This is a genomic window from Mycobacterium sp. 94-17 (genome assembly GCF_035617725.1).
Taxonomy (GTDB): Bacteria; Actinomycetota; Actinomycetes; order Mycobacteriales; family Mycobacteriaceae; genus Mycobacterium.
On sequence record NZ_JAPIYN010000001.1, the window covers coordinates 338,432 to 520,943 of the forward strand.

Genomic DNA, 182,512 nt, shown 5'->3' on the forward strand with positions numbered 1-182,512 from the left:
CCGGCGTCATCGATACCGGAGCGTGGGACGCCCTGGGCGCGGAGGGCAAGCGGGAGTACTTCACGCACATCGCCGACGGCAATCCGGTGGGACGAATTGGCACTCCCGGCGATATCGCCGGCGCCGTGCTGTTCGCGATGACCAACACATTTCTGACCGGGATGACATTGAAAGTGGATGGCGGCGAGCCGCTGCTCTAAGTGCTAGTTCGAGGTGACATGGTGGGCCGGCTCGTTTCGGTGAACGTGGGCACGCCCAAAAGCGTGCAATGGCGGGATAAGACCGTCTACACCGGGATCTACAAAACCCCCGTCGAGGGACCGGTGATGGTGCGCCGACTGAACATCGACGGCGACGGCCAGGGTGATCTCGCCGGTCACGGGGGGGAACAACGCGCCGTCATGGTGTACCAGAACGAGTCCTACGACTTCTGGAAGACCTACCTCGGCCGCGACGACCTGCGACCCGGCCACTTCGGCGAGAACTTCACCGTCACCGGGCTCACCGACGACGACGTCTGCATCGGCGACCGCTATCGCATCGGCGATGCGGAGTTCGAGGTCACCCAGCCACGTGTCACCTGCTATCGCGTCGGCATCGGCCTGGAGGAGCCGGACATGCCCAATCTGTTGGTATCCCAGCATCGCCCAGGCTTTTATTTTCGCGTGATCACCGAGGGTCACGTGCGGGTCGGCGACGAGATCGTGCGCACCCGCCGTGGTCGTCACGAGCTCAGCGTCGCCGCCGTGGATGCGCTGCTCTATCTACCCGACCGCGACATCGAAACGCTGCGTAAGGCCATCGACGTTCCGGCGCTCAGTCCAGGCTGGCAGCAGTCTTTCTACGAGCTACTGGCCGTGCATGATGGCGCGGCATCCCCGGTGGCACCGCCCATCGGAGCCGAACCCGGGTGGAAAGGATTTCGCAGCTTGCGAGTGAGCCAAACCCGCAGGGAAAGTTCACAAGTGCTCTCGATCAGACTCGAGGCTGACGACCACAGTCCGTTACCGCCGGCGCTTCCCGGCCAGTATCTGACGGTCAAGGTCCCCGGTGCAGGCGAGCCCGCACCGATGCGCAGCTACTCCCTTTCCGACGATTCGTCGGCCGGTTCTTACCGCATCAGCGTCAAGCGCGAGGATCAGGGTGTGGTCAGCCGCTGGCTGCACGCCCACATCCAGCCCGGGTCGGTGATAGCCGCGGCCGCCCCACGCGGCGATTTCTACCTCATCGAAGACAGCGATCCGGTTGTCCTGTTCTCCGCCGGAATCGGGGCGACGCCGGTCCTGGCGATGCTGCATGCGCTGTCCGCGGCCGAGAGCCGGCGCGACATCTGGTGGCTGCACACTACTCGCAACCGCGAATCCCAGGCGTTCGCAGAAGAAGTCACGGCACTCATCGATTCGCTGCCGCACGCCACGCAACAGGTCTTCTACACCGAAGCGCAGGGTCGCCTTTGCCGCGAGTCCATCGCGGCGTTGGGCCTGCCCAGTAATGCTACCGTCTACCTCTGCGGTCCAACGCAATTCATGACGGAAATGCGGCGGGACCTGGCCGGCGTGGGGCTTGACCCGGCCCGCATCCACAGTGAGCTCTTCGGCGCGCTGCCGGCGATCAACCCGGGCGTTGTGGAGGCCGGGGCGCGCATGCCACCGCACCTGCCCGTCGGGCCGTCGGGCACTGGGCCAGCGATCACCTTCGCGCGCAGCGGATTAACGGTCAGCTGGTCACTGCGGTACCGGAGCATACTCGACCTGGCCGAGGCCTGTGACGTGCCGACCCGGTTTTCCTGCCGAAGCGGAGTGTGTCACGTCTGCGTCACCGGGATTGTCGCCGGGACAGCGACTTACGTTCAACAGCCGTTGGATCCGCCCAGCGACGGATCGGTCCTCATCTGCTCTGCGGCCCCGGAAACCGATGTGGTGCTGGATCTTTAAATCGGGTCGTGCACTATGCGGCAATCCCACGTTGGCCGCCGGTTGCGTGTAACACCGCGCCATTGACATAGCTGGCATCCTCGGAGCTGAGAAATATTATGGCACTTGCGATTTCGCTCGCATCGGCCGTTCGCTGCAGCGTGGTGGTCGCCGCAACCGTGTCGAGGACTCCTGGAAGGGCATCGGCCCCTGGCGTGGCGGTCGGGCCTGCGGCCACCGCATTCACCCGCACTCCCGATGTGCCGAATTCAGCAGCCCACACACGGGTCAGCTGTTCCAAACCGGCTTTGGTCGCCCCGTAGATGCCCGCTCCGCTTGAAGCTACCGATGCAGCCAGGGTGCTGACGTTGACTACTGCGCCTCTACCCCGAGCGGCCATCGCCGGCGCCAATTGCTGGACCAGGATGTATGGTGCGCGCAGATTGACGTTCACGTGCTCGTCAAAGGTCGCGTCGTCCGTGTCCGCTGTGGGACCGAACTCATAGATGCCGGCGTTGTTGATCAGGATGTCCACCGGTCCCGCCTCGGCGGCCAGGCGCCGGACATCCTCGGCGTTATTGAGATCCGCAGCGACGAAACGTGCTTTACCGCCGTTGTTTTCGATATCACGAACGGCTTTCGCGCCGCGCTCGGCATTGCGGCCCTGCACCACGACCTCGGCGCCGCGCGCCGCAAGCTGCAGTGCAACTTCCCGGCCGATCCCCGATGTCGCGCCAGTCACCAATGCGGTGGAGCCGACCAATGTTGTTGCCATCGAATCCCGCCTCCAGGAGAGAACTTCAGTTGCCTCTCGAGTTAGCAGTGACCCTCGGGCATTTATTCCTACGGGGTCAGGGGGACGGACGCCTCCGCGGTGTAGCACAGGAAGGTGAGCGTCTCTTGCAGATATAGCTGGACGGTGTCGGCATCATGACTGGTGTACCCGATCGACACGTCGTGACCGAGCTGGAGATCGAAGTCACCGCCGCGAGTGGTCAGCACGAAAGCACCGTCGATGGCCGGCGCCCAGATGATGTCTCCGGGAACCAGCCGGTCGATGTGCTCGAGGATCGGATAGCCGTGCTCGGTTGTCTCGCTGACGCGCGTGTAGACGTCGGCAGACAGCAGCACCGAGTAGGGGCCGTCGACACCGGCCAGCCGGAGTTCGGAGATCGCCTGGGTGATGACGTCGGGAATCTCACGCGGATCCGCCGGCAGGGTCAGCGACTTGTTCGAGCTGGCGGAGCGGATGCCGTCGATGGAAGCCGCGGCGTAACCCTCGAAGATGGCCCGGTCTTCCACGAACGCCAGCTTCTTGGCCGCCTCCTTGACCGGATCCCAGTCGGAGTCCTTGGCGCCACGCTCGACGCTGTCGATCTCGTAACGGGACAGGGTGAACGGAACCCGCAGTCGGACAAGCGGTTTACTCTCCCGCAGGTGAGCCTCCACACCGTCCGTCGGTGATGCCACGTCGGCGAGCCGGCCGGTGCTCACGGCGGCGGTGACCGCTCCGCCGGGCTCGCTGACGTCGACGACCCGACGTCCGGCGATGTGGCGTTTGAACGTCCGCGTCGCCTCTTCTTCGATTTCTCCCCAAGCGGCTTCGGTGACCGGTGCCAGGTCGCGGTAGAGGTTGTTCATGGAGTGGTTCCTTTCAGGCTGCCGATCGAAAGTGAGCCGTGCTGTGCCACAGGCGTTTCCGCCTCCGGCGCTGCGGGCAGGGGTGGGGGATCGTCGAGAAAGTCGAGGGTGGGTGAGAAGAACAATCCGCCAGTGACGGCCGTGGAGAAGTCGAGGATGCGGTCGGTGTTGCCCGGTGGATCGCCGAGGAACATGTTGCGCAGCATCCGTTCGGTGACTCGGGGCGTGCGCGAATAGCCGATGAAATACGTACCGTATTCGCTTTTGCCGAGCTCACCGAACGGCATGTTGTGCCGCACGATTTTCAGTTCGGTGCCGTCGTCGTCGGTGATCACGTTGAGGGCGATGTGGGCGTTGGCAGGCTTGACGTCGTCGTCGAACTCGATGTCGTCGAGCTTGGTGCGGCCGATCACGCGCTCCTGCTCGCCGACCGGGGTCGAATGCCACGCCGCCATGTCGTGCAGGTATTTCTGCGCGTGCACATAGCAGGAACCGGCGAAGTCGGGGTCCTCGTCGCCGATCGCGGTGGCACTCACGGCCAACGGGCCGTCCGGGTTCTCGGTGCCGTCTACGAATCCAAGTAGGTCGCGGTTGTCGAAGTAACGGAATCCGTGGACCTCGTCGACCACGGTGACCACACCGGCCATCGATGTCAGGATTCGGTCGGCCAGTTCGAAACAGACGTCCAGGCTCTCCGCCCTGATGTGAAACAACAGATCCCCGGGCGTGGCGGGAGCGGTGTGCCGTGGGCCCTTCAGTTCGACGAACCGGTGCAGTTCGGCGGGCCGCGGTCCGGAGAACAGCCGGTCCCAGGCGTCAGAGCCGATCGAGGCGATCGCCGACAACCGTTTCTGCGGTTCGCGAAAACCGATCGCGCGCACCAGTCCGGGGATGTCGGGCAGCGCGTCGTGCACGGTCGCCTCCCCGCCGTCGTCGATCGTCACCACCAGGAAGATCGCCGCGGGGGTCAGCGGGGCGAGGATGGGTTGGGGTTGGACGGGGGGCACTCTGAGGACCCTAGCGCGGCGACGGCGAGCGCCGGAAGCGGCGCGAGTGAGGAGCGCGCCGTTGGGCCCGGCGCGGCGACGGCGAGCGCCGGAAGCGGCGCCGGACCCAGCGCGGAGCCCGCGGCGGCCGGCAGCGATGATGTTGCACATGTCCCGCGGGTCTCGAAACCAGGCGAAGTCCTCAGCGAGCGCGCAAGGACTCTGCGAGTTCATCGACGCCTCTCCGTCGCCATTTCATGTGTGCGCCACGGTGGCCGCTCGGTTGATCGCTGCCGGATACACCGAACTGAGCGAGGCTAAACACTGGCCGTCGGAGCCGGGGCGGTACTTCACGGTGCGGGCGGCCTCGCTGGTCGCCTGGAATTCGGACGCCGCCGACGGATCGTTCCGGATCGTGGGTGCGCACACCGACAGTCCCAATCTCAGGGTCAAGCAGCACCCCGACCGGGTGGTCGCCGGCTGGCGGGTGGTGGCGCTGGAACCCTATGGGGGAGCGTGGCTCAACTCATGGCTCGACCGCGATCTCGGCATCAGTGGGCGGCTGTCGGTGCGGGTGGACGACCAGGACGGCGGGATCGGGCACCGGCTGGTGCGCATCGACGAGCCGATCCTTCGGGTGCCGCAGCTGGCCATCCATCTGGCCGACGACCGTAAATCGTTGACGCTGGATCCGCAGCGCCACGTCAACGCGGTGTGGGGCGTCGGGGAGACGCCGCGGTCGTTCGTCGATTACGTCGCGGAGCGCGCCGGAGTGGCGGCTACCGACGTGCTGGCCGCCGATCTGATGACGCACGACCTGACTCCCGCCACGGTGGCCGGCGCCGACGCCAGCCTGTTGAGCGCGCCCCGCCTGGACAACCAGGCCAGTTGTTACGCGGGGCTTCAGGCGCTGTTGGCCGTCGAACGGCCCGGGGCGTATCTGCCCGTGCTGGTGGTCTTCGATCACGAGGAGGTCGGGTCGTCGTCGGATCACGGCGCGCAATCCGACCTGCTGGGCACGGTGCTGGAGCGAATCGTGCTGGCGGCCGGCGGCAGCCGCGAGGAGTACCTGCGCCGGCTGCCCGCCTCGCTGCTGGCTTCGGCGGACATGGCGCACGCCACCCACCCCAACTACCCGGAGCGACACGAGCCCGGCCACCCGATCGCGGTCAACGCCGGGCCGGTGCTCAAGGTGCACCCCAACCTGCGCTACGCCACCGATGGCCGCACCGCCGCGGCGTTCGCGCTGGCGTGCCGGCAGGCCGGGGTGGCCCTGCAGCGCTACGAACACCGGGCCGACCTGCCGTGCGGATCGACGATCGGACCGTTGGCCTCCGCGCGCACCGGCATCCCCACCGTCGATGTCGGCGCGGCGCAGCTGGCGATGCACTCCGCGCGCGAGGTGATGGGCGCGCACGACGTGGCCGCCTACTCGGCCGCGATGCACGCGTTCTTGGCGCCGGCCTGACGCATCCAACGGTATTCGTTTGCCTACGCCGACCTGGATACCGCAGCGGCGCTGGCCCGGATCGCGGGCTGACGCGGCGCGGTGGCCGGCCGCCCGGCCATCGGGCGCGCCCAGGGTGCGCCCAGCCCTAGACTGTCTGGCGTGACCGTCTCCGGGACCAGCGCGCGCACGCAGGCCATCGACACCGTCGAGCACGCCGCCACCACTCCCGACGAGCCGCAACCGTTCGCCGAGCTGGGCCTCAAAGACGACGAGTACCAGCGCATCCGCGAGATCCTGGGCCGGCGCCCGACCGACACCGAGCTGGCGATGTACTCGGTGATGTGGAGCGAGCACTGCTCCTACAAGTCGTCCAAGGTGCACCTGCGCTACTTCGGCGAGACCACGACCGCCGAAATGCGCACCGGCATGCTGGCCGGCATCGGCGAGAACGCCGGTGTGGTCGACATCGGCGACGGCTGGGCGGTCACCTTCAAAGTCGAGTCGCACAACCACCCGTCCTACGTCGAGCCCTATCAGGGTGCGGCCACGGGCGTCGGCGGGATCGTCCGCGACATCATGGCTATGGGCGCGCGGCCGGTCGCGGTGATGGACCAGTTGCGGTTCGGTGCGGCCGATGCGCCGGACACCCGCCGCGTGCTCGACGGCGTGGTGCGCGGCGTCGGCGGCTACGGCAACTCGCTGGGGTTGCCCAACATCGGCGGCGAGACCGTCTTCGACGAGTGCTACGCCGGCAACCCGTTGGTGAACGCCATGTGCGTCGGCGTGTTACGCCAGGAGGATCTGCACCTGGCCTTCGCCTCCGGGACCGGGAACAAGATCATCCTGTTCGGTGCCCGCACCGGCCTGGACGGCATCGGCGGGGTGTCGGTGCTGGCCTCGGACACCTTCGACGCCGAGAACTCCCGCAAGAAACTGCCCTCGGTTCAGGTTGGCGACCCGTTCATGGAGAAGGTGCTCATCGAGTGCTGCCTCGAGCTGTACGCCGGCAAACTCGTGGTGGGCATCCAGGACCTGGGTGGCGCCGGATTATCTTGTGCCACATCCGAATTAGCCTCGGCCGGCGACGGGGGCATGTCGATCGACCTGGACGCCGTGCCGCTACGGGCCAAGGACATGACACCCGCGGAGATCCTGTGCAGCGAGTCCCAGGAGCGGATGTGCGCGGTGGTCACCCCGGAGAACGTCGACGCGTTCCTGGCGGTGTGCCGCAAATGGGACGTGCTGGCCACGGTGATCGGTGAGGTCACCGACGGAAACCGGTTGCGCATCGCCTGGCGCGGCCAGACGGTCGTCGATGTGCCGCCGCGCACCGTCGCCCACGAAGGCCCGGTCTACCAGCGGCCGGTCGCCCGTCCGGACACCCAGGACGCGCTCAACGCCGACACGTCGGCCACGCTGCCCCGCCCCACCACCGGCGCCGAGCTGCGCGCGACTGTGCTTGCGCTGCTGAGCAGTCCGCATCTGTGCAGCCGTGCGTTCATCACCGAGCAATACGACCGGTACGTGCGCGGCAACACCGTGCTGGCCGAGCACGCCGACGGCGGCGTGCTGCGCGTCGACGAATCCACCGGCCGCGGCATCGCCTTGTCGACGGACGCGTCCGGCCGCTACACGAAGCTCGATCCCTACGCCGGCGCGCAGCTCGCGCTGGCCGAGGCCTACCGCAACGTCGCCGTCACCGGAGCGGTCCCGGTCGCGGTGACCAATTGTCTGAATTTCGGTTCGCCCGAAGACCCCGCCGTGATGTGGCAGTTCTCGCAGGCGGTGCGGGGACTGGCCGACGGCTGTGTGGCCCTGGGGATTCCGGTGACGGGCGGCAACGTCAGCTTTTACAACCAGACGGGCTCGACGGCGATCCTGCCCACCCCGGTGGTCGGGGTGCTGGGCGTGATCGACGATGTCGCCCGGCGCATCCCCACCGGCCTGGGCACCGAACCCGGCGAAACGCTGCTGCTGCTCGGCGAGACGCGCGACGAGTTCGACGGTTCGATCTGGGCGCAGGTGACCGGCGAGCATCTCGGTGGGCTGCCGCCCAAGGTCGACCTGGCCCGCGAGAAGCTGCTGGGCGAGGTGCTCGGCTCGGCCTCGCGTGACGGCCTGGTGTCCGCGGCCCACGACCTGTCCGAAGGCGGCCTCGCCCAGGCTGTCGTCGAGGCCGCCCTGGCCGGTGAAACCGGTTGTCGCATCGTGCTTCCCGAGGATGCCGATCCGTTCGTGACCTTGTTCTCCGAGTCGGCGGGCCGCGTGCTGGTGGCGGTGCCGCGCACCGAGGAGAGCAGGTTCCGGTCGATGTGCGAGGCGCGGGAACTGCCGACGGTGCGCATCGGAGTGGTCGACGAGGCCTCCGACGCGGTGGAGGTCCAGGGGCTGTTCACGATTCCGCTGGCCGAACTGCGTGAGACATCCGAGGCGGTGCTACCGCGGCTGTTCGGATGAGCTCTCGCGACGAATCCTGATGTCTGCCAGTGCTTTCCGTCGGTCTGCTGCATTGCTCCTGGCCGCGGTACTCGTCGGTTGGAGCTTCGTCAGCCCGCGGTTACCGGCCTCGTGGCGGACGATCCTGCAGGCCGGCGTGGGCGTCCTGCTGGTGGCGGCAACGCGTGCGCCGCTGGGCCTGGGCCCGCCGCGGCTGTGGGCCGGTCTGCGGCTGGGTTCACTGGCCGGGTTCTCGGTTGCGGGCGCGGTCGTCGCGACAACCGCGCTGACGCCGGTGCGCCGATCGATGGCCGACCGCACGCCGCCGGCAACGCCGCCGGCGTGGCTGCTGCTGCAAATTCCGGTCGGCACGGTGTGGTCGGAGGAGTCCGCCTTTCGCGGGGCGCTGGCCGCCGCCGGCTCTGCCGCCTTCGGTGTACGCGGTGGACGGCTGTTGCAGGCCGGCGCTTTTGCCCTCTCCCACATCGCCGATGCCCGCGCGACGGGCGAGCCGGTGGCGGCGACCGTGCTGGTCACCGGAATCGCGGGCTGGCTCTTCGGCTGGCTGGCCGACCGGTCTGGCAGTCTGGCCGCACCCGTGCTGGCGCACCTGGCCATCAACGAGGCCGGGGCCATCGCAGTGCTGGCCGTCCAGTCCTGGACGGACTGAATTCCGTTACACGGGAACGGAATTCGATGCCTTGGCTTGTCCGATTACGCGGTGGCGGCGGCCGTGAACTGTAGTGTCCGACGATTTTGAGACCCTAGGGTATGGCCCCCCGCGACAAAGCCGATCCGGCGAAAGCCCGGCAGGCCGTGCTGGCCCTCGCGGACTGGCTGCGCGACGAAACCCGTCCACCGCCCGACCGGCAGGAATTGGCGACGGCCGTGCGGCTGACAGCGCGCACACTGGCCGCCGTGGCCCCCGGGCGCAGCGTGGAGCTGCGCATCCCGCCGTTCGTCGCGGTGCAGTGCATCGCCGGACCCACACACACCCGGGGCACACCGCCCAATGTGGTGGAAACCGACGCGCGGACCTGGCTGCTGCTGGCCACCGGGAAGTCGTCGTTCGCCGAGGCGCAGCGCACCGGTGTCCTGCGCCTTTCCGGCGCGCGAGCCGGTGAGATTGGACACTGCCTGCCTTTGTTCGATGTCGGCTGAACATAACCCTGAACTGCAGGTTTAGCTATTTTTGGTGGGAACTCGCGGCTCAACACGCCCGGCGGATTCGTTGGCCTGGTCCGGTTGCCCGTAGACTCCGTTACGTCACCAACCGTTCCCCGGGGAGCTGCCCAATTGTGACCGTCCAAGAACCCGAAGAAGACTTCAACGCACCCCGAGAAGAATGCGGCGTCTTCGGGGTTTGGGCCCCGGGCGAGGACGTCGCCAAACTCACCTACTACGGCTTGTACGCGCTGCAGCATCGCGGCCAGGAGGCCGCCGGCATCGCCGTCGCCGACGGATCCCAGGTGCTGGTCTTCAAAGACCTGGGCCTGGTCAGCCAGGTATTCGACGAGCAGACGCTGGGCGCCATGCCGGGCCACGTCGCGATCGGCCACTGCCGCTACTCGACCACCGGCGACACGACCTGGGAAAACGCACAGCCGGTTTTCCGCAACACCGCGGCCGGCACCGGGGTCGCCCTGGGGCATAACGGGAACCTGGTCAACACCGCTGAGCTCGCCGCCCGCGCCCGTGACGAGGGACTGATCGCCAAGCGCGCGCCCGCACCGGCGACGACGGACTCGGACATCCTGGGCGCGCTGCTGGCCCACGGCGCAGCCGACGCCACCCTGGAGCAGGCGGCGCTGGACCTGCTGCCGACCGTGCGCGGCGCGTTCTGCCTGACCTTCATGGACGAGAACACCCTGTACGCGTGCCGCGACCCGCACGGGGTGCGGCCGCTGTCGCTCGGCCGGCTGGACCGCGGCTGGGTGGTCGCCTCCGAAACGGCGGCGCTGGACATCGTCGGCGCGTCCTTCGTGCGCGACATCGAACCCGGCGAACTGCTGGCGATCGACGCCGACGGCGTCCGCTCCACCCGGTTCGCCAACCCCACCCCCAAAGGCTGCGTGTTCGAGTACGTCTACCTGGCGCGTCCGGACAGCACGATCGCAGGCCGGTCCGTCCACGCGACCCGGGTGGAGATCGGTCGCCGGCTGGCCCGTGAGCGTCCCGTCGATGCCGACCTGGTGATCGGTGTGCCCGAGTCGGGCACACCCGCCGCCGTCGGATACGCGCAGGAGTCGGGCATCCCCTACGGCCAGGGGTTGATGAAGAACGCCTACGTCGGGCGCACCTTCATCCAGCCGTCGCAGACCATCCGCCAACTCGGTATCCGGCTGAAGCTCAACCCACTTCGCGAGGTGATCCGCGGCAAGCGGCTCATCGTCGTCGACGATTCGATCGTGCGCGGGAACACCCAGCGCGCACTGTTGCGGATGCTGCGCGAGGCCGGCGCCGTCGAAGTGCACGTGCGGATCGCCTCGCCCCCCGTCAAATGGCCCTGTTTCTACGGCATCGACTTCCCGTCGCCGGCGGAACTGATCGCCAACGCGGTCGAAGACAAGAAGGAGATGCTTGAGGCGGTACGGCACGCGATCGGCGCCGACTCGCTGGGCTATATCTCGCTGCGCGGGCTGGTCGCCGCGTCCGAGCAGCCGGCGTCGCGGCTGTGCACTGCCTGCTTCGACGGCCAGTATCCGATCGAACTGCCCGGGGAAACCGCGTTGGGCAAGAACGTCATCGAGCACATGCTGGCCAACGCCGCCCGCGGAGCCGGCCTCGAGGATCTCGCGGCCGACGAAGTGCCGGTTGCCCACTGAGCCAAGCCGGTTGGCGCCATCGCCGACGTTTGATCCCGTCCCTCAGCGCCGCCCGGTAGCCTTTATCGCGATGACGGATCCCGGAAAGAGCCCCGGACGACACCAAGGCAGTCGGGGCATCACCTACGCGTCGGCCGGGGTGGACATTGAAGCCGGCGATCGCGCCGTCGAACTGTTCAAGCCGCTGGCGACGAAAGCCACGCGACCCGAGGTCCGGGGCGGCCTGGGCGGATTCGCCGGCTTGTTCGCGCTACGCGGCGACTACCGTGAGCCTCTGCTCGCCGCGTCCACCGATGGCGTCGGCACCAAGCTGGCGGTCGCCCAGGCGATGGACAAACACGACACCGTCGGGCTGGACCTGGTCGCGATGGTGGTCGACGACCTGGTGGTGTGCGGCGCCGAGCCGCTGTTCCTGCAGGACTACATCGCGGTGGGCCGTACGGTGCCGGAACGCTTGAGCGCCATCGTCAGTGGCATCGCCGAGGGATGTGTGCGCGCCGGGTGCGCGCTGCTGGGCGGCGAGACGGCCGAGCATCCCGGGCTGATGGAGCCGGACCACTACGACATCTCGGCCACCGGCATCGGCGTCGTCGAGGCCGACGACGTGCTGGGGCCCGACCGTGTCAAACCCGGCGACGTCATCATCGCGATGGGTTCGTCCGGTCTGCACTCCAACGGGTATTCGTTGGCGCGCACCGTGCTGCTCGAGATCGACCGGATGAATCTCGAGGGCTACGTCGAGGAGTTCGGCCGCACCCTGGGTGAGGAGTTGCTCGAACCCACCCGCATCTACGCCAAGGACTGCCTGGCGCTCGCGGCCGAAACCCACGTCCGCACCTTCTGCCACGTCACCGGGGGCGGGTTGGCCGGCAACCTGCAACGCGTCATTCCGCACGGACTGGTCGCCGAGATGGACCGCGGCACCTGGACCCCGGCGCCGGTGTTCGCGATGATCGCCCAGCGAGGCCGGGTGAGGCGCGAGGAGATGGAGAAGACGTTCAACATGGGCGTCGGCATGATCGCCATCGTGGCTCCCGAGGACACCGACCGCGCCCTGGCCATCCTGACCGCACGGCACCTGGACTGCTGGGTGCTGGGCACCGTCGGCAAAGGCGGCAAAGCGAGCCCGCGGGCCAAGATGGTCGGTCAGCACCCGAGATTTTAGGAACCTGCGGCATAACGAATACGGCGCCGGTGCTCTGAGCATCGGCGCCGCAGCGTTCGTTCTATCGCGGCCAGTTGTCCTGGTCGTCCCAGGATTCGTCGGAGCCGTCGCTGTCGAATTCGACGGATTCGTCCGAATCCGTCCCTGACAGCTCGCGCTGAAGCCGCTGGAAGTCGGTCTGCGGAGAACTGTATTTGAGTTCTCGAGCAACCTTGGTCTGCTTTGCCTTAGCCCGGCCGCGGCCCATGGGGGAACCCCCTCGCGCAATAACGGAGCGGCCTAACGAGTAGGCGGCTCCGATCTCCTGGTGTCGTATTGTCCTGCCAACACTTTACCGTGCCTCGCCACCGGGCGTTGGCGCGCCCTGCTCGCTGGCGCGGGACGTTGCCGTTCATTATCCCGCACCCCCCCGCAACCGTTCAACAGCTAACCGCCCGGCGCCGACATGTTCGGTCGCGGGCAGCGAGTCGGCATCGATCACCGCCGCCACCGAGGCCTCCGGTCCCGTCGTCAATGGGGTCTCGGCGGGCACTCCGCGCTTGAGCAGCGCCAGCGCGATGGGCCCGAGATCGACGTGGTCGACGACGGTGCCGAGGCGGCCGACCGCGCGGCCGCCGGCCAGCACCGGATCGCCTGTCGACGGCCGGTCCACCGACCCGTCGAGGTGTAGCAGCACCAGCATCCGGGGAGGCTTGCCCAGGTTGTGCACCCGCGCGACGGTCTCCTGCCCGCGATAGCACCCCTTGTCCAGGTGGACGGCCCCGGCGCCGGGACCGCCGATCCATCCCACCTCGTGGGGAATCGTGCGCTCGTCGGTGTCGACGCCAAGGCGGGGCCGCACGGCCGCGACCCGGTGGGCTTCATAGGCCCACACACCGCCGGGGCGGACCCCCGCCTGCGTCAGGCGATTCCGCCAGTCGTCCAGCGTCGCGCGCGGGACCAGCAGGTCGACCTCTATCGGGCCGCCCGGTGCGGTCGGCATCCGCCGCACGAAACCGCCGCCCGCGGCGACCGCGGTCGTCTCGGCGGGCAGGGCGTCGACCCCGAGCGCATCGACAACCGGCTGGTCAGCCAGTTTCGGGCCCAGCAACGACAGCACGGCCAGGCCGGCGCCGGCCGGGGCGACCTCGGACCAGAACACCATCTTGCGTAGGTACTGCAGCAGCGGCTCGGCCCGCCACGGTTCGGTATCGAGGTAGGTGGTGCCGGCCAGTTCGGTCTGGATCCAGTGATCCTCGACGCGGCCCTGGCCGTCGAGGCTGAGGTTCTGCGTCACGGCGCCGTCGGGCAGGTCGCTGACGAACTGCGTCGAAATGCTGTGCAGCCAGGTCTGCCGGTCTTTTCCGGTGAGGGTGAGGACGCCGCGGTGCGAGCGGTCGACCCAGATCGCTTCGGTGTCGCTCGTGCGCTGCTCACCCAGCGGGTCGCCGTAATGCCAGACAGCGCCGGCGTCGGGTCCGGTCTCGGGTGCGGGGACCGCGGTCATGGGCGCCGCCCCTCTCCCCGGCCACCCAGAGATGCCCCCACATCGCTCTTGTGCTCTTCGTCGCGGGTCACGCGTCAACTCTACGGACCTGGGCGGGCACGGCCGGCTTCCCGTTCGCCGGGGCCGGTCACCGGGTCGTCACGATTGGATAGGCTTCTCGACCATGGCTGGCCAGACGGGAGTGATTGTCACGCTGGACGGCGAGATACAGGCGCCGGACGCGCCCCTGCTGTACGCCGACGACCTGGCAGCGGTCCGCGGTGACGGTGTCTTCGAGACGCTGTTGGTGCGCGACGGCAGGGCCTGCCTGATCGAGTCGCATCTGCAGCGGTTGACTCAGTCGGCCGCGCTGACCGACCTGCCCCGGCCTGACCTGCCGCGATGGCGAAGCGCCATCGAGGTGGCCACCCGGCACTGGCGTGCGGGCAACGCCGACGAGGGCGCGATGCGGCTGATCTACAGCCGCGGGCGCGAGCACGGTTCGGCGCCGACCGCCTACGTCATGGTCAACGCGGTTCCCGAACGGGTGACGACGGTGCGGCGTCACGGGCTGGCGGCGATCACGCTCGACCGGGGGCTACCCGCCACCGGTGTGGACTCGATGCCGTGGCTGCTGGCCGGCGCCAAGACCCTGTCCTACGCGATCAATATGGCGGCCCTGCGCCACGCCGCCCGTCACGACGCGGGTGACGTGATCTTCGTCAGCGCGGATGGCTACGTGCTGGAAGGCCCGCGCTCCACCGTGGTGATCGCCACCGCCGCCGAGACGCCGGACGGTCAACCGTGCCTGCTGACACCGCCGCCGTGGTATCCGATCCTGCGTGGCACCACCCAGCAGGCCCTGTTCGAGGTAGCCCGGGGCAAGGGCTACGACTGCGACTACCGCGCGCTGCGCGTCGCCGACCTTGTTGCCGCGCAGGGTGTTTGGCTGATTTCCAGCATGACGTTGGCCGCCCGCGTGCACACCCTTGATGGCCGAGCGCTGCGGCCGTCCCCGCTGGCCGGGGAGTTCGCAGCGCTGATCGATGTGGCCATCGTCAGCGATCGCTGAGCGCTGAATTCTGTTGTCGGCTGGCCGATTTGCCGGTACGGTCGGTCGTACACAAGAAGGGAGGTGGTCCGCGAAATTGATAGCTTCATGGACATGTGAGGTGGCTGCGCGCTAGCAGCAGTGGCTCGGAAGAACCGGCGTCGCAATTGCGCTGGCGAATTCCCCGCAGCCACCCGGCCCCCGAGCTCCCGGTTCTTGTCCGACCGGGAATATGGCTTGGGGGCCGCTCCATGTTTGACGGCCGTCGGCGGTCCGACTTCGCGGCGCCGCGCTACCCGGCGAAGCGAGACAGCCGCGCCGACAGATGCGGCACCAGACCGCCGTCGGCGTCCACCCGCTCCTCGACGTACGCCAGGTCGCCGCCTTCGACGATGCCGTAGAGGCGTTTGGCACCGCCGACCAGCACGCCCGACCTGCTGCGGGCCAGCGCGTCGGTGACCAGCTCCCACGACGACTGGGTCAGGGGGCTGCCGTAGAACAGTTCGACATAGCCCGCCGAATGGGCCAACAGCAGTTCGATGGCGTGCGATTCACCGGGATCATCGGGATCGGTGACGAAGCGCCAGAAACCGGTCTCGCGCAAGCCGCGTTCCTCGTACTCGCCGGTCTCGCTGAGCCGCCATGAGCGGGCCTCCCAGTTCAGGTAGTCGCCGCCGTCGTGCGAGACCACGATCTGCTGACCGAACCGGTAGTCGCCGTCGTGTCCGCGGCCTTCGCCTTCCCCGCGCCACACGCCGACCAGCGGCAGCAGCGCCAGCAGGGCATCGCTCAGGTCGGCGCCTTCGCGCAGGTTCGCGGTGTCGGCGGGCAGGGGCAAGTCGTCGTAGGACGGGACGTTGCGGCCGGCGGTCAGCCTGGCGCGCTCGGCGGCGGCGGCCACCGCCCGGTCGCCGGAGCCTGCGGAACGCGGCGGGTCATCGGGAGTCACGTGCGCCGCTCCTCCCCATCGCTGCGCTCTGGACGGTCGCCGGCGGGCTCACGACTCGTCGGTGATCAGCCGATAGAGGGTGTACAAGGCGAACCAGGAAATGACCACGACGGCCACAACCAGCATGATCTCGAAGAGCAGCACCACGGGCACAAGTCTATTCGTCCCGCGGCGTCCCCGTGGGGGGCGGCCGGCGGGTCAGGCGATCTTTACGTCGACCTCGTGGACGCCCGCGCCCGAGGGCGCTACCACGGCGTCGCCATTGCCGGCCTTCGACAGGGCACGCAGGGTCCAGGACCCCGGTGCGGCGAAGAACCGGAAGTCACCGGTGGCCGACGCCACCACCTCGGCGGTGAACTCGTCGGAGGCGTCCAGCAGGCGGACGAACGCGCCGCCGACCGCCTGACCGTCGCGGTCCACGACGCGGCCGGTGATCACCGTTTCCTTCTCCAGGTCGACGCTGGCGGGCAACGTCAGTCCTTGCTTCGGTGCAGAGCACATATCAGCTTCCCAACTCGATCGGGGCACCCACCAGGGAGCCGTATTCCGTCCAACTGCCGTCGTAGTTCTTCACATTCCGATGCCCGAGCAGTTCGTAAAGAACGAACCAGGTGTGCGACGAGCGCTCACCGATGCGGCAGTAGGCGATGGTTTCCTTCTGGCCGTCCAGGCCGGCGCCGGCGTAGAGCTCGGACAGCTCGTGGTCGGACTTGAAGGTGCCGTCCTCGTTCGCGGCTTTGCTCCACGGCACGTTGATGGCGCCAGGGATGTGGCCGGGCCGCTGGCTTTGCTCCTGCGGCAGGTGCGCGGGCGCGAGGATCTTCCCGGAGAACTCGTCGGGGGAGCGCACATCGACCAGGTTCTTGACGTTGATGGCCGCGATCACCTCGTCGCGGAACGCCCTGATGCTGGTGTCGGGCGCGGCAGCGCTGTACGACGTCGTCGGCCTGGTGACGGGGTCGCCGGACAACGTGCGCCCGTCGAGCTCCCATTTCTTGCGGCCGCCGTCGAGCAGCTTGACCTGGGCGTGGCCGTACAGCTTGAAGTACCAGTAGGCGTAGGCGGCGAACCAGTTGTTGTTGCCGCCGTAGAGGATCACGGTGTCGTCGTTGGAGATGCCCCGCTCGCTGAGCAGCTTGGAGAACTGCTGGGCGTCGACGAAGTCGCGCTTGACCGGATCCTGCAGGTCGGTGCGCCAGTCCAGCTTGATCGCGCCGGGGATGTGGCCGGCATCGTAGGCGCTGGTGTCTTCGTCGACTTCGACGAAGACGACGCCTGAGGCGTCGAGATTGCTCTCAGCCCAGTCGGTGGAGACCAGGACGTCGGAGCGTGCCATGGAGTGGATCCTTTCAATCGCTTTGTTACAGCAGGTCAGGTGCGACGCGCAGGGCGTCGGAAGCGGGCCACCAGTGGGTAGAGCCGGCAGCCGAGGCAGATGCCGAAGGCCGCGTTGAGAAACGCGGCCGCCAGGGCGGCCGCGGTCGCGATGACGCCGAACAAGACGGCCCCGGTGGCGAATCCGATCGTTCCCAGCACCGCGAATATCAGGCCGACGAGTTGGGCGAACCGCAGCGGGGCGGTCGGTTCGCGATCCTGCACCGGGCCCAGTCGCGGGGCGACGACGGCGGCGAAGATGCGGCCGTAGGGGTGCTTGCGCGGTCCGCCGACCGCGCCGATGGCGAAGATGACGGCCTGAACGGCCAGGACAACCGCGGCGACCGGCGGACTCGCCGCGGAGACGAGCAGCGCGAGCACCAGGACCGCGGTGGTGACCCATGCGGCGAACCGGGGTCCACGCACGTCGACCAGATCGGGCTGCGTGGTGGTGTTATTGCTTGGCAAGGTTGGAACTCCTCGATGCCTGTGTTGCTGACGGAAACGACGAATGGAGACGTGCCACGGTTTGGATCCGGGCCGCTCCGAGTGCTACGCGAAAGCGCGGCTACTCAACAGCAACAGCAACAACAACAGCCCGCAGTGCGGCGCAGAACTGCGCGACGCTGGGTGAGCATGGGCTCGAGGCGGGCTGGCACGTCGGTCAGCTTACCTAATGACACCGTGGTCAAGCCAACAGCGGCTGCAACGCGGACCGCAGGTCGGCGGCCTTGGGCACTCCGGAGGTGCGGTAGCGCTGCCGGCCTTGCGCGTCGAAGATCAGCGTGGTGGGCAGGGACAGCACCGAATAGCGGCGTGCGGTCTCCGGATTGGCGTCCAGATCGATCTCGATGTGAGCCACATCGCCCAGGTTGTCACAGACCTGCTCGACGACCCGGCGGACCCGGTCGCACGGCCCGCACCACGGGGCGCTGAAATGCACCACCGTCGGTCCGCTGCGGGAAAGCCCCAGGGCGGCGGCGTCGGCCTCGGTGTCCTGATCCGGTGCGGGGTCGACTGTCCGGATGTGTCCCGAACGCCGGGTCAGCAGCCAGCCGGCGAGGGTCGCCGCGGCGAGCACCGCGACGGTGACGACGATGACGGTCATGACTGCTTGAACCCCTCGAGGGTCACGTTTACTCCGCGGGTGATGCCCTCGATGATGACGTCGGATCCCCGGGCCCCTTCGGTGGTGGGCGCGACCCCAAAGGGCAGGTGCTGATCGGGCAGCCTGGCGGTGAAGGCGTGCAACACGGCGTCCTGTTTGTCCGCCGGCACCGTCTGGTTGGCGGTGTCCGATCCGGTGAGCACGCCGGTCGGGGTGAACACCAAGGTCGCTGGGTCGTCGGGGGCGATGGAGAGGTCCACCGAGACGCTGACCCTTTTATCGAATCCCGCCGATTTGGGTGTCCCGGTGAACACCAGCCCGTGGCTATCCGAGATGCCCGATGCGGTGACGCCGCCGGTGGAGGTGTTGGTCTCCTTGGCCGGCGCCTCGACCATCAGGTCGCTGATGCCCATGAACCGGCCCAAGTGTGTCGAGTCGACGATGATCCGGCTCTCCAGCCTGCCCACCGCGAGCTTGGCGTCCGGGCTGATCAGCCAGGACGCCTGAGCCAGGCCCACCGAGTACATCGTGGCTTCCAGGGTGGCTTTGCCGGTCATCGCGTGATCGACCGCGTTGGCCTTAATCTCGACCTGGCGGTAGTTGCCGCGCATCGCCTGCGGGATGAAGGGAAACGCCACGATCGCCACGAACGGGTCGGTGCCCAGCCGGGCCGCCTGGCGCACGCTGGACGACAGCCGGTATTCGGCATAGATGCTGGTTCCGTAGTCGACGCCGATCGCACCGAGCGCGCCCACCGCGACCACGCCGGCGGTCGCGGTCACAGCGATCAGCACCTTGCGCACCCGAATATTGTGGCGCACGGCCCCAGCATTGGTCGCCGCCGGATCGGTCGTGGCGCGGCTCACACTGGCCCGTCTGCCACGCGAAAAACCCAGGTGACACGTTATCGTTACATGACCTGGTAACTAACGCTTAATAGCGTCGTGAATTTGGGAGATGCCGTTCCCCCGAGTTGGAGGGGCTAGTTGGAGCTACTACTGCTGACCTCGGAGCTTCATCCCGACCCGGTCTTGCCGTCGTTGTCCCTGCTTCCGCACACCGTCCGGACGGCGCCGCCAGAGCCCGCTTCCTTGCTCGAGGCCGGGACCGCGGATGCGGTGATCGTCGACGCCCGTACCGACTTGTCGTCGGCGCGCGGACTGTGTCGGCTGTTGAGCACCGCCGGCCGCTCGGCCCCGGTGCTGGCCGTGGTCAGCGAGGGTGGCCTGGTGGCCATCAGCGCGGACTGGGGTCTGGACGAGATCCTGCTGCCCACCACCGGGCCCGCCGAAATCGACGCGCGGCTGCGGCTGGTGATCGGCCGCCGTGGCGGGCTCGCGGACCAGGAGAGTGCCGGCAAGGTCAGCCTGGGCGAGCTGGTGATCGACGAGGGCACTTACACCGCCCGGCTGCGAGGCCGTCCGCTTGACCTCACCTACAAAGAATTCGAATTGCTCAAATACCTGGCCCAGCATGCCGGCCGGGTGTTCACGCGCGCCCAACTGCTGCACGAGGTGTGGGGATACGACTTCTTCGGGGGTACCCGCACCGTCGACGTGCACGTGCGCCGGCTGCGGGCCAAGCTCGGTCCGGAGTACGAGGCGCTGATCGGTACCGTCCGCAACGTCGGTTACAAGGCCGTCCGGCCCGCGCGTGGCCGGGGCCCGGTCGCCGAGTCCGGCGAGGCCGACTCCGACTCCGAATCGCAGGACGCCCAGGATCCGTTGGGTGATCCGTTGCGCGCGCAGTGACCTCGCCTGACTGGCGGCGGTCGCTGACCGTCGACGAGCAGCGGGGTGTGCGCGAACTCGTTAGTGCGGCAACCGAATTCGATGGGATTGCGCCGGTGGGCGAGCAGGTGCTGCGCGAACTCGGCCACGACCGCACCGAGCACCTTGTGATCACCGGGGACGCAACGCCCGGCGACGCGATCGTCGGGTACCTCAACCTGAGTCCGCCGCGTGACGGTGAGGCTGCCATGGCGGAACTCGTGGTGCACCCGCGGGCGCGTCGGCGCGGTATCGGGTCCACGCTGGCCCGCGCGACGCTGGCCAAAACCGGTGCGCGCAACCGGTTCTGGGCCCACGGCACGCTGGAGCCGGCCCGGGCGTCCGCGTCCGCGTGGGGCCTGGTCCCCGTGCGGGAGCTGGTGCAGATGCGTCGTCCGCTGCGCGATCTGCCCGACGTGCCGCCGGTACCCGGGGTCAGCATCCGCACCTATGCCGGCACCGCCGACGACGCCGAATTGCTGAGGGTCAACAACGCCGCCTTCGCCCACCATCCCGAACAGGGCGGCTGGACGGAGGCCGAGCTGGCGGAGCGCCGCAACGAACCGTGGTTCGACCCGTCGGGCCTATTCCTCGCGTTCGGCGAGCCCGGCGGTGATCAGGACGGGACGTTGCTGGGCTTCCACTGGACGAAGGTGCACCTGGATCGGCCCGGCCTGGGCGAGGTGTACGTGGTGGGCGTCGATCCCTCCGCGCAGGGTCGCGGCCTCGGGCAGGCGTTGACCGCCGTCGGCATCGACTGGTTGGGGCGGCGCCTGGCCGACCCGAAGACTTCAGCCGAACCCACCGTGATGCTTTACGTGGAATCGGACAACGTCGCCGCGGTGCGCACCTACCAGCGCCTGGGCTTCACCACCTACAGCGTCGACACCGCATACGCCGCCGACTGACCGCGGGTACCAGGGTCGCCGACCCCGATCGTTAATCTGGTCTCGACCACCGAGACGTTGGTGTGGGTCGCATCGGCGCATATTTCGCCGGCACGCGGCAACATCACACGAGAGCTGACCGGCGGCGCCCAGATGCGTCCGGAATGGCTCAGGAAAGCGAGATTGGTGAGGCTCGACAGGCAGAGCAGGGGGCTGGCCGCCGTGGCGTTGGTGACGGCGCTGGTTGCCGGAGCGCTGACCGCCTGCGGCAGCGACCAGAATCACCGCGGGGCGGCACCGCCCAGCTCCGGTGTCACCGGAACGGCGGGATGCGGCGGGAAGAACAAGCTGACGGCGGAGGGCTCGACCGCGCAGGAAAACGCGATCACCGTGTTCAACCAGGTGTGGGGCCAGTACTGCCCGGGCAAGGCGCTGGCCTACAACCCGACCGGATCGGGCGCCGGCCGTGAGCAGTTCATCGTCGGACATGTCGATTTCGCCGGCGCGGACTCTCCCCTGGTCGCCGCCCAGATCGGGCCCGCCGCCAACCGCTGCAACGGAAACCCGGCGTGGGACCTGCCCCTGGTCTTCGGCCCCGTCGCCATCGTCTACAACCTGCCCGGAAATCCGCCGCTGGTGGTCAACAGTGACGCACTGGCGAAGATCTTCACCGGCAGGATCACCGCTTGGAACGACCCCATCTTGGTCGCCCTGAACCCGGGGACGGCACTACCCGACACGAAGATCACGCCCATCTATCGGACCGACTCGTCGGGAACCACCGACAACGTGCAGAAATATCTCACCGCGGCGGCGCCGCAGAGCTGGTCCAAGGGAATCGGAACGGAATTTCAGGGTGGCGTCGGAGAGGGCACCGCGAAGTCCGCCGGCGTCACCCAGGCGGTGCGAGCCACGCCGGGCGCCATCGGATACGTCGAGAAGGGCTTCGCCGACCAGGCCGGCATCCCGTACGCCAAGATCGCCACCCGCGGCGGCGTGATCCCGCTGAACAGCGACACGGCCCGCACCGCCGTCGACACGGTCCGGTTCCTGGCCGAGGGCAATGACCTGGTCCTCGACATCAACTCCATGTACGGTTCCGAGGAACCCGGGGTGTACCCGTTGCTGCTGGTCACCTACGAGATCGTGTGCTCGAAGGGTTACGACGCGCAGACTGCGGCGGCCGTCAAATCTTTTCTGTCCGTATCGGCCAGCAGCGCGCAGGACGAACTGGTGAAGGCCGGCTACGTGCCGCTGTCCGACAGGGTCAGGCAACGACTGATTGCGGCGATCGATGCGCTGCAATAGCCCTCGGATATCAACAAACGACTGCGGCACCGGGACGGGGTCGCGGTGACCGGATCCTCGGGGCCGAACCCCATCGACGCCGGCTCGGGAGCGGTTGTCGCCGCGCCGCTTCCGGAAAAGCAAGCCACACCCATCAGTCCCTGGGGCGCGGCGCGGCCCCATGTGGCGGACCGGATTTTCCGCCGGCTCGCGCAGTCCTCGGGCGTGGTCATCATCGTGGTCATCGCCGCTATCGCCGCGTTCCTGCTCGGACGCGCGATACCGGCGCTGCACCGGAATCGGGAGAACTTCTTCAGCTACGGCGGCGTCTGGGGCACCACGGACACCTCGGCGATGCACTTCGGCATCGCCAGCCTGGTGCCGGTCACCGTGTTCGTGTCGCTGTTCGCGCTGGCACTGGCCATGCCGGTCGCGCTGGGCGTGGCCATCTTCATCACCGCGTACGCACCGCGGCGGGTCGCCACGTGGCTGGCCTACTCGGTCGACCTGCTGGCCGCGGTGCCCTCCATCATCTACGGAGCGTGGGGACTGTATGTCCTGGCCCCGCAGCTGCGGCCGGTCGCCAGCTGGCTCAATCGCTCGCTCGGCTGGTGCTTTCTGTTCGCCAACGGCAACGCGTCGCCCGCCGGCGGGGGAACCATCTTCACCGGCGGGGTGGTCCTGGCGGTGATGATCCTGCCGATCATCACCGCGGTCACGCGCGAGGTGTTCGCCCAGACACCGCAGGACCAGGTCGAGGCCGTGCTGGCGCTCGGCGCCACCCGCTGGGAAGCGGTCAAGACGGTCACACTGCCGTTCGGGCGGTCGGGCTACGTGAGCGGCTCGATGCTGGGGCTCGGCCGCGCGCTGGGTGAGACGGTGGCGTTGCTGATCATTCTGCGGGGCACCCAGTCGGCGTTCGGCTGGTCGCTGTTCGACGGCGGCTCCACCTTCGCGACCAAGATCGCCGGCGCCGCAGCCGAATTCGACGACCGGTACAGGGCCGGCGCGTACATCGCGGCGGGGCTGACTTTGTTCGTGCTCACCTTTTTGGTCGATGCCTTGGCGCGGGGCGCCGTCGCGGGGGCGGAGCGAAAGGGCGCCCGATGAACTCGATGTTGGACCGCCCGCTCAAGCCGCGGACGTTCTCGCCGGTCAGTTGGCGCCGCCGGGTCACGAACTACGTTGCGACCCTGCTGGTTTCGCTGTCGCTGCTGGTCGCGGTGACACCGCTGGTGATGGTGTTGTGGTCGGTCGTCGTCAAGGGCTTCAGGGCCGTTGCGTCCACCGTGTGGTGGTCGCACTCGCAAGCAGGGATGACGGCGTTCGTCACCGGCGGCGGCGCATACCACGCGCTGGTGGGCACCGCGCTGCAGGGACTGATATGCGCCGTCATCTCGGTCCCACTCGGCCTGATGGTGGCGATCTATCTGGTCGAGTACGGCGGCGGCACCGCGCTGGGCCGAGTGGCCTCGTTCATGGTGGACATCCTGAGCGGTGTGCCGTCAATCGTCGCGGCACTGTTCATCTACGCGTTGTGCGTGGCCACGCTGGGACTGCCCCGGTCGGAGTTCGCGGTATCGCTGGCGCTGGTGTTGCTGATGCTCCCGGTGATCGTGCGCGCCACCGAGGAGATGCTGCGGATCGTCCCGGTGGACCTGCGCGAGGCCAGTTACGCCCTGGGCATCACCAAGTGGAAAACCATTGCGCGCGTGGTCATTCCCACCGGCCTGTCCGGAATCGTCACCGGGATACTGCTGGCGATGGCCAGGGTGATGGGCGAGACGGCGCCGCTGCTGATCCTCGTCGGTTACGCACAGTCGATGAACTTCGATATCTTCAGCGGGTTCATGGGAACCCTGCCCGGCCTGATGTTCAACCAGACGACGGCCGGCGCCGGCATCAACCCCATTCCCACGGATCGGTTGTGGGGCGCCGCATTGACCCTCATCCTGGTGATCGCCACCATGAACGTCGCGGCCCGCGTGATATCACGATTTCTCAGCGTCAGATAGTCATAGGCAGGAGCACTAAGTGGCCAAACGGTTGGACCTCAAGGGCGTCAACATCTATTACGGATCGTTCCACGCGGTTTCGGATGTGACGCTGTCGGTTCTGCCCCGCAGCGTGACCGCGTTCATCGGCCCATCGGGCTGCGGCAAAACGACGGTGCTGCGCACACTCAACCGGATGCACGAGGTGGTGCCCGGCGGGCGGGTCGAGGGCAGCGTGCTGCTCGATGACGAAGACATCTACGGCACCGGGGTCGACCCTGTCGGCGTGCGCCGGGCCATCGGTATGGTGTTCCAGCGGCCGAACCCGTTCCCCGCCATGTCAATTCGTGACAACGTGGTGGCCGGCCTGAAGCTGCAGGGGGTGCGCAATCGCAAGATGCTGAACGAGACGGCGGAGTATTCGCTGCGCGGGGCGAACCTGTGGGACGAGGTGAAGGACCGGTTGGACCGGCCCGGTGGTGGATTGTCCGGCGGGCAGCAGCAGCGCCTGTGCATCGCGCGGGCCATCGCCGTGCAGCCCGACGTGCTGCTGATGGACGAGCCGTGTTCGGCGCTGGACCCGATCTCGACGATGGCCATCGAAGAGCTGATCAGCGAGCTGAAGCAGGACTACACCATCGTCATCGTCACCCACAACATGCAGCAGGCCGCCCGCGTCAGCGACTACACGGCGTTTTTCAACCTGGAAGCCGTGGGAAAGCCGGGCAGACTGATCGAAGTCGACGACACCGAGAAAATCTTCTCGAACCCGAGCCAAAAGGCCACCGAGGACTACATTTCGGGGCGCTTCGGCTAACCCAACACCGCGGGTTCGCTTACTGGGCCGCGGGTTTCGCCTCTTCGTCGGGAAGTCGGCCGGTCGCCTGGAAGATGACCCGCCGGGCGACCTCGACGGCGTGGTCGGCGAAGCGCTCGTAGAACCGGCCCAGCAGCGTCACGTCGACGGCCGCCGCGACGCCGTGCTTCCATTCCCGGTCCATCAGCACCGAGAACAGATGCCGGTGCAGGTCGTCCATGGCGTCGTCTTCTTCGCGGATGCGGGCGGCCTTCTCCGGGTCGCGCGACAACACCACCTCTTGAGCGCTGTTGCCCAATTCGACCGCGATGCTGCCCATTTCGGCGAAATAACCGTTGACCTCTTCGGGCAGCGCGTGCTGGGGATGGCGTCGGCGGGCGATCTTGGCGACGTGCAGCGCCAGCGCACCCATCCGATCGATATCCGCCACCATCTGAATCGCACTGACAATGGCCCGTAGATCGCCGGCCACCGGCGCCTGTAACGCGAGCAGTACGAAGGCGCTTTCCTCGGCGCGCGCGCTCAGCGCGGCGATGGCCTCGTGATCGGAGATGACTTGTTCGGCTAGCACCAAGTCGGCCTGCAGCAGAGCCTGGGTGGCCCGCTCCATGGCGATTCCTGCCAAGCCGCACATCTCGCCGAGGCGCTCGGATAACTCCGAGAGTTGCTCGTGGTAGGCGGTCCGCATATCACCCAGGGTACGGCCCCTCGCCCGAAACGGTCGGCGGAGCGCCGTGAAAAGCGGTTACTCGCAGGTGGTGTCGGCCGCGTTGGTGACGGTCAGGTCTTCGGGCAGCTTGGCCGGTGCATTACTCGAGCCGCGCTCGATTTGCAGGCTCAGCGACGAGCCGCTGGGCGATGGAGTGCTGACCGACTTGAAGTCGGGACCCAAGACCACCTGCACGACCTGCCCGTAGCCGGAAACCCGCTGGACTTTCGCGTTGGTGAACGAGGACGCGACGGTGGCCGCAGCGTCTTCGTTGCCCGGCGAGAACAGCACGGTGGTCGCGTTGACTGAGCTCGGGTAGTCGTCGGGTGACATCACGTTGAAGCCGTCCTGCCTGAGCTGGCTGGTCGCGGTGGTGGCCAGACCGCTTTGCGTGGTCGCGTTGGAAACCCGCACGGTCACGCCGCTGGGCGAGGTCGTGGTGACCTGCTCGCGCTGCGCCTCCGGCGCCGGCGCCGGCGACTTTCTGGTGGTCGGTGCTCGCGACGGGCCCGTCGTCGGAGACGCGCTCAGATTCTGCGCGTTCTGGTCGTTTTCCTCGGGCAGCGGATCGTCGTTGATGACGGCGTCGAACAGCGCCCGCATGTCGGCCATACGCGGCGGCTCGTCGCCGTTCTCGTCGGTCACACCGGTCGGCACGGTGACGAACGTGACGTGTCCGGCCGCCATGCCCTGCAGTGACTGGCCGAGCTGGACCAGGTCCTTGGACTTCACGTTGTCGACGACGGTGTCGCTGATGAACATGTTCACGACGTTGTTGAGCTTGTTGAGGTCCAGCAGCGTGTCCTCAGAGATCAACGACCGCAGCAGCGACGACAAGAACAGCTGCTGGCGTTTGATGCGGCCGTAGTCGCCGTTGACCTCCGTGGTGACCTGGCGGGCGCGGACGTAATTCAGGGCGGTCGGGCCGTCGAGGACCTGGCGGCCACCGTGTTCGAGGACGGTGCCCAGCTCGTAGTCGTGCAGCGGCGTGCTCGAGCAGACCTCGACGCCGCCGAGGGCGTCGACCATCTTCGCGAAGCCGGCGAAGTCGACGGCGATGAAGCGGTTGATGTTCAGGCCGGACAGCTTCTGGATTTCCTTCACCAGACACTTCGGGCCGCCGAAGGCGAACGCCGAGTTCAGCTTGGTCTCGGTGTAGACGATCTTCGGGCCGTAGGTCTTGGTCTTCGGGTCGTAGAGGGGCCCGTACCTGCCGGTTTGGGGGTCCCACGCTTCGCACTGCATCGGGGTGATCGCCAGGTCGCGGGGGAACGACACCGCGACCACCCGTTTACGGTTGGCCGGGATGTTGACCAGCATGACCGTGTCGGAGCGTTCGCCGTCCGCGTCGTCGGTGGTTCCGGCGCCCATGTTGGCATTGTCGCCGGAGCGCGAGTCGAGGCCGACGATCAAGAAGTCCTCGTCGCCGTACTGCCCGCCCGGGTCGCGGATGTCGCTGGAGTCCCGGTCGAGCGCGCTGACCGTATTGAGCCGGGCGTTTTTCGACGTGCTCCACTGCCAGGCCCCGCCGGTCATGGCCAGGGCCAGTACCGCGGCCAGGGCCGCGGTCGACCGCCCGGCGATCAGCAGTGGGCGGCGCCGGCGTCGGGGTTCCCCGGCGCCGTTGTCGCGCGCCTTCTCAGCGGGGTCGTCGTCAGCGGGGTAGTCGGCCGGGTAGTCGGTGGCCTCGAAGCAGCCAAGCTCGGGCACGGCGTCCAGGGAGTAGGCCAGGTCGTCGATCACCTGCGTCGTCTGCAGCTCGATCGGCAGGCCGGGCTCGGCGCCGGACGGCTCGACCTCGGGATCCTGGGCAGCGGCACGATGGTGGACGGGCCGGCCGGGGGCACCGATTTTGGCGATCAGGTCCGCGACGCTGACGCCACCGCCGGTGTGCGATCCACCCGGTTCGGCCTCGTCGTTGCCCGACTCGACGGGCTTGTCGGGGACGGCCTCAGGCTGCCAGCGGTGCAGGTTGTCGTCGGCCGGCGGTTCGAAGAACCTCTCCCAGGGCGCGGCGCCCAGCGGCGCCGCGGCGCCCCGCGGCGTCGCGGCCGGGCCGTGCCGACCACGACGAGTGGCGTCGCTCTCGGCGTCACTCATGTCGTACCGGCCTCCGAAGGTCTGATGCGGACGTCAGCGTGTCCGTGCGTAAGGTCAGCGCAGCGCTGCGGCTGGTGGTAAACGGTTTTGTTGCCCTGGTGCAGCGGCACGGAACCGTCCGCCGCACAAGCGCATGCAACAAAGCCCACATGGTACTGAGTTATCGGTCCGGACGCGATGTCGAGCCGTCGGGTCAGCCCCCGGAGTGCATGACGTCGGCGCCGGCCGGCACCGTGCAGTCGTCCGGGTCGGTCAGCCAACCCTCCGGCAGCACCACCCGGGCCGGGGAGCCCTGGCGGCCGCGGGGGCCCGTCGCCTCGGCCGGGAACGGCACGGCCCCGTCCAACCGGCCGAGCAACGAGTCCAGTTCGTCGACCGTCTTGACCATCGCCAGCGCCCGGCGCAGCTCGGAGCCCGCCGGAAAGCCGTGCAGGTACCAGCCGACGTGCTTGCGGATGTCGCGCATGCCCTTGTCCTCGCCGAAGTGCGCGGCCAGCAGCCGCCCGTGCCGTCGGATGATGTCGGCGACCTCGCCCAGCGTCGGCGGCGTGGGCGGCGGGGCGCCGGTGAAGGCGGCCGACAGTTCGGCGAAAAGCCAGGGGCGGCCCAGGCAGCCGCGGCCGATGACGACACCGTCGCATCCGGTGCTGGCCATCATGGTCAGCGCGTCACTGGCGTCGTAGATGTCGCCGTTGCCGAGCACCGGGATCGTCTGCACATGCTGTTTGAGCCGGGCGATCTGGTCCCAGTCGGCGGTGCCGGAGTAGCGCTGCGCGGCGGTGCGGGCGTGCAGCGCGACGGCGGCCGCGCCTTCGGCTTCGGCGATGCGGCCGGCATCGAGGTGGGTGTGGTGCTCGTCGTCGATGCCGATGCGGAACTTGACGGTCACCGGGATCCGGGTGCCCTCGGTGCCGCGCACCGCGGCGGCGACGATCTGGCCGAACAGTCGGCGTTTGTACGGCAGGGCCGAGCCGCCGCCGCGCTTGGTCACCTTGGGCACCGGACAGCCGAAGTTCATGTCGATGTGGTCGGCGAGTCCTTCGTCGGCGATCATCTTGGCTGCCGCGTAGGTGGTCGCCGGGTCGACGGTGTAGAGCTGCAGCGAGCGCGGCGACTCGCCGGGCGCGAACGTGGTCATGTGCATGGTGGCCGGATGGTGCTCGACAAGCGCACGCGCCGTGACCATTTCGCAGACGTAGAGCCCGCTGACGGTGCCGACTTTGGCCTGTTCCAGTTCGCGGCACAGCGTCCGGAATGCGACGTTGGTCACGCCCGCCATCGGCGCCAGGACCACCGGGCTGGCGAGCGCGATGGAACCGATGCGCACCGGTTGGTTACCGCCGGCTCATGGTCAGCGTGCCCGCGGTCAGGTGCAGCTCCGCCGCGGTGGTCCGCTTACCGGTGCGGGCTTCGCGATCGAGCTGACGCTGCTTGGAAATCTCGAACTTGTCGCAGGTGGTCTCGAGTTCCTTGATCAGCAGGGCGAGATCGTCGCGCAGCGCGGCGGCCTCGCCGGTGAAGTCCTCGCGCTCGAAGATGCGCCATTTCTTCAGGACGGGCATGACGACGTCTTCGAGGTGGATGCGCGGGTCGTACACGCCGCCGACGGCGATCATCACGGCCTTGCGCCGGAATTCGGGCACCTGGTAGCCGGGCATCTGGAAGTTGCGCAGCACCTTGTGCAGCGACTTCATCGCCTGGTTGGGCGCGATGGCGAAGCCGGCCTCGCTGACGTCGCGGTAGAAGATCATGTGCAGGTTCTCGTCGGCCGAGATCTTGGCCAGGAACTGGTCGGCGATCGGCTCGTTGCACGCCTTGCCGGTGTTTCTGTGCGAGATCCGGGTCGCCAGCTCCTGGAAGGTGACGTAGATGACCGAATCGAACAGGCTCTCAGCGAACAGGTCTTCGCGGACCTGGTGGTTCTGGCCGGGACTGAAGCCGCGGTTGATCACTTCGATGCGCAGCTTCTCCAGCTCGATCGGGTCGACGGCGCGGGTCACCACCAGGTAGTCGCGCAGCGCGATCCCGTGCCGGTTCTCCTCGGCGGTCCAGCGGTTGACCCATTGGCCCCAGGGGCCGTCCATGCCGAAGTTCATCGCGATCTCGCGGTGATATGACGGCAGGTTGTCTTCGGTCATCAGGTTTTGCACCATCGCGACCTGGGCGACGTCGGACAGCTTGGACTGACCGGGCTCCCAATCCTGTCCACCGAGCGCGTAGTAGTTTTTCCCGTCCGACCATGGGATGTAGTCGTGCGGGTTCCAGTTCTTGTGCATGCTCTCGTGTCGGTTCAGGTACTTCTCGACGAACGGCTCGAGTTCCTGAAGCAGCCGTAGGTTTGTCAGCTCGGCTGACATGGGTCCTCCAGTTATCTGTGTCGACGGGTAGCAGTCAATATATCTGTGTACTTCAGTAGCATCAAGTTCCGCGACGGCGTGCCGGTGCAGGTTTTCCACGGCTGTGTTTCAGTACGGCTTGCCGATGTGGCGCAGCCGAAAACGCGCGTTACTGCGACTTGCCCAGCTCGCCGGCCGGGACGTACGGCGCGGCTGTGATGTACAGCATGTTGACGCAGTAGTCGATGAATTGTGTGCGGGTGGCGCCCAGCTGTCCGTGCAGGTAGGCGGTGAACAGGCTCGACAACCCGCCCACCAGGCTGGTCGCGATCATTTTCTGCAGCACGGCGTCGCCGATCCGCGACAGCTTGCGCTGCAGCAGATCGATGAAATTGGGCATCCACTCCGCGCCGGAGCGGGTCAGCACCGGCTCCACCGCCGGCGCCAGCAACAGCACCCGCCCACGCACCGGGTCGTCGACCATCAGCTCGACGAATCGTTCGACGGCTTCCCTGGAGGTCGTCGCCGACGTCAGGGTGTTCATGGCGCGCGTGCAGACGTCGTCGTAGACCGCGCGCACGAATTCGTCACGGTCGGCGAAGCTTTCGTAGAAGTAGCGCTCGGTCAGCGCGGCCTCACGGCAGACCGCGCGCACGGTCAGCGCCGGGCCGCCCAGCCTGCCGAGTAACTGCACGCCGGCGCTGATGAGGTTGTCGCGGCGAAGCGCGAGGCGACTCTCCAGCGGGACGCCGGTCCAGCGTCCCCGTCGTTGACCCGTCTGCACATCGCTCCTAAGCTTGAGAATGACAACGGCCGTAGTCAAAATTCCACGATACCTGCAGGGACCCACTAGTGACTCAAGATACGTCCGCATCGTGCCCTCTGACCAGCGATGAAGCGCCAGCTGTGGCCGCCGGCTGCCCGGTGTCGCCCCTAGGCTACGACGCACCGCCACTGCCGCTGGGCCCCGACTCGCTGACCTGGCGATACTTCGGGGATTGGCGCGGCATGCTGCAGGGCCCGTTCGCGGGATCCATGCAGAACATGCATCCGCAGTTGGGCGCCGCGGTGGAGCAACACTCGACGTTCTTCCGGGAACCCTTGCCGCGGGTGATGCGTTCGTTGTACCCGATCGGCGGTGTGGTGTTCGACGGAGGCCGCGCCCCGGCGACGGGTGCCGAGGTCCGCGAGTACCACGCCGACATCAAGGGCGTTGATGAGCAGGGCCGTCGATACCACGCACTGAATCCCGACGTCTTTTATTGGGCACACTCGACGTTCTTCATGGGCACGATCCTGGTGGCCGAGCGGTTCGGCGGCGGTCTGACCGAGGCCGACAAGCGCCGACTGTTCGACGAGCACATTCAGTGGTACCGGATGTACGGCATGAGCATGCGTCCGGTGCCAAAGACCTGGGAAGAGTTTCAGGTCTACTGGGATCACATGTGCCGCAACGTATTAGAGGACAATTACGCGACGCGAGCCGTGCTCGATCTGACCATATACGACAAGCTGCCGATCGCTCCCTGGCTCCCGGATTGGCTGTGGGGCGGCCTGACCAGGCTATCGCGGCCGTTCTTCGTCTGGCTCACGGTCGGCTTCTATCACCCTGCCGTTCGGGAACGGTTGGGCTTTGAGTGGTCGCGTCGCGACGAGTGGCTGCACCGGCGCTTCGGTGACCTCGTCCGTGGTGTGTTCGCCCTGGTGCCGCCCAGGTATCGCAAGCACCCCCGGGCCCGGGCCGGGTTGGACCGCGCCAGCGGGCGGATCCCGCTCGATACACCACTGGTGCAGACCCCGGCGCGCAATCTGCCGCCCGAAGACCGGCGCGGCGACCCCAAGCATTACTGCCCGATGGTCTCCTGAGCCGCCGCAGGTCCGCCCGCGCTATGTGTGAGCGTGGCCGTGAACGTCCTCCAGGCCCGCCTGATGCACGTGCGGATGGCTGTGCTCGGTGCCGTCGGGGTGGGCGTGCGAGTGTTCGTGCTCGACGTGGTCGTGCTCGTGGGTGGTGTGCGCATGCGCATGCGTCACGTCGCCGTGCTGGTGTTCGTGGGCGTGTGGCGCCTCGTGGGCGTGCTGGTCGCTCATTGGTGTCCTCTCCTTGGTGGAATACCTTGTAATTATTGGCTTTTCAGCGGCCGGCGCCGCGGTGGGCGGGGGGCTTCGGCGACGGCCTTGAGCCCGGAGTCGCCGCGGTGATGACCGGGCACCCCGGGGCCGGCGTGCTCGGCGTTGAAGACCGCGTCGATGACGAGTTGACGGACGTGGTCGTTTTCCAGGCTGTAGAAGATCGTGGTGCCCTCCCGGCGGGTGCGGACCAGGCGTGCCATCCGCAGCTTCGCGAGGTGCTGGGAAACCGACGGCGCCGGCTTGCCCACGTGCTCGGCGAGTTCGTTGACCGACATCTCGTGGTCGGTCAACGACCACAGCACCTGCACGCGAGTGGCATCGGCCAGCATCCGGAACACCTCGACCACCAGGCTGGCCTGATCGTCCGGCAGTTTCCCTGTGCCGTTACCTGCATGCATACGCAGATAGTAGCGAAAGCGGCCCGGGCTGCCAAGAGCGCGGTTCAGGCCGTCGCGACGACCGTCGCGCGGCGGCCGCCGTTGCGCTCGTTCCAGAGCCGGTAGACCTCCACGGCGTCGCCTCGCGGGTCGTAGCGCATGGGCAGGCGCCGCTGGTCCCAGTCCTTCGCGAATTCGTCGTAGAACGTGGACAACTCGAAGTACTTGCGGTCGTCCAGGTAGTAGCGCTCGTAGCTGTCCCGGGTGGTCAGGAAGACGACCTCCTTGGGCGAGCAGTAGTACAGGGAGCCCAGGCACATCGGGCAGGGGTGTGCCAGCACGTAGATACTGGCATCGACGAGGTGCTCAGTGCCCAGCTTCATGCAGGCCTCGCGGATCGCGAGGATCTCCGCGTGGGCGGTGGGATCGTTCGTCTGGGCCACCTGGTTGGCGCTCTCGGCTAGCACGGCGCCGTCCTGCACGATCACCGTCGCGAAGGGGCGGCCGCCCTCGCTCACGTTGCGCCGGGCCAGGTCGATCGTCCGCTGCGCGAAATCGGTCATCGGGTCCTCCGGCGTTGAACGGACGAGCGGATAACCCGCAGAGTAGTCCCGCGGCAGGGGACTGGCGTTGTGGTACTAACTAGATTCTCTATGTTTTTCGATCCCGTAGGAGGGGCATCATGGCGCGCACCGAGCGTGATCGTTGGGATCTTGCGACGAGTGTCGGGGCGACCGCGACCATGGTGGCCGCCCAGCGGGCGCTGTCCTCCGAGGCGAAGTTGATCGACGACCCGTACGCCGCGCCGCTGGTGCGGGCGGTCGGCATCGACGTCTATGTCCGGCTGGTCAACGGCGAGATCGCGGCGGGCGGGAACACCGAGTTCGACCCGCAGCGGATGGCGCGGGGAATGGCCTGCCGAACCCGGTTCTACGACCAGTTCTTTCTGGAAGCGACCCGCAGTGGCATCGGCCAGGCGGTGATCCTCGCGTCGGGCCTCGATGCCCGCGCCTACCGGCTGCCCTGGCCGGCGGGGACGGTCGTCTACGAGGTCGACATGCCGGAGGTGATCGAGTTCAAGACGCTGACGCTGGGCGACCTCGGAGCCGAGCCGACGGCCGAGCGGCGCACCGTCGCCGTCGACCTGCGCGACGACTGGGCGTCGGCGCTGCGGGCGGTCGGATTCGACCCGCAGGCCCCCTCGGCGTGGAGCGCGGAAGGCCTCGTGGTTTACCTGCCCGACGATGCCCAGGACGCGCTGTTCGACAACATCACCACGCTCAGCGCCCCCGGCAGCCGTCTCGCCTTCGAATTCGTGCCTGACACAGCCGTTTTCGCTGACCCGCGGTGGCGCGCCCACCACGACCGGATGAGCGAACTCGGGTTCGAGATCGACTTCAACGATCTCGTCTACCACGGACAGCGCAGCCATATCGTCGATCACCTGAGCCGGCGCGGCTGGCAGACCTCGTCGCAGACCGTCGCGGAGTTGCATGCGGCCAACGGGTTTGCCTACGCCGACGACGACGTCGCCGCGGCCTTCGCCGATGTCACCTACAGCAGCGCGGTGCTCGGGCGATGAGCCGTGTGGTGCCCCCACCAGGGCTCGAACCTGGGACCTGCGGATTAAAAGTCCGTAGCTCTACCAACTGAGCTATAGGGGCCGCGGAGATTCAGGATACTTGGACCGAAAACGACGCTCGTTTGAGGATTGGGCACACCGTGACCTAAGCTGACGTGGCTCCCAACGAAACCACGTTGCGAGTACCCCGGAGTGATTCGGTTCTGGCCCCCATCGTCTAGTGGCCTAGGACGCCGCCCTTTCACGGCGGTAGCACGGGTTCGAATCCCGTTGGGGGTACGCGACGCGGGAACGCGGAGCAGCAGCAAGGCCCTGTGGCGCAGTTGGTTAGCGCGCCGCCCTGTCACGGCGGAGGTCGCGGGTTCGAGTCCCGTCAGGGTCGCCAAGCGCGGCGAGGCACTCGCTGCCCTCCGGCCAGGTAGCTCAGTCGGTACGAGCGTCCGCCTGAAAAGCGGAAGGTCGGCGGTTCGATCCCGCCCCTGGCCACCACGGATCTGGCGAGTTCGTCGCCCTCGATGCGGCGTGGGGTCAAACCACGTAGGGCGCAATCAGAGTAGTGGCACCCAACACCATCAATCCGATCAGGAACGCGACGATCGTGAAGCCCATCACCTGACGGACACTGAGTTTCGCGATCGCAAGCAGTGGCAGCAGCCAGAAGGGCTGGATCATGTTCGCGACACCCTCGCCGACGGCGACCGCCATGGACATCAACCCGAGGTAGGCCGGTGAGCCCTGACCCAGGGCCCGCGCCGAGTCGATCGCGATCGGGCCCTGCACGGCCCAGTGCCCACCACCGGACGGCACGAACAAGCTGATGATCAACGAGCCGATAAAGGTCAGGAACGGCAACGTGTGCTGCGTCGCGCCGCTCACGATCCCGTGGGCCAGCAGCGACTGCAGGGGCACGGCCTTGCCGGCGGCGTGGGAAGGCACATAGCCGAGCAGAGCGACCAGACCGCCGTAGAGCGGGTATTGCAGCAGCAGCGGACCAGACACCTTCGCGGCGCCGGTGAATGCCCGGATGAACCGGATCGGCGTCCGGTGCAGCAGCGCACTGGTGATCGTGAACAACATGATCATCGATGAGATGTTCAGCGCAAAACCGCTCAGACAGAAGTAGGCAATGCCCGCGGCGAACACGAGGACATTGAGAATCCATTGTCCTTCCAGCCATTCGGCGAACGATCGCTTGCCCTCGGCGTCAACCCCGGACTGCTCCTCGTTATCGAACACGGCGGGATCGGGCGCAAGGTTCTGCGTCGGCTGCATCCGCCAGATCGCGAGCGCGAGAACCGTCAGCACCACGATCACCGAAAGCCAGCTGTAGGGTTCGAAGATCGTCAGCCGGAGCGGCACCGTGATGCCAGTCATCTTGTGAATCACGTTGATTGGGCTGCCGTCGTCGGTGTTCGCCAGCGCGATCGACGACGACAGCCCCTGCGTCCAGACGATGAAGCCCATGAACGCCGCCGCGATGAGGTAGCCGAAATGCGTGTCGGTGAGGCGTTTTGCGACCTGGCGGGCGATCAGCGCGCCCGCCACCAACCCGAGTCCCCAATTCAACAGGGACAGTGCCGCAGTCAGGCCGAAGCACAGCAGGGCTCCCTGCACCTGGGTTCTCGGCTTGCTCGCGATGAAGGCAATGGCCCGCTGCAGAACCGGCGCCTCGGCGAGCGTGTATCCGGTCACGAGTATCAAGACCATCTGGAAGGCGAACGTGAAAATGTTCTGCGATCCCCACACACCCCCGTACCACGCCTTGAGCATGCCGCCCGGCGAAGCTCCTCGCACCACCAGCGCGACCATCGCCGCGACGATGACGGTCAGGATGACCGCGAACAGGTAGGGGTCGGGCATCAGCCGTTCGACATACCGGACACACAGCGCGGTGAAAGAGGGGATGACGCCGCGGTGTCCGGGCGCACCTTCTTCCCCCGACGCCCTTGGCTTTTCGGGCTCAGGCGCAGGCGCATCGCTCTTGGAGTCCTCGCTCGTCGTCATTGACCTGCCCTCGCGTTCTCTCTGCGTCGGCGCCTTCGCGCTCGCTGCATTATCGACCGTTCGAGGTGCGCGCGCGAGCGGAGCGTCCGCTTCAGGGCACGGGTGCGCGGCCTGCACCTACTTGAGCATGCTCCCGGCGTCGACGGTGACCGGAAGGCCTGTGATGTAACGCGATTCGTCTGATGCCAGGAACAGCACCGCGTTACTGATGTCCACCGGCTCGACCCAGCCGACCGGCAGCACGTGCATGAACTGCGCGGCGACCTTGAGGTCGTCCGGACCGGGGTTCGGTAGATCCGGCCGGAAGAGCTTCATCGTGCCCTCGTTCATGAACATCGGCGTGTTCACGTTGGTCGGGTGCACGGAATTCACCCGGATGAAGTGCTGACCGAGTTCCACGGCGAAGGCGCGCATCAGGCGGGCCCTTCCCGCCACTTCCGTTCACCCCCGAAGGCGACGACATCGGCGAGCAGATCGAAGCGCACCGCCACGAGTTCCCGATCTTCGAGCACATGGTCGTGATGGACCCGCCCGAACACGACCAGGCGCGCTCGCTGCTCGGGCGGCTGCTCACGCCGCGGCGCCTGCAGGAAAACAAGGACTACATCTGGCGATTGGCCGATCGGCAATTCGACGAGTTCATCGCCAACGGTCAGTGCGAATTCCTCGGCGAGTACGCGAAGCCGTTCGCGACGCTGGCGATCGCCGATCTGCTCGGGGTTCCCGACGAGGACCGTCCCGAGATCCGCCGCAACCTCGGGGCCGGTAACGCGCCGGGCGCACGGGTGGGCGCGCTCGATCACGAGCCGGTGGGCAGCAACCCGCTGCAATACCTCGATGACCTGTTCAGGGCCTACATCGCCGATTGGCGCAAACGCCCCCGCGAAGACGTGCTGACCGGGCACCGTGCTCATGCTGTGCCTGGGCGCCGCGAACCGCGATCCCCGAAAATTCGACAACCCCAACGAATTTCACGTCGACCGAAAGAATGTACGCGAGCACATCGCCTTCGGCCGCGGAATCCACACCTGCGCGGGCGCACCGCTGGCGCGGGTGGAGGGCCAGGTCACCGTCAACCGCCTCCTGGACCGCACCCGCGACATCCGGATCAGTACAGCCAAGCACGGCTTGGCCTCCGGGCGCGACTACCGCTACGAGCCGACGTTCCTGCTGCGCGGGCTCACGGAGCTGCACATCGAATTCACCCAGGCAGACTGACGGGCATCAGCCCTGTGCCGCAATGCCTTTTCCGCTCCGGACGGCCTTGCTGTCCGTGCGGTCGCCGACGGCCAGCGGTTGCCCCGACGCTACTCGATGGCCGCCACGTTGTTGGTGTGCGGCCCGCAGGATCGAGTCCGCGGCCACATACGCGGGTTTAGCTTGGTCTGCGCCCGCAATGGGGAGGTTCGCAGCACGGCGCAGCAGCATCAGGGCCAATGCGCTGTGGGTCGCGTAGGAGACGACCAGCAGGTTGGCGCAGGCATGCGCGCCGCTGACGGTCATCACGTGCTGGCGTTTGCCTTCCCATCCCGGCCAGTTGAGATCGGGCGGTCGTTGCAGGGAGGTCCAATTCACGTTGATGGATGTGACGTCTCCGAGCATGGGAGTCAGAACCGCAACGAGCTCGGGCAATTCGTTGGTGATGCGATCTGCGCGCGGCCACCACGCACCGTCGATGAGGCGCCCGAGCTCGCGAGCCACCGCTAACCGGACGGGGTTGGCTTGGCGTCGGCTCGCGACCGCGTAGCTCATCGGAGGTACCGCAGTCGGCAAGTCGCGTTCCCGCTGATCCTGGCGGCGAGCTCGTGCGCAAAAGCCGCAGGAGGATGCGGACCGGTAGCCGGGCCTGCATAACCCATGGGCGGTTCCTTCGCGCTCGGTGTCGTCGGGCCCGCGGACGCGGGATAGACGGAGGAATCAATTGCCCGTGGGTGTCATCCGCGCCGACGGCGCAGTGGACCACCGCTGACAACGAACGGCTCGCGGTCGACGCTACGCCACCGGTGGGCGACTCGGGCGGGCGGGTACACAACGGCGCGTGCAGGCGCGGCGCGGCCGTGGCCGCTGCCATTGCCGGAATCCCAAACATGTTGCGCCGCAAGGAGATGAAGGGCCGGTGCTTGCCGTCTTCCCCGCGTGCTCGCGGATGGCGGGTAGGGTGACGGCAACAGCAGGGGGCGGATTACATGGCAATAGAGAACTGGTGCGACGCGACGGAGATCCATCCGTCGCAGATTCGGGTAGGTGACATCATCGGCACGCGGCGTCCCACCGAACTGCGTTTAACCGTCAAGATGATCAGTGGTCCGCAGAGCGGGCCGCGGAAGTGGACATTTTTCAGCAGCGACGACCACGGCCAGCAGCGAACCAGCACGTTCGGCGAAGACGAGTTAGTCCGCAGGTACGTGAAAGCATCCTGACCACGTGCGGCTTAGCCACGTCACTCCTTGGCAAGGCGCGAGGCCGGGCGCCCCGAAGCCGATTACGGTCGTCGTCCTTGCGAACGGGGACCTTCGGCGTCGGGCCGATCCGAAAACGTCGGGTGCTCGACCGGTTTCCCTGAGGTTTCGCCCGAAGCGACGTGTTTCGGTGCCTCGGGATGAGAAAACAGGTTCGAGGTGTCCATGGGGCTGTCCTTCCGAATGAGGAGTTCGGCCGATGCGCACTGTAATTTACGGTCGGACGATCGAATCGCGCGGCGATGGCGTTGGTGATTCGGTCACGTTTCGCGGTTGCCGCCAGAGAGCGGCTCGTCTCCATACTACAGGCAGTCGGCACCGTGCCTCCCGCGGTGGTCAAGGCGGTGGCCTGCGTCGTTGGACGGATGGGAGAATGCGGTTCGGTCGCCTGCCGCAGGCGCAGCGGCTGTCCAGACTGCTGCGGCACTGAATTATCAAGCATCACAATGATTTCAAAACGGCAAGTTGACCCGTGCTACGCTGAGCCGGCGCGGATGTTTTTGGTTCATCCGCATTTGAATGAGAGAAGTAAGTAAATGGCACAGGGAACTGTGAAGTGGTTCAACGGTGAAAAAGGCTTCGGCTTCATCACCCCTGACGAAGGCACGAAGGATCTCTTCGTCCACTACTCCGAAATCCAGGGGAACGGCTATCGCTCGCTCGACGAGAACCAGCGGGTTCAGTTCGAGGTTGAGCAAGGAGCTAAAGGACCCCAGGCGGTAGGCGTCACTGCCATCTAAGAACTTCACATACCTCACGGTGGGGCTGGTGCGGATGCTTCGTACCAGTCCCACGGGTGTATTCGGGCGTCGCGGTTTCCCCGACTCTGCGCCGCGGTCAGGCCGCTGATCGGGGGCGCTCGCCTGCGACATCATCCGGTACTTGACCCATTCCGGATCGATGAACCCGGATAATGACCGCATGCGTCTCGCGCTGGTGCTGCGGTTGGCAATCGCGCTGGCGCTCGTCTCCGTATCCGGAACGCGCATCGCGCACGCCGGCCCCGACGTGCCGCCGGTGAGCGACGCCGCGCGAGCGGCGGGATTCGTCGACGTGCGCACCGTGGTTTCCGACGCGGTGCTCGACCTGCGCTACGCGACGACGAACAACTTCACCCACACGCAGCTTTATCCGTCCGACGCGAGATGCCTTGTGCACCAATCGATGGCCCCCGGCCTCGCCGCCGCGGCCGGCGCGTTGCGCCCGCAGGGTCACCTGCTGGTGTTCTGGGACTGCTATCGGCCGCACGACATTCAGGTCAGGATGTTCAACGTGGTTCCCAACCCGGCCTGGGTGGCACGGCCGGGCGCGTACGCCCACAGCCACGAGTCGGGACGATCGGTCGACGTCACGTTCACCAGCGTGCAACCGCAGTGCCCGCCGGAGCGTCATGCGGGCGGACTCTGCCTGGCCGAAATGGGCACCGATTTCGACGATTTCTCGCCGCGTGCAACGGCCTTCGCGACGCAGGGCGTCAGCGCCGACGCTCAGGCGAACCGGGCGCAGTTGCGGGATGCAATGAAGTACGGCGGATTGTCGCCCTACTCCGGCGAGTGGTGGCATTTCGACGGCCCGGGAGCCGGTGTCGACCGTCCGATCCTCAACGTCCCCGTCGACTGACGTCTCAAATACTGAGACAGATGTTTCATAATACGAGTGCAAGTCGGTACGCTTTCGGCATGAACGATCGGGCGACCTACACGCACGGACACCACGAGTCGGTGTTGCGATCACATCAACGACGCACCGCCGAGGACTCCGCGGCATACCTCCTGCCGTACCTGGAACCGGGGCTCTCGGTGCTCGACGTCGGGTGCGGGCCCGGCACCATCACCGCCGACCTGGCCGCACGGGTCGCGCCGGGCTCGGTCACCGCGGTCGACCAGGTCGCCGACGTGCTCGATGTCGCTCGCGGGGAAGCCGGGGCCCGTGGGCTGTCGAATGTCTCGTTCGCGACCGCCGACGTGCACCACCTCGACTTCCCCGATGGCACATTCGATGTCGTCCACGCGCATCAGGTGTTGCAGCACGTCGCCGATCCGGTCGCGGCCCTGCGGGAGATGCGGCGGGTGCGCACGCCCGACGGCATCGTGGCGGCCCGCGACGCCGACTACGCGGGCTTCATCTGGTACCCCGAGCTGCCGGCGCTGGACCTGTGGCGAGAGCTCTACCGACGCGTCACGCGCGTCAACGGCGGCGAACCGGATGCGGGCCGCCGGCTGCTGTCGTGGGCGCGGCAGGCGGGATTCGACGACGTCACGCCCACCGGCAGCCTGTGGTGCTATGCCACGCCCGCGACGCGCGACTGGTGGGGCGGAATGTGGGCGGACCGAATTCTGCATTCCACCGTGGCGCACGACCTGGTGAGCCACGACCTGACGACCTCCGCGCAGCTCGAGGAGATCTCCGCCGCGTGGCGGGAATGGGCCGCCGCCCCGGACGGCTGGATCGCCATCCCGCACGGCGAAATCATCTGCCGCTCCTGACGCCTGCAGTCAAGGGCTGACGTCGGGTGCTTTCTTTCGTACGCGGTGACCGCGGACCACGGAATTGCCGGCCTGGCGAATAACTTTCGGAAAGTCGATGTCCCCGACCATCTGATCGGTCAACTTGGCGAAGTCGATCCTGGCCACCACGTCGTTCATGTCCAGTCGGGCGACTATGGCGTCGATGTCCAGCTGCGCGACGATGGCGTCCACATCGAGGCGCGCCACTATCGCGTCGATGTCGAGTCGGGCCACTATGGCGGAGATGTCCAGGCGGGACACAATCTTGTCGATGTCGAGGCGGGCGACAATCTCACCGATGTCCAGTCGGGCGACGACGGCGTCGAGGTTGAGCCGCTGCACGATCAGATCGATCCCGATGCTGTCGCGCATGATCGAGTCGATAACGCCGGAAATCGCCCTCTCGGCTTCCCGGCGCTGCCGGCGCAACAGACCACCCACCACCGGGAGTCCTTCGAAGCCCCGGTTCGACTGGTCAGATTCGTCGGCCATACCCGGCATTCTGCGCGCAAGGCCGCGACGAACGGCACCCGGACGGCCATCGGCCGCCTCGCCGCAGCATTTCACCAGCTCAAACGCCTGGTATTGGCATTCTCTTTTTTTGCAAGTACGTTATTCGCTGATGGATAATATGGCCCAGACTCCGTCTGGTATCCCGCTGCAGCCCGTCTATGGGCCGGCGGATGTAGGCGCGGAGCCTCCGCAGCCGGGGGAATTCCCCTTCACCCGGGGTAACTTCGCGTCCGGCTACCGGGGCAAGCTCTGGACCTTCCGGCAATACTCGGGATTCGGCACCGCCGAGGAATCCAACCGCCGCTACCGCTACCTGCTGGAGCAGGGCGGGACGGGGCTGTCGGTCGCGCTCGACCTGCCGACCCAGTGCGGCTACGACTCCGACGACCCCGAGTTCGGTGAGGAGGTGGGCCGGGTCGGCGTCGCGGTCGACACGCTGGCCGACTTCGAGATCCTGTTTGACGGCATCCCGCTGGACAAGCTCAGCACGAGCATGACGATCAACGGCACGGCCGCGATCCTGCTGGCGTTTTACGTCGCTGCCGCCGAGAAAAAGGGCATACCGCGGGCCAAGCTGACCGGGACGATCCAGAACGACATCCTCAAGGAGTACGCCTCGCGGGGAACTTGGATCTGGCCGCCGGAGCCGTCGCTGCGGTTGATCGCCGACACCATCGAGTTCTGTGCGGCCGAGGTGCCGAGGTTCAACGCGATCTCGGTGGCAGGCGCGCACTTCCGCGATGCCGGGGCTAACGCGGTGCAGGAGATGGCGTTCACCCTGGCCGACGGGGTGACGTATTGCGACACGGTGGTGGAACGCGGCCGCATGACGATCGACCAGTTCGCGCCGCAGATCTCGTTCTTCTTCTACACGCACGGCGACTTCTTCGAGGAGATCGCCAAATACCGTGCGGGACGGCGGCGTTGGGCGACCATCGTGCGGGAGCGTTACGGTGCCACCACGGCCAAGGCCGCGATGTTCCGGTTCGGCTGCGTGTGTGGTGGCGCGTCGCTGTACGCGCCGCAGGCGCACAACAACATCGTCCGGGTGGCGTACGAGGCGATGGCCGCGGTGCTCGGCGGCGTCCAGTCGATGTTCACCGCGGCCTGGGACGAACCGTTCGCGCTGCCCACCGAGGAGACCACGACGCTGGCGCTGCGCACCCAGCAGATCCTGGCGCACGAAACCGGGGTGGCCAGCGTCGCCGACCCGCTGGGCGGTTCGTACTTTGTGGAGGCGCTCACCGATGCGAGCGAGGAACGCATCATCGAGATCATGTCCGACCTCGAGCGGCACGGCGGGATGGTCCAGGCCATCGAGGATGGCTACCTGCAGGGCCTGATCGCCGACGAAGCCTTCAACATGCATCAGGACGTCGAGTCCGGCAAGCGCCCCGTCGTCGGGGTAAACCGGTTCGTGACGGAGGAGCAGGCACACGACGTCGTCACCTACGAGCTCGACGCCGAAGGGCGCGATCTGCAGCTCAAGCGGCTTTCCCAAGTCAAGGCCGAAAGGGATTCGGCCGCAGTCAAATCCACGTTGGCGGCGCTGTCGAAGTCAGCCGAGGGGGACGACAACCTGATGCACAAGTTGATCGACTGTGCCAACGCCTACTGCACGGTCGGCGAGATGGTGTCTGCGCTGAAAGCGGTGTGGGGCGAATTCCAGCAACCGGTGGTGTTCTAGGTGGCCGTCCGCGTTCTCGTTGCCAAACCCGGCCTGGACGGGCATGACCGCGGCGCCAAGATCGTCGCCCGCACCCTGCGCGACGCCGGATTCGAGGTCATCTACACCGGCATCCGCCAGCGCATCGAAGACATCGCCTCGATCGCGGTTCAGGAAGACGTGGCGGTGGTGGGGTTGAGCATCCTGTCGGGGGCGCACCTGGCGCTCACCGCGCGCACCGTCGAGGCGTTGCGCGCCGCCGACGCCGCGGACATCGCCGTCGTCGTCGGGGGCACCATCCCGCACGCCGACGTGCCCAAGCTGCTCTCCGCCGGCGCCGCCGCGGTGTTCCCCACCGGGACACCGCTGGAGGATCTGGTGCGCGACATCCGCGCGCTGACCGGCACGGCGGAATCCGAATCGGCACAACCCGTCACGGAGGAACCATGCGCGTCGGAGTGATGATCGGCGCCGAGCGCGGCGACATGGCCCGCAAGGTGGCCAAGCTGGCCTCCGATATCGAGTGGGCAGAGTCGGCGGGTCTGGACACCGCGTGGATGCCGCAGGTGCCCAACGACTTCGACTGTCTGACCATGGTGTCGCTGATGGCCGCGCACAGTTCGCGCATCGAGCTGGGTACCGCGGTGGTGCCGCTGCAGGCCCAGCATCCGATTGCCCTTGCCCGCCAGGCGCTGTCGACACACGCGGTCGCCGGCGGACGGCTGGCCCTGGGTGTCGGACCGTCGCACCACTGGATCATCCGGGACATGCTCGGCTTGCCGTACGAGAAGCCGGCCGCCTACACCCGTGACTACCTGCAGGTGCTCAACGCCGCGGTCGCCGGTCCGGGACCGGTTGACGTTGAGAACGATTCGTTCACCGTGCACAACCCGCTGGCGATCGGGGCGGACACCCCGATGCCGGTGCTGGTCGCCGCCCTGGGTCCGGTGATGCTGCAGCTCGCCGGCGAGCTCGCCGACGGCACCGTGTTGTGGATGGCCGACGAACGGGCGATCGGCGATCACATCGCGCCGAAGATCACCAAGGCCGCCGCGGACGCCGGGCGTCCGGCGCCGCGGATCGTCGCGGGCATACCGGTATGCCTTTGTGCGCCCGGACAAGTCGACGAGGCCAAAGAGCGGGCCAATCGCATCTTGGGCGAGGCCGAGGTTTCGCCCAACTATCAGCGCCTGCTCGACCGCGGAGACGCCCGCGATGTCGGCGACCTGTGTGCGGCAGGGGACGCGGAACAGATCCTGGCGCGGATGCGCCGGTTCGCCGACGCCGGTGTGACGGATCTGTCGGTGCGCCTGCTGCCCATCGGCGACAACCGTGATGAGCTGGTCGCGTCCAAGCGCCGCACCCGCGAGATGATCGCCGCACTGGCCGCGGAATTGCGTTGACGGACATCAACACCGGGCCGCTGGCCGGGATCCGCATTCTCGAGGTCGGCACCATGCTGGCCGGTCCGTACGCGACCATGCTGCTCGCCGATCTCGGCGCCGAGGTCACCAAAATCGAGCCGGCCGGCGGCGAGATCTCCCGCAGCGTCGGTGCCACCTACTTCGCCAGCATCAACCGCAACAAGTCCAGCATCACCCTCGACCTGAATTCCGAAGCGGGCCAACAACGCTTGGGCGAACTGGTCGCCGGGTCGCACGCGCTGCTGGTGAACCTGAAACCCTCGGCCATCCGCCGGCTGGGCCTCACCTACGACGAGTTGCGCCGGCACAACGAGCGGATCGTCTGCGTGGCGATCACCGGCTTCGGCCTCCACGGCGGCGACGACCCGGCCTTCGACTACGTTGTGCAGGCCGGCGTCGGGACCGCCGCCCTGACCGGCGACCCGGACGGTCCGCCGACGCTGCCCGGTTACTCCTCGGCCGACAATTCCACCGGAATGACCGCGGCGCTGGGACTGTTGGCGAAGATCATCTCCGGCACCGGCGGCCAGGTGGATGTGTCACTGCGCGATGTCATGCTCTCGCAGCTGAACTATCACGCCTCGGCGTACCTCAACAGCGGCCTCGAACCCCAGCGCCGCCCACACGGGGCCCACTCCTATTACGTTCCCGCTCAGCTCTTTCCGACTGCAGACGGGTATCTGGCGCTGTTCATCACCCACGACGGCTTCTGGAAAACCTTTGCCACCGAAGCGGGCATCGGCGGTTTCGAGACTATGGCCGAACGGGTGGCCCGCCGTGAAGAGGTGCTGAGCATCGTCACGGCGATGCTGGCGACCGACACCGCCGCGGGCTGGGAGCGGCGGCTGCGCCCACTCGGTGTTCCCGCCGCTGCCGTCAGGACGCTGCCCGAAGCGCTCGAAGCGACACCGGACGTGGTGGTGACGGCGGGTGATTTCCGTTTGGTGGGCAGCCCAATCCACATCTCCGGGTATGAGCCCGAGTACCGGCCCCCGCCCGAGCTGAGCCGGTAGTCACCCCCGACGCCGAGTGTGAAGCTGGCCGCACATTCGCTGCCCAGCGTGAAGCTAGCCGCACATTGGGCAACGAGCCCGCACGGCCGACGGCTGGCGCAGCCGCGGCCTGCGCGAGGACAACGTGTGGTTTGTCAACCCCCCGGCGCTGACGTAACCGGCCTACCGCGCCGCCAGCTGTTTTTCGGCGTAGAGTCGTGCCCACTCGGCGCGGGGCCGGATCGACACGTCAACGTCACTTCCCTTGGCGCGCAACGCGTTCACGGTTGCCTGATCGCGAGGGGTGCGGGCGAACGGATCCCAGCTGAAGAACCGGCAGGCATTACCCCAGGTGATCTTGTTGATGTCGCAGTCGTCGGCGCCGGCGGCATTCAGTTCGGCCAGCACCTGCTCGGGGGCGTCGGGCCAGAAGCAGTCGGAGTGGGGGTAGTCGCATTCCCAGGCGATGATGTCGATGCTGATCTCGTGGCGCAGCTTCAGCGACGTCTTGTCGGTGACGTAGCAGGCCAGTGAGTGCTCGCGGAACACGTCGCTGGGCAGCTTGTCGCCGAAGTCGCGCCGCAGCCACTTCTGGTTGGTGTAGTGGCGGTCGCTGCGGTCGAGGTAGAACGGGATCCAGCCGATACCGCCCTCGGAGAAGGCGAATTTCAGGTCGGGATAGTTGCGCATCGCGGGGCCCCACAACAGGTCCTGGGCGCACATCGCCGAGACCTGGGTGGCCAGGATGATCATGTTGTCGATCGGCGCATTGGGTGCCATGCTGATCGCCCCGAAGCCGGTGCCGATGTGCAGACACATCACCACGTTCTCGTCGGACAACGTGCGGAACACCGGGCCCCAGTAATCCTCGTCGTGATAGCTCGGCAGGCCTTCCAGGTGCGGCAGTTCCGGCATGGTGACGGCGCGGCAGCCCTTGGCGGCGACGCGGCGGATCTCGTCGCACATGCCCTCGGGAGTCCAGGTCGGCAGGATCGCGATCGGGATGAACCGGTCGGGGTACGAGCCCGCCCACTCGTCGATGTGCCAGTCGTTGTAGGCCGACACCATCACCAGGGTGACGTCTTCGCGCGTCATGTTGAGATGCCGGGCGGAGAAACCGGTGAAGGTCGGGAAGCACATCGACGCCAGGATGCCGTTTCGGTTCATGTCGCGGACGCGTTCGTGGATGTCGTAGACGCCGGGGCGCATCTCGGCAAACCCGGCCGGGTCACGGCCCCACTCCTCGGCGGGCCAGGACACCACCGCGTTCAACCCGCTCACACCCTGCGGCCTGCCCTGGTACATCCACTGGTCGACGCCCTTGTCGTCGGTCACCACGATCGGGGCTTCTTCCTTGTACTTCGCGGGCACGTGGCGCACAAACATGTCCGGCGGCTCGACCACGTGGTCGTCAATGCTCACCAGGATCAGGTCATCGACATTCATCAGAGGTCTAGCCGTTCTGCTCGAACGTCGTCTCGAGCACTCGGGGAATGGGTGCAGGATCCAACTGCAACGCATCGGACATGTGCAGCCGGCCCGCGTTGGCGATCATGTTGTCCAAGATGGCCTGCAGGTCATCGCCCTCGAGCTCGTAGATGGCGACGTACGGGCCGTTCCCGTCAACCGGGCGCAGCCGGCGTGCGGCGACAATTCCCTCGAGCGCCAGCAGTTCGGGTACGTGCACTTCGTCGTACCAGGTGTTGTACTCCTGCTCGCGATCGGGCGAACTGGGTCGGCTCTCCACCAGCATGATTCCCTTGGCCATTTTGAACCTTTCTCGCGGCTTACTCGTAGCGCACCGTGACCGAGTCCGTGTCCGGAATTCCCTGGCACGTCAGAATGTAGCCTTCGGCGACCTCGTCGGGTTCGAGAGCGTCGTTGACCCGCATCGTGGCGTGGCCCTCCTCGAGCCTGGCCATGCACGTACCGCAGTTGCCGGCCTCGCAGCTGAACGGCGGTTCCAGCCCGACCCGCCGCGCGGTCTCCAACAGGGTCTCGCCCGGGACTATGGGCACCGAGACCTTCTTGCGGTCGAGATGAATCGTCACCGTCCCGGCGGCGGAGCCGTTCGTTGCCGGATCTGTCACCCGTGGGGTCTCCTTGTGATCCGGGTGACCGTCACGGTGACCGCCCCCCGTCGTGCTTGGCCGTACTTGCATTCTTCACTATAGAGAATACTATTCTCACGAAGCGATAGCATCTTCTCCACACCGTATCGATGTCGGGTCATTCGGTCTGCCAGGGAAGGACGAGACGTGATCGAGCCGGCGGCGCTCGTGCTCGAGGAACGGCGATTCAGCGCGCCCGAACTCGACGCATTGGCCGACGGATGGGCCGCCGCCCTCGCAAAGGACGGTGTAACCGCAGGCCAGCGGGTCGCCGTCATGACCTCTAATCGGCCGGAGTTCCTCGCCGTGCTGCTGGCGATCTGGCGGCTGGCCGCCACGGCGGTGCTGGTCAGTCCCGCGTGGAAGCGCGACGAGGTCGACCAGGCGCTTGCCCTGACCAATCCCGAGCACGCCGTCGGGGACCACCCGGTGTTGGCCGCTCTGATGCCGATGGTGCATCTGGACGAGCCGGTCCCGCCTGCCGAGCCGGTAGCCGGCGCACCGCCACCTGCCGGCGACGCGGTCCTGGTGTTCAGTTCCGGCACCACCGGCATGCCGAAGGCCGTCCGGCACACCCACGCCTCGCTGGATGAGGCGGTGCGGCACTGGCGCCGGGCGCTGCACCTGACCCACCGCGACCGCATTCAGGTCGCGACGCCGCCGTCACACATTCTCGGACTGTTGAATCTGCTGACCGCGTGGCAGACCGGCGCCCGCGTGCGACTGCACCCGAGGTTCGACATCGACCGGGTGCTGCAGCACATCGAAAGTGACCGCATCACAGTGGAAATGGCCGTCGCCCCCATCGCGCTGGCCATCGCCTCGCATCCCGGCCTCGAGTCTTATGACCTGTCGTCGCTGCGCTACATCATGTGGGGGGCCACTCCGGTGAGCGCCGACGTCGCGCAGACGGTGACCCGGCGCACCGGAGTGGGGTGGCTTCCGGCCTACGGGACCACGGAACTGCCTGTCGTAGCGTGCAATCCGATCGACGACCCGAGGCTCGACACCGTCGGACGGGCGGTGCCCGGGGTGGACCTGCGGATAGTTTCCCTGGAGACAGGCGAGCCGGTCGGCCCCGGCGCGGTCGGCGAGATTCAGGCCCGGTCGGCGTCGCTGATGGCCGGGTACCTCCCGGCTGAAGCCAACGGTGAGGCGATCCGCGACGGGTGGTACCGCACCGGTGACGTCGGCTGGCTCGACGACGGCGGTTGGCTGCGCATTACCGACCGCCTCAAAGAGATGATCAAAGTGCGCGGATTCCAGGTCGCACCCGCCGAAATCGAGATGGTGTTGCATGGCCATCCCGCCGTCAAAGACTGTGCGGTGTTCGGGATTCTCGACGGACTCAACGGCGAGGCCGTCGTCGCCGCGGTCGCCGCATCCGAACCCATGGACGCCGAGGTCCTCGCCACCGAATTGATGGCGCGGGTGGACGAAAAGCTGGCGTCCTACAAACATCTGAGCCGGATCGTGTTCGTCGCCGACATTCCTCGCCTGCCTTCGGGCAAGGTGCTGCGCCGAGTGCTGAAGGAGCGATATGGATGTACGTCTGACAGCTGAACAACAGCAATTACGTGATGCCGCCGCCAAGCTTGCCGACGACCTGGGACCGGCGACGGTGCAGGACCTCGACGACCAGACTCGAATTTTGCGTCTGGACAAGCAGATCGAGCACACCGGCTGGCGTTCGCTGCGTTCCGACGGCGCCTCCGGCGTGGAAGTGGCCATCGTCGCCGAGGAGTTCGGCCGCCGACTCGTCGACACACCGTTTCTGGGGCCCGTGCTCGCAGACGATCTGGGCCGCCGGGTCGGCGCCGACGTATCGGCGGCGACGGTTGCCGTCGACGACCGGGTGATCGACGCCCGCGACGCCCGGCGCGCTCTGTCGCTTTCGGGCGACACGGTCGTCGCCGTCGACCTTCAGGTTTCGCCGCACAGTGTCGACCTGACCCGGGCCGACGCGACGATCACGGGATCACCGGAGACGTTGGGGGACGTGTCGTCCGAGGGTGCCGAGCAATGGCGCTCCCTTGCCTTGGTCACCACGACGGCGGACCTGGTGGGCATCGCCCGGGGCGCGCATGCCGTCGCATGCGACTACGCCAAAATCCGCGAACAGTACGGCAAGCAGATCGGCTCGTATCAAGCCATCGCGCACCTGCTGGCCGAAAGCCTTGCGCTGATCGAGGGCTCGGTGAGCGTGTTGCGGCATGCTGCGTGGGCCGTCGACGAACTGAGTTCCGCCGAGGCGATCCGGGCCGCCCAGATCGCAAAGGTCTACTGCGCGCGCGCCACCCGCACCGTCTGCGAGACGGCCATCCAGGTGCACGGCGGTATCGGCAATACCTGGGAATGCGTGGCGCATGTCTATCTGCGCCGGGCGCTGACCTCGACCGAGCTGTGGCCGGTTGCGTTGAAGGAGATCGATCTTGGACTTTCGTGACTCACCCGAAGAGGCCGCCTTCCGGGAGCGGCTGCGCGCGTGGCTGGCCGCACACGCCAAGGAGTTCTCGGGCTCGGGCGACGAGTATTGGCTGCGCATGGCCGACTGGCACCGCGCCCTGTACGAGAACGGCTTCTTCGGCCTGTCCTGGCCACGCGATTGGGGCGGCCAGGATTTGCCGCCGGTTTACGACGTGATCGTCGACGAGGAACTGGTCCGTGCCGGTGCGCCGCCGCGCCCCAGCGTCGGGTATCTGGTGTACGGCATCGGCGCACACGGCAGCGACGAGCTCCGAAAGCGGTTCCTGCCCGGGATCATCGACGGCACCGAGCGCTGGTGCCAGGGCTTCAGCGAGCCGGGTGCCGGCTCGGATCTGGCGTCGCTGACCACCACCGCGCGCCTCGAGGACGACAACTACGTGGTGAACGGGCACAAGATCTGGACCAGCTACTCCGACGTCGCGGACCGGTGTCTGCTGCTGGCCCGCACCGATCCCGACGCCAAGCGCCACCGCGGCCTGTCGGCATTCATCCTGGACATGAAACAGCCTGGCGTGCAACAGCGCCCGCTGCGGATGATCAACGGGGTCACCAACGAGTTCGGTCAGGTGTTCTTCGATGATGCGACGGTGCCTGTCGACCGGATGGTCGGGGCTCCGGGCGACGGCTGGGCCGTGGCTATGACCGTCGTCGGGCACGAACGCGAGCCCTCCACTCTCGGCTATGCGGCCCGCTACGGCAAGTTGGTGCGAGAGCTGTTGTCGCGCAACGAGGGAGAAGTACCCCAAGAGCTGGCGTGGGCCGCCGTCCAGTCGGATATGTTGACCCATCACGTGCGGCGGCGACTGTCCGAACAGCTCGACGGGGTGTCGCACGGCTCGGAGGGCTCGCTGGACAAGCTGCTGATGACCTGGGTCGAACAATCCGTTGGGCATGCCGCCCTCGCCGTCGCGGGGACGCGCGATCCCGAGTTGCTCAGCGCCTACCTGTACAGCCGGGCGCAAAGCGTCATGGGCGGCACATCACAGATACAGAAGAACATCATCGCTTCACGAATCCTGGGATTGTCGGAGTGATCGCGAACGCGGGCGGAGCCCGGGTGAAGCGGGTCACGACCATAGAAGGAGTGATCGCGAACGCGGGCGGAGCCCGGGTGAAGCGGGTCACGACCATAGAAGGAGTCTGACGTGTACGACATGCCTACCGAAATCGACGTTACCGAAGACGGTCCGCTGCGCATCATCACGCTCAATCGGCCGGATTCGCTCAACTCGGTCAACGACAACCTGCACGTTGGGCTCGCGCGACTGTGGCAGCGGCTGACCGATGACCCCTCGGCCCGCGCCGCGGTGCTCACCGGTGCCGGCCGGGCGTTTTCGGCCGGCGGCGATTTCACGTATCTCGACGAGCTGGCGAACGATGCTGCGCTGCGCGCCAAAACCATTCGGGACGCGCGCGAGATCGTGCTGGGCATGGCCCGCTGCCGAATCCCGGTGGTGGCGGCGGTCAATGGCCCCGCGGTCGGGCTGGGCTGCAGCCTGGTGGCGCTCAGCGACATCGTCTACATCGCCGAAAACGCCTATCTGGCCGACCCACACGTGCAGGTGGGACTGGTGGCCGCCGACGGCGGGCCGCTGACCTGGCCGCTGCACATCAGCCTGCTGCTGGCCAAGGAATTCGCGCTGACCGGCACCCGCATCCCCGCACAGCGCGCCGTCGAGCTCGGGTTGGCCAATCACATCGCGGATGATCCCGTCGCCGAGGCGATCGCCTGCGCCAAGAAGATATTGGCGCTGCCCCAGCAGGCGGTGGAGAGCACCAAACGGGTGCTCAACATCCATCTGGAGCGGGCGGTGCTGGCCAGCCTGGACTACGCGCTATCGGCCGAGAGCCAGTCGTTCGTGACAGAGGACTTCCGGGCGAACGTCGCGAAATTCAATGCGGCCAAGAAGAACTGAGGTCGCAGCGTTCGAAGGCCTCAGGCGTCGTGCGCACGCAGGAAGTCACGCATCACCGCATCAAACTTGTCCGGCTCCTCGATGAACGGCATGTGAGCGCTGGCTTCGAACAACTCGAACCGTGACCCCGGGATGCGCTGGTGCATCTCCCACATGTGCTCGGGCACGCATTCGTCGTACCTGCCCGCGAGCACCAGCGTCGGTAGGGCGATTTCGCCGAGCCGATCGAGCACATCCCAGTCTCGGATCGTCCCCACGATGTGAAAGTCGCTGGGGCCGAACATTGTTTCGAAGATTTCGGCACCCATGTTCCGGAACGCGTCCTCGAGCTCGCGCGGCCACGGGCGTACCCGGCACAGGTAGGTTTCGTTCCAGGTGCGGATGGCGGCTTGATATGCGGGCGCGTGCGTGCTGCCTGCGGCCTCGTGCCGATCGATGGCGGCCTGGGTGGCCTGGTCCAGTTCGGACTTCAAGCGTGCCACCATCTTCGCGAACTCCGGGATGGACGCGATGCTGTTGGAAATGGTCAGGCTCGCGGCGCCGGCGGGCGCCGCGTCGAGCATGTACTGCTGGGCCAGCATTCCGCCCCAGGAGTTACCGAAGAGATGGAAGCGGTCCAGATCGAGGTTTCGTACCACGGCGTCCACTTCGGCCACCGAGCGATCCATCGTCCAAAGCTCCCGATTGGGTGGGCATTTGGAGTTTCCACAGCCGAGCTGGTCCCAGAAGATCACCTCGCGCTCCGTGGCCAACCGGGCCAGTGAGCGCAGGTAGTCGTGCGGCAAGCCCGGCCCGCCGTGGATGACGAGCAGTGGAAGGCCCGCGCCGCCACCGGTGCGGGTGAACCAGATCTCGCCGCCCGGGACCTCGATCGTCCCGTCCGGTGCCGTCGCCGCGTCCGCCATCAGCAGAAGTGTAGGCAGTCGTGGGCACCCGTGCGCGGACCATGACCGAAGGCCCTCCTTGCAACTCGCAATCTCCCGCTGAGAGAATAGTGTTCTCATGACTGTGCGAATGGCTCGCGAAGCACGCGCCTGCTGGACGAACCCGGAGAAGACCTGTGTCCGAAGCCGCGGCGGGATGGGCCCGGCGACGGTGATCGAGGTCGCGACCCCATGACGCGAACATGATCATCGACGATCTGATTACCCGTGCCCGCAACGGATCTCCCCGCGCGGCCGGCCGACTGCTCAGCCTGGTCGAGGGTGAGCAGCGCGACGACGTCTTGGCGAGCATCGGTCCCGCACCGCAAGGCACGGGGCCGGTCATCGGCATCACCGGACCGCCCGGCGCGGGTAAGTCGACGACGGTCGCCGCGCTGGTCGGCGCCTACCGTGAACGCGGCTGCCGGGTGGCGGTGCTGGCGGTAGACCCCTCGTCCCCGTTCAGCGGCGGCGCGCTGCTGGGCGACCGAATTCGAATGGCCGCGCACATCAACGACTCCGACGTGCTCATCCGGTCGGTGGCCACCCGTGGGCATCTGGGCGGCCTGGCCGCCGCGGTGCCGGCGGCCATCCGGCTGCTGGGCGCTATCGGTTACGACGTGGTGCTGCTGGAGACGGTGGGGGTGGGGCAGTCCGAGATCGAGATCGCCGCCGTCGCCGATCCGACCGTCGTCATTCTCAATCCCGGCGCCGGCGATGCGGTTCAGGCCGCCAAGGCGGGCGTGCTGGAAGTCGCCGACATCGTGGCGGTCAACAAGGCGGACCGCGATGGCGCCGAACAGACGGTGCGGGATCTTCGGGCAGAAACCAGCGCCCCGATCGTTTCGCTGATCGCCGCCCGCGGCGAGGGGATCGAAGACCTGATGGCTGTCATCGAGGACCACCGCCGCACCGACAGTCGTGACCGCAGGCTGGCCCGCGCCCGAGCGCAGATCCTGTCACTGGCGCAGACGCGGCTGCGCACCCAGCCCGATCTCGACCGGCTGGCCGCGGCGGTGGTCGACGGCGACCAGGACCCGTACACGGCCGCCGACCGGTTGATCGCACCGCGTTCGTCCCGGACGGATTGACACTCCCGCTGTCCCCCGATTGGGGGACACGCGCATTCATCACCTTTGCGGACCGATCGGCGGAGGTGCGGCCCGCGCGATCGCCGTACGTTTCATTCGTGCTCGACGCGTACGTCCGGATCTCCGGCGGGTCGGCACCAACGAGATGGCATCAGAGGCAGGAGACTCGGCATGACTCACTTCCCCCAGACCGCGGCGCCGGTTCGCGACGACCGGCTGGAGCTGTACCGGCGAATGTGGGTCCTGCGACGGCTCGACATGGCGTTGGAGGAGCTGCGCGCCGACGGCCTGATCGACGACGCCGCGCGGGGGCAATTCGGGCAAGAGGCGGTGGTCATCGGCACGTTGGCGGCTCTGCGGCCGGGTGACCTCGTCAACGCCGCCGCCGCGCACTTTCGCCACGCTCAGCAGGTCAGCCTGGCGCTCCCGCTGGGCCCGGCCATAGCCGGAGCGATTGCCCCGAAGCCCCGGGTCGGCGGCGCCGACTGGAAACGAGCGCTGGCCAACGAGACCGCTCTGGGCCAATCGATCCTCTTTGCACTGGGTGACGCCAATGCCCAGCGACTGGCCGGCGACGGCGAGGTCAGCCTGTGTGTCATCGCAGACCGCGACGCGCACTCCGTCGAGTTCACCGCGGCCGCAGGAATCGCCGCGCAGTGGCGGCTACCGGTGGTGTTCGTGGTGGAAAACATCCGCGGCGCAACGGGCGCGCGCCGGCGCGCGTACGACTGTGACGCGACGTCCGTGCTGTCCGTCGACGGCAGGGACGTTGTGGCGGTGGCGGACTCGGTCGCCGAGGCGGTGCGCCGGGCCGGCGTCGGCGACGGCCCTACTCTGGTCGAGGCGATCACCTATCAGTCGAATCACCCCGTTGCCGTCGACCCGTTGGTCTTCGCGCGTCGGCAGCTGATCGCCGCCGGCGGCAACGACGACCACCTCGACGAGGTGGAACGCCGGGCGCGCCACCTGGTGGCCGAGGCCATGGTCGTTGCGAGAGCTTTGGTTCGCGCGCAGCAGATTCCGTCCGCGTCCGAGTCAACTCCCTGGCCGGCCGCTAGCTGAGCAGACCTTGCCGCATTGCCTCGGCGACGGCGGCCGCGCGATCGCTGACGCCGAGCTTCTCGTAGAGGCGTTGCACGTGCGTTTTGACCGTCGACGGGGCCACGAAGAGCTCACCCGCGATCGCGGGGATGTTCTGACCGCGGGCGATCCTATTGAGCACCTCGCGTTCGCGCGCACTCAGCACCGGCGCCGACGGCTCCGCGCGCTGCCGGATCTCCGCGGCGAGGCCGCCGACGAGCGTGGGCGCCACCACGTCGTGACCCCGTGCGCAGTCGAGCACGGCCTTGACGATCTCGCTGCGCGTCGAGTCCTTAAGCACGAATCCGGCCGCGCCCTGCTGCAGCGCCTGATACACGATCGCCGACTCGTCGTGGGCCGAGATCAGCAACACGCGGGTGGCCAATCCCTGGGCCCGCACCGCCGCCGCCACCTGGGCGCCGTCCATGCCGGGCATCCGGTAATCGAGCAGTGCGACGTCCGGCACGTGCGACTTGATCAATTCCAATGCCGCAGAGCCGTCTTCCGCCTCCGCGACGACGTCGACCGAACCGCTCGACGACAGCGCGCGCACCACGCCTTCGCGAAACAGCGGGTGATCGTCACCGACAACCACCCGCACCATTTCCGGGGTAGCCGCGCCGACCATGGCGACGAGTGTAGCGGTTTGCCCACCAGCGCCGTTCGCATTCTCCGGGCGGCATGATGAGTGGTTTTCCAGTTTGCTTCGGGGCGGCGGACGCGGATGAGTACGGTGATCGGGTGGCGGTAGCCGGCGACGCAGAGCTGCAACGGGTGCGCGCGGTTCACCAGTTGCGCTCGTACCGCATCGGCGCGGTGCTGCGCATCGGAGTGGTCGGCCTGATGGCCGCGGCGATGATCATCGGTACCAGCCGAACGGAATGGGCGCAGCAGAGCGCGCTGATCGTCCTGTACACCTGTGTCGCACTGTGCGCGCTGGGGTTGGCTTTCGCACCATTCCGGCGATGGATCGGGATGGGCCGATTGGTCGCGCTCGGCCGGCTGGAGCCGTTTGTCTTCACCGTCATCGACATCGTCGCGCTGACCGTCTTCCAGCTGTTGTCCACCAACGGGATCTATCCGCTGCTGATCATGGCGATGCTGCCGGTCCTGTTGGGGCTTGACGTCTCCTCGCGTCGGGCGGCGGTGGTGCTGATCTTCTCCATGCTCGGGTTCGCCATTGCCGTGCTGCAAGACCCGGTGATGTTGAGCGCGGTCCGGTTGCCGGAGGCGGGATTTCGGTTCCTGCTTTACGCATTCCTGTGCTGTGCAGCCTTCTTGGTGGTGCGCATTGAGGAGCGCCACACCCGCTCGGTGGCCGGCCTGAGCGCCCTGCGAGAGGAACTGCTCGCCCAGACGATGAACGCCTCGGACGAGGCGGCGCGCCGGATCTCGGAATTCATTCACGACGGACCGCTGCAGGACATCCTGGCGGTGCGCCAAGAGCTCGTCGAATTGGAAGGGGAATTCGGCGGCGATGAGCGCTTCGGCCGGGCGATGTCCGGATTGCAGACGGCCTCGGAACGGCTGCGGCAGGCCACTTTCGAGCTGCATCCGGCGGTGCTGGAGCAGGTCGGGCTTGGCGCCGCGGTGCAGCAACTCGCGGAATTCACCGCACGACGTTCCGGCATCGACATCACCACCGAGATCGACTATGCGACGCAAAGCGACATCGATCCCGTCATGTTCGGCGTGGTGCGTGAGTTGCTGTCCAACGTCGTGCAACATGCTGCGGCGCGTCATGCGACGGTCGTGCTCGGGATCACCGACCAGACCTGCGTGTTGCACGTCGTCGACGACGGCGTGGGTTTGCACCAGGAGACCGTGGTGCGTCGTCTTGGCGAGGGACACATCGGACTGGCGTCGCATCGGGCCCGGGTGGAGGCAGCCGGGGGAACTCTGGTCTTTCTCGACGCCTCGGTAGGCACCCACGTCTGCGTGGAGGTGCCGCTGAAGGGTTGGTCGCGCGTGCGGGCCGGGAGACTCGCATAGGGCGAGTTTGAGATGCGCGGGCATCGGCGCTATCACGCTTGGGAATCACCTGTTGGCCGCTCGTGCAACGTCTTGCATCGTCAACCGCAGTCGCTGACCAGTAGGCGGTAGCGAACGTCGAGTTGCTGTCTTTCCAGCAGGTCCGCGTGCTGTTGCGGCCATCGTCCGGGGCGCGGCCCCGGCTACTTCAGGTCGACCGACTTCCCGGTGGCGGCGGCGTGGCCCGCGCGATAGCCGAAAACCATTGCCGGACCCAGGGTTCCACCGGCACCGCCATAGGCTCTGCCGGTCACGCCGCCCATCGCGTTGCCCGCGGCGAACAGGCCCGGTATCGGCTCGCCGCCGACATGCAGAACGCGGGCGTCGTGATCGGTGCGCGGGCCGCCCTTGGTGCCCATCGCACCGATGCTCACCGGCACCGCGTAGAACGGGGCGGCGTCGATGGGGCCCAGTGTCTTGCCGGCCGGCGTGGTGGCCCTGTCGTCGCCCCAGTAGCCGTCGTAGGAGCTGGAGCCGCGGCCAAAGTCGGGGTCCGCGCCGGCGGCCACATGACGGTTCCAGTTCTCGACCGTGCGGGTCAGGCCATCGGCATTGATACCGGTCTTGGTGGCCAACTCCGCGAGGTCTGCCGACTCGCAGAACCAGTCCGGAACGGGCTGTCCCGGCTCGATGCCGAGAAATCCATAGCGCCGCAGGTGAATCGAATCGAACACCATCCATCCGCGATCGTTGATGTAGCCGCCGCGCGGATCCAGGTAATGGAAGGCGCCGGCCATCGAGTTGTAATCGCACGCCTCGTTGACGAAGCGCAGGCCGGCCGCGTTGACGATGATGCTGCGCGGCCGCGTCCTCTCCAGGCGCACGCTGCGGCTGCGTGGCTTGCCGTCGATGGCGTCGCCCGGGATTTGCACGATCGGCACCCACCATGCCTCGCCCATGTTGGCCAGCTCGGCCCCCTGCTCCATCGCCATGCGAAGCCCGTCGCCGGTGTTGTTGGGCGGAGAGACCGCGCCGTGCATGGGCCCGCGCAGAAAGGCTTGCACCGCAACCGGATCCCACTCGAAGCCGCCGGTGCCCAGAATGACCCCGCGCCGGGCGCGAACACGGACGATCCCGTCCGGCCCGGCGACGCGCACGCCCGTGATCTCTCCGCTTTCGGCGATGAGGCCTTCGGCCCGCGCGTTGGTGTGGGGGGTGACCCCGGCGTCCAGCAGGCCCTTGAGGAGGCCCGCGATCAGCGCGGTGCCGGCGACGCACAGGTGGCTGGTTCGCTCGTCGATAGCCGCGTGCAGGCGCGCCCTGGTCTCGGCGTCGAAGCCGACGTTGGACCAGTCGGCCGGGAAAGACGTTATCCGCGTTGCCCATTCGCCGAGTTGGGCCAGGTCGAAGGGGGCCGCGCTCAATGACCTGCCCCCGGTCGGCCGCCCGCCCGGCAACTCGGGGCGGTAGTCAGGGAAGCCGGTCGCGATCTCGAACTGAAGGCCGCTGTGCGCCTCGATGAAATCGAGCATCGCAGGCCCGGTGCGCACGAACGTTTCGACCAATTCGTCGTCCATCGAACCGAGCGACTGGGCCCGCAGGTACCGCAACGCGTCGGCGGGCGTCAATTCGCCGTCGGGAGAACGGTTGTGGGCGGGGATCCACACGATGCCGCCGGACACGGCGGTGGTCCCGCCGACGGTCGGGGCCTTTTCGTAGACCGCGACCGAGGCGCCCGCGACGACCGCCGTCAGCGCGGCGGTGAGGCCGGCGCCGCCACTGCCGAGCACGACGACGTCAACTTCGTGGTCCCATGACATGGACTGGTATCCCTTCAGCTCAGTAGCTCGGAAAGCTGTTTGGCGGCCTCGACCACCGCGTCTTTTCCGCGCATCACCACGTCTTCCCGGTGCGAGATGAGGTTGATGCACGTGGGCGGGGAGGGCGCCGGGCGGCGCACCCCGACGGCCAGGCCGTAGGTATTCGGTTCGATCTCACCGTAGGTCGTCACCCAACCGCGTTCGCGCGCACGGGAAACCAGCTCGCGTTCGCCCGGCCGCGGAGGCATGCAGGCGAGCAGGGCGATCCCGGCGGCACCGCGCTCCAGCGGGTATCGACTGCCTTCGTGGAAGGAAAGCTGGTAGGCGACGTGGCTGGGCACGATCACCGCGATCGCCACCTGCTGGTCGCCTTCGGCGATGAGCAGGGACACCGTCGTGCCGAGCTCGTCGGCCAGGGCACGCAGCGTCGGCAGGCTGACCTGGCGCACGTTGCGGTCGAAGCAGGCGCCGAGCACCGCCAGGCCGGCGGCAGGCCGGTAGCGGCCGTCGTCTCCCTTGGCCAACAACCGGAATTCGGCCAACGTCGTCAGCAACCGATACGCGATGGTGCGGTGCACCCCGACCTGGTCGGCGAGCTGTTGCACCGTCAGTCCACCCGGGGAATCCGCCACCACCTGCAGCGCGGTCAGCCCCCTGGCCAGGGTCTGCGAACCGGTATTGGACCCCGTCACGGCCTTGACAGACCTTCCCCCGAGAGCCAAGCTCTATATATAACGCACATCAGTGTGCGATATTAGCACACATACGCCCAAAACGAGGACGAGATTTCCCCGATCTGGAGGCCGGAGAGCACCGTGGCGGAGTTCGAGAGCATCTGGAGCGATCTCCAGGGCGTCGCGTTCGAGCAGGGCTACCTCGACGCCGGAGGGATACGGACCCGCTACCTGCGCGCGGGTGATCCCGGCAAACCGGTGCTGGTGCTGCTGCACGGATCCGGCGGGCACGCCGAGGCCTACGTGCGCAACCTCGGCGCGCACGCCGAGCACTTCTGGACCTGGTCGATCGACATGCTGGGCCACGGTTACACCGACAAGCCGGGGCATCCACTCGAAGTCGCCCATTATGTCGAGCACCTGATGGCCGTGCTGCGCACCATCGGCGTGAACCGCGCCTACCTCAGCGGCGAATCGCTCGGGGGCTGGGTGGCCGCGCGCGCCGCGGTCGACCACCCGGATGTGGTCGAGCGACTGGTGCTCAACACCGCCGGCGGTTCGCAGGCCGATCCCGTGGTGATGCAACGGATCATCACACTGTCCATGGCGGCCGCTGAGGACCCGACCTGGGAAACGGTGCAGGCGCGCATCAAATGGCTGATGGCCGACAAGTCCAAGGGTTACGACGATTTGGTCGCCAGCCGCCGGTGGGTGTATCGCCAACCGGGATTCGTCTCGGCCATGAGCGACATCATGGCGTTGCAGGATCCCGAGATTCGCGCGCGCAACATCCTCGGCCCGGACGAGTACGGGTCCATCATCGCTCCGACGCTGGTGCTGTGGACCAGTGACGACCCGACCGCCGACGTGACGGAGGGGCGGCGCATGGCCTCGATGATCCCGGATGCGCGCTTCGAGGTGATGCCCGGCTGCGGTCATTGGCCGCAGTACGAGGACGCCAAGACCTTCAACCGGCTGCATCTCGACTTCCTGCTGGACCGATGATGGTCGCCGCGGGGCAGGAGGTTCCTGACATCGAGACCGACGTCCTCGTGGTGGGCGCGGGCCCGGTCGGCCTGACCCTCGCCAACATCCTTGGCCTGCAAGGTATCCGGACGATAGTGGTCGACGAGCGGAACAGCCTCATCGACTACCCCCGCGGCGTGGGACTGGATGACGAGGCGCTGCGCACCTTCCAGTCGATCGGGCTTGCCGAACGGGTGCTGCCGCACACCGTGCCCAACCAGATACTGCGGTTCGTCGATGCCAAGCGCCGAGTGCTCGCCGAAATGGCGCCGCCGGACGCACGTTTCGGCTGGCCGAAGCGGAATGGCTTCGTGCAACCGCTCGTCGATGCTGAATTACTCTCCGGCCTGGACAGATTTGAGCACGTCCGGGTGTGGTGGGGACGTCCGATGACGGCATGCCGGGAAGGCGCCGACGGGGTGACGGTCGAACTCGGCGGCGGCGCGGGCAACGACGGCGACAGTTCGCGGGTGCGGGCGAGCTATGTGGTCGGGAGCGACGGCGGCCGCAGCATGACCCGCCGGGTGATGGGCGTATCGTTCGACGGCACCACGTCGTCGACGCGCTGGCTGGTGGTCGACGTCGCCAACGACCCGCTGGGGCACCCGAACAGCGAGGTCGGCGCCGACCCCGAACGCCCGTACGCCTCGATCTCGATCGCTCACGGAATTCGCCGCTTCGAGTTCATGATTCATGCCGACGAGACCGATGAGCAGGCCGAAGATCCGGCCTTCCTGACGCAGATGCTGGCGCGGATGGTGCCCCACCCCGAGCGTGTCGACGTAATCCGGCGCCGGGTCTATACCCACCACTCGCGGATCGCCGGCGCGTTCCGCCAGGGCCGGCTGCTGCTCGCCGGGGACGCCGCCCACCTGATGCCGGTGTGGCAGGGGCAGGGCTACAACAGCGGGATCCGGGATGCGGCGAACCTGGGCTGGAAGCTCGCCGCGGTGGTGAGCGGTCGCGCCGACGAGAAGCTGCTGGACACCTATGACGTGGAACGCCGCAAGCACGCCCGAGCGATGATCGACCTGTCCACCATGGTGGGCCGGGTCATCTCGCCGACCAACCGCAGGGTTGCGACCGCACGAGACCTCCTGGTGCGCTCGGCGTCAATCGTGCCGTCACTCAAGCGATATGTGCTGGAAATGCGGTTCAAGCCGATGCCGCGCTACGAGCACGGGGCCGTCGTGCACGCGGCGTCCGGCCGCGCCGACTCACCGGTGGGAACGCTGTTCATCCAGCCGCGCGTCGACACCCGGGATCGCCAGGACGTATTGCTCGACGACGTGCTCGGGTCGTGGTTCGCAGTGCTGTGCTGGAACAACAACCCCCGCAAGATTCTCGGGGAGGCGGCGTTCGAGGACTGGAAAGCCTTGGGCGCCAGATTCTTCACGCTCCGGCCGGTGACCCAGCTGCACTGGGCCGGACACGACGACCCCGATGTCATGGTGGTGGGCGATCGGCACGGTGGGCTGAAGTCCTGGTTCGACACGCACTGCGAGTCGGTGCTATTCCTGCGCCCCGACCGCTGCATCGCAGGGGCGTGCATCGCTCAACGCGCACCCGACCTGAGCGCCGCACTGCTCGACGCCCTCACCCTCACGCCGCGAGGGGGTGATCCGCAAAGTGGTACTGGCTCTGTGCTGTATGTCGCACAGCCCGCTCCTGAATCTTCCGGGGCCGTCGCAGGCCCTGCTTGAAGACATCGGCGGCGCGATCGCCGAGGCGCGGGACTTCGTCGAAGAATACGACCCCGAACTGGTGGTCAGCTTCTCTCCGGATCACTACAACGGCTTCTTCTACAAGGTGATGCCACCCTTTTGCATCGGCACCAGCGCCTGCGGGGTGGGCGACTACGGCACCCACGCCGGCCCGCTGAACGTGCCGGAAACCCTTGCCGCCGAGTGCGTGCAGGCGGTCCTCGACGCGGGCGTCGACATCGCGGTATCGGCCAGCATGGACGTGGACCACGGCACGGTCCAGCCGCTGGAGAAGCTCTTCGGTGACGCCACCGCGCGCCCGGTGATACCGATCTTCGTCAACGCCATCGGTGTGCCGCTGGGCCCGATGAGTCGCTGCCGCGCGCTGGGTGCCGCCGTCGGCGACTTCCTGTGCACCCTCGACAAGCGGGTTCTCATTCTGGGATCGGGCGGGCTCTCGCACAGCCCGCCGGTGCCGACCCTGGCCACCGCGCCCGCGCCGGTGCTGGAGCGGATCGTGCACGGCCGGCCCATGACACCCGAGCAGCGGCAGGCGCGGCAGGCCGCAGTCATCGACGCGGCAAGGGGTTTCGCCGCGGGCGACAGCGAGCTGCAGGCACTCAACCCGTCGTGGGACCGCCGCTTCCTGGACATCGTCGACCGAGGTCGGCTGAGCGAATTGGACGGGTGGTCGAGTTCATTTGTGGCCCAAGAGGGCGGCAGCTCCGCGCAGGAAATCCGCACCTGGGTGGCGGCGTTCGCGGCGCTGGACGCCGCGGGCCCCTACGAGACCACCAAGCGTTACTACCAACCCGCGCCCGAACTGATCGCCGGTTTCGCCATCCGAACGGCGGTTCCGGCATGACGGCCGCGCTGGACGGCTTCGACCACGTTGTCGACGTGCTCATCGTCGGGTCCGGCGGCGGTGGCATGACGGCCGCGCTGACGGCGCAGGCCGCCGGGCTTGACGCGCTGGTGATCGAAAAGTCCCCGCACTTCGGGGGTTCCACCGCGCTGTCGGGCGGCGGCATCTGGGTGCCCGGGGCCCCCGCCCAGCGTCGGGAAGGATACGTACCCGCGCCCGAAGCCGTCGTGGAATACCTACTGCGGATCACCGACGGCCTGGTGAGCGAAGCGCGGATACGGCAGTACGTCGAGGCCGCCCCGCAGATGCTGCAGTTTCTGGAGCAGCTGTCCGGATGGTTCGAATTCGTCTGGAAGCCCGGCTATGCCGACTACTACCCCGAACTGCCCGGCGGCTCCGAACTCGGCAGCACGATCAACGTGCCCGCCATCGACCTTCGCACGTTGGGCCCCGACGAGCAGAAGCTGCTGCAACCGCTGGCCCTCGCCCCGAAGGGAATCTGGCTGGGGCCCAAGGATCTACGCACGTTCTACCGGATCAGGCAGTCATGGGCGGGCAAAGGGGTGCTGCTCAAGTTGATTGCGCGGATGGCCCGGGCGAGGGTGCTCGGCGAGCGGATGGCGGCGATCGGACAGTCGCTGGCCGCGCGGCTCCGGCTGGCGCTGAGGGAACGTGGTGTCCCGCTCTGGCTGGAGTCGCCGATGGCGCGCCTGCTCACCGACGCCGACGGGTCGGTCACCGGCGCGGTGGTGGAACGCGGGGGCACGCCGCAGTGGGTCGGCGCGCGCCGGGGCGTCATCCTGGCGTCGGGCGGATTCGACCACGACCTCGCGTGGCGCAAAGAACTTCTGCCCGAGGTGGACCAGGACTGGAGCTTCGGCAACCCCGCGGCGATGGGCGACGGCATCCGCGCCGGCCAAAAGGTCGGCGCAGCAACGGACCTGCTCGACGAGGCCTGGTGGTTCCCGGCTATTCAGTGGCCGGGCGGGCGTATGCAGTTCATGCTCAACGAACGAATGATGCCCGCGCAGTTCATCGTCAACGGTGCGGGCGAGCGCTTCATCAACGAGGCGGCCCCCTACATGGACTTCGGCCACGCCATGATCGAGGGCCAGAGGTCCGGCGTCACCCATATCCCGTGCTGGCTGATCACCGACCACCGATCGTTCAACCGCTACGTCGTCGCGGGACACCTTCCGATACCCAAGATCCCGGGCGCTCCGGTGCCCACCGGCCGCAAGATCCCCCCGGCCTGGCTGGAATCCGGCGTGGTCAAATCGGCCACGACGTGGGGCGAAATGGCGGCCAAGATCGGCGTGCCCGCCGGCCGGCTCGCCGAAACCGCTCGCCGCTTCAACGAACTCGCCCGCAAGGGCCACGACGACGACTTCAACCGCGGCGACAGCGTGTACGACAACTACTACGGCGACCACACGCTGCCCAACCCGAACCTGTATCCGCTCGGCGATCCGCCGTACTACGCCTTCCGGATCGTGCTCGGGGACCTCGGGACGTCCGGTGGACTGCTGACCGACGAACACGCCCGGGTGCTGCGGGCCGACGGCAGCGCGATTCCCGGGCTGTACGCGGTCGGCAACACCGCCGCGCCGGTGATGGGCCGCAGCTACGCCGGCGCGGGGGCAACTATCGGGCCGGCCATGACCTTCGGCTATGTCGCTGCGAAACACGTTGCGGCCCAAGCAGCCAACCGAGCCCTTAAAACTCATAGGAGGTAACGATGAAAATCTCACTGTTCTACGAATTCGCTCTGCCGCGGCCCTGGGCGCCCGACGACGAGCACGTCCTGCTGCAGGACTGTCTCAACGAGGTCGAGGCCGCCGACAAGGCGGGTTTTTCCACGGTGTGGCTGACCGAGCACCACTTCCTCGAGGAGTACTGCCACTCGACGGCACCGGAGATCTTCCTGGCCGCGGCGAGCCAGCGGACCAAGAACATTCGGCTGGGGTTCGGCATCATGCACCTGCCGCCGGTGGTCAACCACCCGGCGCGGGTGGCTGAGCGCATCGCCACCCTCGACCTGCTCTCCAACGGCCGCGTCGAATTCGGCACCGGCGAGTCGTCCTCGGTCGGTGAGCTCGGCGGCTTCAACATCGATCCCGCCGACAAGCGGGCGCAGTGGGAAGAGGCCCTCGAGGTCTCGATCCGCTGCATGATCGAGGAACCGTTCACCGGCTTCGACGGCGAACACGTCCAGATGCCGGCGCGCAACGTCGTCCCCAAGCCGCTGCAAAAGCCGCACCCCCCGGTCTGGGTCGCCTGCACCCGGCCGGCCAGCGTGCAAATGGCGGCCCAAAAGGCCATCGGCGCATTGAGTTTCGCCTACACCGGTCCCGGGCCGCTGACCGAGCGGGTCAACGGCTACTACAAGGAGTTCGAGGAGAACGGCACCCCGGTCACCCCACGGATCAACCCGAACATCCTGGCCATCGGCGGAGACCTGTCCATGATGGTGGCCAAGACCGACGAGCAGGCCCTGCAGCGGCTCGGACAAGGCGGCGGGTTCTTCTCGTTCGGAATCATGCACTATTACATGACCGGAGTGCACACGCCGGGCCGGACCGGGGTCTGGCAGCGCTATCTCGAAGAGGTGGAAAAAGATCCGACCCTGGCGTACGGGCCCGGTCGCGGTGCCATCGGCTCGCCGGCCACGGTGCGCGAGTTCCTGCGCGGCTACGAGGAAAGTGGCGTCGACGAGATCATCTTGCTACTCAACCCGCGCAGCCACGAGGGCACCATGGAGTCCATCGAGCTGATGGGCAAAGAGGTGCTGCCCGAATTCATCGAGCGGGACGCGAAGGCCGTGGCGGAAAAGGCGAAACGGCTCGAGCCTGTCATCGAAAAGGTGGAGGAGCGACGGCCGAAATCGAGCGCACCGCAGTTCGACGAGAACTACTCGTTCGGCGGACTCCCGACCGGTCGCGGCGGTAAGTTCACCGCCAGCGAGATACCGGAAGCCATGGCCGAGATCAACGAGGGCCGGGTACAGGCCGCCCAGCGCGCAAAGGAACAGCAGAAGTAGTGCCGGTCGGCACCTGAGTCGGAAGAATGTCGGGGCGAGCGTTGCTGGAGATCGACAAGCTGTGGCGCTACGACGGCCGCCGTGCGGTGGTGACCGGATGTGCCTCCGGCATCGGCGAACACGTGGTGCGGCAGCTCACCGGGCTCGGCGCCGAGGTGATCGGCTTGGACAAGCGCCGACCGAATTTCGCGATCGACGAGTTCCGTGAGGTCGACCTGGCCGATCAGGCATCGATCGAGTCGGCCGTCGCCGCGGTCACCGGTCGAGTGGATGCGCTGTTCAACGTTGCGGGCGTGTCGTCGGGGATCGGCGACCCGCCACTGGTCGTGACGATCAACTTCTTGGGCATGCGCGAAGCCACCGAGGCGCTGATTCCGAAGATGGAGGAGGGGTCGTCCATCGTGTGCGTGTCGTCGCTTGCCGCGGCCGGATACCGGGAGCACCTGTCGGAGGTGGCGCCGCTGCTGCACACCGCGACGATGCGGGAGGGCATCGACTGGTGCGCCCGGCATCCCGACGCGCTGGGCGCCGGCTACCAGTTGTCCAAGGAAGCGATCATCCTGTACACCATGCGCAGCGCGACGCCACTGGGCGCACGGGGAATCCGCATCAACTGCACCGGCCCCGGGGTGACCGAGACGCCGATCCTGGACCAGCTGCGCACGGCCTACGGACAGGGCTTTCTGGACGACATCCCCAAGCCGCTGGGGCGCGTCTCCGGTCCCGCCGAGCAAGCCTCGGCACTGCTCTTCCTGAATAGCGATGCCGCCAGCTATATTTCGGGCCAGGTGTTGTGGGTCGACGGCGGAAATGTGGGTGCCGCAATCGCGGGTGAACTCGAGGAAGGGCGTGCTCCGTGGCCAGTGTGACCGACTTTCGCCGGGCCGCCCGCGACGTCAGCAACTGGGGCCGTTGGGGTGATGACGACGAGCTCGGCACGCTGAACTTCATCACCGAGGATAAGGTCGCCCAGGCAGCGAGTCTGGTCCGGCACGGCAAAGTGTTTCCGCTCGGCGTTGACTTCGGCTCGTCGGGGCCGCAGGGCGCCTTCGGTTTTCGCCACAACCCGATCCACGTCATGACGGTGGACGGCGGTGACGCGGACACGCTGGCCCGGTACGGGCCGGACTGGAGCCGCAACCCGACGGCCGCGCAGATGGGCCCGTACTTCGTCGACAACCTGTTTCGGTTCAACGACGACATGATCATCATGCCCTTGCAGGCGGCAACCCAATGGGATGCGCTGTCGCACGTCTACTACGACGACCAGCTCTACAACGGGATCCCGGCGGGCTCGGTGACCAGCCTCGGCGCCCGCCGGTTGGGCATCGAGAAGGTGGACGGCAAGGGCATCACCTCACGCGGCGTGCTGCTGGATCTAGTGCGCCATCGCGGTGCGGAGGTCTTCCTGGAGCACGGAAACCCCATCACCCCAGAGGAATTGGACGATGTCGTTCGCGCGCAGGGCGTAACCATCGGGCGCGGAGACATCCTGCTCATCAAAACCGGCTGGTGGACAAGGTACCTGCAGACGGGAAACAAGACCGAGTGGTACTCCGGCCTGGACTGGCGATGCGCGCAATGGCTGCACGATCACGAGATCGCCGCCGTTGCGTCCGACAACCTGCAAGTCGAAGACCCGCTGTCCGGGATCGACGGCGTGTTCTTGCCCTTCCACCTGTTGACGCTGCGCGACATGGGGCTGATGCTCGGCGAGTACTGGGACCTGACCACACTGGCGGCCGACTGCGCCGCCGACGGGGTGTACGAGTTTCAGCTCATCGCGCCACCGCTGAGATTCGTTGGGGCAGTGGGCTCACCGGTGAACCCGATCGCGATCAAATGATGCGGCGCCAAACCCTCTCGGTGGACGGGCTGACCACCGGCTATCTGGAAGCGGGCGACGGCGACCCGGTGGTGCTGCTGCACGGCGGCGAGTTCGGCGCCGGCGCGGAGCTGGGCTGGGAACGCAACATCGACGCGCTCGCCGCGCGCTATCGGGTGCTGGCGCCCGACCAGTTGGGCTTCGGGGAGTCCGCGAAGGTCATCGACTTCGTCGACGGCCGCGGCATGCGGATCCGGCATGTGGCGCGGTTCTGCGAAACGCTCGGTGTCGGCTCGGCGCACTTTGTCGGCAATTCGATGGGAGCCATCAATCTGCTCACCGACGCCACGTCGGACACACCGCTGCTGCCGGCGCGCAGCCTGGTGATCATCTGCGGCGGCGGCGAGATCCAGCAGAACGAGCACTTCGAAGCGCTGCAGAATTACGACGCGACGCTGCCGGCCATGCGCCGCATCGTCGAAGCCCTGTTCTTCGACGCCCGCTATCCCGCCGACGACGGCTACGTGCGCCGCCGCCACTTGTCGAGCACGGCGCCGGGGGCGTGGGAGGCCATCGCCGCGGCCAGGTTTCGCCGTCCCGGTGCCACGCCGTCGGCGACCCCGTCGACCGCGCGAGCCTACGAACGTATCGGCGTGCCGACGCTGGTCGTCGAAGGGGGAGGGGACAAGCTGCTTCCGCCCGGCTGGGCGGCCGAGATCGCCAAGCAGATCGACGGCGCCCGCTCCGTCGTGGTCGATGCGGCCGGGCACTGTCCCCAGATCGAGCAGCCCTCGGTGGTCAACCAGTTGCTGCTGGATTTCCTCGGCTCGGCCTGAGCGCTCAGAAGGCGTAGTCGAGCCGGGTGATCATCCCGGCCACCTGGTGATAGGTGTTGTGGCAGTGCATCATCCAGGTGCCGGGATTGTCGGCGACCAGAGCGGCGAGAAGCCTCTGCTTGGGCAGCACCATGACGGTGTCCTTGCGCGCACCCGGGCTTCCGTCGGCCCTGATCACCTGGAACGTGTGCCCGTGCAGGTGAATTGGGTGGTACATCATCGTGGTGTTGTCGAAAGTGATGGTGGGCCGTTGCCCCTGGCGCACGTGCAGTGGATTCGTCCCGCCGTAGGGCACCCCGTTGATCATCCAGTTGTACTGCATCATGTTGCCGCCCAGTACCACGGGCAGGTTGAGGTCGGGGTCCGGACGTCCCAGGTTGACCGGCGTTGTGGCCGTGAACATCTCGACGGTGCCCACCCGCTTGGTCAGTTCGCCCGGTTGGAATTGCGGGTCCGGCGCGGCGCCCGCGGCCGTGGCGAACAGCGCGCGCGCCAGGCCGTTCTTGCCTTCGGCGAGCGCGACCAGTGGGAAGACGCCGTCCGCGGCGATCACGGTGACGTCGTAGCGTTCGGCCATCCCGATCAGCAGGGCGTCGACCTGCGCGGGGACCACTGGGTAGCCGTCGGTGTGCGTGACCGTCATCGGGTGGCCGGCCAGCGCGACCCGGAAGGCGGTGTCGGAGGCGGCGTTGATGAAGCGGATCCGGATGTGCTGACCAGGCTTCGCATGAAACGTTGTGGGGGAAGCGGCAATTCGTCCGTTTATCAGATAGTAGGGGTAGGCGATGTCTCCGGCGTCGCCGCCGAGTAGCTCGCTGGTGCCGACGCTGCCGGCGCCGGGCCCCGGCGCGCTCGAGGTCGTGTCAGTCGTCATCTCGGGCGTGGGCCGCGCAGTCTTGTTCGGGTTGTTCAGTTCGCCGTAGAGCTGTTGGGGACTCTTTCCGGCGCCGTCGGTCCAATCGTCGAGGACGACGATCCATTCGGCGTCGTAGTTGCCCTCGGTCGGGTCGTGGACGATGAATGGCAGGTAAAGGCCGGTGTCCTCGTCGAGGCCGGTGTGCGGGTGTGCCCAGTACGTGCCCGAGTTGGGCACGGAGAAGCGGTAGGTGAAGTCGTGGCCGGCCGGGATGTAGGGAGTGGCCGGCTCGGCGCCGTCCATGTCGTTGCGCAGGGCGATCCCGTGCCAGTGCACCGACGTCGGATGATCGAGCCGGTTCGACACCGTGACCGCGACCTCGTCACCGATGCCGGCGCGAAGCACCGGGCCCGGGATGCTGTCGGCGAAGGCCAACGTGCTGACGACCGGCCCGCCCAGGTCGACCCGGACCCGCTGGGGCGCCAGGCTGGCGGTGACGGTGCGGCCGCTGTGCGGCCGCGCGGCCTCGGCCGCGGCGATGGCGGCGGCCATCCGGGCGCCGCCCGACGATTCAGGCTCGGAGTGACCGCACGCCGCCAGCGCCAGGCCGCCGGCGATGCCTGCGGCCATGAAACCGCGCCTGGTGAGCAGGGCTCTGTCGAAGGGAACGCCACTTGCGGGTTGCACGGTGCTCCTCGTCTTCGGCCCACCCCCAACGTTCACGTGCTTGGATGCTAGGCGGAGCGCAACCGCCGCGCTAGACCTCCCGACAATCGCGCGCCGCACCGGCACCGCGGGAGCAGCGCCCGTTTGACGTCAGTGTGGCTGCGCCCGAACGTATGTGGACCGAGCGGCGCTTCATCGGAGTGGCCGCTATCGGGCAGAGCGCGGTGTCTGCGCGGCCAGCCAGTCGCTGAACGTGGTGGGGTAGACGACCGCGTCTTCGTCATCGGTGGGAACGATGCTGCGGTCGTCGAGCACGGCACCAAAATAACGAGCGTCGTTGTCCGTCACCACCGTGCGCGCGTCGTCCGTCGCCGCAAACCGGGTCCGGATGAAGTCATCCATACCTTGCTTTTCCGGACCGGCGATGTTGATCACCCGGTTGGCCGGGTCGCCCGTCGCCGCACGGGTGACCGCCAACGCCACATCCGCGGCGGCGATGGGCTGGAACGCCGCGTGCGGGGCGCGCACCGTATCACCGTCGGCGAACGAATCGGCTATGCCGCCAATGAATTCGAAGAACTGAGTCGCCCGTACGACCGAATACGGCGATCCCGATTCTACGACCACCTCTTCCTGTGCGACCTTGGCTCGCATGTAGCCGCTTTCGGCCGCCCGGTCGGCGCCCACGATCGACAGGACGACGTGATGCCGCACCCCCGCGGCCCGCTCCGCCTCCAGCAGGTTGCGGGTGGACGTGGTGAAGAAGTTCAGGACGTCGTCGTCGGCCCAGGATGGCGAGTTGGACACGTCCACGACCGCATCGACTCCGGCGACGGCGCCGGCAACACCCTCACCGGTCACGGCGTTCACGCCCGTCCGTGGCGATGCCGGGACCGCATCGTGTCCCAGCTCGGTGAGATTGGTGACGACCTGTGAGCCGATCAGCCCGCTACCACCGATTACCAACACCTTCATGATCACGCCCTTCGCGTTTGCTGACCGACCGGCCTTCAGCATGTCGCAGATGTCGACGGGGTGGAACCCCGGGTAGGGCCGGTCATACCGAACTCTGGGGACTACGCCAGGCCCATAGTTAAATCAGTTGGTTGACTTAACGCGGCATCCGCCGATTAACTCGTCGGGTGGTTAACGAATTGGACGGCACGGTCGCCGTCGTCACCGGCGCGGCGTCCGGCATCGGCCGCGGGCTCGCGGAGCGGTTTGTGGCCGAGGGCGCGCAGGTCGTCATCGCCGACATCGAGACCGACCGCGGGGAGGCGCTGGCGGCGTCGCTCGGTCCCGACGCCGCCTTCCGGCAGACGGACGTCTCCGACCCCGAGCAGGTCACGGCGCTGGTGTCCGGTGCCGTCGAGACGTTCGGCGGCCTGCACGTCATGGTGAACAACGCCGGGATTTCCAGCCCGTTGCGCAGGCTGCTCGACGACGATCTCAGCGACTTTCACCGCGTGATGGGAGTCAACGTGCTCGGCGTGATGGCGGGCACCCGGGACGCCGCGCGGCACATGGCCGAACACGGGGGTGGGTCGATCATCAACATCACTTCGATCGGCGGCCTCCAGGCCGGCGGCGGCGTGATGATCTATCGCGCGTCCAAGGCGGCGGTCATCCAATTCACCAAGGCTGCGGCAATTGAGCTGGCCTACCACGAGATTCGGGTCAACGCCATCGCGCCGGGCGGCATCCCGACGCCGATTTTGGGCAAGTCCGCGGCCGGCATGGACCCCGAGCAGCTCCAGGAGTTCGAGGCGCGGATCCGCCAGGGCATGCGCGACGACCGTCCGCTCAAACGCGAGGGCACCCCCGACGACATCGCGGAGGCGGCGCTGTATTTCGCCACCGACCGGTCGCGCTATGTGACCGGGACCGTGCTCCCGGTCGACGGCGGGACGGTGGCGGGCAAGGTGATCAGGTCCCGCAAGCGCACCTGACATCACCGACGGGCCAGACCGCTGGGGATGCTCCAATTTAAATCAATCGCTTGACTTAAACCGCGCGGCGCGGTTGACTGGCCCAATGACCACGGCCGGAAAGACCGTTCGCACGGAGCGGGCCACCTCTACCCAGGAAGCGATCCTGGTGGCTGCCGAGCGCCTGTATGCCGAGCACGGCATGTTCGCGGTGTCCAACCGGCAGGTCAGCGAGGCCGCGGGCCAGGGCAACAACGCCGCCGTCGGCTACCACTTCGGCACCAAGGCCGACCTGGTGCGAGCGATCGAGCACAAGCACCGCGGACCCGTCGAGCAGCTTCGCGAACAGATGGTGTCCGACCTGTTGGCCTCGGGTGATCCCGGCGAATTGCGCTCCTGGGTGGCTTGTTTGGTGCGCCCGCTCACCGATCACCTGGAGCAGCTCGGGAATCCGACCTGGTATGCCCGCTTCGCCGCGCAGGCCATGACGGATCCGGCGTACTACAACATCGTCGTCAAGGGCGCGCTCAGTTCGCCGTCGCTGGTCCAGGTCGTCAACGGCTTCAACCGCTGCCTGCCCAACCTGCCGGCCGACGTGCATTTCGAGCGCAACATCATGGCCCGAAACCTGTTGATGCACACCTGCGCCGACCGTGAACGCGCCTTCGCCGCGGGCACTCTGACATCCCATCGCCCGTGGCGGGCCGCGGCATCCGGGCTCACCGACGCGATCGTGGGCCTTTGGCTGGCGCCCGTCACGCCGTACGAGTGAAGAGTGTGCAGATGAAAGTGATCGTCGACCAGAACATTTGCGCTTCGTCGGGGAACTGCGTCATGAATGCGCCCGAGGTGTTCGACCAGCGCGACGACGACGGCGTCGTCGTCTTGCTCAGCGAGCACCCGACCGGCGATCAGGCCGAAGGCGCGCGCCGCGCCGTCGCGGCGTGCCCGGCTCAAGCGATCCAGATTGAGGAATGAGATGTCGGAGGTTCTGACCAGCAATAGCGCCGGGACGGACGCGGCGATCCCGGAGTATCCGATGGCCCGGGCGGCGGGCTGCCCGTTCGCCCCGCCCCCCGACGTGATGGCGCTGGCCGCGGAGCGACCCCTGTCGCGGGTCCGGATCTGGGACGGCAGCACCCCGTGGCTCATCACGGGCTACGAGCAGTGCCGCGAACTGTTCTCCGATTCCCGGGTGAGCGTCGACGACCGGGTGCCGGGCTTTCCGCACTGGAACGAAGGCATGTTGGCGACGGTGGACAAGCGCCCTCGCTCGGTCTTCACCGCCGACGGCGAGGAGCACACCCGATTTCGGCGGATGCTGTCAAAGCCGTTCACGTTCAAGCGCGTCGAGGGTTTGCGCCAGTCCATCCAGCAGATCACCGACGAGCACATCGGCGCGATGTTGGCCGGCCCGCAGCCCGCCGATATCGTCTCCGCGATCGCGTTGCCGGTGCCGTCCCTGGTGATCAGCCAGCTGCTCGGGGTGCCCTACGGGGACGCCGCGATGTTCCAGCACCACGCGAACATCGGGCTGGCGCGCTACGCCACCGGTGAGGACACCGCCAAGGGCGCGATGAGCCTGCATAAGTATCTGCGTCAGCTGGTGGAAACCAAGATGGAAAACCCGGCCGAAGACGCCGTCTCGGACTTGGCCGAGCGGGTAAAGGCCGGTGAGCTCAGCATCAAGGAAGCCGCGCAGCTGGGTACCGGCTTGCTCATCGCCGGCCACGAGACCACCGCCAACATGATCGGGCTCGGTGTGCTCGCGCTTCTGGTGAACCCCGACCAGCTGGCCGTGATCCGCGATGCCGAAGACCCGAAAATCGTGGCCAGTGCGGTGGAAGAGCTGCTGCGCTACCTCAGCATCATCCAGAACGGCCAACGCCGCGTCGCGCTCGAAGACATCCACATCGCCGGCGAGACGATTCGTGCCGGCGAGGGCATCATCATCGACCTCGCACCGGCCAACTGGGACGCGGACGCGTTCACCGAACCCGAGCGACTCTACGTGCACCGCTCCAACGCGGACCGCAACGTCGCGTTCGGCTATGGCCGGCACCAGTGTGTGGGACAGCAGCTGGCCCGCGCCGAGCTGCAGATCGTGTTCCAGACGCTGGCCCGGCGCATTCCCACCCTGCAACTTGCCATTCCGATCGAGGAGGTGCCGTTCAAGGACGACCGACTCGCCTACGGCGTCTACGAACTGCCGGTGTCCTGGTAGCCCCGATTTTCAGCCCACGAGAGTATTCGAGAGGTCAACGATGACAAGTACGCTGTATCCGCCGAAAGGCTTTGGCGCACCGAAGGATCGCCGTGGTCACGCCCTCGACAGCAACCTCGGCCTGCCCGCCGGGACGGAGGTGTTCTCGGCGGACAACCACATTTCACTGGCCTCCGACATCTTCTACGAACGCTTCCCCGAAGACCTCAAGGACAAGGCGCCGCGCATCTGGTACGAGGACGGCGCATACCAGGTCGGCCGCAGGGGGCAGTCGTTCCTGCCCGGCGACTTCAGCGCGGTCCTCATGCAGTACGACGACCTGCCCGGCGCCGCCAGCACCAACATCGAAGCCCGCATTCAGGAATTGCGCGAGGACGGCGTCGACAAAGAGCTCGCCTTCCCCAACGCGGTCCTGGCGCTGTTCCACTACCCGGACAAGGAACTTCGCGAGCTCACCTTCCGCATCTACAACGAGTACATCGCGGAGCTGCAGGAGAAGTCCAACGGGCATTTCTACGGCGCAGGCCTGATCAACTGGTGGGACCCGCAGGGCACCCGCAAGACTTTGGAAGAGTTGAAGGCGTTGGGGCTCAAGACATTTCTGCTGCCGCTGAACCCGGGTAAGGACGACGACGGAAACGTCATCGACTACGGCAGCACGGCCATGAAGCCGGTTTGGGACGAGATCGAAGCGGCCGGGCTTCCGGTCACCCACCACATCGGTGAGACCCCCCCGAAAACCCCGTGCCAGTTCAACAGCGTCGTGGTCGGCATGATGATCAACATCGACGGCTTCCGTGAACAGTTCGCAAAGTACCTCTTCTCCGGAATTCTCGACGATCACCCGGGGCTGCGGATCGGCTGGTTCGAAGGCGGGATCGCCTGGGTGCCTTGGGCGTTGCAGGACGCCGAACATTTGGTCGCCTCCTACCAGCACATGTTCAACCGGCCACTCGAGCACGACGTGCGCTACTACTGGGACACGCATATGAGCGCCTCATTCATGGTGGACCCGCTGGGCCTGGAGGTGATCGACCGGATCGGCGTCGACAAGGTGATGTGGTCCAGCGACTACCCGCACAACGAAAGCACCTACGGCTACTCCGAGAAGTCGCTGGCGGCCGTCGTCGACGCGGTAGGTAAGGAGAACGCGGTGAAGATCGTCAGCGACAACGTCACGAAGTTCCTGGGCCTGTAGTGACGACGCTCGCGCAACCGGGCACAGACACCGGCACCGGCCTGGTGATCCCCGAAACGGCCGACCTGGCTCGCCTGCGCCGCGAGACGGGCGCGCGGCTGCGCGTGGCGATGGCCCAGCGTGGCGTCGACGCGATGGTCCTGCTGGGCAACAACGCGGTGGTCTACGCCACCGGCGCCAACTGGCCACTCGGCGACGCCGGGCTGTCCTACGTCGAGCGGCCGGTGGCCGTGGTGCTCGCCGACGACGAGTGGCCGCACCTGTTCCTGCCCTTCCGCGAGGGCGCCGCGCAGGAGGCCGACCTGCCCGCTGACCACTTGCACGGGCCCGTCTATCTCGAATTCGACGAGGGGGTACAGCATTTCGCGCGCCGGCTGGCCGACCTCGTTCCGGCCACGGCGGTGGTGGCGATCGACGAGCTCACCGGCGCCATGTCGCGCGCCGCGAAGCTGCTGTTCCCGGGCGGTGCGCCGGCTGACGCCGTGGCCATCGTCAGCGCCGCCAAGTCGGTGAAGACGCCGGACGAATTGTCTTGTATGCGCACCGCGATCCGGATCACCGACGAGGCGATGGTCGAGGTCCAGAAGCGGCTGGCACCAGGAATCCGCCAAATCGATTTGTCAGCAAGCTTTTTGCGCCGCGTCTTCGAGCTGGGGGCCACGGCCAGCATGCTGGAGCCGATCTGGCAGGTGATGCCGCCGAGCAAGGCCGAGGGCGTGTGGACCACCCACGGCGACCTCGCGCTGCCGCTGCTGAGCACTGAACGCGAGTTGGCCGAGGGTGACGTGCTCTGGACCGACGTGAGCATCACCTTTCAGGGCTACTGCTCGGACTTCGGGCGGACCTGGATCGTCGGCCGCGATCCGTCACCGCGTCAGCAGGCACAGTTCGACAAGTGGTTCGAGATCATGAGCGCAGTGCTCGGTGTCGCCAGGGCCGGCGCGACGGCGGCAGACCTGGGCCGGATCGCGATCGAGGCGAACGGCGGCACCAAGCCGTGGCTGCCGCACTTCTACCTCGGTCACGGAATCGGCGTCAACGCCGCCGAAATACCCATGATCGGAACAGATCTCGGGCAAGAGTTCGACGAGAGTTTCGTCCTGGAATCCGGGATGGTGCTGGTGCTGGAGCCTGTGGTGTGGGAGGACGGCACCGGCGGCTACCGCAGCGAGGAGGTCCTGGTGATCACCGAGGAAGGCTGGATCCGCTTGACCGACTATCCCTACGACCCGTATGGCCCCCATGTCCGTTGACGTCTGTCCCGACGAGCGCACGCTGCGCGCCGGCCGCCGCCGGCGGGCCCTGGCCGAGATGGCGGCACACGACCTCGACGTCCTGGTCCTCGGCCGGCAGGCGAACGTCCGTTACGTCACCGGGGCTCCGCAGCTGTGGGTCGCGGGCACCCGGCCCTTCGGCCCGACGTGCGTGCTGGTGCGTGAGACCGGCGCCGTGCACCTGCTCAGCACATGGGACGAGGGCGTGCCGGAAGACATCCCCCACGAGAACCTCTACGGCATCTCGTGGAACCCGATGAATACCATGGCGGCGCTGCAGCGCATCGAGGGCGCGGCCACCGCACGCCGCGTCGGAACCGACGCTCTCTCCCCGGTTTTCGCGCAACTGCTGCCGACCGCGTTTCCCAACGCGCAGCTGTTCGACGGCGAGCTCGCGATGCGGGCGGCCCGCCGCATCAAGACGGATGAGGAGATCGCCGCCCTGCGGGAGTCCGTCGCGGTGACCGAGTCGGCGCTGGCCGCCGCGGTCTCCGAGTTGCGGCCGGGGGTCACCGAACAGGCGCTGGCCGGGGTTTTGCTGGAGGCTGCCGCCGCCGGCGGCGTGAGCACACCGTCGAATCAGGACGTCGCGTGGGTGACGTCGCGCAACCACCCGTGGCGGCGGGCCCACGGCGACGGTCGCATCCGTGACGACGATCTGGTGGCGTTCTCGGCCGGAGTGCTGGCGGGAGGCTATGTCGGCGAAGTGGGCCGGACGTGGCCCGCCGACAATCGGCATGCGCCCGTCGGCGCGGCCGCGCTGCACGGGCGCTGGGAACGGCTGTGGGACAAGCTGATCGCAGCCTGCCGGCCCGGCGCGGGAGCCGGGGAGCTGCTCGGCGCCTACCGGGCAGCGGGTGAGCCCGAGCCGCCGATGCCGGTGGCCCGCGGCCTGGGCATGGGCTTCGACCCTCCCGTCGTCTCCCGGGATCTGCCGGCCACCGCCGCCGACGACCGCCTGGAGCCCGGGATGGTGCTGGCCGTGACGGGCTATGTGTGGGAAGAGGGAATCGGCGCCGTCTTCGGGCGAGAAGCGGTGCTGATCGACGGCGGCGGCCCCGAAGTGCTTACCGCGAGCCCGTTCTGGCAGCCCTAGCCATGCCCGCGCCCGCACAGCCGGCGGCCGAAGAGATCATCCGGTACCACAAAGACGCCACGACGCGGATCGCCACGATCACATTCGACCGGCCCGACTATCTGAACGCGGCGACGATCGCCGCCCGCCCGCGTTACGCGGACCTGCTGCGCCGAGCCGGAATCGACGACGACGTCAAGGTTCTGGTGATCCGCGGCGCCGGCGACGATCTCGGTTCGGGCGCAGACCTGACCGAGGTCAAGCGCGTCCGAGACGCGGCAGAGCAGGGCCCGCGGCTCGCCGAATACCGGATCGACGCCGACGAGATCCGCTACCCCCCGCCGGCCGCTTTCCGCAACGGTGCCACCCTGGCCCAGTGGTACGCCAACCCGAACTCGGGCATCCGCGGCCTGCAGGACTTCAAGACGATCAGCATCTTGGACGCCAAAGCGAAGAGAAGGAAATAGTGGCGCAGCACCGCGTCGAACTCCCGCTGGACGGCTACACGGTGATCGATCTGTCCACCGGCATAGCGGGCGCCTATTGCACCAAGCTGCTCGCCGACGGCGGCGCCGATGTGGTGAAAGTTGAATCGCCAGAAGGTGATCCGCTGCGCGGTTGGTCGGCGTCGGGCGCCGCCGTACCTGCGGGCGGTGACGGTGCCCTGTTCAGCTTCCTGGCCGGATCGAAACACGGCGTCGTCACCGATCCCGCCGCCGGCGACGACACCGAGCTGCTGAACCGGCTGCTGGCCGCCGCGGACGCGGCGGTGTGGTCGCCCGGCTCGAAAATGGCTGAGCACCCGGACTTTACGCCACGTGCCATTCACCAACGGCACCCGCATCTCACCGTCACCTCGATCACAGCGTTCGGGCTGGGGGGCCCCTGGCGCGACCGCGCGGCGACGGAGTTCACGCTGCAGGCCTGGTCGGGAGGGATCATCGGCCTCGGCCGCGGCGAGCAGGAGCGCCCGCCCGTGTTCGTCGGCGGTCAGGTCGGTGAGTACCTGGCCGGTGCCTACGCCAGCGCGGCCACCCTGGTGTCGCGATGGCGCCGAATCGACGGCGGCGCGGGGGAATTGCTCGACCTATCCATGCTCGAGACGCAGATTCTGTGCCTGACGTACTACCCGGTTTCCTACTTCGAGGTGCTCGGGCGGCCGTGGCGAGACATGCGGCGGCCGACGATTCCGGGGGTGGCCCAGGCGAGGGACGGCCTGGTGGATGTCGGCTGCGGGACGGCGCAGCAATGGTTCGACCTGTGCGCGATGGTAGGCCACCCAGAGTGGATCGATGAGGAATCGCCGCTGTCGATCACCGAGCAGGCCAACATTCACGCCGAGGAGATCTTCTCCTGGCTGGCCGACACCACGGTCGACGAAATCCGGGAACTGGCCTCGGCGTTCCGGATTCCGAACGCGCCTGTCGCCAACGGCGCCAACGTCACGTCGTTCGACCAGTTCGTGGTGCGCGACTCGTTCGTCCGCAGCCCGCGCGGCGGCTTCTGGCAGCCCGGCCACCCGTATCGGCTGCGGCCCGCGCGGTTGCGCCCGCCGCAGCCGGCGCCGCGGCTCGGTGAGCACACCGAGCATTACCGCGCCGCGGACCTGCCGGCGCGACCGGCGCCGTACGGTCAGGCGAAAGCGTTGCCGCTCAGCGGTCTTCGAGTGTTGGACATGACGACCTTCTGGGCGGGACCGTGCTGCACCCATGCGCTGGCGTTGCTCGGCGCGGAGGTCATCCACGTCGAATCCACCCGCCGCCCGGACGGCACCCGGATGATCGCCGGCATAGCGATCAGCGAGGACCAGTGGTGGGAGAAGTCGCCGATCTTCGAGGCGCTCAACACCAACAAGAAGGGCCTGACGCTGGACCTGCGGCACCCGCGCGGCCGGGAATTGTTGCGCGAGTTCATCGCGACGTGCGACGTGGTCGTGGAGAATTTCACGCCGCGAGTGCTGGACCAGATCGGACTGGATTTCGCCGCCGTCCAATCGATTCGGCCTGACATGGTGATGGTGCGGATGCCCGGCTTCGGCCTCGAGGGTCCATGGCGTGACAACCCGGCGTTCGCCTACGCGATCGAATCCGCGTCCGGCGTGAGCTGGCTTACCGGATACCCGGATCGCACACCGTATGACCCGTATTCGGTGGGCGATCCCAACGCCGGGGTGCATGCGCTCAACGCGATACTGCTGGCGCTGGCACACCGGCGCCGCACCGGCGAAGGCGTGTTCGTCGAAGCGGCGATGGTCGACGCCGCGCTCAACATCTCCGCCGAGCAGGTGATCGAGCACTCGGCATACGGCGCGCTGCTGGAACGCGAAGGGAACAGGGGTCCGGCCGCCGCGCCGCAGAATCTCTACCTCAGCGCCGACGTCGACGAGTTCGGCCGGCTCGACAGCTGGGTCGCCATCGCCGTGGCCACCGACGACCAGTGGGACGGTCTGTGCCGGGCCCTCGGATCACCCTCCTGGGCAAGCGATCCCACGCTGTCGGCCGAGGCCGGCCGGCGCACGCATCAGGATCAGATCGACGCGCACCTCGCCGCCTGGTGCGAGCGCCGCAGCCGTGACGAAATCGTCGCCACCCTGTGGGACGCCGGCGTGCCGGTCGCGAAAGTCATGCAACCGCATCGCCAACCCGAGCTGGAGCAGTTGGCGTTCCGGGATTTCTTCGAAGTGGTCGACCATCCGGTCAACGGTCCGGCTAGGCTCAGCACCGTGCCGATGCGGATCTCAGCCGGGCCCCACAAGTTCCACACCGCGCATGCGCCGCTGCTGGGGCAGCACAACCACGAACTGCTGTCCGGGCTGGGGTTGTCTGATTCGGAGATCGCGGGCCTGGAAGCCGACGGCGTGATCGGCGGCGCACCGGCCATGGGCGCGAGGGGCTGAGCGACGATGGCGATCGATCCCTCCGACATTCTCCTTACCGGCCGGGTGGCCGTAGTGACGGGTGCGGGGGCGGGCATCGGCCGCGGTATCGCGGCCGGGATGGCGGCATTCGGTGCCCGGGTGGCGATCTGGGAGCGCGACCCGCAGACCTGCACACAGGCGGCCGAATCTATTGGCGCCCTCGGCATTGTCACAGACGTCCGAGACGGCGAGCAGGTCGACGCCGCGCTGCGGCAGACCACCGCCGAACTCGGCACGCCGGTGATTCTGGTCAACAATGCCGGCGGAACGTTCTCCTCGCCGTTGCTTGCGACCAGTGAAAACGGTTGGGACGCACTGTATCGGGCGAACCTGCGGCACGTGCTGCTGTGCACGCAGCGCATCGCGCGCCAGTTGGTTTCGGCGGACCAGGGCGGCAGCATCATCTCGGTGACATCGATCGAGGGAGTGCGCGCCGCGCCGGGCTACGCGGCCTACGCGGCGGCCAAGGCCGGCGTCATCAACTACACCAAAACCGCGGCACTGGAACTGGCGCCGCACCGGATCCGGGTCAACGCGATAGCGCCCGACATCACCCTCACCGAGGGGCTGGCAGCGCTCAACAGCGATGCGGCCGCGGACGCGGTGGCAGGCACCGTCCCGCTGGGACGCGCCGGACACGTCGACGAAATCGCCGGCACCGCAGTGTTTCTGGCCTCCGACATGTCGGCCTATCTCACCGGGCAGACGCTACACGTCGACGGCGGCACCCACGCCGCGAGCGGCTGGTATCACGACCCGCAGACCGGCGAGTACCGGCTGGGCCCACCCGGTTAGTGTTTCCACCCCTCGGCGGCCTGCTGGTCGAAGGTGTGGTCAATGCGCTCGAACCTGCGCCTGACCGAGGCCCGGGCCGCCTCGTGCGGCAGGATGTACAGGCGGTTGGCCAGGATCGCGTCGGCGGTGAGCCGCGCCACGCCGTCGACCGACACCCTGTCATCCTGTGTCGGCGGGAGTTGCCCGAGCCCACTGGTCATATCGGGCGCCGACGCGAGCCCCCGATCCGCGCCGCGTAATCGTTCCGAGTTTGCGACCAACCCCGTCTCGATGACCATCGGGCAGAGCACCGAAACCCCGATGCCGTTGGGCCGGACCTCACGCGCCAGCGTTTCGGCCAGCCCGACGACGCCATACTTGGCAACGCCGTAAGCGCCGAGGCCGGCGTTGGGCACCAGCCCGGCGAAGGACGCGGTGAAGGCGATATGGCCGCCCTTGCCCTGCTCGATCAACTTGGGCACGAAAGCCTCGACCGCGTGGATGGACCCCCACAAGTCGATATCGATCACCCAGCGCCAGTCGTCGTGCGTCATCGCCGCGAGCGGGCCCGCGACCACGATGCCGGCATTGCTGAATACGACATCCACTTGACCCAGCAGCCGGAAGGCCTCCTCCGCGAGGTGGACCATCTGATCGAGGTGCCGCACATCGCACGTCACCCCGTGTGCATCGAACCCCCCGGCCGTCAACTGCGCCACGGCCCGTTGCAGCGCGGACTCGTCGACGTCCGAGAGCACCACCCGGGCACCCCGGCGGGCGAATTCGGTGGCGGTGGCCAGGCCGATGCCGCTTGCACCGCCGCTGATTACTGCGCCGCGTCCCCGGAAATCGTCCATAGCTGCCGAGCGTATTACCCGTGCGGGCAGCGATGTGAGAGACATCATGTAGATAGGACACTAATTATTAGGGCACGATACAAGGCATGGCCGCTCCGACCCTGCGCGACGTCGACCCGCTGGCGCTCGAACACCAGGTGTGCTTCGCGCTGGCGAGGACCAACCGGGCCGTGCTGGCGGTGTACCGTCCCCTGCTGGAGCCGCTCGGCCTGACCCATCCGCAATACCTGGTCATGCTCGCGCTGTGGGATCACCGCAAGGCTCTCGGGGCGGACCGGTTCCCGTTGTCGGTCAAGCAGATCGCCGCCGCGTTGCAGCTGGATTCCGCCACGCTCTCGCCCATGCTCAAGCGCCTGGAGGCGCAGGGACTGATCACTCGCGCAAAGAACCGGGCCGACGAGCGCACCACCGACGTGATGCTCACCCAGCGCGGAATCGCCTTGCGGGAGCGGGCTGTGAAGGTCCCGCCCGCCGTCGTCGCGCGGCTGGGTGTCGAACCTGCCGAACTCGAGAACCTGCATCGGGTTCTCACCCGTACCAACGCCGCGGCCGTGGCGGCGGGCGCACTACAGTCGGAGACATCACTTTGAGGAGCCACCATGACCGACGCGAAACCTAATCTGTGGCAGCGGATCGGCTATTCCTATGGCCGGCGCCTGCCCGACTCGATGCGCAGCTGGGTGGCGCACGACCTGGCCGGGGAGGGAGCCATCCGACGGCACATGATCAGGTGGGCCATACCGCCCCTGCTGGTCCTGGCCCCGTTCTGGCTGCTACCCGCCTCGCTTTACGTGCACACGGAGATGACCGCGCCGCTCTACATCTGGGCGCTGCTGATAACCCTTGCGCTGAACAAGGTTTGGCGCCGCCACCGGCTGGCGGTCCACGGGCTGGACCCGAACCTGGTCGACGTGATCAACCGCCGCAAACAGGCGCGGATGCACGAGGACTACATCCGCCGCTACGGGCCGCGGCCCGAATCCGCGGAATGGCAGTCCAACAGCAGCCCCTTCTAGTAGCTACTTCAGGCAGCTGCCCGCATCGATGGGCAGCGTCACGCCGGTGATGTAGCGGGCTTCGTCGGAGGCGAAGAACAGCACCGCGTTGCTGATGTCGATCGGCTCGACCCAGGGGATGGGCAGCGTGTGGAAGAGCTGGCAGATCGGTGCCATGTCGTCGGGGCCCGGGTTTTCCAAGTCCGGGCGGAACATCTTGAAGGTGCCGTCGTTGTGCAGCATGGGCGTCTTGACGTGCGTCGGGTGCACGGAGTTGACGCGGATCATGTGCTGCCCCAGTTCAACTCCGAAGGCGCGCATCAGTCCAACGACACCGTGCTTGGCCGCGACGTAGTGGCCGGTGTGAGGGTAGGCCTTGAGCCCGCCGACCGAGCTGGTCAAGATGATCGACCCACCGCGGCCGCCGGCCAGCAGGTGCGGAACACCGGCTTTCACGGTTTTCCACACGCCGGCCAGGTTGATGTCGATCATCTCCGTCCAGTCTTCTTCGCTGGTCTTGTCCAAAGTCTCTCCGCCGTTGCCGATTCCGGCGTTGGCAACGATGATGTCGAGCCGGCCGAGCTGCTCGACGCCGCTGTCCACCGCCGCCTTGAGGGCGGCGAAGTCGCGCACGTCGACCTCGGCCGTGAAGATCCTGCGGTTGTGTCCCTTGACCAGGTCGGCGGTCTCGGCGAGGTCGCCGGGCGTCGACGCGGGGATCGCGGTGTCCAGCACACCCTCGCGGATGGGCTTGCAGATGTCGACGGCGATGATGTCGGCACCCTCCTGGGCCAGCCGCACCGCGTGGCTGCGCCCCTGGCCGCGCGCCGCTCCGGTGACGAGAGCGATTTTGCCCTCAACACGTCCGGTCATGGCTACCTCAACTCCTGACTTGATCTGATCGGCACGCCGCGCGGAGAACGAACGCGCGCGAAGGACCGCGGGGGTCTTGCCGCCCTAGAACTCTGTCATCGCGCCGTCACGGGTGTCAATCACGAATCCATTTCGGCTATTTGCGATTCTAGATATTAGAGAATCTCATTCTCAGCGGCAAACTGCGTGCGCTATGTGGTCAGCAGGAGACGACGGGGTTCGGGCCCGCTATGCGACGAATCCGCGCGCGCAGAAATCCCACACCTCGTCGGCGGTGATGGGATGGGTCGTGGCGTCGTCTGGGCCGCCGCTGGACTGCGCGATGAACATGACGGTCTGCATGGTCATGGCGGCCACCCGCTTGGCGTTGATGGTGTCGCGCAGCACGCCGGCGTCGCAGGCCGCCTCCATCAACTCCGTCAGCAACGCGAGCAGCGGCGCATGTGCGACTTTGACCTCGGCCGGATGGGTCACTAGCAATCGCGGGGCAAAGTCGGTGAAGAGCGGGCGCTTGGCCGTCGGGTCGGGGCGGGACGCCTCGTAGAGGAGTTGGACCGCCACATGCAGCCGCTCCAGCGGATCGCTCTGGCTCTCGGTGGCCGCGCGGATCTGGTCGGCGGAGCGGCTCAGGGCGTCCTCGAAGAGCGCCAGCAGCAACTCGTGTTTGCCGTCGAATTGCAGGTAGAAGCTGCGCAACGACTGGCGGGAGCGGTCGACGACTTCCTGGACGGTAAAGTCCGTGCTGCCCTTTTCGATGATGATGGCCTGGGCCGCGTCCAGGAAACGCTGAACGCGCTGCGCCGCACGCAGTTTCGCAGTCTTGATGGACCGCTCGACGGCTCGCTGCTTCCAGGCCGGCTCTTCGCTGGGATTGGTCACGGCCGGCTCAGGTGACTGCCGCGAGGGGAGAACATGATTGGACTCTACCGGAGAACGCCGTGACATCGCTGCGCTCGACCCCCTCACGGATCACGTGTCGGAGATTGTAACTTTCTTACCGCGAGAATACTATTCTCTCAGACGTGTGTAGGGAAGCCTAATCGTAAGAGTGACCCGCGTCGTCGGTGGAAACCCGGATCTACCGACGACGCGGTGCGCTCGGGACCATTTCGGGAAGTGCTGTGCAGCTGACGTTCGACGACGACGTGGAGGCGTTCCGAGCCGAATTCGTGGCTTTCCTCGACGCTCACCTGCCTCCCGAGGCGGAGGCGCTGGTGCGGCCGCGGTCCAGTTCCGACATCCCGGAGTGGGCCCGCCGATGGCAACGCCTGCTGTTCGACAGCGGATGGCTGCAGCCCGGCAACCCGCCCGAGTCCGGCGGCCGCAACGCCACGCTGTTGCAGCAATACGTCTACCAAGAAGAGCTGTCCCGACGGCGCATCTACCAGAGTTTCAACCCGCAGGGCGTGGGCATCATCGCGGCGTCGTTGCTGTCGTTCGGCACACCCGAACAGAAGCGGCGTTGGGCGGTGCCGATTTTGCGCGCGGAGATCACCGCGTCGCTGGGGATGAGTGAACCCGGCGCGGGCTCGGATCTCGCTTCGCTGAAGACACGTGCGGTGCGTACGTCCGATGCGGACGGTGAGCACTTCGTCGTCAACGGTCAGAAGGTGTGGACATCCGGAGCGCATCACGCCGACGTGTTGCTGACATTCGTGCGAACCGACCCGGACGCACCAAAACACAAGGGCATCAGCGCTTTACTGATTCCGACCGATACCCCGGGTGTGGTCCGTCGCCCGTTCGCCTCGGTGGGTGACATCGACGACGTCGACTTCAACGAGGTCTTCTTCACCGACGTGCGCGTGCCGGCCGAGAACCTGGTGGGGGACCTCAACGGGGGCTGGCGCGTGGCGACCGGTTCGCTTGGCCATGAACGCGCGATGCTGTGGCTGGATTACGCAGACATGTTGCACGCGTTGACCGTCGAGTCCAGGCCGGCGGGACCTGTGCAGCGGGATCACTACGCGACGCTGGTGATGGATTTCTACGCGATGCGGCTGCTGGGGTCGGAGACGCTGGCCAAGGCCGCACGCGGCGAGGTGGACGTCCCCGCTCAGTCGGTGCTCAAGCTGCTCGGCTCGGAGGCGGTGCAACGCGCCTGTGAGGACGCGCTCAACGCCAAGGACGGCGACGGGCTGGCGCTGCGCGCGGTCACCGCCGGGTTCGCGCCGCTGAATTTGGACAGCCACTACGGCAGTTGGTTCGACCGCTACGCCCGTACCTTCGCCGCGACCATCGCCGGCGGCACGTCGGAAATACAACGCAACATCGTCGCCGAACGCGTGCTCGGGCTGCCGCGCAATTGAGCGGCACGGGTACGGCGCCGTCCGCTAAAGCTGTGCAAGCCGCGGCGCAGACCCGTTCTGCAACACCGCTTTTCCGGCCTCCTGCGTCAGCTCTCGCGAGCTGCCCAGCAGTCCGTCGAGAATCAGTGATCGCTTGATGTGATGGTGCAGCGGATGCTCGGCGGTAAAGCCGATACCGCCGAGCACCTGCTGGCAGTGGCGCGCGGAGGTCAGCGCTGCCTGACCGGCCGCGGCCTTGGCCAGCAGGGCGGCCAGCCCTTGCGGATCGTCGCATTCGGCCGCGGCCTGCAGGGTGGCCTCGGCACCCTCGATCGCGACGAGTGTTTCGGCCAGCCGGTGCCGGATCGCCTGGAAAGAGCTGATGTGCCTGCCGAATTGCACGCGGTCCACGGCGTGCTGACGCGCCAGTGACAGCATGGCTCGGCTCGTGCCGACGAGCCACCACCCTAACGCCCGCCGGCCCGCGCGCAGCGCGGCGGGCGACAGCGAATCCCCTTGCGGCACGCGGTGTATCGGCAGCGGTTGGTCGATCGCCGAGCCGGGGCGGTCACGCCGCTCCCACAGCACCCAGGATCCGCCGGCGAACGGCAGCGCCAGCGTGCCCCCGGCCGCGTCGCCCGCCGCGCACAGCACCACGTCGTTGAGCACCGGGGCGTGCGCGCCGGTCTCACCGAGCAGCGTGAAGACCAGAGGTATCGCGATGTCCGGCATCTCGTCGAGCATGTCGCGCCAGCCAAGGTCGGTCAGCGCGACGTCGAGCTTGGCTCCCGAGGCGGCGCTCATCGTCGTCCGCACCGAATCTGCTAGCAGGCACAGCGATTCGGGGTCTGACACGGCGTCGGCCGAGGGTGCCACGGCTCACTCCTTCCCGAGATCGAGCAGCCGTCGCGCGATGATGTTGCGCTGGATCTCGGCGGTGCCGCCATAGATCGTCGCCGCGCGCGAGTACAGGTATTCCGGGCGCCACGGCGTGTCGTCGAGTTCGAGCGCCCCCGGCAACAGGTCGCGCACGGTGTCGTAGAGCCGCTGCTCGGCGGAGGCCAGCAGCACCTTGTCGATCGACGTGTCAGGTCCGAGGCGGGCACCGTCGCGCATCCGGTGCTGGGTGGCGCGCGACCGGCAGCGCAACGTATGGAGCGCCAGATAGGCTCCGCCGAGCGCGGATTCGTCGGGCTCGCCGGCTTCGGATGCCGTGGCGATCAGATCGTCGAAGCGCGAATACAAATAGGCGATCCGCTGCCAGAAGCACGCGGAACGCTCGTAGGGCAACAGGTCCATGGCCAGCCGCCAGCCATCCCCGGGGTTGCCCAGCATCCGGCCGGCCGGGATCACCACGTCGTCGTAGTACACCTCGCAGAATTCGTCGACGCCGTGCATCGTCCGTAGCGGACGGACGGTGATGCCCGGGGTGTCGAGATCGACGAAGAACGCGGTGATCCCATCGTGTCCGGGCGCGGTGCGGGTCAGCAGGACGCACCGGGTGGAGAACTGCGCGAAGCTGGTCCAGACCTTCTGTCCGTTGACGATCCAGTTGTCGCCGTTTTGGACCGCCCGGGTGGTCAGCGATGCCAGGTCACTGCCCGACCCAGGTTCGGAAAAGCCTTGACACCATTGCTCTTCCCCGCTGAGCAAGCGCGGCACCATTTCCTTGGCGAGCTCCGCCGACGCGTAGTCGATCATGGTGGGCGCGAGCACCTCGAGCATCGAATAGGGTCCGGGTTCGGCCAAGCGGCGGCCCACGACCTCTTCGCCGACGATCGCGCGCAGCACCGCGGGACCGCCCAACCCACCGACCTCGACCGGCCAGCCGAACCGCATCCAGTCGGCGTCGTAGAGCGCGCGGCTGACGCGGGCGAACTGCGCCATGTGCGCCCGCAGCGAGTGGTCGGGCCCGGGGGTCAGATCATTGTCGTCGAGCCAGGCGCGCAGGTCGGTTCGGAACTGCTTGACGTTCACCGCACTGTCGATCGGTCGGCTACTCAAGTCGTTGCCGGCGCCGCGGCGTCGCCGGCGGGGCGGCCCACCGCGTGCGGGCGTCCGGAGTCGTGCACACCGTTGCGGCGGATGAAGGTCATGGCGCGCGTCTGCAGTCTCCACCCGTCGGCGGTTCGCACATAGGTGTCGCGGTAGTAGCCGATCCTCATGTCGTGGGTGGCGTGATCGATGAAGCACAGCGGCTGGGTGCCGCTGGCCGTGTCCCCGTCGAGGTCGACCACCGCGGTTCCGGTGAGAAACAGGCCTTTCGGGGCCGCGGCCACCAACTCCGGGAATCGGCTCAGGCTGTAGGTTTCGCCGAAGGCGCTGTAGGTGCCGTCCTGTGCGAAGACGGCGACGAGGCCCTCGATGTCCTCCTGGGTGATCGTGACCGCGTAGCGACCCAGCAGTTGCTGGATCTCGACCAGGTCCTCAGTTCTGGTTGGCATAAACCTTGCCGCCTTTCATGACGAAGCTGACGTTGCGGATAACCGTGATGTCTTCCAACGGGTTTCCCGGCACCGCGATGATGTCGGCGAGCTGACCCTTCGCCAGGCGGCCCCGGTCGGTGACGTTGATCAACTCGGCCGCGGTCGTCGTGGCGGCCCGCAGCACCGCCAGCGGTGGCATGCCCCATTCGACCAGCGTCACGAGTTCGTCGGCGTTCTTGCCGTGCGGTATGGCGGGTGCGTCGGTGCCGACCGCGATCTTCACGCCGGCTTCGTAGGCGGCCTTGATCGACGTCTCCGCTTTGGGAAACATCTCGGCAGCCTTGTCCTGCAACGCCTTCGGGGCGCGGGACACATCCATCGCCTGGGCGAGCCTGCGGGTGGTCACCAAGAACCGGTCGTTGTCGACGAGCATCTTGATCGCCTCGTCATCCATCAGGAAGCCGTGTTCGATGCAGTCGATACCACAGGCCACCGCATGCTTGACCGCTTCTGCTCCGTGCGTGTGCGCCGCGACGCGCAGCCCCCTCCGGTGTGCCTCGTCGACGATCGCGCGCAGTTCCTCGTCCGAATAGTGTTGTGCGCCGGCCTCACCCGTTAAAGACATCACACCGCCGGACACGCACACCTTGATCAATTGGGCGCCGTGCTTGATCTGGTAGCGCACGGCCTTGCGGACCTCGTCGACGCCGTTGGCGATGCCCTCTTCGACGGTGAGCTCGAGTGCGCCCGGCATGAACGCCGCGAACATCGTCGGGTCCAGATGGCCGCCGGTGGGCGTGATCGCGTGGCCGGCCGGGACGATGCGGGGCCCGTCGATCCACCCCGCGTCGATGGCCTTGCCCAGGGCGACGTCGAGCAGGTAGCCCCCGGTCTTCACGAACAGGCCGAGGTTACGCACGGTGGTGAAGCCGGCGCGCAGCGTGCGTCGGGCGTTGCCGACCGCGCGCAGTACCCGCGTCGGGGGGTCGTCTTGCACCTGGGACAGTCCCGGCGTCTCGCCATGCCCGCCCATCAGGAGGTTGACCTCCATGTCCATCAGGCCGGGCAGCAGGATCTGATCGCCGAGATCGATCGCGGTGTCATCGGGACCCGTCGGGCCCGAGCGGCCGACGCCGACGATGCGATCGCCGTCGACCCGCAGGATTCCGGGCGAGACGATTTCGCCGGCGTCGACGTCCAACAGCCCGGCGGCCTTGAGCGTCAGCACCTGTCAGATCACCGGCTCTCGAATGACTTCCACCCACGCCGCACCGCTGTCGGGCACCCGCGGCTGCTTCCACGCCTCGATCGGGAACGACACCATCACCAGTGACTGCATGATGTGCATCAGACTTTTCGCGTCGTCCGGGAGGTCGTCCATCGGAAACCTGTCGCAGTAATCGATCACGTCGTTCAGCTTCGGGAACGCGACGTCGTAGAACGCCTGCATCTCGGCCATCGTCGAGGCCAGCCGCTTGGCATAGCGCTCGGGCTCGGTGGCCAGATCCCAATCCGAATAGGGCTCGAGGGCAGCGAATTCAGACGGTAAGTTTGCCATTGCCCTGGTACTCCTTCGCCCATTTGGCTACATAGTCGCCGGTGGTCTTGTGCAAGTGGCGGATCAAGACTTCCTGGTCGCACAGCAGGAACTCCTTGACGGCACGGGTGCCGATCATGGTCTGGGTGGCTTCCAGGGTATTGGCGTCCTGCAGCGCGTACTCCTTGAACGTCACCGCGGCCAGCTCCTGGGCAAGTCGCTCGCGGGCGTTCTTGGGTGGCACGAAGTGCAGCGTCGACTCGAAGATGTGCTTGTCGACCGCGGTTGGCCAGTAGTGGTAGGTCAGGAACCAGCCCGGCTCCCAGATCAGCAGCATGAAGTTGGGGTAGAACAGCCACGAGTCGATGCCCCACTGCGGCACCCGCTTCACGTTGACGCCCGGCGGCAGCTCCAGGTTCTGGATGATCTCCGGCTTGTCCCACGGACCGAACAGCCCGCTGCGCAACACCTGATCCAGCGGCTTGACCATGGACATGTCCGCAGGCGGCGCCTGACCACCCCAGGTCGACTGCAGGTTGTGCGGGCCGGCCAACTCGTAGTGCAGCGCCTCGTAGCCGTACTTCTGGATCTTGGCGGCTTCCTCCTTGGTGTACTGCCCCTGGTGCAGGATCGGCGCGTGGTAGAACTCGACGAACGCGTCGATGAACAGCTTCCAGTTGCTGCCCACTTCGGCCCGATAGGAGTAGGTCTCCGTCATCTCGCCGAACGGGTAGCCCTCGATGCTCTTGGCCAGCGGACCGAGGTAGTCGACCAGCGGCGCCGCGTTGTCGTCGAAGTTGATGAAGATGAAGCCTTCCCACACTTCGCAGCGCACTGCCGCCAGGCCGTAGTTGTCCTTGTCGACATTGAAGAACTCTTCTGGCTGCTGGATGAAGGTCAGGTCGCCGTCGAGGCTGTAGCGCCAGGCGTGGTATTTGCAGGTGAACTGCCGGCAGGTGCCGGAGGTCTCCTCGTTGGGAAAGTCATTCCACATCAACTTGTTTCCGCGGTGCCGGCAGACGTTGTGGTACGCCTTGACCGTCCCGTCTTTGGTCTTGGTGACGATCACCGACGTGCCCTTACCGGCCGACGGCAGTTCCCTGGTGAAGTAGCTGCCGGTCTTCGGGAGTCGCTCGACCCGGCCGACGTTGAGCCACGTCTTCTTGAAGACCGCGTCGCGCTCGGCTTCGAAAAACGCCGGATCAATGGAGTCGGTGTAATCAACGGGCGCTGTGCCCAGGTCGGGGTAGTTTTCTGTCCAGCTGCCGGCGGCCGGCTTCGGGAAGTGGGCCAACGTTCTAACTCCTCTTGTCAGTGCTGTTCGGCGCGTTCGGGCTGGGTGCCAAAAGTGTTGAAGGCCATGGCCAGCAGGGCATAGCAGCCGACCGTGAAGACGAAATCCATGCGTTGCTGGTCGTTGAGGCGCTCGCCGAGGGCCGCCCAGGTCTGGTCGGACAACTCCGACTTTTCCTCGAGTTCGTCGACCCCGGTGATCACGGCGCGGTCGAAGGGATCGGTGGCCGCGCCATTCTTGACCGCGGCGATCTGGTGATCGGTGATGCCCTCGTCCTTGGCCATGCCGACGTGGTGCGACCACTCGTAGGCGCACTGCCTGCGATGGGCGACCCGCAGGATGGCCAGTTCGCGGATGCGTGGCGGCAGTGTCGACGACGCCAGCAGGTGGACGTTGAACCGAAGAAATGCCTTCGCGAGCGCCGGATGGTGAGCCAGCGTGGACAGCGCGTTGTTGGTCTCCGCTCCGCGCATGGCGGACAGGGCCTGGCGGGTAGCCTCGTCCCACTGTTCGGCGGGCAGCGGCCGCAAGCGCATCGACGGCGTCCTCTCGGTGGAAGAGAATCAGATTCTCATTTGCAACTAACAGACTGGCACGAAACGTGCCGCCGGTCAATGCCGACGCCCCGGCCTGCGGCGCGCGGGGGCGCTACCTGGTGCACACGGCCGACTGGACGGCCCGAGCCCGCCTGGCACGCGGGGCGATGCGGCACGCCGGGCCCGCCCCGGCGCACCGGCGCGCGGGGCGCGGGTTTTTATCGGCGGGTTCGGCCGCTGGTCAGGCGGGCGGATGCGGCCTGGGCAGGCGTTGGATGTTGATTCTCGTCTGGCGAGAAGATAGTTTTCATTTTAACGATCTTGGCACGGGGCAGCGATTCGCCGAGGCTGTAATCGATCCGGTGGATCCGATGGAAGGGACGGCCATGAACAAAGAAGACATGATTTTGATCAGCGTCGACGACCACACCGTCGAGCCGCCTGACATGTTCAAGAACCATCTGTCGAAGAAGTATCAGGACGACGCGCCCCGGCTGGTGCACAACGCCGACGGTTCGGACATGTGGAAGTTCCGCGACACCGTCATTCCCAACGTGGCCCTCAACGCGGTGGCCGGACGGCCGAAGGAGGAGTACGGCATCGAGCCGACGGGGCTCGACGAGATCCGGCCGGGCTGTTACAACGTGGATGAACGCGTCAAGGACATGAACGCCGGCGGCATCCTGGCCTCGATCTGCTTCCCGTCGTTCCCCGGCTTCGCGGGCCGCCTGTTCGCCACCGACGACCATGACTTCTCGATCGCGCTGGTGCAGGCCTACAACGACTGGCACATCGACGAGTGGTGTGGCGCCTACCCGGCGCGATTCATCCCGATGGCGATCCCGGTGATCTGGGACGCCGAGGAGTGCGCCAAGGAGGTGCGCCGGGTGTCCAAGAAGGGCGTGCACGCGCTGACCTTCACCGAGAACCCGGCCGCGATGGGCTATCCCAGCTTCCACGACGCGTACTGGAACCCGCTGTGGGAAGCCTTGGTGGACACCGACACCGTGATGAACGTGCACATCGGTTCGTCGGGGCGCCTGGCCATCACCGCGCCGGATGCGCCGATGGACGTGATGATCACGCTGCAGCCGATGAATATCGTGCAGGCCGCCGCCGACCTGTTGTGGTCGCGGCCGATCAAGGAGTACCCGGACCTCAAGATTGCGCTGTCCGAGGGCGGAACCGGTTGGATCCCCTACTTCCTGGAGCGCGCGGACCGGACCTTCGAGATGCACTCCGCCTGGACCCACCAGGACTTCAAGGGCAAGCTGCCCAGCGAGGTCTTCCGCGACCACTTCCTGACCTGTTTCATCAGCGACAAGGTCGGCGTGGCGCTGCGCAACATGATCGGCATCGACAACATCTGCTGGGAAGCCGACTACCCGCACAGCGACTCGATGTGGCCGGGCGCGCCCGAAGAGCTGTGGGATGTGTTGTCGCTCAACAATGTTCCGGACGACGAAATCAACAAGATGACGTACGAAAACGCCATGCGGTGGTACTCGTTCGACCCGTTCACGCACATCTCGCGCGAACAGGCGACGGTCGGTGCGCTGCGCAAAGCCGCCGAGGGGCACGACGTGTCCATCAAGGCGCAGGGCCACGACAAGGACAGCCGGGGCGGCTCGGCGTTCGCGGACTTCGCGGCCAACGCCAAAGCCCTCTCCGGCAACAAGGACTGACCGACACCGAAGCCGGTGCATTTCGATCGAAGGAGACCAGAGCAGTGCCCGGCGCGGGAATGAACTTCGAGCTGACCGATGACCAGGAACTGATCCGTCGGTCGGTGGCAGAGCTGGCGCACAAGTTCGACGACCAGTACTGGATGGAAAAAGACCAGGCGCACGAATTCCCGACCGAGTTCTACCGCGCCATCGCCGACGGCGGCTGGTTGGGAATGACCATCCCGACCCAGTACGGCGGCCACGGACTCGGCATCACCGAAGCGACGATCCTGCTCGAGGAGGTCGCCAAGTCCGGCGGCGCCATGAACGCCGCCAGCTCCATTCACCTGTCCATCTTCGGCATGCAGCCGGTGGTGGTGCACGGTTCCGATGAACTCAAGGCCCGCACGCTGCCCGCGGTGGCGACCGGCGAGGTGCACGTGTGCTTCGGCGTCACCGAACCCGGTGCCGGACTTGACACTTCGCGCATCACCACGTTCGCCAAGCGCGACGGCAATCGCTACATCGTCAACGGCCGCAAGGTCTGGATCTCCAAGGCGATGGAGTCCGACAAGATCCTGCTGCTCACCCGGACGCAGAGCTACGACGAGGTCACCAAAAAGACCGACGGGATGACTCTGTTCCTCACCGACCTCGATCGCAGCCGGGTCGACATCCGCCCGATCCGCAAGATGGGCCGCAACGCCGTCAGTTCCAACGAGCTCTTCATCGACAACCTCGAGGTGCCCGTCGAGGACCGAATTGGGGAGGAGGGCAAGGGTTTTCAGTACATCCTCGACGGCCTCAATCCCGAACGGATGCTGATCGCGGCCGAGGCGCTCGGCATCGGCCGGGTGGCACTGGAGAAGGCGGTGAAGTACGGCAACGAGCGCGAGGTGTTCGGCCGGCCCATCGGCATGAACCAGGGGTTACAGTTCCCGCTCGCCGATTCCCTGGCCCGCCTCGACGCCGCCGAACTGATGCTGCGCAAGGCCACTTGGCTCTACGACAACGGCAAACCCTGCGGGCGCGAGGCCAACACGGCCAAGTATCTGTGTGCCGACGCCGGCTTCACCGCCGCGGACCGGGCGCTGCAGACCCACGGCGGCATGGGTTACGCGGAGGAGTACCACATCACGCGGTACTTCCGCGAGGCCCGGCTGATGAAGATCGCGCCGGTCAGCCAGGAGATGATCCTCAACTTCCTCGGAGCCAACGTGCTGAAGTTGCCGAGAAGCTACTAGGTAGTTTGTTCGTCATCGAACGTGCACTGACGGCGAGATTTCTCGCCTTTTCGCCCCCAGTGCACGCTCGGCGAGCGAGAGGTGAGGTAGAGATATGCGTGAAACGGTCATCGTCGAGGCCGTGCGTACACCGGTGGGGAAGCGCAACGGCGCGCTGTCCGGCATGCATGCCGCCGACCTTTCCGCGGTCGTCCTGACCGAACTGATCGAGCGCACCGGCATCGGTCCCGACATCGTCGACGACGTGGTCTGGGGCTGTGTATCCCAGGTGGGCGACCAGTCCAGCAACATCGGCCGCTATGCGGTGCTGGCCGCCGGTTGGCCCGAGACCATTCCCGGGACCACCGTCAACCGCGCCTGCGGCTCGAGTCAGCAGGCACTGGACTTCGCCGTGCAGGCGGTGATGTCGGGCCAGCAGGACGTCGTCGTGGCCGGTGGCGTCGAGGTCATGAGCCGCGTTCCGCTCGGTGCGGCCCGGGCAACCGGCATGCCCTATGGCCCGAAAGTGCTTGCCCGCTATGACGATTTCTCCTTCAACCAGGGCCTGTCGGCGGAGATGATCGCCAAGAAGTGGGGATTCTCCCGCACCCAGCTCGACGAATTCTCCGTCGAATCCCACGAGCGGGCCGCCGCGGCCCAGGACGGCGGCGCCTTCACCGAGCAGATCGTGCCGGTGTTCGTCGAGGGGGCCGAGAACAACGTCTTCACCGCCGACGAGGGCGTGCGGCGCGGCAGCAGCGTGGAGAAGCTAGCCGCGCTCAAACCGGCGTTCGCCGAAGACGGCATGATCCACGCGGGCAATTCCTCACAGATCTCCGACGGTGCGGCCGCGCTACTGGTGACCACCGCCGAGATGGCGGTCTCGCTGGGCTTGACCCCGATCGTGCGGTACCTGGCGGGCGCGGTCACCGGAGCCGATCCGGTGCTGATGCTCACCGGTCCCATCCCGGCGACCGAAAAGGTGCTGACGAAGACCGGCGTCGCGCTGTCCGACGTGGGCGTCTTCGAGGTCAACGAGGCCTTCGCGCCCGTGCCGCTGGCGTGGCTGGCCGAGACCGGCGCGGACGGAGCCCGGATGAATCCGCTGGGCGGCGCCATCGCGCTGGGACACCCGCTGGGCGCATCGGGGGCGGTGCTGATGGCCCGCATGGCGCACCACATGCGCGACAACGGCATCCGTTACGGGTTGCAGACCATGTGTGAGGGCGGCGGCACCGCCAACGCCACGCTGGTCGAGCTGGTGGACTGACCTCGGCGGCCCGCGCACTCGAAAACCCGCGTCACGTGACCCTTGTCACTGCGGCCAAACTAACCTACTGTCTATTCATTAGGTTGGTTCCGGTGTCGATACACCGCGGGTCGAGGGAGTTCCGGTGACCGTCGCACGGCGATACGACACGCTGCTCGCCAAGGGGGAGGACCGCAAGCAGCGGATTCTCGAGGTCGCACAGCGCTTGCTCACCCGCAACGGCTGGCGCAGCACGACGCTCGCCCAGATCGCCGGCGAGGCCGGGGTCACGCCCGCGGGGCTGCTGCATCACTTCGAATCGAAGGAGCAGCTGCTGCACGCGGTGCTCGATGCCCGCGACCTCGACGACGACACCCACGCCGACCGGACCGGTGATCTCTTCGACCAGATCGCCGCGGTGGCAGACCGATTCGACCGGGCCCCGGAACTGGTGGGCACGTTCACGGTGCTGCTGGTCGAGAACATCCTTCCCGAGGCGCCCCTGCACGACCGGATGCTGGCCCGGCACCGGGCCGCGACCGATATCGTCGCCGACCTCATCCGCCGCGGTCAGGCCGACGGTCGGTACCGCGAAGACATCGACCCCGCCGTCAAGGCAGTGGAAATTCTTGCCTTCGTCCACGGAATGGAAACCACATGGTTACTCGATCCTTCGACACCACTAGCCGAGGCGTTCAAGCAGTACGCCGAGACACTGGCGCGGGATTTCGCGCGCCCGATGAATCCTGGGACGACATGAGATACCGGCTCGACGTCGTCGCGGCCACCGTCCTCGACGTGGTGCGGTTCGCGGGCGGCTGGATCTTCGACCGGTCGATGGCGGGCTGGGACGTCACCGTGCTGGTCGCCGACCACCGCGACGACCGGCCGCTGCAGATCGTCGGCGCCCAGGTGCTCGACCTCGAGGACGCGCTGGCGTCCGCGTGGTCGCGTCCCCGGCCGCAGGCCCTGGCGGCAGCGGCGGACCTGTTCGGCTGCGACGCGCGGGTGCGCCAGGGCGTGCTGCAGGCCCTCGATCACGGCGTCACCGAGGTCACTTTGTGGGGGGAGAACTGGCCGTCCGAACTCGATGACAGCGTCGGCCTGGTGCAGCACCAGCTCAGCACGGCCGCGCGGATATTCAAGGCCCAAGCCCTGACGGCGGCGGCCGCTCCGCACGGCCCGGCCGGTCAGGTGGAGACCTTCCGGAGCGGGCTGCTGGCGTGGCCGTCGGTCGCGGCCGACCTGGTTCCCGCCAGCTAGCGGCACCGCCGACTGCGTGCGCCCGCCCGGGTTCGGCGCACGTTTCGAGGCCCGGGCGGGGGTCCGTCGTTGACGCCCACCACCCCGTGTGAAAATGTAATACTCATACGCGAGAGGCACGTTCTCACTAGCTGAGATTCGAGGAGCAGGAGATGAGGAACGAATTCTCCGAATTGGACTTCTTCCGCGGCAGCGAGCTCATCGTCGACCCGTACCCCTACTACGAGGCGTTGCGCGGGCAATGCCCCGTCACGCGCGAAAACCACCACAACGTCACCATGATCACCGGCTGGGACGAGGCCTGCGCGGTGCTCAACGACGCCGAGACGTGGTCCTCGTGCATCTCGGTGACCGGGCCGTTTCCCGGCTTTCCCGTGAGCCTCGAAGGTCGGGAGAACAGTGACATCACCGAGCTGATCGAGCAGCACCGCGACGAGCTGCCGTTCAGCGATCAACTGCCCACGCTCGACCCGCCGACCCACACCAACCACCGCTCGCTGCTGATGCGGCTCATCACCCCCAAGCGCCTCAAGGAGAACGAGGACGCCATGTGGGCGCTGGCCGACCAAGCGCTCGATGATTTCCTGGCGCCCGGACGTGGCGAATGGATCAAGGGCTTCTCCGGTCCGTTCACGCTGCTGGTGATCGCCGACCTGCTAGGCGTGCCGATGGAAGACCGGGACAAGTTCATCAAGGGCATCCGCGACCACTCGGGTGGCGGCATCGGGGGCACCGGCAAGGAATCGTTGGCGCACAGCCCGCTGGAATTCCTCTACGGCCTGTTCTCCGACTATGTGATCGACCGCCGGCGCGAGCCACGCGATGACGTCCTGACCGGGCTGGCGACGGCCACCTATCCCGACGGGACCGTTCCCGACGTCGAGGACGTCGCCCGCGTCGCCGCCAACGTCTTCTCCGCCGGCCAGGAGACGACCGTGCGCCTGCTCGGGGCGGCCCTGCAGACGCTGGGGGAGCGCCCCGACATCCAGGCGCAGTTGCGCAAGGACCGCAGCCTCATCCCGAACTTCATCGAGGAGTCGTTGCGCCACGAGAGCCCGGTCAAGGGTGACTTCCGGATGAATCGGGTGCCCGTCAATGTCGGTGGCGTCGACTTGCCCGCAGGCAGCACCGTGATGATCGTGCAGGCGGCCGCCAACCGGGACCCGCGCCGGTTCGAAAAACCCGCCACCTTCGATCCGGCCCGCAAGAACGCGCGCCAGCACATCGCCTTCGGGCGCGGCATCCACAGCTGCCCGGGCGCGCCGCTGGCGCGCGCCGAGACCCGGGTGGCGATCGAACGCCTACTCGACCGCACTACCGACGTCAGGATCGACGAGAGCGTTCATGGGCCGGCGGATGACCGCCGCTACCAATATGTTCCGACCTACATCCTGCGCGGCCTGACCGAACTACACCTGAAGTTCACGCCGGCATGAAGGTATGGGTAGACGACCAACGGTGTCGCGGGCACGGCATGTGTCTCACGCTGTGCCCCGACGTGTTCAGCCTGACCGACGACGGCTACGCCGAAGCCATAGAGTCCGCAGTGCCAACGGAATTGGAGGCGGCGGCTCAGGAGGCGATCGAATGCTGTCCCGAGCAGGCGATCAGCGAGCCCGACGACGGCAACTGACCAGATCCGGATCGACCTAAGGAGATTCGCAGTGGCGAACGAGCCAAAAGGCTACGTGATCCTCACCGAGGCCATCAAAGATCCGGAGGGCATGAAGGCCTACGCCCGCGCCGCCGGATCGGCGATGAGCGGTGCCACCATCCTCGCGGTGGACACCGCGCCCCAAGTCCTCGAAGGCGACTGGCACGGCGACCAGACCGTCGTGCTGGAATTCGAGTCGGTGGACGCGGCACGGGCGTGGTACGAGTCGGAGGGCTATCAGAAAGCGGCGAACCTGCGGCAGAGTGTGGCCGACTGCAACGCGGTCATTCTCGCCGGCCTCTGACCGCTACTCGCCGACGATGGAGATGGCCTGCCGCGGGCATTGACGAACTGCCTCGCGGACGTCCGCCTCGTTCTCCGGGGTGACTTCTTCCTGGTGGACGGTCAGCATGTCGTCGTCGCCGAGCTCGAAGATGTCGGAATTGATGCCCATGCAGACGCCGTTGCTCTCGCAGAGTCCCCAATCGACTTCGATCTTTCTCGTCACCGTGACCCCCTCACCGAAGCACCCGGACGGGCACGTTCTTCCAGCCCGCGACGTTTTGCATGTTCACCCGTTTGCAGCCCGCCCAGTCCACCTCGTAGCGTGGCATGAAGTCGAGCAGCCTCTCGAGCGCGAGCCGGCTTTCCAATCGGGCCAGCGCGGCGCCGAGGCAGCTGTGAATCCCGTAGCCGAGCCCGAGGTGCTGCGCCTCGGTCTGGTCACGCTCGATGTCGAATGTGTCGGCGTCGGTGAAGGCGTCCGGGTCGCGGTTCGCCGCGGCTCCGCAGAGGAATACCGGCTTTCCCGCGGGGATCACGCCGCCGCTGACGTGCGCCTCCTTCAGGGTGTAGCGGACGTTGTATTGCACCGGTCCCTCGTAGCGCAGTAGCTCTTCGACGGCGCCGGGGATCTTGTCCGGGTCCTCCCGCAGCTTCTGCCACTGGTCGGGGTTTCGGGCGAAGATCACCGCCGCGTTGCCCATCAGTTTGGTGACGGTCTCGGCCCCGGCGCCGCCCAGAAGGGTTGCGAAGCCGCAGATCTCGATGTCGTCGAGCTGGCGCATCTCCCCGTTGTCACCGGGGATCTCGGCCGCGATCAGCCGGCTGATCATGTCTTCCTGCGGCTCCTGACGCCGCTCTTGGACCAGGCCGAAGTAGTACATGGCCGTGTCGATGTTGGCCTGCATGCCGGCTTCGCTGATCTCGATCTGCCCCGGCTCGTGCGACAGGCTGGTATCGATCCAGTGCCGGACCTGCTGGCGGTATTCCTCCGGCACCCCGGCCATCCGGGTGATGACCTCCACCGGGAATGGCCCGGAGAAGTCCTGCACGACGTCGAAGTTCTCCGGGTCGGCGTTGCCCAGGTACTTGTCGATGACCTCGATGATCGTCTCGCGTTGCGACTGAATCGCCCGGGGAGTGAACGCCTTGTTGAGCAGGCTGCGCATGTGGCGGTGCTCCGGCGGGTCCATGAAGATGATCGACTTCTGCTCGGGGGAGACGCCCTGGCGCACCATCGCCAGGTCGCAGCCGCGCGCGGAGGAATACGTCTCGAAGTCCTTGAACGCTGCTGCCACGTCGTCATGGCGGGTCAGCGCGTAGAAGTCCTCCTTCTCGTCGTAATACAGGGGCGCGTCCTCGCGCATCCGCCGATAGATGTCGAAGGGATTGTTGAAGTAGTCCTCGGAGTACGGATCGAAGACGACCTTCGGTTTTGTCACTGAATCCTCCTCAGCGGCGAGGTCGGGCTGAACCTTTACAGCGGAGTCCCTGACTGTAACGCTAACGGTAATACCTTCGTGACGAACCGGAAAGACCAAAACACTGGCATTTCACACCCTCTTCGCGGCGGTCGTCGCTACGGGCGGGGCCGAGTCGGCCCGGCAACCAAGAGCGCCTGTACCCGGTCAACCGCTTGGTCGGTGTCGCCCGCGAACACCGTGAGCCGCCCCGTGCCGATGAATCCGACCTCACCGGGGGTGGTCCATCAACGTCAGCGCCGCGTCCGCCGCGTCGAGCACGGCGCCGCCGTTCGCCCCGGCCCGCTCGGCGAGGTCGACCAGCAGCCGGACGTCCTTCTGAAGTAGCCCGCCCGCAGCGCCGGCCAGCCGGTCCAGGCCGCCGATGCCGCCGAGGGCGTCGAGCGCGAAGCTGTTTCCGCTGCTACGCGAGACCACCTCGATCAGACGATCCGGCTCCACACCCAACTGCTCTGCCAGTGCCAACGCGGTGGCCGCCGTGGCCAGATGGGCGGTGAACATCAGGTTGTTGAGCAGCTTCGTGGTCTGTCCGGAACCCAGCTCGCCGAGGTGGACGACGGGATCGGCATAAGTTTCGAAGACCGGACGGCAGCGCTCGACGGCGCCGGCGTCGCCGCCGGCCATCACCAGCAGTCGGCCCTCGGCCGCCGCCGCTCCCCCTCCGCTCACCGGCGCGTCGATGACGGAAACGCCTTGCGGGGCAGCCTTGTTCGCCAGCTCGCGGCAGGTGTTCGGATGCACCGTGCTGTGCACGGCGATGATGCTGCCGGGCTTCATCGCCCACAACAATCCCTTTTTGCCGCAGGCGAGTTCGTCGATGTCGGCGTCGCCGATCACGCAGAGGCAGACCAGGTCGCTGGCCGCGGCGAGCTCGGCCGGCGACTCGGCGATCTCGGCCCGGGTGTCGGCGAATGCCTCGAGGGCCTCCGGCCTGCGGGCCCACAACGTGGTGGGGTAGCCGCCCTCGGCGATCCGCCGCGCCATGGGCCCTCCCTGGCTGCCCAACCCGATGAAACCGACGTGCATCAGCCGGCAGCCTCATTCTCCGACGGAGGCGCGGCAACACACTCGGCGACGAACGAGAGAACCTGCGCGTGATAGTCCGCGGCGGCGTGCCCGACGCTGATGTTGTGCCCAGAACCGAGTTGCCTGTGCAGGGTGAAACGCGGCGCGCCGGAGAACATCGCGGTGATCTCCTTTACCGCCGAATCATCAGCCTGCCACACCTTTTCGTGTTCCGCGATGCTGAAGTGCACCGGCACCCGCACGGCGGGCGCCAGCATCGGAAAGGTGTGGCGTGCCCAGTCCGAAACCAATTTGTCCTCATATGACGGCGCCGATGGGGACACTGTCGCACCGCCGAGGACCTCGGGCGGATACAGCTCCTCCGGGCTCCACAGCAACTCGCGCATGCCCGACGGGCGTCGTTCGCGCGTAGCCGTTTTGAGGATTTCCCTCGCCGCGGGGTGATAGTGCCGGCCGGTGCCGGCCAGTTCGATGCCGAGCAGATCGTCGCCGCGCTCATCGGCCGCCATCCGCATCGTCAGTTCGCAACCGCCCGAATGGCCCCACACGAATATGCCCGCGCCACTTGGTCGTCCGCCGATGATGCGATCCAGGGCCCCGTAGGCCAGGTTCACGCGCTGGTTGCCCTCGACCATCGCATCGGGATAGGGCGCCGAGCTGCCATAGCCGGGCCGGTCGATGGCCACCACGGTGAATCCCGCTGCCGCACCGGTCCGTAACAGCGAGTACGACGGGTGGCCGGGGCAGTCGAAATAGATGGCGGTGGTGCCCCCGCCGTGGATAGCCAGGATCACGGCCTTGGGGTCGTCGGCTTCGGCGACCAACGCCGACATCGGCACGCCGTCCACGATGACGAGCCGGGGGCGCGGCGCGGTACCGCTCATCTGTCGGCCCGCAGCAGGATCACGCCGCTGGGAGTCAGGCCGCCGCTGCTGACCACGCCGACGCGGGCGCCGGCGACCTGGCGGTCACCGGCCTCGCCACGCAACTGCGTGACGGCCTCGTGCAGCAGACCCATGCCGTGGGTGCGGCCGTGCGAAAGCTGACCGCCGTGCGTGTTGAGGGGCAGCTGGCCGTCGCGCGCGATGTTCTTGCCGCCGTCCAGGAAATCCTTGGCCTCGCCGATACCGCAGAAGCCCAGCGCCTCGATCCAGGACAGGCAGTTAATGGTGAACCCGTCGTACAGCTCGGCGACATCGACGTCGGCCGGCCGCAGCGGGGTACGCGTCCACACGTGCGCGGCCTGGCCCAGCACCTGCGGCTCGTGGGTGAGAGTGCTTTGATCCCAATCGATTCGCTCGATGATCTGCGTTCCCACCGCTTCCACCAGCACGGGTGGCTTGGCCAGGTCGCGCGCGGCGTCGACGGCCGAGACGATGACCGCGATGGCGCCGTCGCAGGGCACGTCGCAGTCGTAGAGACCGAACGGCGTGGTGATGGGCCGCGCGCCCAGGTAGTCGTCCATCGTCATCGGTGACCGGTAGATGGCGGTCGGGTTGAGCTCGGCGTTGGCGCGCTGGTTCAACGCGATCCAGCCCAGCGTTTCCTTGCCGGTGCCGTACCGGTGAAAGTGCCGCTGCGCGTTCATCGCCAAGGTGTGTGCCGCAGACGTGGCGCCAAATGGCATCTGCCAGCCCGACATCCGGCCCATCGACGGCGTGATCGTGCCCTGCTTCATCAGCTCGCCGCTGGTGGCTTCCCACAGCGTCCGGAAGCACAGCACGTGACGCGCCAAACCGCAGGCAACCGCGAGCATCGCGGCGATCACCGAGCCGCCCGGGCCGAACGTCTCCATGGCGCCGTTGTGCCATGTCGGCCGAATGCCCAATGCCCCCTCGAGCGCGGTGACACCACCCTCGCCGAATCCGCCGACATTGATCGCACCGGGATAGGTGGATAGGCCGTCGATGTCCGCGTACGTCAGGCCGGCGTCGGCAATCGCGGCCTCGCACGCCCGCACCGTCAGCGCCAGCGGCGGCTGCATCAGCCGACGGCCGATCTGCGACATGCCGATTCCGGTCAGCGCGACCTTGTCCTCGAACTTTTCCGTCGTGAGCATTGGCCTGACGTGTTCGCCGAACCGCTCCGGTGCGATTTCGTCGTCCGGCAGGGGAGCGGGCTCGGCGTCCGGGATAGGCCGAAACTGCGGAAACCACACGTCCTCGACCTGCTCGAACACCACCTCGACCTGTTGGCCGAGTTCAAGGTCGTCGAAGTCGCAGTCGACGATGTTGGTGGTCAACCGCACCCGGGGGTCTTCGGCGATCGCCACTTGCGCGATCACGTAGGGCGCCGCCAGCCCGGGCAGACTGAACCGCTCGTTGATCGTGAATCCGGCGAGCGTCGCCCTGCCGGAGAGCGTGCGCACCCCCACATCGAGTGAGCGGCAGTAGCGGCACACCGGCGCCGGCGGATGGATGAGGGATTCGCAGGCCTTGCATTCCTGCAGTCGCAGTTTCCCGTCGGCGCCCGAGGCCCAGAAGAATTCGTTGTCCTGCGTGATCAGGGGCAGGGGGCGGCCCGGTGCTGCTGACACGTCACCTCCGCGAGTCGAACGGCCCCGGCTGCACTTCGGTAGGACCGTTATACGAATCGGAGAATTACGTTATCACTGCCATGCCGTCAGAGCGGCACCCAGGCGCCGCCTGCGTAAAAGCCCCACTGGTGGTATCGGGTGCTCCACATCGGGACCTGCGGTGCCCACGGTGGCTGCGTCGCTGGCGGCGGCGGCACGTCCTGCGACGCGAATGAGGGGGCGTACGGCGGCGGAGGCGTGTACCACGCGGGCGGCGCGGGCTGCGGTGTGCATTCCAGGGTCGTGCGATTCCACGACATGTCGCACTGCGCCGAACTGATCGCCGGCGCCGCGATCGACGCGCCCGTCATCGCTGCGAAGGCGACCGCAACGGCCGCGCCCGGACGACGGACAAAGCACCTCATGGTGGGCCTCCCGGTGGGGCCGATTGGGCCGTGGGTGTTGTCAGTTTATTCCGTTGCCACCGCCGCGACCATAGAAAATATTCGGGCACTCGCCCGGAGTCGGCTTTCGCGGCTTTTGCTTTCGGCGGGAGCTATGCTCCAGCGTGGTATCAAGTACTTGACATTCGGAGGCCGGTTGCTCCACGCAGAGAAGATCCTCATGACCGGCGCGACGGGCAAGATCGCGTTTCCCATCGCGCGTGCCCTCGCCGCGGCGGGGAACGAGGTATAGGGCGCCGCTCGCCTGAAAGATCCGGCGGCCCGGGAAAGCTGGTCGCCGCCGGCGTCAAGCCGGTCGCGCTGGATGTCGGCGCCGGCGACTGGAATCGCTGCGTGCAGACGAACACGCAGATGTCCGGCGAACTGCTGTACCACTGTTGCGCCGCAACGGGTTTCGTCGTCTGCTCCACCGGCTCGATCTACGCCTAACAGGGGCGGCGGCCGCTGGCCGAGACCGATCCGCCCGGGGTGCCGCTGCGGGCGAACTACAGCTTCTCCAAGGTCGCCGGGTAAGCGGTGTGCACCTGGATCGCCAAGCGCTACCGCGTTCCGCTCACCATCATCCGCGTCCGCTCGACGTACGGCCCCCAGGGCGGTGCGCCCGCTGAGCGCCCCGATGCGATGTTGGCGGGCACGATGATTCGGCTGCATCCGGACAGACCGAACGACTACAACCCCATCTACGAAGACGACTACGTGGAGCGCGGCATTCGCGCGATGGAGTCGCGGCCGTGCCGCCCGTCGTGGTCAACTGGGCGGGCAGCGAAACCGTCGGCGTCGAGGACTACTGCGAGTTCATGGGCGAACTGGTCGGCGTCGAGCCGATCTTCGAGTACACGCCGCAGGCGCACACCCCGCTATGGCCGGACGTCACCCGCATGCACGACGTGCTCGGCCGCATGAAGGTGCCCTGGCGCGACGGCTTCCGTCGCATGGTCGCGGCGCGTCACCCCGAAATAGTGCTGCCCCAGCATGATTCGACGAAGGCCTGAGGAACGCCATGCGTGTTCCCGGCACGCCATCGCATGGGGTCCCCCGGATCCTTGCCGCCGGACGTGGCGAGATCACCACGGGTGCCGGCCGAAATGGGCAGCGCGCTGATTCCCTTGTGCCGCGGCGCGTTTGGGTCAGTGCAGGATGTTTGCGTTACGGCCGCCGTATTCCCGAGGGTTGCCCGGCAGCTTCGACGTCGGCCTGAAAGGTGGGTCGCACGGCACGACTTTTCCGGGCGCCTCAGCGGGTGAATCCCCACTCCGCTTCGTTCTCTTCGGTTTTCAGGTGTTCGGCCGGGTCGTCGGTGTCGGTCAGTGGCGGCTGAGAAGAGCGCCGGGTGCGCTCGCCGAGTTCGGTGATGGCGTGCACGGGGCAGTCCAGCAGCGCGCGCATGACCGCATCGCGATCCGCTTCTGCCACCGTGCCGTCCCCGATGAGGGATGCATAGCCCCAGTCATCGAGCGAGAAGTATCCCGGAGCGTGCTTGGCGCAGATGCCGAAGCCGTCGCAAATGGTGCGGTCCAGACGGATTTTCATGCTTGCCTCACAGGTTCCGCCTGGTACGGACGGTCCGCGCGGAACGCGCCGCGGGTGCACTCCGGGCACGCGCCGTCGAGATGCGTGGCCACTTCGTACCGGAACTGGTCGAGCAGGCTGGCGGCGATGTTGGTGGCGGCGTCCAGCGTCGCGCACGCGCCGCGGCCACGCAGCAACACCGACCAGCGGCGCAACCGCTCCACATCTTCTGCCGTCGCGGCCCCGTCGCGCAGCGCGCCGGTGGCCGCGGCCATCGCCGCCGTCCCATTGAAGCACGATCCGCATTGCCCGGCGTTTTCGCGGTCGAAGTACGCGAGGACCGACGCCGCCACCGCGACGGGGCAGTCGTCGGTGATGACCGAGATCGCGCCACAGCCCAGACCGCTGCCGACGCGTCGCATCGTCTCGTGGTCCAGGGTTGTCTCCAGCACAGAGCGATTGAGCAGACCGGCGAAGTAGCCACCCATCAACGCTCCGCGCACCCGGCCAGCCGAAACACCGTGTACTGCAAGCAGTTCGGTGAATGCCAGGCCGTGCGGGAGTTCGTAGAGCACCGGAGGCTTACCGGCCCCGGTGACGGTGGCCAAGAAGGTCCCCGGCGACAGCGTCGTGCCCCGCGACCGATAATCGGCGGCGCCGTGGCTGTGCAGATACGGCAGGTTTGCCAACGTCTCGACGTTGCTCACCAACGTCGGCCGGTCGTCGACTCCCACTTCGAAGGGCCGCGGCGGTTTGTCCGTCGGCTTGGCCGGTCCGCCGTTGATCGCACGTACCGCGGCCGTCTCCTCGCCTGCCACGTACCCCGGCTGGACGGTGAGCATGTCGATGGTGACGCCGAGCGCGTCGGGATCCAACTCGGCGAGCGCGGATTCGACGCTGTGCGCGGATTCCTGGTCGGACACGTAGACATAGGCGCGATCAGCGGCGACGATCGTCGCGGCGAGCCGCAGCCCGTCCAGGACCAGGTGGGGGCGATTGCGCAGCAACCAGCGGTCCTTGACCGAAGCCGGTTCTCCCTCTTCGCCATTCGCGACGACGACGGGAACACCCAGAACACTGCCGTTGTTGCGCACGGTCCGCAGCTTCACCGCAAGCGGAAACGCCGCGCCGCCGCGACCGGCCAGGCCACTGGATTCGATCTCGCTCAGGAACTGGGCGGCGTCGCCGAGCGGCTGGTAGCCCCCGAGCTTCCGATAGGCCGCCAGATCTTCCTGGGCTCCGTCCGGTTGCGCGTTCAGCAGCCGCGGCGTGCACCCGGGGAACGTCGCGGTGGTGATGGTGGTGGACTCGGCGGTGTTCAAAGCCGGCCTGCAATCGTGTTGGTTAGGCTTGCGCACATGCGAACTGCGGTGGTGCGCGTCAACGTCGACCCGGACGGCGCGCTGACCCCCGCACAGCTACGTGATGGCATGGCGGCGCTCCTCGAGCTCGTGGCCACAGCGGGCGTGGACGTGGTCGAGAACGATCTCGCGTCCATGCCCGCAAGCCGCCGCGAAGTCGAATTGCTCATCGCGGCCGAGGACGGCGACGAGGCACAGGACACCGCGATCGGACTGTGCGCCAACGCGTTCGAGCTTACGCCGGTACCCGGCGTGATCACCTTCGTCAGCCGGGGGACCGACGACGACGCGCACGGGGTGCTGGCCGCGTTCGGGCTGACCGGTGACATCGAGCGCGCGCCCGGCGAGGATGGATTCGACATCGTCCATGTGACACTTCGCGAGAAGGACCTCGACCGGATTCCGGAAAGCCGCGTGCACACGGCGCTGGAGGCGTCGCTGAATTGTGAGGTCCACATCCGAACCGTGTAGCGCCATCACGCGCCCAGGAATTCCAGTATCGCGGGCGCTGCCTGCACCCAGGTGTCGAACATGTTGAAGTGCTGCACCCGGCCCGCGGCGCGGTCTTCGGATGCCCGCTCCCAGGCGTCTTCGGGCCAGGGCGGATCGATCAGCTTCGATCCCTTGATCAAACAGCTGACTTCCAGCGACGTCCGCTTCGGGTGGTCCATGTCGTTCTCGCCGCCGCGAATGATCAACGTGGGAACCTTGATCCGGTCGAACATCTCGTCCTCGACGCCCGGAATCGTCTGTCCCGGCTTGGAAACGAAGGCGTTGAGCCAGCGCAGCATCACCGTGAGGAACTCGCCGGAGTCGAAGTCGAGGAACCGCTGCTTGTTGTCCGGGTTCTCCTCGATGCGCTCGCGCCACTCGGCCACCTTCACCACGCCGTCCATGCCGGTGCCGCGCACCGCGAGGATGCTGGGAATGATGTAGAAGGAGCCGAGCACGAAAGTGCCGTAGATGCCGCCGACGATGTTCCACACCACGAGCTTGGTGACCATGTCGGGGTAGAGCATTGTGGTGAGCATGGAATCCCTTGCCCCACCGGAACCCCCGGCCAGAATACAGCGCTCGAAGCCCAGGCCGGTCACCAGCTTGTGTAGCGTCTCGGCGCGCATGTGGGACTCGCTTTGCCCGTAGAACTGCACATCGGAGGCGCCGCAGTTGGGCCGGTCCCACAGCAGCACCCGATAGCCACCCGCGGCCAGGGCGTCGGCCAGCGGACGCAGGCCGGGGATCTCCTTGCTGAACCGCCCACCGGGCGTCAGAGCAATGAGATCGCCGGAGTCACCGAGGATTTCGTAGACGACGTTTCCCCCGTTGATCTCGATAGAAGGCACCCGATTCTCCTGTAGCTAGGCCTGAACCAAAACATCGTTGCCGACGACGCGCACCGGATAGGTGCGGATACTCCACTCGGGCTTGACCGCGGTGGTGCCGGTGGCGAGCTCGAAACCCCATTGGTGCCAGGGGCAGTAGATGTATTCCAGGTCGCGCACCATGACGGAGTCGCCCGGCGCGGTCTCGTCGACGATCGTGCGCCCCCTGGCCCGTCCCGAACACAGCGGCCCGCCTTGGTGAGGACAGTAGTTCGCGATGGCGTAAAAGGTGCCATTGACGTTGTAGACGCCGACGCCGTGCCGTCCGATCGGCACGAGTTTGTGTGAGCCCGGCGGGATTTCGTCTATCGTGGCAACGACATGCTCGCGGCCCTGCGCCAGACGGGGCTCGGGCCGTTTGGTTTCTTCCGTCAACTCAGAGCACCCGGGTCTGACCCTCGAGAACCGGAACGGTCTCGGGCAGGTGATAGGTCGCGATGCCGTTCTTGTACATGACCGCGTCGCGGGCGTGCTTGGGCAGGTGCTTCACCAGCCAGCGCGGGTCGTCGAACGTCCAGTGCGGGTAGTCGGAGGAGAAGAGCAGAATCTTCTCGCACTCCATCCATTCCAGCGCGCGGGTCAGTTGCGTCTTGTCTTCCGGATAGTCCAGCGGCTGGGTAGTGAACTTGATGTGGTCCTTGACGTACTCCGACGGCTTGCGCTTGATGCCGAGCCACGACTTGCGTGCGTCGTAGATCGCGTCCATGCGCCACATCAGCGGAAGGATCCAGCTGAACGCGTGCTCGACGAACACGATTCTCAGGGTGGGGAATCGGTCGAAGACCCCGTCGAAGATCAGGCTCATCACCTGGTTGGCCGCCAGCAGGGAGTAGGTCACCATGAAGTCGTGGTTGTAGCTGGGGAATCCCACCGGCGGGATCGGCAGCTCATCGAATTGGCTGCGGGACAGGTGGCAGCTGACGGTGATGTCGTGCTTGGTGGCCGCCGCCCAGATCGGGTCGTATTTGGGGTGGCCCCAGGACGGTCTCGGCTCGGCCTTGATCAGGATCTGCGCCATGTAGGGGTGCCCGGCCCAGCGTTCGATTTCGCGGGCGGACTCTTCCGGCTCCTCGATGGCGGCACAGATGGAACCGCGCCACCGCTCGTGCCAGTTGTTGTGGCTGTCCAGCCAGTGATTGGCCTGCCAGTCGTTCAACGCGGCCGACATCGCATGCTGCGCCTCGGGCAGGCGGGCCGGGTAGGCGCCCGGTTCCAGGATCGCGATGTCAGAGCCGGCTTCCATGATCAGCTGACGGAATGCCAAATCCGGGTCGCTGCAGGGAAACTCGCCGTTGGCAGGAAAGGAGTCCACCCGCATCGCGTAGGAGTGCGCGTAGTCCGGCGCGTCGTAGTAAATCTGCTCGCCAATGGAGCGAGTGAGGAAGTATTTGCTCCGCCACGGCTCGGGAATGTAGGGGAGTAGCTCCCCGCGCCTGGGGGCCGGGTGGACATCCGAGTCGACGCAGCGGACGGCGATACGCTCGGCAGCGGGAACCCGCTCCTGCGAATGGGTCAACGTCATCTGGCTCTCCTCAGTCTTTCGCGATCCTTCTACTGTGCGCCCACCCCGGCGGGAATGTCTATGCCGTAGAGCCGCGCCGCGTTGCGCCAGCACACCTTCTCGCGCTGCTCGGCGGACAGAGCGCTGGGCAGCTTCTTGATGTCGCCGAGCTGCCAATGCGGGTAGCTGGAGCCGAACATCACCATGTCTTCCTTGCCGGTGAAGCTGAACCATTCGCCGGCGAACTCGACGTCGCCGGGGCCGTCGAGACTGCCCTGCACGAAATAGACGTGGCCGGGCAGGTAGTCGCTGGGAATCCGCGGGGCCCACGGCGTCTGCTCCAGGTGCGGCCGCCCGAACGTGTCCATCCGCCAGATGAACGGCGTGATGAAGTCGGCGGCGCCGTCACCCCAGACGAACTTGAGGCCGTCGAACCGCTCGAACACCCCTTCGGCGATCATGTTCATCTGGTGATACAGGTAATTCAGTGCCATGAAACTGACGTACTGCTCGTAGGTACGGGTATTTCCGGACGGCGTCGGCGGAAACGCAATGCCCGACCCGACTTCGATGTGCGCGGCGACGGGCAGACCGGCGTCGACGGCGGCCTCCCAGATCGGCCAGAACTGCGGTTTGCCGTAGAGCTCGCGGGACTGCAGGGGGACGCCGATCTGGACGACCCGCGGGTGCGCGCGCCATTTCTCGATTTCGCGAAGCGCGCCGGGAATGTCGTCGGGGTTGACCCGAATGGTGCCGCGGAACCGCTCGCCGAATTCGCTGGGCTCCAGCCAGTTCGACACCATCATCTCGTTGTGCGCGGCGTGCAGCGCGCTGCCCAGGTGCCGGTCCGGCATGATGCCGCGCGCCATCGGATGCAGGACCGCCACATCGACGCCGCGCTTCGAAAACAGTTCATTGGCAACGAGATCGGGATCCGAACCCGGGTACTGGCGGTCCGGACCCTCGGTGTTGGGCGCGTATTCACCGCCGGGAGCGCCGTACCAGTCCATCTCGTAGTCGGGGAAGCCGCGGCTCTTGAACGGCTCGCGCAGGGTCTTCCGCAGCGCTTTGTTGGACGGGAAGAAGATGTGCACGCTCGCGTCGATCAACGGTGTGCTGGTTCCGTCGGCGTGTGTGATCACCAAGGCCACCCTTCGGCTGCGGCGGTCGAGGCCAGCCGCGCAAGGTCATATGATAGCCAATCTAACATTTTCCTAAGCGGTCCATCAATGAGTTTCCGGTACGCATCTCGTTTAGCAATCATCCCTGGTAGAGGGAGTTCCTGGGTCTTTCGGACAATTGTCGTTCTTTTTTCCGGATAATACCATTCTCGGACGTGCGACGGGTGCCGGCCGCATGGTCCGTCCGTACGGTCCCGCCCGCGCGGGGCGCGCCCGATCGATTCAGTCCGACGACCGGCCCGTGACGCCGGCCGCCCGCTCGAACGGTTTGATCACCGTCGTGAAATCCGAATCGGGCCCTTCGGCGCGGGCGAGCGCGTCCCACAGCCGGCCGATCGTCTCGGCAACCTCAGCGGGCACGCCGAGCGCTCGCGCTTCGTCGAGGTACAGGCGCACGTCCTTGAGTATCAGCCCGGTGGCGAAGCCGTAGTTGAAGGTGCGCGGCAAAATCGCGCGGGGGAACTTGTCACGGCTTGCGCTCGTCGCACCCGATCCGGCATTGAGTACCTCGATCACCCCCGCCGCGCCCGTCGCCACCTGAAGGGACGCGCCCGGGGTGGGAAGGCTGGCGAGCACCGTGCCGGCGCGATCGGCGACCTCCTTGGGCGACGACGCCGCGCGTGCCCCCGGGCCACGGCGCGCTCGATCGCCTCGCTGCGCGTATCGAAGGCGATGACGTCGTGCCCCGCCTCAATGAGGCGGCATGCCATGGGGAAGCCCATGTTTCCCAGCCCGATGAACCCGATTTCCCCGATGAGCTCGTTCCTCCGATGGTGGCGACCCGCTGCGCCCGGCTCCGCCGCGCTAGCGATCGCCACTGTCCCGATCCAGTTCGGCGAACGCCTCTTTCGCGATGCGGAAGCTGTCGACGGCGGCCGGCACGCCCGCGTAGATGGCCACCTGAAGGAAGACCTCGCGGATCTCCTCGCGGGTGACACCGTTGGTCAGTGCCGCCTTGACGTGCGTGCGCAATTCGTTGGGCCGGTTGAGCACCGAGATCATCGCCAGGTTGAGCATGCTGCGGGCCTTGCGCGGCAGTTCTTCGCGGCCCCACACGGCGCCCCAGCAATACTCGGTGACGAGATCTTGCAGCGGCCCGGTGAAGTCATCTGCGCCGGCGAGCGCTCTGTTGACGTACTCCTCGCCCAGCACCTCGGAGCGGATGCGCAGCCCGCGCTGGTAGGTTTCGCGATCCAATGGTTCTCCTCCTTCAAAGGTTGGGCCAGCGCTCATTGTCGGTGTCGTGCGTACGCTGCCCGAGTTCGGATTGCCTGAGCGCAGTCTCGCACCCTGGCGGCTTTGCGGGGTCTACAGTCGAGGCGCGAATCGGCCTGCCCGGGTGCGTCCTCGCTACCCTGGGGAGATTGTGGGAACCTCGTGTCTAGCCAGTTCCCTTGCGGCGGTGAGTGATACGAATGTTGGGGCGCGGGCGCGGGGGCAAGCCCAGATGTTGAGGAGCGAAGCGACCAGAGCAAGCTCGGACATCTGAGAAGTGATGTCGACGGCCCGAACTATCCGGCTCTTCACCGACGAGCCGACTTTCGGGTGGCCGCCCGGGCCCGGCGGCTCGGCGCCTGCCTGATCAGCTGGGCCTCGTACGGCGGCGAATAGCTGCTCAGGGGCGCCGTCGGTGTGCCGGAGGGCTGGATGATCGCGGGCCACATCGTGGTCGGGTGGCCCAAGGGCAATCATGGTCCGTTGCGCCGTCGCCCGCTTGCCGAGTTCGTGAACCTCGACCGCTGGGACAGCGCCGCCGACGGCCTCGTCGACGGTGCGCCAGCCCCCGGGTAGCCGGGCGGTCGAAGCCTTGAGCCCGGGCGGCCGGGCGCTCGACGGGGGAATTGCCTGTTCCGGTGACCCGATGCCCGAATTCCGAGATTATTACTTCCGCAACCGAGAATGTTATTCTCGCCTCACAGTCACGACGAGAGGCGGCGCGGATGCTGTTGGAGTTCGATGCTGATCAGCGCCTGTGGCAAGACACCGTGCGCGACGCCGTCGCGAAGCAGTGCCCGCCGTCGCTGGTGCGCAGCGTGGCCGAAGAGGGTGTCGACCCGGGCCCGCTGTGGAAGTCGTATGTGGACCAGGGCTGGACCGAGCTCAGCGAGGCGGACAGCGCCGTCGAGCTGGCCATCGTCCTCGAAGAGCTCGGCCGCGCCACCGACCCCACCCCGTTTCTGGCAACGATGAGCCAGTTCGCGCCGCTGGCCGGGCACCGGTTCGACCCACACCAGTCGGGCACCGCGGTCTACGGCGGGGTCGCGGCGCACCGCGACGACGAGGGCTGGGTGCTGGACGGCACCGCCCGCCACGTGCTCGACGGTGACCGCGCGGATCGGCTGGCGGTGGTGACCGACGCCGGCGTCTTCCTCGTCGAGTCCGGTCAGGTGTCGACACGGCGCGCGGCGGTGTTCGACCCGGTGCTGCACGTCGCCGACCTGTCGTTCGCGGACGTCCGGGTACCCGACAGCGAGCGGCTGACGGTCGACGCCGAACGCGCCCACCAGCTCGCGCTGACCGGCATGGCCATCACCATGGTCGGCGCCTGCCAGCGCATCCTCGACCTGGTGCTCGAGCACGTCAAAACCCGCCAGCAGTTCGGCGTGGCGATCGGTTCGTTCCAGGCCGTCCAGCACAAGGCCGCCGACATGCACGTCGCCGTGCAACGGGCGCGGGCGCTGGCGTATTTCGCCGCGTTGACGATCGCGGCCGACGATCCCCGCCGCCGGCTGGCGGCCGCGATGGCCAAGGCCTCGGCGGGGGAGTGCCAGTCGCTGGTGTTCCGCCACGGGCTACAGCTGCATGGCGCAATGGGATTCACGTGGGAGAACGACCTGCAGTTCGCCCTGAAGCGGGCCAAGGCCGGTGAGCTGATGCTCGGCGGCGCAGCGGCGCACCGGGCGCGGATCGCGGAGGAATACCGTGCAGCTGACTTTTGATTCCAACGTCGAGGAGTTCCGGGCGGAGTTCTCGGCGTTCCTCGACGAAAACCTGCCTCCCGCAAGCGAAACGCTCGAGCGCCCCCGGTCGGTCTCGCACATGCCGCAGTGGGCGCGCGACTGGCAGCGGCTGCTGTTCGACAACGGCTGGCTGCTGCCCAGCCAGCCGCCGGAGTTCGGGGGCCGTAACGCGTCGGTGATTCAGCAGTTCGCCTATCTCGAGGAGCTGAGCCGCCGCCGGATCTACCACAGCTTCAACCCGCAGGGCGTGAATATCGTTGGGGCATCACTGTTGTCGTTCGGCAACGACGAGCAGAAGCGGCGCTGGGGGGTGCCGATCCTGCGGGCCGAGATCACCGCCTCGCTCGGGATGAGCGAACCCAGCGCGGGTTCGGACCTGGCGTCGCTGCGCACTCGCGCGGTGCTTGACGGCGACCACTTCGTGGTCAACGGGCAGAAGGTATGGACCTCGGGCGCCCACGACGCCGACGTCTTGCTGACGTTCGTCCGCACCAACCCGGATGCACCGAAGCACAAGGGAATCAGCGCGCTGATCATCCCCACCGACACCCCGGGCCTGGTGCGCCGGCCGTTCCCGTCGATCTGCGGTATCAACGATCTGGATTTCAACGAGGTGTTCTTCACCGACGTGCGGGTACCGGCCGAAAACCTGGTCGGCGAGCTCGACCAGGGCTGGCGGGTGGCCAACGGGTCGTTGGGTCACGAACGCACCATGATGTGGCTGGGTTTCGCCGATCGCCTCGAGAACATGATCGCCGACTTCCACCCCGGCACCGCGGTGGAGCGCGACCAGTACGCCAGCACGATCATGGACCGCCAGGCGCTGCGCCTGCTGGGCTCGGCGGCGCTGGCCCGCGCCGCGCGCGGCGAAGACGACGTGGCCGCGATCTCGGTGCTCAAGCTACTCGGTTCCGAAGCGGAACTGCGCGGCATGGAACTGGCGTTGACGTCGGCGGGTACCGAGGGACTCGTGCACCCCGGCCTGACCGGACCGTACGCGCACATGAACCTCGACCACTACTTCGCCAGCTGGTTCGAGCGCTACGCCCGCAGCTTCTCCGGAACCATCGCCGGCGGCACGTCGGAAATCCAGCGCAACATCATCGCCCAGCGGGTGCTCGGCCTGCCGCGCGGCTAGCGCCCTCACAGGGATCGCTGAGAAGCATTGCCGGGCAAGGCAATCCGCTTCACACCCGGAGTGTGCAGCTGACCGGCCAGCCACGGCAGCGCGGCGGACCAGGCCATGCCGGCCGTCGGCCAGTCGTGCTTGCCGGCCTGGGCGACCACCGCGCAGTCGATGCCATTCGCCCGGCCCAGCGTGCACAGGGACGACGCGGCCGCGGCCTGGTTACCGGGGTCGGCGGCGGCGGCACGGCCGGCCAGGGTCATCGCGGCGTTGTCCACGGTCGTGATGTCGCGGCGCGGCGAACCGCCCGACGAGATGGCGAACCAGCCGCTTACACCGGTGTAGCGGCCGTGGCGCTCGATCACCGTGCTCGGGTCGAATCGCGCCCACGCGCCGGCATCGCCGCGGAAGAGGGTGGCGATGGTCTGCTCCTTGGTTCCGGTGTTGGGGGTCAGGTCGCCCTCGATGTCGACGAATGAGCTGAACATGTCGGGGTGCATGACGGCCAAATCCACCGCGCACGTTCCGCCCATCGACCAGCCGGCGACGCCCCACCGGGACGGGTCGGGGCTCACCCCGAAGCTCGAGATCATGTAGGGTACAACATCTTTGGTCAGGTGATCGGCTGCGTTGCCACGGCTTCCGTTGACGCATTCGGTGTCATTGTCGAACGCGCCCCCCGGGTCGGCGAACACCAGCACCGGCGCGTCGCCGCCGTGCGCGGCGGCGAAGGCGTCGGCAGTGTCCACCGCGCCGCCGGCCCGCACCCAGTCGGCGGGCGTGTTGAGCATGCCGCCGAGCATCATCACCGTCGGCAGCGCAGGCGGCGGGTAGCTGGCGAACCAGGCCGGCGGCAGGTAGACGAGCTCCTCGCGGTGCTTGAAATGCGATGCGTCGTCGGGGATCACCACCGACACCAGGCTGCCGTGCGCCGGCTTGGCGCCCTTGGCCGCCAACGCGATCACGGCCGACCTGTCGGTCTGGTTGGGCAGCCGGGCGGAGCTGAACTGACTCCACGCGCTCTGCACCGTCTGGAAGTAGCCGACCCATTGGTTGAGCGCGAGCAGCGAGCACAGTACGCACAGAGGCACGGCCAGGATCGAGAGCCCACGTCGCCACCACCGCGCACCGCGCCAGCCCAGGATCAGCACCGCCATGGCCGCACCGACCAGTGCGATCCACACGTACACCGGTTGCGGTGCCGATGTGGAGGCGCCGCCGGCGAGGTAGGAGTGCGCCGCGAGGGCCGTCGCGGCTCCGGCGACCGCGGCGGTGGGCAGCCACAACAGGCGCCAGCGCCGCGAGCGCCACCCGGCCGCGAGTCCCAGCGTGATCGCGGTGACGACCTGAGCCGTCACCGGTACCCCACCGTGGATCAGAGATATGTGGTTGCCCAGTAGCGACATGGCGATTCCTCCTCTCAACTGCTGAGATGAGGATCGAATGCCGGCCTCGGCGGATCCTTGGTGAATCCTTGGGCCGGTCGCTACCAGGGACGCCTACACCGGGTCGAACTTGGTGATCAGCCAGGAGCCGTTGACCCGGCTCAGGCTCACCAGGACGCTGCTGGACGCCATCGCCGGATCGGGATTGTCCTTGCTCGTGGTGCTCTGGTCGACCAGCACGAGCACCACGGCCGAATTCGGACGCAACTCCGAGACGGCGGCCCCCAGCACCCGCGCGTTGGTTTTCAGCGACTTTTGCTTGGCGGCCGGCGCGACGATCTGTTCGGTGAACTGGTTGTAGTACGACAGGAAGTCCCCGGACAGGTGCGACTTGGCGGCGGCGAAGTCCTTGTCGAGTGAGTCGGGCGAGTAGGACAGCAATGCGACCGTTCCATCGGAGGCCGCGCTGACGACCGCGTTCGCGACGCCCGCGTCCGTCTGTTTGTCGGGCCGGTACTGCGTGAAATACAGCCACGTCGCCACGCCGCCCGATATCAGCAGCAGCGAAATCAAGACAATGGGAACGACTTTCACCGTACGCCGAACACGCGCAGCGCTACTTTCGGTGGATTCGTCGGCGGTCTCGGTGCTGTGGTTGTCCTTGCTCACGGAACGAACTCCAGTTTGGACATCTTGTACTGCCCGCCGTCTTCGGTCACGGTCACCTTGAGCCGCCAATTGCGTTGTTCATCTTTGGCGCCCGCGGCGTTGGTGATCCGCGACGTCGCGGCGACGAGCACCAGCGCGGAATTCCCGTCGATCGATTGCAGGGCGGCCGCATTGACGGTGCCCTGGGTAACCACCTTGGACTGCTCGACGACGGTGGTGAAATCCTTTGCGCGCTGCTGGAAGTCGTCCCTGAACTGCCCGGTCGAGCTGTCGATCACCCGCTGCACGTCCTCCTTGGCCTTGTTGAAGTCCAAAGACGTCATGTTGACAACCCCTTGCCGGGCACCTGCGACGAAGTTCGCGACGCGCTGGTTGTGCTCGGTGACTTCGTGGCGATTCCACACCATGTATCCGCTTGCCGCGACGAAGGCACAGATGAGGGCGATGACCGCCGCCTTCCATGCCACAGACCACGACGGCAGCCGCACGCGCCGCCGGGAGCGAGTCGTGGGTTCCGCTTCCGCCTCCTGCTCGGCGGCTTCGGTTTCGGCCTCGGTCTCTCCGGAGGCTTCTTCTTCTTTCGCGTCCTGACTTTCCCCGGTCTCCGCTTCGTCGTCGGTGGCGTCCTCGCCGGCCTTCGCCTCGGTGGTCTCTTCGGTGGTCTCCGGCTCGGCGGTGTCGGTTGTACCGTCGTCGGTGTCCGGGGTTTCTTCGGCGGTCTCGATCTCGGTCTCGGCTTGGGCCAGTGCCTCACGCCGCAGCCGGGCGGCGCGGGCGCGGGCGCGGGCCGCGGCCGCCAGCGCCTCGGCCTCGGCTGCTTCGGCCTCTGCTTCCTCGAGCAACGCTCTCGCGTCGGCTTTCGACGCGCCCGAATCTTGCGGCGGCTTCTTGGCGTCAGCCATCGTGCTTACCTCTCACGCGGCTACCATCGCACGAGCGTGAACGGCCAACTGTCGGTGCCCCCCGGTCCGCCGCCGCAGCCCGTGTCGAATGTCGAGTCGACCTGACCGGTCAGCGTGACCGCGTCCCACGAGTAGACGTCATGCGAGGGAAAGAACTGGACGACGCAGCGCACGCCGTCGGGCACGTCGACGGCCATGATGTAGCGGCCGTTGACCAGGTGTGCGTCGGACTTCCAGGGCGCAGCTTGCCCGTTGGGCTGCGGAACCGCTTGGACGGTCCGGCATCCCGGCGCCTCAGGAGTGCAGGGCCGAATCGCGAAAATCCAGATGTGGCCCGGATCCCGGCTGGTGTCCAACCGGTAGTTGCCGACCTGCATGTCCGCGTGAGCGGCCGGAGCCAGGATCAGCGCGGCTGTGGCAAGCGCAAGGCTCACTCCGAAAGGCTTCACCGAGGCGTCTCCCATCTCTGCACACGTGGCTGGCCTGAATATAAGGCGCTGTCACGCCGAACAGGCCTACTCGGAAAAATTGCGGCAGTCAACGAACGGTTCGTCCAGCCCTAGTCGATGACGGCGGCTTCCTTGCGCTCGGTGACCGGCCTGGCGAGTTCTTGCTCGTCGCACATGCGCTGCAGTCTTTCCAGCGTCTCGTCCAGGCCCGCCCCGACCTTCCGGCCGGGCGTGAACGTGGCAGGCAGCCTGCGCATGCCCTGGATGACACCGATGGTCTCGTAGTGCACGGTACCCTCCGCATCGCACTGATAGTCGGGCATCCGATCGAGGACGGCGGTCAGCATGGATTTGAACACGGTGCGGGCGACGTTCGAGCCGATGCACCGGTGCACACCGAGCCCGAAGCTGAAGTGCCGGTTGCCTTTACGGTCGAGGACGATCTCGTCGGGGTCGTGGAATACCGAGGGGTCGCGGTTGGCCATCGCCCACGAAATCCACAGCCGCTCACCCTCTTTGAATTCTGTGCCGTCGAGCTCGGTGTCGTCGGAGAAGGTTCTGCCATCCCCGGGCGCCGGGGTGAAGTACCGCAGAAACTCTTCGGTCGCGGCGTTCAGCAGGGTCTTGCGTTCGTTGCTGAGCAGCTGCCGCTGATCGGGGCGCTCGGCAAGCCATTCCAGCGAGTGGGCGGTCAGGGCGGTCGTCGTGTCGAAGCCGCCCCCGATCACCAGGCCCAGGTTGCCGAGAATCTCGAGATCCGGAGCGGGCTCGCCGTCGATGCGCATCTGCAGCAGGCCGTTGATGATCCCCGGCCGTGGGTTCTCGCGGACTTCCACCATGTTGTTGACCATGTCGAGCCCCATCTCGCGGTGCATCGCGGTGACGCGCTCGATATCGGGAGAGTGCTCCGGCGTGTACACCGCGGCGTGCACCGGCTCGCTGTACAAGTTCCACTTCTTCAGCGGGATGCCCAGCATCGCCAGCGTGAAGACGGCGGGCACGATGTTGGCCAGGTCGTCGACGAAGTCGATCTGACCGCTCTCGATCTTCTCGTCGAGACAGGCGCGCGTCACGTCATCGATGAACGGTTCCCAGCGCTTGATCGCCGCCGGTGACAGATACGGGTTGAGCACCGTCCGGTAGGTGCGGTGCTCGGGGTCGTCCATTTCCAGGATGCCGCCGCGTACGGCGCTGACCCGGCTGGCGGTGGGGATCGAAATGCCTTTGTAGCCACGGCGTTCGCCGTGGAGGTCGTGATCGTTGGACACGGCGGGGCAACGGGCCAGCTCGAAGACCTCGTGGCTGCCGGCCGCGACCCAGTGGCCGCCATAGGTGTCCGTCCAGGCCATCGGACACTTGGCGTGCATCTCTTCGGTGATCGTCTTGAACTGCGACCGATATGCGGAGGAATGGCGATCGAAATGGTACCGATTCTTCTTGCGGTCGCTGTCGTCCAGGACGTCGTCGACACTCAACGCTTCGTCTCCCTACGTGTATCGCTGGCTGAGGACCCGGGGCCGGTTCAGGCGTCGTCGGTGATCATGATGGCCTGCTCCGGGCAGGACTGCGCGGCTTCGCGCACCTGGTCCTCGCGATCGGTGGGCACCACCTCGTCGACCGCCGATGAACTGCCGTCGATGTCGCTGAGCTGAAACGACTCCGGCGCGATCATCGCGCACAAGGTATGGCCCTGGCACCGCTCTGAATCCACCCAGACCTTCACGGGCTTTCTCCTCTCACACTGGTTTGCCGGGCGCCGCTGACGAATCGCCGCCGCTCAAGTGTTTCGACCCCCGTTGACGCCCAAGATCTGACCGGTGATGTAGCCGGCTTCCTCGGACACCAGAAAGGCGCACGCCGCCGCGATGTCCTGTGGCGTGCCCATCCGGCGCACCGGGGTCCGCGCGATGGTCTCGTCGATGTCGCCGAGGAATCCGTTCTTCTCGGCCGCGCGCAGCATCGGGGTGTCGATGAAACCCGGCGGAACCGCGTTGACCGTGATGCCCTTGGGCCCGTACTCGAGCGCGAGCGACTTCGTCAGGCCGTTGACCGCCGACTTGGCCGCTACATAGTGGCTCATGTAGGGCGCGCCGGAGTGCGTGCTCGACGACGAGATGTTGACGATGCGTCCCCACCCCGCCGCGACCATGTCGGGCAGCACCGCCTGGATGGTATGGAAGACGCCGTTGAGGTTGACGTCGATCACCCGTTGCCAGTCCTCGAAGGTGATGTTGTTGAACTTCTTGAATCCGTCCAGTCCGGCGGCGTTGACCAGAACCGTCACCGGCCCGAGCTGAGCCCGGATGGCCGACAGCGCCGCATCCAGTTGCGACCGGTCGGTGACATCGGCGGTGAACGCGAAGTCGGTGTCCGATGGGCGCAGGTCGATGGACGCGACGTTCAGACCGTCGGCCCGCAGGCGTTGCCCGACGGCGAGACCGATGCCGGACCCGCCACCGGTGACTACCGCAGTCTTCATGTTGTGGTCTCTACTCCGAAGGGGCCCATTTCAGTCATAAAGAATCTCCCTTGCAATTATGAGAACCTTACTCTCCACGCGGAGCGGCGTGCAACATGCGCGCAACACCGCGTCCGGCCTGCATGGAGAGGCGCAGACCGTGAGCGTACGGGCTTTTCCGGCCCTGGTCAGCGCCCCGATCTCGTTCCTGAGACTTTCTTGAATTATCGAGACTCGAATGTAAGATTCGCCGAGGAAGAGAATGAAGTTATCGTGACGGCCACCACATCAGGGGGTACGGAATGCCTGCCCAGGACACGGCAGAGCCCGCCGCTGGGACCACAGCGACCATCGCGGGTGCCGCGCCTGAGTCCCACGTCGACCGCCGCGCGTCGAGCGTCGGCGCCCACCCCATATCCCCCGCGACGGCGAAAGGAGCCGGCGCATGAGGCCGCTCGAAGGAATCCGCGTCCTCGAAGTCGCCATGTACGGATTCGTTCCGTCGGCGGGTGCCGTGCTCGCCGAATGGGGCGCGGACGTCATCAAGGTCGAGCACGCGGTGACGGGTGACCCGCAGCGCGGGCTCCGGCAGACCGGGATGCTGCGCGTCGAGGGCGATCCCAACCCCAACATCGAGCACGCCAACCGCGCCAAGCGCAGCATCGGGCTGGACATGTCGGTGCCCGGGGGCAAGGACGTGCTCTATGAGTTGGCCCGTCGCGCCGACGTCTTCCTGACCAGTTTCCTGCCCGACCACCGGAAGAAGTTCGGCATCGACGTCGACGACATCCGGGCGGTCAACCCGAAGATCGTCTACGCGCGCGGCAGCGCGCTCGGCCCGCGCGGCGACGAGTCGACCAAGGGCGGCTACGACATGACGGCCTTCTGGTGCCGGGCCGGAACCGCCGCCACCATCACTCCGGCGGGCATGCCGGGCATGATCGCGCCGCCCGGGCCGGCCTACGGCGACACCATCTCGGGCACCAACCTCGCCGGTGGCATCGCGGCGGCCTTGCTCAAGCGTGAGCGCAGCGGCGAACCGTCCGTGGTCGATGTGTCGCTGCTGGGCAGTGGGCTGTGGTCACTGGGACACACCGTCGCGCTGACAAAGCATTTGGGTCAACGACTAGAGTCGCCGCCGCCGGGCGTCCACGGCGCGCCCAACAACCCATTGGTCGGTCTGTACACGACATCCGACAATCGCTACATCTCCTTTGTGATGATGCAGCCAACCAAATTCTGGGCCGACGTGTGCCGCCATGTCGACCTGCCGGAGCTGGCCGATGACCCGCGCTTCGACACGGTGGAAAACATCGCCGCCAACACGGCCGACGCGGTGGAGCTACTGACCAAGGCTATCGCCGCGCGCACGCTGGCGGAGTGGAGCGAGCGCTTCGCGACGCTCTCCGGGCCCTGGGCTCCCGTGCAGGACACCCTGCAAGCGGCCGGCGACGCGCAGATCCGCGCGAACGAATACCTGGTGCAGGCGGGCGAACTCGAGCTGGTGGCCAACCCGGTACAGTTCGACGTCGCCGCGCCACAGACCGGGCCGGCACCCGGATTCGCTGAGCAGACCGACGAGATCCTGCTGGAGCTCGGCCTCGACTGGGACCGCATCATCGAACTCAAGACGGCCGGCGCCGTCACCTAGAACCGGAGCCGCTTGCAATGTTTCAGCCCACCAACGAAAGTGACGCTGCGTGCTCCCACGCTGCGGCCGCCGGTCGTCCGATAACGGTTCTGCGATTTTCGCCTCACCTGGACTCGGCATGAGTCATAATCGCCGGACGCTTCAAGACGAGGAGCCCTCCGTTTTGAGGCGTCAACTCACGCGAGTGAACGGAGGCCCCGGCGTGAGGATTCGCAGCGCGGCCACGCCGCCGACAGGCGTCGAATCTCGGGTGCACACCGGGCATTTCGTGGTCGGCGGCATTCGCGCGGGATCGCTGGTCGAGCCGAATTTACCTCAGCCGGTGCGCAACAACAAGACTGTCGGTCTCGTAGCTTGCGAAAGGGCAGGGACCCATGGCGACTAAGGGAGCGGACCACTGGTCCACGGGTTTGCCCGCGCTCAGACTCAAGTTCGACCTGTCGGGGCCCATGCACGCCGTGGGAGCCCTGTTCGCGATGTCGGCCGATGCGGTCAAATTCTTGTTCCGCCGGCCGTTCCAGTGGCGAGAGTTTTTGGAGCAGTCCTGGTTCGTCGCACGGGTGTCGCTGGCTCCCACCTTGTTGGTCGCGATCCCATTCACCGTCCTGGTGAGCTTCACGCTCAACATCCTGCTGCGCGAACTGGGCGCGGCGGATCTCTCCGGCGCGGGCGCCGCGTTCGGCGCGGTCACCCAGCTCGGCCCGCTGGTCACGGTGTTGATCGTGGCGGGTGCGGGTGCCACGGCCATGTGCGCGGACCTGGGATCGCGAACGATTCGTGAAGAGATCGACGCCATGGAGGTGCTGGGCATCAACCCGATCCAGCGGTTGGTTACGCCACGCATGCTGGCATCCGGCTTGGTCGCCTTCCTGCTCAACAGCCTCGTCGTCATCATCGGCGTCCTTGGCGGCTACGTCTTTTCGGTCTTCGTGCAAGACGTCAACCCCGGCGCGTTCGCCGCGGGCATCACCTTGCTCACCGGCGTGCCCGAGGTGGTCATTTCCTGCGTCAAGGCAGCCCTTTTCGGCCTCATCGCAGGTCTGGTTGCCTGCTATCGGGGCCTGTCGATCACCGGTGGGGGCGCCAAGGCCGTCGGCAACGCGGTGAACGAAACCGTGGTGTATGCCTTCATGTCCCTGTTCGTCGTCAACGTGGTGGTCACCGCGATCGGCATCAAGATGACGGCGAAGTAGGGGCGGTCGATGGCGCTGAGGGCCGTATACCCACGATTGAGCCGCCAGTTCGAGAGGCCCGTCGCCTTGATGGGTCGGATCGGCGACCACACCTTGTTTTACGGCAAAGCGCTCGCCGGGATGCCTTTCGCCGCGACCCACTACACGCGCGAGGTGGTTCGGCTGGTCGCCGAGATCAGCATGGGCGCGGGCACTTTGGCGATGATCGGCGGAACCGTGGTGATCGTCGGGTTCCTGACGCTGGCGGCGGGCGGCACCCTGGCCATCCAGGGTTACACCTCGCTGGGCAACATCGGAATCGAGGCGCTGACGGGCTTTTTGGCCGCGTTCATCAATGTGCGCATCGCGGCACCGGTGGTCGCCGGAATCGGCCTGGCCGCCACCTTCGGCGCCGGGGTCACCGCTCAGCTGGGTGCCATGCGGATCAACGAAGAAGTCGACGCGTTGGAGAGCATGGCCATTCGGCCGGTCGCCTATCTGGTGAGTACCAGGATCCTGGCGGGAATGCTGGCCATCACGCCGCTGTACAGCATCGCCGTGATCCTGTCTTTCTTGGCCAGTCAGTTCACCACGACGTTTCTGCTCGGACAGTCGCAGGGTTTGTACCAGCATTACTTCAACACGTTCCTGAACCCGATCGACCTGTTGTGGTCGTTCCTGCAGGCCGTCCTGATGGCGCTGACCATCCTGCTGATCCACACCTACTACGGCTATTTCGCGTCGGGGGGGCCGGCCGGTGTGGGCAACGCGACCGGCAACGCGGTGCGCACCTCGCTGATCGTCGTGGTCTCGGTGACGCTGTTGGTCTCGCTCTCTATCTACGGTACGAACGGCAACTTCAACCTGTCTGGTTAGCGGAGGAGGTGAAACAGCAATGACGCAGAATGTGCCGGCAGGTCGCGGCGCCGTCGCCGGCCGGCCCGCGCGCACCGGTCACGCGCGGCCGCCCGGCGACCGGAACTACCTGCCACCTCTGTTGGGTCTGGCCACCGTGCTCATCGTGTGCCTGATCTTCGCGGTGGCGGTGGGTCTGTTTCAGGGCTCCTTCACCGAAAGCGTGCCGGTGACCGTGATCTCGCCGCGCGCCGGCCTGGTGATGAACCCCAACGCCAAGGTCACGATGCGCGGCGTGCAGGTGGGCAAGGTCGCGTCGATCGACCCGCTGCCCAACGGCGAAGCGGCCATCCACTTGGCGATGGACCCGTCGCAGCTGCACTTCATCCCCCGCAACGTGCTCGTCAACATCGCGTCACCGACGGTCTTCGGTGCGAAGTCCGTCCAGTTGATCGAACCTGCCCAACCCTCGGGCCAGCGCCTGCACAGCGGACAGACGCTGCGGGGCCAGCACGTCATGGTCGAAATCAACACGGTGTTCCAGCAATTGGTGTCGGTGCTGGCACACATCGACCCGCCGAAGCTCAACGAGTCGCTGGGTGCGCTGGCACAAGCGTTCAGTGGGCGGGGCCCGCAGCTCGGCCAGTCGCTGAGCGACCTGGATTCGTTCCTGGCCAGGCTGGAGCCGAGCCTTCCCGCGTTCCGGCACGACCTTTCGGTCCTGCCCGCGGTGTCCGACGCCTACGCCGACGCGGCGCCGAACCTGGTGAAGACCGCGAGCAACGCGACCCGGATCAGCAAGACGCTCGTCGACGAGCAGCGCAACCTGGATGCGTTGCTGATCAGCGCGATCGGCCTGGCCGACATCGGCAACGACGTCTTGTCGACGAACCGCCAACCGTTGACGGACGTGTTGCACCTGCTGGTGCCGACCACGGATCTGACCAGTGAGTACCACGAGGTGTTCACCTGTAGCTTCGCCGGGCTGATAAACCTCGGGCACGGTGCGCCGCTGTCGGAACCGAGCATCAACATCTCGGCGAGCCTCACGTGGGGCGGCGAACGTTATCGGTATCCGACCAACCTGCCCAAGGTTGCGGCGACGGGCGGCCCCCAGTGCATGGGTCTGCCGAAGATACCGTTCAACACGCATCCCAAGCAGCTGATCACAGACATCGGCGCCAACCCGGTGGGATACGGAAACCCGCAGCTGCTGATCAACTCCGATCTGCTCAAGCAGCTGCTGTACGGGCCGATCCCCGGACCGCCACGTAACTCCATCGGCGTAGGACAACCCGGATGAGAACACGTGCCACGCTGATCAAGTTCGCGATTTTCGCGGTCGTGATGGCGGTGCTGACCGCCTTCCTGTTCTTCATCTTCGGCCAGTACCGGACGGGTGCGACGACCGGCTATTCGGCGGTGTTCGCCGACGTGTCGCGTCTTAAGCCGGGGCAGTCGGTGCGGGTCGCCGGTATCCGGGTGGGCACGGTCGACAGCGTTTCGCTGCAGCAGGACAAAAAGGTCGTGGTGAAGTTCGACGCCGACCGCAACGTCGTCCTCACCGAGGGCACCAGGGCGGCGGTGCGCTACCTCAACCTGGTGGGCGACCGCTACCTCGAACTCGTCGACGGCCCGGGCTCGCCCAAGCGGCTGCCGGCCGGCGGCCAGATCCCGGTCGGCCGCACCGCGCCCGCGCTCGACCTCGACCTGCTGCTCGGCGGGCTGAAACCCGTTACCCAGGGCCTGAATGCGCGCGACGTCAACGCGCTCACCTCAGGATTGCTGCAGGTCTTCCAGGGGCAGGGCGGGACCCTCGACTCGCTGTTCACCAAGACGACGTCGTTCTCGAATGCGTTGGCCGACAACGATCAAACCGTGCAGCAGCTGATCGACAACCTCAACATCGTGGTCGGCACGATCTCCAAAGACGGCAAACAGTTCTCCGGTGCGGTCGATCGCCTCGAGCAGCTGGTCAGCGGGCTCTCGGATGACCGGCAGACCATCGGCTCCGCCATCGACGCGCTGGACAAGGGAACCGCCTCGCTGGCGGATCTGCTGAGCAACGCGCGGCCGCCGCTGTCCGGCACCATCGACCAGTTGAGTCGGCTGGCGCCGATCCTCGACGGTGACAAGGACCGCATCGACGCCGCAATTGCCAAGGCGCCCAAGAACTACCGCAAGCTGGTCCGGCTCGGCGTGAACGGCTCCACCATCCCGTACTACATGTGCATGCTCGAGCTTCGCGGCACGGATCTTCAGGGCCGAACGGTGAAGGCCCCCATATTCAGGTCAGAAGCTGGAAGGTGCACGGAACCCTGATGCTCAAGTATCGCGGAACTGGGCTCGTCAAGGCCGGACTCATCGGCGTGGTCCTGGCGGTCATGGTCATCCTGGTCGGCCTCTCACCCGATCGCTTCATCCAATGGGCGACGATGGTCCGGTACCAGGCGCTGTTCACCGAGGCCGGGGGGCTCGCGAAGGGCAACCCCGTGGTGGTGTCGGGGATGAAGGTCGGCACGGTGTCGGACGTGAAGCTGAGCCACGGCGACGCTTTGGTGACGTTCGCGATGAAGGGCAACATCCTGCTCGGGTCGGAGACGTCCGCGCACATCCGCACCGGCACGCTGCTGGGCGAGCGGATGCTGACGGTGGAGTCCGCCGGCACCGGCACGATGCATCCGATGGCCCTCATCCCCGTCTCGCGGACGTCTTCGCCGTACTCGCTGACGGAGGCGGTCAGTGACCTGACCACCGACACGGCCGGAACCAACACGACGGCGCTGAACCAGTCGTTGGACACGCTCGCGGCGACGCTCGACCAGATCGCGCCTCAGATGGGGCCGGCCTTCGACGCGCTCACCCGGTTGTCTCGAACCCTCAACAGCCGCAACAAGAACCTGGGCGAGCTGTTCAAGAGCGCCGGCGACGTCACCGGGATACTTTCCGAACGCAGCATGCAGGTCAACAAGCTCATCCTCAACTCGGATTCGCTGCTGCAGGTGCTGGTGGCGCGGCGACAGGAGATCGTGGACCTGCTGGCCAGCACATCGGTGGTGGCCAAACAGCTGACGGGATTGGTGCACGACAACGAAAGCAAACTGGCGCCGACGCTGGAGAAGCTGAATTCGGTGACCGCGATGCTGGAGAAGAACCGCGACAACATCGGCAAGGCGCTGCCGGGTCTCGCCAAATTCGAGATCACGGTCGGCGAGGGCATCTCCAGCATGTACGCGTATCAGGCGTTCGTCCCGAACTTCCTTGCCCCGCAACTCTTCCAGCCGATCATCGACTACCTGTGGGGGTTCCGCACCTTCGACACCTCGAAGGGACCCGGCTATCCGTCGCCGATACCTCGGTCGCTGACTCCCTGGCCGTACAACGGCATTCCGGTGTGCCCGACCTGCACGATGGGCGGCAGGGTCGGAGGATCGCAATGATCGCCCGGCTGCCCCGCACCAGGCTGACCGCCGTGACGGCGGTTGTCCTGGCCGGGCTCATCGTGGCCGGCGCGGCCGTGCTCGTCAGCAATACGGTGTTTGGGCCGAAGACGATCACCGCCTATTTCACCACCGCCACCGCGATCTATCCCCATGACGAGGTGCGGGTATCGGGCGTCAAGGTCGGCAGCATCGAAACCATTCAGCCGCAGGGCACACAGGCCAAGATGATCCTCAAGGTCGACCGCGGTGTGCCGATTCCGGCGGACGCGAAGGCGGTCATCGTCGCCTCGAATCTGGTGTCCGCCCGCTATGTTCAGCTCTCGCCGGCCTATCGGGACAGCGGGCCGGTCATGCACGACGGGGCGGTCATTCCGGTGGAACGGACCGCGGTCCCGGTAGAGTGGGACGAGGTCAAAGCCCAGTTGATGCGGCTGGCAACGGATTTGGGGCCCAAGAGCGGGGTGTCGGGCACGTCGGTGGGCCGGTTCATCGACAGCGCCGCCAATGCGCTCGACGGCAACGGCGACAAGCTGCGGCAGACACTCGGCCAGCTGTCGGGGGTCGGCCGTATCCTGGCCAACGGCAGCGGCAACATCGTCGACATCATCAAGAACCTGCAGACCTTCGTCGCGGCGCTGCGCGACAGCAATGTTCAGATCGTGCAGTTCAACGACCGGCTGGCCACCCTCACCAGCGTGGTCAACGACAGCAAGTCCGACCTGGACGCGGCGCTGACCGATCTGTCGACGGCGGTCGGCGAGGTGCGGCGCTTCATCGCCGGAACCCGTAATCAGACGAGCGAGCAGATTGCCCGGTTGGCCGATGTCACTCAGAACCTGGTCGATCACCACATGGCTCTGGAAAACATCCTGCACGGCGCTCCCAACGCGCTCGGCAACTTCTTCAACGACTACAACGCCGACACTGGAACCATCGTGGGCGGGTTCGGGATCATGAACTTCGCAAACTCCACGTTCTCGGGTCTCATGGTTCCGATACCCGTGCCCGGGTGCACGGCGATCGGCGCGATCGAGAACGTCACCGCGGTCGAATCGGGCAAGTTGTGTTCGATGTTCCTCGGTCCCGGGTTGCGCGTGCTCAACTTCAACAGCCTGCCGATCCCGATCAACATCTTCCTGCAGAAGTCGATAGACCCGTCCAACATTCTCTACACCGAACCGCGTCTGGCGCCCGGCGGCGAGGGTCCGAAACCCGCCGCCCCCGAGATCCCGCCGGCGGTGTCCGCCTACACCGGCCTGCCCGGTGATCCGGTGGGACCGCCGGGCGCGGTGCCGCCCGACCGGATACCCGGCGCGGCGATGCCGCTGCCACCCCCACCGTCCACACCGGTGCCGCCGCCCCCGGCGCAAGACGTGTCGGGCATGCTGCTGCCGGCCGAAGGGCAACAACCATGAAACCGATGATTGCGGCCAGGCGAGCGTTCGTCCTCGGCTGTTGCGTGGCGGTGACGGCGACGGGATGCGCATTCCACGGCCTGAACTCGCTACCACTGCCCGGCGCGGTCGGTCGGGGGCCGGGCGCCAACATCTACCACGTCGAGCTTCCGAATGTCGGCACGATGGAGTCGAATTCGCCGGTGATGATCGACGATGTGGTGGTCGGCAGTGTCGGCAACATGCGGGTGCAGGGCTGGCACGCCGACGTCGAGATCTCGGTGAAGCGCGACGTCGTCGTCCCGGAAAACGTGGTTGCCACCGTCGGTCAGACCAGCCTGCTGGGCTCGATGCACGTGGAGCTCAATACGCCGCTCGGCCAACAGGGCACCGGTCGGCTGCAGCCGGGCGCCACCATCCCGCTCAGCCGGTCATCGGCGTACCCGTCGACCGAGCAGACGCTGTCGTCGCTGGGAGCGGTCGTCAATGGCGGGGGGCTGGGGCAGATCGGGGAGATCGTCCACAATTTCTCCGCCGCCCTGTCCGGGCGTGAGGGCGCGGTGCGTGATCTGATCACGCGTCTCGACACGTTCGTCGGGACACTGGACGATCAGCGCGACGACATCGTCGACTCCATCCAGGCGCTCAACCGGCTCGCCGGCACATTCGCCGACCAGCGCGACGTTCTCACCCAGGCGCTCCAAAAAATACCGCCCGCGCTCGATGTGCTAATCAAGGAGCGTCCGCGGTTGACCACCGCCCTGGACAAACTTCGCGTCTTCAGCAACACGGCCACCCGGCTGGTCAACGACTCTCAGGCGGACCTGGTCAAGAATCTGAAGAACCTGGAACCGACCATCCGCGCGCTCGCCGACGTCGGGCCGGAGTTCGGCTCGGCGATCGCGGCCTCCTTCGTGTTCCCGTTCACCCAGAACTTCGTCGACCGCGCGGTCCGGGGCGACTACTTCAATCTGCACGTCGACTTGGACCTGTCGATTCCGCGGCTCAAGCGAGGACTGATGCTGGGGACTCACTGGGGGCAGCTGGACCAACCGTTGGTGCCGGCGCCCGGCGACCCGTATTACCTGCAGTACACCCACGATCCGATGCACGACCCCATCAGGCCGCCGTGGGTCGATCCCAATGCGCTGCCGCTGCCCCCGCTGCCCGGACCCCCGCCTGCTGCGGCCCCGCGGCCCGGACCGCCGCCGGCCGCGGCCCCGATGCCCGATGCGGGACTTGCCCAAACGGCGCCGCCTGCGCAGACGCCACCGACGGGAGCGGGTGGATAGATGCTGACGCGCTTCGTTCGTATCCAGCTGGCGATCTTCACGGTCGTCGGGACCATCGGCGTGATCGCGATGGTCCTGTTCTACATCCAGGCGCCGACCCTGCTGGGCATCGGTCGTATGACGGTGACGCTGGAGCTGCCCGCCACCGGCGGCCTGTACCGGTTTTCCAACGTGACCTACCGCGGGGTTCAGCTCGGCAAGGTCACCGCGGTGGGTTTGACCCCGACCGGCGCGAAAGCGACGCTGTCGCTGAGCACTTCACCCAAGGTCCCCGCGGACCTGACGGCGCAGGTGCTCAGTGTCTCGGCGGTGGGTGAACAGTACGTGGACTTGCAGCCCAAGACCGATTCGCCGCCGTACCTGCACGACGGTTCGGTGATCGCGGTGCGCGACGCCACGATTCCGCAGCCGGTCGGGCCGATGCTCGATCAGGTCAACGCCCTGGTCCAAAGCATCCCGAAGACCAAACTCGGCCAGTTGCTCGACGAGTCCTTCCAAGGCTTCAACGGCACCGGTTACGACCTGGGGTCCCTGATCGATTCTTCGAAGACACTGTCGCGCGACGCCAACGGCGTCGTCGATCGCACCCGGGCCCTCACTGAAGACACCGGGCCGCTGCTGGATACCCAGGCGCGCACCACCGACTCGATCAGAACGTGGGCGCGCAGTTTCGCGGGCATCTCGGATACGTTGGTGAACAACGATTCCCACTTCCGCACCATCATGGAGCAGGGTCCTGAGACCGCGAACGAAGCATCCCGGCTGCTCGAGCAGATCAAACCGACGCTGCCGGTGTTGCTCGCCAACCTGACCACCATCGGGCAGATCGGCGTCACCTACCACCCCTCGCTGGAGCAGCTGTTGGTGTTGTTGCCGTCGGCGGTTTCCATCGAGCAGGCCGCCACGGCGGAGAACCATCCCGAGGGCACGGCCCAGGGCGACTTCGCACTCACGATCGACGATCCGCCGATTTGCACGGTCGGCTTCATGCCACCCAACACGTGGCGGTCCCCGGACGACCTCACCGACGTCGACACGCCGGACGGGTTGTATTGCAAACTCCCGCAGGACTCGCCGATCGGGGTTCGCGGTGCCCGCAACTATCCGTGCATGGGTCACCCCGGCAAGCGCGCGCCCACGGTCGAGATCTGCAACAGCGACAAGCCGTACATGCCGCTGGCGATGAAACAGCATGTCCTCGGGCCCTACCCGCTTGACCCCAACCTGATCGCCCAGGGCGTCCCGCCGGATGACCGGGTGACCGTCAACGACAGGATCTTCGCCCCGGTGGAGGGGACACCGCTGCCGCCCGGGGCGGTGCCGCGTGGCGCACCCGTGGGACCGCGGGGAGAGAACGCACCACCGGGGACGGCGGGAGCCGCCGTTCCGCCGGTGCCGTCGTCGGGTCCCTCGCTACCGTTGTCGAGAATGTCGGCCGACCTTCCGCCCATCGCGCCGCTCGATGTCTCCGCGCCCGGGGAACTGGCGCCGCCACCCGCGGCGCCCGCGCCGCCCCCGGCACCCGCGCCGCCCCCGGCACCCGCGCCGCCCGATCCCGCAGCAACGGACGCGGCCGGTGGCGCAGGACCGCAGGCCACGCCAAGCTCGTTCGGAGGCAACGCATCCAAGCACCCGCCCTCGGTCGTGGTGGCAAAGTATGACCCGCGCACCGGTCGTTATGTCGGTCCGGACGGGAAGTTGTATCAGCAGTCGGATCTCGTTGCTCCGAAAGCGCCCAGGACGTGGAAGGACATGCTTCCCACCTGAATTCGCGCCGAGAGCCGAGACGAGGCAGCCCGGCGGGTGAGGCGCTGAAGCTACGACCGCCCCGTCAGGAGAGCTGGTCCAGGCGTAGCGGCATCGTGATGTCGAGCCACTGGTTTTGCCCGCAGGCGCCGCTCGGGCCTACCGTCTTGTCCTTGCCGGACAAGGTCCGCGACCCGAGTTGGTAGCCACCGTGGTCGTTCACCGGATAGAAGAAGAAGGTCTGCGTACCGCTGAAGGCGCTGCCGTCCTCGCACCGCTCCCAGTCGGGTACCACGCGTCGGGCCTTCCACATCTCCCCGTCATTCATATAGAGGGGCGCGCTCCAGCCTTGGTCGCTACTCACCGTGCCGTGGCATTCCTGGGTCGAGTCGCACGACGAGCTGATGGTCCAGACTTGGTAGACCGTCGGTTCGCCGAAGTACTGGTCGTTTCGCTGGGCCCAATCGCCAATGGACGTGGCGCGGAAAGTCCCATTGATGGCGACGTCGTCCTTGGTAATCGCCTGGGCTGTGGGTGCCGTGCACAGGCCGCCGAATGCGGTGGCGGCTACCAGCGTTGCGGTGGTGAGAGTTCTAGCTGAACGCATTAGGTGCTCCTCGACGCGAATAATCCGACGGTGCCTATTGGCAGCATTTCGGCATCAATTGCGGCGTTCTCCCGCGATGAAAATAACACCGGTGCCACCGACCGGATGCCGATTGAAATAAAAATGGCGCCGGTCACGACAGCGGGTCCAGGTTCGAGATCAGCCAGGAACCCTTGACTTTCGTCAATGTCACCCGGGCGCAGTTCGCCGTCGTCTGCGTTTGGGGCTTGTCCTTGCTGGTGGCGGTCTGGTCGATGAACACCAGCACGACGGCCGAGTCCGGGTGCAACTCCGAAACGGCGGCCCGGACCACCTTGGTGGTCTCGGTGACGTGCTTCTGCTGTGCCAGCACCGCGATCTGTTCGGTGAACTTGGTGTAGTAGGCGAGAAAATTGCCGGTGAGATATGACTTCGCCGTGGTGAAATCGCGGTCTAGGTGGTCGGGAGAGTACGAAAGCACCGCGACCGCACCGTCTGACGCCGTCCGGAGCGCCCGGTGTGCCGCCGCGTCGCCGACCTGCTGATCCGGCCGGTAGAGCATGAAGAACAAGCCGACGGCGACGCCCACCGTGGCGACGACGAACGCTGTCGCGACTATCGAACGCCACCTGGCCGCACAGCGGCGGACCCAGCGCCGGGGCGCGGCCGGTCGGCCCGCGCGAACCGCCTCCGCGGAAGCGGATGGTGACTCCGTCTGGGCGGGCGGCGACGTTTCCGTGCCGTCCGGCGATGAGCCATGCTCGACAGTCATTGCAGGAAGTCGACTTTCGACATCTTGGGCTGACCGCCGTCGCGTGTGAGGGCAACGCTGATCCGCAACGCGACGGTCGGCCGTTTCGTGTTGTCGGGATTGGTGACATCGGATTTCGCCGCGACAAGCACGACCGCCGAATTGTCGCTCATCGACTCGATGGCGACGGCTTCCACGGTGCCCTTGCTGGTTAGCTTCGATTCCTCCGCCTGCTTGGCCCTCAGCCCTGACAGAGCTGACAGTTGGCTCTTGAAGTCGCCGGTGGAGTAGTCGATCATGCGCTGGAAGTCGTCCCTGACGTGGTTGGCGTCGATGGACAGCAGCGCCGTGACGTCTTGGCGGGCCGCGGCCGCGAACTCCGCGGCGAGCTGTTGTCTGTGCACGGTGACGTAGTGCTGCCACACCATATAGCCGCTCGCGCCGAGGGAAGCGGAGGCGATCACGACGCCGATGCCGGCGGCTACCACCTTGCGCGCCGGGCGGTGCAGCCAACGTGGCCGCCGGGGACGCCGCGGCAACCGTAGCCGGGCCCGGGTCCACTTCGCCGGCCGCTGACGGACGTCTCGGGAAGCGTCGTCCGCGTCGCCGGTCTCGGCTGCCTCGCGCAGCCGTGCGAGGCGTTCCCGGGCCTCCCGCGCGCGGGCTTCGGCGATGGCGACTTCGTCTTCCGCGCCCACGTCCGAGGGGTCGGTGTCAGGCCCGTCCGGATTGCGCACGGAGAAGCAGCTTATCACTGCGGCCTGGGCCCAACGTCGTCGTCGGGAGACCGGCTTCGCAGCCCCTACATGCGGAAATGCCGGGTCGCCGGACACGGGCACAGACGCGCATTGGGGCACACCGGCCCCGAAGGCGGTCCGGCCCGGCTGATCTTCTCCAACCAGGAGAATTTTCTTTTCAGGTGTGGCAGAGTAATCGGGTGCGATCCGTCGTGGCTCTGGTTGCCGCGTTGCTCGGCGCCGGTGTGCTGGCGGCGCCGCCGTCTTCGGCGGGGCCGACCGTCTGTGACTACCCCGCCTGCACCCCGGGCATCATGCCGCATCAGGTGTTGGGCGCGCCGTGCGACAACACCACCTACTACGCGTTCGGCGTCGACGACAGCAACGTGCCCCCCGCCGCGCAGCCCGGCCGGCTGATGTTCTGCGGCTCGCCGCGCAGATACCAGCCCCGCTGGTTCCGCTCGCCGCCGATGGCGGGGGTCAAGGAACTGAACGCCGACTGCCAGAACTATCAGAACTACGTCGCGCAGGCGCCCGACGGCCTGTTCCTAATCTGTTACGCGCACGACGGCATCTTGAGCTGGATCCGCGCCGACACATAGCTGCCTCACTCGGGGGTTTTCCGGGGCAGACCGAGCAGGCGCCGGCTCAAATCGGTGACCCTGTCCAGCAATGTGTCGTCGTCGATGTCTGCGACCAACGGATGCATGACCGCGGTGCTGAGCGCGCCGGAGAACATCGCGGCCTCGATCCGCCCATCGAGACCCGCATCGCTGAGCAGCACCTGGTACAGCCGGTCCATGAAAAGTTGGAACGGCTTGTGCTCGGCCAGTAATCGGACCACGACGGGATCGAATTGCAGCGTGCGCACCAACCGCCGGTCGCGAACGGCCATCTCGATGACGCCCACCAGCAAGGCATCTCGTGCCTGGGGCCCGTCGTCGTAGGCTTCGGCCGTGGCGAGGGCAGGCTCGAGCCGGCCCAGTTCGCGCTCGGTCACGGCGATAACGATCTGCTCTTTGGTCCGGAATTGGTGGTAGACAGCGGCTTTCGTGATGCCGACGGCGTCGGCGATCATCTGCAGCGACGTGCCACTGACACCGTGCGTGGCGAACAGGTCCAGCGCGGCGTCGAGCACTCGCGTCCGGGCCGCGCTGTGCGCGATCAGCCAGAACTGCTCGGCGGCGTCCGGCTGCGGTGCTGTTCCCACGCACCGAGACTAGACGACGCCCTTGACCGTGGCTAGCCGATCGGCTAGCTTCGCTCACTAGCCGAGTTGCGGCGTTGATTTCGTGCGGGGAAGGAGTACCGATGTCCGACGTCGGTCGCAACGATGCAGTCGCCCGCCGATCCGGGCGAACCGCGTCGCGGCGGACCGATGGCGAGCTGATCCTGCTCTGGACATTGCCCGCGGCGCTGATCCTGTGGATCGCCTCCTTCTTCCTGTTCCCCGGATTCATCCCGGCGATGTCGCCCACCATGCCGGCCGAGCGGGTGGCCGCCTTCTACCGCGATCCGGCGCACATCGCCCAGATCCGTTCCAGCATGATCTTGTTCAACTGGTTCGGGGTGTGTCTCGTGCCGATCCTGGCCCTGATCGTGCTGCAGATCCGTCGCATGGCGCACCGGACGCCGATCTTTTCCTACGCCATGCTCGGGTGTGCGGCCGGCGGCCCGACGCTGTTTCTCGTCGCCAACGTCTGCTGGCTGCTGGCGGCCTTTCGCCCGGAGCGCAGTCCCGAGCTGACGCAGCTGCTCAACGATCTCGCGTGGATCACCTTCACCATTGTGGTGCCCTTCCTGATCGGCCAAAGCGTAATCTTGGCCCTAGCAATTCTTTTCGACGATCAGCCGCATCCGGTATTCGGCCGCTGGGTGGCGTTGTTCAACGTGGCGGTGGCGGCCGCGCTGGTGCCGGCGGCCTTTGTCGGCGTGTCGCTGACCGGCCCGCTGGCGTGGGATGGCTTCCTGTCGTTCTGGGTGAAGAACGTCGCCATCGCCGTCTGGATCGTCGTGATGGGAATCGTGTTGGCACGGGCCGTTTGTCGTGAGCGTGCCGAAAACCCTGAGCGCGGGCAAGGACTGGTCAACGCATGAGCGCGGTGATCGCACCACCGGCCGCGACCACGCCCCCGCCAGGGCCCCTGCATCGCCGGATCGGGTGGCATCTGTGGCACAGCCCGAAGCGCGAGCTGTGGCTGGCTTGGGCGGCGCTGCTGTTCTTCTACATCCTGTTCTTCCCGATGTTCTTCATCGTGGCGCAAGTTCAGCCCCCGCCGGAGCCCACCTGGGACCTCGCGACGCAGGTCCACTGGTTCTCCGAGCGCCGCCTCGGGATCCCGGTGGGTTTCGGCATCATCTTCGCCATCAGCGGGTTGATCGCGACCAACAACGCCCTCATCGCGTACTCGATGCGGCGCATGTCCGTCAGCCGCGCGTTCGGCTTCTCGTATCTGATCATTTACTCGCTCAGCGCGGTTCCCGGCATGCTGCTGCTCAACATCGCGCTGATCGTCGGCACGCTGCGACCGGACCGCGACCCCCGGCTGATCGGCTGGCTTTATGACTTCGCGTTCTTGTCTTTCGACGGGACCATGGGAGTGTTCCTGGTCGGCTCGCTGATCTGGATGGTCGCGATCCTGCTCGACAAGAACCGGGTGTTCCCCAAGTGGTTCGGCTATCTCAACCTGTGCAACGCGCTGACCGAGGTGGTGGTGGCACCCTGCTGGATCTTCCGGCGTGGCGTGTTCGCGTGGGACGGCGAAATCGCCTGGTGGCTGGACATGGTCGTGTTCGGCATCTACCAGGTGACGTTCGTCGTCATGCTCTTTCAGATGATCCGGCGCGAGGACTTCGGCACCGGGGTGCTGCCGGACTCGCCGCGGAAGACGGCGGTCGTGCGGTGACCGACTCGGCCGACATCCGCATGCGCGTCAGGGCGGTGCCGGGCCAGCCCGACATGTGGGCGTTCGTATTGTTCGAAACCTTGGTATTCACCGCGTATTTCGGCTTCTACCTGTTCTCGCGAGGCCGCAATCCCGAGCTGTTCCTGCACTCGCAGGCTCACCTCGACCTGCGCGTCGGCGTGGTCAACACCCTGGTTCTGTTGCTCAGCTCATGGTCGGTGGCGCGGTGTGTGCAGTCGGCCCGCGCCGGCGCCTACTCCGCGGCCCTCAGGGACGTCTTCATCACGGCGGCGTTCGCCGTGATGTTCTTGCTTTTCAAGGTGTTCGAGTGGGTCCGGTTGGTCGAGGCCGGAAACGGCATCGACCGCAACGACTTCTTCATGTTCTACTTCTTCCTCACCGGGATCCACTTCGTTCACCTACTGATCGGCTTCGTCGTTCTTGGCGTCATCGTCTACCAACTCCGAAGCCCGGCGCGCCGGTCCCAGCAATACGTCGAAACCTGCGCAACGTATTGGCACACAGTCGATTTCCTGTGGGTGCTGATCTTCGCGTTGCTCTACGTGGTGAGGTGAGCCGGTGGGATTCAACAAAAGGCTGCTGTTCGTCTGGGCGATCCTGGCCGCCATGACATTGGGTTATCTGTGGATCGACCACTCCGTCGACGGGGCGCTGAGATCCAGTGCGGTGGTCACCTCGAGCGTCGTCGTCATCGCACTGGTGAAGGTGCGCATCATCTTTCGCGAGTTCATGGAGGTGCGAGACGCCCCGGTCCTGCTGTGCCGTCTCACCGACGGGTGGGTGGTGCTGATCGGCGCCGTCCTGCTCGGCTGTTACTTTGTCGGCCTGCAGGTCCGGTAGCGCCCGCGAGCGAAAAGTCCTATGCCACCGGCGCGACCGCGTCCGCGTTGGTGAACATCAGGTGCAGTTCGCTCAGGCCCCGCAGGATGTACGTGGGCTCGTAGGTGTAGCGACGCTCGGCGGCGGGCCCGTGATGGGTTTCGTTGATCTCGATGTGCGGCATCCGGTCCAGGATCCGCTCGATCGACACACGCCCCTCGACGCGGGCGAGCGGACCGCCGGGGCATGAGTGCACACCACGGGCGAACGCCATGTGTTCGCGAACGTTCTTGCGGCGCAAGTCGAATTCGTGGGGGTTCTCGAACCGCCGCGGGTCGCGGTTGGCGGCGCCCGGCAAGATCATCACCACGGTGCCAGCGGGGATGTCGACACCGCCGACGGTGGCCGCCTTGCGGGCCAGCCGCGAGTCGCTCTTGACGGGGCTGTCCATCCGCAGCGATTCCTCGATGAACCCGGGGATCAGGCTGCGGTCCTCACGCAACTGCTGCTGGATGTCGGGGCGGTCACCGAGCACCTGCAGGGCGGCGCTGAGCAACTTCGCCGTGGTCTCCTGTCCGGCGGCGAAGAGGAACGTCGCCGAGCGGACGACCTCGATCACCGGGGGTGTCGATCCGTCCGGGTACTTGGCTTCAGCGAGGAAGGTCAGCACGTCACCGCGCGGCTCGCGGCGCCGGTCTTCGATGTAGTGACAGAACTTGTCGTCGAGCCACTCCAGCGGGTTGATGCCGACCGACTCGTGGTCGAGTGCCCCGACCCGCGCGCCGGGACGGTCGGCGCCCAGGACGCTGCGGAACTCCTTGTGGTCCTCCTCCGGGACGCCGAGCAGATCTGCGATCACCAAGGTGGCGAAGGGCTTTGAGTATTCGGCGATGAACTCGCACTCGTTGTTGTGCAGGAACTCATCGAGCTGGCGGTCGGCGAGGCGCCACATGAACTCCTCGTTCTGCTTCAGCCGGCTCGGGGTGAGCAGCTTGGCGAGCACGGAGCGCGCTTTGGTGTGGTCCGGCGGGTCCATGGTGACCATGTGCTCGAACATGGGAAAGGAGCTGCGGTGCTGGTCGATCTGCGGGGTGATGTCGTCGCCGTCGGGCGTGAACGGGAGCGGCGGGAATGGGCCGCCGAGCGCGACGATGTTGGAGAACGTCTCCGGATCCTTGTAGATCTCGGTGGCTTCTTCGTAACCGGTGACCGCGACGACGCCGTAGTGGGGGAGGCGCAGCACCGGGTTCTGGCCGCGCAGGTAGTCGAAATACGGGTGCGGATCGGGGACCAGTGACGGATCGGTGAAGAAGTCGATCGAGTCGAAGGTGCTCATCGAATTGTGTCTCCCTGGGCTGGGTGTACCGGTGGTATCCGGCGGCAAGCGGTACCGCCGCGGTGAATTCGAATCGAAAATATGCTGAGCACCTGCTTAGCATGGCGGTAATGTCAGGGTCAAGATCGAGGGCGGCGCGCCACGATACGATCCGTGTGGTCGGTAGGGGACGCCACACAGTACGGAGTGGGGACATGACATCGGCCCGCAGAATCGGGGCGCCGGACGCGAAGAACCGCGTCCTGCTGCTGGACGCCGCCGAGCAACTGATGCTCGAGGAGGGCTACGCCGCGGTCACGTCGCGCCGCCTTGCGAACAAGGCCGGGCTCAAGCCTCAGCTGGTGCACTATTACTTCCGGACCATGGAAGAGCTGTTCCTGGAGGTCTTCCGCCGCCGGGCCGAAGAAGCCCTCGAAGTGCATGCGCAAATGCTGAAACTGCCACAGCCGTTGTGGGCCCTGTGGCGATTCGGCACCGACCCCGCGTTCACGCAGATCTCCATGGAGTTCATGGCACTGGCCAATCATCGCAAGGAGATGCGGGCCGAAATCGCTTATTACGCGGAGCGTTTCCGCGAAGAACAGCGCCAGGCGGTGGCGACGGCGCTGGAGCGCTACGGCTCCAAAATCCAGGACGGAGGCCAGGACATCGATATCCCGCCCGTGGTGTGGACGGTGCTGATGAGCAGCCTGTCGCGCTTTCTGGTCCTCGAGCAGGCGATCGGTATGTCCGCCGGCCACGCCGAAACGCTGGAGCTGGTGGAGAACTATTTGCGACGCCTGGAAGGCGAACCGCAGCCGATCGAGGGAATCCCGGCTACCTGGGTGGTTCACCAGTTCCGTATCGAGCAGAGCACGCCCTTGGGCCCATCCTTGGATACGACGACGGCTCCGTCGACCGCCAGATCGCAGTGAAGCCCCGGCGTGCCGGGCTCGGTCCCGGTGGTCGCCACGACCATGGCGTACGCGTCGGGTTTGGTCATGTCCAGCTCGTAGCTCCATGACTTGCCGGGGGCGATATCGACGTCGACATGCGGTGTGAACGAGTAGGGGTTGTGGCTGTAGTCGGCAAACATGGCCGGCTCGTGGTCCAGGTAGTAGATGTCGGTATAGATCGGGTTGTGCGCGGAGACCGTGTACTTGACGTGATGCATGACCGGGTCGTCGGCGCGTGCGTGCCCGGTTCCCACCAGCAGACCCGCCGCGGTCAACAGCGCGGCCGACGACACGATGGGGGCGACGCGCGTCACTGCGTTCATGGTGGTCATAGCGCTCCTCCGGCTGCCGGACGCGATGTGGTGTTGCGGTTCATGACCCGTTCCGCGGCCTGCCAGTGCGGGTCGGCAACCCATAATCGTGCGAAGGATGCTATCGCCTCCTCGGGCGAAACTCCGCGGATTACCCGCTTTATCTCCGCCGCCGGCCGGCGGGCCAGTGACCTCGCGACGGCTCGCCACCCCTCGTCGGGCGAGTCGAACAGGTCGCGGGGCACGACCCGGTCCACCAGCCCGATGCGTTCGGCGTCCAGGGCGGTCAGGGCGGTTCCCGAGCCGGCCAGCAACAGCGCCCTGCTCTTTCCGACCAGCGCGGCCAGCCGCTCGGCTCCGCCCCACGCGGGCATGATCTCGAGCTGCACCTGGTTGAAGGCGATCTTGATGTCGTCGGCCGCCACCCTGATGTCGGCGGCGACGGCGACCTCGGCGCCACCGCCGAACGCGTGGCCGTTGAGCGCGGCGACGACCGGGGCGGGGAAGTCCGCCAACTCGTCACAGATGGATCGCATCCGCCGGGCCATTGCGGCGGCGTCCTCCTCGCTGCGCAGCGCGCTCAACTCTTTGAGGTCGCCGCCAGAGACGAAGGCCTTGTCTCCGGCGCCCCTGATCACTAGGGCTTGCGCACCCTCCGCCGCGTCGAGCGCCTTCTCCAGCTGGTCCATGGTGTCCAGACCAATCGCGTTGCGCGCGTGCGGGCGGTCGATGGTGATCACCGCCAGTCCGGCGTCGATCTCCAGGTCCACCATGTGTCATCGCTCCTCGACAGGAACCGGATATTGGCATTCTCTTTTCGCGAGAATAACATCATCGCTGCAGGCCCAAGAACTTTCGTCGGTGAGGATGGAGGTGACTCGATGCGGAACCGAATCGTGGCGGCCGTAGCGGTCCTCGGTGTTTTCGTGGTCGGGGCGTGCTCGTCGCGCGCGCCCACCCACATCGCCAGCACGGCATCGGTCACCGTGAACGGTGTCGACCGCAATTTCCACGTGGTGAAGTGCGGTCAACTGGAGTGGACCCGGACGATCGATATCGGCGGCGATTTCGCCGGGGCCAAACTCGTCGTCGACGAGAGTGCGCAACCGGCGATAGCCCAGTCGGTGCACATCCGCAACCTGGGTGGCTTCAGCGGGATGTACTCGCGGGGTGGCGACGGTAGCGCCGACATGAGCGTGACGGGCGACAAGTTCACCATCAGCGGTACCGCCCACGGCTACAAGACCGACAGCTCCCATGACCCGGCTACCGCCACCTTCAAAGTCGTGGTGACGTGCTGACCCGGGGGCGACGTTTGCGGTCGGGTACCTGTAGAGAATATTATTCTCACAAATCAAGAAGGAGGATTTCATGGGGCAGCTGTCGCATCGGGAAGACGTCCCGTTTCCAATCTTTGACGCGGACAACCATCTGTATGAGCCGCCGGAAGCGCTGACCAAGTTCTTGCCCAAGGAGTACAAGGACTACGTCCAGTACGTGCAGATCAACGGCCGCACCAAGATCGCGATCCGCGGTCAGATCAGCAACTACATTCCCAACCCGACGTTCGAGGTCGTCGCCCGGCCGGGCGCGTGGGAAGAGTACTTCAAGTACGGCAACCCGGACGGCAAGAGCAAGCGCGAGCTGTTCGGCGAGCCGATGCGGGCGATCCCGGCGTTCTTCGAGCCGGGGCCGCGGCTGGAGAAGATGAACGAGCTGGGCCTGGAGCGCACCCTGATGTTCCCGACGCTGGCCAGCCTGCTCGAAGAGCGCCTGCGTGACGACCCGCTGGCGATCCACGTCCTGGTCCACGCGCTCAACGAGTGGCTCGACGAGGTCTGGGGCTTCAATTACCAGAACCGCATCTTCACCACCCCGGTCATCACCCTGCCGATCGTCGAGAAGGCGATCGAGGAGCTGGAATGGGCGGTCAAGCGCGGCGCCCGCGCCATCTTGGTCCGCCCGGCGCCCGTCCCCGGCTTCCGTGGGCCGCGATCGTTCGCGGTGCCCGAGTTCGACCCGTTCTGGGAGCGGGTCGTCGAGCACGACGTGCTGGTCGGCATGCACTCGTCCGACAGCGGCTACTCCCGCTACACCTCCGAATGGGACGGCGCCGACCAGGAGATGCTGCCGTTCCAGACCAACGCCATGGGCATCCTCAACGAGTGGCGGCCGATTCAGGACTCGGTGGGTTCGTGGGTGATTCACGGCGCGCTCTACCGCCACCCGAAGCTGAAGGTCGCGATCGTCGAGGCCGGCTCGAAGTGGATGACGCCGCTGCTGGACGGTCTGGCCGAGGTGTTCCGTAAGGCCCCGGAGGCTTTCCCGAGCGACCCGGTGGAGATGGTCAAGAACCGGATCCACGTGAGCCCGTTCTTCGAGGACGGCATCGACGACCTGGTCAACCTCGTCGGTGTCGACCGTGTGCTGTACGGCTCGGACTGGCCGCACCCGGAGGGTTTGGCGGAGCCGACGTTCTACGTCAACGCGCTGTCGCATCTGCCGGTCGACGACCAGGCCAAGATCATGGGCGGCAACCTGGGTCGGCTCGTCACGGTGTGACGCCCGGTTCCGGTCGGCGACGATGCAGAGCGCGGAGCGCGATGAGGAGGAGTCGGCCGATCGAGCCCGGGTCGGCGACGATGCAGAGCGCGGAGCGCGATGAGGAGGAGTCGGCCGATCGAGCCTGAGTGGCGGACCATCCCCGAGATGGTCCTGAGCGCAGCGGACCGGTTCGGCGACGAGGAAGCCGTTGTCGACGGTCCGCTGCGCTTGACATTCAAGCAGGTGGTCGATCGAATTCGTTGCGCCGCAGGTGCTTTCGCTGAACTCGGCGTCGAAAAGGGTGACCGGGTCGCGATCTGGGCACCCAATTCGGCCGAGTGGATCGTCGCGGCGTTCGGTTTGCTCACCGCGGGCGGCGTGCTCGTCCCGGTCAACACACGGTTCAAGGCCAAAGAAGCCGGCGACATCATCGCCCGCAGCAAGGTGAAAGCCGTACTGGTCCACAAAGGTTTTCTGGGCCAGGATTATGGCGCTCCCACCAGCGTGCCGGTCATCGACCTGAAATCCGACTTCCTGTCCAGCGGTTCACCTTTCGAACAAGAGGTGGACGGCACCGACACATCGGACATCATCTTCACCTCGGGCACGACCGGGCGTCCCAAGGGTGCGATGCTCAGTCACGGTCAAACACTGCGCATGTACGAGGAGTGGGCCACGCTTGCGGACCTGCGCGAGGGCGACCGCTACCTGCAGATCAACCCGTACTTCCACACCTTCGGACTCAAGGCGGGGCTCGTCACGTCCTTCCTGCGCGGCGCCACGATGCTGCCCGTCGCGGTGTTTGACGTCGACACGGTGGTGGATCTGATTGAACGCGAACGCATCACGATGCTTCCCGGACCGCCGACGCTGTATCACTCGTTGCTGACGGTGCAGGACACCACCAGGCTGTCGTCGCTGCGGGCGGCCGTCACCGGCGCCGCCGACATCCCCGTCGAACTGGTCCGCCGCATCCACGACGAGCTGCCGTTCCAGACCCTGATGACGGGCTACGGGCTCACCGAGGCCGGCAACGTCACCCTTTCCCGGCCCGGGGATTCCTTCGAGGACGTCGCCACCACCGCCGGCGTGCCGTGCGAGGGGGTCGAGGTGCGCATCGCCGACGACGGCGAGGTGCTGGTCCGCGGCTACGGGGTCATGAAGGGCTATCTCGACGAGCCGGAGGCCACCGCCCAGGCGATCGACGGCGACGGCTGGCTGCACACCGGAGACCTGGGGGCCTTTACCGAGGCGGGCCGGCTGCGCATCGTCGGCCGCAAAAAGGACATGTTCATCGTCGGCGGTTTCAACGCCTACCCGGCCGAGATCGAGGGCTTCCTGCTCAACCACCCGGCCGTCGCGCAGGCGGCCGTCATCGGCGTGCCCGACGACCGGATGGGCCAAGTCGGAAAAGCGTTCGTGGTCCGCGGCGGTGAGGTCACCGCCGGGGAGTTGATCGACTGGTGTCGTGACCGCATGGCCGGGTTCAAGGTGCCGCGCGCGGTAGAGTTCCTCAATTCACTTCCACTCAACGCGACGGGGAAGGTGATGAAGGACCGGCTGCGATGAACAACGGCGACATTCATTCGATGGTGATCGCCTCGGACTACCGCGTTCCCGACCCGACCCGGGTGTGGCCGTTGCTGGAACGCAACAAGGCCGCCCTGGCCGATATCGGCGCCCACCACGTGCTGGTCTACACCTCAACCCACGACCACGGCCGGGTCCTGGTGATGATCGGCGTCCACAGCCGTGAGCCGATCGTGGAACTGCTGCGCTCCCGGGTCTTCTTCGATTGGTTCGACGAGGCCGGCGTCGACGACATCCCCGCGGTGTTCGCCGGCGAGATCGTCGACAGGTTCATCGCACAAGCCCCGCAGACGCCGTCGGCACCGGGCGTCGTGGTCGCCGCCATCACGTCGGTCAACGACGTGTCGCTGCTGACCTCCGAAGTCGGTTCGGCGATCGACAGATTCGCCACGGCCGGAATCCGAAAGACGTGGGTGTTCCAGGCTTTCGACGACGATCACGAAGTGCTGATCCTGCAGGAGTTCACTGACGAAGACAGCGCGCGGGAGTGGATCGAGCACCCCGACGCCGCGGCGCAGTGGATGTCGGGCGCCGGCATCGGCGCCTACCCGCCGTTGTTCGTCGGGCGATTCTTCGACATGATGCGCATCGAGGCAGACTGAGTCGCCGGTGTTCGTGTGCCTGTGTAACGGAGTCACCAGTCAAGCCGTGAGCGAGGCCGTGTCATCGGGGGCGTCGACCACCAAGGAAGTCGCCCACGCCTGCGGGGCGGGCGCCGATTGCGGTCGCTGCCGCCGGACCGTGCAGGCGATGCTGCGGCCTCCGAGTGCGGAGCGAACCCCGAACTCGCGCTGAGTGTTACGTCAGCGCCGCGGACTGCCATCCGGTGACGTCGGCTGGACGAGTTCGACCAGCAGGTGCGGGATTTCCAGGCGCGGCAGCATCACCTCGATGAACACCATGCGGTCCTGTCGCTCCGCGGCGGCGGTCAGGGCGTTGTCGAGCTCGCCGTAGTTTCGCACGCGGAACGCCAAAAGGTCGGTAACCCCCAGCGCGCGGGGGACGTCGGTCCACGCCCAGCTGACGATGTCGTTGTAGGGCGCGGTCTCGCCGTGGATCGCCCGCTCGACGGTGTAGCCGTCGTTGTTCACCACCACGATGACGGGCGAGAGCCCCTCGCGCGAAAACGTACCGAGCTCCTGGACGGTCAACTGCGCGGCGCCGTCACCGATGAGCAACACGATCCTGCGGTCCGGGTGTGCCACCGCGGCCCCCAGCGCGGCCGGCAGGGTGTAACCGATTGAGCCCCAAAGGGGTTGACCGATGAACGTGACGCCCTGCGGCAGCCGGTGGTCGGCCATGCCATAGAAGGAGGTGCCCTGGTCCGCCAGCACCACGTTGCCCGGTGTCAGCGCCACGCAAAGGCGGTCCCACAACATCTGCTGGGTCAGGGGCTGGTCGTGGGGTGGGGGCGGCGGCAGCGGCTCGGCCGGCGGCGGGGCCACCGGTGGGGAAGAGGTGCCGCGGCGGATCAGGGTCGTGGCCAGCGCTTCGAGCGCGGCGCCCATCTCCAACGGCGCGAACACCTCGCCGGCCACACTGCTCTGGTACTGGCCGACGTCGATGGTCCGGGCCGGGTCGATGCGCTGGCTGAAGAAGCCGCTGACCATGTCGGTGAACACCACTCCGGCCGTGACCAACGCGGGTGCCTCTTCGATCGCGGTACGCACGGCCGGGGCGCTGGCGGACCCCGCGTAGATGCCCAGGAAGTTCGGCGAACTCTCGTCGAGCAGACTCTTTCCCCACATCAACGTGGCGTGCGGCACCACGTCGGCGGCCAGCAACGCCTCGAGTTGCTTGATCGCCTGCAGCCGGTGCACCAGCAGGTCGGCGAGCACGGTGAGCCGGTGATTGCCGATGAGTTCGGTGGCGGCCTCGACGAACATCGCCAGGGCGCGGGGGCTGGTGCCACCGGGGTAGCGGGGCAGCGGGGCGTCCGGCGGCTCGGTGGGGAAGCGGGCCACATCGGTGGACAGCAGGATGTAGCCGGGGCGCTTCTGCTCGCGCACCTCGGACAGCACGCGATCGATCTCGCGGCGGGCCGTTGCGGGCATGAGATTGGCCTGCGCGCAGGTGATTTCGCGGCTGATCCGAAAGAAGTGCTCGAAATCCCCGTCGCCCAGCGAATGGTGCAGCGCCCGGCGGGTGCCCTGGGCATCCTTGGACGGCCCGCCGACGACGTGCACGACGGGGACCTGCTCGGCGTAGCTGCCCGCGATCGCGTTGGCCGCGGAAAGCTCGCCGACTCCGAAAGTCGTTACCAGAGCTGACATTCCGCGCAGCCGCCCATAGCCGTCCGCGGCATAGCCGGCGTTCAGCTCGTTGGCGTTGCCGACCCAGCGAATGCTGGGGTGCGCGACGATGTGGTCGAGGAACTCCAGGTTGTAATCGCCGGGAACGCCGAAGATCTCCGAGACGCCGAGCTCGGCGAGACGGTCCAGCAGGTAGTCACCGACGGTGTATGCGGGATCGGTCACGGCATCAGTCACAGGCACGACGGTACGCTCGGCCGAATCCGATCCGGGTGCGACGCCCGGCCAGTATCGTGCGGACCATGGCACTCAAAGAATCCCGCGACATCGTCATCGAAGCCAGTCCGGAGGAGATTCTGGACGTCATCGCCGACTTCGAAGCGATGCCCGACTGGTCGGAGCCGCATCAGAGCGTGGAGATCCTCGACACCGGTGACGACGGGCGCCCCCGTCAAGTGAGGATGAAGGTCAAGGTCGCCGGCATCACCGACGAACAGGTGGTTACCTACACCTGGGCCGACAACGCGGTGAGCTGGAAGCTGGTCAGCTCGTCGCAGCAGAAGGCGCAGGACGGCAAGTACACGCTGATACCGCAGGGTGATGAAACCCTGGTCAAGTTCGAGCTTCTCGCGGATCCGAACGTGCCGCTGCCCGGCTTCGTGCTCAAGCGCGCCGTTAAGGGAACGATCGATTCGGCGACCAAGGCGCTGCGCGACCGGGTGCTGCAGGTGAAGAAGGGCAAATAGCCGCCGTGAGCGCCGGCGGCCCGCTGGCCGGCGTGCGCGTCATCGAACTCGGCGGCATCGGGCCAGGGCCGCACGCGGGAATGCTGCTCGCCGATCTGGGTGCCGACGTGGTGCGGGTCCGGCGCCCGGCAGGCGGACTCGCGATGCCGGCCGAGGAGCGTGATCTGCTGCACCGCGGCAAGCGGATCGTCGACCTGGACGTCAAGGCGCAGCCGCAAACGCTGCTGGAGCTGGCCGCCAAGGCCGACGTGCTGCTGGACTGCTTCCGGCCCGGGACCTGCGAGCGACTCGGCATCGGGCCGGACGACTGCGCGGCGGTCAACCCGAGGCTGATCTACGCGCGAATGACCGGCTGGGGACAGGACGGCCCGTTGGCGTCGACGGCCGGACACGACATCAACTACCTGTCGCGGACCGGTGCGCTGTCGGCGCTGGGCTACGCCGACCGGCCACCGATACCGCCGCTGAACCTGGTCGCCGACTTCGGCGGCGGCTCGATGCTGGTGGTCATGGGTATCGCGGTCGCACTGTACGAACGGGAGCGCTCGGGTACGGGGCAGGTGATCGACGCGGCGATGGTCGACGGGGTGAGCCTGCTGGCCCAGATGATGTGGACCATGAAGTCCACTGGCGCACTGCCGGACCGGCGCGAATCCTTTCTGCTCGACGGCGGCGCCCCGTTCTACGGCTGCTACGAGACCGCCGACGCAAAGTACGTCGCCGTCGGCGCCATCGAACCGCAGTTCTTCGCCGCGCTGCTCGACGGGCTCGGCCTGTCGCCCGACGACGTGCCCGCCCAGCACGACAGAGCTTCCTACCCGCGGATGCGTGAGCTGTTCACCCGGCGGTTCGCCGGCCGGACTCGAGACGAATGGGCGCGGATCTTCGCCGGCACCGATGCGTGCGTCACCCCGGTACTGACGTGGAGCGAGGCCGCCGCCGACGAGCATCTGCGGGCGAGGTCCACGCTGATCACCGCGCACGGCTCCGACCAGGCCGCGCCCGCGCCACGCTTTTCGCGGACGCCGGCCGCACCGGTCGGGCCGCCCCCGGCGGCGACCACGCCGCTGCACGAAATCGACTGGTAGAAAATCGTTTACGGCGAACGCGTCCGCATCGCGGCCGGTGTTGCTAAGTTGATCTTCAGTGGCCGTCAAAGCATCACGGGAATTCGTCGTCAACGCGCCGCCAGACGTGGTCCGGGAAGCGCTGACAGATGTCGGCATCCTGTCGTCGTGGTCGCCCCTGCATAAGCACATCGAAGTGGTGGACCGCTACCCAGACGGCCGGCCGCACCACGTCAAAACCACCATCAAGGTTCTCGGGCTGGTCGACAAAGAGGTCCTGGAGTACCACTGGGGACCCGACTGGGTCGTCTACGACGCCAAGGGGACCTCGCAGCAGCATGGACAGCACGTCGAGTACACGTTCAAGCCCGAAGGGGCCGACCGCACGCGGGTGCGCTTCGACATCACCGTCGAACCCGGGAGGCCCATGCCCGCGTTCATCGTGCGGCGGGCGAGCGAAAGCGTTCTCGACGCGGCGGTCAAGGGATTGTGCGAATTGGTGAACCGTGACAACGGTTCGCCCGGGCCCGGATAGTCGGCCTCGTCTGTGTTTTGGCCTTCGCCGGCGGCGCTGCTGTAGTTAACTGGGGGCGGTGGCTATACAAGCATCGTCGGAAATCGTGATCGACGCGCCTCCGGAACTCATCATGGAGGCGCTCGCCGATATGGACGCGGTGCCGTCGTGGTCGTCGGTGCACAAGCGGGTCGAGGTAGTGGACAAGCACTCCAACGGGCGACCGCACCACGTGAAGGTCACCATCGCGGTGACGGGCATCCACGACACCGAACTGCTCGAGTACAACTGGGGGCCGGACTGGATGGTCTGGGACGCGCACAAGACGGCCCAGCAACACGGTCAGCACGGCGAGTACAACCTGAGCCGGCTGGACGTCGACAAGACCAGGGTGCGATTCACCATCACCGTCGAGCCGTGGGCGCCGCTGCCGGAGTTCTGGGTCGCCCGGGCCCGCAAGAAGATCCTGTATTCGGCGCTGGAGGGTTTGCGTAAACGGGTGATGGGTTGACGGGTATCGGCCCGGTCAGCTGAGGTCGCGCAGGGCCGACAGCCGCGCGATCGCCTCGTCGAGAGTGTCGTCGCGCTTGCAGAAGGTGAAGCGCACCAAGTGATTCCATACGTCCGCCGCGCCCTGCGTCGCGGCCGGGTCACAGAAGGCTGACATCGGGATCGCGGCCACGCCAACCTTTTCCGGGAGTGCCGCGCAGAACGCGCCGCTGTCGTCGTAACCCAGCGGGCGCGGATCGGCGCACAGGAAGTAGGTGCCGGCGCTGTCGTGCACCTCGAACCCGATATCGACCAGCCCGGCGGCCAGTCGGTCGCGTCTGGCCTGCAGCGTGGCGCGCAGCCCGGACACCCACGCGTCCTCGGTCTCCAGCGCCAGGGCCACCGCCGGCTGAAACGGTGCGCCGCCGACATAGCTCAGATATTGTTTCGCCGCGCGCAACCCGGCGATCAGATGTGCCGGGCCGCAAGCCCATCCGATCTTCCAGCCCGTGCAGTTGAACATCTTGGCGGCGCTCGAGATGGTGACGGTCCGCTCCGCCATGCCGTCGAAGCCGGCCAGCGGCAGATGCCGGCGCCCGTCAAACACCAGGTGCTCGTAGACCTCGTCGGTGATCACCAACAGGTCGGCCGCGACAGCCACCTCGGCGATGGCCGCCAACTCGGCGGCGTTCAGCACCGTGCCGGTCGGGTTGTGCGGGGAGTTGACGATCAGCGCGCGGGTCCTCGGCGTCACCGCGCGGCGCAGGGCATGGGCGTCCAGGGCGAAGCCGCGGCCGTGGGGGACCAGCGGCACGGCCACCCGTTGCGCGCGGGCCATCGCCACCACCGGGGAGTAGGAGTCGTAGAACGGCTCGATGAGCAATACCTCGGAGCCGGGTTCGACCAGGCCGATCACCGCCGAGGCGATGGCCTCGGTCGCCCCGACCGTCACCAGCACCTCGGTGTCGGGGTCGTAGTCGATGCCGTAGTGGCGCTGCCGCTGGGCGGCGACGGCCTGGCGTAGCGGCGCGATACCGAGGCCCGGCGGGTATTGGTTGACGCCGTCGGCGATGGCCTGCTGTGCGGCCGCCAGCATGGCCGGCGGCCCGTCCTCGTCGGGAAAGCCCTGGCCGAGGTTCACCGCCCCGATCCGCGCGGCCAGCGCCGACATCTCGGCGAACACCGTGGTCGCGTACGGTTGTAGTCGCTTCACCGTCATGGCCGTCGAGCTTAGGGCGGCGGCCGCGTTCCGCGAACGTCACGCCAGCGTGGCGCTCGCTCGCCGCAGTCGCGCTAGCGTGACGCTCGAGCGGCCGGCCGGGCGCCACCCGCCCAACCAACAGGTTGGCCGGGTGACCCTGTTAGGGTGGCCGTTAACCGACTAGCGTCGCCAGCGACGGACCCAAAACCCACAGTGTTAAGAGGAAAGTGTCATGTCCGAAGAAGCCTTCATCTACGAGGCCATCCGCACACCACGCGGCAAGCAGCGCAACGGATCGCTCAACGAGGTCAAGCCACTGAACCTGGTGGTCGGGCTGGTCGACGAGCTGCGCCGGCGTTTCCCCGACCTGGACGAAAACCTGATCAGCGACATGATCCTGGGCGTCGTCTCGCCGGTCGGTGACCAGGGCGGCGACATCGCCCGCACTGCCGTGCTGGCCGCAGGCCTGCCCGAGACCACCGGTGGCGTGCAGCTCAACCGGTTCTGCGCGTCCGGCCTGGAGGCCGTCAACACCGCCGCGCAGAAGGTGCGCTCCGGCTGGGACGACCTGGTGCTGGCCGGCGGTGTCGAGTCGATGAGCCGCGTCCCGATGGGCTCTGACGGCGGCGCCTGGGCGACCGACCCCGAGACCAACTACCAGATCGGCTTCGTGCCCCAGGGCATCGGTGCCGACCTGATCGCCACCATCGAGGGCTTCTCCCGCGACGACGTCGACGCCTACGCGCTGCGCAGCCAGGAAAAGGCCGCCGCGGCGTGGTCGGGCGGTTACTTCGCCAAGTCGGTCGTGCCGGTGCGCGACCAGAACGGTCTGGTCATCCTCGACCACGACGAGCACATGCGGCCGGACACCACCCTGGAGGGCCTGGGCAAGCTGAAGACCGCGTTCGACGGCATCGGCGAGATGGGCGGCTTCGACGACGTGGCGCTGACGAAGTACCACTACGTCGAGAAGATCAACCATGTCCACACCGGCGGCAACAGCTCGGGGATCGTTGACGGCGCCGCGCTGGTGCTGGTGGGCTCGGAAGCCGCGGGCAAGTCGCAGGGGCTGACCCCGCGGGCGCGCATCGTGGCCACCGCCACCAGCGGCTCCGACCCGGTCATCATGCTCACCGGCCCGACCCCGGCCACGCGCAAGGTGCTCGACCGCGCGGGTCTGACGATCGACGACATCGACCTGTTCGAGCTCAACGAGGCGTTCGCGTCGGTGGTGCTGAAGTTCCAGAAGGACCTCAACATCCCGGACGAGAAGCTCAACGTCAACGGTGGCGCCATCGCGATGGGCCACCCGCTGGGCGCCACCGGCGCCATGATCACCGGCACCATGGTCGACGAGCTCGAGCGCCGCAATGCGCGTCGCGCCCTGATCACACTGTGCATCGGCGGCGGCATGGGTGTCGCCACCATCATTGAGAGGGTTTAAGACCATGGCAGAGAACACCATTCAGTGGGACAAGGATGCCGACGGCATCGTCACCCTGACCCTGGACGACCCCACCGGGTCGGCCAACGTGATGAACGAGCACTACGCCGAGTCCATGCATAACGCCGTGGAACGCCTTGTCGCCGAGCAGGATTCGATCACTGGTGTGGTGATCACCAGCGCGAAGAAGACCTTCTTCGCCGGCGGTGACCTCAAGGGCATGATCAACCTCGGCCCGGAGAACGCGGGCGAGGCGTTCGACACCGTCGAGTCGGTCAAGCGTGACCTGCGTGCGCTCGAGACGCTGGGCAAGCCGGTGGTGGCGGCCATCAACGGCGCCGCGCTGGGCGGCGGGCTGGAGATCGCGCTGGCGTGTCACCACCGCATCGCCGCGGACGTCAAGGGTCTAGTCGTCGGCCTGCCCGAGGTGACGCTGGGTCTGCTGCCCGGCGGCGGCGGGGTGACCCGAACCGTACGGATGTTCGGCATCCAGAACGCGTTCATGAACATCCTGTCGCAGGGCACCCGGTTCAAGCCGGACAAGGCCAAGGAGACCGGACTGGTCGACGAGCTCGTCGGCTCGGTAGACGAGCTGGTGCCCGCCGCCAAGGCGTGGATCAAGGCTAACCCCGACTCGCACGAACAGCCTTGGGACAAAAAGGGTTACAAGATGCCCGGCGGCACCCCGTCCAGCCCCGCGCTGGCCGGCATCCTGCCGTCGTTCCCGGCGCTGCTGAAAAAGCAGCTCAAGGGCGCACCGATGCCGGCGCCGCGGGCCATCCTGGACGCGGCCGTCGAGGGCGCGCAGGTGGACTTCGACACCGCCAGCCGCATCGAGAGCCGCTACTTCACCCAGCTGGTCACCGGCCAGGTCGCCAAGAACATGATCCAGGCGTTCTTCTTTGACCTGCAGCACATCAACGGCGGCGGTTCCCGCCCGGACGGCATCGAGCCGGTCAAGATCAACAAGATCGGCGTGCTGGGCGCGGGCATGATGGGCGCCGGCATCGCTTACGTCTCGGCCAAGGCCGGCTTCGACGTGGTGCTCAAGGACGTCAGCATCGAGGCCGCGGAGAAGGGCAAGGGCTACTCGGAAAAGCTTGAGGCCAAAGCGCTTCAGCGCGGCAAGACCACCGAGGAGAAGAGCAAGGCGCTGCTGGACCGCATCACTCCGGCCGCCGACCCTGAGGCATTCAAGGGCGTGGACTTCGTGATCGAGGCCGTGTTCGAGAACCAGGACCTCAAGCACAAGGTGTTCCAGGAGATCGAGGATATCGTCGAGCCCAACGCGCTGCTCGGATCCAACACCTCCACGCTGCCGATCACCGGTCTGGCGACCGGCGTGAAGCGCCAGGAGGACTTCATCGGGATCCACTTCTTCTCGCCGGTCGACAAGATGCCGCTGGTGGAGATCATCAAGGGCGAGAAGACTTCTGACGAGGCGCTGGCCCGCGTGTTCGACTACACGCTGGCTATCGGCAAGACCCCGATCGTGGTCAACGACAGCCGCGGCTTCTTCACCAGCCGCGTGATCGGCACGTTCGTCAACGAGGCGCTGGCGATGCTGGGCGAGGGTGTGGAGCCCGCCAGCATCGAGCACGCCGGTTCGCAGGCCGGCTACCCGGCACCGCCGCTGCAGCTGTCCGACGAGCTCAACCTGGAGCTGATGCACAAGATCGCGACAGCCACCCGCAAGGGCGTCGAGGACGCGGGCGGCACGTACGAGCCGCACCCGGCCGAGGCCGTCGTCGAGAAGATGATCGAGCTCGGGCGTCCGTCGCGGCTGAAGGGCGCGGGCTTCTACGAGTACGTCGACGGAAAGCGCACCCGGCTCTGGCCGGGTCTGCGCGAGACGTTCAAGTCCGGCAGCGCCGAGATTCCGTTGCAGGACATGGTCGACCGGATGCTGTTCGCCGAGGCGCTCGAGACGCAGAAGTGCCTCGACGAGGGCGTGCTGATCTCGACTGCCGACGCCAACATCGGTTCGATCATGGGCATCGGCTTCCCGCCGTACACCGGTGGTAGCGCCCAGTTCATCGTCGGTTATTCCGGCGAGCTCGGTGTCGGCAAAGAGGCCTTCGTCGCCCGAGCCAAGGAACTGGCCGCCCGCTACGGCGACCGCTTCACACCGCCGGCGTCGCTGGGCTAGCCGTCCCACGCAGATCCAAAAGCCCCCGGAACAACGAGGTTTCGGGGGCTTTTGCATGCCGCTCGGTGTAATGGGTCCGGCGCCTAAGCTCAGACACAAACCACGGCCACGCATGGCGGGGCGCTGGAGAGGTCATAGCGCGTCGGGTTCCGCATGAACGGCCGGATAGTGTGACCGGCATGCCCGAATATGCGACGTTAGACTTCGACCAAGCCGGCTCGATTGCCCGCATCGTTCTGAACCGTCCGGCCGACGCCAACGGCATGAACGATGTCATGACCCGCGAATTGGCTGACGTAGCACGACAATGTGATGCCGCCGGCGTCAAGGTAGTGGTGTTGACCGCTGCCGGCCGGTTCTTCTGCGCCGGTGGGGACCTCAAGGCAATGGCGTCATCGCCCCTTGGCCCCGGCCCCTACGTGAAGGGGATCGCCGACGATCTGCACCGTGCCATCTCAACCTTTGCGCGCATGGATGCGTTGCTCATCACCGCGGTCAACGGAGTGGCCGCAGGCGCTGGATTCAGCCTCGCCGTCACAGGCGATCTCGTGATCGCCGCCGAATCGGCATCGTTCACCATGGCCTACACCAAGGCTGGGCTGAGCCCCGACGGGAGCTCGTCGTACTTCCTGCCCCGACTGATCGGAGTTCGCCGCACCCAGGAGTTGATGTTGACCAACCGACGGTTGTCGGCTCATGAGGCCTCGGACTGGGGACTGGTCACCCAGGTTGTCCCGGACGCCGACCTCGTCGCTCGGACCGATGCGCTCGCTGCCGAAATGGCTACCGGGGCAAAGGACTCCGCGGCGGCCGTGAAGAAGCTGCTTTTGACCACGTTCGGTAGCGGCCTCGAAGATCAGATGGAGATCGAGGGCAGACTGATCGCGGCATGTGCGGCTGGCGCGGATGGCCGTGAGGGCATCGAAGCATTCTTGGCTAAACGCGCAGCAAGGTTCGCCTAGCAAATCCGCGCTCCGTCAGCAACGTGTCTACATGCAACGCGCGTAGCGCTGCGCGGTACTACCTGTTGCGCTGGAACAGGTAGTACCACGCCGGTGTCTTCTGGGCGCGGTCCAGCTCGCGCTCGGCGCCGGCCGACAACAACGTCCAGCTTTGCGTGAATCGTCGTTCCATCTCGATGCGGTCGACTCCGCGCACACCGACCCGACCGTCGGGGACGAACGCGACGATCAGCAGCCGTGCGCCGGGCGCCGCGAGGGCGCTGATCTCCCGGACGTAGGCGTCGCGATCGGCGTCGCTCATGTTGTGCAGGCAGCCGTTGTCGAGGATCAACTCGAAGTTGGCGCCGATGCCGGCCCGGCTCAGCTGCGTGACGTCGGCCTGGAGGAATTCGACCGGCGCGCCCGCCGCGCCTGCCTTGGCACGCGCCCGTTCCAGGGGCTTGGCCACGAAGTCGACCGCGGTGACCTTCCAGCCGTGTTGGGCGAGATAGATGGAGCAATCACCGGTACCGCAGCCGACCTCCAAGGCCGACCCGGCGGGCAGCGCCGCGGCATCACGCGTTCCCTCCACCAGATCCCGCACGCTCTGCGCGAGCGGATGGCCATCCCATGGGGTGAACCCGATGCGGTACAAGATCCGAAACAGCGTTTGTTTAGAAGCCATCACTCACCCTAGGCCCAATCTATGGGGCCGGTTGCTCCTATCTAGACGCGGCGGCGATGCGGCGCCATTCCTCCCGCGGGTATGCTCGGGGATCGGCCAGCAGCACCTGGACGCAGACTTGGTCGGCGCCCGCGGCGCGATGCTCGGCGACGCGGCGCATGACGGCCTCTTCATCACCCCACGCGATGATGGCGTTGAACAGCCGATCGCTCACCTGCGACAGGTCATCTTCGGTGAAGCCGCTGCGCAGCAGGTTGTTGGCGTAGTTGGGCAGGGCCAAATATGCCCGCAGCCAATCGGTTCCGATCTGGCGGGCCTCGTCGGCACTGTCGGTCAAGATCATCGTCTGTTCCGGCAGCAGCAGCGGGCCTCGGCCCAAAATCGCACGGGCAGAAGCGGTGTGGTCAGGGGTGACGAGGTACGGGTGGGCACCGCCGGCGCGGGTCGCCGACAGCGTCAACATTTTCGGACCGAGCGCGGCAAGCACTCGGCGCTCGATGGGAACCGGCCGCGGCGCGGCATCCAAGCCGTCCAGAAATGACGCCGTTGCCGCCAGCGGTTTGCGGTATCGTCCGGGTTGGCCGGCATCGATCAGCGGCGCATGGCTGACGCCGATTCCCAGCAGGAAGCGGTCGCCGTGCTCGGCGGTCAGCGTCGCATACGATTCGGCGACATCGCTGGGCGAATGCATCCACAGATTCAGGATTCCCGTGGCGATCACGGTCCGCCGGGTCGCGGCGAGCAGATGCCCCACCGCGTCGAACACCGGACCGCCGACGTCGGGAATCCACAGTGCCGGGAAGCCCAGTTCATCGAGTTCCGCTGCCGCTTCAGCAGATTCGGCCTGATCGCCGTAACGCAGCTGACTGCTCCAGATTCCAACACCGGTCAGTTCCATCGGCGATCGCCCTTTGGTCGCACACCATCCTTTCAAACCTCAGCTTCGTCGTAAACGGGGACCTGCATCGAGTCGTGCATCCGGAGGCCTTTGGTGTTCAGCTTCGCCAGTGACCGCGACAGGGACCCGGGTAACAGTGAGGCCAGCTGGACCCCGCGGCTCAGCGCCCAGACCCCGGCTCGGGAGCCTGGGATGAGGCTCTTGGCTACGCCGCGGGCAAAAGTCCGGCTGCGGTGCACCGGTTCGCTCATCTGTAATTCGTAGGCCGCGAAGGCGCGCAGGTGGTCGCCATCCGCTCGGGCGATTTCGCCGGCCAGCACGTAGGCGCCCAGGATCGCAAGGCTGGTGCTGCCGCCGACTGCGGGGCCCGGGCAGTACCCGGCGTCGCCGACGAGGGTGACCCGGCGGCGCGACCATCGATCCAGGCGCAGTTGGCTGATCGCATCGAAGTAGAAGGCGGGCGTCCGGTCGATTTCCTCCAGCCAGCCATCGACCTCGGGGTGCATGCCCGCGAACGCGTCGCGCAGGAGTTCCCTCTGCCGCAACGAATCTCGGTGGTCGTAGTGGAGCTCCTCTTTGCTGCGAAACATGAACACCGCCCTCGCGTCGTTCAAATGCTCCGCTGTGTAGATGGCCGCAAGTCGACCGACACCTAGGTGACCGGTCATCTCGTTGGTGGCGGCCAGGGCTTTGGGCGCCGACGCCACCGCCAGATAACCGCCGAGGAACCTGGTCAGGTCGGCTTCTTCACCGAACGTCAGGCGCCGCACATTGGAGTGCAGCCCGTCGGCGCCGACGATCACGTCGAACCTGCACGCGGGCGCACGCTCGAACGTCACCTCGCCGTCAGAGTCGATCGCGGTGATCGAGTCGCCGAACTGGTACTCGACGTCGTCACGCCCGGCGTCGTAGTAGATCTCGCTGAGGTCGTCACGCATGATCTCCACGTGGCGGTCGGAGGTGACGCCGTAGATCTTGGTGAGGTCGATCTCGATGGGCCGCGCATTGCCTTCGCGATGCACTGTCAGGCGGTCAGTTTCGGTGGTGCGCGCTTCGATACGTGGCATGACCCCCATCTTTTCCGAGATTTCCATTGCAGGGCGGAACAGGTCGACGGCGTGACCGCCGGTCTTACGCAGTGTCGGCGCGCGCTCCACGACAGTGACGTCGAAGCCGTAACGGTTCAGCCAGTACGCCAGGACCGGGCCGGCGATGCTGGCGCCAGATATGAGTATCCGCATGATCACCTCCCATACTTACTTAACGTTCGGTAAGCATAACACCCCACTTACCTATCGGTAAGTCAGTTAAACTCGTGGGGTGAGCAGGCCCCGCTCGGACACTCGAAAGCGCATTCAAGAGGTAGCCCGCGAGCTCTTCCTGCAACGGGGGGTACAGCGCACCAGCCTGCAGGACATCGCGGACCAACTGGGCATCACCAAACCCGCGCTGTATTACCACTTTCCGTCACGCGAAGAGTTGGTGCGCAGCATTCTGGTGCCACTGATCGAGGAGGGCGAACGGTTCGTCGCCGACCACGAGGGCTCCCGCCACAACGATGTGCGCGAGCTGTTGGAGGGCTATTTCGACTTCCACTACCGGCACCGCCGGGATCTGGTGCTGCTGCTGACCGAGCTGTCGACGCTGATCGACCTCGACCTGATCGACACCGTGTTGGCCTGGCGTGAGCGGCTGGCCAGGCTGGTGTTCGGCAAGAGGCCGACGCTCGCGCAGTCCACTCGCGCGGTGGTCGCATTTGGCGGCCTGCAGGATTGCTGCGTGCAGTTTCCCCACGCGCCGCACGAGGAGTTACGCGAGAAGTCGGTTGCGGCCGCGCTCGACGCGCTCGGTGGCTGAGGCGCAGGGACCCACGTCAGGACGTGCCCGCACCGCTCGCGGTGCTTTGGTCTTGGGCGTTCTGGGTGAAGGTGTCGCCGGAGGTTTGCCCGTTGTCGTTGACGAAATTTGTGTCGTCGGTGGGCAAGGGAGCGGTGGCCGACGGTCGCGCGGCGACCACGGCATCGCCGTCAGCCAGCGGCGCGGCGCTGAAGAGGGCGAGCGCCGCGACGGCCGCGGCACCGGCGAACAACGCCGGCGCGCCAAGGATGTGTCGACCGCGAGCGTCGGCTGGATTGGTGTGGTGCCCGATGGTTGTCATGCGTCATGTGTACGGCTCGGCCGTCGGCGCCGACTGGGCGCGGCTTAACGATCCGCTGTGAGCCCGTGCGGGCTAAAGTCCCTAATTATGCGCTTTGGACTCTTCATTCCGCAGGGCTGGCGGATGGATCTGGTCGACATCGAACCCAAAAAACACTGGGCGGTGATGCGCGACCTGGCCACCTACGCCGACAACAGTGCATGGGACTCGCTGTGGGTCTACGACCACTTCCACACCGTGCCGATGCCGACGGGCGAGGCCACCCACGAAGCGTGGTCGCTCATGGCCGCCTATGCCGCCACCACGTCGCGGATCAAGCTCGGCCAGATGTGTACCGCGATGAGCTACCGCAACCCCGTCTATCTTGCCAAGGTCGCCGCGACGGCCGACATCATCTCCGGTGGCCGAATTCAGATGGGTATCGGCGGCGGGTGGTACGAACACGAATGGCGCGCTTATGGTTACGGATTTCCTTCGGCGGGTGTGCGATTGGGCCGGCTGGACGAGGGCGTGCAGATCATGCGCGATGCCTGGCGCGACGGCAAGGTCTCCCTCGATGGCAAGCACTATCACGTCGACGGCGCGATCGTCGCACCTAAGCCACTGCAGGACAACGGGATTCCGCTGTGGATCGCCGGGGGCGGTGAAAAGGTGACGTTGCGCATTGCCGCCCAGTACGCGCAGTACACCAATTTCACGCCCGAGCTCGAGGCCTTCAAACACAAATCGGATGTGCTTGCCGAGCACTGCCGTGAGGTGGGCACCGACTTTGACGCCATCGTGCGCTCGGCCAACTTCAGCGCAATCATCGGCACCTCCGACACCGACGTCCAAGACCGGCAGCGGCGGATACGCGACCGCATGTCCCGCTACGTCCCTGAGGCGGCGGCCGACGCCATGCTCTCCGGTGGCTCGGAGGGGGCAACGGGCACAACGGAACAGGTCATCCAGCGGATCGCGGAGGTCCGCGACCTCGGGTGCGAGTACGCGATCTGTTATTTCCCCGAGGCCGCCTACGATCGCTCCGGCATCGAATTGTTCGAACGCGAAGTAATTCCCGCGCTGAGCTGAAGGTGCGCTAGACGTCGCTGGTGACGTACCGGGTCTTGGCCGGCGGCGCGGCCAACAGCGGGGGAAGCTGCGTCAGCTTGCCCTCGCCGGCGCGAAACGCGCGGTAGGCCTCGTCGTGTTCGACCGTGTCCCAGATTTCGTAGATGAGCCAGTGCGCCTCGTCGTCCTCGTCTACGAGCACGTCGGTGCGGACATTGCCGTCGAACGCCCTGGTGTCCTGCAGTGCCCGACCCATCAGCTCGCGCCCCGCGGCGACCTCATCGGGCTTGAACCTGAGCTCGAGTATCACGGTGACCGTCATGGGCCCAACATATCCTCGCACCCGGTCCGCCGGCGGCCCGTCCTTCCTCGCGCAGATGAGAATGCGGTTTCCACTTTTCGGAAAGCTGTTATACGGTTCAGTGAGCAACATTCCGTCGGTGGATTGTGGACAGTCCTGGAGGATCCCTAAATGCAGAAGGCCCTGGCCCCCGAGATCTCTACCTGGCCCGATGACAGCCCGCAGCTGATCGGAAGTCGATGTGGCAGCTGTTCGGCCACCACCTTCCCGGTGCAGCAGTGGTGCCCGCGGTGCAGCGCCGGCGAGATGTCCGAGGTGTTGCTGCCCCGCCGCGGGACGCTGGTGGCATGGACCACCCAGGGCTTTCCCCCCGGGGCTCCCTACGCCGGCCCGACGGGCAAGGATTTCGTGCCGTTCGGCGTGGGGCTGGTCCAGCTCGGTGACGTCATTCGCGTCGAAGGTCGGTTGACTGAGAACGACCCGGCCAAGCTGCGGTTCGGCCAGGATGTCGAACTCACCATGGTGCCGTTGACCACGGACGACGACGGTGACGAGATCGTCACGTTCGCATTCCAGCCGGTCTGAGTGGCGATCGTGAGCGCGGCGCCGCCGGGCGAAGCGGGTCGCCACCATCTACCTGTGGCGATCGTGAGCGCGGCGCCGCCGGGCGAAGCGGGTCGCCACCATCTACCTAGAAGGAGTCCGAGATGACCAACGACGTCGCCATCATCGGAGTGGGCCTGCACCCGTTCGGCCGGTTCGAGAAGACCGCGATGCAGATGGGTGCCGAAGCCATCCAGGCCGCCCTGACCGACGCCGGACTGGAATGGAAAGACATCCAGTTCGGGTTCGGCGGCAGTCACGAAGTCTCCAACCCCGACGCCGTCACCCGCCTGGTCGGGCTGACCGGCATCACCTTCACCAACGTGTTCAACGCCTGCGCGACCGCGGCCAGCGCCATCCAGCAGACCGCCGACACCATTCGGCTGGGCAAGCACGACATCGGCATCGCCATCGGGCTCGACAAGCACCCGCGCGGTGCCTTCACCGACGACCCCGCCAAACTCGCGCTGCCGCAGTGGTATGCGCAGAACGGGCAGTTCGTCACCACCAAGTTCTTCGGCATGAAGGCCAACAAGTACCTGCACGACCACAACATCTCGCAGGAGACGCTGGCGCGGGTGGCCAACAAGAACTTCCGCAACGGCGCGCTTAACCCGAATGCGTTCCGGCGCAAGGAGATCTCGGTTGACGAGATCCTCAACTCGACCATTTTGAACTACCCCCTGACGCAGTACATGTTCTGTGCGCCCGACGAGGGCGCCGCGGCCGTCGTCATGTGCCGTGCGGACATCGCGCACAAGTTCACCGACAAGCCGGTGTACGTGCGTGCCTGCGAGATTCGCACCCGCACGTTCGGGGCGTACGAGGTGCATGCCACCTCCGCACCGCTCGACGAGGACGTCTCGCCGACGGTGTATGCGTCCAAGGCGGCCTACGAGGCCGCGGGCATCGGGCCCGAGGACGTCGACGTCGCCCAACTCCAGGACACCGACGCCGGCAACGAAGTCATCCACATGGCCGAGACCGGCCTGTGCGCCGACGGCGAGCAGGAGAAGTTGCTGGCCGACGGCGCCACCGAGATCCACGGCTCGATGCCGGTCAACACCGATGGCGGGCTGATCGCCAACGGCGAGCCGATCGGCGCGTCGGGACTGCGGCAGATGCACGAACTGGTGCGGCAGTTGCGCGGCGAAGCCGGCGAACGGCAGGTGCCCGGCAATCCGCGCGTCGGCCTGGCCCAGGTGTACGGCGCGCCCGGGACCGCGTCGGCGACCATTCTGTCGCTCTAATCGCCCGCACCGCAGGCTAAATCGCCGGGCCCAGTAGGTCGTCCGCGTCTCGGATGATGTAGCCGTAGCCCTGCTCGGCCAAGAAGCGCTGCCGGTGCGCGGCGTACTCGGCGTCCAGGCTGTCGCGCGCGACCACAGAATAGAAGATGGCGCCCCCGCCGTCGGACTTGGGCCGCAGCAGCCGGCCCAGCCGTTGCGCCTCCTCCTGGCGTGAACCGAATGTTCCCGAAACCTGCACTGCCACAGAGGCTTCCGGTAAGTCGATAGAGAAGTTGGCGACCTTGGACACCACCAGGGTGGACAGCTCGCCGCGACGGAAGGCGTCGAACAACTCTTCGCGCTCCTTGGTCCGGGTGGATCCCTGGATCACCGGGGCGTTCAGCTGGGCGCCGAGCTCGTCGAGCTGATCGAGGTAGGCGCCGATCACCAGGGTCTGCTCGCCGGGATGTTTGGCCAGGATCGATTTGACCACAGCGATTTTGGTGTGCACCGTCGAACACAGCTTGTACCGCTCGTCGGGTTCGGCGGTGGCGTAGATCATCCGCTCGTTGTCGGTCATGGTGACCCGCACCTCGACGCACTCGGCCGGTGCGATCCACCCCTGGGCCTCGATGTCCTTCCACGGCGCGTCGTAGCGCTTGGGGCCGATCAGCGAGAACACATCGCCCTCGCGACCGTCCTCGCGGACCAGCGTGGCCGTCAGGCCCAGGCGCCGCTTGGACTGCAGATCCGCGGTCATCCGGAACACCGGCGCCGGCAACAGATGAACTTCGTCGTAGATGATCAGCCCCCAGTCGCGGCTGTCGAAGAGCTCCAGGTGCCGATATTCGCCCTTGGTTCGGCGAGTGATCATCTGATATGTCGAAATGGTGACCGGCCGGATCTCCTTGCGTTCGCCGGAGTATTCGCCGATCTCCTCCTCGGTCAGTGACGTACGCGCGACCAGCTCGCGCTTCCATTGCCGCGCCGCGACGATGTTGGTGACCAGAATCAGCGTCGTCGCACCGGCTTTCGCCATGGCGGCCGCGCCCACCAGCGTCTTGCCTGCGCCGCACGGAAGCACCACCACACCGGATCCGCCGGACCAGAACGAGTCGGTGGCCATCTGCTGATAGTCGCGCAGGTGCCAGCCGTCCTGGGCCAGGCTGATCGGATGCGCTTCGCCGTCGACATAGCCCGCGAGATCTTCGGCGGGCCAACCGATCTTGAGCAACAGCTGCTTGACGCGGCCGCGTTCGCTGGGGTGCACGATGACCGTGTCGTCGTCGATCCGCGCGCCGAGCATCGGGGCAATCTTCTTGTTGCGCAGCACCTCTTCGAGCACCGCGCGGTCCAGGCTGACCAGCGTCAGGCCGTGGGCCGGGCTCTTCACCAGCTGCAGACGGCCGTAGCGGGCCATGGTGTCGACGATGTCGACCAGCAGCGACTGGGGCACCGCGTAACGCGAGAAGCTGACCAGCGCGTCGACCACCTGCTCGGCGTCATGACCGGCGGCGCGGGCGTTCCACAGCGCCAACGGCGTGATGCGGTAGGTGTGCACGTGTTCGGGTGCGCGCTCCAGCTCGGCGAACGGTGCGATGGCGGCGCGGGCGTCGGCGGCCTGCTCGTGGTCCACCTCGAGCAGCACCGTCTTGTCGGACTGCACGATCAACGGTCCGTCAGGCATCTTCCCTCATCTGTGTTGACATCTGTGTTGCTGTCGGCGGGCGTGCCCACCATTATCGGCCGGTGGCCGACACGACCGACGTGATGCGGTGGATGGCGAAGTCACGCAGCCGTGCCGAGGCGGAGTCGAAGGCGACCAGCTGACCGCCCTTGATGGCGATGGGCGAGACGATCCGCTGGCTGGCCACGCCCGCCGCGTCCAGGTAACCGATCACCAGGGTGTCTTGTTCCCTGGCCGCGCGCTGCAGCTGCGCCATGGTGACCGCGGGATCGACGCGGATGTTGCCGAACGGAGCGGCGGTCACCTTGCGCAGCACCGCCACCACCGCGTGGAGGCTCTCGCTGGTGGGCCGCCGGGCCGGGTGATATGGCCGGCGCTGCTGGGGCGTGGCGACGCGGGCGCCGCGCGGGCGCACGTCGACGATGGCTCCGGAGGAATCCTCGGCCGCCGGGGCGAAGCCCGCGGCGCGCAGCGCGGTGAGCACCTCGCCGATCGGCGCGGGCGACACTGCGACCGTCGGCGCCAGGGCTCGCAGCTGCACCTCTTCGGTGGCCGGTGCGGCGACGGCCTGGGCCAGCAGCGCGGGATCCTCGCAGCGCACGAACGACGCGGCGATGCCGATCCGCAGCTGCCCATGGCGACGCGCAACGTCGTCGATCAGGTAAGTAAGTCCCTGCGGCACTGGTGTTTTCGAGTGCCTGGCGAAGAAGGAATGCATCCAGTCGCCGGTCTTGCCCACATCGAGTGCGTGCCGAATCGACTGCTCGCTGACGCGGTACACCATCGCCGTGCCGGCCGATTCGACGGTGGCAACTACGGCGAGCTGCTCGGCCAGGTCGCGCTCCAGCGGTCCGGGCACCACCACGGTCAGGTCCGCTTGCACCAGGAAATGGTCGACGGGCTTGGGCAGCGCCCGGTTCATCGCCTCGATCGCGACCTGCGTATCGCCGTCGTCGTCCAGCAAAGCGCGGCCGGGTGTGCTGATCGCGCCCCGGCCCACCAGGCCCAGGGCGGCGCTCTCGGCGAGCAGGTCCCCGACGGGCCCGGGCTGCAACCGCTTGGCCCAGCGGGGACGCCGCCAGATCAGCGCCGTCGAGGCCTGCGCCGCGTCGACCCCGGCGCCGGCGGGCAACGCGGACAGCATGCCGAGCAACAGCCGCCGATCCAATGGGGCGGCCGTGGAATACAGGCCGACGGTCAGCGCCCCGTAGGGCTTGGCGTCGGGTCCGCGGGTGCCGATCAGCGCCGGGCGGCCGGGCAGGTCCAGCCAACTGCTCGCCAACAGCTGCCAGCGCTCGGCGGACGGCATCGCCGCGTACCGGTCGGTGGCGATCGTCGGCGCCCAGTACGGAGCCTCGCCGGTGACCGGCTCGGGGTCGGGCATCCCGCTGGCGATCAAGCCGGCCGCGGCCGCGACTTCGAGGATAAGCGCCAGCCGCGGTTCGTCGATGCCGGTCGCCTTGCCCAGCCGCTTGACGTCGCGAATCCCCAGCCCGCCGCTGCGCAGCTCGGAAACCGGTGCGGCGGACAGTGTTTCGAGCAGGACGTCGACCTCGCGCAGCAAGTCGATGACGGCGCCGGCCGCCGCCGCGTCGGCGTCGTCGGCCGTAGTGGTGGATACCACAGGGTCGGGCGCGGTCAGCCGCATCGGGCCGGGCTGCTCCCCGCGCAGCACCTGCCCGACGTGGCGGGGCAGGATCACCGTCTCGGCGTCGATGCGCCGCAGCAGGCCCATGGCCAACAGCTGGGGCACCGGCCGGTCGGCGGCCGCGCCGGGAGCCGCGTCGCGGGTGCGGCCCATCGGGGAGCCCTGCAGAAGCTTCTCCAGCACGTCGAGCTGCACCTCGTCGAGGTCGTCGATGAGGCCGTTGATCTGCTCGCCGCTGCGCGAGGTGTCCTCGAGAATGACCTGGCCCGGGTGCCACGGCATCCCGGTCGCGGCATCGGCTGCCACCCGCAGCGCGGGCTCGCCCCAGACCAGGGCGCGCCGCCGCAGATCGTCGAGCGCGTCGAGGACGTCGGCCTCGGGCGCGCGGTCACCGATCAGCGCCAGCAGCTTGGTGGTCGGCACCGACTCCGCGTCGGCCTGCAGCACCAGCAGCGCGTCGAGCACAGCCAGGCGCAGGAAGTCGAGGTCGTCGGTGCCAGCCTTGATCGACTGGCGGGCCTGGGCGCGCGCGGCCAGTGCGGCGATGCTGCCGGGTGGAGGCTGGGCGAGGTCCGGCCGCAATTCCAACAGTCGGATCAGCCGCTCATCGGATAACTCGGCCAGCCACGACCCCAGCGGGATATCCGGGGTGTTGTCGGTCATTGCTGACCAGCGTAAAGCAGGTCGCGGACACCCAGCAGGCTCAGGGAGTCGCGGTCTGGTGGAACCGTGCCTGGTCCTAAGAGTGGCCGCTCCACCGCCGGACGACCTCCGCGCCGACGTCCCGCACCGGGACCTTCATGCGATCGGCGCGGCGGCGCAACTTGTTCACGGCGTCGTCCAAGGAGATATCGAACCGCGAACTGAGCATCCCGGCGGCGACCGTCACGGCGAGGTGGGGGTCGTCGGTGTCCAATTGCGATTGGACATGCACTCCGTCCGCTAAGAGAGCCGATACCGCCAGATCGGCCACGATCGCGGTATCGATCCACTCGCCGTGGTCGGGAGCGCGCCTGCGCCGGCTGCGGCAAACGGTAAAGGCTCCCATCAGATCGCTGCCGAGCATCATCGGGAATGCCGACACCCCGACGATGCCGATATCGAGGGCGGCCGCGGCGTAGCCAGGCCAGAGGCCGTAGTCGCTCGCAAGGTCGGCGACGTGCACCGGAACACCGGTGAGCAGCGCCGCATGCATAGGACCTTCCGCCAATTCAGCGCCCAATTGATCCATCGTGCCGGCGCGCGCGTCGCTGGCGGTCAGGAGTGCGAGCTCTCCTGGCGCGTTCTGCACCGAAATGGCTGCACCGACGACGGTGTCGAGGGCTTCTACGGCCAGCGCGCACAGCGACGCCGACCATCCGCGCCGGGGGTTTTCGCGGGTGCCTGCCACGAGTAACCGCCACAGCCGGCGGCGCCGCTGACTGGATGCCGTCTGGCCGGACAGCCCACGCGAAGTGCTGACGGCGAGCAGCGCATCGGTCAGCCTCGTGTTCTCCTCCACCAGGAGGTCGTGCAGACTGCGATAGCGCGACGCCGTCAGGGCAAGGGTGCGAGCGTCTGCGCTCCGGTCTATACCATCGGCGGCCAGTGGGGTGACGTCTTCAACGTGGTGCAGCAACCCCACCACCCGGCCCTCGTCGTCGGTGATCGGAGAGTTGACCGGGCTCCAGATTTTGGGAATGAACTCGACGCTGCCGCTGGGCGCGACGTCGTAACGCTGAATGGGCATCTGGTGCGCAGCCGCCTCCCGCAGGACCCGAGTGAACGACGCCTGCAGGTTGTACACGCCGGTGGACCCGGCGTCGGCGGGATTGTCCGGGAAAGCGTCGAACATGTGCTCGCCGATGAGTTCGTCTCGCTCGCGGCTGGTCACCCGCAGGTAGGCATCGTTTACAGCCTGAATGTCGAGGTTCGCATCCAGGAGCAGATAAGGAGCCGCCGTCACGGCGAAAACCGGACTGTTCGCGGCTGCGTCTAGGACAACTGGCACGGTCGTTCCAGCGTAACTCCGCAAGGTCGATTGCCGCATCACGCCGCCGAAGGCACGCCCATACTCCGGCCCTTGCCGCCACATGCTGCGCAACGACCTGTCAGAATGGACCTCGTGGCTGACATTGCTGAGGGCAAAGCACGCAAAATCAAGTATGTCGACAACGGCTGGCCGACGACGGACCCCGACGACCACGCGGTCAGCGAACTCGTGACCGATCGCACGGGTGCGCTGTCGCCGTTCGGCGAGATGGTGTTTCCGCTGCCCTCCACCGATCTGCCCTACGTACACCCGGTCACCGTCGTCAATCGGTAGGCCGCCAGATGGCAAGGGCCTCTGAGGACTCCAAAGCCCCCGCGAGCTGGGCGTCGGAAGGCTCCGGCTCGGGCGCCCTGTCACACGTGGACTATGACGGCGCGGCCCACATGGTCGATGTCAGCGAGAAGGTTGCCACCAAGCGGACCGCGGTCGCCACGGGCCTGCTGCGCACGTCAGCGCAGGTGCTGGCGCTGATATCGACCGGCGGCCTGCCTAAGGGCGATGCCCTGGCCACCGCGCGGATCGCTGGCATCCAGGCCGCGAAGCGCACCAGCGAACTCATCCCGCTGTGTCATCAACTCGCTCTCACAGGGGTCGACATCGACTTCACCGTGGGGGAGTCTGAGGTCGAGATCATCGCAACGGTGCGAAGCACCGACCGCACGGGCGTGGAGATGGAAGCGCTGACGGCCGTCAGCATCGCGGGCCTAACGCTCTACGACATGATCAAGGCGGTGGATCCGGCCGCACGAATCGACGACATTCGAGTGCTGCGCAAGGAAGGCGGCAAAACCGGAAGGTGGGCGCGCCCATGAGCCCCCGTTCAGCCCGAGTCATCATCGCCTCGACCCGCGCGTCGTCGGGCGTCTACGACGACCGATGCGGCCCGATCATCGCCGATTGGCTGGCAGAGCGGGGCTTTTCGGCCGGGCAGCCGGAGGTTGTTGCGGACGGGTCGCCGGTCGGCGACGCACTGCGCACGGCGATCGACGCCGCGGTCGACGTCATCATCACCTCCGGTGGCACCGGCATCTCGCCCAGTGACGCCACCCCGGACCAAACCGTGGCCGTCGTCGACTACATGATCCCCGGGCTGGCCGAAGCGATCCGCCAGTCGGGCCTGCCGAAGGTGCCGACGTCGGTGCTGTCGCGTGGCGTGTGCGGTGTCGCCGGCCAGACGCTGATCGTCAACCTGCCGGGTTCTCCCGCGGGAGTGCGCGATGGCCTGGGTGTGCTCGCCGACGTGCTGGATCACGCCCTCGATCAGCTCGCCGGCAACGATCACCAGCGATGACGCTCGTTGTGCGCGCAGCCATGACCGAGCTCCCGATTTCGCTGGCCGAGCATGAAGAGTTGGTGGGCCATCAATCGGCCGGGGCCGTCGTCGGATTCGTCGGGATGATCCGCGACCACGACGGCGGACGGCGGGTGGTGCGGCTGGAGTACTCCGCGCACCCGTCGGCCGATCAGGTGATCGCCGAGGTGGTGGCCGAGGTGGCCGGCCAGACCAGCGGGGTGCGTGCCGTCGCAGCCAGCCACCGGATCGGCGCGCTGTGTATAGGAGATGCGGCGCTGGTGGCGGCGGTCGCGGCCGATCACCGACAGGCGGCGTTCGCCACCTGTGCGCAGCTGGTGGACACCATCAAGGCGCGGCTGCCGGTGTGGAAGCACCAATTCTTCGCCGACGGAAGCGACGAGTGGGTGGGCTCGGCCTGACGCGCCGAGCACGCCGGCGTGCGCCGTAAACGCCCCGTACATGCCCCGACACGCCCCGAAGAGGAGGGTTTTCGGGCCGTGTCGGGGAGTCGGGCGGTGTCAGGCGTTGGGCGACGGCTGAGCCAGGGCGTCCAGCGCGTCGTTTCCGTGCACGTCCTGGGCGCGGATCGCGTCCCAGAGCTGCTGGGTGTAGCCGGCGTCAGAAACGTGCTGCGGCATGCCGGCCGGGACGAAGCCGTGGAAGTCGTTGTCCGGGGCGGGCGGTGCGTCCGCGGGCGGCGCCGGCGGCATCGCGTCGGCGGGCGGCGGAACGTCGGCGGGCGGCGGAACGTCCGCCGGGGGCGGAGCGTCCGCAGGGGCGGGAGCGTCGGCGGGGGGAGGGGCGTCAGCCGGGGGAGCCGGCGGCAGATCCGCCGGAGGCGGCGGAGCGTCCGGGGGTGCCGACCGGTCCCATCCGGCCAGCTGCACGGGGGCGGGCGGCGGAGGGGCGTCCGGCGGGGGCGCGTCGGCGGGCGGGGCCAGCGGGGCCGGGGCGCCGCTGACGCCGGGTGCGTCCAGGGCGGCCGGCGCGGGCACGTCGCGCTGGCTCGGTGCCGACAGGGGGCCGCCGCAGACGGGCCAGGCGCCACGACCCTGGGTGGCGAGCACCCGCTCGGCGACGGCGATCTGCTGTTCCTTGGTGGCGAGTTCGGCCGACGGGGCGTACTGGCCGCCGCCGTGTGAGGCCCAGGTGCTCGCGCTGAACTGCACGCCACCGTGGTAGCCGTTGCCGGTGTTGATGCCCCAGTTGCCGCCGGATTCGCAACGGGCTACCTGATCCCATTCGCCGTCGGTGGCCGCGGCCGCCTGGGCGGCCAGGGCGATGCTGCCGCCACCAAGAACGGCGCCGGTGACGGCGATCTTGGCGACGCTGATGTTCGAACTGCTGGGCTTACGGTGACGTCCACTCATACGCGCCGATGTATTCCTCTCTCGTCACGCGCCTGCGAGGTCAGCTGTCGGGTTCGGGTTGGAGAGGCCACCCGGCCGGCGGGGCCGTCGTGGGAGACGGTGCCGGCTTCACCCCTAGGAGCCGCGAGCGGCCCCGATCCGATCACGGTGGACCGGTGGGTCCCCCGTCTCCATCCATGTGGTTCGGAGGCCCCTCGCCTATTGGATGGAGCTCGGCGCGATAGGGAGGGGAGGTCCGCCAATCGGGAAGGCTGGCGAGCCTTCGGAGACGTTAACGGTTTCTGTTGGTCTCGTCACGTCCAGCGAAACCTGGCGTTTCCCTCGCAGCGACCTGCGAAAAGCGCAGGACGGCAAGGTGTTTGTGCAGGTCATCCGACGCGATATGGGAGCGTGACCGCACCGTTATCGTTCCGTTACGTGACGTATTTCACAGTTTTAGCCGCCGGAAAAGGGTGGCAGGACATCAATCGTGTCACCGGATTGCAACGCCGCGGTCTCGTCGCGGACGGCGATCCCGTCGCGCAGGTAGGAGCACCGGGTCAAAACGGTGGCCAGGCGGGACCCCCGAACGGCGAGCCGAGCGACCAGCTCGGCCATTGTGGCGCCGGGCGGCACCACCATGGCCTCCGATTCGACGCCCGCGGCCGCCTGGGCGGCCGCGAAATAGCGCACCGTCACCTGGATGCCGTCGGCTTGAACGGGGGTTCGGCCCATGGGACTAGCCACCGATCGCGCTCATCGGGCGGTCGGGCTGGATGAAGTTGGGGTCGTTGATGCCGTGACCGGCCGGCTTGCCCCACATCGCGGCGCGCCATGCCGCCTCGATCGCGTCGTCGGGCGCGCCGCTGCGCAACAGCCCGCGCAGGTCGGTCTCCTGCTTGGCGAACAGGCAGCTGCGGATCTGGCCGTCCGCCGTCAATCGGGTGCGGTCACACGCTCCGCAGAAAGCGTGCGAAACCGAGGCGATGACGCCGAACGTGCCGCATGGCGTGTCCGGGCCGGTGTCGACCAGCCAGAGCTCGGCGGGCGCCGACCCGCGCGGCGCAGCGTCGGGCCGCAGCCGAAAGTGCGGGCGCAGCGCCGCCAGGACGTCATCGGCGCCCAGCGTGGCGTCCCGTCGCCATTGGTGCCCGGCATCCAGCGGCATCTGCTCGATGACGCGCAGCTGGTAGCCGTGTTCGAGACAGAACCGCAGCAGCTCGACCACGTCCCGGCGGCCGGTGGCGGGGTCCAGCACCGCGTTGACCTTCACCGGCGTCAGACCGGCCCGGTGGGCGGCGGCCAGGCCGTCCAGTACGTCAGCGAGCCGGTCGCGGCGGGTGATGGCCGCGAAATGCCGGCGATCCACGCTGTCCAGTGAGACGTTGACCCGGTCCAGGCCTGCGGCCGCCAGCCCGGCGGCGCGGTGCGCCAGCCCGATGCCGTTGGTGGTCATCGAGATTTCCGGGCGGGGCCGCAGCGAGGCGGCAGTGGCGACCACCTGTTCGAGGTGAGGTGCCAGCAGGGGTTCGCCGCCCGTGAACCGCACGCTGGTCACGCCCAGCCGGGTGACCGCGATGCGCGTCAGCCTGCCCAGCTCGTCGGCGCTCAGCAGTTGCTCACCGGGCAGCCAGTCCAGGCCCTCCGCCGGCATGCAATAGCTGCAACGCAGGTTGCAGCGGTCGGTCAGCGAGACGCGCAGGTCGGTGGCGACTCGCCCATAGGTGTCCACCAGCGGGCCGGTGGTGGGCGCGGCCTCGGGAGCCGCCCGGCCGTCGCGGCTCGGCACCGACGGGACGCCCAGCGTCGTGAGGGTCATGCGGCCACCTGCGGTGCCTGCTGCGTCGGCGGGCCGACCGGCACGATCTGCTTGCCCAGCGGCATCAACGACACCGGGATCAGCTTCAGGTTGGCCAGCGCCAACGGGATGCCAACGATCGTGAGCGCCATCGCCACGGCGCTGACCAGGTGACCGATCGCCAGCCACACGCCGAAGAGCACCACCCAGATGACGTTTCCGACGAGGGCGCCGGATCCGGCGGTCGGCTTGTCCACGATCGTGCGGCCGAACGGCCACAGCGCGTAGGAGGCGATGCGCAGCGACGCGAAGCCGAACGGAATCGTGATGATGAGTACGAAGCTGAGGAGCGCCGCAGCCAGGTATCCGACGGCCATCCACAGGCCGCCGAAGACTAGCCAGATGACGTTCAGGATCAGGCGCATATCTCCTCCGCGGGTAATACCGAGCGTACCGAGTCCCCGATAACGGGGGTGCTCGTCACGCGGGCGTCCGAGTAGGATCGGTCTCCTCAATATGGCGTCCTGCGCAGGCGGGACGCTTATTGTGATGCCAATTTCTCGTGAATCGTTAGACAAGCAGGTGAGACCAGTGCCGACGGGCAAGGTTAAGTGGTACGACGCTGACAAGGGCTTCGGCTTCCTGTCGCAAGAGGACGGCGAAGACGTATACGTTCGCTCGTCGGCGTTGCCCGAGGGCGTCGAGGGCCTCAAGGCGGGCCAGCGTGTGGAGTTCGGCATCGCCTCCGGGCGCCGCGGACCGCAGGCGCTCAGCCTCAAGCTGATCGAGCCGCCGCCCAGCCTGACCAAGCCGCGCCGCGAGGCGCCCGCCGAGCACAAGCACAACCCGGACGAGTTGCACGGCATGGTCGAAGACATGATCACGCTGCTGGAAAGCACCGTGCAGCCCGAGTTGCGCAAGGGGCGTTACCCGGACCGCAAGACGGCCCGCCGGGTTTCCGAGGTGGTCAGGGCGGTCGCCCGCGAACTCGACGCCTGACGCCTCGGCGCGGCCGCGCGAACTGTCGTTCGGCAGGGATCCGAAGTTGAGCGACTATGGAAGACATGGCTTCCTATGTTGCTCAGGCAGGCGAATTCACCCGCGACACCAACTACATCACCACCCGCGTCACCGCCGACGGGCGTGATGGTTATCCGGTCGAGCCGGGGCGATACCGGCTGATCGTCGCCCGGGCATGTCCTTGGGCGAACCGCGCGATCATCGTGCGTCGCCTGCTCGGCCTGGAAAATGCTCTCTCCATTGGCTTTTGCGGCCCCACCCATGACAAGCGCAGTTGGACATTCGACCTCGACCCGGGCGGCGTCGACCCGGTGCTGAAGATTCCGCGCCTGCAGGACGCCTACTTCAAGCGATTTCCGGACTACCCCAAAGGCATCACGGTCCCCGCGATCGTCGACGTCGGAAGCGGCGAGGTGGTCACCAACGACTTCGCGCAGATGACCCTGGACCTTTCCACGGAGTGGACGGCATACCACCGCGACGGCGCACCCGAGCTGTACCCGGAGCGGCTGCGTCCCGAGATTGACGAGGTGAGCAAGAGGGTCTACACCGAGATCAACAACGGCGTGTACCGGTGCGGCTTCGCCGGTTCGCAACAGGCTTATGAAGCGGCCTACGATCGGTTGTTCACCGCGTTGGATTGGGTGAGCGAGCGGCTGGGCACTCAGCGATACCTGGTGGGCGACACCATCACCGAAGCCGACGTGCGGTTGTTCACCACGTTGGCCCGCTTCGATCCCGTCTACCACGGGCACTTCAAGTGCAATCGGAGCAAGCTGAGTGAGATGCCAGTGTTGTGGTCCTACGCGCGAGACCTGTTCCAGACGCCGGGATTCGGCGACACCGTCGACTTCGTCCAGATCAAGCAGCACTACTACATCGTGCACGCCGACATCAATCCCACCCGGATCGTGCCCAAGGGCCCGGACCTGGCCGGCTGGCTGGCGCCGCATGGTCGAGAAGCATTGGGCGGTAGGCCGTTCGGCGACGGGACGCCACCGGGTCTACCCATCGACAGTGAGCGTGTCCCGGCCGACCACGGCGCGTGAAACTGGTGCCCACCGTCGGGTTGTGAGATAAAATCTCGTCGTTTCGGCCCAACAGTGCGCAGCCCGTCATACGGATGTAGACGTTGCGATGAATCATGTTGGTCCGCAACCTATGCCGCGTAATGACTCCGGCCGCTAGCGCGTCGGTGCCTCAAAGTGGCCAGTTCTGGCTTTGCATGCCGACACGGTGCCGGTCGGCACCGACATGTCTGCCCGAACGTCGAGTCGTGTCGTGGAATCGCGGCGATTGGCCGCAACTTGTCGACGTTGGCCGAAGATACGCCGCCGCCCGTCAAAAGTTCAGCCGCACCGACCATTCCGCGTGTGGCACGTCGCGCAGCTCGCCCGCGGGGTCGACCGCCAAAGTCAGCAACTGCACCACGATTCCGGCCAGATGCCCGCGATGCGGGTCGACCGACGGGATCGTCACGGCGAAGCGGGTGGCCGGCCGGAAGATGGTGCTGGTCGTGTTGGTCGGGTCGTCGTATACCTGCAGCAGCCGCCAGGGTGCCCGGTAGATGGCGTCGGGCACCGAAAGCTGAATCGGGTAACGCTCGCTGACCTTCAGATCGCCCTGCTGCTGCGGCGTGTCGCAGTCTTCGAGGTTGAGCACGTTGCAGTACAGGTACGGCCCCACCCGGGTCAGGTGGCCGTGCGAGTACACGCTGATCTCGGGGCGCCTCGGCGCGGAGCGGCCCACCAGCAACCACGTTCCGAGGCCGGCGCCGACGCAGAGCACAGCCACCAGACAGGCCACCAGCACGGCCATGCCTCGCTTGCTTGCAGGTTTCACTCGGCAACCACCGCCGGCGCGCCGACGCCACGGCGCCTGCCCTCCTGCTCGACCATGATCGGCCTGTTTCCTCCCAGGCCGGGAATCAGTGAGTTGCCGCGGAAGCTGACCAGGGTCTGCGCCAAGCCCAAAATAAGCAGCGCGGTGACCGCGGTGAAACCGACCCACAGTTCGGTGTACACCAACACCCCCAGCGCGCCGCCGAGGACCCAGGCCAACTGCAGGGTCGACTCCGACCGTCCGAAACCCGATGCGCGGGATTCCTCCGGCAGGTCGTTCTGCAGCGACGCGTCCAGCGACGCCTTCGCGATGGCACTGGAACCCGAGGTGACCAGCGTGGCGATCACGGCCAGCATCAGGTTGCCGGCCACCGCGGCGGCCAGTGCAGCGGCGCTCACCGCCACGGTGCAGCGCACCACCAGCGCGGCCGGCCGACCCAGCTTCAGGCGCGCACTGGTGAAGTTGCCGACGAAATTGCCGATCCCGGCGGCGGCGCCGATCACCCCGAGCATCGCGACCTGGGCCCAGCCACTGGCCTGATGGGCCTTGGCGACGAACGCGGGGTACAGGAACAGAAAGCCCACCATGACCTTGATGGTGCAGTTACCCCACAGCGAGGTGATGATGTTGCGGCCCAACGGTTGTCGCAGCGCCCCGCTGACCTCCCGGTGCCAGCGGCGCCGCAGCGGTTCGCTGTCCTGGCGATAGCTCAAGGTGGCGGGAACCTCACCGGCGGTCACCTCGACCCAGCGGGGGATCCGCATGGACAGGAGGGCACCGGCGATGGTCACCGCGATCACCACCAACAGCGCCCCGGGCAGCTTGAACAGGTGGGTGCAGACGAACTCGACGCCGCCGGCGATCGCGCCGCCGACGATGGTGCCGCCCAGCAGACCGAACATGGTCAGCCGGGCGTTCACCCGCACCAGGTCGATGGTCGGCGGCATCACCCGCGGTGTCACCGCGCTGCGCAGCACACTGAACGACTTCGAGAACACCATCATCGCGAGCGCGCACGGATAGAGCACCCATGACGGGAAACTGCCACTGGCGCCGTCGTAGTTCATGACCAGCAGCACGGCCAGCCCGGTGCGAAGGGCGAACGACGCGGCCAGGGCGACGCGGCGGCCGTGCTGCAGCCGGTCCAGCGCCGGCCCGATCAGCGGTGCGATCACCGCGAACGGCGCGATGGTGATCAATAGGTACAGCGCGACCCGGCCCTTGCTCTCGCCGGTGGCCGCGGCGAAGAACAACGTGTTGGCCAGCGCGACGGCCATCGCGGCGTCTACCGCGAAGTTGGCCACCACGGGCCACGTCAGCGCCGTCAGGCCGGACTTGTCGGCGCCGTCGGCGGTCGCGGCGCGCTGCACCATCCAGTACATCCGCGAGCCCATCTCGCGGCTGCGCAGCGCCGCGGCGCGGGTGACGGTGATCCGCTCTCCGGCGGCCGGGCCACGGGACGGCTCGTCATGGCCGCGTTCGGGCTCCGGCTGGTGGCCCAGCGGGGGTAGGTAGCGGTTGGCGCTGGGCATCGGCGACGGTCCGCGGGTGCGCCGGTCGGCGGCGGCACCGGTGGGATAGTTCGCCGCGCCCGGATGCTGGGAGGCGGCGCGGTTGCGGGGCCGGCGGCCTGGCTGAGGGGCCACCCGGCGCGGATCGTTTTGCCGCCGTCCAGACACGCCCCGATTCTCCCCTATGCCGAGTGCACGCGTGCGCAGGTAACGAGGCGTGGCTCGTCGACCTAGTATTGGAAACGCAATGCAGACACAAGACAGTGTGACCCAACCCGTCGAGGAGCCCCCCGTGGAACACGCCATGGCGCCCGTGGGCGAGTGGTCCGAGGGATTGGCGGCGGTGCTCACCGGCGCGGTGGACCAGGCCAGGGGCGCCGTCGTGGAGTTCAGCGCGCCGGAAATGGTCGGCGACTACCTCGGCGTCGGCTACGAAGACGCGAACACCGCCACCCACCGGTTCCTGGCGCACCTGCCCGGCTACCAAGGGTGGCAGTGGGCGGTCGTGGTGGCCGCCTATCGCGGCGCCGATCACGCCACCGTCAGCGAGGTGGTGCTCGTGCCGGGGCCGACGGCATTGCTGGCGCCGGACTGGGTGCCGTGGGACCAACGGGTGCAGCCCGGGGATCTGAGCCCCGGCGACCTGCTGGCGCCCGCCGCCGACGATCCCCGGCTGGTGCCCGGCCACACCGCCAGCGGGGACCCCCAGGTTGACGAGACGGCCGCGGAGATCGGGCTGGGCCGGCGGTGGGTGATGAGCGCCGAGGGCCGCGCGGAGGCGGCGGAGCGCTGGCGCACCGGCGATTACGGCCCCGACTCGCCGATGGCGCGGTCTACCAAGCGGGTATGCCGCGATTGTGGTTTCTTCTTGCCGCTGTCGGGTTCCCTGGGCGCGCTGTTCGGGGTGTGCGGCAACGAATTGTCGGCCGACGGGCACGTCGTCGACAAGCTGTATGGCTGCGGGGCCCACTCGGACACTCCGGCCCCGGGGGGCACCGGGTCGCCGGTCTATGAGCCCTACGATGACGGCGTGCTGGACGTCACCCAGGCGCCGGTCGCGCCGCCCCCGGACGTCCCGGAGGTGGCAGAAGCGGGGCCCGAACAGCCTGAGCCCGAGCCGCAGGCCGAAACGTCAGTGGCCGAAGCCGGGCCCGTGGCCGAAGCGCCGGGCACCGGGCAGTCTCAGACTCCCGACTAGCCGTTTTCGGCGGCGGCCTTGAGGCGCGCCAGCGTGGCGTTCATGCCGTCGAGCAATTCGTGTTCGAAGTTGGTGGTCCCGCCGAGGAGCGCATTGACCGAGAGGTTCGAAAATGCGGTGACGCCGTTTTCGGCGTTCCGGCTCTCGATCAGCCGGGTCCCCTCGCCGCTGGGCTCGAGCTCGTAGCTCCAGACGGTGTGGTTGGTGTCGACGCGGAACGCCAGCTTGCGATCGGGGACGATCTCGACGACCGTGCACGTGGTCGGCCAGAACAGCCGTTTGCGGCGGTTGAAATTGAGGGTCCGGGTGCCCTGACGCACCGGGCCGAAGGGCTTCATCCACCGGCACTGCGGACTCCACTGCGGCATGCGCCGCAAATCGAAAACCAATCCCCACACGGTGGACGGCGGTGCGTCGATGTCGACGTGCGCTTGCAAAAGCGGGGCTACCATCGCTCCTCCTGGTTGGCGAATTACGGGCGGTCGAGGAAGTTTTCCAGCCCGGCCTGTGCGCCGCGCGCACCGCGTCGGGCCGCGGCGAGCTGCAGCAGGAAGATGCTCGTGCCGAGCACCCCGACGGCCAGGCCGGCCAGGGCCACCGGACGCCAGGTCTGCAGGGCGGGCACCAGGAAGGCGACGGCCACCGCGATCAGCCAACCCAACGCACCGAGCGCGATGAACGGCCACACGCGCAGCAGCGGGGCCGGCAGCGGCGGCGCGGTGGGGTTGCGACCGGGTTCGGTAGACATCATCGCGATCAACATAACCCGTGACCGATCTGCGTGGGCGGGGCGCCCGCGTGCCGAAACGGATGTGCGAGAACCGCTGAGCAACGCGGGACGCGCGGCCGGATGGCCGGTTCGTATCTCGGTTTCCGAGGCTTCCGTGTAACCTCGCGCCATGCCTGACAGCGATGCGCGGCTGGCCAGCGACCTGTCACTGGCTGTTATGCGGCTGGCCCGCCAACTGCGGTTCCGCAACCCGTCGTCGCCGGTGTCGTTGTCCCAGCTATCGGCGCTGGCGATGCTGTGCAACGAAGGCCCGATGACACCCGGCGCCCTGGCGATTCGCGAACGGGTCCGTCCGCCGTCGATGACCCGGGTGATCGCGTCGCTGGCCGAGATGGGGCTGGTGGACCGCACGCCGCACCCGGTCGATGGCCGGCAGGTGCTCGTCTCGGTCTCCGAGTCCGGGGCCGAGTTGGTCAAGGCCAACCGGCGCGCCCGCCAGGAGTGGCTGGCCAAGCGGCTCGCGACGCTGGAAAGCGAACAACGCGACACGCTGCGCAACGCGGCCGATCTGATGCTGGCCCTGGTCGACGAAGGCCCTTGAACCACACCGCCGAAGCCCTCAATGATCATCGACGTTGACGACCCCGACGATCCGAGGCTCGACGATTTCCGCGACCTGAACAGCGTCGACCGTCGTCCCGATCTGCCGTCCGGCAAGGGTCTGGTGATCGCCGAGGGCGTGCTGGTGGTGCAGCGCATGCTCGCGTCGCGCTTCGGCCCGCATGCGCTGCTGGGCACCGAACGGCGGCTCACCGAGCTCGAAGATGACCTGACCGATCGCACCGTGCCCTGTTACCGGACCTCCGCCGACGTCATGGCTCGAGTGGTCGGCTTTCACCTCAACCGAGGGGTGCTGGCAGCCGCCCGACGGGTGGCCGAGCCCGGCGTCGCCGAGGTGATTGCACAGGCCCGCACTGTCGCGGTGCTCGAAGGGGTCAACGATCACGAGAACCTGGGTTCGATCTTCCGCAACGCAGCGGGGCTGGGCGTCGACGCGGTGGTGTTCGGCAGCGGGTGTGCCGACCCGCTGTACCGCCGGGCGGTGCGGGTGTCGATGGGTCACGCGCTGCTGGTGCCGTATGCGCGCGCGACCTGTTGGCCTGCTGATCTAAAAATATTGCAGGACAAGGATTTTCGCCTGATGGCGATGACGCCGCAAGCCACCGCGTGCGCCCTGCCGGAGGCGATGACGGCGGTACGCGACGAACGCGTCGCGGTGCTGGTGGGCGCCGAGGGGCCGGGGCTGACGCCGGCCGCCCTGCGGTGCAGCGATGTGCGGGTGCGCATTCCGATGTCGCGGGGTACCGACTCGCTCAACGTCGCGACGGCGGCGGCGCTGGCGTTCTACGAGCGGGCCCGCTCGACGACGAGAGGTGGCGATGGACAGTCAGACTAAGCTCCGGCTGATGAGGGACGAGTCCGTGCCCTGGGGAACGGGTTTGACGGTCACCGGGTTCGTCGCGGTGGTCACCGCCGCTGCGATCGTGGTGCTCAGTCTGGGGCTGGTTCGGGTGAACGCCCTGCTGGCCGTCGGGCTCAATGCCGTGGCCGCCGGGGGACTGGCGCCGACCCTGTGGGGGTGGCGGCGCACCCCGGTGCTGCGGTGGTTCGTGCTGGGCGCGGCGGTGGGCGTTCCGGTGGGGTGGGCGGTGCTGCTGGCCGTGCTGGGCGCAGGTCGGCTCTAGTGGTGATCGCGAGCGCGGCGTAGCCGGGTGAAGCGGGTCGCCACCATGGGGTTTAGTGGTGATCGCGAGCGCGGCGTAGCCGGGTGAAGCGGGTCGCCACCATGGGGTTTAGTGGTGATCGCGAGCGCGG

At 67.1% G+C, this 182,512-nt stretch carries 189 protein-coding genes, 4 tRNA genes, 7 pseudogenes and 1 riboswitch (1 of these 201 only partly in view); of the genes and pseudogenes, 111 read left to right on the forward strand and 89 right to left on the reverse strand.

The window, feature by feature from the left end:
* Together OQ789_RS01695 and OQ789_RS01700 are read left to right on the forward strand one after the other, a co-directional pair.
* A protein-coding gene (locus OQ789_RS01695; RefSeq protein WP_324683024.1) for an SDR family oxidoreductase crosses the window boundary here: on the forward strand, positions 1 to 200 show its end. It extends 517 nt beyond the left edge of the window; only the last 200 of its 717 coding nucleotides appear in the window; its start codon lies beyond the left edge, outside the window; it ends in the stop codon at positions 198 to 200.
* A 21-nt stretch (positions 201 to 221) separates the two neighbouring features.
* Positions 222 to 1,934 carry an MOSC and FAD-binding oxidoreductase domain-containing protein gene (locus OQ789_RS01700; protein WP_324683348.1) on the forward strand — a complete coding sequence of 571 codons (1,713 nt, stop codon included), beginning with the start codon at positions 222 to 224 and terminating at the stop codon, positions 1,932 to 1,934.
* Positions 1,935 to 1,947: 13 nt separating this feature from the next.
* Here the strand turns inward: OQ789_RS01700 and OQ789_RS01705 are convergent, their stop codons facing one another.
* The 3 genes from OQ789_RS01705 to OQ789_RS01715 all read right to left on the reverse strand — a co-directional run bounded on the left by OQ789_RS01705 (position 1,948) and on the right by OQ789_RS01715 (position 4,561).
* Complete coding sequence (locus OQ789_RS01705) at positions 1,948 to 2,688, reverse strand: SDR family oxidoreductase (RefSeq protein ID WP_324683026.1); 741 nt, start codon at positions 2,686 to 2,688, stop codon at positions 1,948 to 1,950.
* A gap of 68 nt (positions 2,689 to 2,756) precedes the next feature.
* A complete protein-coding gene (locus OQ789_RS01710; RefSeq protein WP_324683027.1) occupies positions 2,757 to 3,554 on the reverse strand; it encodes a family 1 encapsulin nanocompartment shell protein in 798 nt (265 codons plus the stop codon).
* On the reverse strand, positions 3,551 to 4,561 hold the full coding sequence (locus tag OQ789_RS01715) for a Dyp-type peroxidase (RefSeq protein WP_324683028.1): 1,011 nt from the start codon (positions 4,559 to 4,561) through the stop codon (positions 3,551 to 3,553). Before OQ789_RS01715 ends, OQ789_RS01710 begins: the two co-directional genes overlap by 4 nt.
* Positions 4,562 to 4,700: 139 nt before the next feature.
* Here OQ789_RS01715 and OQ789_RS01720 point away from each other — a divergent pair, with 139 nt between their 5' ends.
* The 6 genes from OQ789_RS01720 to purM all read left to right on the forward strand — a co-directional run bounded on the left by OQ789_RS01720 (position 4,701) and on the right by purM (position 12,416).
* Positions 4,701 to 6,008 (forward strand): M18 family aminopeptidase, encoded by a 1,308-nt coding sequence (locus OQ789_RS01720; RefSeq protein WP_324683350.1) that lies wholly within the window; start codon positions 4,701 to 4,703, stop codon positions 6,006 to 6,008.
* 141 nt (positions 6,009 to 6,149) lie between these two features.
* Positions 6,150 to 8,447, forward strand: coding sequence for a phosphoribosylformylglycinamidine synthase subunit PurL (gene purL, locus OQ789_RS01725; protein WP_324683030.1), 2,298 nt, complete (start codon positions 6,150 to 6,152; stop codon positions 8,445 to 8,447).
* 19 nt (positions 8,448 to 8,466) lie between these two features.
* The gene (locus OQ789_RS01730) at positions 8,467 to 9,096 is read left to right on the forward strand and encodes a CPBP family intramembrane glutamic endopeptidase (RefSeq protein ID WP_324683032.1); all 630 of its coding nucleotides are present in this window, start codon (positions 8,467 to 8,469) and stop codon (positions 9,094 to 9,096) included.
* 101 nt (positions 9,097 to 9,197) lie between these two features.
* The gene (locus OQ789_RS01735; RefSeq protein ID WP_324683034.1) at positions 9,198 to 9,587 is read left to right on the forward strand and encodes a sterol carrier family protein; all 390 of its coding nucleotides are present in this window, start codon (positions 9,198 to 9,200) and stop codon (positions 9,585 to 9,587) included.
* 137 nt (positions 9,588 to 9,724) lie between these two features.
* A complete protein-coding gene (gene purF, locus OQ789_RS01740; protein ID WP_324683036.1) occupies positions 9,725 to 11,251 on the forward strand; it encodes an amidophosphoribosyltransferase in 1,527 nt (508 codons plus the stop codon).
* 70 nt (positions 11,252 to 11,321) lie between these two features.
* Entirely contained in the window at positions 11,322 to 12,416 is a 1,095-nt protein-coding gene (gene purM / locus OQ789_RS01745; RefSeq protein ID WP_324683038.1) for a phosphoribosylformylglycinamidine cyclo-ligase, read from the forward strand.
* A 61-nt stretch (positions 12,417 to 12,477) separates the two neighbouring features.
* Here purM and OQ789_RS01750 read toward each other — a convergent pair whose 3' ends face one another.
* Both OQ789_RS01750 and OQ789_RS01755 read right to left on the reverse strand, forming a co-directional pair.
* Positions 12,478 to 12,663, reverse strand: a complete 186-nt coding sequence (locus OQ789_RS01750; RefSeq protein ID WP_324683039.1) for a DUF3073 domain-containing protein — start codon at positions 12,661 to 12,663, stop codon at positions 12,478 to 12,480.
* 147 nt (positions 12,664 to 12,810) lie between these two features.
* Entirely contained in the window at positions 12,811 to 13,902 is a 1,092-nt protein-coding gene (locus OQ789_RS01755) for a folate-binding protein YgfZ (protein ID WP_324683040.1), read from the reverse strand.
* A 181-nt stretch (positions 13,903 to 14,083) separates the two neighbouring features.
* On the opposite strand from OQ789_RS01755, the gene OQ789_RS01760 reads away from it, so the two are divergent.
* Entirely contained in the window at positions 14,084 to 14,953 is an 870-nt protein-coding gene (locus OQ789_RS01760; RefSeq protein ID WP_324683351.1) for an aminodeoxychorismate lyase, read from the forward strand.
* 271 nt (positions 14,954 to 15,224) lie between these two features.
* Here the strand turns inward: OQ789_RS01760 and OQ789_RS01765 are convergent, their stop codons facing one another.
* From OQ789_RS01765 to lmeA, 6 genes are all read right to left on the reverse strand, one after another.
* The gene (locus tag OQ789_RS01765; protein WP_324683041.1) at positions 15,225 to 15,881 is read right to left on the reverse strand and encodes an FABP family protein; all 657 of its coding nucleotides are present in this window, start codon (positions 15,879 to 15,881) and stop codon (positions 15,225 to 15,227) included.
* A gap of 198 nt (positions 15,882 to 16,079) precedes the next feature.
* Positions 16,080 to 16,382, reverse strand: a complete 303-nt coding sequence (locus OQ789_RS01770; RefSeq protein WP_324683042.1) for a DUF1416 domain-containing protein — start codon at positions 16,380 to 16,382, stop codon at positions 16,080 to 16,082.
* A gap of 1 nt (position 16,383) precedes the next feature.
* A complete protein-coding gene (locus OQ789_RS01775) occupies positions 16,384 to 17,217 on the reverse strand; it encodes a sulfurtransferase (protein WP_324683043.1) in 834 nt (277 codons plus the stop codon).
* Between the two features lie 35 nt (positions 17,218 to 17,252).
* Entirely contained in the window at positions 17,253 to 17,723 is a 471-nt protein-coding gene (locus OQ789_RS01780) for a DUF4395 domain-containing protein (protein WP_324683045.1), read from the reverse strand.
* 220 nt (positions 17,724 to 17,943) lie between these two features.
* A complete protein-coding gene (locus OQ789_RS01785; RefSeq protein WP_324683046.1) occupies positions 17,944 to 18,363 on the reverse strand; it encodes a thioredoxin family protein in 420 nt (139 codons plus the stop codon).
* Positions 18,360 to 19,172: a mannan chain length control protein LmeA gene (lmeA, locus tag OQ789_RS01790; protein ID WP_324683352.1), complete on the reverse strand. Its 813-nt coding sequence runs from the start codon at positions 19,170 to 19,172 to the stop codon at positions 18,360 to 18,362. The genes OQ789_RS01785 and lmeA overlap by 4 nt, the downstream gene beginning before the upstream one ends.
* A gap of 177 nt (positions 19,173 to 19,349) precedes the next feature.
* Between lmeA and OQ789_RS01795 the strand changes: the two genes are divergently transcribed.
* The 6 genes from OQ789_RS01795 (at position 19,350) to pstB (ending at position 25,117) form a co-directional block, all read left to right on the forward strand.
* On the forward strand, positions 19,350 to 20,114 hold the full coding sequence (locus tag OQ789_RS01795) for a response regulator transcription factor (RefSeq protein ID WP_324683047.1): 765 nt from the start codon (positions 19,350 to 19,352) through the stop codon (positions 20,112 to 20,114).
* Positions 20,111 to 21,040: a mycothiol synthase gene (gene mshD / locus OQ789_RS01800; RefSeq protein ID WP_324683049.1), complete on the forward strand. Its 930-nt coding sequence runs from the start codon at positions 20,111 to 20,113 to the stop codon at positions 21,038 to 21,040. The genes OQ789_RS01795 and mshD overlap by 4 nt, the downstream gene beginning before the upstream one ends.
* Before the next feature lie 165 nt (positions 21,041 to 21,205).
* The gene (gene pstS, locus OQ789_RS01805) at positions 21,206 to 22,327 is read left to right on the forward strand and encodes a phosphate ABC transporter substrate-binding protein PstS (RefSeq protein ID WP_324683051.1); all 1,122 of its coding nucleotides are present in this window, start codon (positions 21,206 to 21,208) and stop codon (positions 22,325 to 22,327) included.
* 45 nt (positions 22,328 to 22,372) lie between these two features.
* Positions 22,373 to 23,416: a phosphate ABC transporter permease subunit PstC gene (gene pstC / locus OQ789_RS01810; protein ID WP_324683052.1), complete on the forward strand. Its 1,044-nt coding sequence runs from the start codon at positions 22,373 to 22,375 to the stop codon at positions 23,414 to 23,416.
* Positions 23,413 to 24,321, forward strand: a complete 909-nt coding sequence (gene pstA / locus OQ789_RS01815; protein WP_324683054.1) for a phosphate ABC transporter permease PstA — start codon at positions 23,413 to 23,415, stop codon at positions 24,319 to 24,321. The genes pstC and pstA overlap by 4 nt, the downstream gene beginning before the upstream one ends.
* A 19-nt stretch (positions 24,322 to 24,340) precedes the next feature.
* Positions 24,341 to 25,117 (forward strand): phosphate ABC transporter ATP-binding protein PstB, encoded by a 777-nt coding sequence (pstB, locus tag OQ789_RS01820; protein ID WP_324683057.1) that lies wholly within the window; start codon positions 24,341 to 24,343, stop codon positions 25,115 to 25,117.
* Between the two features lie 19 nt (positions 25,118 to 25,136).
* On the opposite strand, the gene phoU is transcribed toward pstB, so the two are convergent.
* From phoU to OQ789_RS01845, 5 genes are all read right to left on the reverse strand, one after another.
* A complete protein-coding gene (gene phoU, locus OQ789_RS01825) occupies positions 25,137 to 25,805 on the reverse strand; it encodes a phosphate signaling complex protein PhoU (protein WP_324683058.1) in 669 nt (222 codons plus the stop codon).
* Between the two features lie 57 nt (positions 25,806 to 25,862).
* The gene (locus OQ789_RS01830; protein ID WP_420716019.1) at positions 25,863 to 27,926 is read right to left on the reverse strand and encodes an LCP family protein; all 2,064 of its coding nucleotides are present in this window, start codon (positions 27,924 to 27,926) and stop codon (positions 25,863 to 25,865) included.
* A 193-nt stretch (positions 27,927 to 28,119) separates the two neighbouring features.
* Positions 28,120 to 29,253 (reverse strand): tRNA dihydrouridine synthase DusB, encoded by a 1,134-nt coding sequence (gene dusB, locus OQ789_RS01835; protein ID WP_324683059.1) that lies wholly within the window; start codon positions 29,251 to 29,253, stop codon positions 28,120 to 28,122.
* A gap of 7 nt (positions 29,254 to 29,260) precedes the next feature.
* A complete protein-coding gene (locus OQ789_RS01840; protein WP_324683060.1) occupies positions 29,261 to 30,283 on the reverse strand; it encodes an acyl-ACP desaturase in 1,023 nt (340 codons plus the stop codon).
* Between the two features lie 148 nt (positions 30,284 to 30,431).
* On the reverse strand, positions 30,432 to 31,046 hold the full coding sequence (locus tag OQ789_RS01845; protein ID WP_324683061.1) for a TetR/AcrR family transcriptional regulator: 615 nt from the start codon (positions 31,044 to 31,046) through the stop codon (positions 30,432 to 30,434).
* Positions 31,047 to 31,114: 68 nt separating this feature from the next.
* Here OQ789_RS01845 and OQ789_RS01850 point away from each other — a divergent pair, with 68 nt between their 5' ends.
* The gene (locus tag OQ789_RS01850) at positions 31,115 to 32,128 is read left to right on the forward strand and encodes an oxygenase MpaB family protein (protein ID WP_324683063.1); all 1,014 of its coding nucleotides are present in this window, start codon (positions 31,115 to 31,117) and stop codon (positions 32,126 to 32,128) included.
* Positions 32,129 to 32,149: 21 nt separating this feature from the next.
* Here the strand turns inward: OQ789_RS01850 and OQ789_RS01855 are convergent, their stop codons facing one another.
* Genes OQ789_RS01855 through OQ789_RS01865 form a run of 3 tightly spaced genes read right to left on the reverse strand, consistent with a single transcriptional unit; the run spans position 32,150 to position 33,335 of the window.
* The gene (locus tag OQ789_RS01855) at positions 32,150 to 32,353 is read right to left on the reverse strand and encodes a zinc transporter Slc39a7 (RefSeq protein ID WP_324683064.1); all 204 of its coding nucleotides are present in this window, start codon (positions 32,351 to 32,353) and stop codon (positions 32,150 to 32,152) included.
* A 32-nt stretch (positions 32,354 to 32,385) separates the two neighbouring features.
* Positions 32,386 to 32,793, reverse strand: a complete 408-nt coding sequence (locus OQ789_RS01860; RefSeq protein ID WP_324683066.1) for a metalloregulator ArsR/SmtB family transcription factor — start codon at positions 32,791 to 32,793, stop codon at positions 32,386 to 32,388.
* A 44-nt stretch (positions 32,794 to 32,837) separates the two neighbouring features.
* On the reverse strand, positions 32,838 to 33,335 hold the full coding sequence (locus OQ789_RS01865; protein ID WP_324683068.1) for a nucleoside deaminase: 498 nt from the start codon (positions 33,333 to 33,335) through the stop codon (positions 32,838 to 32,840).
* 119 nt (positions 33,336 to 33,454) lie between these two features.
* On the opposite strand from OQ789_RS01865, the gene OQ789_RS01870 reads away from it, so the two are divergent.
* On the forward strand, positions 33,455 to 34,354 hold the full coding sequence (locus OQ789_RS01870) for a class I SAM-dependent methyltransferase (RefSeq protein WP_324683070.1): 900 nt from the start codon (positions 33,455 to 33,457) through the stop codon (positions 34,352 to 34,354).
* Positions 34,355 to 34,360: 6 nt separating this feature from the next.
* On the opposite strand, the gene OQ789_RS01875 is transcribed toward OQ789_RS01870, so the two are convergent.
* Positions 34,361 to 34,436 (reverse strand) — tRNA-Lys (locus tag OQ789_RS01875).
* Between the two features lie 124 nt (positions 34,437 to 34,560).
* Between OQ789_RS01875 and OQ789_RS01880 the strand changes: the two genes are divergently transcribed.
* From OQ789_RS01880 to OQ789_RS01890, 3 genes are all read left to right on the forward strand, one after another.
* A tRNA-Glu gene (locus OQ789_RS01880) sits at positions 34,561 to 34,633 on the forward strand.
* Positions 34,634 to 34,662: 29 nt separating this feature from the next.
* A tRNA-Asp gene (locus tag OQ789_RS01885) sits at positions 34,663 to 34,739 on the forward strand.
* A 27-nt stretch (positions 34,740 to 34,766) separates the two neighbouring features.
* Positions 34,767 to 34,843, forward strand: a tRNA-Phe gene (locus tag OQ789_RS01890).
* 39 nt (positions 34,844 to 34,882) lie between these two features.
* Here OQ789_RS01890 and OQ789_RS01895 read toward each other — a convergent pair.
* Together OQ789_RS01895 and OQ789_RS01900 are read right to left on the reverse strand one after the other, a co-directional pair.
* Entirely contained in the window at positions 34,883 to 36,358 is a 1,476-nt protein-coding gene (locus tag OQ789_RS01895; protein WP_324683071.1) for a TIGR00366 family protein, read from the reverse strand.
* A 117-nt stretch (positions 36,359 to 36,475) separates the two neighbouring features.
* Positions 36,476 to 36,787: pseudogene (locus OQ789_RS01900) on the reverse strand (SDR family oxidoreductase); the annotation flags it as partial.
* On the opposite strand from OQ789_RS01900, the pseudogene OQ789_RS01905 reads away from it, so the two are divergent.
* Positions 36,769 to 37,576: pseudogene (locus OQ789_RS01905) on the forward strand (cytochrome P450); the annotation flags it as partial. The pseudogenes OQ789_RS01900 and OQ789_RS01905 overlap by 19 nt on opposite strands.
* Before the next feature lie 105 nt (positions 37,577 to 37,681).
* Here the strand turns inward: OQ789_RS01905 and OQ789_RS01910 are convergent.
* Positions 37,682 to 38,110: pseudogene (locus OQ789_RS01910) on the reverse strand (DUF5994 family protein); the annotation flags it as partial.
* Between the two features lie 434 nt (positions 38,111 to 38,544).
* Here OQ789_RS01910 and OQ789_RS01915 point away from each other — a divergent pair.
* The 4 genes from OQ789_RS01915 (at position 38,545) to OQ789_RS01930 (ending at position 41,303) form a co-directional block, all read left to right on the forward strand.
* Positions 38,545 to 38,778, forward strand: coding sequence for a hypothetical protein (locus tag OQ789_RS01915; RefSeq protein ID WP_324683073.1), 234 nt, complete (start codon positions 38,545 to 38,547; stop codon positions 38,776 to 38,778).
* A gap of 575 nt (positions 38,779 to 39,353) precedes the next feature.
* The gene (locus OQ789_RS01920; protein WP_324683075.1) at positions 39,354 to 39,557 is read left to right on the forward strand and encodes a cold-shock protein; all 204 of its coding nucleotides are present in this window, start codon (positions 39,354 to 39,356) and stop codon (positions 39,555 to 39,557) included.
* Between the two features lie 181 nt (positions 39,558 to 39,738).
* A complete protein-coding gene (locus tag OQ789_RS01925) occupies positions 39,739 to 40,437 on the forward strand; it encodes a M15 family metallopeptidase (protein ID WP_324683077.1) in 699 nt (232 codons plus the stop codon).
* Positions 40,438 to 40,496: 59 nt separating this feature from the next.
* Positions 40,497 to 41,303, forward strand: coding sequence for a methyltransferase domain-containing protein (locus OQ789_RS01930; protein ID WP_324683079.1), 807 nt, complete (start codon positions 40,497 to 40,499; stop codon positions 41,301 to 41,303).
* Positions 41,304 to 41,312: 9 nt separating this feature from the next.
* Here the strand turns inward: OQ789_RS01930 and OQ789_RS01935 are convergent, their stop codons facing one another.
* A complete protein-coding gene (locus OQ789_RS01935) occupies positions 41,313 to 41,816 on the reverse strand; it encodes a hypothetical protein (RefSeq protein ID WP_324683081.1) in 504 nt (167 codons plus the stop codon).
* A gap of 130 nt (positions 41,817 to 41,946) precedes the next feature.
* Here OQ789_RS01935 and OQ789_RS01940 point away from each other — a divergent pair, with 130 nt between their 5' ends.
* Genes OQ789_RS01940 through OQ789_RS01955 form a run of 4 tightly spaced genes read left to right on the forward strand, consistent with a single transcriptional unit; the run spans position 41,947 to position 45,940 of the window.
* Positions 41,947 to 43,524, forward strand: a complete 1,578-nt coding sequence (locus OQ789_RS01940) for a methylmalonyl-CoA mutase family protein (RefSeq protein WP_324683082.1) — start codon at positions 41,947 to 41,949, stop codon at positions 43,522 to 43,524.
* A complete protein-coding gene (locus OQ789_RS01945) occupies positions 43,525 to 43,965 on the forward strand; it encodes a cobalamin-dependent protein (RefSeq protein ID WP_324683084.1) in 441 nt (146 codons plus the stop codon).
* Positions 43,950 to 44,906 carry an LLM class F420-dependent oxidoreductase gene (locus OQ789_RS01950; protein WP_324683085.1) on the forward strand — a complete coding sequence of 319 codons (957 nt, stop codon included), beginning with the start codon at positions 43,950 to 43,952 and terminating at the stop codon, positions 44,904 to 44,906. The genes OQ789_RS01945 and OQ789_RS01950 overlap by 16 nt, the downstream gene beginning before the upstream one ends.
* Positions 44,903 to 45,940 carry a CoA transferase gene (locus OQ789_RS01955; RefSeq protein WP_324683086.1) on the forward strand — a complete coding sequence of 346 codons (1,038 nt, stop codon included), beginning with the start codon at positions 44,903 to 44,905 and terminating at the stop codon, positions 45,938 to 45,940. The genes OQ789_RS01950 and OQ789_RS01955 overlap by 4 nt, the downstream gene beginning before the upstream one ends.
* Positions 45,941 to 46,102: 162 nt before the next feature.
* Here the strand turns inward: OQ789_RS01955 and OQ789_RS01960 are convergent, their stop codons facing one another.
* The 3 genes from OQ789_RS01960 to OQ789_RS01970 are packed head-to-tail and all read right to left on the reverse strand — an operon-like array spanning position 46,103 to position 48,009.
* Positions 46,103 to 47,365, reverse strand: coding sequence for an amidohydrolase family protein (locus tag OQ789_RS01960; protein ID WP_324683087.1), 1,263 nt, complete (start codon positions 47,363 to 47,365; stop codon positions 46,103 to 46,105).
* A gap of 7 nt (positions 47,366 to 47,372) precedes the next feature.
* Positions 47,373 to 47,687, reverse strand: coding sequence for a hypothetical protein (locus tag OQ789_RS01965; protein WP_324683088.1), 315 nt, complete (start codon positions 47,685 to 47,687; stop codon positions 47,373 to 47,375).
* A gap of 19 nt (positions 47,688 to 47,706) precedes the next feature.
* Positions 47,707 to 48,009: a 2Fe-2S iron-sulfur cluster-binding protein gene (locus tag OQ789_RS01970; RefSeq protein ID WP_324683089.1), complete on the reverse strand. Its 303-nt coding sequence runs from the start codon at positions 48,007 to 48,009 to the stop codon at positions 47,707 to 47,709.
* Between the two features lie 168 nt (positions 48,010 to 48,177).
* Between OQ789_RS01970 and OQ789_RS01975 the strand changes: the two genes are divergently transcribed.
* From OQ789_RS01975 to OQ789_RS01990, 4 genes are all read left to right on the forward strand, one after another.
* Complete coding sequence (locus tag OQ789_RS01975; RefSeq protein ID WP_324683090.1) at positions 48,178 to 49,593, forward strand: class I adenylate-forming enzyme family protein; 1,416 nt, start codon at positions 48,178 to 48,180, stop codon at positions 49,591 to 49,593.
* Entirely contained in the window at positions 49,571 to 50,476 is a 906-nt protein-coding gene (locus OQ789_RS01980; RefSeq protein WP_324683091.1) for an acyl-CoA dehydrogenase family protein, read from the forward strand. The genes OQ789_RS01975 and OQ789_RS01980 overlap by 23 nt, the downstream gene beginning before the upstream one ends.
* Positions 50,463 to 51,551, forward strand: coding sequence for an acyl-CoA dehydrogenase family protein (locus OQ789_RS01985; RefSeq protein WP_324683092.1), 1,089 nt, complete (start codon positions 50,463 to 50,465; stop codon positions 51,549 to 51,551). Before OQ789_RS01980 ends, OQ789_RS01985 begins: the two co-directional genes overlap by 14 nt.
* Before the next feature lie 111 nt (positions 51,552 to 51,662).
* Complete coding sequence (locus tag OQ789_RS01990; protein WP_324683093.1) at positions 51,663 to 52,433, forward strand: enoyl-CoA hydratase/isomerase family protein; 771 nt, start codon at positions 51,663 to 51,665, stop codon at positions 52,431 to 52,433.
* A 20-nt stretch (positions 52,434 to 52,453) separates the two neighbouring features.
* Here the strand turns inward: OQ789_RS01990 and OQ789_RS01995 are convergent, their stop codons facing one another.
* Positions 52,454 to 53,338, reverse strand: a complete 885-nt coding sequence (locus tag OQ789_RS01995; protein WP_324683094.1) for a proline iminopeptidase-family hydrolase — start codon at positions 53,336 to 53,338, stop codon at positions 52,454 to 52,456.
* Between the two features lie 221 nt (positions 53,339 to 53,559).
* On the opposite strand from OQ789_RS01995, the gene meaB reads away from it, so the two are divergent.
* Together meaB and OQ789_RS02005 are read left to right on the forward strand one after the other, a co-directional pair.
* Entirely contained in the window at positions 53,560 to 54,447 is an 888-nt protein-coding gene (meaB, locus tag OQ789_RS02000) for a methylmalonyl Co-A mutase-associated GTPase MeaB (protein ID WP_324683095.1), read from the forward strand.
* A gap of 171 nt (positions 54,448 to 54,618) precedes the next feature.
* Entirely contained in the window at positions 54,619 to 55,509 is an 891-nt protein-coding gene (locus OQ789_RS02005; protein WP_324683096.1) for a thiamine pyrophosphate-dependent enzyme, read from the forward strand.
* Here the strand turns inward: OQ789_RS02005 and OQ789_RS02010 are convergent.
* Positions 55,502 to 56,155, reverse strand: coding sequence for a response regulator transcription factor (locus OQ789_RS02010; RefSeq protein WP_324683097.1), 654 nt, complete (start codon positions 56,153 to 56,155; stop codon positions 55,502 to 55,504). The genes OQ789_RS02005 and OQ789_RS02010 overlap by 8 nt on opposite strands.
* A 113-nt stretch (positions 56,156 to 56,268) precedes the next feature.
* Here OQ789_RS02010 and OQ789_RS02015 point away from each other — a divergent pair, with 113 nt between their 5' ends.
* A complete protein-coding gene (locus tag OQ789_RS02015; protein ID WP_324683098.1) occupies positions 56,269 to 57,519 on the forward strand; it encodes a sensor histidine kinase in 1,251 nt (416 codons plus the stop codon).
* A 182-nt stretch (positions 57,520 to 57,701) separates the two neighbouring features.
* Here OQ789_RS02015 and OQ789_RS02020 read toward each other — a convergent pair whose 3' ends face one another.
* Both OQ789_RS02020 and OQ789_RS02025 read right to left on the reverse strand, forming a co-directional pair.
* Entirely contained in the window at positions 57,702 to 59,318 is a 1,617-nt protein-coding gene (locus tag OQ789_RS02020) for an FAD-dependent oxidoreductase (RefSeq protein WP_324683099.1), read from the reverse strand.
* Positions 59,319 to 59,332: 14 nt separating this feature from the next.
* Positions 59,333 to 60,010, reverse strand: coding sequence for an IclR family transcriptional regulator (locus OQ789_RS02025; RefSeq protein WP_324683100.1), 678 nt, complete (start codon positions 60,008 to 60,010; stop codon positions 59,333 to 59,335).
* A 123-nt stretch (positions 60,011 to 60,133) separates the two neighbouring features.
* Between OQ789_RS02025 and OQ789_RS02030 the strand changes: the two genes are divergently transcribed.
* Genes OQ789_RS02030 through OQ789_RS02065 form a run of 8 tightly spaced genes read left to right on the forward strand, consistent with a single transcriptional unit; the run spans position 60,134 to position 69,287 of the window.
* Complete coding sequence (locus OQ789_RS02030) at positions 60,134 to 60,997, forward strand: alpha/beta hydrolase (RefSeq protein ID WP_324683101.1); 864 nt, start codon at positions 60,134 to 60,136, stop codon at positions 60,995 to 60,997.
* The gene (locus OQ789_RS02035) at positions 60,997 to 62,721 is read left to right on the forward strand and encodes a bifunctional 3-(3-hydroxy-phenyl)propionate/3-hydroxycinnamic acid hydroxylase (RefSeq protein ID WP_324683355.1); all 1,725 of its coding nucleotides are present in this window, start codon (positions 60,997 to 60,999) and stop codon (positions 62,719 to 62,721) included. The genes OQ789_RS02030 and OQ789_RS02035 overlap by 1 nt, the downstream gene beginning before the upstream one ends.
* On the forward strand, positions 62,669 to 63,586 hold the full coding sequence (locus OQ789_RS02040) for a 3-carboxyethylcatechol 2,3-dioxygenase (protein WP_324683102.1): 918 nt from the start codon (positions 62,669 to 62,671) through the stop codon (positions 63,584 to 63,586). The genes OQ789_RS02035 and OQ789_RS02040 overlap by 53 nt, the downstream gene beginning before the upstream one ends.
* An 8-nt stretch (positions 63,587 to 63,594) precedes the next feature.
* Positions 63,595 to 65,322 (forward strand): FAD-binding protein, encoded by a 1,728-nt coding sequence (locus tag OQ789_RS02045; protein WP_324683357.1) that lies wholly within the window; start codon positions 63,595 to 63,597, stop codon positions 65,320 to 65,322.
* Between the two features lie 2 nt (positions 65,323 to 65,324).
* A complete protein-coding gene (locus OQ789_RS02050; protein WP_324683103.1) occupies positions 65,325 to 66,626 on the forward strand; it encodes an LLM class flavin-dependent oxidoreductase in 1,302 nt (433 codons plus the stop codon).
* A gap of 41 nt (positions 66,627 to 66,667) precedes the next feature.
* On the forward strand, positions 66,668 to 67,495 hold the full coding sequence (locus OQ789_RS02055) for a coniferyl-alcohol dehydrogenase (RefSeq protein WP_324683359.1): 828 nt from the start codon (positions 66,668 to 66,670) through the stop codon (positions 67,493 to 67,495).
* Positions 67,483 to 68,472, forward strand: coding sequence for a cyclase family protein (locus tag OQ789_RS02060; protein ID WP_324683104.1), 990 nt, complete (start codon positions 67,483 to 67,485; stop codon positions 68,470 to 68,472). The genes OQ789_RS02055 and OQ789_RS02060 overlap by 13 nt, the downstream gene beginning before the upstream one ends.
* Positions 68,469 to 69,287, forward strand: coding sequence for an alpha/beta fold hydrolase (locus OQ789_RS02065; protein WP_324683105.1), 819 nt, complete (start codon positions 68,469 to 68,471; stop codon positions 69,285 to 69,287). The genes OQ789_RS02060 and OQ789_RS02065 overlap by 4 nt, the downstream gene beginning before the upstream one ends.
* 4 nt (positions 69,288 to 69,291) lie before the next feature.
* Here the strand turns inward: OQ789_RS02065 and OQ789_RS02070 are convergent, their stop codons facing one another.
* Together OQ789_RS02070 and OQ789_RS02075 are read right to left on the reverse strand one after the other, a co-directional pair.
* On the reverse strand, positions 69,292 to 70,773 hold the full coding sequence (locus OQ789_RS02070; RefSeq protein WP_324683361.1) for a multicopper oxidase family protein: 1,482 nt from the start codon (positions 70,771 to 70,773) through the stop codon (positions 69,292 to 69,294).
* Between the two features lie 243 nt (positions 70,774 to 71,016).
* Complete coding sequence (locus OQ789_RS02075; RefSeq protein WP_324683106.1) at positions 71,017 to 71,784, reverse strand: SDR family oxidoreductase; 768 nt, start codon at positions 71,782 to 71,784, stop codon at positions 71,017 to 71,019.
* Positions 71,785 to 71,951: 167 nt separating this feature from the next.
* Between OQ789_RS02075 and OQ789_RS02080 the strand changes: the two genes are divergently transcribed.
* From OQ789_RS02080 to OQ789_RS02125, 10 genes and pseudogenes are all read left to right on the forward strand, one after another.
* Positions 71,952 to 72,758: an SDR family oxidoreductase gene (locus tag OQ789_RS02080; RefSeq protein ID WP_324683107.1), complete on the forward strand. Its 807-nt coding sequence runs from the start codon at positions 71,952 to 71,954 to the stop codon at positions 72,756 to 72,758.
* Positions 72,759 to 72,843: 85 nt separating this feature from the next.
* Positions 72,844 to 73,509: a helix-turn-helix domain-containing protein gene (locus OQ789_RS02085; protein WP_324683108.1), complete on the forward strand. Its 666-nt coding sequence runs from the start codon at positions 72,844 to 72,846 to the stop codon at positions 73,507 to 73,509.
* An 11-nt stretch (positions 73,510 to 73,520) separates the two neighbouring features.
* Positions 73,521 to 73,715, forward strand: a complete 195-nt coding sequence (locus tag OQ789_RS02090; RefSeq protein WP_324683109.1) for a ferredoxin — start codon at positions 73,521 to 73,523, stop codon at positions 73,713 to 73,715.
* 1 nt (position 73,716) lies between these two features.
* Entirely contained in the window at positions 73,717 to 74,961 is a 1,245-nt protein-coding gene (locus OQ789_RS02095) for a cytochrome P450 (RefSeq protein WP_324683110.1), read from the forward strand.
* Between the two features lie 40 nt (positions 74,962 to 75,001).
* Positions 75,002 to 76,159, forward strand: coding sequence for an amidohydrolase family protein (locus tag OQ789_RS02100; RefSeq protein ID WP_324683111.1), 1,158 nt, complete (start codon positions 75,002 to 75,004; stop codon positions 76,157 to 76,159).
* Positions 76,159 to 77,412: a Xaa-Pro peptidase family protein gene (locus tag OQ789_RS02105; protein WP_324683112.1), complete on the forward strand. Its 1,254-nt coding sequence runs from the start codon at positions 76,159 to 76,161 to the stop codon at positions 77,410 to 77,412. Before OQ789_RS02100 ends, OQ789_RS02105 begins: the two co-directional genes overlap by 1 nt.
* Positions 77,402 to 78,529 (forward strand): M24 family metallopeptidase, encoded by a 1,128-nt coding sequence (locus OQ789_RS02110; protein WP_324683113.1) that lies wholly within the window; start codon positions 77,402 to 77,404, stop codon positions 78,527 to 78,529. The genes OQ789_RS02105 and OQ789_RS02110 overlap by 11 nt, the downstream gene beginning before the upstream one ends.
* Before the next feature lie 2 nt (positions 78,530 to 78,531).
* Positions 78,532 to 78,957 (forward strand): annotated as a pseudogene (locus OQ789_RS02115) (enoyl-CoA hydratase/isomerase family protein); the annotation flags it as partial.
* 17 nt (positions 78,958 to 78,974) lie between these two features.
* A complete protein-coding gene (locus OQ789_RS02120; RefSeq protein ID WP_324683114.1) occupies positions 78,975 to 81,404 on the forward strand; it encodes a CoA transferase in 2,430 nt (809 codons plus the stop codon).
* 6 nt (positions 81,405 to 81,410) lie between these two features.
* Positions 81,411 to 82,220 (forward strand): SDR family NAD(P)-dependent oxidoreductase, encoded by an 810-nt coding sequence (locus OQ789_RS02125; RefSeq protein WP_324683115.1) that lies wholly within the window; start codon positions 81,411 to 81,413, stop codon positions 82,218 to 82,220.
* Here OQ789_RS02125 and OQ789_RS02130 read toward each other — a convergent pair.
* Positions 82,217 to 83,056 (reverse strand): SDR family NAD(P)-dependent oxidoreductase, encoded by an 840-nt coding sequence (locus OQ789_RS02130; protein ID WP_324683116.1) that lies wholly within the window; start codon positions 83,054 to 83,056, stop codon positions 82,217 to 82,219. The genes OQ789_RS02125 and OQ789_RS02130 overlap by 4 nt on opposite strands.
* An 86-nt stretch (positions 83,057 to 83,142) precedes the next feature.
* On the opposite strand from OQ789_RS02130, the gene OQ789_RS02135 reads away from it, so the two are divergent.
* Entirely contained in the window at positions 83,143 to 83,646 is a 504-nt protein-coding gene (locus OQ789_RS02135; protein WP_324683117.1) for a MarR family transcriptional regulator, read from the forward strand.
* Between the two features lie 9 nt (positions 83,647 to 83,655).
* Positions 83,656 to 84,072 (forward strand): DUF5313 domain-containing protein, encoded by a 417-nt coding sequence (locus OQ789_RS02140; RefSeq protein ID WP_324683118.1) that lies wholly within the window; start codon positions 83,656 to 83,658, stop codon positions 84,070 to 84,072.
* A 3-nt stretch (positions 84,073 to 84,075) separates the two neighbouring features.
* Here OQ789_RS02140 and OQ789_RS02145 read toward each other — a convergent pair whose 3' ends face one another.
* Complete coding sequence (locus OQ789_RS02145; protein WP_324683119.1) at positions 84,076 to 84,924, reverse strand: mycofactocin-coupled SDR family oxidoreductase; 849 nt, start codon at positions 84,922 to 84,924, stop codon at positions 84,076 to 84,078.
* Positions 84,925 to 85,152: 228 nt separating this feature from the next.
* Positions 85,153 to 85,803, reverse strand: coding sequence for a TetR/AcrR family transcriptional regulator (locus OQ789_RS02150; protein ID WP_324683120.1), 651 nt, complete (start codon positions 85,801 to 85,803; stop codon positions 85,153 to 85,155).
* A 242-nt stretch (positions 85,804 to 86,045) separates the two neighbouring features.
* Here OQ789_RS02150 and OQ789_RS02155 point away from each other — a divergent pair, with 242 nt between their 5' ends.
* A complete protein-coding gene (locus OQ789_RS02155) occupies positions 86,046 to 87,233 on the forward strand; it encodes an acyl-CoA dehydrogenase family protein (RefSeq protein ID WP_324683121.1) in 1,188 nt (395 codons plus the stop codon).
* A gap of 24 nt (positions 87,234 to 87,257) precedes the next feature.
* Here OQ789_RS02155 and OQ789_RS02160 read toward each other — a convergent pair whose 3' ends face one another.
* Genes OQ789_RS02160 through OQ789_RS02190 form a run of 7 tightly spaced genes read right to left on the reverse strand, consistent with a single transcriptional unit; the run spans position 87,258 to position 93,005 of the window.
* Positions 87,258 to 88,088, reverse strand: coding sequence for an acyl-CoA dehydrogenase family protein (locus OQ789_RS02160; protein ID WP_324683122.1), 831 nt, complete (start codon positions 88,086 to 88,088; stop codon positions 87,258 to 87,260).
* Between the two features lie 3 nt (positions 88,089 to 88,091).
* Entirely contained in the window at positions 88,092 to 89,189 is a 1,098-nt protein-coding gene (locus OQ789_RS02165; protein ID WP_324683363.1) for an acyl-CoA dehydrogenase family protein, read from the reverse strand.
* 23 nt (positions 89,190 to 89,212) lie between these two features.
* Positions 89,213 to 89,656 carry a nuclear transport factor 2 family protein gene (locus OQ789_RS02170; RefSeq protein ID WP_324683123.1) on the reverse strand — a complete coding sequence of 148 codons (444 nt, stop codon included), beginning with the start codon at positions 89,654 to 89,656 and terminating at the stop codon, positions 89,213 to 89,215.
* A complete protein-coding gene (locus tag OQ789_RS02175) occupies positions 89,640 to 90,866 on the reverse strand; it encodes an amidohydrolase family protein (protein ID WP_324683124.1) in 1,227 nt (408 codons plus the stop codon). The genes OQ789_RS02170 and OQ789_RS02175 overlap by 17 nt, the downstream gene beginning before the upstream one ends.
* 3 nt (positions 90,867 to 90,869) lie before the next feature.
* On the reverse strand, positions 90,870 to 91,196 hold the full coding sequence (locus tag OQ789_RS02180; RefSeq protein ID WP_324683126.1) for a hypothetical protein: 327 nt from the start codon (positions 91,194 to 91,196) through the stop codon (positions 90,870 to 90,872).
* A complete protein-coding gene (locus OQ789_RS02185) occupies positions 91,177 to 92,469 on the reverse strand; it encodes an aromatic ring-hydroxylating dioxygenase subunit alpha (RefSeq protein ID WP_324683128.1) in 1,293 nt (430 codons plus the stop codon). Before OQ789_RS02185 ends, OQ789_RS02180 begins: the two co-directional genes overlap by 20 nt.
* A gap of 17 nt (positions 92,470 to 92,486) precedes the next feature.
* The gene (locus OQ789_RS02190; RefSeq protein WP_324683129.1) at positions 92,487 to 93,005 is read right to left on the reverse strand and encodes a carboxymuconolactone decarboxylase family protein; all 519 of its coding nucleotides are present in this window, start codon (positions 93,003 to 93,005) and stop codon (positions 92,487 to 92,489) included.
* Positions 93,006 to 93,391: 386 nt separating this feature from the next.
* Here OQ789_RS02190 and OQ789_RS02195 point away from each other — a divergent pair, with 386 nt between their 5' ends.
* From OQ789_RS02195 to OQ789_RS02230, 8 genes are all read left to right on the forward strand, one after another.
* Positions 93,392 to 94,690 (forward strand): amidohydrolase family protein, encoded by a 1,299-nt coding sequence (locus tag OQ789_RS02195; RefSeq protein WP_324683365.1) that lies wholly within the window; start codon positions 93,392 to 93,394, stop codon positions 94,688 to 94,690.
* Positions 94,691 to 94,749: 59 nt separating this feature from the next.
* Positions 94,750 to 95,916 carry an acyl-CoA dehydrogenase family protein gene (locus tag OQ789_RS02200; RefSeq protein WP_324683367.1) on the forward strand — a complete coding sequence of 389 codons (1,167 nt, stop codon included), beginning with the start codon at positions 94,750 to 94,752 and terminating at the stop codon, positions 95,914 to 95,916.
* A gap of 94 nt (positions 95,917 to 96,010) precedes the next feature.
* Positions 96,011 to 97,165: a thiolase family protein gene (locus tag OQ789_RS02205; RefSeq protein WP_324683131.1), complete on the forward strand. Its 1,155-nt coding sequence runs from the start codon at positions 96,011 to 96,013 to the stop codon at positions 97,163 to 97,165.
* 124 nt (positions 97,166 to 97,289) lie between these two features.
* The gene (locus OQ789_RS02210; protein WP_324683133.1) at positions 97,290 to 97,904 is read left to right on the forward strand and encodes a TetR/AcrR family transcriptional regulator; all 615 of its coding nucleotides are present in this window, start codon (positions 97,290 to 97,292) and stop codon (positions 97,902 to 97,904) included.
* Positions 97,901 to 98,407, forward strand: coding sequence for a hypothetical protein (locus OQ789_RS02215; RefSeq protein ID WP_324683135.1), 507 nt, complete (start codon positions 97,901 to 97,903; stop codon positions 98,405 to 98,407). The genes OQ789_RS02210 and OQ789_RS02215 overlap by 4 nt, the downstream gene beginning before the upstream one ends.
* 152 nt (positions 98,408 to 98,559) lie before the next feature.
* Complete coding sequence (locus OQ789_RS02220) at positions 98,560 to 99,843, forward strand: cytochrome P450 (RefSeq protein ID WP_324683137.1); 1,284 nt, start codon at positions 98,560 to 98,562, stop codon at positions 99,841 to 99,843.
* The gene (locus tag OQ789_RS02225; RefSeq protein WP_324683138.1) at positions 99,840 to 100,040 is read left to right on the forward strand and encodes a ferredoxin; all 201 of its coding nucleotides are present in this window, start codon (positions 99,840 to 99,842) and stop codon (positions 100,038 to 100,040) included. Before OQ789_RS02220 ends, OQ789_RS02225 begins: the two co-directional genes overlap by 4 nt.
* A gap of 31 nt (positions 100,041 to 100,071) precedes the next feature.
* Positions 100,072 to 100,365, forward strand: coding sequence for a DUF1330 domain-containing protein (locus tag OQ789_RS02230; protein ID WP_324683139.1), 294 nt, complete (start codon positions 100,072 to 100,074; stop codon positions 100,363 to 100,365).
* Positions 100,366 to 100,368: 3 nt separating this feature from the next.
* On the opposite strand, the gene OQ789_RS02235 is transcribed toward OQ789_RS02230, so the two are convergent.
* From OQ789_RS02235 to OQ789_RS02260, 6 genes are all read right to left on the reverse strand, one after another.
* Positions 100,369 to 100,569, reverse strand: a complete 201-nt coding sequence (locus OQ789_RS02235; RefSeq protein WP_324683140.1) for a ferredoxin — start codon at positions 100,567 to 100,569, stop codon at positions 100,369 to 100,371.
* A gap of 10 nt (positions 100,570 to 100,579) precedes the next feature.
* Positions 100,580 to 101,785, reverse strand: coding sequence for a cytochrome P450 (locus tag OQ789_RS02240; RefSeq protein WP_324683142.1), 1,206 nt, complete (start codon positions 101,783 to 101,785; stop codon positions 100,580 to 100,582).
* Between the two features lie 249 nt (positions 101,786 to 102,034).
* Positions 102,035 to 102,850, reverse strand: coding sequence for an NAD(P)-dependent oxidoreductase (locus OQ789_RS02245; RefSeq protein WP_324683144.1), 816 nt, complete (start codon positions 102,848 to 102,850; stop codon positions 102,035 to 102,037).
* Positions 102,850 to 103,734, reverse strand: a complete 885-nt coding sequence (locus OQ789_RS02250) for an alpha/beta hydrolase (RefSeq protein ID WP_324683145.1) — start codon at positions 103,732 to 103,734, stop codon at positions 102,850 to 102,852. The genes OQ789_RS02245 and OQ789_RS02250 overlap by 1 nt, the downstream gene beginning before the upstream one ends.
* Positions 103,731 to 105,386 carry a thiolase C-terminal domain-containing protein gene (locus tag OQ789_RS02255; RefSeq protein ID WP_324683147.1) on the reverse strand — a complete coding sequence of 552 codons (1,656 nt, stop codon included), beginning with the start codon at positions 105,384 to 105,386 and terminating at the stop codon, positions 103,731 to 103,733. Before OQ789_RS02255 ends, OQ789_RS02250 begins: the two co-directional genes overlap by 4 nt.
* An 86-nt stretch (positions 105,387 to 105,472) precedes the next feature.
* Positions 105,473 to 105,736 carry a hypothetical protein gene (locus OQ789_RS02260; RefSeq protein WP_324683149.1) on the reverse strand — a complete coding sequence of 88 codons (264 nt, stop codon included), beginning with the start codon at positions 105,734 to 105,736 and terminating at the stop codon, positions 105,473 to 105,475.
* A 187-nt stretch (positions 105,737 to 105,923) separates the two neighbouring features.
* Here OQ789_RS02260 and OQ789_RS02265 point away from each other — a divergent pair.
* A pseudogene (locus tag OQ789_RS02265) lies at positions 105,924 to 106,821 on the forward strand (NAD-dependent epimerase/dehydratase family protein).
* Between the two features lie 241 nt (positions 106,822 to 107,062).
* Here OQ789_RS02265 and OQ789_RS02270 read toward each other — a convergent pair.
* Together OQ789_RS02270 and OQ789_RS02275 are read right to left on the reverse strand one after the other, a co-directional pair.
* Positions 107,063 to 107,359: a ferredoxin gene (locus tag OQ789_RS02270; protein WP_324683151.1), complete on the reverse strand. Its 297-nt coding sequence runs from the start codon at positions 107,357 to 107,359 to the stop codon at positions 107,063 to 107,065.
* Entirely contained in the window at positions 107,356 to 108,660 is a 1,305-nt protein-coding gene (locus OQ789_RS02275; protein ID WP_324683152.1) for an NADH-ubiquinone oxidoreductase-F iron-sulfur binding region domain-containing protein, read from the reverse strand. The genes OQ789_RS02270 and OQ789_RS02275 overlap by 4 nt, the downstream gene beginning before the upstream one ends.
* A gap of 36 nt (positions 108,661 to 108,696) precedes the next feature.
* Between OQ789_RS02275 and OQ789_RS02280 the strand changes: the two genes are divergently transcribed.
* Complete coding sequence (locus OQ789_RS02280; protein ID WP_324683153.1) at positions 108,697 to 109,170, forward strand: hypothetical protein; 474 nt, start codon at positions 108,697 to 108,699, stop codon at positions 109,168 to 109,170.
* 5 nt (positions 109,171 to 109,175) lie between these two features.
* Here OQ789_RS02280 and OQ789_RS02285 read toward each other — a convergent pair whose 3' ends face one another.
* From OQ789_RS02285 to OQ789_RS02310, 6 genes and pseudogenes are all read right to left on the reverse strand, one after another.
* Complete coding sequence (locus OQ789_RS02285) at positions 109,176 to 110,042, reverse strand: alpha/beta hydrolase (RefSeq protein WP_324683155.1); 867 nt, start codon at positions 110,040 to 110,042, stop codon at positions 109,176 to 109,178.
* Between the two features lie 15 nt (positions 110,043 to 110,057).
* Complete coding sequence (locus tag OQ789_RS02290) at positions 110,058 to 110,456, reverse strand: Rieske (2Fe-2S) protein (protein WP_324683157.1); 399 nt, start codon at positions 110,454 to 110,456, stop codon at positions 110,058 to 110,060.
* 1 nt (position 110,457) lies between these two features.
* Positions 110,458 to 111,603 (reverse strand): amidohydrolase family protein, encoded by a 1,146-nt coding sequence (locus OQ789_RS02295; protein ID WP_324683159.1) that lies wholly within the window; start codon positions 111,601 to 111,603, stop codon positions 110,458 to 110,460.
* 29 nt (positions 111,604 to 111,632) lie between these two features.
* Positions 111,633 to 112,724, reverse strand: coding sequence for an amidohydrolase family protein (locus OQ789_RS02300; RefSeq protein WP_324683161.1), 1,092 nt, complete (start codon positions 112,722 to 112,724; stop codon positions 111,633 to 111,635).
* 261 nt (positions 112,725 to 112,985) lie between these two features.
* A pseudogene (locus tag OQ789_RS02305) lies at positions 112,986 to 113,485 on the reverse strand (NAD(P)-dependent oxidoreductase).
* An 82-nt stretch (positions 113,486 to 113,567) separates the two neighbouring features.
* Positions 113,568 to 113,960 carry a carboxymuconolactone decarboxylase family protein gene (locus tag OQ789_RS02310; RefSeq protein ID WP_324683163.1) on the reverse strand — a complete coding sequence of 131 codons (393 nt, stop codon included), beginning with the start codon at positions 113,958 to 113,960 and terminating at the stop codon, positions 113,568 to 113,570.
* A gap of 342 nt (positions 113,961 to 114,302) precedes the next feature.
* On the opposite strand from OQ789_RS02310, the pseudogene OQ789_RS02315 reads away from it, so the two are divergent.
* From OQ789_RS02315 to OQ789_RS02325, 3 genes and pseudogenes are all read left to right on the forward strand, one after another.
* Positions 114,303 to 114,554, forward strand: a pseudogene (locus tag OQ789_RS02315) (nitroreductase family protein); the annotation flags it as partial.
* Positions 114,555 to 114,703: 149 nt separating this feature from the next.
* Positions 114,704 to 115,702, forward strand: coding sequence for an acyl-CoA dehydrogenase family protein (locus OQ789_RS02320; RefSeq protein WP_324683165.1), 999 nt, complete (start codon positions 114,704 to 114,706; stop codon positions 115,700 to 115,702).
* A complete protein-coding gene (locus tag OQ789_RS02325; RefSeq protein ID WP_324683167.1) occupies positions 115,686 to 116,861 on the forward strand; it encodes an acyl-CoA dehydrogenase family protein in 1,176 nt (391 codons plus the stop codon). Before OQ789_RS02320 ends, OQ789_RS02325 begins: the two co-directional genes overlap by 17 nt.
* A 5-nt stretch (positions 116,862 to 116,866) precedes the next feature.
* Here the strand turns inward: OQ789_RS02325 and OQ789_RS02330 are convergent, their stop codons facing one another.
* The 7 genes from OQ789_RS02330 to OQ789_RS02360 all read right to left on the reverse strand — a co-directional run bounded on the left by OQ789_RS02330 (position 116,867) and on the right by OQ789_RS02360 (position 122,733).
* Positions 116,867 to 118,255: an alpha/beta hydrolase gene (locus tag OQ789_RS02330; protein ID WP_324683168.1), complete on the reverse strand. Its 1,389-nt coding sequence runs from the start codon at positions 118,253 to 118,255 to the stop codon at positions 116,867 to 116,869.
* 93 nt (positions 118,256 to 118,348) lie between these two features.
* Positions 118,349 to 118,903, reverse strand: coding sequence for a hypothetical protein (locus OQ789_RS02335; RefSeq protein ID WP_324683170.1), 555 nt, complete (start codon positions 118,901 to 118,903; stop codon positions 118,349 to 118,351).
* Complete coding sequence (locus tag OQ789_RS02340; protein ID WP_324683171.1) at positions 118,900 to 119,805, reverse strand: hypothetical protein; 906 nt, start codon at positions 119,803 to 119,805, stop codon at positions 118,900 to 118,902. The genes OQ789_RS02335 and OQ789_RS02340 overlap by 4 nt, the downstream gene beginning before the upstream one ends.
* Before the next feature lie 20 nt (positions 119,806 to 119,825).
* Complete coding sequence (locus tag OQ789_RS02345; protein ID WP_324683173.1) at positions 119,826 to 120,269, reverse strand: hypothetical protein; 444 nt, start codon at positions 120,267 to 120,269, stop codon at positions 119,826 to 119,828.
* 95 nt (positions 120,270 to 120,364) lie between these two features.
* A complete protein-coding gene (locus OQ789_RS02350) occupies positions 120,365 to 121,729 on the reverse strand; it encodes a cytochrome P450 (RefSeq protein WP_324683175.1) in 1,365 nt (454 codons plus the stop codon).
* A gap of 47 nt (positions 121,730 to 121,776) precedes the next feature.
* Entirely contained in the window at positions 121,777 to 121,977 is a 201-nt protein-coding gene (locus OQ789_RS02355) for a ferredoxin (protein WP_324683177.1), read from the reverse strand.
* Between the two features lie 54 nt (positions 121,978 to 122,031).
* Positions 122,032 to 122,733: an SDR family NAD(P)-dependent oxidoreductase gene (locus OQ789_RS02360; protein WP_324683178.1), complete on the reverse strand. Its 702-nt coding sequence runs from the start codon at positions 122,731 to 122,733 to the stop codon at positions 122,032 to 122,034.
* A 424-nt stretch (positions 122,734 to 123,157) separates the two neighbouring features.
* On the opposite strand from OQ789_RS02360, the gene OQ789_RS02365 reads away from it, so the two are divergent.
* From OQ789_RS02365 to OQ789_RS02405, 9 genes are all read left to right on the forward strand, one after another.
* Entirely contained in the window at positions 123,158 to 124,363 is a 1,206-nt protein-coding gene (locus OQ789_RS02365; RefSeq protein ID WP_324683179.1) for a CoA transferase, read from the forward strand.
* A 374-nt stretch (positions 124,364 to 124,737) separates the two neighbouring features.
* Entirely contained in the window at positions 124,738 to 125,556 is an 819-nt protein-coding gene (locus OQ789_RS02370) for an ABC transporter permease (RefSeq protein ID WP_324683180.1), read from the forward strand.
* Between the two features lie 9 nt (positions 125,557 to 125,565).
* Entirely contained in the window at positions 125,566 to 126,411 is an 846-nt protein-coding gene (locus tag OQ789_RS02375) for an ABC transporter permease (RefSeq protein ID WP_324683182.1), read from the forward strand.
* Positions 126,412 to 126,430: 19 nt separating this feature from the next.
* The gene (locus OQ789_RS02380) at positions 126,431 to 127,693 is read left to right on the forward strand and encodes an MCE family protein (protein ID WP_324683183.1); all 1,263 of its coding nucleotides are present in this window, start codon (positions 126,431 to 126,433) and stop codon (positions 127,691 to 127,693) included.
* The gene (locus OQ789_RS02385) at positions 127,690 to 128,712 is read left to right on the forward strand and encodes an MCE family protein (RefSeq protein ID WP_324683185.1); all 1,023 of its coding nucleotides are present in this window, start codon (positions 127,690 to 127,692) and stop codon (positions 128,710 to 128,712) included. The genes OQ789_RS02380 and OQ789_RS02385 overlap by 4 nt, the downstream gene beginning before the upstream one ends.
* Positions 128,712 to 129,830, forward strand: a complete 1,119-nt coding sequence (locus tag OQ789_RS02390; RefSeq protein WP_324683368.1) for an MCE family protein — start codon at positions 128,712 to 128,714, stop codon at positions 129,828 to 129,830. Before OQ789_RS02385 ends, OQ789_RS02390 begins: the two co-directional genes overlap by 1 nt.
* Entirely contained in the window at positions 129,827 to 131,248 is a 1,422-nt protein-coding gene (locus OQ789_RS02395; RefSeq protein WP_324683187.1) for an MCE family protein, read from the forward strand. Before OQ789_RS02390 ends, OQ789_RS02395 begins: the two co-directional genes overlap by 4 nt.
* Entirely contained in the window at positions 131,245 to 132,519 is a 1,275-nt protein-coding gene (locus tag OQ789_RS02400) for an MCE family protein (protein WP_420716020.1), read from the forward strand. The genes OQ789_RS02395 and OQ789_RS02400 overlap by 4 nt, the downstream gene beginning before the upstream one ends.
* On the forward strand, positions 132,520 to 134,286 hold the full coding sequence (locus tag OQ789_RS02405) for an MlaD family protein (protein WP_324683189.1): 1,767 nt from the start codon (positions 132,520 to 132,522) through the stop codon (positions 134,284 to 134,286).
* A 64-nt stretch (positions 134,287 to 134,350) separates the two neighbouring features.
* Here OQ789_RS02405 and OQ789_RS02410 read toward each other — a convergent pair whose 3' ends face one another.
* The 3 genes from OQ789_RS02410 to OQ789_RS02420 all read right to left on the reverse strand — a co-directional run bounded on the left by OQ789_RS02410 (position 134,351) and on the right by OQ789_RS02420 (position 136,339).
* Positions 134,351 to 134,872: a hypothetical protein gene (locus OQ789_RS02410; RefSeq protein ID WP_324683191.1), complete on the reverse strand. Its 522-nt coding sequence runs from the start codon at positions 134,870 to 134,872 to the stop codon at positions 134,351 to 134,353.
* A 133-nt stretch (positions 134,873 to 135,005) separates the two neighbouring features.
* The gene (locus tag OQ789_RS02415) at positions 135,006 to 135,623 is read right to left on the reverse strand and encodes a hypothetical protein (protein WP_324683193.1); all 618 of its coding nucleotides are present in this window, start codon (positions 135,621 to 135,623) and stop codon (positions 135,006 to 135,008) included.
* The gene (locus tag OQ789_RS02420; RefSeq protein ID WP_324683194.1) at positions 135,620 to 136,339 is read right to left on the reverse strand and encodes a hypothetical protein; all 720 of its coding nucleotides are present in this window, start codon (positions 136,337 to 136,339) and stop codon (positions 135,620 to 135,622) included. The genes OQ789_RS02415 and OQ789_RS02420 overlap by 4 nt, the downstream gene beginning before the upstream one ends.
* A 212-nt stretch (positions 136,340 to 136,551) precedes the next feature.
* Between OQ789_RS02420 and OQ789_RS02425 the strand changes: the two genes are divergently transcribed.
* Positions 136,552 to 136,941: a hypothetical protein gene (locus OQ789_RS02425; RefSeq protein ID WP_324683370.1), complete on the forward strand. Its 390-nt coding sequence runs from the start codon at positions 136,552 to 136,554 to the stop codon at positions 136,939 to 136,941.
* A 5-nt stretch (positions 136,942 to 136,946) separates the two neighbouring features.
* Here OQ789_RS02425 and OQ789_RS02430 read toward each other — a convergent pair whose 3' ends face one another.
* A complete protein-coding gene (locus OQ789_RS02430) occupies positions 136,947 to 137,549 on the reverse strand; it encodes a helix-turn-helix domain-containing protein (RefSeq protein WP_324683196.1) in 603 nt (200 codons plus the stop codon).
* Between the two features lie 101 nt (positions 137,550 to 137,650).
* Between OQ789_RS02430 and OQ789_RS02435 the strand changes: the two genes are divergently transcribed.
* The 4 genes from OQ789_RS02435 to OQ789_RS02450 are packed head-to-tail and all read left to right on the forward strand — an operon-like array spanning position 137,651 to position 140,106.
* Positions 137,651 to 138,436: a hypothetical protein gene (locus OQ789_RS02435; protein ID WP_324683197.1), complete on the forward strand. Its 786-nt coding sequence runs from the start codon at positions 137,651 to 137,653 to the stop codon at positions 138,434 to 138,436.
* A complete protein-coding gene (locus tag OQ789_RS02440) occupies positions 138,433 to 139,245 on the forward strand; it encodes a hypothetical protein (RefSeq protein ID WP_324683198.1) in 813 nt (270 codons plus the stop codon). The genes OQ789_RS02435 and OQ789_RS02440 overlap by 4 nt, the downstream gene beginning before the upstream one ends.
* Before the next feature lie 20 nt (positions 139,246 to 139,265).
* Complete coding sequence (locus OQ789_RS02445; RefSeq protein WP_420716024.1) at positions 139,266 to 139,820, forward strand: cytochrome c oxidase subunit 3 family protein; 555 nt, start codon at positions 139,266 to 139,268, stop codon at positions 139,818 to 139,820.
* 4 nt (positions 139,821 to 139,824) lie between these two features.
* Positions 139,825 to 140,106: a cytochrome C oxidase subunit IV family protein gene (locus OQ789_RS02450; protein ID WP_324683200.1), complete on the forward strand. Its 282-nt coding sequence runs from the start codon at positions 139,825 to 139,827 to the stop codon at positions 140,104 to 140,106.
* A gap of 19 nt (positions 140,107 to 140,125) precedes the next feature.
* Here OQ789_RS02450 and OQ789_RS02455 read toward each other — a convergent pair whose 3' ends face one another.
* Positions 140,126 to 141,421, reverse strand: a complete 1,296-nt coding sequence (locus tag OQ789_RS02455) for a cytochrome P450 (RefSeq protein WP_324683202.1) — start codon at positions 141,419 to 141,421, stop codon at positions 140,126 to 140,128.
* A 194-nt stretch (positions 141,422 to 141,615) separates the two neighbouring features.
* Here OQ789_RS02455 and OQ789_RS02460 point away from each other — a divergent pair, with 194 nt between their 5' ends.
* The gene (locus tag OQ789_RS02460; RefSeq protein ID WP_324683204.1) at positions 141,616 to 142,335 is read left to right on the forward strand and encodes a TetR/AcrR family transcriptional regulator; all 720 of its coding nucleotides are present in this window, start codon (positions 141,616 to 141,618) and stop codon (positions 142,333 to 142,335) included.
* Here OQ789_RS02460 and OQ789_RS02465 read toward each other — a convergent pair.
* Both OQ789_RS02465 and OQ789_RS02470 read right to left on the reverse strand, forming a co-directional pair.
* On the reverse strand, positions 142,251 to 142,616 hold the full coding sequence (locus OQ789_RS02465) for a hypothetical protein (protein WP_324683371.1): 366 nt from the start codon (positions 142,614 to 142,616) through the stop codon (positions 142,251 to 142,253). The two genes, OQ789_RS02460 and OQ789_RS02465, sit on opposite strands and share 85 nt — an antisense overlap.
* Before the next feature lie 68 nt (positions 142,617 to 142,684).
* The gene (locus OQ789_RS02470) at positions 142,685 to 143,440 is read right to left on the reverse strand and encodes an enoyl-CoA hydratase/isomerase family protein (RefSeq protein ID WP_324683205.1); all 756 of its coding nucleotides are present in this window, start codon (positions 143,438 to 143,440) and stop codon (positions 142,685 to 142,687) included.
* A 108-nt stretch (positions 143,441 to 143,548) separates the two neighbouring features.
* Between OQ789_RS02470 and OQ789_RS02475 the strand changes: the two genes are divergently transcribed.
* The 5 genes from OQ789_RS02475 (at position 143,549) to OQ789_RS02495 (ending at position 147,596) form a co-directional block, all read left to right on the forward strand.
* Positions 143,549 to 143,968: a lipoprotein LpqH gene (locus OQ789_RS02475; RefSeq protein ID WP_324683206.1), complete on the forward strand. Its 420-nt coding sequence runs from the start codon at positions 143,549 to 143,551 to the stop codon at positions 143,966 to 143,968.
* A 70-nt stretch (positions 143,969 to 144,038) separates the two neighbouring features.
* Entirely contained in the window at positions 144,039 to 145,229 is a 1,191-nt protein-coding gene (locus OQ789_RS02480; RefSeq protein ID WP_324683208.1) for an amidohydrolase family protein, read from the forward strand.
* Positions 145,230 to 145,376: 147 nt separating this feature from the next.
* Positions 145,377 to 146,780 (forward strand): FadD3 family acyl-CoA ligase, encoded by a 1,404-nt coding sequence (locus OQ789_RS02485; RefSeq protein ID WP_324683209.1) that lies wholly within the window; start codon positions 145,377 to 145,379, stop codon positions 146,778 to 146,780.
* Positions 146,777 to 147,403 carry a fatty-acid--CoA ligase gene (locus OQ789_RS02490; RefSeq protein ID WP_324683211.1) on the forward strand — a complete coding sequence of 209 codons (627 nt, stop codon included), beginning with the start codon at positions 146,777 to 146,779 and terminating at the stop codon, positions 147,401 to 147,403. The genes OQ789_RS02485 and OQ789_RS02490 overlap by 4 nt, the downstream gene beginning before the upstream one ends.
* 7 nt (positions 147,404 to 147,410) lie before the next feature.
* Entirely contained in the window at positions 147,411 to 147,596 is a 186-nt protein-coding gene (locus OQ789_RS02495) for a (2Fe-2S)-binding protein (protein WP_324683212.1), read from the forward strand.
* A gap of 8 nt (positions 147,597 to 147,604) precedes the next feature.
* Here OQ789_RS02495 and OQ789_RS02500 read toward each other — a convergent pair whose 3' ends face one another.
* On the reverse strand, positions 147,605 to 149,290 hold the full coding sequence (locus OQ789_RS02500; protein ID WP_324683213.1) for an alpha-keto acid decarboxylase family protein: 1,686 nt from the start codon (positions 149,288 to 149,290) through the stop codon (positions 147,605 to 147,607).
* A gap of 65 nt (positions 149,291 to 149,355) precedes the next feature.
* Between OQ789_RS02500 and OQ789_RS02505 the strand changes: the two genes are divergently transcribed.
* Genes OQ789_RS02505 through OQ789_RS02520 form a run of 4 tightly spaced genes read left to right on the forward strand, consistent with a single transcriptional unit; the run spans position 149,356 to position 151,891 of the window.
* On the forward strand, positions 149,356 to 149,799 hold the full coding sequence (locus OQ789_RS02505; protein ID WP_324683214.1) for an SRPBCC family protein: 444 nt from the start codon (positions 149,356 to 149,358) through the stop codon (positions 149,797 to 149,799).
* Positions 149,800 to 149,804: 5 nt separating this feature from the next.
* Positions 149,805 to 150,887 carry a CaiB/BaiF CoA-transferase family protein gene (locus OQ789_RS02510; RefSeq protein ID WP_324683215.1) on the forward strand — a complete coding sequence of 361 codons (1,083 nt, stop codon included), beginning with the start codon at positions 149,805 to 149,807 and terminating at the stop codon, positions 150,885 to 150,887.
* Positions 150,888 to 150,945: 58 nt separating this feature from the next.
* Complete coding sequence (locus OQ789_RS02515) at positions 150,946 to 151,401, forward strand: SRPBCC family protein (RefSeq protein WP_324683216.1); 456 nt, start codon at positions 150,946 to 150,948, stop codon at positions 151,399 to 151,401.
* A gap of 58 nt (positions 151,402 to 151,459) precedes the next feature.
* Positions 151,460 to 151,891: an SRPBCC family protein gene (locus OQ789_RS02520; RefSeq protein WP_324683217.1), complete on the forward strand. Its 432-nt coding sequence runs from the start codon at positions 151,460 to 151,462 to the stop codon at positions 151,889 to 151,891.
* A 15-nt stretch (positions 151,892 to 151,906) separates the two neighbouring features.
* Here the strand turns inward: OQ789_RS02520 and OQ789_RS02525 are convergent, their stop codons facing one another.
* Entirely contained in the window at positions 151,907 to 153,088 is a 1,182-nt protein-coding gene (locus OQ789_RS02525) for a pyridoxal phosphate-dependent aminotransferase (RefSeq protein WP_324683218.1), read from the reverse strand.
* A gap of 214 nt (positions 153,089 to 153,302) precedes the next feature.
* On the opposite strand from OQ789_RS02525, the gene OQ789_RS02530 reads away from it, so the two are divergent.
* From OQ789_RS02530 to OQ789_RS02540, 3 genes are all read left to right on the forward strand, one after another.
* Entirely contained in the window at positions 153,303 to 154,514 is a 1,212-nt protein-coding gene (locus OQ789_RS02530; protein WP_324683219.1) for an acetyl-CoA C-acetyltransferase, read from the forward strand.
* Positions 154,515 to 154,518: 4 nt separating this feature from the next.
* A complete protein-coding gene (locus OQ789_RS02535; RefSeq protein ID WP_324683220.1) occupies positions 154,519 to 156,663 on the forward strand; it encodes a 3-hydroxyacyl-CoA dehydrogenase NAD-binding domain-containing protein in 2,145 nt (714 codons plus the stop codon).
* Positions 156,664 to 156,842: 179 nt separating this feature from the next.
* Entirely contained in the window at positions 156,843 to 157,625 is a 783-nt protein-coding gene (locus OQ789_RS02540) for an enoyl-CoA hydratase/isomerase family protein (RefSeq protein WP_324683221.1), read from the forward strand.
* Positions 157,626 to 157,683: 58 nt separating this feature from the next.
* Here OQ789_RS02540 and OQ789_RS02545 read toward each other — a convergent pair whose 3' ends face one another.
* The 3 genes from OQ789_RS02545 to OQ789_RS02555 are packed head-to-tail and all read right to left on the reverse strand — an operon-like array spanning position 157,684 to position 160,428.
* Positions 157,684 to 158,289, reverse strand: coding sequence for a class I SAM-dependent methyltransferase (locus OQ789_RS02545; RefSeq protein ID WP_324683222.1), 606 nt, complete (start codon positions 158,287 to 158,289; stop codon positions 157,684 to 157,686).
* Between the two features lie 37 nt (positions 158,290 to 158,326).
* Positions 158,327 to 159,187, reverse strand: coding sequence for an LLM class F420-dependent oxidoreductase (locus tag OQ789_RS02550; RefSeq protein ID WP_324683223.1), 861 nt, complete (start codon positions 159,185 to 159,187; stop codon positions 158,327 to 158,329).
* A 32-nt stretch (positions 159,188 to 159,219) separates the two neighbouring features.
* Positions 159,220 to 160,428: an FAD-dependent monooxygenase gene (locus OQ789_RS02555; protein WP_324683224.1), complete on the reverse strand. Its 1,209-nt coding sequence runs from the start codon at positions 160,426 to 160,428 to the stop codon at positions 159,220 to 159,222.
* Positions 160,429 to 160,507: 79 nt separating this feature from the next.
* Here OQ789_RS02555 and OQ789_RS02560 point away from each other — a divergent pair, with 79 nt between their 5' ends.
* A complete protein-coding gene (locus OQ789_RS02560; RefSeq protein WP_324683225.1) occupies positions 160,508 to 161,044 on the forward strand; it encodes a TetR/AcrR family transcriptional regulator in 537 nt (178 codons plus the stop codon).
* A 16-nt stretch (positions 161,045 to 161,060) separates the two neighbouring features.
* On the opposite strand, the gene OQ789_RS02565 is transcribed toward OQ789_RS02560, so the two are convergent.
* Positions 161,061 to 161,345, reverse strand: coding sequence for a hypothetical protein (locus tag OQ789_RS02565; RefSeq protein ID WP_324683226.1), 285 nt, complete (start codon positions 161,343 to 161,345; stop codon positions 161,061 to 161,063).
* Between the two features lie 87 nt (positions 161,346 to 161,432).
* Here OQ789_RS02565 and OQ789_RS02570 point away from each other — a divergent pair, with 87 nt between their 5' ends.
* A complete protein-coding gene (locus OQ789_RS02570; protein WP_324683227.1) occupies positions 161,433 to 162,416 on the forward strand; it encodes an LLM class F420-dependent oxidoreductase in 984 nt (327 codons plus the stop codon).
* A gap of 7 nt (positions 162,417 to 162,423) precedes the next feature.
* On the opposite strand, the gene OQ789_RS02575 is transcribed toward OQ789_RS02570, so the two are convergent.
* On the reverse strand, positions 162,424 to 162,717 hold the full coding sequence (locus OQ789_RS02575) for a putative quinol monooxygenase (RefSeq protein ID WP_324683228.1): 294 nt from the start codon (positions 162,715 to 162,717) through the stop codon (positions 162,424 to 162,426).
* A 150-nt stretch (positions 162,718 to 162,867) separates the two neighbouring features.
* On the opposite strand from OQ789_RS02575, the gene OQ789_RS02580 reads away from it, so the two are divergent.
* Complete coding sequence (locus tag OQ789_RS02580; protein ID WP_324683229.1) at positions 162,868 to 163,281, forward strand: Zn-ribbon domain-containing OB-fold protein; 414 nt, start codon at positions 162,868 to 162,870, stop codon at positions 163,279 to 163,281.
* 122 nt (positions 163,282 to 163,403) lie between these two features.
* The gene (locus OQ789_RS02585; protein WP_324683230.1) at positions 163,404 to 164,549 is read left to right on the forward strand and encodes a thiolase family protein; all 1,146 of its coding nucleotides are present in this window, start codon (positions 163,404 to 163,406) and stop codon (positions 164,547 to 164,549) included.
* Positions 164,550 to 164,565: 16 nt separating this feature from the next.
* Here OQ789_RS02585 and OQ789_RS02590 read toward each other — a convergent pair whose 3' ends face one another.
* The 3 genes from OQ789_RS02590 to OQ789_RS02600 form a co-directional block, all read right to left on the reverse strand.
* Positions 164,566 to 166,215: a DNA repair helicase XPB gene (locus OQ789_RS02590; RefSeq protein ID WP_324683232.1), complete on the reverse strand. Its 1,650-nt coding sequence runs from the start codon at positions 166,213 to 166,215 to the stop codon at positions 164,566 to 164,568.
* Positions 166,216 to 166,267: 52 nt separating this feature from the next.
* Positions 166,268 to 168,526, reverse strand: coding sequence for a helicase-associated domain-containing protein (locus tag OQ789_RS02595; RefSeq protein WP_324683234.1), 2,259 nt, complete (start codon positions 168,524 to 168,526; stop codon positions 166,268 to 166,270).
* A gap of 76 nt (positions 168,527 to 168,602) precedes the next feature.
* Positions 168,603 to 169,808: a PAS domain-containing protein gene (locus OQ789_RS02600; protein WP_324683236.1), complete on the reverse strand. Its 1,206-nt coding sequence runs from the start codon at positions 169,806 to 169,808 to the stop codon at positions 168,603 to 168,605.
* 159 nt (positions 169,809 to 169,967) lie between these two features.
* Between OQ789_RS02600 and OQ789_RS02605 the strand changes: the two genes are divergently transcribed.
* From OQ789_RS02605 to OQ789_RS02620, 4 genes are read left to right on the forward strand one after another with little or no spacing between them, the layout of a single operon-like run.
* Positions 169,968 to 170,168, forward strand: a complete 201-nt coding sequence (locus tag OQ789_RS02605; RefSeq protein ID WP_324683237.1) for a hypothetical protein — start codon at positions 169,968 to 169,970, stop codon at positions 170,166 to 170,168.
* Between the two features lie 8 nt (positions 170,169 to 170,176).
* Positions 170,177 to 170,707: a cyclic pyranopterin monophosphate synthase MoaC gene (moaC, locus tag OQ789_RS02610; protein WP_324683238.1), complete on the forward strand. Its 531-nt coding sequence runs from the start codon at positions 170,177 to 170,179 to the stop codon at positions 170,705 to 170,707.
* A complete protein-coding gene (locus OQ789_RS02615) occupies positions 170,704 to 171,186 on the forward strand; it encodes a MogA/MoaB family molybdenum cofactor biosynthesis protein (RefSeq protein WP_324683239.1) in 483 nt (160 codons plus the stop codon). The genes moaC and OQ789_RS02615 overlap by 4 nt, the downstream gene beginning before the upstream one ends.
* Positions 171,183 to 171,608: a molybdenum cofactor biosynthesis protein MoaE gene (locus OQ789_RS02620; RefSeq protein WP_324683241.1), complete on the forward strand. Its 426-nt coding sequence runs from the start codon at positions 171,183 to 171,185 to the stop codon at positions 171,606 to 171,608. The genes OQ789_RS02615 and OQ789_RS02620 overlap by 4 nt, the downstream gene beginning before the upstream one ends.
* Before the next feature lie 99 nt (positions 171,609 to 171,707).
* Here OQ789_RS02620 and OQ789_RS02625 read toward each other — a convergent pair whose 3' ends face one another.
* From OQ789_RS02625 to OQ789_RS02640, 4 genes are all read right to left on the reverse strand, one after another.
* Positions 171,708 to 172,559, reverse strand: coding sequence for a transglycosylase family protein (locus OQ789_RS02625; protein WP_324683243.1), 852 nt, complete (start codon positions 172,557 to 172,559; stop codon positions 171,708 to 171,710).
* A 13-nt stretch (positions 172,560 to 172,572) separates the two neighbouring features.
* A riboswitch (cyclic di-AMP (ydaO/yuaA leader) is annotated at positions 172,573 to 172,787 on the reverse strand.
* A gap of 207 nt (positions 172,788 to 172,994) precedes the next feature.
* Positions 172,995 to 173,273, reverse strand: a complete 279-nt coding sequence (locus tag OQ789_RS02630; protein ID WP_324683372.1) for a MoaD/ThiS family protein — start codon at positions 173,271 to 173,273, stop codon at positions 172,995 to 172,997.
* Positions 173,274 to 173,277: 4 nt separating this feature from the next.
* Positions 173,278 to 174,357, reverse strand: coding sequence for a GTP 3',8-cyclase MoaA (gene moaA / locus OQ789_RS02635; protein ID WP_324683244.1), 1,080 nt, complete (start codon positions 174,355 to 174,357; stop codon positions 173,278 to 173,280).
* The gene (locus OQ789_RS02640) at positions 174,354 to 174,761 is read right to left on the reverse strand and encodes a YccF domain-containing protein (RefSeq protein WP_324683246.1); all 408 of its coding nucleotides are present in this window, start codon (positions 174,759 to 174,761) and stop codon (positions 174,354 to 174,356) included. Before OQ789_RS02640 ends, moaA begins: the two co-directional genes overlap by 4 nt.
* A 166-nt stretch (positions 174,762 to 174,927) precedes the next feature.
* Here OQ789_RS02640 and OQ789_RS02645 point away from each other — a divergent pair, with 166 nt between their 5' ends.
* Positions 174,928 to 175,335: a cold-shock protein gene (locus tag OQ789_RS02645; protein WP_324683247.1), complete on the forward strand. Its 408-nt coding sequence runs from the start codon at positions 174,928 to 174,930 to the stop codon at positions 175,333 to 175,335.
* A gap of 65 nt (positions 175,336 to 175,400) precedes the next feature.
* Positions 175,401 to 176,405, forward strand: coding sequence for a glutathione S-transferase family protein (locus OQ789_RS02650; protein WP_324683249.1), 1,005 nt, complete (start codon positions 175,401 to 175,403; stop codon positions 176,403 to 176,405).
* Between the two features lie 292 nt (positions 176,406 to 176,697).
* On the opposite strand, the gene OQ789_RS02655 is transcribed toward OQ789_RS02650, so the two are convergent.
* Together OQ789_RS02655 and OQ789_RS02660 are read right to left on the reverse strand one after the other, a co-directional pair.
* Entirely contained in the window at positions 176,698 to 177,174 is a 477-nt protein-coding gene (locus OQ789_RS02655) for a DUF2771 domain-containing protein (protein WP_324683250.1), read from the reverse strand.
* A 20-nt stretch (positions 177,175 to 177,194) separates the two neighbouring features.
* A complete protein-coding gene (locus OQ789_RS02660; protein WP_324683251.1) occupies positions 177,195 to 178,844 on the reverse strand; it encodes an MFS transporter in 1,650 nt (549 codons plus the stop codon).
* 112 nt (positions 178,845 to 178,956) lie between these two features.
* Here OQ789_RS02660 and OQ789_RS02665 point away from each other — a divergent pair, with 112 nt between their 5' ends.
* Positions 178,957 to 179,907 (forward strand): DUF3027 domain-containing protein, encoded by a 951-nt coding sequence (locus OQ789_RS02665; protein WP_324683252.1) that lies wholly within the window; start codon positions 178,957 to 178,959, stop codon positions 179,905 to 179,907.
* On the opposite strand, the gene OQ789_RS02670 is transcribed toward OQ789_RS02665, so the two are convergent.
* Together OQ789_RS02670 and OQ789_RS02675 are read right to left on the reverse strand one after the other, a co-directional pair.
* Positions 179,904 to 180,359, reverse strand: a complete 456-nt coding sequence (locus OQ789_RS02670) for an SRPBCC family protein (protein ID WP_324683253.1) — start codon at positions 180,357 to 180,359, stop codon at positions 179,904 to 179,906. The genes OQ789_RS02665 and OQ789_RS02670 overlap by 4 nt on opposite strands.
* Before the next feature lie 20 nt (positions 180,360 to 180,379).
* A complete protein-coding gene (locus tag OQ789_RS02675) occupies positions 180,380 to 180,655 on the reverse strand; it encodes a DUF2530 domain-containing protein (protein ID WP_324683373.1) in 276 nt (91 codons plus the stop codon).
* Between the two features lie 151 nt (positions 180,656 to 180,806).
* On the opposite strand from OQ789_RS02675, the gene OQ789_RS02680 reads away from it, so the two are divergent.
* The 3 genes from OQ789_RS02680 to OQ789_RS02690 are packed head-to-tail and all read left to right on the forward strand — an operon-like array spanning position 180,807 to position 182,382.
* On the forward strand, positions 180,807 to 181,238 hold the full coding sequence (locus OQ789_RS02680) for a MarR family transcriptional regulator (protein WP_324683255.1): 432 nt from the start codon (positions 180,807 to 180,809) through the stop codon (positions 181,236 to 181,238).
* A 21-nt stretch (positions 181,239 to 181,259) separates the two neighbouring features.
* Positions 181,260 to 182,093 (forward strand): RNA methyltransferase, encoded by an 834-nt coding sequence (locus OQ789_RS02685; RefSeq protein ID WP_324683257.1) that lies wholly within the window; start codon positions 181,260 to 181,262, stop codon positions 182,091 to 182,093.
* Between the two features lie 10 nt (positions 182,094 to 182,103).
* Complete coding sequence (locus tag OQ789_RS02690) at positions 182,104 to 182,382, forward strand: DUF2537 domain-containing protein (RefSeq protein ID WP_420716021.1); 279 nt, start codon at positions 182,104 to 182,106, stop codon at positions 182,380 to 182,382.
* Positions 182,383 to 182,512: the final 130 nt, after the last annotated feature.

Excerpts from the sequence above, each read along its gene's own strand:
- OQ789_RS01705 (WP_324683026.1), bottom strand. The coding sequence starts at position 2,688 with ATGGCAACAACATTGGTCGGCTCCACCGCATTGGTGACTGGCGCGACA.
- OQ789_RS01710 (WP_324683027.1), bottom strand. The coding sequence starts at position 3,554 with ATGAACAACCTCTACCGCGACCTGGCACCGGTCACCGAAGCCGCTTGG.
- OQ789_RS01720 (WP_324683350.1), top strand. The coding sequence starts at position 4,701 with ATGTTGCACATGTCCCGCGGGTCTCGAAACCAGGCGAAGTCCTCAGCG.
- OQ789_RS01730 (WP_324683032.1), top strand. The coding sequence starts at position 8,467 with ATGTCTGCCAGTGCTTTCCGTCGGTCTGCTGCATTGCTCCTGGCCGCG.
- OQ789_RS01735 (WP_324683034.1), top strand. The coding sequence starts at position 9,198 with ATGGCCCCCCGCGACAAAGCCGATCCGGCGAAAGCCCGGCAGGCCGTG.
- purM (WP_324683038.1), top strand. The coding sequence starts at position 11,322 with ATGACGGATCCCGGAAAGAGCCCCGGACGACACCAAGGCAGTCGGGGC.
- OQ789_RS01750 (WP_324683039.1), bottom strand. The coding sequence starts at position 12,663 with ATGGGCCGCGGCCGGGCTAAGGCAAAGCAGACCAAGGTTGCTCGAGAA.
- OQ789_RS01755 (WP_324683040.1), bottom strand. The coding sequence starts at position 13,902 with ATGACCGCGGTCCCCGCACCCGAGACCGGACCCGACGCCGGCGCTGTC.
- OQ789_RS01770 (WP_324683042.1), bottom strand. The coding sequence starts at position 16,382 with ATGTGCTCTGCACCGAAGCAAGGACTGACGTTGCCCGCCAGCGTCGAC.
- OQ789_RS01775 (WP_324683043.1), bottom strand. The coding sequence starts at position 17,217 with ATGGCACGCTCCGACGTCCTGGTCTCCACCGACTGGGCTGAGAGCAAT.
- OQ789_RS01785 (WP_324683046.1), bottom strand. The coding sequence starts at position 18,363 with ATGACCGTCATCGTCGTCACCGTCGCGGTGCTCGCCGCGGCGACCCTC.
- pstA (WP_324683054.1), top strand. The coding sequence starts at position 23,413 with ATGAACTCGATGTTGGACCGCCCGCTCAAGCCGCGGACGTTCTCGCCG.
- phoU (WP_324683058.1), bottom strand. The coding sequence starts at position 25,805 with ATGCGGACCGCCTACCACGAGCAACTCTCGGAGTTATCCGAGCGCCTC.
- OQ789_RS01830 (WP_420716019.1), bottom strand. The coding sequence starts at position 27,926 with ATGAGTGACGCCGAGAGCGACGCCACTCGTCGTGGTCGGCACGGCCCG.
- OQ789_RS01840 (WP_324683060.1), bottom strand. The coding sequence starts at position 30,283 with ATGTCAGCCGAGCTGACAAACCTACGGCTGCTTCAGGAACTCGAGCCG.
- OQ789_RS01855 (WP_324683064.1), bottom strand. The coding sequence starts at position 32,353 with ATGAGCGACCAGCACGCCCACGAGGCGCCACACGCCCACGAACACCAG.
- OQ789_RS01860 (WP_324683066.1), bottom strand. The coding sequence starts at position 32,793 with ATGCATGCAGGTAACGGCACAGGGAAACTGCCGGACGATCAGGCCAGC.
- OQ789_RS01865 (WP_324683068.1), bottom strand. The coding sequence starts at position 33,335 with ATGACCGATTTCGCGCAGCGGACGATCGACCTGGCCCGGCGCAACGTG.
- OQ789_RS01870 (WP_324683070.1), top strand. The coding sequence starts at position 33,455 with ATGGCGCGCACCGAGCGTGATCGTTGGGATCTTGCGACGAGTGTCGGG.
- OQ789_RS01895 (WP_324683071.1), bottom strand. The coding sequence starts at position 36,358 with ATGACGACGAGCGAGGACTCCAAGAGCGATGCGCCTGCGCCTGAGCCC.
- OQ789_RS01915 (WP_324683073.1), top strand. The coding sequence starts at position 38,545 with ATGGCAATAGAGAACTGGTGCGACGCGACGGAGATCCATCCGTCGCAG.
- OQ789_RS01920 (WP_324683075.1), top strand. The coding sequence starts at position 39,354 with ATGGCACAGGGAACTGTGAAGTGGTTCAACGGTGAAAAAGGCTTCGGC.
- OQ789_RS01925 (WP_324683077.1), top strand. The coding sequence starts at position 39,739 with ATGCGTCTCGCGCTGGTGCTGCGGTTGGCAATCGCGCTGGCGCTCGTC.
- OQ789_RS01930 (WP_324683079.1), top strand. The coding sequence starts at position 40,497 with ATGAACGATCGGGCGACCTACACGCACGGACACCACGAGTCGGTGTTG.
- OQ789_RS01935 (WP_324683081.1), bottom strand. The coding sequence starts at position 41,816 with ATGGCCGACGAATCTGACCAGTCGAACCGGGGCTTCGAAGGACTCCCG.
- OQ789_RS01940 (WP_324683082.1), top strand. The coding sequence starts at position 41,947 with ATGGATAATATGGCCCAGACTCCGTCTGGTATCCCGCTGCAGCCCGTC.
- OQ789_RS01950 (WP_324683085.1), top strand. The coding sequence starts at position 43,950 with ATGCGCGTCGGAGTGATGATCGGCGCCGAGCGCGGCGACATGGCCCGC.
- OQ789_RS01960 (WP_324683087.1), bottom strand. The coding sequence starts at position 47,365 with ATGAATGTCGATGACCTGATCCTGGTGAGCATTGACGACCACGTGGTC.
- OQ789_RS01965 (WP_324683088.1), bottom strand. The coding sequence starts at position 47,687 with ATGGCCAAGGGAATCATGCTGGTGGAGAGCCGACCCAGTTCGCCCGAT.
- OQ789_RS01980 (WP_324683091.1), top strand. The coding sequence starts at position 49,571 with ATGGATGTACGTCTGACAGCTGAACAACAGCAATTACGTGATGCCGCC.
- OQ789_RS01995 (WP_324683094.1), bottom strand. The coding sequence starts at position 53,338 with ATGGCGGACGCGGCGACGGCACCGGACGGGACGATCGAGGTCCCGGGC.
- meaB (WP_324683095.1), top strand. The coding sequence starts at position 53,560 with ATGATCATCGACGATCTGATTACCCGTGCCCGCAACGGATCTCCCCGC.
- OQ789_RS02005 (WP_324683096.1), top strand. The coding sequence starts at position 54,619 with ATGACTCACTTCCCCCAGACCGCGGCGCCGGTTCGCGACGACCGGCTG.
- OQ789_RS02010 (WP_324683097.1), bottom strand. The coding sequence starts at position 56,155 with ATGGTCGGCGCGGCTACCCCGGAAATGGTGCGGGTGGTTGTCGGTGAC.
- OQ789_RS02020 (WP_324683099.1), bottom strand. The coding sequence starts at position 59,318 with ATGTCATGGGACCACGAAGTTGACGTCGTCGTGCTCGGCAGTGGCGGC.
- OQ789_RS02035 (WP_324683355.1), top strand. The coding sequence starts at position 60,997 with ATGGTCGCCGCGGGGCAGGAGGTTCCTGACATCGAGACCGACGTCCTC.
- OQ789_RS02040 (WP_324683102.1), top strand. The coding sequence starts at position 62,669 with ATGTCGCACAGCCCGCTCCTGAATCTTCCGGGGCCGTCGCAGGCCCTG.
- OQ789_RS02050 (WP_324683103.1), top strand. The coding sequence starts at position 65,325 with ATGAAAATCTCACTGTTCTACGAATTCGCTCTGCCGCGGCCCTGGGCG.
- OQ789_RS02065 (WP_324683105.1), top strand. The coding sequence starts at position 68,469 with ATGATGCGGCGCCAAACCCTCTCGGTGGACGGGCTGACCACCGGCTAT.
- OQ789_RS02070 (WP_324683361.1), bottom strand. The coding sequence starts at position 70,773 with ATGGCCGCAGGCATCGCCGGCGGCCTGGCGCTGGCGGCGTGCGGTCAC.
- OQ789_RS02075 (WP_324683106.1), bottom strand. The coding sequence starts at position 71,784 with ATGAAGGTGTTGGTAATCGGTGGTAGCGGGCTGATCGGCTCACAGGTC.
- OQ789_RS02085 (WP_324683108.1), top strand. The coding sequence starts at position 72,844 with ATGACCACGGCCGGAAAGACCGTTCGCACGGAGCGGGCCACCTCTACC.
- OQ789_RS02090 (WP_324683109.1), top strand. The coding sequence starts at position 73,521 with ATGAAAGTGATCGTCGACCAGAACATTTGCGCTTCGTCGGGGAACTGC.
- OQ789_RS02095 (WP_324683110.1), top strand. The coding sequence starts at position 73,717 with ATGTCGGAGGTTCTGACCAGCAATAGCGCCGGGACGGACGCGGCGATC.
- OQ789_RS02100 (WP_324683111.1), top strand. The coding sequence starts at position 75,002 with ATGACAAGTACGCTGTATCCGCCGAAAGGCTTTGGCGCACCGAAGGAT.
- OQ789_RS02110 (WP_324683113.1), top strand. The coding sequence starts at position 77,402 with ATGTCCGTTGACGTCTGTCCCGACGAGCGCACGCTGCGCGCCGGCCGC.
- OQ789_RS02125 (WP_324683115.1), top strand. The coding sequence starts at position 81,411 with ATGGCGATCGATCCCTCCGACATTCTCCTTACCGGCCGGGTGGCCGTA.
- OQ789_RS02130 (WP_324683116.1), bottom strand. The coding sequence starts at position 83,056 with ATGGACGATTTCCGGGGACGCGGCGCAGTAATCAGCGGCGGTGCAAGC.
- OQ789_RS02135 (WP_324683117.1), top strand. The coding sequence starts at position 83,143 with ATGGCCGCTCCGACCCTGCGCGACGTCGACCCGCTGGCGCTCGAACAC.
- OQ789_RS02140 (WP_324683118.1), top strand. The coding sequence starts at position 83,656 with ATGACCGACGCGAAACCTAATCTGTGGCAGCGGATCGGCTATTCCTAT.
- OQ789_RS02145 (WP_324683119.1), bottom strand. The coding sequence starts at position 84,924 with ATGACCGGACGTGTTGAGGGCAAAATCGCTCTCGTCACCGGAGCGGCG.
- OQ789_RS02170 (WP_324683123.1), bottom strand. The coding sequence starts at position 89,656 with ATGCCAACCAGAACTGAGGACCTGGTCGAGATCCAGCAACTGCTGGGT.
- OQ789_RS02180 (WP_324683126.1), bottom strand. The coding sequence starts at position 91,196 with ATGGCAAACTTACCGTCTGAATTCGCTGCCCTCGAGCCCTATTCGGAT.
- OQ789_RS02190 (WP_324683129.1), bottom strand. The coding sequence starts at position 93,005 with ATGCGCTTGCGGCCGCTGCCCGCCGAACAGTGGGACGAGGCTACCCGC.
- OQ789_RS02195 (WP_324683365.1), top strand. The coding sequence starts at position 93,392 with ATGAACAAAGAAGACATGATTTTGATCAGCGTCGACGACCACACCGTC.
- OQ789_RS02200 (WP_324683367.1), top strand. The coding sequence starts at position 94,750 with ATGAACTTCGAGCTGACCGATGACCAGGAACTGATCCGTCGGTCGGTG.
- OQ789_RS02205 (WP_324683131.1), top strand. The coding sequence starts at position 96,011 with ATGCGTGAAACGGTCATCGTCGAGGCCGTGCGTACACCGGTGGGGAAG.
- OQ789_RS02215 (WP_324683135.1), top strand. The coding sequence starts at position 97,901 with ATGAGATACCGGCTCGACGTCGTCGCGGCCACCGTCCTCGACGTGGTG.
- OQ789_RS02220 (WP_324683137.1), top strand. The coding sequence starts at position 98,560 with ATGAGGAACGAATTCTCCGAATTGGACTTCTTCCGCGGCAGCGAGCTC.
- OQ789_RS02225 (WP_324683138.1), top strand. The coding sequence starts at position 99,840 with ATGAAGGTATGGGTAGACGACCAACGGTGTCGCGGGCACGGCATGTGT.
- OQ789_RS02245 (WP_324683144.1), bottom strand. The coding sequence starts at position 102,850 with ATGCACGTCGGTTTCATCGGGTTGGGCAGCCAGGGAGGGCCCATGGCG.
- OQ789_RS02250 (WP_324683145.1), bottom strand. The coding sequence starts at position 103,734 with ATGAGCGGTACCGCGCCGCGCCCCCGGCTCGTCATCGTGGACGGCGTG.
- OQ789_RS02260 (WP_324683149.1), bottom strand. The coding sequence starts at position 105,736 with ATGACGGGCGCGTCGATCGCGGCGCCGGCGATCAGTTCGGCGCAGTGC.
- OQ789_RS02270 (WP_324683151.1), bottom strand. The coding sequence starts at position 107,359 with ATGAAAATCCGTCTGGACCGCACCATTTGCGACGGCTTCGGCATCTGC.
- OQ789_RS02280 (WP_324683153.1), top strand. The coding sequence starts at position 108,697 with ATGCGAACTGCGGTGGTGCGCGTCAACGTCGACCCGGACGGCGCGCTG.
- OQ789_RS02295 (WP_324683159.1), bottom strand. The coding sequence starts at position 111,603 with ATGACGTTGACCCATTCGCAGGAGCGGGTTCCCGCTGCCGAGCGTATC.
- OQ789_RS02320 (WP_324683165.1), top strand. The coding sequence starts at position 114,704 with ATGCTGTTGGAGTTCGATGCTGATCAGCGCCTGTGGCAAGACACCGTG.
- OQ789_RS02330 (WP_324683168.1), bottom strand. The coding sequence starts at position 118,255 with ATGTCGCTACTGGGCAACCACATATCTCTGATCCACGGTGGGGTACCG.
- OQ789_RS02340 (WP_324683171.1), bottom strand. The coding sequence starts at position 119,805 with ATGGCTGACGCCAAGAAGCCGCCGCAAGATTCGGGCGCGTCGAAAGCC.
- OQ789_RS02345 (WP_324683173.1), bottom strand. The coding sequence starts at position 120,269 with ATGGGAGACGCCTCGGTGAAGCCTTTCGGAGTGAGCCTTGCGCTTGCC.
- OQ789_RS02360 (WP_324683178.1), bottom strand. The coding sequence starts at position 122,733 with ATGAAGACTGCGGTAGTCACCGGTGGCGGGTCCGGCATCGGTCTCGCC.
- OQ789_RS02365 (WP_324683179.1), top strand. The coding sequence starts at position 123,158 with ATGAGGCCGCTCGAAGGAATCCGCGTCCTCGAAGTCGCCATGTACGGA.
- OQ789_RS02370 (WP_324683180.1), top strand. The coding sequence starts at position 124,738 with ATGGCGACTAAGGGAGCGGACCACTGGTCCACGGGTTTGCCCGCGCTC.
- OQ789_RS02375 (WP_324683182.1), top strand. The coding sequence starts at position 125,566 with ATGGCGCTGAGGGCCGTATACCCACGATTGAGCCGCCAGTTCGAGAGG.
- OQ789_RS02380 (WP_324683183.1), top strand. The coding sequence starts at position 126,431 with ATGACGCAGAATGTGCCGGCAGGTCGCGGCGCCGTCGCCGGCCGGCCC.
- OQ789_RS02385 (WP_324683185.1), top strand. The coding sequence starts at position 127,690 with ATGAGAACACGTGCCACGCTGATCAAGTTCGCGATTTTCGCGGTCGTG.
- OQ789_RS02390 (WP_324683368.1), top strand. The coding sequence starts at position 128,712 with ATGCTCAAGTATCGCGGAACTGGGCTCGTCAAGGCCGGACTCATCGGC.
- OQ789_RS02395 (WP_324683187.1), top strand. The coding sequence starts at position 129,827 with ATGATCGCCCGGCTGCCCCGCACCAGGCTGACCGCCGTGACGGCGGTT.
- OQ789_RS02400 (WP_420716020.1), top strand. The coding sequence starts at position 131,245 with ATGAAACCGATGATTGCGGCCAGGCGAGCGTTCGTCCTCGGCTGTTGC.
- OQ789_RS02405 (WP_324683189.1), top strand. The coding sequence starts at position 132,520 with ATGCTGACGCGCTTCGTTCGTATCCAGCTGGCGATCTTCACGGTCGTC.
- OQ789_RS02410 (WP_324683191.1), bottom strand. The coding sequence starts at position 134,872 with ATGCGTTCAGCTAGAACTCTCACCACCGCAACGCTGGTAGCCGCCACC.
- OQ789_RS02415 (WP_324683193.1), bottom strand. The coding sequence starts at position 135,623 with ATGACTGTCGAGCATGGCTCATCGCCGGACGGCACGGAAACGTCGCCG.
- OQ789_RS02435 (WP_324683197.1), top strand. The coding sequence starts at position 137,651 with ATGTCCGACGTCGGTCGCAACGATGCAGTCGCCCGCCGATCCGGGCGA.
- OQ789_RS02440 (WP_324683198.1), top strand. The coding sequence starts at position 138,433 with ATGAGCGCGGTGATCGCACCACCGGCCGCGACCACGCCCCCGCCAGGG.
- OQ789_RS02445 (WP_420716024.1), top strand. The coding sequence starts at position 139,266 with ATGCGCGTCAGGGCGGTGCCGGGCCAGCCCGACATGTGGGCGTTCGTA.
- OQ789_RS02455 (WP_324683202.1), bottom strand. The coding sequence starts at position 141,421 with ATGAGCACCTTCGACTCGATCGACTTCTTCACCGATCCGTCACTGGTC.
- OQ789_RS02460 (WP_324683204.1), top strand. The coding sequence starts at position 141,616 with ATGACATCGGCCCGCAGAATCGGGGCGCCGGACGCGAAGAACCGCGTC.
- OQ789_RS02470 (WP_324683205.1), bottom strand. The coding sequence starts at position 143,440 with ATGGTGGACCTGGAGATCGACGCCGGACTGGCGGTGATCACCATCGAC.
- OQ789_RS02475 (WP_324683206.1), top strand. The coding sequence starts at position 143,549 with ATGCGGAACCGAATCGTGGCGGCCGTAGCGGTCCTCGGTGTTTTCGTG.
- OQ789_RS02480 (WP_324683208.1), top strand. The coding sequence starts at position 144,039 with ATGGGGCAGCTGTCGCATCGGGAAGACGTCCCGTTTCCAATCTTTGAC.
- OQ789_RS02485 (WP_324683209.1), top strand. The coding sequence starts at position 145,377 with ATGGTCCTGAGCGCAGCGGACCGGTTCGGCGACGAGGAAGCCGTTGTC.
- OQ789_RS02490 (WP_324683211.1), top strand. The coding sequence starts at position 146,777 with ATGAACAACGGCGACATTCATTCGATGGTGATCGCCTCGGACTACCGC.
- OQ789_RS02505 (WP_324683214.1), top strand. The coding sequence starts at position 149,356 with ATGGCACTCAAAGAATCCCGCGACATCGTCATCGAAGCCAGTCCGGAG.
- OQ789_RS02525 (WP_324683218.1), bottom strand. The coding sequence starts at position 153,088 with ATGACGGTGAAGCGACTACAACCGTACGCGACCACGGTGTTCGCCGAG.
- OQ789_RS02530 (WP_324683219.1), top strand. The coding sequence starts at position 153,303 with ATGTCCGAAGAAGCCTTCATCTACGAGGCCATCCGCACACCACGCGGC.
- OQ789_RS02535 (WP_324683220.1), top strand. The coding sequence starts at position 154,519 with ATGGCAGAGAACACCATTCAGTGGGACAAGGATGCCGACGGCATCGTC.
- OQ789_RS02540 (WP_324683221.1), top strand. The coding sequence starts at position 156,843 with ATGCCCGAATATGCGACGTTAGACTTCGACCAAGCCGGCTCGATTGCC.
- OQ789_RS02545 (WP_324683222.1), bottom strand. The coding sequence starts at position 158,289 with ATGGCTTCTAAACAAACGCTGTTTCGGATCTTGTACCGCATCGGGTTC.
- OQ789_RS02550 (WP_324683223.1), bottom strand. The coding sequence starts at position 159,187 with ATGGAACTGACCGGTGTTGGAATCTGGAGCAGTCAGCTGCGTTACGGC.
- OQ789_RS02555 (WP_324683224.1), bottom strand. The coding sequence starts at position 160,428 with ATGCGGATACTCATATCTGGCGCCAGCATCGCCGGCCCGGTCCTGGCG.
- OQ789_RS02565 (WP_324683226.1), bottom strand. The coding sequence starts at position 161,345 with ATGACAACCATCGGGCACCACACCAATCCAGCCGACGCTCGCGGTCGA.
- OQ789_RS02570 (WP_324683227.1), top strand. The coding sequence starts at position 161,433 with ATGCGCTTTGGACTCTTCATTCCGCAGGGCTGGCGGATGGATCTGGTC.
- OQ789_RS02575 (WP_324683228.1), bottom strand. The coding sequence starts at position 162,717 with ATGACGGTCACCGTGATACTCGAGCTCAGGTTCAAGCCCGATGAGGTC.
- OQ789_RS02580 (WP_324683229.1), top strand. The coding sequence starts at position 162,868 with ATGCAGAAGGCCCTGGCCCCCGAGATCTCTACCTGGCCCGATGACAGC.
- OQ789_RS02585 (WP_324683230.1), top strand. The coding sequence starts at position 163,404 with ATGACCAACGACGTCGCCATCATCGGAGTGGGCCTGCACCCGTTCGGC.
- OQ789_RS02590 (WP_324683232.1), bottom strand. The coding sequence starts at position 166,215 with ATGCCTGACGGACCGTTGATCGTGCAGTCCGACAAGACGGTGCTGCTC.
- OQ789_RS02595 (WP_324683234.1), bottom strand. The coding sequence starts at position 168,526 with ATGACCGACAACACCCCGGATATCCCGCTGGGGTCGTGGCTGGCCGAG.
- moaC (WP_324683238.1), top strand. The coding sequence starts at position 170,177 with ATGGCAAGGGCCTCTGAGGACTCCAAAGCCCCCGCGAGCTGGGCGTCG.
- OQ789_RS02615 (WP_324683239.1), top strand. The coding sequence starts at position 170,704 with ATGAGCCCCCGTTCAGCCCGAGTCATCATCGCCTCGACCCGCGCGTCG.
- OQ789_RS02620 (WP_324683241.1), top strand. The coding sequence starts at position 171,183 with ATGACGCTCGTTGTGCGCGCAGCCATGACCGAGCTCCCGATTTCGCTG.
- OQ789_RS02625 (WP_324683243.1), bottom strand. The coding sequence starts at position 172,559 with ATGAGTGGACGTCACCGTAAGCCCAGCAGTTCGAACATCAGCGTCGCC.
- OQ789_RS02630 (WP_324683372.1), bottom strand. The coding sequence starts at position 173,273 with ATGGGCCGAACCCCCGTTCAAGCCGACGGCATCCAGGTGACGGTGCGC.
- moaA (WP_324683244.1), bottom strand. The coding sequence starts at position 174,357 with ATGACCCTCACGACGCTGGGCGTCCCGTCGGTGCCGAGCCGCGACGGC.
- OQ789_RS02640 (WP_324683246.1), bottom strand. The coding sequence starts at position 174,761 with ATGCGCCTGATCCTGAACGTCATCTGGCTAGTCTTCGGCGGCCTGTGG.
- OQ789_RS02650 (WP_324683249.1), top strand. The coding sequence starts at position 175,401 with ATGGCTTCCTATGTTGCTCAGGCAGGCGAATTCACCCGCGACACCAAC.
- OQ789_RS02655 (WP_324683250.1), bottom strand. The coding sequence starts at position 177,174 with ATGGCCGTGCTGGTGGCCTGTCTGGTGGCTGTGCTCTGCGTCGGCGCC.
- OQ789_RS02665 (WP_324683252.1), top strand. The coding sequence starts at position 178,957 with ATGCAGACACAAGACAGTGTGACCCAACCCGTCGAGGAGCCCCCCGTG.
- OQ789_RS02670 (WP_324683253.1), bottom strand. The coding sequence starts at position 180,359 with ATGGTAGCCCCGCTTTTGCAAGCGCACGTCGACATCGACGCACCGCCG.
- OQ789_RS02675 (WP_324683373.1), bottom strand. The coding sequence starts at position 180,655 with ATGTCTACCGAACCCGGTCGCAACCCCACCGCGCCGCCGCTGCCGGCC.
- OQ789_RS02680 (WP_324683255.1), top strand. The coding sequence starts at position 180,807 with ATGCCTGACAGCGATGCGCGGCTGGCCAGCGACCTGTCACTGGCTGTT.
- OQ789_RS02685 (WP_324683257.1), top strand. The coding sequence starts at position 181,260 with ATGATCATCGACGTTGACGACCCCGACGATCCGAGGCTCGACGATTTC.
- OQ789_RS02690 (WP_420716021.1), top strand. The coding sequence starts at position 182,104 with ATGAGGGACGAGTCCGTGCCCTGGGGAACGGGTTTGACGGTCACCGGG.